At 65.7% G+C, this 230,686-nt stretch carries 192 protein-coding genes, 3 riboswitches and 1 other annotated feature (2 of these 196 running past the window's edge); of the genes, 92 read left to right on the top strand and 100 right to left on the bottom strand.

The window, feature by feature from the left end; translation table 11 throughout:
- The 3 genes in view from ASE82_RS02940 to ASE82_RS02950 are tightly spaced (at most 56 nt apart) and all read right to left on the bottom strand, a layout consistent with a single transcriptional unit that may run on beyond the window.
- A protein-coding gene (locus ASE82_RS02940) for a TadE/TadG family type IV pilus assembly protein (protein WP_056058633.1) crosses the window boundary here: on the bottom strand, positions 1-312 show its 5' portion. 285 nt of this gene lie to the left of the window's left edge; only the first 312 of its 597 coding nucleotides appear in the window; the start codon lies at positions 310-312; its stop codon lies off the left edge, out of view.
- A gap of 53 nt (positions 313-365) precedes the next feature.
- Positions 366-905: a TadE/TadG family type IV pilus assembly protein gene (locus tag ASE82_RS02945; protein WP_156348730.1), complete on the bottom strand. Its 540-nt coding sequence runs from the start codon at positions 903-905 to the stop codon at positions 366-368.
- 56 nt (positions 906-961) lie between these two features.
- Positions 962-2,665, bottom strand: a complete 1,704-nt coding sequence (locus ASE82_RS02950) for a TadE/TadG family type IV pilus assembly protein (protein WP_082441045.1) — start codon at positions 2,663-2,665, stop codon at positions 962-964.
- Positions 2,666-2,819: 154 nt separating this feature from the next.
- Between ASE82_RS02950 and ASE82_RS02955 the strand changes: the two genes are divergently transcribed.
- Positions 2,820-3,473, top strand: coding sequence for a squalene/phytoene synthase family protein (locus ASE82_RS02955; protein WP_268795393.1), 654 nt, complete (start codon positions 2,820-2,822; stop codon positions 3,471-3,473).
- A gap of 50 nt (positions 3,474-3,523) precedes the next feature.
- Positions 3,524-4,009, top strand: coding sequence for an EF-hand domain-containing protein (locus tag ASE82_RS02960; RefSeq protein WP_235524472.1), 486 nt, complete (start codon positions 3,524-3,526; stop codon positions 4,007-4,009).
- Here the strand turns inward: ASE82_RS02960 and trmFO are convergent.
- Entirely contained in the window at positions 3,945-5,312 is a 1,368-nt protein-coding gene (gene trmFO, locus ASE82_RS02965; protein WP_056058644.1) for a methylenetetrahydrofolate--tRNA-(uracil(54)-C(5))-methyltransferase (FADH(2)-oxidizing) TrmFO, read from the bottom strand. The two genes, ASE82_RS02960 and trmFO, sit on opposite strands and share 65 nt — an antisense overlap.
- Before the next feature lie 58 nt (positions 5,313-5,370).
- Here trmFO and ASE82_RS02970 point away from each other — a divergent pair, with 58 nt between their 5' ends.
- The gene (locus ASE82_RS02970; RefSeq protein ID WP_056058646.1) at positions 5,371-5,814 is read left to right on the top strand and encodes a DUF488 domain-containing protein; all 444 of its coding nucleotides are present in this window, start codon (positions 5,371-5,373) and stop codon (positions 5,812-5,814) included.
- A gap of 174 nt (positions 5,815-5,988) precedes the next feature.
- Positions 5,989-6,044, top strand: a sequence feature (sul1 is cis-regulatory element that is thought to sense ions involved in sulfur or methionine metabolism; They are found in Alphaproteobacteria).
- 71 nt (positions 6,045-6,115) lie between these two features.
- Positions 6,116-7,588 (top strand): SulP family inorganic anion transporter, encoded by a 1,473-nt coding sequence (locus tag ASE82_RS02975; protein ID WP_056058650.1) that lies wholly within the window; start codon positions 6,116-6,118, stop codon positions 7,586-7,588.
- A gap of 72 nt (positions 7,589-7,660) precedes the next feature.
- On the opposite strand, the gene ASE82_RS02980 is transcribed toward ASE82_RS02975, so the two are convergent.
- The 9 genes from ASE82_RS02980 to ASE82_RS03020 form a co-directional block, all read right to left on the bottom strand.
- On the bottom strand, positions 7,661-8,005 hold the full coding sequence (locus ASE82_RS02980) for a hypothetical protein (RefSeq protein ID WP_056058653.1): 345 nt from the start codon (positions 8,003-8,005) through the stop codon (positions 7,661-7,663).
- A gap of 11 nt (positions 8,006-8,016) precedes the next feature.
- Complete coding sequence (locus ASE82_RS02985) at positions 8,017-9,480, bottom strand: L,D-transpeptidase family protein (protein ID WP_056059580.1); 1,464 nt, start codon at positions 9,478-9,480, stop codon at positions 8,017-8,019.
- Between the two features lie 128 nt (positions 9,481-9,608).
- Positions 9,609-10,424, bottom strand: coding sequence for a TrmH family RNA methyltransferase (locus tag ASE82_RS02990; RefSeq protein WP_056058656.1), 816 nt, complete (start codon positions 10,422-10,424; stop codon positions 9,609-9,611).
- Positions 10,425-10,550: 126 nt separating this feature from the next.
- On the bottom strand, positions 10,551-10,826 hold the full coding sequence (locus ASE82_RS02995) for an HPr family phosphocarrier protein (protein ID WP_056058659.1): 276 nt from the start codon (positions 10,824-10,826) through the stop codon (positions 10,551-10,553).
- Positions 10,823-11,230, bottom strand: coding sequence for a PTS sugar transporter subunit IIA (locus ASE82_RS03000; protein WP_056058662.1), 408 nt, complete (start codon positions 11,228-11,230; stop codon positions 10,823-10,825). Before ASE82_RS03000 ends, ASE82_RS02995 begins: the two co-directional genes overlap by 4 nt.
- A gap of 15 nt (positions 11,231-11,245) precedes the next feature.
- A complete protein-coding gene (gene rapZ, locus ASE82_RS03005; protein ID WP_056058664.1) occupies positions 11,246-12,160 on the bottom strand; it encodes an RNase adapter RapZ in 915 nt (304 codons plus the stop codon).
- A complete protein-coding gene (locus ASE82_RS03010) occupies positions 12,157-12,588 on the bottom strand; it encodes an HPr kinase/phosphorylase (protein ID WP_056058667.1) in 432 nt (143 codons plus the stop codon). The genes rapZ and ASE82_RS03010 overlap by 4 nt, the downstream gene beginning before the upstream one ends.
- Before the next feature lie 9 nt (positions 12,589-12,597).
- Complete coding sequence (locus ASE82_RS03015) at positions 12,598-14,181, bottom strand: sensor histidine kinase (RefSeq protein ID WP_056058670.1); 1,584 nt, start codon at positions 14,179-14,181, stop codon at positions 12,598-12,600.
- Positions 14,150-14,857, bottom strand: coding sequence for a response regulator transcription factor (locus ASE82_RS03020; protein ID WP_056058673.1), 708 nt, complete (start codon positions 14,855-14,857; stop codon positions 14,150-14,152). The genes ASE82_RS03015 and ASE82_RS03020 overlap by 32 nt, the downstream gene beginning before the upstream one ends.
- Before the next feature lie 179 nt (positions 14,858-15,036).
- On the opposite strand from ASE82_RS03020, the gene ASE82_RS03025 reads away from it, so the two are divergent.
- Positions 15,037-16,647, top strand: a complete 1,611-nt coding sequence (locus ASE82_RS03025) for a phosphoenolpyruvate carboxykinase (RefSeq protein WP_056058676.1) — start codon at positions 15,037-15,039, stop codon at positions 16,645-16,647.
- Between the two features lie 129 nt (positions 16,648-16,776).
- On the opposite strand, the gene ASE82_RS03030 is transcribed toward ASE82_RS03025, so the two are convergent.
- Both ASE82_RS03030 and ASE82_RS03035 read right to left on the bottom strand, forming a co-directional pair.
- A complete protein-coding gene (locus ASE82_RS03030; protein WP_056058679.1) occupies positions 16,777-17,226 on the bottom strand; it encodes an NfeD family protein in 450 nt (149 codons plus the stop codon).
- Complete coding sequence (locus tag ASE82_RS03035) at positions 17,226-18,197, bottom strand: SPFH domain-containing protein (protein ID WP_056058682.1); 972 nt, start codon at positions 18,195-18,197, stop codon at positions 17,226-17,228. The genes ASE82_RS03030 and ASE82_RS03035 overlap by 1 nt, the downstream gene beginning before the upstream one ends.
- A gap of 133 nt (positions 18,198-18,330) precedes the next feature.
- Here ASE82_RS03035 and guaB point away from each other — a divergent pair, with 133 nt between their 5' ends.
- The 3 genes from guaB (at position 18,331) to ASE82_RS03050 (ending at position 22,020) form a co-directional block, all read left to right on the top strand.
- Positions 18,331-19,788, top strand: a complete 1,458-nt coding sequence (gene guaB / locus ASE82_RS03040) for an IMP dehydrogenase (protein WP_056058685.1) — start codon at positions 18,331-18,333, stop codon at positions 19,786-19,788.
- Between the two features lie 487 nt (positions 19,789-20,275).
- Positions 20,276-21,463, top strand: coding sequence for an RsmB/NOP family class I SAM-dependent RNA methyltransferase (locus tag ASE82_RS03045; protein WP_056058688.1), 1,188 nt, complete (start codon positions 20,276-20,278; stop codon positions 21,461-21,463).
- Between the two features lie 56 nt (positions 21,464-21,519).
- Positions 21,520-22,020, top strand: coding sequence for a tetratricopeptide repeat protein (locus ASE82_RS03050; protein ID WP_175518035.1), 501 nt, complete (start codon positions 21,520-21,522; stop codon positions 22,018-22,020).
- Positions 22,021-22,139: 119 nt separating this feature from the next.
- On the opposite strand, the gene rsmA is transcribed toward ASE82_RS03050, so the two are convergent.
- From rsmA to ASE82_RS03070, 4 genes are all read right to left on the bottom strand, one after another.
- Positions 22,140-22,955 (bottom strand): 16S rRNA (adenine(1518)-N(6)/adenine(1519)-N(6))-dimethyltransferase RsmA, encoded by an 816-nt coding sequence (gene rsmA / locus ASE82_RS03055; protein WP_056059582.1) that lies wholly within the window; start codon positions 22,953-22,955, stop codon positions 22,140-22,142.
- Between the two features lie 11 nt (positions 22,956-22,966).
- On the bottom strand, positions 22,967-24,004 hold the full coding sequence (gene pdxA / locus ASE82_RS03060; RefSeq protein ID WP_082441047.1) for a 4-hydroxythreonine-4-phosphate dehydrogenase PdxA: 1,038 nt from the start codon (positions 24,002-24,004) through the stop codon (positions 22,967-22,969).
- Positions 23,982-25,472, bottom strand: coding sequence for a peptidylprolyl isomerase (locus ASE82_RS03065; RefSeq protein ID WP_435368523.1), 1,491 nt, complete (start codon positions 25,470-25,472; stop codon positions 23,982-23,984). Before ASE82_RS03065 ends, pdxA begins: the two co-directional genes overlap by 23 nt.
- A 79-nt stretch (positions 25,473-25,551) precedes the next feature.
- Positions 25,552-27,864 (bottom strand): LPS-assembly protein LptD, encoded by a 2,313-nt coding sequence (locus tag ASE82_RS03070; protein WP_156348731.1) that lies wholly within the window; start codon positions 27,862-27,864, stop codon positions 25,552-25,554.
- Between the two features lie 135 nt (positions 27,865-27,999).
- Here ASE82_RS03070 and ASE82_RS03075 point away from each other — a divergent pair, with 135 nt between their 5' ends.
- From ASE82_RS03075 to ASE82_RS03090, 4 genes are all read left to right on the top strand, one after another.
- Complete coding sequence (locus ASE82_RS03075) at positions 28,000-29,475, top strand: leucyl aminopeptidase (RefSeq protein ID WP_056058694.1); 1,476 nt, start codon at positions 28,000-28,002, stop codon at positions 29,473-29,475.
- A 116-nt stretch (positions 29,476-29,591) separates the two neighbouring features.
- Positions 29,592-30,038 (top strand): DNA polymerase III subunit chi, encoded by a 447-nt coding sequence (locus ASE82_RS03080; RefSeq protein WP_056058696.1) that lies wholly within the window; start codon positions 29,592-29,594, stop codon positions 30,036-30,038.
- A gap of 72 nt (positions 30,039-30,110) precedes the next feature.
- Positions 30,111-30,533, top strand: coding sequence for a nucleoside-diphosphate kinase (gene ndk / locus ASE82_RS03085; protein WP_056058698.1), 423 nt, complete (start codon positions 30,111-30,113; stop codon positions 30,531-30,533).
- Positions 30,533-31,051, top strand: a complete 519-nt coding sequence (locus ASE82_RS03090; RefSeq protein WP_056058701.1) for a GNAT family N-acetyltransferase — start codon at positions 30,533-30,535, stop codon at positions 31,049-31,051. The genes ndk and ASE82_RS03090 overlap by 1 nt, the downstream gene beginning before the upstream one ends.
- 163 nt (positions 31,052-31,214) lie before the next feature.
- Here the strand turns inward: ASE82_RS03090 and ASE82_RS03095 are convergent, their stop codons facing one another.
- Genes ASE82_RS03095 through purM form a run of 4 tightly spaced genes read right to left on the bottom strand, consistent with a single transcriptional unit; the run spans position 31,215 to position 33,859 of the window.
- Positions 31,215-31,820 carry a hypothetical protein gene (locus ASE82_RS03095; protein WP_056058704.1) on the bottom strand — a complete coding sequence of 202 codons (606 nt, stop codon included), beginning with the start codon at positions 31,818-31,820 and terminating at the stop codon, positions 31,215-31,217.
- A complete protein-coding gene (locus ASE82_RS03100) occupies positions 31,817-32,182 on the bottom strand; it encodes an MmcQ/YjbR family DNA-binding protein (RefSeq protein WP_056058707.1) in 366 nt (121 codons plus the stop codon). Before ASE82_RS03100 ends, ASE82_RS03095 begins: the two co-directional genes overlap by 4 nt.
- Positions 32,179-32,751 carry a phosphoribosylglycinamide formyltransferase gene (gene purN, locus ASE82_RS03105; protein WP_056058710.1) on the bottom strand — a complete coding sequence of 191 codons (573 nt, stop codon included), beginning with the start codon at positions 32,749-32,751 and terminating at the stop codon, positions 32,179-32,181. The genes ASE82_RS03100 and purN overlap by 4 nt, the downstream gene beginning before the upstream one ends.
- A complete protein-coding gene (purM, locus tag ASE82_RS03110; protein WP_056058713.1) occupies positions 32,744-33,859 on the bottom strand; it encodes a phosphoribosylformylglycinamidine cyclo-ligase in 1,116 nt (371 codons plus the stop codon). Before purM ends, purN begins: the two co-directional genes overlap by 8 nt.
- Between purM and ASE82_RS03115 the strand changes: the two genes are divergently transcribed.
- Genes ASE82_RS03115 through ASE82_RS03130 form a run of 4 tightly spaced genes read left to right on the top strand, consistent with a single transcriptional unit; the run spans position 33,858 to position 39,514 of the window.
- Entirely contained in the window at positions 33,858-35,168 is a 1,311-nt protein-coding gene (locus ASE82_RS03115) for a heavy-metal-associated domain-containing protein (RefSeq protein WP_435368522.1), read from the top strand. The two genes, purM and ASE82_RS03115, sit on opposite strands and share 2 nt — an antisense overlap.
- A gap of 11 nt (positions 35,169-35,179) precedes the next feature.
- Positions 35,180-35,824 carry an HdaA/DnaA family protein gene (locus ASE82_RS03120; protein ID WP_056050416.1) on the top strand — a complete coding sequence of 215 codons (645 nt, stop codon included), beginning with the start codon at positions 35,180-35,182 and terminating at the stop codon, positions 35,822-35,824.
- Between the two features lie 16 nt (positions 35,825-35,840).
- Positions 35,841-38,006 carry an RNA degradosome polyphosphate kinase gene (locus ASE82_RS03125; RefSeq protein ID WP_056058715.1) on the top strand — a complete coding sequence of 722 codons (2,166 nt, stop codon included), beginning with the start codon at positions 35,841-35,843 and terminating at the stop codon, positions 38,004-38,006.
- A complete protein-coding gene (locus ASE82_RS03130; RefSeq protein WP_056058719.1) occupies positions 38,003-39,514 on the top strand; it encodes a Ppx/GppA family phosphatase in 1,512 nt (503 codons plus the stop codon). Before ASE82_RS03125 ends, ASE82_RS03130 begins: the two co-directional genes overlap by 4 nt.
- Positions 39,515-39,545: 31 nt before the next feature.
- Here the strand turns inward: ASE82_RS03130 and ASE82_RS03135 are convergent, their stop codons facing one another.
- Together ASE82_RS03135 and rnd are read right to left on the bottom strand one after the other, a co-directional pair.
- Positions 39,546-39,842, bottom strand: a complete 297-nt coding sequence (locus ASE82_RS03135; RefSeq protein WP_056058722.1) for an I78 family peptidase inhibitor — start codon at positions 39,840-39,842, stop codon at positions 39,546-39,548.
- Positions 39,839-41,014 carry a ribonuclease D gene (gene rnd / locus ASE82_RS03140; protein WP_056058725.1) on the bottom strand — a complete coding sequence of 392 codons (1,176 nt, stop codon included), beginning with the start codon at positions 41,012-41,014 and terminating at the stop codon, positions 39,839-39,841. Before rnd ends, ASE82_RS03135 begins: the two co-directional genes overlap by 4 nt.
- A 91-nt stretch (positions 41,015-41,105) precedes the next feature.
- On the opposite strand from rnd, the gene aspS reads away from it, so the two are divergent.
- From aspS to ASE82_RS03155, 3 genes are all read left to right on the top strand, one after another.
- On the top strand, positions 41,106-42,929 hold the full coding sequence (gene aspS / locus ASE82_RS03145) for an aspartate--tRNA ligase (protein WP_200910638.1): 1,824 nt from the start codon (positions 41,106-41,108) through the stop codon (positions 42,927-42,929).
- Between the two features lie 216 nt (positions 42,930-43,145).
- Entirely contained in the window at positions 43,146-44,546 is a 1,401-nt protein-coding gene (locus ASE82_RS03150) for an APC family permease (protein WP_235524474.1), read from the top strand.
- On the top strand, positions 44,543-45,319 hold the full coding sequence (locus tag ASE82_RS03155; RefSeq protein WP_056058728.1) for a polyphosphate kinase 2 family protein: 777 nt from the start codon (positions 44,543-44,545) through the stop codon (positions 45,317-45,319). Before ASE82_RS03150 ends, ASE82_RS03155 begins: the two co-directional genes overlap by 4 nt.
- 4 nt (positions 45,320-45,323) lie before the next feature.
- Here the strand turns inward: ASE82_RS03155 and ASE82_RS03160 are convergent, their stop codons facing one another.
- A complete protein-coding gene (locus ASE82_RS03160; RefSeq protein ID WP_056058731.1) occupies positions 45,324-45,965 on the bottom strand; it encodes a carbonic anhydrase in 642 nt (213 codons plus the stop codon).
- Positions 45,966-46,139: 174 nt separating this feature from the next.
- Here ASE82_RS03160 and lipA point away from each other — a divergent pair, with 174 nt between their 5' ends.
- Both lipA and ASE82_RS03170 read left to right on the top strand, forming a co-directional pair.
- Positions 46,140-47,066, top strand: a complete 927-nt coding sequence (gene lipA / locus ASE82_RS03165; RefSeq protein WP_056058734.1) for a lipoyl synthase — start codon at positions 46,140-46,142, stop codon at positions 47,064-47,066.
- On the top strand, positions 47,066-47,539 hold the full coding sequence (locus ASE82_RS03170; RefSeq protein WP_056058737.1) for a type II toxin-antitoxin system RatA family toxin: 474 nt from the start codon (positions 47,066-47,068) through the stop codon (positions 47,537-47,539). Before lipA ends, ASE82_RS03170 begins: the two co-directional genes overlap by 1 nt.
- Here the strand turns inward: ASE82_RS03170 and ASE82_RS03175 are convergent.
- The 3 genes from ASE82_RS03175 to ASE82_RS03185 are packed head-to-tail and all read right to left on the bottom strand — an operon-like array spanning position 47,485 to position 49,669.
- A complete protein-coding gene (locus ASE82_RS03175) occupies positions 47,485-48,000 on the bottom strand; it encodes a CinA family protein (RefSeq protein ID WP_056048893.1) in 516 nt (171 codons plus the stop codon). The genes ASE82_RS03170 and ASE82_RS03175 overlap by 55 nt on opposite strands.
- Positions 48,000-48,524: a hypothetical protein gene (locus ASE82_RS03180; protein WP_056058740.1), complete on the bottom strand. Its 525-nt coding sequence runs from the start codon at positions 48,522-48,524 to the stop codon at positions 48,000-48,002. The genes ASE82_RS03175 and ASE82_RS03180 overlap by 1 nt, the downstream gene beginning before the upstream one ends.
- Complete coding sequence (locus tag ASE82_RS03185; protein WP_056058743.1) at positions 48,521-49,669, bottom strand: bifunctional 2-C-methyl-D-erythritol 4-phosphate cytidylyltransferase/2-C-methyl-D-erythritol 2,4-cyclodiphosphate synthase; 1,149 nt, start codon at positions 49,667-49,669, stop codon at positions 48,521-48,523. Before ASE82_RS03185 ends, ASE82_RS03180 begins: the two co-directional genes overlap by 4 nt.
- 91 nt (positions 49,670-49,760) lie before the next feature.
- On the opposite strand from ASE82_RS03185, the gene dusB reads away from it, so the two are divergent.
- From dusB to hflX, 7 genes are all read left to right on the top strand, one after another.
- The gene (gene dusB, locus ASE82_RS03190) at positions 49,761-50,759 is read left to right on the top strand and encodes a tRNA dihydrouridine synthase DusB (RefSeq protein ID WP_056058746.1); all 999 of its coding nucleotides are present in this window, start codon (positions 49,761-49,763) and stop codon (positions 50,757-50,759) included.
- Positions 50,746-51,810, top strand: a complete 1,065-nt coding sequence (locus ASE82_RS03195) for a two-component system sensor histidine kinase NtrB (protein ID WP_056058749.1) — start codon at positions 50,746-50,748, stop codon at positions 51,808-51,810. Before dusB ends, ASE82_RS03195 begins: the two co-directional genes overlap by 14 nt.
- Positions 51,807-53,264 (top strand): nitrogen regulation protein NR(I), encoded by a 1,458-nt coding sequence (gene ntrC / locus ASE82_RS03200; protein WP_056058752.1) that lies wholly within the window; start codon positions 51,807-51,809, stop codon positions 53,262-53,264. Before ASE82_RS03195 ends, ntrC begins: the two co-directional genes overlap by 4 nt.
- Positions 53,265-53,316: 52 nt before the next feature.
- Positions 53,317-55,554 (top strand): sensor histidine kinase, encoded by a 2,238-nt coding sequence (locus ASE82_RS03205; protein WP_156348732.1) that lies wholly within the window; start codon positions 53,317-53,319, stop codon positions 55,552-55,554.
- A 4-nt stretch (positions 55,555-55,558) separates the two neighbouring features.
- Positions 55,559-56,935, top strand: a complete 1,377-nt coding sequence (gene ntrX, locus ASE82_RS03210; RefSeq protein WP_056058755.1) for a nitrogen assimilation response regulator NtrX — start codon at positions 55,559-55,561, stop codon at positions 56,933-56,935.
- Between the two features lie 101 nt (positions 56,936-57,036).
- On the top strand, positions 57,037-57,579 hold the full coding sequence (gene hfq / locus ASE82_RS03215) for an RNA chaperone Hfq (RefSeq protein ID WP_082441049.1): 543 nt from the start codon (positions 57,037-57,039) through the stop codon (positions 57,577-57,579).
- Entirely contained in the window at positions 57,576-58,868 is a 1,293-nt protein-coding gene (hflX, locus tag ASE82_RS03220; RefSeq protein ID WP_056058761.1) for a GTPase HflX, read from the top strand. The genes hfq and hflX overlap by 4 nt, the downstream gene beginning before the upstream one ends.
- On the opposite strand, the gene mazG is transcribed toward hflX, so the two are convergent.
- The 4 genes from mazG to ASE82_RS03240 form a co-directional block, all read right to left on the bottom strand.
- Entirely contained in the window at positions 58,849-59,583 is a 735-nt protein-coding gene (gene mazG / locus ASE82_RS03225; RefSeq protein ID WP_056058764.1) for a nucleoside triphosphate pyrophosphohydrolase, read from the bottom strand. The genes hflX and mazG overlap by 20 nt on opposite strands.
- Before the next feature lie 83 nt (positions 59,584-59,666).
- On the bottom strand, positions 59,667-60,185 hold the full coding sequence (locus ASE82_RS03230) for a GNAT family N-acetyltransferase (protein ID WP_056058766.1): 519 nt from the start codon (positions 60,183-60,185) through the stop codon (positions 59,667-59,669).
- The gene (locus ASE82_RS03235) at positions 60,182-60,781 is read right to left on the bottom strand and encodes a 4'-phosphopantetheinyl transferase family protein (RefSeq protein WP_056058770.1); all 600 of its coding nucleotides are present in this window, start codon (positions 60,779-60,781) and stop codon (positions 60,182-60,184) included. The genes ASE82_RS03230 and ASE82_RS03235 overlap by 4 nt, the downstream gene beginning before the upstream one ends.
- Positions 60,778-64,803, bottom strand: coding sequence for a Pls/PosA family non-ribosomal peptide synthetase (locus tag ASE82_RS03240; RefSeq protein WP_056058773.1), 4,026 nt, complete (start codon positions 64,801-64,803; stop codon positions 60,778-60,780). The genes ASE82_RS03235 and ASE82_RS03240 overlap by 4 nt, the downstream gene beginning before the upstream one ends.
- Positions 64,804-64,970: 167 nt before the next feature.
- Here ASE82_RS03240 and ASE82_RS03245 point away from each other — a divergent pair, with 167 nt between their 5' ends.
- Positions 64,971-67,643 (top strand): M1 family metallopeptidase, encoded by a 2,673-nt coding sequence (locus ASE82_RS03245; RefSeq protein WP_056058776.1) that lies wholly within the window; start codon positions 64,971-64,973, stop codon positions 67,641-67,643.
- Between the two features lie 269 nt (positions 67,644-67,912).
- On the opposite strand, the gene ASE82_RS03250 is transcribed toward ASE82_RS03245, so the two are convergent.
- From ASE82_RS03250 to ASE82_RS03285, 8 genes are all read right to left on the bottom strand, one after another.
- A complete protein-coding gene (locus ASE82_RS03250; protein ID WP_056058778.1) occupies positions 67,913-68,506 on the bottom strand; it encodes a retropepsin-like aspartic protease family protein in 594 nt (197 codons plus the stop codon).
- Positions 68,503-69,267, bottom strand: coding sequence for an MBL fold metallo-hydrolase (locus ASE82_RS03255; protein WP_056058782.1), 765 nt, complete (start codon positions 69,265-69,267; stop codon positions 68,503-68,505). The genes ASE82_RS03250 and ASE82_RS03255 overlap by 4 nt, the downstream gene beginning before the upstream one ends.
- Complete coding sequence (locus tag ASE82_RS03260; protein WP_056058784.1) at positions 69,264-70,040, bottom strand: TatD family hydrolase; 777 nt, start codon at positions 70,038-70,040, stop codon at positions 69,264-69,266. Before ASE82_RS03260 ends, ASE82_RS03255 begins: the two co-directional genes overlap by 4 nt.
- Positions 70,040-71,587 (bottom strand): methionine--tRNA ligase, encoded by a 1,548-nt coding sequence (gene metG / locus ASE82_RS03265; protein WP_056058787.1) that lies wholly within the window; start codon positions 71,585-71,587, stop codon positions 70,040-70,042. The genes ASE82_RS03260 and metG overlap by 1 nt, the downstream gene beginning before the upstream one ends.
- 79 nt (positions 71,588-71,666) lie before the next feature.
- Positions 71,667-72,644 (bottom strand): AAA family ATPase, encoded by a 978-nt coding sequence (locus ASE82_RS03270; protein ID WP_056058788.1) that lies wholly within the window; start codon positions 72,642-72,644, stop codon positions 71,667-71,669.
- A 28-nt stretch (positions 72,645-72,672) separates the two neighbouring features.
- Positions 72,673-73,836, bottom strand: coding sequence for a D-alanyl-D-alanine carboxypeptidase family protein (locus tag ASE82_RS03275; RefSeq protein WP_056058791.1), 1,164 nt, complete (start codon positions 73,834-73,836; stop codon positions 72,673-72,675).
- 26 nt (positions 73,837-73,862) lie between these two features.
- Positions 73,863-74,594 (bottom strand): septal ring lytic transglycosylase RlpA family protein, encoded by a 732-nt coding sequence (locus ASE82_RS03280; protein ID WP_056058794.1) that lies wholly within the window; start codon positions 74,592-74,594, stop codon positions 73,863-73,865.
- Positions 74,578-75,624: a lytic murein transglycosylase gene (locus tag ASE82_RS03285; RefSeq protein WP_056058796.1), complete on the bottom strand. Its 1,047-nt coding sequence runs from the start codon at positions 75,622-75,624 to the stop codon at positions 74,578-74,580. Before ASE82_RS03285 ends, ASE82_RS03280 begins: the two co-directional genes overlap by 17 nt.
- A gap of 218 nt (positions 75,625-75,842) precedes the next feature.
- Here ASE82_RS03285 and ASE82_RS03290 point away from each other — a divergent pair, with 218 nt between their 5' ends.
- A complete protein-coding gene (locus ASE82_RS03290; RefSeq protein WP_056058797.1) occupies positions 75,843-77,171 on the top strand; it encodes an N-succinylarginine dihydrolase in 1,329 nt (442 codons plus the stop codon).
- Between the two features lie 53 nt (positions 77,172-77,224).
- Here the strand turns inward: ASE82_RS03290 and ASE82_RS03295 are convergent, their stop codons facing one another.
- The 7 genes from ASE82_RS03295 to ASE82_RS03325 all read right to left on the bottom strand — a co-directional run bounded on the left by ASE82_RS03295 (position 77,225) and on the right by ASE82_RS03325 (position 87,435).
- A complete protein-coding gene (locus tag ASE82_RS03295) occupies positions 77,225-80,269 on the bottom strand; it encodes a TonB-dependent receptor (protein ID WP_056059597.1) in 3,045 nt (1,014 codons plus the stop codon).
- Between the two features lie 243 nt (positions 80,270-80,512).
- On the bottom strand, positions 80,513-82,072 hold the full coding sequence (locus tag ASE82_RS03300) for a carboxylesterase/lipase family protein (RefSeq protein ID WP_056058800.1): 1,560 nt from the start codon (positions 82,070-82,072) through the stop codon (positions 80,513-80,515).
- Positions 82,059-83,066: a sugar kinase gene (locus tag ASE82_RS03305; protein WP_056058803.1), complete on the bottom strand. Its 1,008-nt coding sequence runs from the start codon at positions 83,064-83,066 to the stop codon at positions 82,059-82,061. The genes ASE82_RS03300 and ASE82_RS03305 overlap by 14 nt, the downstream gene beginning before the upstream one ends.
- A 145-nt stretch (positions 83,067-83,211) precedes the next feature.
- Positions 83,212-83,967: a 2-dehydro-3-deoxy-D-gluconate 5-dehydrogenase KduD gene (kduD, locus tag ASE82_RS03310; RefSeq protein WP_056058806.1), complete on the bottom strand. Its 756-nt coding sequence runs from the start codon at positions 83,965-83,967 to the stop codon at positions 83,212-83,214.
- Positions 83,968-84,011: 44 nt separating this feature from the next.
- Complete coding sequence (kduI, locus tag ASE82_RS03315; RefSeq protein WP_056058807.1) at positions 84,012-84,854, bottom strand: 5-dehydro-4-deoxy-D-glucuronate isomerase; 843 nt, start codon at positions 84,852-84,854, stop codon at positions 84,012-84,014.
- A 12-nt stretch (positions 84,855-84,866) separates the two neighbouring features.
- A complete protein-coding gene (gene uxaC, locus ASE82_RS03320; protein WP_056059599.1) occupies positions 84,867-86,309 on the bottom strand; it encodes a glucuronate isomerase in 1,443 nt (480 codons plus the stop codon).
- 88 nt (positions 86,310-86,397) lie between these two features.
- Positions 86,398-87,435 carry a LacI family DNA-binding transcriptional regulator gene (locus tag ASE82_RS03325; RefSeq protein WP_056058810.1) on the bottom strand — a complete coding sequence of 346 codons (1,038 nt, stop codon included), beginning with the start codon at positions 87,433-87,435 and terminating at the stop codon, positions 86,398-86,400.
- A gap of 155 nt (positions 87,436-87,590) precedes the next feature.
- On the opposite strand from ASE82_RS03325, the gene ASE82_RS03330 reads away from it, so the two are divergent.
- The 6 genes from ASE82_RS03330 (at position 87,591) to ASE82_RS03355 (ending at position 98,520) form a co-directional block, all read left to right on the top strand.
- The gene (locus ASE82_RS03330) at positions 87,591-88,385 is read left to right on the top strand and encodes a 2-keto-4-pentenoate hydratase (protein ID WP_056059601.1); all 795 of its coding nucleotides are present in this window, start codon (positions 87,591-87,593) and stop codon (positions 88,383-88,385) included.
- 24 nt (positions 88,386-88,409) lie between these two features.
- Complete coding sequence (locus ASE82_RS03335) at positions 88,410-89,729, top strand: MFS transporter (protein ID WP_056058813.1); 1,320 nt, start codon at positions 88,410-88,412, stop codon at positions 89,727-89,729.
- A gap of 100 nt (positions 89,730-89,829) precedes the next feature.
- On the top strand, positions 89,830-93,627 hold the full coding sequence (locus ASE82_RS03340) for a LamG domain-containing protein (RefSeq protein ID WP_235524489.1): 3,798 nt from the start codon (positions 89,830-89,832) through the stop codon (positions 93,625-93,627).
- Between the two features lie 187 nt (positions 93,628-93,814).
- Positions 93,815-95,203, top strand: a complete 1,389-nt coding sequence (locus tag ASE82_RS03345; RefSeq protein WP_162236672.1) for a DUF885 family protein — start codon at positions 93,815-93,817, stop codon at positions 95,201-95,203.
- Positions 95,200-96,792 (top strand): family 43 glycosylhydrolase, encoded by a 1,593-nt coding sequence (locus ASE82_RS03350; protein WP_056058821.1) that lies wholly within the window; start codon positions 95,200-95,202, stop codon positions 96,790-96,792. The genes ASE82_RS03345 and ASE82_RS03350 overlap by 4 nt, the downstream gene beginning before the upstream one ends.
- Before the next feature lie 75 nt (positions 96,793-96,867).
- Complete coding sequence (locus ASE82_RS03355) at positions 96,868-98,520, top strand: Na+/H+ antiporter (protein WP_200910639.1); 1,653 nt, start codon at positions 96,868-96,870, stop codon at positions 98,518-98,520.
- Between the two features lie 318 nt (positions 98,521-98,838).
- On the opposite strand, the gene ASE82_RS03360 is transcribed toward ASE82_RS03355, so the two are convergent.
- On the bottom strand, positions 98,839-99,180 hold the full coding sequence (locus tag ASE82_RS03360) for a hypothetical protein (protein WP_056058824.1): 342 nt from the start codon (positions 99,178-99,180) through the stop codon (positions 98,839-98,841).
- Positions 99,181-99,326: 146 nt separating this feature from the next.
- Between ASE82_RS03360 and ASE82_RS03365 the strand changes: the two genes are divergently transcribed.
- Entirely contained in the window at positions 99,327-101,468 is a 2,142-nt protein-coding gene (locus tag ASE82_RS03365) for a TonB-dependent siderophore receptor (RefSeq protein ID WP_056058826.1), read from the top strand.
- 108 nt (positions 101,469-101,576) lie between these two features.
- On the top strand, positions 101,577-102,215 hold the full coding sequence (locus ASE82_RS03370) for a glutathione S-transferase (protein ID WP_335337795.1): 639 nt from the start codon (positions 101,577-101,579) through the stop codon (positions 102,213-102,215).
- Between the two features lie 33 nt (positions 102,216-102,248).
- On the opposite strand, the gene ASE82_RS03375 is transcribed toward ASE82_RS03370, so the two are convergent.
- A complete protein-coding gene (locus tag ASE82_RS03375; protein WP_056059608.1) occupies positions 102,249-104,657 on the bottom strand; it encodes a TonB-dependent receptor in 2,409 nt (802 codons plus the stop codon).
- Positions 104,658-104,807: 150 nt separating this feature from the next.
- Positions 104,808-106,943: a M3 family metallopeptidase gene (locus ASE82_RS03380; RefSeq protein WP_056058828.1), complete on the bottom strand. Its 2,136-nt coding sequence runs from the start codon at positions 106,941-106,943 to the stop codon at positions 104,808-104,810.
- 144 nt (positions 106,944-107,087) lie between these two features.
- Here ASE82_RS03380 and ASE82_RS03385 point away from each other — a divergent pair, with 144 nt between their 5' ends.
- On the top strand, positions 107,088-107,357 hold the full coding sequence (locus tag ASE82_RS03385) for a DUF1488 family protein (RefSeq protein ID WP_056058830.1): 270 nt from the start codon (positions 107,088-107,090) through the stop codon (positions 107,355-107,357).
- A gap of 272 nt (positions 107,358-107,629) precedes the next feature.
- Here the strand turns inward: ASE82_RS03385 and cobF are convergent, their stop codons facing one another.
- Genes cobF through ASE82_RS03415 form a run of 6 tightly spaced genes read right to left on the bottom strand, consistent with a single transcriptional unit; the run spans position 107,630 to position 112,772 of the window.
- The gene (cobF, locus tag ASE82_RS03390; protein ID WP_056058832.1) at positions 107,630-108,406 is read right to left on the bottom strand and encodes a precorrin-6A synthase (deacetylating); all 777 of its coding nucleotides are present in this window, start codon (positions 108,404-108,406) and stop codon (positions 107,630-107,632) included.
- The gene (gene cobA, locus ASE82_RS03395) at positions 108,403-109,131 is read right to left on the bottom strand and encodes a uroporphyrinogen-III C-methyltransferase (RefSeq protein WP_056058834.1); all 729 of its coding nucleotides are present in this window, start codon (positions 109,129-109,131) and stop codon (positions 108,403-108,405) included. The genes cobF and cobA overlap by 4 nt, the downstream gene beginning before the upstream one ends.
- A complete protein-coding gene (locus tag ASE82_RS03400) occupies positions 109,128-110,420 on the bottom strand; it encodes a cobyrinate a,c-diamide synthase (RefSeq protein ID WP_056059610.1) in 1,293 nt (430 codons plus the stop codon). Before ASE82_RS03400 ends, cobA begins: the two co-directional genes overlap by 4 nt.
- A gap of 11 nt (positions 110,421-110,431) precedes the next feature.
- Positions 110,432-111,217: a precorrin-4 C(11)-methyltransferase gene (cobM, locus tag ASE82_RS03405; protein WP_056058836.1), complete on the bottom strand. Its 786-nt coding sequence runs from the start codon at positions 111,215-111,217 to the stop codon at positions 110,432-110,434.
- Positions 111,214-111,591 carry a cobalamin biosynthesis protein gene (locus ASE82_RS03410; protein ID WP_082441055.1) on the bottom strand — a complete coding sequence of 126 codons (378 nt, stop codon included), beginning with the start codon at positions 111,589-111,591 and terminating at the stop codon, positions 111,214-111,216. Before ASE82_RS03410 ends, cobM begins: the two co-directional genes overlap by 4 nt.
- Complete coding sequence (locus ASE82_RS03415) at positions 111,573-112,772, bottom strand: bifunctional cobalt-precorrin-7 (C(5))-methyltransferase/cobalt-precorrin-6B (C(15))-methyltransferase (RefSeq protein ID WP_056058842.1); 1,200 nt, start codon at positions 112,770-112,772, stop codon at positions 111,573-111,575. Before ASE82_RS03415 ends, ASE82_RS03410 begins: the two co-directional genes overlap by 19 nt.
- Between ASE82_RS03415 and ASE82_RS03420 the strand changes: the two genes are divergently transcribed.
- Positions 112,771-113,520, top strand: coding sequence for a cobalt-precorrin-6A reductase (locus tag ASE82_RS03420; protein ID WP_056058843.1), 750 nt, complete (start codon positions 112,771-112,773; stop codon positions 113,518-113,520). The two genes, ASE82_RS03415 and ASE82_RS03420, sit on opposite strands and share 2 nt — an antisense overlap.
- Here ASE82_RS03420 and cobJ read toward each other — a convergent pair.
- The 11 genes from cobJ to ASE82_RS03470 all read right to left on the bottom strand — a co-directional run bounded on the left by cobJ (position 113,496) and on the right by ASE82_RS03470 (position 128,670).
- Positions 113,496-114,245: a precorrin-3B C(17)-methyltransferase gene (gene cobJ / locus ASE82_RS03425; RefSeq protein ID WP_056058845.1), complete on the bottom strand. Its 750-nt coding sequence runs from the start codon at positions 114,243-114,245 to the stop codon at positions 113,496-113,498. The two genes, ASE82_RS03420 and cobJ, sit on opposite strands and share 25 nt — an antisense overlap.
- Positions 114,242-114,979, bottom strand: coding sequence for a precorrin-2 C(20)-methyltransferase (gene cobI / locus ASE82_RS03430; RefSeq protein ID WP_056058848.1), 738 nt, complete (start codon positions 114,977-114,979; stop codon positions 114,242-114,244). Before cobI ends, cobJ begins: the two co-directional genes overlap by 4 nt.
- Positions 114,976-115,605, bottom strand: a complete 630-nt coding sequence (locus ASE82_RS03435; protein WP_056058849.1) for a precorrin-8X methylmutase — start codon at positions 115,603-115,605, stop codon at positions 114,976-114,978. The genes cobI and ASE82_RS03435 overlap by 4 nt, the downstream gene beginning before the upstream one ends.
- The gene (locus tag ASE82_RS03440; protein WP_056058851.1) at positions 115,606-116,751 is read right to left on the bottom strand and encodes a cobalamin biosynthesis protein CobG; all 1,146 of its coding nucleotides are present in this window, start codon (positions 116,749-116,751) and stop codon (positions 115,606-115,608) included.
- A complete protein-coding gene (gene cobN, locus ASE82_RS03445; protein ID WP_056058854.1) occupies positions 116,748-119,993 on the bottom strand; it encodes a cobaltochelatase subunit CobN in 3,246 nt (1,081 codons plus the stop codon). The genes ASE82_RS03440 and cobN overlap by 4 nt, the downstream gene beginning before the upstream one ends.
- An 8-nt stretch (positions 119,994-120,001) precedes the next feature.
- The gene (gene cobW / locus ASE82_RS03450) at positions 120,002-121,039 is read right to left on the bottom strand and encodes a cobalamin biosynthesis protein CobW (protein ID WP_056058857.1); all 1,038 of its coding nucleotides are present in this window, start codon (positions 121,037-121,039) and stop codon (positions 120,002-120,004) included.
- 100 nt (positions 121,040-121,139) lie between these two features.
- A riboswitch (cobalamin riboswitch) is annotated at positions 121,140-121,350 on the bottom strand.
- 216 nt (positions 121,351-121,566) lie between these two features.
- The gene (locus ASE82_RS03455; protein WP_056058860.1) at positions 121,567-122,616 is read right to left on the bottom strand and encodes a HoxN/HupN/NixA family nickel/cobalt transporter; all 1,050 of its coding nucleotides are present in this window, start codon (positions 122,614-122,616) and stop codon (positions 121,567-121,569) included.
- A gap of 182 nt (positions 122,617-122,798) precedes the next feature.
- A riboswitch (cobalamin riboswitch) is annotated at positions 122,799-123,015 on the bottom strand.
- Between the two features lie 61 nt (positions 123,016-123,076).
- The gene (locus ASE82_RS03460) at positions 123,077-125,044 is read right to left on the bottom strand and encodes a S9 family peptidase (protein ID WP_268795399.1); all 1,968 of its coding nucleotides are present in this window, start codon (positions 125,042-125,044) and stop codon (positions 123,077-123,079) included.
- 6 nt (positions 125,045-125,050) lie between these two features.
- The gene (locus tag ASE82_RS20230; protein WP_268795395.1) at positions 125,051-125,185 is read right to left on the bottom strand and encodes a hypothetical protein; all 135 of its coding nucleotides are present in this window, start codon (positions 125,183-125,185) and stop codon (positions 125,051-125,053) included.
- Positions 125,182-127,257, bottom strand: coding sequence for an alpha/beta hydrolase family protein (locus ASE82_RS03465; RefSeq protein WP_056058862.1), 2,076 nt, complete (start codon positions 127,255-127,257; stop codon positions 125,182-125,184). Before ASE82_RS03465 ends, ASE82_RS20230 begins: the two co-directional genes overlap by 4 nt.
- Positions 127,258-127,299: 42 nt before the next feature.
- Positions 127,300-128,670 carry a cytochrome P450 gene (locus tag ASE82_RS03470; RefSeq protein WP_056058865.1) on the bottom strand — a complete coding sequence of 457 codons (1,371 nt, stop codon included), beginning with the start codon at positions 128,668-128,670 and terminating at the stop codon, positions 127,300-127,302.
- 104 nt (positions 128,671-128,774) lie between these two features.
- On the opposite strand from ASE82_RS03470, the gene ASE82_RS03475 reads away from it, so the two are divergent.
- The gene (locus tag ASE82_RS03475) at positions 128,775-129,554 is read left to right on the top strand and encodes an SDR family NAD(P)-dependent oxidoreductase (RefSeq protein ID WP_056058868.1); all 780 of its coding nucleotides are present in this window, start codon (positions 128,775-128,777) and stop codon (positions 129,552-129,554) included.
- Positions 129,555-129,769: 215 nt separating this feature from the next.
- On the opposite strand, the gene ASE82_RS03480 is transcribed toward ASE82_RS03475, so the two are convergent.
- Positions 129,770-131,389 carry a choline dehydrogenase gene (locus tag ASE82_RS03480; RefSeq protein ID WP_056058871.1) on the bottom strand — a complete coding sequence of 540 codons (1,620 nt, stop codon included), beginning with the start codon at positions 131,387-131,389 and terminating at the stop codon, positions 129,770-129,772.
- Positions 131,390-131,446: 57 nt separating this feature from the next.
- Entirely contained in the window at positions 131,447-131,941 is a 495-nt protein-coding gene (locus ASE82_RS19665; RefSeq protein WP_162236674.1) for a TetR/AcrR family transcriptional regulator, read from the bottom strand.
- A gap of 174 nt (positions 131,942-132,115) precedes the next feature.
- On the opposite strand from ASE82_RS19665, the gene ASE82_RS03490 reads away from it, so the two are divergent.
- The 7 genes from ASE82_RS03490 (at position 132,116) to ASE82_RS03520 (ending at position 142,213) form a co-directional block, all read left to right on the top strand.
- Complete coding sequence (locus ASE82_RS03490) at positions 132,116-133,369, top strand: acetyl-CoA C-acetyltransferase (RefSeq protein WP_056058877.1); 1,254 nt, start codon at positions 132,116-132,118, stop codon at positions 133,367-133,369.
- Positions 133,369-134,907 carry an acyl-CoA synthetase gene (locus ASE82_RS03495; protein ID WP_056059612.1) on the top strand — a complete coding sequence of 513 codons (1,539 nt, stop codon included), beginning with the start codon at positions 133,369-133,371 and terminating at the stop codon, positions 134,905-134,907. The genes ASE82_RS03490 and ASE82_RS03495 overlap by 1 nt, the downstream gene beginning before the upstream one ends.
- Complete coding sequence (locus ASE82_RS03500) at positions 134,904-136,001, top strand: acyl-CoA dehydrogenase family protein (RefSeq protein WP_056058880.1); 1,098 nt, start codon at positions 134,904-134,906, stop codon at positions 135,999-136,001. Before ASE82_RS03495 ends, ASE82_RS03500 begins: the two co-directional genes overlap by 4 nt.
- Positions 136,002-136,013: 12 nt before the next feature.
- A complete protein-coding gene (locus ASE82_RS03505) occupies positions 136,014-137,219 on the top strand; it encodes an acyl-CoA dehydrogenase family protein (RefSeq protein ID WP_056058883.1) in 1,206 nt (401 codons plus the stop codon).
- The gene (locus tag ASE82_RS03510) at positions 137,216-138,184 is read left to right on the top strand and encodes an NADPH:quinone oxidoreductase family protein (RefSeq protein WP_056058885.1); all 969 of its coding nucleotides are present in this window, start codon (positions 137,216-137,218) and stop codon (positions 138,182-138,184) included. The genes ASE82_RS03505 and ASE82_RS03510 overlap by 4 nt, the downstream gene beginning before the upstream one ends.
- A gap of 19 nt (positions 138,185-138,203) precedes the next feature.
- Complete coding sequence (locus ASE82_RS03515) at positions 138,204-139,613, top strand: coniferyl aldehyde dehydrogenase (RefSeq protein ID WP_443025068.1); 1,410 nt, start codon at positions 138,204-138,206, stop codon at positions 139,611-139,613.
- A 203-nt stretch (positions 139,614-139,816) separates the two neighbouring features.
- Complete coding sequence (locus ASE82_RS03520) at positions 139,817-142,213, top strand: TonB-dependent receptor domain-containing protein (protein ID WP_056058891.1); 2,397 nt, start codon at positions 139,817-139,819, stop codon at positions 142,211-142,213.
- A 45-nt stretch (positions 142,214-142,258) separates the two neighbouring features.
- Here ASE82_RS03520 and ASE82_RS03525 read toward each other — a convergent pair whose 3' ends face one another.
- Complete coding sequence (locus ASE82_RS03525; protein ID WP_056058894.1) at positions 142,259-144,238, bottom strand: PAS domain-containing hybrid sensor histidine kinase/response regulator; 1,980 nt, start codon at positions 144,236-144,238, stop codon at positions 142,259-142,261.
- A 1-nt stretch (position 144,239) separates the two neighbouring features.
- Positions 144,240-145,751 (bottom strand): ATPase domain-containing protein, encoded by a 1,512-nt coding sequence (locus tag ASE82_RS03530; protein WP_056058899.1) that lies wholly within the window; start codon positions 145,749-145,751, stop codon positions 144,240-144,242.
- Positions 145,752-145,862: 111 nt separating this feature from the next.
- Between ASE82_RS03530 and ASE82_RS03535 the strand changes: the two genes are divergently transcribed.
- From ASE82_RS03535 to ASE82_RS03545, 3 genes are all read left to right on the top strand, one after another.
- Complete coding sequence (locus tag ASE82_RS03535; protein ID WP_056058902.1) at positions 145,863-146,366, top strand: DNA-deoxyinosine glycosylase; 504 nt, start codon at positions 145,863-145,865, stop codon at positions 146,364-146,366.
- A gap of 22 nt (positions 146,367-146,388) precedes the next feature.
- On the top strand, positions 146,389-146,889 hold the full coding sequence (locus ASE82_RS03540; protein WP_056058905.1) for a DUF1993 domain-containing protein: 501 nt from the start codon (positions 146,389-146,391) through the stop codon (positions 146,887-146,889).
- An 86-nt stretch (positions 146,890-146,975) separates the two neighbouring features.
- Entirely contained in the window at positions 146,976-147,560 is a 585-nt protein-coding gene (locus ASE82_RS03545; RefSeq protein ID WP_056058908.1) for a DedA family protein, read from the top strand.
- 377 nt (positions 147,561-147,937) lie between these two features.
- Here ASE82_RS03545 and ASE82_RS03550 read toward each other — a convergent pair whose 3' ends face one another.
- The 7 genes from ASE82_RS03550 to ASE82_RS03580 all read right to left on the bottom strand — a co-directional run bounded on the left by ASE82_RS03550 (position 147,938) and on the right by ASE82_RS03580 (position 156,080).
- The gene (locus ASE82_RS03550; protein ID WP_056058912.1) at positions 147,938-148,156 is read right to left on the bottom strand and encodes a hypothetical protein; all 219 of its coding nucleotides are present in this window, start codon (positions 148,154-148,156) and stop codon (positions 147,938-147,940) included.
- A 122-nt stretch (positions 148,157-148,278) separates the two neighbouring features.
- Positions 148,279-150,768 carry a TonB-dependent receptor plug domain-containing protein gene (locus tag ASE82_RS03555; RefSeq protein ID WP_056058915.1) on the bottom strand — a complete coding sequence of 830 codons (2,490 nt, stop codon included), beginning with the start codon at positions 150,766-150,768 and terminating at the stop codon, positions 148,279-148,281.
- Between the two features lie 65 nt (positions 150,769-150,833).
- Positions 150,834-151,604: a gamma-glutamyl-gamma-aminobutyrate hydrolase family protein gene (locus ASE82_RS03560; protein WP_200910640.1), complete on the bottom strand. Its 771-nt coding sequence runs from the start codon at positions 151,602-151,604 to the stop codon at positions 150,834-150,836.
- Positions 151,601-152,563, bottom strand: a complete 963-nt coding sequence (gene epsC / locus ASE82_RS03565) for a serine O-acetyltransferase EpsC (protein ID WP_056058918.1) — start codon at positions 152,561-152,563, stop codon at positions 151,601-151,603. Before epsC ends, ASE82_RS03560 begins: the two co-directional genes overlap by 4 nt.
- A gap of 1 nt (position 152,564) precedes the next feature.
- Entirely contained in the window at positions 152,565-153,362 is a 798-nt protein-coding gene (locus tag ASE82_RS03570; protein ID WP_156348734.1) for a phosphate/phosphite/phosphonate ABC transporter substrate-binding protein, read from the bottom strand.
- A complete protein-coding gene (locus ASE82_RS03575; protein ID WP_056058920.1) occupies positions 153,359-154,252 on the bottom strand; it encodes a fatty acid desaturase in 894 nt (297 codons plus the stop codon). Before ASE82_RS03575 ends, ASE82_RS03570 begins: the two co-directional genes overlap by 4 nt.
- Before the next feature lie 148 nt (positions 154,253-154,400).
- The gene (locus ASE82_RS03580) at positions 154,401-156,080 is read right to left on the bottom strand and encodes an alkaline phosphatase D family protein (protein WP_056058924.1); all 1,680 of its coding nucleotides are present in this window, start codon (positions 156,078-156,080) and stop codon (positions 154,401-154,403) included.
- A gap of 170 nt (positions 156,081-156,250) precedes the next feature.
- On the opposite strand from ASE82_RS03580, the gene ASE82_RS03585 reads away from it, so the two are divergent.
- Positions 156,251-158,650 (top strand): TonB-dependent receptor, encoded by a 2,400-nt coding sequence (locus ASE82_RS03585; RefSeq protein ID WP_056058926.1) that lies wholly within the window; start codon positions 156,251-156,253, stop codon positions 158,648-158,650.
- 49 nt (positions 158,651-158,699) lie between these two features.
- Complete coding sequence (locus tag ASE82_RS03590; RefSeq protein WP_056058929.1) at positions 158,700-161,174, top strand: PhoX family protein; 2,475 nt, start codon at positions 158,700-158,702, stop codon at positions 161,172-161,174.
- Between the two features lie 324 nt (positions 161,175-161,498).
- Here ASE82_RS03590 and ASE82_RS03595 read toward each other — a convergent pair whose 3' ends face one another.
- Positions 161,499-161,891: a MerR family transcriptional regulator gene (locus tag ASE82_RS03595; RefSeq protein ID WP_056058932.1), complete on the bottom strand. Its 393-nt coding sequence runs from the start codon at positions 161,889-161,891 to the stop codon at positions 161,499-161,501.
- Complete coding sequence (locus tag ASE82_RS03600; protein WP_056059617.1) at positions 161,888-163,573, bottom strand: long-chain-fatty-acid--CoA ligase; 1,686 nt, start codon at positions 163,571-163,573, stop codon at positions 161,888-161,890. Before ASE82_RS03600 ends, ASE82_RS03595 begins: the two co-directional genes overlap by 4 nt.
- A gap of 131 nt (positions 163,574-163,704) precedes the next feature.
- Here ASE82_RS03600 and ASE82_RS03605 point away from each other — a divergent pair, with 131 nt between their 5' ends.
- From ASE82_RS03605 to ASE82_RS03620, 4 genes are all read left to right on the top strand, one after another.
- A complete protein-coding gene (locus tag ASE82_RS03605) occupies positions 163,705-164,841 on the top strand; it encodes a thiolase family protein (RefSeq protein WP_056058934.1) in 1,137 nt (378 codons plus the stop codon).
- Positions 164,841-167,168 carry a 3-hydroxyacyl-CoA dehydrogenase/enoyl-CoA hydratase family protein gene (locus ASE82_RS03610; protein ID WP_056059619.1) on the top strand — a complete coding sequence of 776 codons (2,328 nt, stop codon included), beginning with the start codon at positions 164,841-164,843 and terminating at the stop codon, positions 167,166-167,168. The genes ASE82_RS03605 and ASE82_RS03610 overlap by 1 nt, the downstream gene beginning before the upstream one ends.
- Before the next feature lie 270 nt (positions 167,169-167,438).
- On the top strand, positions 167,439-167,849 hold the full coding sequence (locus ASE82_RS03615) for a DUF2147 domain-containing protein (protein WP_056058937.1): 411 nt from the start codon (positions 167,439-167,441) through the stop codon (positions 167,847-167,849).
- Between the two features lie 50 nt (positions 167,850-167,899).
- On the top strand, positions 167,900-169,234 hold the full coding sequence (locus ASE82_RS03620; protein WP_056058941.1) for an OmpP1/FadL family transporter: 1,335 nt from the start codon (positions 167,900-167,902) through the stop codon (positions 169,232-169,234).
- Between the two features lie 42 nt (positions 169,235-169,276).
- On the opposite strand, the gene ASE82_RS03625 is transcribed toward ASE82_RS03620, so the two are convergent.
- Both ASE82_RS03625 and ASE82_RS03630 read right to left on the bottom strand, forming a co-directional pair.
- Positions 169,277-169,804, bottom strand: coding sequence for a gamma carbonic anhydrase family protein (locus tag ASE82_RS03625; RefSeq protein ID WP_056058942.1), 528 nt, complete (start codon positions 169,802-169,804; stop codon positions 169,277-169,279).
- Positions 169,804-171,912: a malate synthase G gene (locus tag ASE82_RS03630; RefSeq protein WP_200910642.1), complete on the bottom strand. Its 2,109-nt coding sequence runs from the start codon at positions 171,910-171,912 to the stop codon at positions 169,804-169,806. Before ASE82_RS03630 ends, ASE82_RS03625 begins: the two co-directional genes overlap by 1 nt.
- A 93-nt stretch (positions 171,913-172,005) precedes the next feature.
- Here ASE82_RS03630 and ASE82_RS03635 point away from each other — a divergent pair, with 93 nt between their 5' ends.
- Positions 172,006-172,881 carry a LysR family transcriptional regulator gene (locus ASE82_RS03635; RefSeq protein ID WP_056058945.1) on the top strand — a complete coding sequence of 292 codons (876 nt, stop codon included), beginning with the start codon at positions 172,006-172,008 and terminating at the stop codon, positions 172,879-172,881.
- Here ASE82_RS03635 and ASE82_RS03640 read toward each other — a convergent pair.
- Positions 172,836-173,336 (bottom strand): MarR family winged helix-turn-helix transcriptional regulator, encoded by a 501-nt coding sequence (locus tag ASE82_RS03640; RefSeq protein ID WP_200910643.1) that lies wholly within the window; start codon positions 173,334-173,336, stop codon positions 172,836-172,838. The genes ASE82_RS03635 and ASE82_RS03640 overlap by 46 nt on opposite strands.
- 79 nt (positions 173,337-173,415) lie before the next feature.
- Here ASE82_RS03640 and hppD point away from each other — a divergent pair, with 79 nt between their 5' ends.
- From hppD to trhO, 5 genes are all read left to right on the top strand, one after another.
- Entirely contained in the window at positions 173,416-174,486 is a 1,071-nt protein-coding gene (gene hppD, locus ASE82_RS03645; protein ID WP_056058948.1) for a 4-hydroxyphenylpyruvate dioxygenase, read from the top strand.
- A 200-nt stretch (positions 174,487-174,686) separates the two neighbouring features.
- Positions 174,687-176,021: a homogentisate 1,2-dioxygenase gene (hmgA, locus tag ASE82_RS03650; RefSeq protein WP_056058951.1), complete on the top strand. Its 1,335-nt coding sequence runs from the start codon at positions 174,687-174,689 to the stop codon at positions 176,019-176,021.
- On the top strand, positions 176,018-176,662 hold the full coding sequence (gene maiA, locus ASE82_RS03655) for a maleylacetoacetate isomerase (RefSeq protein WP_056058954.1): 645 nt from the start codon (positions 176,018-176,020) through the stop codon (positions 176,660-176,662). The genes hmgA and maiA overlap by 4 nt, the downstream gene beginning before the upstream one ends.
- Entirely contained in the window at positions 176,659-177,024 is a 366-nt protein-coding gene (locus ASE82_RS03660) for a Rieske (2Fe-2S) protein (protein ID WP_056058957.1), read from the top strand. The genes maiA and ASE82_RS03660 overlap by 4 nt, the downstream gene beginning before the upstream one ends.
- A gap of 54 nt (positions 177,025-177,078) precedes the next feature.
- Positions 177,079-178,035 carry an oxygen-dependent tRNA uridine(34) hydroxylase TrhO gene (gene trhO, locus ASE82_RS03665; RefSeq protein ID WP_056058959.1) on the top strand — a complete coding sequence of 319 codons (957 nt, stop codon included), beginning with the start codon at positions 177,079-177,081 and terminating at the stop codon, positions 178,033-178,035.
- A 140-nt stretch (positions 178,036-178,175) separates the two neighbouring features.
- On the opposite strand, the gene ASE82_RS03670 is transcribed toward trhO, so the two are convergent.
- Genes ASE82_RS03670 through ASE82_RS03685 form a run of 4 tightly spaced genes read right to left on the bottom strand, consistent with a single transcriptional unit; the run spans position 178,176 to position 181,064 of the window.
- A complete protein-coding gene (locus tag ASE82_RS03670; protein ID WP_056058963.1) occupies positions 178,176-178,694 on the bottom strand; it encodes an ankyrin repeat domain-containing protein in 519 nt (172 codons plus the stop codon).
- Positions 178,687-179,856, bottom strand: coding sequence for a glutathionylspermidine synthase family protein (locus ASE82_RS03675; RefSeq protein WP_056058966.1), 1,170 nt, complete (start codon positions 179,854-179,856; stop codon positions 178,687-178,689). Before ASE82_RS03675 ends, ASE82_RS03670 begins: the two co-directional genes overlap by 8 nt.
- Positions 179,856-180,605, bottom strand: a complete 750-nt coding sequence (locus ASE82_RS03680; RefSeq protein WP_056058968.1) for a PspA/IM30 family protein — start codon at positions 180,603-180,605, stop codon at positions 179,856-179,858. Before ASE82_RS03680 ends, ASE82_RS03675 begins: the two co-directional genes overlap by 1 nt.
- A 24-nt stretch (positions 180,606-180,629) precedes the next feature.
- Entirely contained in the window at positions 180,630-181,064 is a 435-nt protein-coding gene (locus tag ASE82_RS03685; protein WP_056058971.1) for a YjfI family protein, read from the bottom strand.
- Between the two features lie 128 nt (positions 181,065-181,192).
- On the opposite strand from ASE82_RS03685, the gene ASE82_RS03690 reads away from it, so the two are divergent.
- Genes ASE82_RS03690 through ASE82_RS03700 form a run of 3 tightly spaced genes read left to right on the top strand, consistent with a single transcriptional unit; the run spans position 181,193 to position 182,861 of the window.
- On the top strand, positions 181,193-181,834 hold the full coding sequence (locus tag ASE82_RS03690; RefSeq protein WP_056058974.1) for a DUF2491 family protein: 642 nt from the start codon (positions 181,193-181,195) through the stop codon (positions 181,832-181,834).
- 32 nt (positions 181,835-181,866) lie between these two features.
- Positions 181,867-182,280 carry a DUF350 domain-containing protein gene (locus ASE82_RS03695; protein ID WP_056058976.1) on the top strand — a complete coding sequence of 138 codons (414 nt, stop codon included), beginning with the start codon at positions 181,867-181,869 and terminating at the stop codon, positions 182,278-182,280.
- Between the two features lie 11 nt (positions 182,281-182,291).
- The gene (locus tag ASE82_RS03700; protein WP_056058979.1) at positions 182,292-182,861 is read left to right on the top strand and encodes a DUF1190 domain-containing protein; all 570 of its coding nucleotides are present in this window, start codon (positions 182,292-182,294) and stop codon (positions 182,859-182,861) included.
- 27 nt (positions 182,862-182,888) lie between these two features.
- Here ASE82_RS03700 and ASE82_RS03705 read toward each other — a convergent pair whose 3' ends face one another.
- On the bottom strand, positions 182,889-183,515 hold the full coding sequence (locus ASE82_RS03705; RefSeq protein WP_056058983.1) for a glutathione S-transferase family protein: 627 nt from the start codon (positions 183,513-183,515) through the stop codon (positions 182,889-182,891).
- Between the two features lie 102 nt (positions 183,516-183,617).
- Here ASE82_RS03705 and ASE82_RS03710 point away from each other — a divergent pair, with 102 nt between their 5' ends.
- Complete coding sequence (locus ASE82_RS03710) at positions 183,618-185,033, top strand: dihydrolipoyl dehydrogenase (protein WP_056058986.1); 1,416 nt, start codon at positions 183,618-183,620, stop codon at positions 185,031-185,033.
- 141 nt (positions 185,034-185,174) lie between these two features.
- On the opposite strand, the gene ASE82_RS03715 is transcribed toward ASE82_RS03710, so the two are convergent.
- A complete protein-coding gene (locus ASE82_RS03715; RefSeq protein ID WP_056058989.1) occupies positions 185,175-185,375 on the bottom strand; it encodes a hypothetical protein in 201 nt (66 codons plus the stop codon).
- A 110-nt stretch (positions 185,376-185,485) separates the two neighbouring features.
- Here ASE82_RS03715 and paoA point away from each other — a divergent pair, with 110 nt between their 5' ends.
- The 4 genes from paoA (at position 185,486) to ASE82_RS03735 (ending at position 190,329) form a co-directional block, all read left to right on the top strand.
- Positions 185,486-186,133 (top strand): aldehyde dehydrogenase iron-sulfur subunit PaoA, encoded by a 648-nt coding sequence (gene paoA / locus ASE82_RS03720; protein ID WP_056058992.1) that lies wholly within the window; start codon positions 185,486-185,488, stop codon positions 186,131-186,133.
- The gene (locus tag ASE82_RS03725) at positions 186,130-187,080 is read left to right on the top strand and encodes an FAD binding domain-containing protein (RefSeq protein ID WP_056058995.1); all 951 of its coding nucleotides are present in this window, start codon (positions 186,130-186,132) and stop codon (positions 187,078-187,080) included. The genes paoA and ASE82_RS03725 overlap by 4 nt, the downstream gene beginning before the upstream one ends.
- 5 nt (positions 187,081-187,085) lie before the next feature.
- Positions 187,086-189,278 carry an aldehyde oxidoreductase molybdenum-binding subunit PaoC gene (gene paoC / locus ASE82_RS03730; protein WP_056058998.1) on the top strand — a complete coding sequence of 731 codons (2,193 nt, stop codon included), beginning with the start codon at positions 187,086-187,088 and terminating at the stop codon, positions 189,276-189,278.
- A gap of 91 nt (positions 189,279-189,369) precedes the next feature.
- Positions 189,370-190,329 carry an NAD(P)H-dependent flavin oxidoreductase gene (locus tag ASE82_RS03735; RefSeq protein WP_056059001.1) on the top strand — a complete coding sequence of 320 codons (960 nt, stop codon included), beginning with the start codon at positions 189,370-189,372 and terminating at the stop codon, positions 190,327-190,329.
- Positions 190,330-190,359: 30 nt separating this feature from the next.
- Here ASE82_RS03735 and poxB read toward each other — a convergent pair whose 3' ends face one another.
- Positions 190,360-192,108 (bottom strand): ubiquinone-dependent pyruvate dehydrogenase, encoded by a 1,749-nt coding sequence (poxB, locus tag ASE82_RS03740; protein WP_056059004.1) that lies wholly within the window; start codon positions 192,106-192,108, stop codon positions 190,360-190,362.
- A gap of 266 nt (positions 192,109-192,374) precedes the next feature.
- Between poxB and ASE82_RS03745 the strand changes: the two genes are divergently transcribed.
- The 12 genes from ASE82_RS03745 to ASE82_RS03800 all read left to right on the top strand — a co-directional run bounded on the left by ASE82_RS03745 (position 192,375) and on the right by ASE82_RS03800 (position 212,615).
- On the top strand, positions 192,375-193,724 hold the full coding sequence (locus ASE82_RS03745) for a glycoside hydrolase 5 family protein (RefSeq protein ID WP_200910644.1): 1,350 nt from the start codon (positions 192,375-192,377) through the stop codon (positions 193,722-193,724).
- Between the two features lie 35 nt (positions 193,725-193,759).
- On the top strand, positions 193,760-194,890 hold the full coding sequence (locus ASE82_RS03750) for an SGNH/GDSL hydrolase family protein (protein ID WP_082441078.1): 1,131 nt from the start codon (positions 193,760-193,762) through the stop codon (positions 194,888-194,890).
- 50 nt (positions 194,891-194,940) lie between these two features.
- Positions 194,941-197,469, top strand: coding sequence for a glycoside hydrolase family 3 protein (locus tag ASE82_RS03755; protein WP_056059007.1), 2,529 nt, complete (start codon positions 194,941-194,943; stop codon positions 197,467-197,469).
- The gene (locus tag ASE82_RS03760; protein ID WP_056059010.1) at positions 197,457-199,283 is read left to right on the top strand and encodes a glycoside hydrolase family 9 protein; all 1,827 of its coding nucleotides are present in this window, start codon (positions 197,457-197,459) and stop codon (positions 199,281-199,283) included. The genes ASE82_RS03755 and ASE82_RS03760 overlap by 13 nt, the downstream gene beginning before the upstream one ends.
- Positions 199,284-199,375: 92 nt before the next feature.
- A riboswitch (cobalamin riboswitch) is annotated at positions 199,376-199,606 on the top strand.
- A gap of 232 nt (positions 199,607-199,838) precedes the next feature.
- On the top strand, positions 199,839-202,019 hold the full coding sequence (locus tag ASE82_RS03765) for a TonB-dependent receptor (protein WP_056059013.1): 2,181 nt from the start codon (positions 199,839-199,841) through the stop codon (positions 202,017-202,019).
- Between the two features lie 34 nt (positions 202,020-202,053).
- The gene (locus tag ASE82_RS03770) at positions 202,054-203,448 is read left to right on the top strand and encodes a PepSY domain-containing protein (RefSeq protein WP_235524493.1); all 1,395 of its coding nucleotides are present in this window, start codon (positions 202,054-202,056) and stop codon (positions 203,446-203,448) included.
- A 64-nt stretch (positions 203,449-203,512) separates the two neighbouring features.
- Positions 203,513-203,938 carry a DUF2946 family protein gene (locus tag ASE82_RS03775; protein ID WP_200910645.1) on the top strand — a complete coding sequence of 142 codons (426 nt, stop codon included), beginning with the start codon at positions 203,513-203,515 and terminating at the stop codon, positions 203,936-203,938.
- Between the two features lie 148 nt (positions 203,939-204,086).
- Positions 204,087-206,312, top strand: a complete 2,226-nt coding sequence (locus ASE82_RS03780) for a TonB-dependent receptor (protein ID WP_082441081.1) — start codon at positions 204,087-204,089, stop codon at positions 206,310-206,312.
- Positions 206,313-206,326: 14 nt separating this feature from the next.
- Entirely contained in the window at positions 206,327-207,709 is a 1,383-nt protein-coding gene (locus ASE82_RS03785) for a PepSY-associated TM helix domain-containing protein (protein ID WP_056059019.1), read from the top strand.
- 514 nt (positions 207,710-208,223) lie between these two features.
- Entirely contained in the window at positions 208,224-209,216 is a 993-nt protein-coding gene (locus ASE82_RS03790) for a ShlB/FhaC/HecB family hemolysin secretion/activation protein (protein ID WP_235524495.1), read from the top strand.
- A 56-nt stretch (positions 209,217-209,272) separates the two neighbouring features.
- Entirely contained in the window at positions 209,273-211,891 is a 2,619-nt protein-coding gene (locus ASE82_RS03795) for a two-partner secretion domain-containing protein (protein ID WP_056059023.1), read from the top strand.
- A 1-nt stretch (position 211,892) separates the two neighbouring features.
- Positions 211,893-212,615 carry a L,D-transpeptidase gene (locus tag ASE82_RS03800; protein WP_156348735.1) on the top strand — a complete coding sequence of 241 codons (723 nt, stop codon included), beginning with the start codon at positions 211,893-211,895 and terminating at the stop codon, positions 212,613-212,615.
- A 192-nt stretch (positions 212,616-212,807) separates the two neighbouring features.
- Here the strand turns inward: ASE82_RS03800 and ASE82_RS03805 are convergent, their stop codons facing one another.
- Positions 212,808-213,476, bottom strand: a complete 669-nt coding sequence (locus ASE82_RS03805) for a 2OG-Fe(II) oxygenase (protein WP_056059026.1) — start codon at positions 213,474-213,476, stop codon at positions 212,808-212,810.
- Between the two features lie 273 nt (positions 213,477-213,749).
- On the opposite strand from ASE82_RS03805, the gene ASE82_RS20235 reads away from it, so the two are divergent.
- The 3 genes from ASE82_RS20235 to ASE82_RS03815 all read left to right on the top strand — a co-directional run bounded on the left by ASE82_RS20235 (position 213,750) and on the right by ASE82_RS03815 (position 216,772).
- Positions 213,750-213,881 (top strand): hypothetical protein, encoded by a 132-nt coding sequence (locus ASE82_RS20235; RefSeq protein ID WP_268795396.1) that lies wholly within the window; start codon positions 213,750-213,752, stop codon positions 213,879-213,881.
- A gap of 95 nt (positions 213,882-213,976) precedes the next feature.
- On the top strand, positions 213,977-214,420 hold the full coding sequence (locus tag ASE82_RS03810) for a hypothetical protein (RefSeq protein ID WP_056059030.1): 444 nt from the start codon (positions 213,977-213,979) through the stop codon (positions 214,418-214,420).
- A gap of 183 nt (positions 214,421-214,603) precedes the next feature.
- Complete coding sequence (locus ASE82_RS03815) at positions 214,604-216,772, top strand: histidine kinase dimerization/phosphoacceptor domain -containing protein (RefSeq protein ID WP_056059033.1); 2,169 nt, start codon at positions 214,604-214,606, stop codon at positions 216,770-216,772.
- Between the two features lie 4 nt (positions 216,773-216,776).
- Here the strand turns inward: ASE82_RS03815 and ASE82_RS03820 are convergent, their stop codons facing one another.
- Together ASE82_RS03820 and ASE82_RS03825 are read right to left on the bottom strand one after the other, a co-directional pair.
- Positions 216,777-217,694 (bottom strand): hypothetical protein, encoded by a 918-nt coding sequence (locus ASE82_RS03820; protein ID WP_056059035.1) that lies wholly within the window; start codon positions 217,692-217,694, stop codon positions 216,777-216,779.
- A 90-nt stretch (positions 217,695-217,784) separates the two neighbouring features.
- Positions 217,785-218,990 carry an MFS transporter gene (locus ASE82_RS03825; RefSeq protein WP_056059038.1) on the bottom strand — a complete coding sequence of 402 codons (1,206 nt, stop codon included), beginning with the start codon at positions 218,988-218,990 and terminating at the stop codon, positions 217,785-217,787.
- A gap of 100 nt (positions 218,991-219,090) precedes the next feature.
- On the opposite strand from ASE82_RS03825, the gene ASE82_RS03830 reads away from it, so the two are divergent.
- From ASE82_RS03830 to ASE82_RS03840, 3 genes are all read left to right on the top strand, one after another.
- Complete coding sequence (locus ASE82_RS03830) at positions 219,091-219,999, top strand: LysR family transcriptional regulator (protein WP_056059041.1); 909 nt, start codon at positions 219,091-219,093, stop codon at positions 219,997-219,999.
- A gap of 69 nt (positions 220,000-220,068) precedes the next feature.
- Entirely contained in the window at positions 220,069-220,842 is a 774-nt protein-coding gene (locus ASE82_RS03835; RefSeq protein WP_056059045.1) for an SDR family NAD(P)-dependent oxidoreductase, read from the top strand.
- Positions 220,842-221,738: a glycosidase gene (locus ASE82_RS03840; RefSeq protein WP_056059047.1), complete on the top strand. Its 897-nt coding sequence runs from the start codon at positions 220,842-220,844 to the stop codon at positions 221,736-221,738. The genes ASE82_RS03835 and ASE82_RS03840 overlap by 1 nt, the downstream gene beginning before the upstream one ends.
- Before the next feature lie 46 nt (positions 221,739-221,784).
- On the opposite strand, the gene ASE82_RS03845 is transcribed toward ASE82_RS03840, so the two are convergent.
- A complete protein-coding gene (locus ASE82_RS03845; RefSeq protein WP_056059050.1) occupies positions 221,785-222,006 on the bottom strand; it encodes a hypothetical protein in 222 nt (73 codons plus the stop codon).
- A gap of 232 nt (positions 222,007-222,238) precedes the next feature.
- On the opposite strand from ASE82_RS03845, the gene ASE82_RS03850 reads away from it, so the two are divergent.
- Entirely contained in the window at positions 222,239-222,736 is a 498-nt protein-coding gene (locus ASE82_RS03850; RefSeq protein ID WP_235524497.1) for a DUF2141 domain-containing protein, read from the top strand.
- Positions 222,737-222,740: 4 nt separating this feature from the next.
- Here the strand turns inward: ASE82_RS03850 and ASE82_RS03855 are convergent, their stop codons facing one another.
- Genes ASE82_RS03855 through ASE82_RS03870 form a run of 4 tightly spaced genes read right to left on the bottom strand, consistent with a single transcriptional unit; the run spans position 222,741 to position 228,024 of the window.
- Positions 222,741-225,161: a TonB-dependent receptor domain-containing protein gene (locus tag ASE82_RS03855; protein ID WP_056059053.1), complete on the bottom strand. Its 2,421-nt coding sequence runs from the start codon at positions 225,159-225,161 to the stop codon at positions 222,741-222,743.
- Positions 225,121-226,116: a FecR family protein gene (locus ASE82_RS03860; RefSeq protein WP_056059055.1), complete on the bottom strand. Its 996-nt coding sequence runs from the start codon at positions 226,114-226,116 to the stop codon at positions 225,121-225,123. Before ASE82_RS03860 ends, ASE82_RS03855 begins: the two co-directional genes overlap by 41 nt.
- Positions 226,106-226,663, bottom strand: coding sequence for an RNA polymerase sigma factor (locus ASE82_RS03865; protein WP_235524505.1), 558 nt, complete (start codon positions 226,661-226,663; stop codon positions 226,106-226,108). Before ASE82_RS03865 ends, ASE82_RS03860 begins: the two co-directional genes overlap by 11 nt.
- Positions 226,660-228,024, bottom strand: a complete 1,365-nt coding sequence (locus tag ASE82_RS03870; RefSeq protein ID WP_235524506.1) for a lipopolysaccharide biosynthesis protein — start codon at positions 228,022-228,024, stop codon at positions 226,660-226,662. Before ASE82_RS03870 ends, ASE82_RS03865 begins: the two co-directional genes overlap by 4 nt.
- Positions 228,025-228,135: 111 nt before the next feature.
- On the opposite strand from ASE82_RS03870, the gene ASE82_RS03875 reads away from it, so the two are divergent.
- Both ASE82_RS03875 and ASE82_RS03880 read left to right on the top strand, forming a co-directional pair.
- Entirely contained in the window at positions 228,136-229,371 is a 1,236-nt protein-coding gene (locus tag ASE82_RS03875; protein ID WP_056059059.1) for a hypothetical protein, read from the top strand.
- A gap of 64 nt (positions 229,372-229,435) precedes the next feature.
- Positions 229,436-230,356 carry a glucosamine inositolphosphorylceramide transferase family protein gene (locus tag ASE82_RS03880; RefSeq protein WP_056059061.1) on the top strand — a complete coding sequence of 307 codons (921 nt, stop codon included), beginning with the start codon at positions 229,436-229,438 and terminating at the stop codon, positions 230,354-230,356.
- On the opposite strand, the gene ASE82_RS03885 is transcribed toward ASE82_RS03880, so the two are convergent.
- Positions 230,328-230,686, bottom strand: the final stretch of a protein-coding gene (locus tag ASE82_RS03885; RefSeq protein ID WP_056059063.1) for a glycosyltransferase. Its footprint extends 709 nt past the window's final position; the window shows 359 of its 1,068 coding nt (coding positions 710-1,068); the start codon falls outside the window, past its right edge; its stop codon occupies positions 230,328-230,330. The genes ASE82_RS03880 and ASE82_RS03885 overlap by 29 nt on opposite strands.

Consider the following 230,686-nt stretch of genomic DNA (forward strand, 5'->3'; position numbering starts at 1 on the left):
CAACGCCCCTGTACAACGCTGCCAGCGAATATATTGACCAGCTTTAGTACCGGCCTGTCCATTCGGTTCGACGCTGGAAACAACGACGCGCCCATTGGCATTGAAAGCCAGTCCCGTACCGATGAACTTTGCGCTCAAAAGGGCCTCGTTGACGTCCGATTCGTCGATCGAATCGCGTACACGTGCCACGTTGTCCGAAATCGCGGTCGAGATCTGGTTCACGCGCATCACTGCAACGGCCATATGCGTAACCTCGGCACCCGCAAGACCGAGCGTGATCAGCACCGGCGCGGAGATCGCGAACTCGATCATTGCCAGCCCGCGAACATCGGTCCGAAGCCGACGGACAATGGTGAAGCAACGTCTCATGGTGCCTTCGTACATATGGTCGTAGGCTCGGCGCGCGAGGTGAAGGGTTGGTTACGAATCACTGTGGAGGCGGACACGGTGCGTGTCGGACCCCAGGACAGCAGTGCCCCAACCGGAGTCAGGTTCGGGTAAACGACGTTGACCGTGTAGTAGACGATATCGTCCGCGCTGCCGACGCCGGTATCACCCGGGTTTGAATCATAGGCGCCATTGTTATTGGCATCCTCGAAACAATCGCCCAAATTATAGGTGCCCTTGGGATCGGTGTCCGACGTGATCTTCTCGGGTTTGCCGACATTCGAAAAATTATAATAGCGACGTGTCGCAACCGTGACGTATTTTGCAGGGACGATCGATTCAACCTCGGATTTGATCGTGGTTACGACATCCGTCGCGGTTCGGTTGCCTACCGTAACCTGCCGCGAGGCTTTCGACAGCGCTCCTTGTACCACGGCAGTCACATAGCCCTGATAACCAACTTCAAGGATCGACAGCAGTAGACCGACCAACACCGGCACGATCATCGCGAACTCCACGATCGTCGCACCTCGCGTGTCGTGATGGAGCGTCAACGAGGACGCTTTGAATGATATCACTGACTGATCCTCAAGGAACCGATCTTGCTGCCGATCTCCTGGAACTTGGCGATCAGGGCGGGCGCCGTACTGATGCCGGATGCCATCGATGGTTGCGATGCGCAGTTCTGCATGTCGGCAGTCAACGTGGTCGAGAACGCAATAACGTAGAGCTGGACGTCCTGGCTCTTTGCCGCGTTGCACGCCATCCGGAACCGTTGCAGATGACGCGCGAGTTGCGCGTTCGCCCCGGACGCGGTTCCGAGTACACGCTTATCACGCTCCTCTGCACCGTACGTCGTATAGACGTTTAAATAGGGTTGCAGATCACCGTCGGTCATGAAGATCATATACTTGCGGATGCTGAACCCGCGCAGCTTCTTGGGATTGTCGGGATCATTCTGGTTGTTGGTTTCGGGCGTTGCCGAAGCAAAAATCCCGTTGGGCGAAATGAAGCGCGCGCCCCACATCACGCCGATATCATGGTACGTCCCCCCCAAGGGCTTCAAGCCGTTGACGTAATTCATAAAGGTCGACTTGTCGTTATAGTATTCTTTCAAACGGCTAGCTGCGCTCGCGCAGTATTTGGGGTCGGTATATTCGTCACGGGTGTCAGGATTGAATTCAGCCTCAGGCCACCAAGGGACCCAGCGACTCGCATCGTTCGTCGGTAACATGTTGACGTCGAGGTCCCAGGCCGACGACGGAGCGGTCGTCGACGATCCCCCGTCGATCGTCGTATTGTCCGTTTGACGTTCTTCGATACATCCCGCCCATTGCGATCTGCTCCAACTGGGCGATCCCCCTGGGGTCAGCACGGATGCCCCGGTCTTGAAGCTGGACGTGTCAAGCGTGACCTGTCGGTAGGTCCAGTAGTTCGTACATTCGCCATTGTTAGTCCAGTACCCGTAGCCCTTCCACGTACCTTCGTAGTTGTTGCACGTGCTCAGCGTGCTTGTTGCGGGACCTGGGGTCCGCGTGCGGCTTTGATATGGGGCGCTGTCTCGGATGTAGCTCGGGTTCTCGGCATAGACGAGGTTCCCGACGTTCACGGTGGCATTGTATGGTACGAAACCATAACGGAGCCGGAGGTTGTTGGTGTGAAGCTGATCCTGTGCGGACTTCAGCGTATCGTATAGCGACTCCGACGCGTCGCGGAGCGCCTGCATCTTAGAGCCGGGTTGTTCGACCTCGTTGCAGGCATCGTTCGGCCTGCTTGGAGGACAGTTCATCGATCCCGACATATCAAGGACGAGCATGATATCGGTGCCGACGAAATCCTGTGTTGCCGAGCAGGTTGTGGACAGGTTCATCGTCGAGAAACCGAATAGTTTCATGATCGTTGTTGGTATAGTCGTCGTTGCTGTGATCTTTACCGTGCCGACCGATGGCACCGTGACGATGGGCGTGAACGTCGCCGTGCCGAACGACGACTGGGGAAAGTTGAAATTGAAATACGTCTTCGCTTCGGTTTCCACCGCCGACGTTAAGGTCGGACCCGAAAGCAACCGCCGTGCAGCCAGCGACCCGGCGTCACAGGCCTGCTGCAAGCGGTCGCGCGCGACATAGGCACGGGCCATATCGAGCCCCGACCCGACCATCGCGATCAACGGCATCATCGCAAACGCAACGATCATGAGAGTGTTGCCGCATACGTCACGGCGCAGCCGGCCTAGCACGGTCGTTGATCTCTTAGGTCGTAGGCTTGGCTTGCCGTGCATCTGTATCCTGACGGAGATCGGTATCGATCGATGCCGGGAATGCGTTGGGATCAGGTAAGTCCACTTCAAGAAACATGGTTCTCGACACGTTAATCATTGTTGCCAATATGATCCTCGCGTGCGGTTTCGATGCGATCAGGATAACGCCACGATGATGAGCCACGACAATCCGGAACGCGCCCTCGCACTAAGTTACGCGCCGCAGTCCATACGCGCTGCAGTGACGGCATTGTTCACGCTAGACGATACGCTTGCTGCAATCCTTCGATCGACGCGGGAGCCATTGATCGGCCAGATGCGGCTGACTTGGTGGTACGAGGCGCTGGGACGCCTCGACACTGCGCTGGCGCCTGCCGAACCTGTCCTGGCAGCACTTCAGAACGAGGTTCTGCCGTTCGGTATATCCGGCGCGATGCTGGGCAAGTTGACCGATGGTTGGGAAGCGCTCCTCGAGCCCGATCTCGATGCGGACGCGATTGAGCGTTTCGCGCGCGATCGTGGGCGGCGTCTGTTCGATCTTGCGGCGACGATCGTGTCGGTGACCGACGACCGGATCGGCCTCGCGGGAGAGGGGTGGGCGCTGGCCGATCTCGCGCAGAAACTGACGGAAACCGCCGGCCGTGAGTTGGCCCGTGTTCGGGCGAGCAAGGCGCTCGATCAAGCTTTGCAGGGACGATGGCCTTCATCGACGCGCGCCCTGGGGGCGCTTGCCGTGTCAGCCCGGTTCGACATGACGTCGGCAGCCGCTGCACCGGGCAGTCCGAGGCGTGTGGCGCGGTTGGCGTGGCACAGATTGACCGGATACTGACCAATCGAATGGGGATCGTTGGCGGCTAGGCCTAGCGTGCGGGCTGGGCAATGGGGGCGGCGGCGATGTGGCGGTATCTGGCGGGTGGGGCGGCGGTGATCGCGTTGATTGCTGCGGGGTTCATGTTTTTTAGCGGGAAGGCGCGGCCGGGTCCGCTGCTACCGCCTCAGCCGATGGCACAGGTGAGTGGCGGTACGGTCGCATCGGATCCGCTACCCGATGCCGCGCCCGAGGCGACCGACAAGACCCGCGAGCAGAAGCGGTTCGATCGCTACGACAAGGACCGCGACGCGAAGATCACGCGCGAAGAATATCTGGTCCAGCGGCGCAAGGCTTACGGGCGGCTGGACGTCGATGGCGATGGCAAGCTGTCGTTCGACGAATGGGCGGTGAAGGCGACAACCAAGTTCGCCGACGCCGACCGTGACAAATCCGGCGCGATGACCGCCCCGGAATTTGCCACGACGGCGGTCAAGCGGAAGGGGCCAGCTCGGGTGAATTGTCCGCCGGTTCAGCCTGTTGCCGAGGAGAGTTGAGCCACTCTGCGAGCGCCGCACGGCCACGATCGGTATACATCCGCTTGCGATCCGCCTTCTTGGTGCGGCCCGTGATCGGCGGGAACAGCCCGAAGTTCACGTTCATCGGCTGATATGTCTCGACCTCTGCGCCACCGGTGATGTGCCCGAGCAGCGCGCCGAGCGCGGTCGCATACGGCGGCGGCGTCAGCGTCTTGCCGGTGAGTTCAGCCGCGGCGAACAGCCCTGCGAGCATGCCGATCCCGCAGCTCTCGATATATCCTTCGCACCCGGTGATCTGGCCTGCGAAACGAATGCTCGGGCGCGACTTCAACCGCAGCGTCTCGTCGAGCAGTTCGGGCGAGCGGATGAAGGTGTTGCGGTGCAGACCGCCCAACCGCGCGAACTCGGCATTCTCCAGACCTGGGATCGTGCGGAACAGGCGGACTTGGTCGGCGTGCTTCATCTTGGTCTGGAAGCCGACGATGTTCCACAGCGTGCCCTGCGCATTGTCCTGGCGGAGCTGAACGACGGCGTGCGGCCAGCGCCCGGTCTTCGGGTTGTCGAGCCCGACCGGCTTCATCGGGCCGTAGCGCAGCGTGTCGACGCCTCGCTCGGCCATCACCTCGATCGGCATACAGCCGTCGAAATAGGGCGTGTCCTTCTCCCATTCCTTGAACGGGGTCTTCTCGCCATCGATCAGGCCTTGGTGGAAGGCGAGATACTGGTCCTTGTCCATCGGGCAATTAATGTAGTCCTTGCCCTCGCCCTTGTCCCAGCGTGACGCGAACCAAGCCGTGTCCATGTCGATCGAATCGCGGTGGACGATCGGTGCCAGCGCGTCGAAGAACGCGAGCGCCTCGCGGCCAGTCTCGGCGCCGATCCCCGCGGCGAGCGAGGCGGCGGTCAGCGGACCGGTGGCGATGATCGTCGGGCCGTCGGGTAGTGCGTCGATGCGTTCGCGAACGAGCTCAATGTTCGGGTGCTGGTCGATAGCCTCCGTCACGCTGGCCGAGAAATTATCGCGGTCGACGGCGAGCGCGGAGCCGGCGGGGACGCGGTGGATGTCAGCCTGGCGCATGATCAGCGATCCGAGCGTACGCAGCTCCTGATGGAGCAGCCCGACCGCGTTGGCTTCGGCATCATCCGACCGGAAGCTGTTCGAGCAGACGAGTTCGGCGAGGCCGTCGGTCTGGTGCGCGGGCGTCTCTTCGCCGCTGCCGCGCATTTCGGACAGGCGCACCTTGAGGCCGGCTTCAGCAAGTTGCCAGGCGGCTTCGGAACCGGCGAGCCCGCCGCCGATGACGTGAATATCGTGGGTCATTCGGCTCAGATAGCGTCGGACGCTTGCCGTGTCAGGTCCGCAATACCACTTCGCCTGCATGACAGACCCGACGAAGATCTTCACGATCGGCTATGAGGCCACGACGATGGCCGATTTCCTCGCGGCATTGAAGGCGGCGGGGGTGGAGCGGGTGATCGACGTCCGCGCGCTTCCGTTGTCGCGGCGGCCTGGGTTTTCGAAGTCTTCGCTTGCGGCGTCGCTGCGTGAGGTCGAGATCGATTACGTGCATCTGAAGGCCTTGGGCACGCCGAAACGCGGGCGCGATGCCGCCAAGAAGGGCGACGTCGCGACGCTCACCGCGGTGTATGACGAACAGCTCGAGCTTCCCGAGGCGCAGGCGGCGGCGGCGATCATGCTCGGGCTGGCGGCGGAGAAGCCGAGCGCGCTGCTGTGTTATGAGCGCGACCCGTGCCATTGCCACCGTACCTTGCTGCTGCAGGCGGTAGGCGAGGGGGCCGAAGTGGTGGATCTGTTCACCTAAGGAAAGGTCGAACTCGCTTCAAACGCTCCGTCATCCTGACGAAAGTCAGGATGTAGAGTAATTGCGGACTGGCGTACATGGCTCTGGATCCTGACTTTCGTCAGGATGACGGGCGGGGGTTCTGGGCCGAACGTTGCTTTCAGCCTCACGCGCAGCTAACGAGCGGCCATTCGCCCTGGACCCGGTGCAATTCCGGGTGGCTATTCCGGCCGCCGATCCGCCGGACAACGCAACGACGCCTCTGAAGTGAACCGCCTGCCAAGACAGCGCCGCGGTTCGTGCGTCCTATGCGGATACATCCATGACATCCTTATCTTTTTCTCGTTACCGCGCCGAGTGGTTCAGCGGCCCGGCCTCCGCACGCCGCGACATCCTCGCCGGCATGGTCGGCACCTTCGCGCTTATCCCCGAGGTCATCGCCTTCTCGTTCGTCGCCGGAATCGATCCCGAAGTCGGCCTGTTCGCCTCGTTCGTGATCGGCATCGTCATCGCTTTTGCCGGAGGGCGGCCCGCGATGATTTCGGGCGCGGCTGGCTCCGTCGCGCTGGTCGCCGCCGCACTCGTCCACGCGCACGGCCTCCAATACCTGCTCGTCGCGACGATGCTCGCCGGGCTGCTCCAGATCGCGTTCGGGCTCGCCAAGCTCGACGTGCTGATGCGGTTCGTGTCGAAGTCGGTCCGCACCGGATTTGTCAACGCACTCGCGATCTTGATCTTCTCCGCGCAGGTGCCGCAGATGGTTGGCGTCAGTTGGCAGGCCTATGCGATGATCGCCGGTGGTCTCGCGATCATCTACCTCATGCCGCGCGTCTCGAACGCCATCCCGTCGCCGCTGATCTGCATCGTCGTGCTGACCGCGATTGCGATGTGGGTGCCGATGCCCCTCAAGACGGTCGGCGATCTTGGGCGGTTGCCGTCGACCTTGCCGTTGTTCGGCCTGCCGGACGTGCCCTTCACCTGGGATACGTTGCGCATCGTCGCCCCCTACGCGCTGGCGATGGCCGCGGTCGGGTTGCTAGAATCGATGATGACCGCCAGCGTGGTCGACGAACTGACCGAGACGACCAGTTCGAAGGCGCGCGAGTGCACCGGGCTCGGGCTCGCGAACATTGCTGCGGGTGTGTTCGGCGGGATCGCCGGGTGCGGGATGATCGGGCAGACCGTCGGTAACGTCCGCTATGGCGGGTGCGGGCGACTGTCGACGCTGGTCGCCGGCGTGTTCCTGCTCGTCGTGATGGTGCCGCTGAGGCCGTGGGTCGCGCAGGTGCCGGTCGCGGCGCTGGTCGCGATCATGATCATGGTGTCGATCAGCACCTTCTCCTGGGGCTCGATCCGCGACGTGGTGCGTCATCCGAAGGTATCGAGCGTGGTGATGGTCGCGACCGTCGTCGTCACCGTCGCGACGCACGACCTGTCGCTCGGCGTCGGTGTCGGCGTGCTGCTCAGCGGCGTGTTCTTCGCATGGAAGGTCACGCGCCTGATGGACGTCACGGTCGAGCATGACGCGGCAAGCGACACGCGGATCTACCGTGTCGGCGGTCAGGTGTTCTTCGCCAGCGCGGACATCTTCGCGGACCGCTTCGATCTTCGCGAGACCGCGCGGGCAGTGCGGATCGACCTGACGAGCGCGCATCTATGGGATGTCACCGCTGTAGCGGCGCTGGAGGACGTGGTGGCCAAGCTGCGGCGTCACGGCACGACCGTCGAAGTCGTCGGGCTGAACACAGCGAGCGAGACGCTGGTCGATCGCCACGCGCCCCTGCTGCTCGAATAACGTCTGGCAGATACAAAACTGGCAGCGCTACTGAAGTAGCGCTGCCAAGTCTTTGTTGTAGAACGGTTTTGTCTACTGCTGGGGAACGGTGTCGTTCTCGACCGGCGCTTCGTCGCGCGTGACGCGCGCGGTCATGCCCGTCGCATCGGCATCGTCGCGCATCTGCTCGTCGGGCGCGACTGGCGGTTCGCGTTCCGGCTCGACCGCGTTCACCGTAGGGGGAGTCTCGACCGGTGCAGTCTCCACCGGTGCCGGAGCGGGCGTCGGCGCCGCTTCGGACTCGGTGACGCCGGTATCCTCGACCATGTTGGTATCGGTCGGCGGCTGATCGGGCTCCGAACGCGAGCAGCCGGCCATGGCCATTGCAGCAAGCAGGCCGCCGGCAATGGCGGTACGCGTGCGGTTGGAAATCGTCATGTCTGGTCCTCTCAACGAGCGGCGATCGTCTGGCGAGCGGTGCGCGCCTCGATCTTGGAAGCGAGGGTGCCGTCCCAGTTATAGGGATCGGCGCGGAAATTCATCTGGCCGTTGCCGCTGGCAAATGCGGTCCAGTAGAGCAGATACACCGACACCGGCTTGGTCAGGCGAGCACGGACGGTGTCGCCCTTGGCGACTGCGGCGTCGACCATCTCAGGCGTCCAGGACGGATCTCCCTTGAGCAGCAGGTCGGCAAGTTCGGCAGGCTTTTCAAGGCGAACGCAGCCATGGCTCGCAAGCCGGCTGAAGCTCGCGAACTTCGCACGGCTTGGCGTATCGTGAAGATAGACCGAATAGTCGTTGGCGAAATCGAACTTGAACCGCCCCAGCGCGCTCTGGTCGCCGGCCTGCTGCTGAAGCCGCGTGCCGTCGATCACCTTGATGCCGTTGCGCTTGAAATAGCCGGGGTTGGCCCGCTCCTTCGGCCACAGCTCCTTGGTCGCGATTGAGGTTGGCACGTTCCAGGGCGGGTTGATCACGATGCTGTGGATCGTCGAGGAGAGCATCGGCGTCTCGTCGCCCGGTCGCCCCGTCACCGCGCGCATCGACTGCACGGGCGTATCGCCGTCGAACACGGTCAGCACGGCCGCGGCGATGTTCACCTGGATACGATCGCGCGGCAGGTCCTGCGGCAGCCAGCGCCAGCGCTCCATGTTCGCCATGATCTGACGCACGCGATCACCGGCGGAGACATTGAGCGCGGCGAGGGTCTGCGTCGAGACGATCCCGCTCGGGTTGAGGCCATAGCGACGCTGGGCACGGCGTACCGCTTCCACCAGTGGCGCGTCGAACCGGTCGCCGCTGGTCGCGACGTCCTTGTCCTCGGCCGCGAGCCGCTTACGCAGCGCGATCACGCGAGGACCCGTCGCGCCGATCGTGAAATCGGGACCGGAGGCCAGCGGTGCCCAGCCGCCCGCAGACGCGATCGAACGATAGTTCTGGAGGCCCTTCCGCAGGCCGTCATACCCTGCATAAGGCGGTGGCAATGACGCGAACCATGCTGCGATCCGGTCGAGCCGCACGGCATCGGCAAAGGCCGGCGTCGGGTCATAGGCCGGCGGACGCAGGCCCCAATCCTTCTGGAAGTCGGCTTCGTTCAGCCGCCCGGCATGCACCGCGCGCGCATGATCGAGTGCCGCGCGGACGAGTTCGCCCTTGCTCGGCGCAGTGGTCGATGCGGTCGCGGCCGACTTCAGGCCCTGCGCGACGATGTCGCCGTTGAGCAGCCTGTCGAGCAGCGCGGCCTGCGCGTCGCTCAGCGGCGGCACGGTGATTACCGGCGGCGCGAGCGTCGGCGTAGGCATTGCCGCGGGCGTGGTCGGGACGACCGGCGGCGGCGTAACCTGCGCGAACGACGCGGTCGCCATCAACAGCGGGGCTGCCGCGAGCACCGACCGGATCACGCCAGTCTTCATTCGTCCATCATCGAAACCGCGAGCCATAATCGTCCTGTCTTGTATCTGGTCGATGCTTTCGCACGACGTAGCTCTCCCTTAGCTGAACCGGACTCGCTAAGCATCGCCAATCGGGCAAAATTAACGGTTCAGGCCAGAGGGGTGGCTTTTTCCTGCCGGGCAAGCACTTCATAGGCCATCACCGCGGTCGCGACGGCGGCATTGAGGCTGTCCGCCTTGCCGAGCATCGGGATCTTGACGAGCACGTCGCACGCCTCGGCCATCTCGGTCGGCATGCCCTGCGCTTCGTTGCCCGTGAGCAGGAAGGTCGGGCCGGTATAGGTCGCCGCCCGGTAGTCGGTGTCGGTATCTAGGCTGAGGCCGACGAGTTGGCCGGGGCCGGTGCGCAGCCAAGCCTGGAACGGCTCCCACTCGGTCTTGACGACGGGGATGGTGAACAACGCGCCCATGCTCGCGCGGACCGCCTCGACCGAGAAGGGGTCGACCGACTCGCCGATCAGGATCAGCCCGCCCGCGCCGACCGCATCGCCGGTGCGCAGGATCGTGCCGAGATTGCCCGGATCGCGCAGCCGCTCCGCGACCAGCCAGATGCCCGACGAGTTGCGATCGAGGTCTTCGAGCGTCGCATCGAACTCGTCGAACACGCCGACGACCGCTTGCGGGTTATCCTTGCCGGACAGCTTCGAGAGGATATCCGGCGTGGTCTGGATCGAATCACCACCGGCATCCTCGACGTCCATCGATAGCGCGTGGACGAGCGGGTGGTTCGCGCTGGCCGCAGCGTAGAACAAAGTGCGCGGCAGGCGTCCCGTCTCGCGCGCTTCCGTGAGGATGCGCAGGCCCTCGGCGAGGAACTGCTTGGCCGCACGCCGATGCCGCTTGTCGCGCAAGTCGCGGACGTACTTGATCAGCGGGTTCGAAAAGGCGGTTATCTCGCGGGGCATTCTTGTCCTCCCCTCCCGTATGCGGGAGGGGCCGGGGGTGGGCTCCCGGCCTCAGCAAATGATTCGATTATGGTGAGCGCGCGCCCACCCCCAACCCCTCCCGCCTGCGGGAGGGGAGCAACGACGTCAATCCTCGCCGAACTTCGCTTCGACCAGTTCGGCGAGCGCCGCCACAGTATGCTCTGCCCCATCGCCGCTCGCGCTGATCGTGATCGCGTCGCCCATCGCTGCGCCGAGCATCATCAGTCCCATGATCGAGGTGCCGGTGACGTGATCCGACCCGTCCTTGGTCACGCTGACCTCGACCGGATGCGACGACGCAAGAGTCACGAACTTCGCACTCGCGCGTGCGTGGAGCCCGCGGCGGTTGGTGATCTGGACGGTGCGGGAGACCGCGCTCACGCCGCAGCCTCGCCGAGAACCTCGGAGGCTACCGAAATGTATTTGCGCCCGGCCTCACGCGCCGCAGCAACCGCCGCAACGACGGTCATCGATTTGCGCGCCGAGCCAAGCCGGATCAGCATCGGCAGGTTCATCCCCGCGATCACCTCGATCCGGCCGCGTTCCATCAAGGAGATGGCGAGATTGGACGGCGTGCCGCCGAACAGGTCGGTGAGCACGATCACGCCACGCCCGACATCGACCGCCTGGATCGCAGCGGCGATATCCGCGCGGCGCTCCTCCATGTCGTCGTCGGGACCGATCGCGATCGGCGCGACGCGTTCCTGCGGACCGACGACGTGGATCATCGCGCGAACGAATTCCTCGGCCAGTCGACCGTGCGTTACCAGAACAAGGCCGATCATGTCAGCGTTTCATACTCATAAGACGACCGGTGATCCTTCGAGCGCATCTTGTGGAGCGGCCCCCAGGTCGCGGTGTGCGATACTGGGCGAAAATCCCGCGTCGCGCAACCGTCGCGCCACCCGGTCGGCGACGTGGACCGACCGGTGTCTCCCTCCGGTACACCCGAACGCAACGGTGACATACGACTTGCCTTCCGCCCGGTAGCGCGGGAGCAGCAGCATCAGCAGCTCCTCGATCCGACTCACCGCGGCTTCGTAGGCGGGGTCGTCCATGATGTAGGCGGACACGTCGGCGTCGAGTCCTGTGCCGGGACGCAGCTGCGGGTCCCAGTGCGGATTGCGGAGGAAGCGCATGTCGAACACGAGGTCGGCGTTACGGGGCAGGCCGCGGGCGAAACCGAACGAGCGGATCGACAGCGTCGGCGCGCCGAGTTCCCCGCCCGCAAAGCTCGCGCGGATCTGTTGCGCGAGTTCGTTGGCGGCCATGTCGGTCGTATCGATCAGGCGGTTCGCCCAGTCGCGAAGTGGCGCGAGCAGCTCGCGTTCACGGCTGATCCCGTCATTCGCGGGACGGTCTAGCGCGAGCGGGTGGCGACGGCGGGTCTCGGAATAGCGGCGTTCGAGTTCGGCGCCCGAGCAGTCGAGGAACAGCATTCCGGTCTCGAGCCCATGACGGTCCCGGAGATCACGGATGCGGCCGACGATCCGTTCGGGGTCGAAGTCGCGCGTGCGGGCGCCGATGCCGATCGCGAGCGGCTGCGAGTCGTTGGTCGATCCTTCGGGGAGCGGTGCGTCGAGCAGGCGGTCGAGCAGCAACAGCGGGAGGTTGTCGACCACTTCCCAGCCGAGATCCTCCAGCGTCTTGAGGACGGTGGATTTGCCCGCTCCCGACATGCCGGTGACGAGAAGGATGTCCTTAGGACGCGTCATTCTATGGGCTCCGGATTGCGCAATGCGAGTTCGACCTTGATCGGTGCGGAGACTTCGAAGGGATCGATCGCGACCTCGCGGACGTCGACTCCGGCGATTTTCCGCGCGTGGCGTTCGGGCATCCGTTCGATCGCGCCACCGAGGCGGACGAGCAGGGCGACCGGTACGTCCTCTACATAGGGCATGGCAAGGATGCCGATCCCGCGGACTTCGATCCGTCCGGCAATCGTCGTCGGTGCACGCGCGAGCAAGGTTGCGCCGGCGCGCACCACGAGCGTCTGGTCGTCACTGACGAGAATCGCGCCACGATCGATCAGGCGCAACGCGAGGTCGGACTTGCCCGATCCCGACGCGCCTTCGATCATCACGGCCACGCCGTCGATGGCGACCGTGGTGGCGTGGAGCCTATCGGAGGAGGGGACGACCACGCGGCGTCCTTACTCCGGCAATTCGGCGAGGGGTAGCTTTACGACGAAGCGCGCGCCATCGAGCCGGTCCTCGCGCGATTCGACGAAGATCGCCCCTTGGTGGCCGTCGACGATCGTGCGGGCGATCGCGAGGCCTAGCCCGGAATGCTGGCCGAACGTCTCGCTATCGGGGCGGACCGAGTGGAAGCGCTTGAAGACGTCCTCGCGCGCCTCCTCGGGTACGCCGGGACCCTCGTCCTCGACCCGGATGACGAGGTCCTCGCCCTCGCGGATGGCGGAGATCGCGATCAGGCCGGCGTCGGGAGAGAAGGACAGCGCGTTGTCGATCAGGTTCTCGAACACGCGTTCGAGCCGCGCGCCTTCGCCGAGTATGACCGTTCGATCGTCGGGGTTGCGATCAAATCGGAGCCGGATGCCGCGCTCGACCCCGCGGGCTTCACGTTGTGTGACCAGCCCGTCGATCATCGCGGCGATATCGACCGGTTCGAACTTGGCGCGGCTGAGTTGCGCGTCGAGTCGCGAGGCTTCAGAGATGTCGGAGAGCAACCGGTCGAGCCGCTGGACGTCGTCGCGGACGATCGCAAGCAACTGCGCCTGGAGCGCGGGGTCCTTCACGCGCGACAATCCCTCCACCGCGGACCGGAGCGAGGCGAGGGGGTTCTTCATCTCGTGCGTGACGTCCGCGGCGAACGCCTCCGTCGCATCGATCCGCGCCCTGAGCGCTAGGCTCATATCGGAGAGCGCGCGCGCGAGCATGCCCAGTTCGTCGCGGCGGGAGGGGAGACGCGGCACGACGACTTCGCGCGCTCGGCCGAGGCGGACACGAACCGCCGCACGGGCAAGGCGGCGCAAGGGACGGACGATCGTGCGGGCCAAGAACAGTGACAGCAGGATCGAGACGATCGACACGCCGAGCAGCACCATGCTGAGCCGGAACCGCTCGATTCGCACCGTCTTGGTGATGTCGCGCGCGTTGACCGTCGTCATCACGACCCCGCCAGCGCGGAGCGGCGCGGCGGCGGTCAGCACGGGCGTGCGGTCGGGCGCGCGCCAGACCGTCGTGGAGACGGCGCTGCGTCCGCGGACTGCGCTCACGTCGGGCCATTGCTGCGTACCGCTGCGCTCGCGGTAGAGCGGCGGGCGGGGCGCCATTACGATCACGTCGATCGACGCGTCGAGAAAGCGGGCGATCGTCTGGTCCCAGTCTTCCTTGTCCGGATCCATCAGCACGAAGTTGCGCAGGCCCAGCACGCGGCTGTCGGCGATCGTCCGCCCTCCCGCATCGAACAACCGGATTCGCGAGCCAGTATCGCGCGCAAGCCGCAGTACCAGCGGATCGCGCAACGCCGGATCGACCGCGGCAATCGCCTCGCCGATCAGCCGTGCTTCGCGCGCCGTCTGCGCAACCCGGTTGTCGACCACCCGGCTGCGATACGAATCGAGATAGAAGAACCCGCCCGCAAGCAGCAGCAGAGCGAAGATGTTGACGGCCAGGATACGCCGCGTGAGCGAAATCTGTCCCGACCACCGCAGCGTGAGATCGCGGCCGTCGACGCCCAGCTCATTCCTCAGAAAATCGATACCCGGCACCATATAATGTCTCGATAGCGTCGAAGGCTGGGTCGACCTGCCTGAATTTGCGGCGAAGGCGCTTGATGTGGCTGTCTATGGTCCGGTCGTCGACATAGATATCGTCCTGATACGCCGCATCCATCAACTGGTTACGCGTCTTGACGATGCCGGGCCGCTGCGCGAGCGTCTCCAGGATCATGAACTCGGTGACGGTCAGCGTCACCGGTTCGCCACCCCAGAGTGTGCGATGCCGCGCGGGATCCATGCTGAGCCGCCCGCGATCGAGCGGCCCCGCGGCTTCCGCCTCGGTTTCCGTGCCCGGCGACTGCGTCAGCTCGGTCCGCCGCAGGATCGCGCGGATGCGGGCGATCAACAGCCGCTGCGAGAACGGCTTGGCGATATAGTCGTCCGCGCCCATCGCGAGGCCGAGCGCCTCGTCGAGCTCGTCGTCCTTGCTGGTGAGGAAAATCACCGGGATCTGGCTCTTCTCGCGCAGCCGACGCAGCAGTTCGAGCCCGTCCATCCGCGGCATCTTGATGTCGAATACCGCGAGGTCCGGAGGGTTGTCGGTCAGCGCCTTCAACGCGGTCTCGCCGTCCGAATAGACACGCGTGACGAAGCCCTCGGTCTGCAGCGCGATCGACACGGAGGTCAGGATGTTGCGGTCGTCATCGACCAGCGCGATCGTTGCCGTCATCTGGGGAGCTTTGCCTCGGTCGTTGGCGTGTCGGCGTAGGGCAAACCGCCGCGGCACTCAACTAGAGCCGTATCGGAGCGGCGTCGCAGCTCGGTGGATTTGACCGGTGGAAAGCTGCCCCGTACAGCCGGGCGCAACGACATACATACGTATGCGATAAAACTTAGGAGAGAGAGCCCGTGTCGAGCGAGCGTATTCCGGCCGTTGGCCTATCCGCGCAGGGAATCGAAACCCGCGCTACCCTGCATTGGAACCTGGTCACAGCCCAACTGGTCGAGGCGGCGCTGGAACGCGGCGAGGGGACGCTTTCCGCGGACGGCCCGCTGGTCGTCGAGACCGGCGCGCATACCGGGCGCTCGGCGCAGGACAAGTTCATCGTCCGTGATGCCGAGACCGACGCGACCGTGTGGTGGGGCAAGAGCAACAAGGCGATGGAGCCCGCGCATTTCGCCGCGCTGAAGGAGGATTTCTTCGCCGCACTGGCCGCCAAGGACGAGCTGTTCGTGCAGGACCTGTACGGCGGATCGCAGGCGGATCACCGCGTCAACGTCCGCGTCGTCACCGAACTGGCGTGGCATAACCTCTTCATCCGGACGATGCTGGTCCGTCCCGAACAGGCGGCGCTGAAGGACTTCGTCGCGGACTACACGATCATCGACCTGCCAAGCTTCCGCGCCGATCCCGCGCGCCACGGCTGCCGCAGCGAGACGGTGATCGCGGTGAACTTCACCGATAAGCTGATCCTGATCGGTGGCACGAAATATGCCGGCGAGATGAAGAAGTCGGTGTTCGGCCTGCTCAACTATCTGCTGCCGCCGACCGGCGTGATGCCGATGCATTGCTCGGCGAACATGGGCGCGAACGGCGATACTGCGGTGTTCTTCGGCCTGTCGGGCACCGGCAAGACTACCCTCTCAGCCGATGCCAGCCGGACGCTGATCGGCGACGACGAGCATGGCTGGTCCGACACCGCCGTCTTCAACTTCGAAGGCGGGTGCTACGCCAAGATGATCCGCCTGTCCGCGGACGCAGAGCCGGAGATCTTCGCGACCACCAAGCGCTTCGGCACGGTGCTGGAGAACGTCGTGATGGATCCGGCGACGCGGCTGCTCGACCTCGACGACCATACGCTCGCCGAGAACAGCCGCGGCGCGTATCCGATCGACTTCATCCCGAATGCGTCCGCCGAGAACATGGGTCCGGTGCCGCGCAACATCGTCATGCTCACCGCGGACGCATACGGTGTGCTGCCGCCGATCGCGAAGCTGACGCCCGACCAGGCGATGTACCATTTCCTCTCGGGCTACACCGCGCGTGTCGCTGGCACCGAGATCGGCGTGACCGAGCCTGACGCCACCTTCTCGACCTGCTTCGGCGCACCGTTCATGCCGCGGCATCCGTCGGTCTATGGCAATCTGCTCAAGGAGCGGATCGCGAAGGGCGGCGTCGATTGCTGGCTGGTCAACACCGGCTGGACCGGCGGCAAATACGGCGTCGGCAACCGCATGCCGATCAAGGCGACGCGGGCGCTGCTGAACGCGGCGCTCGACGGGAGCCTGAACGATGCCGAATTCCGGACGGACCCCAACTTCGGATTCCAGGTGCCGGTGAGCGTCCCCGGCGTCGACAGCGCGATCCTCGACCCGCGCACAACCTGGGCGGACAAGGACGCATACGACGCGACCGCAGCCAAGCTGGTCGACCTGTTCGTGGAAAACTTCGCGCAGTTCGCCGAGCATGTCGACGAGGGCGTTCGACAGGCTGCGCCGAAGGTGAAAGAGGCGGCGTAGGCAAAGGGGACTTTCCGCTTGGGCTGGATAAGGCTTTACGCCAGCCCCATAGCGTCCGTCATCCTGGGCTCGACCCAGGATCCAGAGTTGCAGCGGACGGTGTTCCGTTACTCTGGATCCTGACTTTCGTCAGGATGACGGGGCCAGGGGCGCTACCAAGACTTCACCGTCGACGACGTTGGTGATGGTCACGCGTGTCCCGACCGCCGCATCCTCCCCACGCGCCGGCCAACTTCCGTCGCCCACCAGCACTCTCCCACGGCCGCCAACCAACGCCGCCTCCACCACCACAACCTGACCCACCAGCCGCGCAGACCGATCGTTCAACATCGGATCCCCACCCTCGACCGGATAATCCCGGTACCAGCGCTTCCCGATCAGTACGGTAACCGCGCTCCAGACCGCAAACGCTGCCAGTTGCGCCGCCACCGGCAAGTCCGGCAACACGAACACCGCCACTCCCGTCACCGCCGCAGCGATTGCGAGGAACACCAGGAACACCCCCGGCACCACCAGCTCAGCGATCCCCAGCACCAGCGCCGCGATCAGCCAAGCGCCAGCCGCCCCGATCGCGCCCATCAGCTTTTCGGCAGCTCGAACGGACCCTTCCGCGGTTCAGGCTTGGCCGGCGGCGACGCAGTCGCATCGCGCAGCGCGTCCTTCGCCAGCTCGCCAATCCCCCCAAGCGTGCCCATCAACTGCGTAGCCTCGACCGGGAAGAGGATCGTCTTCGCATTCGGCGAGGTCGCGAACTTCCCGATCGCTTCAACATATTTCTGCGCAATGAAGTAGTTGATCGCCTGCGCGCCACCTTCCTCGATCGCCTGAGACACAGCCCGCGTCGCCGAAGCCTCCGCCACCGCCGCCCGCTCGCGAGCCTCGGCATCGCGGAACGCCGACTCCTTGCGCCCCTCGGACTCGAGGATTCGCGCCTGCTTCTGCCCCTCGGCGCGCAAAATCTCCGAAGCCCGCGAACCTTCCGCATCCAGAATGTTGGCCCGCTTCTCGCGCTCGGCCTTCATCTGCCGCCCCATCGCGTTGACGATGTCGGCCGGCGGGCGAATGTCCTTGATTTCGACGCGCGTGATCTTCACGCCCCACGGCGTCGTCGCATGATCGACCACGTTGAGCAGCCGCGCATTGATTTCGTCGCGTTTCGACAGCGTCTCGTCGAGGTCCATTGACCCCATCACCGTGCGCAGATTGGTCGTCGTGAGCTGCAACAGCGCCTGGTACAGGTCCGACACTTCGTACGCCGCCTTCGCTGAGTCGAGCACCTGGAAGAACACGACCCCGTCGGTCGAGATCATCGCATTGTCCTTGGTGATGATCTCCTGGCCGGGGATGTCGATCACCTGCTCCATCATGTTCACTTTCCGCCCCACGCGGTAGAAAAACGCAGGATAGAAATTGAAGCCCGGCCGCGCGACCGTCGTGAAGCGGCCGAAATGCTCGATCGTGTATTGATAGCCCTGATGGACGATCTTGATGCTGGTGAAGAGGTACAGCAGCACCAACGCCAGCAGGAGCGCGGCAACGATCAGGCCCATCGAACAATCCCCCATCCGTGTATCGCACCGCTATAGCACGTGGGCGCCCCCTGGAGCCAGACATGAGGCCTAGCCGTACGCCGCGCCTTTGGTTACATGGCGCGCCACCTCACACCCAGGAACGGCAGCTCTCATGGATATCCGCCTCGGCCTCACATTCGACGATGTCCTCCTGTATCCGGGGGAATCGGACGTGCTGCCAAGTCAGGCCGATACCCGGACTCAGCTGACGCGCGGCATCGCGCTCAACATCCCGATCCTCTCGTCCGCGATGGACACCGTTACCGAAGCCGACATGGCCATTGTAATGGCACAGCTTGGCGGCATCGGCGTACTCCACCGCAACCTAACGGTCGAGGAGCAGGTCATCGCGGTCCGCCAGGTCAAGCGGTTCGAGTCGGGCATGGTGGTCAACCCGATCACGATCAAGCCGACTGCTACCCTCGGCGAGGCGCAGGCCCTCATGTCGGGCCACCGCATCAGCGGCATCCCGGTCGTCGAGGCGGACGGGAAGCTCGTTGGTATCCTAACCAACCGCGACGTGCGGTTCGCGGGCGATCCGAAACAGCCCGTCAGCGAGCTGATGACGCACGAGAATCTCGCGACGGTCTCGACCGAAGTCGGCAAGGAAGAGGCGCGTCGCCTGCTCCACGCCCGCCGCATCGAGAAGCTGCTGGTGGTCGACGCGCAGTATCGTTGCGTCGGGCTGATCACCGTCAAGGACATCGAGAAGGCGGTGATGTTCCCCGACGCGACCAAGGACGAGGCGGGCCGCCTGCGCGTGGCGGCGGCGACGACGGTCGGCGACAAGGGCTTCGACCGGACCGAGCAGCTGGTCGATGCCGGCTGCGACCTGATCGTGATCGACACCGCGCACGGCCATAACCGCGACGTCGGCCGGGCGGTCGAGCGCGTTAAGAAGCTGTCGAACTCGGTCCAGGTCGTCGCCGGCAACGTCGCCACCGCCGAGGCGACGCGCGCACTGATCGGCGCAGGCGCGGACGGGATCAAGGTCGGCATCGGCCCGGGCTCCATCTGCACCACCCGCGTCGTCGCTGGCGTCGGCGTGCCACAGCTGACCGCGGTGATGGATTGCGCGGAGGCTGGCCACAAGGCTGGCGTGCCCGTAATCGCTGACGGCGGTATCCGCACCTCGGGCGACATGGCCAAGGCCCTCGCGGCGGGTGCATCGACCGTCATGATCGGTTCGCTGCTCGCGGGTACCGACGAGGCACCTGGCGAGACGTTCCTGTACCAGGGCCGCGCGTACAAGTCGTACCGCGGCATGGGCTCGGTCGGCGCGATGGGCCGCGGGTCGGCGGACCGCTATTTCCAGGGCGACATCAAGGATCAATTGAAGCTCGTGCCCGAGGGCATCGAGGGTCAGGTCGCGTACAAGGGCCCGGCGAGGGATGTCGTTCACCAGCTGGTCGGCGGCATCAAGGCGGCGATGGGCTATACCGGCTCGGCGACGATCCCGGATCTCCAAGCGCGGGCGGAGTTCGTGCAGATCACCGGTGCCGGGCTGATGGAGAGCCATGTCCACGACGTGACGATCACGCGGGAAGCGCCGAACTACCCGACGCGCTAAGGGCGGGAACTTCCCCCATCCCTGAAAGGGAGGGGCCGGGGGTGGGTCGGCTTCCTCAAGCTCGTCTGCCAGTGGCTAAAACGAGCCAACCCACCCCCAACCCCTCCCTTTCAGGGAGGGGAGATCGTCGTTCCCGTCGCTACGTGGCGCCATAATCGCCGTCGTGGCCAGAGCCCGCGACTATTCGCGGGGATCTCCGCTATCCGCGCTCGCTCCTCTTATCCAACGCTCTCATTTTTCGTCATCCCGGCGAACGCCGGGACCCATGGTTGCGGTTTGGGTGGTGGTTGCACGCTATCGCCGGGTACGCCGTGTCCATGGGTCCCGGCGTCCGCCGGGATGACGGAGGGAGAGGGTGCTAACCACCCGACCCGCCCCAATCTCCGAAATTATTCCCCTTCCGCGAGCGGAAGGGGCTAGGGGAGGGGATGATGACGAACACCCCGTACCAAACTCTCTTGCTCCTTTCGCAAGCTGGAGCCCAGAAGTGACTCCCCCAGCACGCACCCAGGCCGCGATCGAACTCCTCGACCAGATCATCGCCGCCGCCCGCGAGTCCGGCGCCGCCGCCGACACGCTGATCGCCCGCTACTTCGCCACCCGCCGCTACGCCGGCTCGAAGGACCGCCGCGCGGTCCGCGAACTCGTCTACGCCGCGATCCGCAAGGCCGGAGACCGCCCCGAGAACGGCCGCACCGCGATGCTGCTCGTCGCCGACGCCGATCCGGAAGTCGCTGCGACCTTCGACGGCTCCACTCACGCGCCCGCCCCGATCGCCAAGGACGAACCCCGCGCCCGTGCCGGCGTCGCGCCACAGTGGCTGAGCAAGGCCCTCCGCGCTTCAGGCCTCGACGGCGCCGCCCTTACAGATTTAGCTGGCCGCGCCACGCTCGATCTGCGCGTCAACACGCTGATCTCCGACCGCGCGACCGTCCTCGCAGCACTTCCCGAAGCGGAAGCCACCCCCCACGCCCCAGACGGTATCCGCCTCCCCACAGGCACCAACGTCGAAGCGCTCCCGCTCTTCAACGAAGGCGCGCTCGAGGTGCAGGACGAAGGCAGCCAGCTCGTCGGCCTAGCGATGCAGGCGAAGCCCGGCGAACGCATCGTCGATCTCTGCGCGGGCGCCGGCGGCAAGACGCTCGCGCTCGCGGCGACGATGAAGAACGAAGGCGTGATCCTCGCCTGCGACACCGACCGCAACCGCCTCGCACGCCTCGCCCCCCGCGCGACGCGCGCCGGCGCGACGATCGTCGAGAGCCGCCTGCTCAACCCGACGCGCGAGATCGAGGCGCTCAGCGAATGGGCGGGCCGCGCAGACGGCGTGCTCGTCGACGCCCCATGCTCGGGCACCGGCACATGGCGGCGCAACCCGGAGGCGCGCTGGCGGCTCACCCCCGACCGCGTCTCGCGTCTGCAATCGACGCAGCAGCAGGTGCTCTCCGTCGCAGCCACGCTGGTCAAGCCCGGCGGCGCGCTCGTCTACATCGTCTGCTCGCTGCTCGACCCCGAAGGAACGGACCAAGTCACCTGGTTCCTGAACGCGCATCCCGGCTGGACGACCGAGCCCCTGACGCTCCCCGCCGGCGCGAAGCACGGCCACGGCGTCCGCCTCGAACCCGGCCGCGACGGTACCGACGGCTTTTTTGTCGCGCGCCTCCGGGCTGCGTGCTAGCCAGCCGACCTATGGCTAAACTCATGGCCAAACCTGTATCCCCCCTGGAGACGATGATGCGTTTTTCGTCCGTTGCCCTTGCCGCCGCGCTGACCGTCGTATGCGTGTCGACGTCGCTTAGCGGGCAACGCCCCGACGCCCAGATCGACGCCCGCTCGATGCAGTTGCTGGCGCAAGGGCGTTCGTTGATGACGGCCGGCAACCTCGACGGCGCGACGGATGTGCTCGAAACGTCTGTGGCGGTCGATCCGCGCAACCGTGCGGCGTTCCTGCTGCTGGCACGCGTCGCAGAAACGCGTGACCTGCCAGGCAAGGCGATCCGCCTGTACCGCGAGGCCCTGCTGCTGGAGCCGAACGACGTCGCCGCATTGAAGGGGCAGGGCGAGGCATTGGTCGCCAAGGGCGCCGTGGTCCGCGCGAAGGACAATCTCGTGAAGATCCGTACGCTTTGTAAGGGTGTCTGCCCGGAAGCGACACAACTCGCGGCGGTGATCGCGAAAGGTCCGCCGATCGCGACGGCGCAGGTCGAGAAAACGCCGGTCGCCGCCAAAGACTAACAGGCCCCCCTCCCTGAAAGGGAGGGGTTGGGGGTGGGTAGCCCCGCTCGTGTCACTGCCGTCACCTCATACGGAAGCCGACCCACCCCCGGCCCCTCCCTTTCAGGGAGGGGAGAAGATCAGTGGGTCTCTCGAGCCAACGCAGTGAAGTCGGCAACCGAAAGCGTCTCCGCCCGCCGCGTGGCCTCAACCCCGATCCGCTCCAGCGCATCGAGCGCCCCCGGCACACCCTTGAGACTCTGCCGCAACATCTTCCGCCGCTGCCCGAACGCCGCGCCCGTCAGTCGCTCCAGAACCGCAAAGTTCACCCCCTCCGGCGCTTCGACCGGCGTGAGATGCACCACCGCAGACATAACCTTCGGCGGCGGCGTGAACGCCGACCGGTGCACCGGCATCGCGATCCGAGCAGTCGAGCGCCACTGCGCCAGCACTGCGAGCCGCCCATAATGATCGTCATTGGTCTTCGCGACGATCCGCTCGGCGACTTCCTTCTGGAACATCAGCGTGCACGACTGCCACCACGGCAGCCACGACGTCGACAGCCACCCCACCAGCAGCGCCGTGCCGATATTATACGGCAGGTTCGACACGATGTGCGGCTTGCCCTCGAACAGCGCAGGCGCATCGACCTCCATCGCGTCGCCCTCGATGACCCGCAGCCGCCCCGGATACGCCTCGCCAAGCTCTGCCAAGGCCGGAATACACCGCCGATCGCGCTCGATTGCCGTAACCCGAGCCCCCGCCGCGAGCAGCGCCCGCGTCAGGCCACCCGGGCCAGGCCCCACTTCGAGCACCTCGGCATCCTGAAGGTCACCCGGCACCGCCGCGATCCGCTTGAGCAACTGCCCATCGAACAGAAAGTTCTGCCCAAGCGCCTTGCTCGCATTCAGCCCATAGCGCGCGATCACCTCGCGCAGCGGGGGAAGCTCCGTCACTGCAGCCTCGCTCACGACTGGGCAGCGGTCTGCGCGCGCCGGTCCGTCGCTTCACCGGCCATCGCGATCGCCGCGATCATCGCACCGGGCTCGGCCAGATTCTTGCCCGCGATCGCGAACGCCGTGCCATGATCGGGCGAGGTCCGCACGATCGGCAGGCCCAGCGTCATGTTCACGCCCTCGTCGAAATGGATCGTCTTCAACGGCACCAGCGCCTGATCGTGATAGCAACACATCACGACATCGTAGGTCGCCCGCGCCCGCGGATGGAACATCGTGTCCGCGGCAAACGGCCCGGTCGCATCGATGCCTTCTTCGCGCAGTATCGCGATCGCCGGCGCGATGATCTCGATTTCCTCGCGGCCAAGCGCACCCTGCTCACCGGCATGCGGATTGAAACCGGCAAAGGCGAGCCGCGGGTTCTCGATCCCGAAGTTCCGCAGCAGACCGCGGGCAGTCGCGCGAGCCTTGGCGACGATCAGGTCGACCGTGAGCAAAGCCGAAACGTCCTTCAACGGCACGTGAGTCGTGATCGGCACCACCTTCAGCGACGGTCCCGCGAGCATCATCACAGCATTATCGCCCGCAACCCCGTAGCGCTCGGCTACGAACTCGGTCTGCCCCGGATGCGTGAAGCCGATCGCGTACAGCTGCGACTTCGATACGGGCCCGGTCACCAGCGCGCGCGCCGCGCCGGTACGAACGAGACCGACCGCCAGCTCAAGCGAATGCAGTGCACAGCGCGCGCCGTCCGCATCGGGCTCACCCGGTACGATTGCGCCCGCATCTCCCACGGTCAGCACCGGCAATGCTTCGCCAAACACCGCTGCCGCCGCGCTTAGATCCGCAATCCGTGCGATCGGGCCGGCCCAGACCCGCTCGATTGCCCGCGCATCGCCGACCGCGACGAACGGCGGCAAGGCGTGCGTCTCGCGCGCATCCCAAGCCTTGGCGATGATCTCGGGCCCGATCCCGGCAGGATCGCCCATCGATACCGCCAGCGGCGAGATGCGGCTCACGATCCAATCACCGATATTCGACCACGGCATCGCGCCGCAGATCGCGCAGCTTCTGCTGGGCGCGCAGATTGACGCGCTGCTGCTCGAGCTGACCCTGGATCTGCTCCGAGTTCGGCACCGAACCGCCCGCCGCCTCGTCGCGACCGCACAGCACCAGCGCGCGAACGCCCTGTTCCGCCGACCCGAACGGCGGACTCGACTCGCCGACCTGGAGCTTCAGCATCACTTCCTGGAGCTGCGGCGGCAGGTCGCGGATCCGGACGGTGTCGTTGTCGACCACGTCCGCACCGATCCCGGCAGCAACCTTCTCGACGGTACCACAGCCACGCAATTCCTGCGTGGCCTTGGCAAACGCCTGCGCACGCGCGGAGGCCTGTGCCTGGTTGGTGTTCGGCGGGAAACGCAACGTCAGCTGCTTCAGGCTGAGCTTCGCATCACGCGGATCGGCCGTCAGCACCTGCCGTTTGTCGGTCAGGTACAGGATCGAATAGCCGCCGGAGACCTCGATAGGTCCAGCCACCTGGCCGACCTGCATCGTCGTAGCCGCCTCAGCCAACTGCCCCGGCAAAGTCGCCGCTCGGATCCAGCCAAGATCGCCACCGACCGCGCGCGTCGACGCCTCGGAGAACTGCCGCGCGTAATATTCGAACGGCTGCGCGCCCTTCTGGATCTCCTGCAGGATCTGCTTGGCGTTCGCATAGACCTGCTGGCTGTTCGCCGGGGTCGCCGCGAGATAGATTTCCTTGAGGTTGAACTCGTCGGTGCCCTTGGCCGCCTGGAGACGATCGATGATCGACTTCACCTCTTCGTCGCCGACGTTGACGAACGGCTCGACGCGGCGACGCAGATAACGCTGCCAGGCGAGCTCACCCTCGATCTGGCGCTTCAGCGACCGCTCGGACGATCCCGATTCGCGCAGATAGGCGCGCATCGCGACCGGCGTACGATTGAAGCGCTTCGATACGCCGTCATAGCTCTGCGTCAGCTCGGCAGGGGTAATCGTGATGTCGGCGGTCTTCGCTTCCTGGATCTGGAGCGTCTCGTCGATCAACTGGCGCAGGACCTGCAGCTTCAGCCGCTCGCGATCTTCGGGCGACAGCTTCGCCTCGTTCGCCATTGCCACTAGGGCGACGCGCTGGTCGACGTCGGTGCCGGTGATGACCGTGTCGTTGACGATCGCGGTCGGCTTGCGGACGTTGGGGTCGACCTTGCCGAAGATCTGTAGATTGGTCGGGATATCGAGACCGGTATTGTCCGGCACGCTCTGGTCCTGGACGGTCTGCCCCGGAGCCGAGGGCGCTGGCTGGGCCTGGGCCGGCTGGGCCTGAACCGGCTGGGTCGGCGCAGGTCGCGCGCCGCGCTTGCCCTGCGCGGCCTTGGGAGGCACCGCCTGGGCGATCGCGCCCGCCGCCAGCGCAGCCAGGACCACAGAACCGATCACACGGCCGCCACGCGCCGCCAGTCGAACATCATGCTTCAAGTGTCGGTATCCCATCATCGCACGCCGTAATCCGCACCGTCATTGCCATGGCGGCGCATATCCGGCGACGTTTGCCTCAAAGTAGCTGAACGCGGGCTTAGCGGCCGAGGTTGGTGAAGGCCAGCGTCAACAGGAAGCTGTTGCCCTTACGCGCGTCGCCGGTGTCGTTGTACGTCCGCCGCCACGTTCCGCCGAGACGCAGGCAGTCGTCCTCATACTGCACGCCCAGCCGGTGGCGGATCGGCGTGAAGCCATCGCTGCGGGACAGAGGATCTTCCGATGCGTTGGTCAGATCGACCACGCCCGAACCGAACGCCGACCAGAACCGCGCGAACTGCACTCGGCCTGCAACGCGGACTTCCTCGCGATCGCGCAGATCCTCGATCGAGGCATCGATGTTGCGGTTGAGCTTGAGATACCCGACCAGCACATAGGTCGCGCGCGAGCCGATCGTGGCGTCGAGCTCGTTGCGGCGGATCGCGAAGCCATCCTTGTCGAGCCGGTAGCGATGGACGATCGAGACGAAATCGCGGAACCGGAGTTCGCTGCGCCCGACGATGTCGGAGAATCGATCGCTGAGCCCGGTACCGTCGGGCAGGATCGTCGGCCGCTTGTCGACACGATAGCTCTGGCCGACGTTGGTGGTGAACGCGATTCCCGGTAAATCGAGCGCCCATTCGCCACCATAGGTGACACGCGACGAATCCTCGAACCGATCATAGCCGGCGAACCGGTTAAGCGAGAACAGGTTGGTGTCGTCCAGGTCGACGGCGCGCGAATCCTCGTTCGGCAACGAAAGATTGGCGACCTTCGGTGCCGCGACGAACTGCACCTGCGGCGTAAAACGCTGCGTACCGCCCAGGAACGTGCCGATGAACGGCCACTTCACGTCGACCGCAGCCGCACCGATGGCGCGCTGGCGGAAGCCGCCGAACCCGCGATAGGTCGGATTGATCGTCGCATCGATCTCGTTGCTATTGTACAGGTCGCCCCGCGCGAACGCGGTGAAGGTGACCTCCTGACCCCAGTTCGTGAAGCGGCGCAAATCCCATTGCAGGCTCGCGAACGCGCGCTGCGTGTCCTGGCCATCGGTGCGGGTCAGCGCGACCGTGTTCAGCTGGAGCTGGAACCGGCCACCGACGAGGCCATCGTCGAACCGCTTGCGATAATCGATCTCGGGCAGCGCGATCGGCTGTTGCCCCTGGCTGTCCGCCACGCGCAGGGTCTGTGCGTACCAGCCGCTCAGCGAGAAATAGCTGCTGTCGTCGATCCGCTCCAGGCTCGCGGTGGTGCGCAACCGGTCGTCGCGCGAAATGTCGTAGCGGCGCAGGAACGTGCGGTCGGTCGTCAGGCGCAGCGACCCGCTCGTGGTCCAGTTCGGCGTCAGCTGATAGCGCGCCATCCCGTCGATATAGCCGCGGAACGCCATGCTGGTGTCGGTCGGGGTGGCGGTCGTCAGGTCGTCACTGCGCCGGCTTTCGGTCGCGTAGGCGCGTACCTTGAACGCGCCCTTCGAGTTGAGTGCGGAATAATCGACCTGCGCCATCGGCAGCACGCTGCTGTAGATGTGCGGCGTGATGACCAGCCCCTGGTTCGGTGCGAGCTTCCAGTAATAGGGGACGCTGACTTCGACGCCGTTGACGCGGCTATACCCGCCATTCGGCGAAAGCAGGCCACTGTCGCTGCCGCCACCGACCGGGTTCGAGAATTCGGGAAGCGGCAGGCTGGGCAGGCCAAACAGGTGCAGCCGGGCACCCTTGTAGAAGATGCGCTTCCGCTCGGGGCGATAGGTGACGCGGACCGCGGTGATCTTCCACGTCGGCTCCTTGGGACAACCGGCGGTGTTGGTGACGCTGCACGGCGTGTAGGCGGCGGTCTTCAAATTGACCGTGCCGTCGGCGTCGCGCGTGCCCTGCTTCGCCGCAAGCCGTCCGCCCTGTTCGAGCACGACGAGCATGTTGTCGACCACGCCGTCCTTCAGCGAATCGGTCAGGTTGATCTCGTCGCCATACGCGATGTCGCCTTCGGGATTGGTGACGGCGATGTTGCCGGTCGCGACGACCTTCCCGGTCTTGCGGTTCCACACGACCTTGTCGGCGCGCAACCGGCTGCCCTGGCGGAACATACGGACTTCACCCGTCGCGGTGACGATATCGGTGTTGGTGTTGTATTCCAGCGCGGTCGAGCTGAACTGTACCTGGTCGTCGGCCGGCGTCGTGGTCGACGCATTGGCGACGGGCGGGTCCTGCACCGGGGGCGCGACCGGGCGGTTCTGGAAGTCCTGGGCCTGGGCAGGCGCAGCCGCGATCCCGGTCGCCAACGCGAGCGAAAGGGCGCAACCCGTCAAAAGGTCGATACGCAACACGATCCGAACCAACCCCTTTGGCACTCGGCAGCCGTTTGCCGCCATATCGCTCGCCTATCGCATCACCGGCGCTTCCCTGCAATCGCCGTGAGATGACACGCCGCCACCTTGCTTTGCCGTACCCGCGGCATCAACTTATGGGGTACGCACATCCGTTCAAAAGCTTCCCGAGGTTTCTTCATGCAGATCGTCTTCGCCCCGACCGTTCCGGCCAACGCCCCGATCCTCGCCGTCCCCGTCGCGAAGGACGGCTTGGCGCAGATCAAGTGGAGCGCGATCGGCGGCGATGGCGAGGCAGTGGCGACCAGCGCAGCGACTGCGGCACGCTTTGCGGGTGAAGCAGGGGCGGTCGTTGAGCTGTTCGTGCCGGTCGACGGCGCGGTTCGGCAGGTCCTGCTCGTCGGAGTCGGCGCCGGCGAGATCGCTGATTGGGAAAAGGCCGGCGGTGCGATCACCGCGCGCCTGCTGACCTCGGGCGCGACGTCGGTCATCGCCGACCTGTCGGCCGGCGCCACGCCGACGCCTAAGGCCGCCGCGCACTTCGCCGCTGCCGCCGCTCAGCGCGCATGGCGCTACGACACGTACCGCACCAAGCTCGCCGAGAAGTCTAAGCCGACGCTGACCGAGATCACCATCGCCGGCGCGCCCGAAGGCACCGACGCTGCTTGGGCCGAGCAGGCGGCCGTCACCAGTGGTCTCGACCTGACCCGCTGGCTGGTCACCTCGCCGCCGAACGTCGTCTACCCTGAGAGCTTCGTCGAGAAGGTGACGAAGGACGTCGAGGGTCTCGGGCTCGAGATCACCGTGCTCGACGAGGCACAAATGACCGAGCTCGGCATGGGCTCGCTGCTCGGCGTCAGCCAGGGTTCGCGCCGTGAAGCCCGCATCCTCGCGCTCAAGTGGAGCGGGGCAGGGGCCGACGCGCCGACGCTCGCGTTCGTCGGCAAGGGCGTGACGTTCGATTCGGGCGGCATCTCGATCAAGCCTGGCGCGGGCATGGAAGACATGAAGTGGGATATGGGCGGGGCAGGCGCCGTCGCCGGCGCGATGAAGGCGCTGGCGAGCCGCAAGGCGAAGGCGAACGTCGTCGGCGTTATGGGCCTGGTCGAGAACATGCCCGACGGCGCTGCGCTGCGTCCGAGCGACGTCATCACCTCGATGTCGGGCCAGACGATCGAAGTGCTCAACACCGACGCCGAGGGTCGTCTCGTGCTGTGCGATTGCGTCACCTGGGTACAGCAGGCGCACAAGCCGACCACGATCGTCGATCTCGCCACGCTCACGGGTGCGATGATCGTCGCGCTCGGCACCGAGAATGGCGGCATCTTCGCGAACGACGACGCACTCGCCGACCAGCTGATCGCGGCGGGCAAGACCACCGGCGACACGCTCTGGCGCTTTCCGCTGTCGCCCGCGTACGACAAGCTGATCGACTCGCCGATCGCCGACATGAAGAATGTCGGCCCCCGCGGCGCCGGCTCGATCACCGCCGCACAGTTCATCAAGCGCTTCGTCGACGAAGGCGTGAAGTGGGCGCATCTCGACATCGCCGGGATGGTCTGGTCGGACAAGCCGGGGACGAACCACGACAAGGGCGCAACCGGCTACGGCGTCCGCCTGCTCGACCAGTTCGTAGCGGACAACTTCGAGGTCTGAGGCCATGAATTCCCCTCCCGCTTGCGGGAGGGGTTAGGGGAGGGGCTAACCGCGAGCGGTATCGAGCGAGGCAAAGCCCTCCCCCGGCCCCTCCCGCAAGCGGAAGGGGAGTAAGTATGCAGGTCGATTTCTACCACCTAACCAGCCCCCTCGACCGCGTCCTCCCACGCATCGCCGAGCGCGTCGTCCAAACCGGCGGCCGCCTACTGATCGTCGCCGAACCCGAAGAACAGCGTGTCGCGCTCGACCGTCTCCTCTGGTCCTACGCTCCCGAGAGCTTCCTCCCCCACGCCCAGGCCGGCAGCAACGATGATGCCGCACAACCCATTCTAATCGCTCAGGATATTCAGGAAACCGCCCCCGCCAATACCGCCCGCAACGTCGCGGTGGTAGACGGACGTTGGCGTGACCTTATCCTAACCTTTGACCGTGCCTTCCACATCTTCGACGACGAAGCCATCCGCGAATCCCGCCTAGCCTGGAAGGCGCTCGCCGACCGCGACGGCATCGAACGCCGCTACTGGAAGCAGAACGACTCCGGCCGCTGGGAACAGGCCGCATAGGTTGCTTTAGCCGCGTCCCCCGCCTAAGCGCCGCGCATCCGATTACCGTCAACACAGGAGCCCGTGACCATCATGGCCGCGAACCGTACCTTTTCGATCATCAAGCCCGACGCAACCCGCCGCAACCTGACCGGTGCGGTCACCAAGATGCTCGAGGAAGCCGGCCTGCGCGTCGTCGCCTCGAAGCGCATCCAGATGACCCGCGAGCAGGCCGAAGGCTTCTACGCGGTCCACAAGGAGCGTCCGTTCTTCGGCGAGCTCGTCTCGTTCATGATCTCCGGCCCTGTCGTCGTCCAGGTATTGGAAGGCGAGAACGCGATGCAGCGCAACCGCGACATCATGGGCGCCACCAACCCCGCCAACGCTGACGCCGGCACGATCCGCAAGGAACTCGCCGAGTCGATCGAAGCCAACTCGGTCCACGGTTCGGATTCGGACGAGAACGCCGAGATTGAGATCGCCTACTTCTTCAAGCCCGAAGAAATCGTCGGCTGATGACTTGGCGGATGCGACGGGCCGGGCCGGGCGATGCGCCCGCGCTATCGCTCGTCGCATCCGCCACGTTCCTCGATACGTATGCGACCGTGCTGTCAGGCGCCGACATCGTCGCCCACTGCACGATAAAGAACAGCATCGCCGCGTTCGAGACCTGGCTGGGCGATCCCGCGACGATCGTGACGCTGGCCGAGTACGAGCCCGGCAACGCGCCGATCGGCTACACGGTGTTGACCGCGCCGGACTTCCCGATCGAGCCCGGCCCCGCGGACATCGAACTCCGCCGCATCTATCTTATGAAGCAGGCTCAGGGCTCTGGGCTGGGTGCTGCGCTATTGGCCCGCGCACTCGAAGACGCCGTAGCGGCGAGCCGAACCCGCGTCCTGCTAGGCGTATGGGACCAGAACACCCGCGCCCGAGCCTTCTATGAACGGCAAGGATTTGAGGTGATCGGCGCCCGCCAGTTCATGGTCGGCACCACCCTCCACGACGACCCGGTCTACGCGCGAGCGGTGTAAATTCCCCCGGCGAAGGCGCCGTACCTCATAGCAGCGCTACCACCCCGGCGAAGGCCGGGGCCCAATTGGAAAGGTCGCAGTAACAGAACGCTGCCCTCCATTAGCAACGTTCCCCAATTGGACCCCGGCCTCCGCCGGGGTGGTGCCGTTTAGAGGTAGGCAATCACGCCGCCGGCTTCTCTTTCGCCCAGATCGCATCAAGCTTCGCCTGATCGCCACCACGCTGCCGAACCCGCAAGCCCTCAAGCTTCAGCGCGCGACCGCGCAGCATCCGCCCCTTGGTCTTCCAGATCACATTGTAGATCCCGCTAGCGGTCCGCGTCGTATCCCCGTCGAAATACTGCACGCTGACCAGCACCGGCAGCCGCCCCGCACGATCGTCCGACCCACCATCGGTAAGCTTCAGCAACGGCCCCGAGAACCACGACGCATCGATGACCGGTTCCGCCGGAGGCCGCCGCGCCGCGACGCCCAGAGACCGCGGAAACGTGATCGTCACGTCCTGAAGGTCATGCCGCGCATCCTTCAGCAACAGCGTGTTGCCGCCATCCTGCACGATCGCCGACAGATCGATCTTCGTCCGCTCCCGCGCCGCACTCGACTGAGCCGCGATCTTGTCGGCCTCGTTCGCACGGTGATCCGACCAGTTGGTCCACAGCGTCAGCGCCGCGATCAGCACGCCCGCAACGGCCACGACCTCGGCCAGCGTCACCCAACGCCGCCGCGTCGCCGCAGCCTCGCGCCGTTCGGTCGGAGTCTCAGTGCTCATCGCCCACCAGCCTCCAGCAGCCGGGCAGGGGCCGCCAGTTCCCAACTCCGCGCGATCCTGTCTTCGACCAGCGCCCAGTCCGGATCACCGGCAACGTTCATCCCGACCCAACCAGTCGCGCCAAGATACGCCGGCCGCGAATACACGGCCGGGTTCGCCTCGACGAGCGTCGTCTGTTCATCGGTGCCGCTGGTCTTCACGCACACCATGGTCAATCCATCGCCGTGATGATCCGCCCGGAACTGCGCGAACTGCCTGTCGGCCACGAAGAAGGTCGGCTGACCGTGTGACACCTTCTCCTCAGTCTCCGGCAGCGCCAAAGCCGCCGCGCGAACGCGGTCGAGAGAGGGCAGATCAGTCATCGCGTCACGAACTCCGCCAAGATCTTAGGGTACAACGCATGTTCCGCCACCAGCACGCGATCGGCAAGCGCATCCGCATCGTCGCCGGGAAGGATCGGCACCTCGGCCTGCCCCAGCACCACGCCGCCATCGAGCTCCTCGGTCACGACATGCACCGAGCACCCACCGACAGCATCGCCCGCCGCGATCGCCCGCGCATGCGTATCGAGGCCCTTGTACTTGGGCAGCAGCGACGGATGGATATTGACGATCCGGTCTCGCCACGCCGCCACGAACCCATCCGACAGCAACCGCATATACCCGGCGAGCGCGACGACCTCGACGCCGGCCTCGCGCAACGCCGCATCGATCGCCGCCTCGTAGGCCGGCTTCCCCAGACCCTTCGGCGAGAGCGCGAACGTTGCCACGCCCTCAGCGCGGGCCCATTCGAGCCCGGCCGCCTCCGGCTTGTCGGACGCTACCAATGCGATCTCGTACGGGCACGCCGCCGCGCGTGACGCGCCGACCAGCGCCATCATGTTCGATCCGCGCCCGGAGATCAGCACGCCGACGCGCGTCTTCTCAGCCATGCGTCGCGGTCCAGTCCTCGCGCGCGCTCCAGGTGCCCGCCGATCCGCGCACCGTGCAGCCATGCGACCCGGCCTCGATCCGCCCGATCGTGAATACGGTCTCGTGCGCTGCTTCGAGCGCCGCGGTCACCGCGTCGGCCTCGTCGGCACTCACGATCACGACCATGCCGATCCCGCAGTTGAACGTCCGCGCCATCTCCTCCGGCTCGATCGCGCCCTGCGCCTGCAGGAACGCCATCAACCGCGACTGCTCCCACGCATCCGCATCGACCACCGCATGGACGCCGTCGGGCAGCACGCGCGGAATATTCTCGAGCAGGCCTCCGCCGGTGATGTGCGCCAGTCCCTTGATCTTCTGCTCGCGCAGCAACGGCAGCAGGCTCGCGACGTAGATGCGAGTCGGCGCCATCAGGTGATCGATCAGCAACTTGTCCTGGTCGAACAGCGCGGGCCGATCGAGCTTCCACCCGCGATCCGTCGCCAGCCTGCGAACCAGCGAGAACCCGTTCGAATGCACGCCCGACGACGCCAGCCCGAGCATCACGTCGCCCGCGGCGATCTCGCGCCCGGTCAGCACGTTGGTCCGCTCGACCGCGCCGACGCAGAAGCCCGCCAGATCGTAATCGCCATCGGCATACATGCCCGGCATCTCGGCGGTCTCGCCCCCGATCAGCGCGCAGCCGGCGGTCTTGCACCCTTCCGCAATCGACGCCACGACGCGCTCGGCGACCGCTGCATCAAGCTTCCCGCTCGCATAATAATCGAGGAAGAACAGCGGCTCGGCGCCCTGAACGATCAGGTCGTTGACGCACATCGCGACGAGATCGACGCCGACCCCCTCATGCCGATCCCACTCGATCGCCAGCTTCAGCTTGGTGCCGACGCCATCGTTCGCCGCGACCAGCAGAGGATCGACGAACCCCGCTGCCTTCAGGTCGAACATCCCGCCGAAGCCGCCGAGATCGGCGTCCGCCCCCGGCCGCCGCGTCGAGCGCGCGAGTGGGGCGATCGCACGCACCAGCGCGTTGCCCGCGGCGATCGAAACGCCCGCCTGAGCGTAGGTGTAAGGGCCCGAAGCGGGAGCGGCGGAGTCTGGCGTATCGGTCATGATCGGTGCTGCTAGCCACATCGCGCTTGGATTTCCACGTCTGCTTCGCCAAAAGGCCCGCGTGACGCGTATCCGTACCCTTCCCACCGCGCTTGCTGGTGCCGCGCTATTGTTGAGCGGCGGAGCCGTGCTCGCGCAGATTGAGGGCGGCAGCCGAGGCGCGGCTCCGGTCGACAGCGGCAGCGCCTACGAGGTGAGCGGCGTCACGGTCGACGTAGCCGGCAAGACCGCCGACGCTGCGCGCTACGGCGGCTGGCGGCTCGCGCAACGCAAGGCCTGGGTGCAATTGTCGAACCGACTGGGCGGCGGTGGTGGCCTCGTCTCCGACGGAACCCTCGATTCGCTGGTCTCGGGTATCGTCGTCGAGAACGAGCAGATCGGCCCGCAGCGTTACATCGCCAAGCTCGGCGTGCTGTTCGATCGCGGCCGGGCCGGATCGATCCTCGGCATCTCGACCTATGCCGATCGCTCGCAGCCGATGCTCGTCATCCCTGTCCAATATTCGGGCGGAGTCGGCCAGGCGTTCGAGCAGAGCACCCAGTGGCAGCAGGCTTGGGCGCGCTATCGCACCGGCAACAGCAGCATCGACTATGTCCGCCCGTCAGGCTCCGGCCCCGATGCGCTCCTGCTCAACGTTGGCCAGACGCAGCGCCCGGGCCGCGGTTGGTGGCGGACGATCCTCGACCAATATGGCGCGAGCGACGTGCTCACCCCCGTCGTGAAGCTCTATCGGCAATGGCCCGGCGGCCCGGTGATCGGCGTGTTCGAAGCGCGCCACGGCCCCGACAACGACCTGATCGGCAGCTTCACGCTACGAGTCGGCACGCCCGATGGCATCGCGCAATTGCTCGACACCGGCGTGAAGCGGATCGACGACCTGTACCAGCAGGCACGCCGCAATGGCTCGCTCCGAGTCGACTACAGCCTCTCGCCACCGCCGCCGCCCGAAGCCGCGGTGATCGACGACCTGCCCATCGACGAGACCGCCGACGCCAATACCGCCGTCCTTACGGGTGGCGCTGGTATCTCGATCATCGTCCAGTTCGATACGCCGGCCGCAGCAAACGTGTCCTCGACCGAAGCCGCACTCCGCGCGATCCCCGGCGTCCGCTCGGCGGCCACCACCAGTCTCGCGCTCGGCGGTGTCTCGCTGATGCGCGTCGCCTATGACGGCGACCCGGCCGCACTGAAAACCGCGCTCGAAGCTCGCGGCTATCAGGTATTCGGCTCCGGCCAGACGATCCGCATCCGCCGGGTCGCCCAACTTCTTCCGCCGGACTTGCCCGCGGACAATGCGACGACAGGGTGAGCGCGACCAAGATGACTCAAATTGCGCTGCCACTCGGGTGGCCGGCGGACCCTCGCGACGACGCCTTCCTGGTTACCCCCTCCAATTCGCGCGCCGTCCACACGCTGGAGCACACCGCGACTTGGCCCGTCATGACCGCCATTCTCACCGGCCCCCGCAAATCGGGCCGCAGCCTGCTCGCGCGGATCTTCGCGGCGAAGAGTGGCGGCACGATCATCGACGATGCCGAGCGCGTGCCCGAGGCGCAGCTGTTCCACGCCTGGAACCGCGCGCAGGAGGAGCACAGGCCGCTGCTGATCGTCGCCGACGCCGCACCGCCCGAATGGAAGGTGAAGCTCCCCGACCTCCGCTCGCGTCTCGCCGCCAGCCCGATCGCGGCGATCGGCGCGCCCGACGACGAGCTCATGCGGCTGTTGCTGGCGCACCTGTTCGAGCGCCGCAGCCTCGATGCGCGGCCCGATCTGATCGACTGGCTCGCGACCAGAATCGAGCGCAGTCATATTACCGTAACGCGAACCGTCGATGCGCTGGATCAGGAGGCGATGGAACGTCGCAAGCGCTTGTCCATTCCTCTTGCACGAACCACACTCACCGAGGCCGGGCTGATCCTCCGGCCGCAACTCGCTCTCGACCTTCCGCTCTTTACGCCACCATAAGCACCCAAGAGGCCCGATGAACCGTCCAGCGCATATCGTCCGCCAATCGGAAGACGACGACGATCCCATCGGTGCAGAGCCGAACGACCGGTATTTCAACCGCGAGCTCTCCTGGCTCGCGTTCAACCGGCGTGTGCTGGAGGAGGCGTGCAACCCCGCGCACCCGCTGCTCGAGCGGTTACGCTTCCTGTCGATCTCGGGGTCGAACCTCGACGAATTCTTTATGGTCCGCGTCGCCGGCCTGAAGGGGCAGCAGACGCAGGACGTCGATCGACGCTCAGCCGACGGGCTCACCGCGGGCCAGCAGCTAACCGCGATCGTCCGCGAGGCCGACGAATTGATGGCGAGCCAGCAGGCGGTATGGGGTGACCTGCGCGTGCTGCTCGACGAGGCCGGACTGTTCGTCCTCCGGCGCGAGGCTGTCGAGGGCGAGGCCGACGAATGGCTCGAAACGCATTTCCGCGATCAGATTTTCCCGATCCTGACCCCGCAGGCGCTCGACCCCGCACATCCGTTCCCGTTCATCCCCAACCGCGGCCTCTCGGTGATCTTCGACCTCGTCCGCCGTTCGGATAACGAGCCGGTCCGCGAACTGGTCATGCTACCGCATACGATGACGCGCTTCGTCCGCTTGCCTGGCGAGCCTGCGCGCTACATCTCGATCGAATCGATCCTGAAGCGGTTCGCGCCGGTCCTCTTCCCCGGCTACGAAGTCCTCGCCGCGGCCAGCTTCCGCGTCCTCCGCGACAGCGACATGGAGATCGAGGAGGAGGCCGAGGACCTCGTCCGCTACTTCGCCAACGCGATCAAACGCCGCCGCCGCGGCCGCGTGATCCGCCTGGAACTCGAAACCGGCATTCCCGACGTGCTCGCTGCGGTTCTCAAGGACGAACTCGGCGGTGCGGACGCGATCATCACCGAGAGCGGCAACCTGCTCGGCATCGTCGACCTCGACGGCCTTGTCGACGAAGATCGCCCCGATCTGAAGTTCCCGCCCTTCACGCCGCGTTTCCCCGAGCGAATCCGCGAATTCGGCGGCGACTGCTTCGCGGCGATCAAGGCCAAGGACATCGTCGTCCACCACCCGTACGAGACGTTCGAGGTTGTGCTCGCCTTCCTCAAGCAGGCGGCGAACGACCCCGATGTCGTCGCGATCAAGCAGACGCTCTACCGCGCCGGCAAGCAGCCCGCGGTCATCAATGCACTCATCACTGCGGCCGAAGCGGGCAAGTCCGTCACCGCGGTCGTCGAGCTGAAGGCGCGGTTCGACGAAGAGCAGAACATGGTCTGGGCCTCCGCGCTGGAACGCGCGGGCGTGCAGGTCGTCTACGGCTTCATCGACTGGAAGACGCACGCTAAGGTCTCGCTGGTCGTCCGCCGCGAAGGTCAGGCGTTCCGCACCTACTGCCATTTCGGGACGGGCAATTATCACCCGGTCACCGCCAAGATCTACACCGACCTCAGCTTCTTCACCGCCGACGCCGCGGTCGGACGCGATGCAGCGCAGATGTTCAACTACATCACCGGCTATGTCGAACCGACCGACATGGCGCGCGTCAGCCTGTCGCCGCGTGACCTGCGGCAGAACCTGATGAACCTGATCGACGTCGAGATCGCCAACGCGCGCGCCGGCAAGCCCGCCGGCGTCTGGGCGAAGATGAACTCGCTGGTCGACCCTGCGGTGATCGAGAAGCTGTACGAGGCGAGCGGGGCAGGGGTCGAGATCGACCTCATCATCCGCGGCATCTGTTGCCTGCGTCCCGGCGTGCCTGGCCTGTCCGAGACGATCCGCGTAAAATCCGTGATCGGCCGGTTCCTCGAACACAGCCGTATCTGGGCGTTCGGCAATGGCAAGGCGCTCCCCAACGACGGTGCGAAGCTGTTCATCTCGTCTGCCGACTGGATGCCGCGCAACTTCGACCGCCGCGTCGAATACATGCTGCCGATCCTCAACCCGACCGTCCACGACCAGATCCTCGATCAGGTGATGGTCGCGAACCTGATCGACAACGAGCAGAGTTGGGAGCTAGGCCCCGACGGCGAATATAGCCGCGTCGATCCCGGCGACCGCCCGTTCAACCTGCATCGGTATTTCATGACGAATCCTTCGCTCTCCGGCCGCGGCGCTTCGCTCGCGACCAGCAATGCCGTACCGACCCTGTCGCTCCGCCGAAAACGATGAGCGTCACGAATATCCTGTTCGGCAATTCCCCGCCCAGGGCCGAGACCGACGATCATCCGCGCACCGGGATCATCGACATCGGCTCGAACTCGATCCGTCTGGTGGTCTACCAGGGGCCCCCGCGGCTCCCCGCGATCCGGTTCAATGAGAAGGTGTTGGCGGGGCTCGGGCGAGGGCTTGCTGCTACAGGCGCGATCGAGAAGTCGGCGCTGAAGACGGCACGCGTCGCGCTGGCACGGTTCGCGGCGGTGGCGAAAGAAATGGAATGCTCGACGCTTCGCACGGTCGCGACCGCAGCGGTACGCGATGCGAAGAACGGCGGCGAACTCATTGCCGCGGCTGAACAACTCGGTCTAACCGTCGAAACGCTGTCGGGCGAGCAGGAAGCCAGCGCGGCCGGCTACGGTGTCCTATCCGCGATTCCCGAAGCGGATGGCATCGTCGGCGATCTCGGTGGTGGCAGTCTCGAACTCGTCCGCGTCCGCCGTGGCAAGATCGAGGACCGCGTCTCGTTCCCGCTCGGCGTCCTCCGCATCGGCCCCATCCGCGCCAAGCGCGGCAAGGTGCTCGCCCGCTATGTGGCGCGTCTGGTGCGCGAGGCGGGCTGGACGGCGAAGGGGCAGGGGCTTCCGCTCTATCTGGTCGGCGGATCATGGCGCGCGCTGGCGCGGCTCGACATGGAACTGTCGGACTATCCGCTGCCGATCATCCACCAATATTTGATGACCGCGGCGACGATCACCCGCCTAAGTCGGACGATCCCCCAACTTTCCAAGCCGCGCCTGAAGGCGATCCCGGGGCTGTCGTCGGGCCGCACGGCAACGCTCGCGGACGCCGCGGCGTTGCTCGGCGTACTGATGCGGCAGCTCGGCAGCCGGACGACGATCGTGTCCGCCTATGGCCTGCGCGAAGGCCTTCTCTACGAAGGCCTGAAGCCCGCAGACCGAACTCTCGATCCGCTGATCGTTGCCGCCCGCGAAGAGGGTCGCCTGCTCGGCCGCTTTCCCGAGCACGGCGATCTCCTGGAATGCTGGATCGCGCCGCTGTTCACTACCGAGCCGCCCGCAATGGCCCGCATCCGCCACACGGCATGCCTGCTCGCCGACGTAGGCTGGCGCGCCAACCCCGAGTTCCGCGCCGAACGTGGCGTCGAGGTCGCGTTGCACGGCAACTGGGTCGCGATCGACGCGCCGGCTCGCGGGATGCTGGCGCAAGCTCTTTACACGAGCCTTGGTGGCGATCTCTCCGCCGGTGAAACAGTTGGTCGCCTCGCGTCTCCGGCAGCGGTGAAAAGCGCGACTGCTTGGGGCCTCGCTATGCGACTAGGCCAGCGAATGAGTGGTGGCTTAGCAGGACCTTTGAAGCGATCAGGGCTCGCAGATGACGGGGTATCACTTACGCTGACGCTGCGCCCCGATGATCGTGGGCTCTACGGCGAGGCGGTGGAACGTCGCCATAACGCGCTTGCCGCCGCCCTGGGACGCAAACCCGTACTGGCTCTTTCCTAAATTCTCCCCTTTTAGGGGAGGGTCAAAGGGTTCAAGCGCAGGTGAAGCGTTCGATCCGGCCCTTGGCGTCTACATAGACATTCAGACGATCAGCACGGAAATCCATCGTCACGGACGTGTTCGGCGCGATCCAACGGAGCGTGCGCGCGCCCGACCGCGTCTGCATGACGTCAGCCCGAGCATCGCTAGCCCGCTTGCCGACCAGATCGCCGAGCGAGTCGGCATTGCAGGCGGCTGCGACTGGCGAAGCGGCAGGCGTCTCGCCACGCATCTCGACTGGCGTACACGCCGCCGAAGCCAGCAAGGCTGCGACCAGAACGATCCTCATGCGGCATCCTCCGTACGCGTCATCTTGAGCTTCCCGCCGATGACCGCGAACGCCAGCCGCCCCTCGACCAGATCGAGCGCATCGCGGCCGAACTGATCGAACCGCCAGCCTTCGAGCATCGGCAGCCCGGTCCGCACGCCCGCAGCCAGCGCCTCCAGTTCGTCGGTGCGTGCGAGCAATTTCGACGCGACATCAATGTCTCGCGAGCGGATCTTCAGCAGTAGCTTGAGGAGGTCCGCCACCAGCGAACCCTCCCTGCCAAGTCCGGGCTTGCGATCGTCACGTGGCGGCAGTTCATCGTCGCCGAGCGGTTGCGCGCCCTCGATCGCCGCCATCAAGCGGCCACCGATGTCGTTGCCGGCCCAAGTCGCCGACAATCCACGCACGCGTGCCAAGTCCGCCTGCTTCTTCGGCGGATGCCCCGCCATGTCGCCGAGCGTCTCGTCCTTGACGATCCGCCCGCGCGGCAGATCCTTCGCCTGCGCCTCCAGCTCACGCCACCGCGCCAGCGCCTTCAACCGCCCCAGCACGTCAGGCTTGCGCCCGGAAATCCGCACGCGCTTCCACGCCAGATCGGGATCGTTCGCATAATTCGCCGTATCCCCGAGCCGCTCCATCTCCTGATCGAGCCACACCCCGCGCCCGGTCTTGCGCAACCGCTCCAACATCTTCGGGAATATCTTCGACAGATGGGTGACGTCGCCGATCGCGTATTCGATCTGCCGCGCGTCGAGCGGCCGGCGCGCCCAATCGGTGAACCGCGCGCCCTTGTCGACCGCGATCCCGAGCCAGCTGTCGACCAGGTTCGAATAGCCGATCTGCTCGCCCTGGCCGAGCGCCATCGCCGCGACCTGCGTGTCGAACAGCGGGAAAGGCGTCTTGCCCGTCAGATTATAGACGATCTCGATGTCCTGCCCGCCGGCATGAACAACCTTCAGCACGTCGTGATTCTCGACCAGCAGGTCGAGTAGTGGCTTCAGGTCGATGCCCGGCGCCATCGGGTCGATCGCCGCGGCTTCCTTGTCGTCGGCGATCTGGATCAGGCAAAGCTCCGGGTAATAGGTGCTCTCGCGCATGAATTCGGTGTCGACGCACACATAGTCGGCGTCGGCCATGCGCGCGCACAGATTGGCGAGCGTGGCGCTGTCGGAGATAAGCGGGTGGATATGCATCGCCCGTCCATAGCGAGCCTCGTCCGGGTTGACAAAGCCCGGAAGGGAAGGGAAGCGCGGACCACCTGTTTATCGTCCGAGAAGACCCATCATGCACGCCTATCGCACCCACAACTGCGCCGCCCTCCGCCCCGAACAGGTCGGCGAAGAGGTCCGCGTCTCCGGCTGGGTCCACAAGAAGCGCGATCACGGCGACCTCGTCTTCATCGATCTGCGCGATCACTACGGCATCACCCAGATCGTCACCGACGTCAGCGGCCCGGTCTTCAAGGTCATCGAGGGTCTGAAGAGCGAGAGCGTGGTGACGATCACCGGCAAGGTCACCGCACGGGCGCCGGAAGCCGTGAACCCGAACCTGCCGACCGGCGGGATCGAGATCCGCGCGACCGCGGCGACCGTGCAGTCGATGGCCGGCGAGCTGCCGATGCCGGTCGCAGGCGAGGCCGAGTATCCCGAGGATATCCGCCTGCGCTATCGCTATCTCGACCTGCGTCGCGAGCGGCTCCACGCCAACATCATGCTCCGCAGCCAGGTGATCACCTCGCTGCGCAACCGCATGAACTCGCAGGGGTTCACCGAATTCCAGACGCCGATCCTGACCGCATCGTCGCCCGAGGGTGCGCGCGATTATCTCGTGCCGAGCCGCGTCCATCCGGGCAAGTTCTACGCGCTCCCGCAGGCGCCGCAGATGTTCAAGCAGCTGCTGATGGTCGCGGGGTTCGACCGCTATTTCCAGATCGCGCCCTGCTTCCGCGACGAAGACGCGCGCGCCGATCGCTCGCCCGGCGAATTCTACCAGCTCGACTTCGAGATGAGCTTCGTCACGCAGGACGACGTGTTCAACGCGATCGAGCCTGTGTTGCACGGCGTGTTCGAGGAGTTCGCCGACTGGCAGGGAAAGGGGCGCCAGGTTTCCGCGCTTCCGTTCAAGCGCATCCCCTACCGCGAATCGATGCTGAAATATGGCAGCGACAAGCCCGACCTGCGCAACCCGATCCTGATCCACGACGTCGGCCATCACTTCGTCGATTCGGGCTTCGGCCTGTTCGCCGGGATCGTCGCCGGCGGTGACGTGGTCCGCGCGATCCCCGCGCCGAACACCGCCGACAAGAGCCGCAAGTTCTTCACCGACATGAACGACTGGGCGCGCGCCGAGGGGCATGCCGGGCTCGGCTACATCACGCAGAAGAACGGCGAACTCGGCGGCCCGATCGCCAAGAATCACGGCGAGGAAGCGACCCGGAAGCTGATCGCCGAGATGGGCCTCGGCCCGAACGACGGCATCTTCTTCGCGGCTGGGAAGGAGCTGCCCGCCTCGAAGCTTGCGGGCGCCGCCCGGGCGCGGATCGGTGCCGACCTCGGCCTGATCGACGAGAACCGGTTCGAGTTCTGCTGGATCGTCGACTTCCCGATGTTCGAATATGACGAGGACGCGAAGAAGGTCGATTTCAGCCACAACCCGTTCTCAATGCCGCAGGGCGAAATGGACGCGCTGGAAAACAAGGACCCGCTCGATATCCTGGCGTACCAGTACGATATCGTCTGCAACGGCGTCGAGCTGTCGTCGGGCGCGATCCGGAACCATCGTCCGGAAATCATGTACAAGGCCTTCGAGATCGCCGGCTATACGCAGGCCGACGTCGACACGAACTTCGCGGGCATGATCAACGCGTTCAAGGTCGGCGCACCGCCGCATGGTGGCTCGGCACCGGGGATCGACCGGATGGTCATGCTGCTCGCGGGCGAGCCGAACATCCGCGAGGTCGTGCTGTTCCCGATGAACCAGAAGGCCGAGGACCTGATGATGGGCGCGCCGAGCCCGGTCAGCGCCAAGCAGCTGAAGGAACTCAACATTCGGTTGACGGTGGATGGCCCGAAGGATCCCGCCAAGGTGGTCGCGCCCAACGCTGGATAACTTCTTCCTGTCCCTCGCCCCTACGGGGAGAGGGAAGGAGGAGCCGCTTGGCGACGGGAGGGTGAGGGGAGGTTGGTGCAAACCAACGTCCCCTCACCCTCCCACCCGCAAGCGCGGGCGGGCCCCTCCCTCTCCCCGAAGGGGCGAGGGAAATACGTCCCACGCTTCCTCAACCCCCTCAACCATGCAAATACCTCTGCACGATAAGGGGTTGGCATGCGCGACGATCAGATAACACCGGCGCCAAGCCTCGTCCGCAGCCTCGGCGTCATGGGCGTCCTGTTCCTTACCCTCTCCGTCGCGACTCCCGCATCGTCGGTGTTCGTCATCGTCCCTGGCATGCTCCAGGTCGCCGGCACCGGTGCGGTGTGGGCAACGCTGCTCGCCGGACTCGTCTGTGTCGCCACCGCGTTCGTCTACGCCGAACTCTCCTCCGCATGGCCGGTCGCAGGTGGCGAGTATGTCGCGGTCGCGCATACGCTCGGACCGATGGCGGGGTTCGTCATGCTCGGCGTCAACGTCTTCAACAACCTGCTCTTCCCCCCGGTCGCAGGCCTGGGCGTCAGCGCGGTGCTCGGCACGCTGGTCCCCGGCCTGCCGCAGATCCCCATCGCTATCGCCGTGGTCGCAGGATCGACGCTGGTCGCGATCCTCCAGATTCGCGTCAACGCCTGGCTCACCGGCCTCTTCCTGCTGGTCGAGATGCTGGCGATCGGCGCGGTCGTCTGGCTCGGGTTCGCTGACACCGTCCGCCCGATCGGCGACCTCCTGATCCACCCGGTCATGCCGCAAGGAGCCAATCTCGTCCCCGCGTCCGCAGCATCGATCGGTGTCGCCACCTCGATCGCGATCTTCGCGCTCAACGGCTACGGCGCCACGGTTTACTTCGGCGAGGAGATGCTCGACGCCCCCCGGCTGATCGCGCGCGCGATCATGGCGTCGCTCGCGCTGACGCTGCTGTTCGAGGGCATCCCGATCGTCGCGGTCCTGGTCGGCGCACCCGATCTCCACGCCACGCTCACCGCCGACGACCCGTTCGGCCTGCTCGTCGCCCTGCGCAGCGGCACCACGATGGCAAACTGGATCTCGATCGGCGTCGTCGTCGCGATCGTCAACGCGGTGATCGCCTGCATCCTCGCCTGCGCGCGCTTCTTCTACGGCACCGCGCGCGACGGAAGCTGGGGCCGTCCGCTCGACCGGTGGATGACACAGGTTCACCCGAAATTCGGCTCGCCCTGGGTGGGCACGCTGCTGGTGGGCGGGTTCGGGATCGTCGCGTGCTTCCTGCCGCTCCAGTTGCTGCTGGTGCTCAGCGGCACCGGCCTCGTCGCGATCTACGCGGGCATCTGCGTCGCGGCGATGGTCGGCAGGCGTACCGGCAAGACCGCCCATGCACCCTACCAGATGCCGTTATACCCGCTTGCTCCGGTCGTGACACTGCTCGCGCTCGGCCATGTCTGCTGGACGAGCTGGCTTGATCTGGAAGAGGGGCGCCCCGGTTTGATCATGACGGCTGCGCAGATCTTGCTGTCGATCGCCTATTATTGGTTCGTCCTGCGCCGACGGGGCGCCTGGAACGTTCAGATCCCGACCCTTGCGACGGAGCGCGATGCATGACGATACACCTGGCCGACTACGAAGACGGCGACGACTACGACGGCAAGTACAAGCACGACCTCGCCGCGCTGCAAAAGCGCCTCGAGCATATCCAGGTCGCGCACATCGTCGGCGGTACGCGCGCGATCGTGATGTTCGAAGGCTGGGACGCAGCGGGCAAGGGCGGCATCATTCAGCGCCTGTCGGCCGAATGGGACCCGCGCAACTACAAGGTCTGGCCGATCTCGGCGCCGACCGCGGACGAGAAGGCGCATCATTTCCTCTGGCGCTTCTGGAACCGTCTGCCCGCGAACGGCAACATCGCGGTGTTCGATCGCAGCTGGTACGGCCGTGTCCTAGTCGAGCGCGTCGAGGGGTTCGCCAGCGAGACCGAATGGCGGCACGGCTACGACGAGATCAACGCGTTCGAGGCGCAGCAGGTCGAGAGCGGCACGACGCTGATCAAGCTGTTCATCCACACCACGCAGAAGGAGCAGGACCGGCGGTTGAAGGCGCGGCTCGACGATCCGTGGAAGCATTGGAAGACCGGGCTCGACGATTTCCACAACCGATCGCGCCGCGAAGAGTATCTGGAGGCGATGGCCGAGATGTTCGCGCGCACCGACACCGCGACCGCGCCGTGGACGGTGATCGACGGCAACGACAAGAAGGCGGCCCGGATCGCAGCGCTGACGCTGATCGCGGACCGCCTCGAAGCCGGCGTGTCGATGATCCCGCCACCGCTCGACCCGAAGGTCAAGAAGGTGGCGGAGAAGGCGCTGGGCCTTCGCTGACGCGTCAGGCTTTCGCGGACTTGGCCTCTGCTGCCTCGGCCTGGATGAACTCGTCATCCTCGTTGAGCAGCAGCATCTGGCCCTTGTCGATGCCGAAATAGGCACCGCGCAGCGCCAGCGTACCGGCGGCCTCGGCCCTTCTGACGAACGGGAAGGTGCGCAGATTGGCGATCGAGGTGCGCACCGACTCGAGCTCCATCTCGCGACCCGCCTCTTCGCTGTCGCCGTATTTCGCAACGACCTTCTCGCGCGCGCCGTCGAGCAGGCTGACCCAGTCGGACACGAACCCACCTGCGCCATGGTCTGCGTCGGCAAAGGCCTGGGTCAGCGCGGCCTTGCAGCCGCCGCACTTCTCATGGCCCATCACGACGATCTCTTCGACCTTCAGCTGCGTGACGGCGAACTCGATCGCCGCCGACACGCCGTGATGGCCGCCACCGGTCTCGTAGGGCGGCACTAGGTTGGCGACGTTGCGGACGACGAACACTTCGCCCGGCAGCGTGTCGAAAATCTGCGCGGGTTCGACGCGGCTGTCCGAACAGGCGATGATCATCACTTTCGGGCTCTGGCCATCCTGCAATTCCTTCCAGCGCTCGCGCTGCTCCTCCCAGGGACCGTCCTTGAAGCGGTAATAGCCTTCGATCATTTCCGGAAAGTGAGTTGGCACGGTTAGCCTTCCATATCAGTTTGCGATGCAACATGACAAACTTGTCATGTTTAAACTGGTTCCATGATTTTATCCGGTTCTTCCGGCTGTTCCAACCCGCAGATGGCATGCGCCGCCATTGTCTCAACCGCAGGGCGGGGCTATCTGGCGTGCATGAACGACATGACCCCGATGGCTGCGCCGGTCCGTGCGCGCAAGCCCGACTGGATCCGCGTCAAGGCGCCGACCTCCGCTGGCTTCGCGAAAACGCGGGAACTGATGCGCTCGAAAAGCCTCACCACCGTCTGCGAAGAGGCGGCATGCCCCAACATCGGCGAATGCTGGTCGAAGAAGCACGCGACGGTCATGATCCTCGGCGACACCTGCACGCGGGCGTGCGCGTTCTGCAACGTGAAGACGGGCATGCCGCGCGCGGTCGATCGGATGGAGCCGCAGAACGTCGCCGACGCAGCCGCGCAGATGGGGCTCAACCACATCGTCATCACCTCGGTCGATCGCGACGATCTCCCCGATGGCGGCGCGTCCCAGTTCGTGAAGGTGATCCAGGCGATCCGCGCGTCGAACCCGACCACAACGATCGAGATCCTGACTCCCGACTTCCGCAACAAGGCGCAGGCCGCGATCGAGTCGATCGTCGAGGCACGCCCCGACGTCTACAACCACAATCTCGAAACGGTGCCGCGGCTCTATCCGACCATCCGCCCAGGCGCGCGCTACTATGCGTCGCTGCGGCTGCTGGAGAGCGTGAAGAAGCATGATCCATCGATCTTCACCAAGTCGGGCGTGATGCTCGGCCTCGGCGAGGAGCGTCTGGAGATCCATCAGGTGATGGACGACATGCGCTGCGCCGACATCGATTTCCTGACGATGGGCCAGTATCTCCAGCCGACTCCGCGTCACGCCAAGGTCGCCGAGTTCGTGCCGCCCAAGGCGTTTGACGCCTATGCCTCGATCGCCCGCGCCAAGGGCTTCCTGCTGGTCGCGTCGTCGCCGCTGACCCGGTCGAGCTATCACGCGGGCGACGATTTCGAAAAATTGCGCGCGAACCGCGACGCAAAGCTGGGCGTCGTGCGCATCTGATGCCGAAGCATTCGGAAACGCGCCATTTGCCCTACACCCCTGAGCAGATGTTCGACCTGGTCGCCGATGTCGGCCGCTACGCCGAGTTCCTGCCCTGGGTCAGTGCGATGCGCGTGCGCTCGAACAGCGAGACCGAGACGCTCGCCGACATGATCGTCGGCTTCAAGGGCCTGCGCGAGACGTTCACGTCGCGGGTGGAGAAGGTGCGCCCGAGCGAACTCACCGTCGATTACGTCGATGGTCCGCTCAAGTATCTGCGCAACGAATGGCATTTTCGGCCCGAGCCGCAGGGCTGCGCCGTCGACTTCACGGTCGATTTCGCGTTCAAGAACCGGATGTTCGAGATGATCGCCGGGCAGGTGTTCGGCGCTGCACTGCGGAAGATGATCGGTGCGTTCGAGACCCGCGCCGCCGAGCTTTATGGCGCCGAAGCGTCCGGCAATAAGAGTTCGAGCGCGCACAACGCGGCCTGAAGCCGGATGCCGCCACGACCGAGATCGCCGAAATCCTTGCGATCGGCGTGAACGTCGGACGGGTCACGACCCTTTTCGGCGCGACCAAACACCACAGTGCCGACGGGCTTCTTGAGCGATCCGCCCCCGGGCCCTGCAACGCCAGTGATGGCCACCGCGATGTCGGCGCCCGACTGCTTGAGCGCAGCTTGCGCCATGCTCCACGCAACCGCGATCGACACTGCGCCGAACGTCTCGAGGACGTCCGAACTGATCTTGAGCACGCCGAGCTTGGCGGCGTTCGAATAGGTGACGAAGCCGACCTCGAACACGTCGGAGGACCCGGGAATCTCGGTCAGCGCCGCCGCGACGAGCCCGCCGGTGCAACTCTCGGCGACCGCGACCCTGCGGCCGATCGCGCGGTTCTGCTCCACGACTTTACGCGCGGCGTCGACCAGTTCGGCGGGAAGGATCGTGTCCATCAGCGAGTCTCCACCGGGCAGAGCAGCATCGCCACCGCGGCAATATCACCGCTGCGCGACTTCTGGGATTTGAGGTACCGCAACGTCTCGACGACGATGCCCGCGGTGTTGCGCGGTGGCAAGGGCTGGAGCAGCGTCACCATCCGATCGATCGTCCCGCAATCGCGCGTTGCGATCCGTCCGACGATCTGCGGTACCAGCAACGTCGTCAACAGCGGCCGCGCAAATTCAGAATCAAGCATCGCGTCGACCGCGGGATCGCTGAGCTTGACGATCGCCGCGCGGGCGGCTGGCCAAGCGCGGTCCGACTCAACCTGATACCGGTCGATCAGCGCACTCGACTGCCGCCGGATGAGGCTAGCAGCGGGAAGCTGCGCCGCGCAGACGCGACCGGTTTCGCGGAGAATGTCGGGCATCGCGACGAGCGTGAGCGATTCGGCCTCGGGCCCGGTGATGCAGCGCGGTTGCGCCACTGCCGGACTGGCGAGGAGGGCGATCCCCGCAAGCGCTGCCGCGATCTTCAAAGCGGCGATCCGGGCAGCCGAATGGTCGCGACCGCCTGAGCAGCGATACCCTCGCCGCGGCCGGTGAAGCCGAGGCGCTCGGTCGTGGTCGCCTTGACACTGACCCGGTCGAGCGTCAGCCCGAGCAGGTCGGCGATCCGCGCGGTCATCGCCGCGCGGTGCGGGCCGATCTTCGGCGCCTCGCACATGATCGTCAGGTCGACGAAATCGATCCGGCCGCGCTTGTCGGCGATCAGCTTGGCGGCATGCTGGAGGAACTGCGCGGAGTCGGCACCCTTCCACTGCGGGTCGCTCGGCGGGAAATGCGTGCCGATATCGCCCGCCGCGATCGTGCCGAGCAGCGCGTCGGTCAGCGCGTGAAGCGCGACGTCGGCGTCGCTATGCCCCGACAGCCCCTTGTCGTGCGGGATCAGGACGCCGCCGAGCCAGAGCTCCTCGCCGGTTTCGAGGCGGTGGACGTCGAAGCCCATCGCGGTGCGGGTTTCGTAGGCGATACGCGCTTCGGCGGCTGCGAAATCTTCTGGGTGAGTGACTTTCTCGAGCATCGCCGAGCCCTGCACCAACGCGACGCCGACGCCAAGCCGTCGCACCATCTGCGCGTCGTCGGTGGCTTCTTCGTCCGCGGGCCAGACGGCATGCGCGGCGCGCAGGGCCTCCACCGCAAATGCCTGGGGAGTCTGCACCCGGTTGAGGTCCGCGCGCGGCACGATGCCGCCGAGCAGGACGCTGCCGCGGGCGAGCGTATCGATCACCGGCAGCACCGGAATGGCCGCGTCCCGGGTCTTCAAGGCGGCGACAAGCGAATCGATGACCGCGTGTGACAGGAAGGGGCGGGCAGCATCGTGGATCAATACGTGCGTCGCGTCGCCGACCGCCGCGAGGCCAATGCTAACCGACTCGCGGCGCGTAGCACCGCCAACCAGGGTTGGCGCGTCCCCCAATGCGGCGGTCGCCAAACCCTGCTGGCCCTCGGCGACGACGACGAGCGTTTCGGCGATAGCCGGATGCGTCGCGAACGCCTCATGGGAGTGGGCGATCATCGGCCTGCCGGCGATCAGTGCGAACTGCTTGGGGACCGATCCGCCCGCGCGCACGCCGGTCCCGGCAGCGACGATGATCGCAACGATACGCTTTGCGTGTGTCATCCTCGCGACCTAGCGCTTCGCTCCGGCCCTCGCCAGCCTTGCCTGAAACGGCAGGTTGAGGTAGGGGGATGCCTCTTTTTCAGGCACATCCATGCGTAACCTTGCTCCTATCCAGATCGGTCCCGTCCGGATCGAAAGCCCCGTCGTGCTCGCGCCGATGACCGGCGTCACCGACATGCCGTTCCGCACGCTTGTGCGACGCTATGGCTCGGGCCTCAACGTCACCGAGATGGTCGCCAGCCAGGCGGCGATCCGCGAGACGCGCCAGTCGTTGCAGAAGGCGGCATGGGACCGGCTCGAGGAGCCGGTATCGATGCAGCTTATCGGCTGCACGCCGTACGAAATGGGCGAGGCCGCCAAGCTCAGCCAGGATCGCGGCGCGGCGATCATCGACATCAACATGGGCTGTCCGGTGCGGAAAGTCGTCAACGGCGACGCGGGCTCGGCGCTGATGCGCGACACCAAGCTCGCCAGCGCGATCATCGAGGCGACGGTCAAGGCGGTCGACGTCCCCGTGACGCTTAAGATGCGCATGGGCTGGTGCCACGACAGCCTGAATGCGCCCGACCTCGCGCGCATCGCCGAAGACCTCGGCATCAAACTGATCACCGTCCACGGCCGCACGCGCAACCAGATGTACAAGGGCAATGCCGATTGGGGCTTTGTCCGCAAGGTCAAGGACGCGGTCACAGTGCCGGTGATCGTCAACGGCGACATCTGCACTATCGAGGACGCCGAGGCGGCGATGGACCAATCCGGCGCCGATGGCCTGATGATCGGTCGCGGTTCCTACGGCCGCCCCTGGGTTCTCGGTCAGGTGATGGAGTGGTTCGCCACCGGCCGTCGCATCGAGGATCCGTCGATCACCGAACAATATGACGCGATCGCAGGCCATTACGAGGCGATGCTCGAGCATTACGGGATCGAGACCGGCGTCAACATGGCCCGGAAACATATCGGTTGGTACACCAAGGGCCTCCCCGGATCAGCCGAGTTCCGTAACAAGGTGAACCAAGTCCCCGATCCCAAGCAGGTCAAGGCGATGCTGGCCGAGTTCTACGCTCCCTGGCGCGAACTTGCGGCAGCCTGATACGCCATCGCGCAATCGGCCGGGGTTCGCAGAACTCTTCGCCGCACTGCCGGTGGCTGTGGTGGTCGTCGATCCCGACCACCGGGTCGCACATGCCAACGCGCTCGCCGAGCAACTGCTGAACCTCTCGGAACGGTTGATGATGGGACAACCGCTCGATGCGATCATCCCGCCGCCAGACGATCCGCGAAATCGGGACGGACACGCTCTCGCCGTCTACGACACCGAAATCTCGACCGCTCGCGGTGTCAAGATCCGCGCAGATTTCGCCGAGACGCAGATCGCCGACTACCCGGGCTGGCGCGCGATAACCTTGCACGCATCCGCCACCTCGCGGCGGCTCGGACACTCCGCGGATCGCGCCGCTGGAGCGAGGGCTGCGGTCGGTGCCGCGGCGATGCTCGCGCACGAAATCAAGAATCCGCTGTCCGGTATCCGCGGCGCCGCGCAACTGCTTGGTGCGGGCGAACTTACCACGTTGATCGTGACCGAAGTCGATCGCATCGCCGCGCTGATCGACCGCATGCAGGACTTCAGCGACACGCGGCCTCTGCCGCTCGCCAGCGAGAACATCTATCCGCTGCTCGGTCACGCCCGCCGACTTGCACTCGCCGGTTTCGCGCGCGGCATAACAATTGAGGAACGCTTCGATCCGTCGCTCCCGCCCGCGCAGATCAACCGCGATGCGCTGCTGCAGATCGTCATAAACCTGCTGAAGAATGCCCGCGAAGCCGTTCGCAACGAACGCGAACCGCGGATCGTGATGACGACCGCTTATCGGCACGGCATCACGGTAAGTTCGGCACCCGGCAAGCCGCGCCTGCCGTTGCCGATCGAGATTTGTATCTTTGACAACGGCCCCGGCGCCCCCGCCGACATCGCCGATCACCTGTTCGACCCGTTCGTATCGGGCCGACGCGAAGGGCAGGGGCTTGGCCTCGCGCTGGTCGACAAGCTAACCAGGGACATGGGCGGCATCGTCCAATACGGCCGCGAAGGAAACCCCGAGATGACCGTCCTTCGCCTCTTGCTGCCGAGAGCCGCGTCATGAGTACGGTCCTGGTCGTCGATGACGACGCCGCGATTCGTACCGTCGTCGCGCAGGCTCTCCGTCGCGCCGGGCATGACGTCACCGTCGCCGACAGCCTCGCGCAACTCGAACGCGCGCTTGCGGTGTTGCTGCCCGACGTTCTCATCACCGACGTCATCCTCCCCGACGGCGACGGCATCGACCATGTCCGCAGCGTTTCTGCGCGGTTTCCGCTGCTCCCGATCATCGTCCTCTCTGCGCAGAACACGCTGACCACGGCGGTCCGCGCGGCCGAGGTTGGGGCGTACGAATATCTGCCCAAGCCGTTCGACCTCGACGTGCTGAGCCGCGCGGTTGCCGGAGCGCTGGCGCGGGGCGGGATGGTGTCTGAGGATGCGCTCCACGAGGCGGACCGCGCGCTGCCCCTGATCGGTCGCTCGGCGGCGATGCAGGACGTCTACCGGATCATCGCCCGCGTCGTATCGAACGATCTGACCGTGCTGATCTCCGGCGAATCGGGCACCGGCAAGGAACTCGTCGCGCGCGCGATCCATGATCTCGGGCCGCGTAGCGCGGCACCGTTCGTCGCGATCAACATGGCCGCGATTCCGCGTGAACTGATCGAGGCCGAACTGTTCGGACATGAACGCGGCGCGTTCACTGGCGCAGCGACGCGCAACGCCGGCCGGTTCGAACAGGCGTCGGGCGGCACGCTGTTCCTCGACGAGATCGGCGACATGCCGATGGAAGCGCAGACCCGCCTTCTCCGCGTGCTCCAGTCGGGCGAGTTCACCAGCGTCGGTGGCGTACGGACGATCCGCGTCGACGTTCGCATCGTCGCCGCAACCAACCGCGATCTGGCGTCGCAGGTCGCGACGGGGCAGTTCCGCGAAGACCTGTTCTACCGGCTCAATGTTGTCCCGATCACGTTGCCGCCCCTTCGCGAACGACGTCAGGACATCGCGTTGCTCGCGCGGCATTTCCTGGATCACGCCGCTGCACAGGGCCTTCCACGGCGTCAGCTTGCCAGTGACGCGCTGGTCGCGCTCGGCGGGCATGACTGGCCGGGCAACGTTCGCGAACTCGAAAATCTTATGCGGCGGCTGGCGGTCTTGTCTCGCGACGAAATCATCGACGCGGACGCGATCCGTACCATGATCGGCCGCCACGCCTCGCTCACCGACCCGGTCGACCTCGATATCGGACAAGCCGTCCGCGCGATGATCGAGCGCATCGCTCATGACGATCCAGCCGCACTCGACGACGGCACGCTCTACGACCGCGTGATCGGCGAAGTCGAACGGCCGTTGATCGAGGCGATGCTGGCGCGTCATGGTCAGAATCAGCTTCGGGCCGCGCGCGCGATGGGGATCAACCGCAATACCCTGCGTAAACGCCTCGATACGCTCGGCATCGATATCGGCGGTACGATCGGCAGCGACGCGCTCCGCGTAGACGAACCGGAACGGCGGTAATTCTGTCATTATGTGGTTTCACGGCAACGGTTGACGTTGTATCGGGGCAACGATGATCGCTTCCGCGACGCTACCGATGGACGATGACGGGCCTGCACACCGGTTTGCCGTGACGCCTGCCGTAGAGGCGGTCGTGCTCGGCGTGGCGATCGCGATCGCCGTCACGAGCTACTTTATCATCACCGGCAGCGACGCACCGCAGCGCCTGATCCCACCACCCCTGGTAGCACTCCTGCTTGTCGCGAACCTCGTGCCCGGCATCGCTCTCCTCATGTTGCTTGGGCGACGTGTGGCCATGCGCCGTGCAGCGCGTTCGCCGGTCGGCGGTGGCGGTCGCCTCCACGTTCGCCTCGTCGCTTTGTTCTCGATCGTCGCCGCCGTGCCGATGCTGCTGGTGACGATCTTCGCATCGCTGCTGTTCCAATATGGCGTTCAGTTCTGGTATTCCGATCAGGCGCGCGGGATGCTCGAGAATGCGACCGGGCTTGCCCAGTCGTCCTACGCACGCCAGCTCAACCGCTGGCAGGAAGCCACCGTGACGATGGCAAGCGACATGTCTGCCTATCTCCGAGAGCGCTCGCTGCAGAGCCCGGATTTTTCCGGCTGGTTCCTCCAGCAGGTCTATTTTCGCAGCCTCTCGGAAGCCGCGCTGTTCAAGCTGTCCCCGCAGCAGGGAATCCAGACGCTGGCGATCGTCAACCCGTACGAGATCGACTTTACGCGCCGTGTCACACCCTCGGCGATTGCCGAGCTGCGGTCAGGCAAAAGCGCGGTCGTGGCGGTGACGGGCGATCGTATCCAGACGATCACGATGCTGCCCGGATCTGACGAGTTGTTCCTTTATGCGGGCCGCGTCGAGGACACGAAATCACTCTCCGAACAGACCACGCGTGCGAACGACGTGCTGAAGAGTTATCGATCGCTCCTGGCCAGGGCGCGCAGTCTCCAGTTGCAGTTCAATGCAGCACTGTTGTTGATCTCGTTGCTGATCGTAGGGATTGCAGTGTGGATCGCGCTGGCGGTTGCGGATCGTCTCGTCCGGCCGGTTGGCGAGCTCGTCGACGCCGCACGTCGGGTGGCAGCTGGCGACCTGACCGCGCGTGTCCCCGATCCGCGCAGCCGCGATGAGGTCGGCACACTCGCCAACGCGTTCAACCAGATGACCGGGCAGCTGGAGGCGCAGAACACCGAGCTCGTCACCGCCAACGGCCAGCTCGAAAGCCGTCGCGCACTGATCGAGGCGGTGATGGCGGGGGTTTCCGCAGGCGTCGTCGCAACCGGACGCGAGCGGACGATCACAATTGCGAACGATTCGGCGACGACGTTGCTAGGCACCGATACTGGCGGGCTGGTCGGACGGCGCCTGGTCGATGTCGCGCCCGAGCTCGACGCGATGCTAGATGGCGGCGACCGCGAGGCGATCGTCGAAGTCGGGCAGGGGAGCGAGGTTCGTACGCTTGCCGTGCGGATCGCCCGGCCGGCTACCGGCCCGATCCTGACGTTCGACGACATCACGCAGCAGCTGCTCGATCAACGCCGCGCGGCATGGTCGGACGTCGCTCGCCGGATCGCGCATGAGATCAAGAACCCTTTGACGCCGATCCAACTCGCGGCCGAGCGCCTCCAGCGTCGCTATGGTGGCAAGATCGAGGCGCAGGACGGTACGTTCTCGCGATTGACCGACACGATCATCCGCCAGGTTGGCGATCTTCGTCGCATGGTCGATGAATTTTCCTCGTTCGCGCGGATGCCGAAGCCGGTGTTCCGCGAGGAATCGCTGGTAGATGCCGCGCGCCAGGCGCTGTTCTTGCACGAGGTCGCGCATCCCGCGATCAGCTTTCAACTGGTGCAGGACGATCCGGGTCTCACGCTGGTTTGCGACCGTCGCCAGATCGGTCAGGCGCTCACGAACATCGTCAAGAACGCGGTGGAAGCCATTGAAACTCGCGGTGAACCCGGCGGATCGGTCACGATGACATTGACGAGCGATGCCAACACGGTCGGCATCGCAGTGGCAGACACCGGCATTGGGCTACCCGCGGAGCGGGACCGGATCGTCGAACCTTATGTAACGACCCGTGCCCGTGGCACAGGCCTCGGCCTTGCCATCGTCAAGAAGATCATCGAGGAGCATTGCGGCACGATCGGCTTTTCCGATCGGCCGGGGGGCGGTACACTCGTCACCATGACCTTCGACGCCAAGGCGCTGGCCGCGCTCGACCAAGGGGCATCCGCATCCGAGTTGGCTGGGGAGGGCCGACTCGACACGATGACCCGCAACCGGACATGATTTAATGGCGCTCGATATTCTCGTCGTGGACGACGAACGTGACATTCGCGAACTCGTAGCCGGCGTCCTGGAGGACGAAGGCTATGAGACGCGCGATGCTGGCGACAGCGATTCTGCCTTGGAAGCGATCGCGGCGCGGCGTCCGTCGCTGGTGCTGCTCGATGTGTGGCTGCAGGGCTCGCGTCTCGATGGGCTGGAGCTGCTCGACGAGATCAAGCGGCGCGATCCGTCGATCCCGGTGCTGGTGATTTCGGGGCACGGCAATTTGGATACCGCCGTCGCCGCAATCCGCCGCGGGGCGTCCGACTTTATCGAAAAGCCGTTCGAGGCCGAGCGGCTCCTGCTGATGGTAGCCCGCGCGACCGAGACCGAACGGCTCCGTCGCGAGGTCGCGACGCTGCGCGCCACGGTCGGCCGCGAAACCGACCTGACCGGCAGTTCGGGCTCGATCAACGGCGTTCGCGCGACTCTGAAGCGGGTAGCCGCAACCGGCAGCCGCGTCCTCATCATGGGCGCGGCGGGGGTCGGCAAGGAAGTCGCAGCGCGCCTGCTGCACGGCTGGAGCCTGAGGACCGACGCGCCGTTCATCATCGTTAGCGCCGCGCGGATGACGCCCGAGCGAATGGATGAGGAACTGTTCGGTGTCGAGGAAGCGGGCGATCTCGTCCGTCCCGGTCTGTTCGAACAGGCGCATGGCGGCACGTTGTTCCTCGACGAGATCGCTGACATGCCGATCGCGACGCAGGCCCGTATCCTGCGCGCCCTGACTGACCAGAGCTTTACGCGGGTAGGTGGTACGCGCGTCGTCAAGGTCGACGTTCGTGTCGTCTCCGCGACGGCTCGCGACCTCGTCTTCGAAATCGCCGAAGGACGGTTCCGCGAAGATCTGTATTACCGGCTCAACGTCGTACCGGTGATGATCCCGCCGCTGTCCGATCGTCGCGAGGACATCCCCGCGCTGGTTCAGCATTTCATTGCGCACTACGCATCCGAGCGCCGCGTGCCGACGCCGGAAATCGCGCCGGACGCGATGGTTGCGTTGCAATCCTACGACTGGCCGGGAAATGTCCGGCAGTTGCGCAATGTCGTCGAGCGCACGATCATTCTGGCGCCGGGAGACCGGATCGGGCGGATCGATCTCGACCTGTTGCCGGCCGAGGTCTTGGGCGATCAAGGCGATATCGGATCGGCCGGATCGACCGCGATCATGGGCTCGCCTTTGCGGGAAGCGCGCGAGACGTTCGAGCGCGAATATCTTCGGGTGCAGATCCGACGTTTCTCGGGAAATATCTCGCGGACGGCCAGCTTCATCGGCATGGAGCGTTCGGCGCTTCATCGAAAATTGAAGCTGCTGGGCATCACCGAAACCCGCGAGGAATAGACGCCGTAATTTCGCCGCCCTCTGGATATAGCAGGGCGGCGATCATAGATCAGTACCGCGCCCGGTAACCGGGTGCATCTCCGACGCCGGGAAACGGCGCCTTGCGGGCAAAGTCCCGCCAAAAACAAAGGGTTATCCCATTGGCCGATAAACCAGGCTCGCTTCAGGATCTGTTCCTGAACGCACTCCGGCGCTCCAAGACGCCGGTCACCATGTTCCTCGTCAAGGGCGTAAAGCTCCAGGGCATTGTCACATGGTTCGATAATTTTTCCGTCCTGCTGCGCCGCGATGGCCAGTCGCAACTGATCTACAAGCATGCGATCTCGACGATCATGCCTGCTGGACCCATGGACGTGTCGGCCATCGTCGACGCGGTGGGAGAAAACCAGAAGAAGCATCCGCTGTTGCAGGATATCTTCCTCAACGCGGTGCGCAAATCCGAAGACAGCGTGACGATGTTCCTCATCAACGGGGTCATGCTGCAGGGCCAGATCGCAGGCTTCGACCTGTTTTGCATGCTGCTCCAGCGCGAAGGCATGGCACAACTCGTCTACAAGCACGCTGTCTCGACGATCCAGCCGGCCCGCCCGCTGAACCTTGCCGAAGAGCCCACTGACACGGATGAAACGGACGATGACGATTGAGTAGTGGTTTCGAACGCGATCGGGACGAGTTCACCCGTGGAACACGAGCGATCGTCGTTCTCCCCGACCAGGGCGACGCCGCGCGCGACGTAGATGCCCGGTTGGGGGAAACCGCTGGGTTGGCCGCTGCGATCGGTGTCGAGGTGGTCGAACGGATCGCTTACCGTGTCCGCCAGCCAAAGCCCGCAATGCTGATCGGAAGCGGGCAGGTGGAATTGTTGGCCACTCAGGTTCGGATGGAAGAGGCGGGACTGGTCGTGTTTGACGCGAGCCTGACTCCGATCCAGCAGCGCAACCTGGAAAAAGCGCTCGAGGTGAAGGTCATCGATCGCACCGGACTGATCCTCGAGATCTTCGGCGAACGCGCCGCGACCGCCGAGGGGCGCTTGCAGGTCGAACTCGCGCATCTCGATTACCAGGCTGGCCGGCTCGTGCGGAGCTGGACCCATCTCGAACGTCAGCGTGGCGGTTTCGGCTTCCTTGGCGGTCCGGGCGAGACCCAGATCGAAGCGGATCGTCGTTTGATCCGTGACCGTATGGCGCGATTGAAGCGTGAGCTCGAGCAGGTCAGCCGGACGCGCGGGCTGCACCGCGAACGGCGCCAGCGTGCGCCGTGGCCGGTAATTGCGCTGGTCGGCTATACCAATGCAGGTAAGTCGACGCTGTTCAATCGCGTGACCGGTGCCGACGTGATGGCCGAAGATCTGTTGTTCGCAACGCTAGACCCGACGCTACGTCAGATTCAGCTACCCGGACTCGACAAGGCGATCCTGTCGGACACCGTCGGTTTCGTTTCGGACCTTCCGACTCAATTGGTCGCGGCGTTCAAAGCGACTCTGGAAGAGGTCGTGTCCGCCGATCTGCTGGTCCATGTCCGTGATATCGCCCACCCGGATTCGGAGGCGCAGCGTGCCGATGTCGAGACTGTGCTGGCCGAGATCGGCGTCGACGACAATACGCCGCGGTTCGAGGTTTGGAACAAGCTCGACTTGCTTGACCCCGACGCGCACGACGAGATTGCCGGCGAAGCGGCGCGGCGCGACGACGTTGTGGCGATATCGGCGCTAAGCGGGGAAGGGGTGTCGCATCTGATCGAGCAGATCGCGGCAAAGCTGACGGGGGCGCATCGGCGCTACCAGATCACGCTCGATGCCAGCGATGGCGCCGGCGCTGCTTGGCTGCATGCGCATGGCGAAGTGTTCGGGAGCGTCGATGACGAGCTCGAGACGACGTATGACGTGCGACTTTCCGATGCGGATTACGACCGGTTCATCCGCCGCGACGTTTGACCACCTGCCATAGTTCCTCTTTCTGATCGAGGGTCATGCCGGCGAACGCATCGCCGCCAAGATCCTCGATCGCCCGGAACCGCGCCTCGAACTTCAGATTGCCGGCGCGTAACGCGCTTTCCGCGTCTACTCCGAGATGTCGCGCCCAGTTGGTCACTGCGAACAGCAGGTCGCCGACTTCTTCCGCGAGCTTCTCGGAAGGAGCTTCGCGAACCTCCTCGATTTCCTCGTGGACTTTCGCCAGCGGCCCGCTCGCATCCGGCCAGTCGAAGCCCACCCGCCCTGCGCGTTTCTGCAACTTGTCGGCCCGAGACAGTGCCGGAAGGCCAAGTGCGACCCCCGCCAACGCGCTGCTGTCCGATTTGGCCGAACGCTCCTGCGCCTTGATTGCTTCCCATCCGGGCGACTGTTCCACGTCCCCGAATATATGCGGATGACGCCGTTCCATCTTGTCGGCAATCGAGGTCACGACGTCGGCCAGCGTGAAGGCGCCGGCTTCCTCGGCAATGCGGCTATGGAAGACGACCTGAAGTAGCAGGTCGCCCAGTTCGTCCTTTAAGTCCCCGGGATCGTTCCGTTCGATCGCGTCGGCGACCTCATAGGCTTCCTCGATCGTGTAGGGTGCGATCGTCGACCAGGTCTGCACACGGTCCCAGTCGCAACCTTCGACGGGATCGCGCAACCGGGCCATGATGGCGACGAGACGTTCGATCATAGAGAAGCCTTATAGAACGGGATTTTTCGATCCGGAACGTACGCCGAAACATCGAGGGCGTGGTAGAGGAAGACTGGACCGTATCAGGCCGTACATCGCGCAAAAGCAGCGTCGCGTCTGCCCGTTAGGTCGTCGAGCGACGCCCCCGCGAGGTCGAAGTGGAGTTCGTGCATGTCCATGCCCGAGCGGTAGCCGCCGGGCCAGACGCTGGTCAGCTCGAAGCCGCAATGCTGGAAGAACGGCGAGACCCGCGGCGAGGTGTCGACGGTGACATAGCGCGTGGTCGGCTCAGCGCTGGTGGCGACGTGGAGCAGGCGTTCGAACAGCAGCAGCTTGCCGAGGCCGGCGCCGTGATAGGCGCGCGCGGCCATGCCCCAGAAGAGCAGCGCCTTGTTGTAATGCTCCCAGATCTCGTAGCCGCCGAACGCGCCGGGGACGCCGTCGACGTCGACCACGAATGCCGGGCCGTCGGGCTCGTCGAGCGTCTCTTCCAGCCATTCGCGGTCGCCTGCACCGAAATACTCGGGGAGGTTCGAGTCGAAGATCGCGAGGACAGCGGCGCGGTCCTTGTCTTCGTAGCGGCGGGTCAGGATTCTGGTCATGGCTGGCTCCACTGCGCGACGGTTTCGATCGCGTCGGTGGTCGAACGGCTCCAGCAGCGCGAAGTGCCTTCGAACGCTGCGGTTGCGTGGGTTGGATCGGTGACGACGGTTTCGATCGATTCAGGGCGGATGCGGCGGGGTTCGCCTATGAGCTTCGCGTGCGCTTCCTTTATCGTCCAGCGTCGGAGCCAGGCTTGGGGCCGGGCGAGGGCGGGCAGGTGACGGAGCGCGTCGGCTTCGGTCTTGGTGAGCATGTCCCAGAGGGGCGGGTGGTCGTCGATGACTTCGCGGTCGACCGCGATCGGTGCGCGCGAAACGCCGATCAGGGCGTGTGCGCCACGGCTGGAGAGGCTGAGATACCAGCCTTCAGGAGCGGCAACGATCGGCGCGCCCGCTGGGCTGCGTGTGACGTGGACTTCGACGGACTCGCTGACCAGTTTTCGGATCAGCGCCGAGGCGAGACAGTGCCGGATCGCGCGTGCATCGCCGGGCAGGCCGGCAGCGTACGGTCCGGTCTCGGCAACACTCCACGCGATTGGCGACCGCCCGTCCCAGACGAGCGCGTCAAGCGGACCGTCGTGCCAGATCGGCGTCACGTCGCGACGGCGATCCGCGCCGGGCTCCCGTCCCAGCTTGTGCCGTCGGGCAAGGTCTCGCCCTTCATTACCACCGACAGGTCGCCGAGCTGCGCATCTGCACCGATCTCCGCGTCGTACAGCACGATCGCGAGCGAGCCGATCGTCGCGCGGTCGCCGACGCGGATCGCGCCGACCTTCATCACGCGGTCCTCGAACAGATGCGTCTGCAGGCCCGCGAAGTCGTTGAGCGCGACGTCGTCGCCGATGTCGACGAGGTCGTGCTCGGTCAGGTCGGTGGTGTCGATGTAGCAGCGCTTGCCGATCCGCGCGCCCATTAGCCGCAGGTACAGCCCGATCCACGGGGTGCCGCGGAGTGGTTCGAGCAAATTGGCGACCGCCAGGTTCTCGTAGGTCGCGGTGACGAGTTCGGTGCGCCAGACGAAAATGCTCCAGAGCGGCGCGGTCGTGACCTTGTAGCGACCGACGACCAGCCATTTCAGCGCGAGGACGAAAATCCCGCAGGCGAGGCAGAAGCCGACGTACAGGAAGGGGAAGGTCGCCGCGACGACCAGCGCGCCATTGTCGAGATCGTCGAGGTCGCCGACCACCGACAGAAGCAGGCTGAAGAACACGAGGAACGCGGTCAGCGACAAGGTGGTGCGAACCGCCTCGATCGACAGCCGCGTGGCGATCAGCGCGCGCGACGGATTGAACCGCGCGCCCTCGTCGAACATCGTGTTGACCTGCCGTACCGGCAGCTTGATCGCGGGCGAGCCGAACCAGGTGCTGCCCGCCTCGGTGGCGAGTGCGGGATCGCTCGGCGGCTTCGAGAGGACGCCGACGAGCACCTCGTCGCCGATCTGCGTCCCGCTCGGTAGCAGCGCGGAGTTGCCGATAAAGCTGCGGCGGCCGATCTTGGTATGCGCGAGTTCGATGGTGCCGTGGCCGATCCGCGCCGCGCCGAAGATCACCGAATCGGCGATGAAGCTCTCCTCGCCGATCTCGACCAGATCCGGCACGATCGCGCTGGCGGTCGAGATTTCCGCGCGACGGCCGACTTTCACGCCCAGCGCGCGGTACCACGGCACCACGTACAGCGTCGCGAAGATCGGGTGGAGCAGGCGCAGCGCGAGGTCGTTGATCTGCTGGACGAACCAGTAGCGGACATAGAACCCGCTGTTCAGCGCATAGACCGCGGGTGCGACGCGGCCGAGGATCAGGCGCTTGGCCGCCACCGTCAGCACGCACATCATCACGACATAGGTGACCGCGAGCAGCGGCGCGACCGCGACATAGGCATAGCCGCTGGTCGCCCAGTCGAGCTCGATCAGCGCGATCAGGCCGGGTGCGATCGGCAGGATCGCGACTAGCGGCAGGATCAGCGCGCACAGGAACAGGCCGATCGCCGGGCCGGCGTTGCGCGGGGCGGGGGTGGCCGGGCGGCGGGGCGCATCGCCGTCATGCGCAGCGGGCGAACCGGCCCAGCGCTGGCCGGCGGGGATCGTCGTATCGGCGGGCAGCGCGGACAGGTCGTCGAGCATCGCGTCGTCGCCGAGCGCGGCGTTGCGGCCGACTACCGCCATCGACCCGACGAACGCGCCCTTGCCGAGCTTTACCGTGCCGAGGCGGAGCAATCCGCGCTCGACCGAGCTGGTCGACAGCACCGACTGGTCGCTGATGATCGAATCGTCGTCGGCGTGGAGCAGGTCGGCGGTATCGATGATCCCGGTGCCGATATGGACGCGCTTGCCGATCGTCGCGCCCATCATCCGGTAATAACCGCGGATCATCGGCGTGCCTGCGAGATACGGCGTCGCGGTGACGCCGATGATCCGGCGGACCAACCACCAGCGGAAATAATAGCTGCCCCAGAGCGGGTAGTCGCCCGCCTTGAAGCGCCCAACGATCAGCCATTTGAGCGCGATCGACAGGAACATCGACGCGATCGGCACGACCGTGAAGAACAGCCCGCTGAGGATCAGCGCGTCGACCCGTGGCATGTCGCCCGCGAGATGCGTGTAGGCCAGATAGGGCGAGAACCATTGGAGGCCCGCCAGCGTGTAGATCGGCAGCAGCGCGAGCGTCTGCGCGGCGACGCACAGCCGGCGCTTCCACGGCGCGATATGGTGGAAGCTGGTCTCGTCGAGGATCGCGACGGGCGTTGCACCACCGATCCGCAGCGCCAGCGCGCGAATGGTGGGCGCGGCGTAGACGTCCTCGAGCGACAGCCCTTCGAGGCCGCGGACCTTTCGCGCCGCCGAAACCAACCGAGCGGCCTTCAGCGAATGGCCGCCGAGATCCTCGAACAGGTCGTCGAGCACCGATACCGGCTGCGGCGCGAACGCCTCGGCCCAGACACGTTGCAGGCTTTCCTCCATCGGCGTGGCGGGCGCGACCATCTCGCGGTCCGATGTCACGGTGATCTCGGGCTTGACCAGCGCCTTGCGGTCGACTTTCCCCGAAGCGGGGAGCGTCGGCATTTGCGACAGCAACTGGTAGCCCGCGGGGCGCATGTAATTGGGGAGCCGCTCGGCGACGCGGGCCTTGAGGCCGACCATGTCGATCTCCTCCGCCGGACGCGCGATCAGGAACGCGGCGAGGAATTCGGAGCCATCGTCGTCGGTGAAGAGCTGGACGACGGTCTGCGCGACGCCCGGCCATTCGCCGATCACCGCCTCGATCTCGGCGAGTTCGACGCGGAAGCCGCGGATCTTCACCTGCGTATCGATCCTGCCTACGAAATCGATGTCGCCCGCCGCGTCGAGCTTCACCAGGTCGCCCGACCGGTAGATGCGTTCGGGAGCACCGGAAGGCCCATTGAACGGCGTCATGATGAACTTCTCGGCGGTCAGATCGGGGCGGTTGACGTAGCCGACGCCGACGCCCGGCCCGCCGATGACGAGTTCGCCTTCCTGGCCGTCCGGGACCGGCTGCATATGCTCGTCGACCACCCAGGCGGTGTAGCCGGGGAGGGGCTTGCCGATCGTGATGCGCTGCCCAGGGAGGACCTCGGTCCAGGTCGCGGTGACCGACGTCTCGGTCGGGCCGTAGGTGTTGAGCAGGCGGAGACCCGGCCGCGCGAGGCGGCGTGGCAGGTCGGCCGGGCACGCTTCGCCGCCCATGTTGAGCAGGCGCAGCGTCGGCACCGGATGCTCGACCAGCGCGATCAGCGAGGGGACGACGTGCCAGATCGTCGTGTTCGCCTCGGCCAGCGCGATCGCCACGTCGGGCCCGCTGGTCGCCAGCGCCTCGGTCGCGACGAGCACTACCGCACCGACGAAGAACGCGCTCCACATCGTCTCGACCGACATGTCGAACGCGAGGCTGAACCCGCCGAACACGACATCGGCCGGGGTCAGGTCGAGGATCGCGCTTTCCGAGCGGACTAGGTGGCACGCGTTGCCGTGCGAGATCATCACGCCCTTGGGCCGGCCGGTCGTGCCCGATGTGTAGATGATGTAGGCGAGGTCCTGCGGATCGCTTTGCGTGACGTCGCGGCCGATCGGTTCGGACGGCTCCGCCGCGAGATCGCCCAACGCCGCATCGAGCGCGAGCGTTTTCCCCTTGAGGTTGCCAACGCGGCTCGCGACGGTGATCGTCAGCGCGGCTTCGCTGTCCTCGACGATGAAGTCGATGCGGTCCTGCGGATAGCCCCAGTCGACCGGCACATAGGCGGCACCTGCGCGCAGCACGCCGAGGATCGCCATATACTGGTCGAGCCCGCGCGGCAGGCACAGCACGACGCGGTCGCCGCGGCCGATCCCCATCGCGCGCAGGCGGTGCGCGAGCGCTAAGCTGCGCGTGGCGAGGTCGGTATAGGTCCAGGCGGTCTTTCGGTCGAATTCCTCGTCCGCACCGATCAGCCGCAGCGCGGTCGCGTCGGGGTGCATCGCGCGCGTGGCGTCGAAGATCTCGTGCAGCAGTTCGTCACGGGCGTAAGGCTCTGCGGCACGCAACGCAGGGGCGGAGGCGATCGACGGGTAAGCCGTCCTTGCTAAAATGGCGGTATCGGAAGGGCTTACCGGCGTGTCTTGCTGCATACTCAAGCCTTAGACGATGTCGAACGCCATTTGCTACTCGTCATCGACGTACAGGAAAACCTTCGAAATTTTCCGCCCGGCGCGGATCGAGGGCATGGTCAGACAAGGCTTGCGGCACTGCCCGTGCTGACTTACACCCCTACTACACCTTCGTCGGGAATCTTCACATGCGCGCCTCATGCCTCATCGGTTTCACCGCTCTCCTGCTGTCGTCGACCGCGCATGCAAGTCCGAAGGCGATGACGGAAGCGCCCGCCAAGGTGGCGATCGTCCCCGATGCGAACGCACCGAAGGGGCGTCTGTCCGATGCGGCGATACCCAAGGCGTATCGTCTCGACTTCACGATTTTGTCCGAGGCTGACCGGTTTTCGGGACATGACGAGATCGACGTCACGCTGAAGGCTGCGACAAAATCCCTGTATATTCACGGTCGCGACCTGAAAATTGGCAAGGCGGTCGCGATGATAGGTGGCAAGGCGACCCCGGCGATCTTCACGCAGGTCGATCAGAGTGGCACAGCGCGGCTGGACTTCGCGAATGTGCTGCCTGCCGGCGCGGCGACGCTGGCGTTCGACTATACGGGCAGTTTCGGAGACAGCGCCTCCGGCCTGTTCCACGTCAAGGTCGGCGATGCCTGGTACAGCTGGACGCAGTTCGAAAGCATCGATGCACGCGCTGCGTTTCCCGGGTTCGACGAGCCTGGCTTCAAGACGCCGTTCACCGTGTCGGTCACGACCCATCCAGGTCTGGTCGTGATCGGCAACGCGCCGAAGGTGTCCGTCACGAAGGTCGCCGGGGGCATGGAGAAGCACCAGCTCGCGGTTACAAAGCCACTGCCGACCTATCTCGTCGCCTTCGATACGGGGCCTTTCGTGCACCAGACCGGTACGATCCCTGCGACCCCCGAACGGCCAACGCCGATGCCGTATGGCGCCGTCGCGACGCACGCGCAGAAGGACAAGATGGGCTATGTGATGGCGGAGACGCCACGCATCGTGTCCCTGCTCGAGCAATATTTCGGCGAGCCGTTCCCATTCCCCAAGCTCGACCAGATCGGCACGCCGATCATGCCGGGCGCGATGGAAAACGCGGGCGCGGACACCTATGGCGACGGCATCATCTTCCTCTCTCCCGGCGCTACGACGTCCGACAAGCAGGCGTTCGGGATGATCGTCGCGCACGAGCTCTCGCACCAATGGTTCGGCGACCTCGTCACGCCGGCATGGTGGGACGACATCTGGTTGAACGAAAGCTTCGCCAACTGGATGGGCTATCGCATCGGCAACGCCTGGCGGCCCGAGCTTAACATCGGCGTCGGCGCGCTGGATGAGGGCTTCGGCACGATGAACACCGATGCGCTGGAGGTCGGACGCCCGATCCACCAGCCGATCACCGACAACGGCCAGATCGACTCCGCGTTCGACGGCATCACCTACGGCAAGGGCGGGCAGGTGGTCGCGATGATCGCGGACTATCTCGGGGACGAGAAGTTCAAGGCGGGCGTCCGCCTTCACCTCAAGCGTCACGCATATGGCAATGCGACCTCCGAGCAGTTCTTCCAGTCGATCTCGGATGCGGCGAAGGATCCGCGCGTGCTGTCCGCGCTGAAGTCGTTCGTCGACCAGCAGGGCGTTCCGGTCATCGACGTCCGGCGGCAGGGTAACGGCATCGTCGCATCCCAGTCGCGCTATGCCTTCCTGGGATCGACTCCGCCTCCGTTGAGCTGGACGATCCCGTTCTGCGTTCGCGTCGGCGCGGCGAAGCAATGCGCGCTGCTCGACAAGACCACGACGTCGATCGCTGCTCCCGCCTCGGGCCTAATAATGCCGAACGTCGGTGGTGCGGGCTATTACCGTTTCGACATGGCGCCGGCGGACTGGCAGGCGTTGATCGCGGCTTCGGGCACGTTGTCCCCGGGCGAGGCGCTCGCCACCACCGACAGTCTGTGGGCTGCGTTCCGCGCTGGTAAGGCGCCAGCCGCATGGCTGTTCGCGGAAGCGCGTGCGGTCGCGGCAAATCCGGACTCGACCGCCAGCATCGACGGCGGCCGGCGAATTGCCGGTTTGCGCTCGCGGGGGCTGATCTCGGCCGCTTCGTTACCTGCCTACCGCGTACTGTTGGCCTCGATCTATACACCGCGCCTGACTGCGCTTGGTTTCAACCCAGCCGCGGGCGCCTATGCAAAGGATGATCCAGGCCGGCAGAACCTACGCCACGAACTGGTCAACCTCGTCGCGGACGATGCGCGCGATCCGGCTGTCCGCAACACGCTGAAGGTGGCGGGAAAAAAATACCTGGCGGGCGACACCGCGGCGCTTGATTCCGGCTTTCTCGGAGCTGCATTGACCGTGGTAGCAGAGGAGGGCGGTCTGCCTGCTACTAAGATGCTGGTCGACAAGGCGTTATCGAGCGAGGACCCGGGCTTCCGCCAGGCTGCTCTCGGTGCCGCTGCGTCCAGTGGGCGGTCCGACGCCGCCAATTATCTCCTGTCGCTCGAAGATAAACGGATGCGGAGCTATGACAGGATCGGGCTGATCTTCGGTGTCGCCGGCAATGCGGAAACGCGCGATCTCGGCATCGACTGGATCCTGACGAACTACGACAAGCTTCTCGCCGGTGGCAACGGCATCTTCATTACCAGCCGCCTGCCGCAGGCGCTCGCCGTCCAGTGCGGTGCCGATCAGGCGGACCGGATCGATGCCAAGGTCGGCGCCTCGATCCGCAAGGCTAACGTCGGATTGCTCAACTACGAGCGTACGCTGGAGAGCATTCGCCATTGCGGTGTATTGCGGCAGGCGAAGTCCACGGAGATCGCAGCGGCCCTTGCCAACGCGAGGTAGCGCGCAAAGATGGGGACTGAGGCAGCGCGGCGTGGCTCTGCCTCAGCCTTTTCATATGCCGGACGATGCCTTCGATACGGTATCGTGCCGGATCGATGGCATCGTCATTGCAGCGTTCACCGTTGAACCGCGTACGCTGAGCCAGGGATGAGTGACCAGTAGGGCGTCTTCATCAAACGTAAGCTGTTCGGGCTACCGAGACGCCGAGGAACACCTCGGAATCAACCAATACGCCTTACACAATACTCAGATCGATAATACACATTATGTTAAATATGGGGTGGTGGTGGCGAGAGGATCAGCGTCTTTCCAACGACCCGCCACGAACCCAGCCGCGACAGGAAGTTCATGCCGAGGATGTCCGTCTCTTCGAAGGCCGGCGACGTCACGATTCCCAGGTCGGTCATGACGATATTTCCGACGGCTACGCGTTTCGCAGTCGCCGACCGTGCGGTGACCTGGCCGTTGGCGGTTGACAGAATTACGGGAAACGGACTTTCGGTCAGGTCGAGGCCCGCCGCCTTGGCGGTCTGCATCGACAGTGCCGTCGTCGTGGCGCCGCTATCGATCAGCATGCGTCGACCGACTCCGTTGATCTCCACGTTCGCCCAGAAATGACCGTCGTCTGCCATGCGTATGCGCGTTTCCGTTCCGCTAACCTGTTGATCGTCGAACATCGCAATGACGCCGGACAGTCGATCTCGTTGGCTCGCAATCAGGAGACCGACGGCGAAGATGCCTATCCATGCCAGCGCCATCTTGAGCATCGGCCTGACAGCGCTTCGCCGCGCAACCAGCGCCGACAGCGGCAGGATCAGCATCACGGCGTACAGCGCGAACTGGGCTGCACGGTCTGCGGTCATGCGTCGAGCACGAGCCCGTCATAACCAGGCTCGACACCCTTCGGAAGTTCGGCGACCAAGCTCGCATAATCCATGCTGTGGTCCATGTGGATGAGCGCGGTTCGCCCCGGCCGCAGTCGGTCGACCCATCCAAGGACGGCTGGTAACTCCATATGAGTTGGATGCGGTCGTCGTCGCAACGCATCGACGACCCAGACGTCGAGCCCCTCGTAAAGCTTGGTCATATCGTCGGTCATGATATTGAAATCGGTGGCATATCCGATCGAAGTGCCACCCGCGTCGAACCGCAATCCAGCCGCGTGGATGTTACCGTGAGGTTGATCGGTAACACGAACTTCGATCCCGCCTATCGTCAGCCGATTGGGTAGCGTTTCTGCCGCGATCGTCGGCGGGTAGCCGGCTCGGCCATGGAATGCATAGGTGAAACGTGCGTCCAGCGCTGCGAGCGTGTGGGGTCGCGCATAGCCACGTACCGGCGTTCCCGCAGCGTGGTAGAGTTGGCGCAGATCGTCGATACCGTGGCAGTGATCCGCGTGATCGTGCGTCCAGATAACGGCGTCGACCCGGTCGACGTCGGCCGCAAGAAGTTGCTCGCGCATGTCCGGGCTCGTGTCGATCAGGATGCGCGTACCATCATGCTCGATCATCGCGGACGCGCGCGTGCGACGGTTGCGTGGTTCGGCAGGGTCGCAGTCGCCCCAGTCGTTGCCGATCCGCGGGACGCCGGACGACGTGCCCGATCCGAGGATCGTAATCCTCATGCGCGCGTCTTGCCGAACAGCGTGTGGAAGTTCTCGGCCGTACGACGCGATAATTCCTCGACATCCTCACCGCGCAAGTCGGCCAGGAATTTCGCCGTGTCGGCGACGAAGCCGGGCTCTCCGGTCTTGCCACGATGCGGTACAGGCGCGAGAAACGGTGCGTCGGTCTCGATCAGAAGTCGCTCGATAGGCAAGCGCGCGGCCGTCTCTTGCAGATCACGTGCGTTCTTGAAGGTGACGATCCCCGATATCGAGATATAAAGGCCCATGTCCAATGCCTTGTCGGCGAAAGCTCCGCTCGCGGTAAAACAGTGGATGACGCCGGGATAGGCCCCCTTCCCCATTTCCTCGGCCATGATTGCCGCGGTATCGTCCTCGGCATCGCGGGTATGGACGACGATCGGCAACCCGGTCTCGCGCGATGCCGTTATGTGTGCGCGAAAGCTCGCTTGCTGGCGGGCGCGATCCGACGTGTCGCGGAAATAGTCCAGGCCACTTTCACCCAATCCTACCACGCGAGGATGACGTGCCCGCTCGATCAACTTGGCAGCATCGACATCGGGATAGGTGTCGGCCTCGTTCGGATGGATGCCGATGGTTGCCCAGACGTCGGGCTCGCGCTCGGCGGTCGCGACGATATCATCCCACTCGCTCTCACGGGTCGAGATGTTGAGCATCGCCGTCACGCCCCGCGCTCGCGCCCGGGCAAGTACGGCTTGCTGATCCTCGACGAGCCCCTTGTAGTTGAGGTGGCAATGGCTGTCGGCGAGCATCAGGCCTCCGCGGGCAGTTCGAGACGGGGGAAGACGGGGGATGGTGGCGTAATTCGGAAGTCGGACGCAGCCACCCGGTCGTACCAGCGATCATCGTCGATCGCGGCATGATCGCGCTCGACCGCGCCGATTTGATCGAGCACTTTACCGGCGGAGTCCGGCACGACCGGCAGGATCGCGATCGCCAGCATGCGGATCGCGCGCACCAGCGTGCGCAAGACGGCGTGCATCCGGTCGGGATCGGTCTTGCGCAGTGCCCAGGGCGCCTGCGCGTCGATATACTGGTTGCAGGCGAACACGCCACGCATCCAGGCCTCGATACCCTGCGACAAGGCCAGATCGGTAAAGCCTGCCTTGAAGCCGGCACACGCGACGATGACCTCCTCGATCAACATGCCGTCCGCCTCCTGGCCCGTACCCACAGAGGGAAACACGCCTTCCAAGTTCTTGGCGATGAACGACAAAGTCCGCTGCGCCAGATTGCCGAAGCTGTTCGCCAGTTCGGCGTTCACACGGGTCACGATCGCCTCGGGAGAATAGCTCCCGTCCTGACCGAAGCTAACCTCCCGCAAGAAGAAATACCGCAGGGCGTCGACGCCGAACGCGTTCGCCAACGCCATCGGATCGACGACGTTGCCGACTGACTTGGACATTTTTTCGCCGCGTGTGAGCAGGAAGCCGTGACCAAACACGCTTTTCGGCAGCGGAATGTTCGCGGACAACAGGAACGCGGGCCAGTACACCGCGTGGAACCGGACGATATCCTTGCCGATCAGATGGATATCGGCGGGCCAGAACTTCGCCTTGTCGCCCGTCATGTCGGGATAGCCGATACCGGTCAGGTAGTTCGTCAGCGCGTCGACCCACACATACATGACGTGCCCGGGGCTGTCGGGTACCGGCACGCCCCAGTCGAAGCTGGTACGCGACACCGACAGATCCTTCAGACCACCCTCGACGAAGCGCATCACCTCGTTGCGGCGGCTTTCGGGGCGGATAAAGTCCGGGTTGGCGGCGTAGAGATCGAGCAGGGGCTGCTGGTATTTCGACAGACGAAAGAACCACGTTTCCTCGGCGGTCCATTCGACCGGCGTACCTTGCGGCGAACGGCGATCGTCGCCCTCCCCGGTCAGTTCCGATTCATCGTAGAACGCCTCGTCGCGAACCGAATACCAGCCCTCGTAGCGATCGAGATACAGATCGCCCGAGTCCGCCATAGCCTGCCAGATCGCACGGCTGGCGGCGTAGTGATCCGTGTCCACGGTACGAATGAAACGGTCATAGGAGATGCCAAGACGATCGGCCATCACGCTGAAATGCGACGACATCTCGTCTGCGAACGCGCGTACCGGAATGCCCCGGTCGCGCGCGGCCTGCGCCATCTTCAGACCATGCTCGTCGGTACCGGTCTGGAACAGCACGTCGCGTCCCGCTTGACGCTGGAACCGGGCGATCGCGTCGGCGGCGATCATCTCATAGGCATGGCCGATATGCGGACGGCCATTGGGATAGTGGATCGCGGTGGTGATATAAAAGGGGTCAGCCATGCCGCGCTCCTAGAGCATCGGTCCGATCAGGTGAAGCCCGCGCTATAGCCCGGCCGGTATGCTTGGACGATTCCGCTGCTTACTGGCGCAGTGACGCGACGATCCCGGCCATTTCGAAGACGGTCGCCTGCGCATCCAGCGAAAGTCCAACCGCCGCGCCAGCAAGATCGCGCGCAGCCGCATGGGCATCGAGCGCGGTACGCAAAGCGGGTCCGGATCGCGTGCGCGCCTGGTCCGCAACAAAGGCTTGCGCGCGGTCCAGGAACGCCTCGTATCGCGGTTGCGACGTCTTGCTCCCCAGCGCTTTTGCCAATTTCAGTCGCCGGCCATTATCACGGTCACCGTCGCGCGCGATCTCGGCAAGCGCGCTGTCGATGCCGGCGATGTCCAGGCCGGCATAGCGTAGCGCCCTGCCCGGTGCCCCGTCGCTGGCACGGACAAGCGCGGCGACCTCTTCGTCATCCGCTTCGGGGCGGAGTGCGCGGATCGCCTTCGTCACCTCGTCTTGACCCAGTGCTTCGAACCGCAGCAATCGGCACCGTGAGCGGATCGTCGGCAACAATCGCCCGGGGGCGTGGCTGACGAGCAGGAAGATCGTTCCGGCGGGCGGTTCCTCGAGGTTCTTGAGCAACGCATTGGCACCGCCGCGTTCGAGATCGTCGATCGCATCGATCACTACCACGCGGCGTGCACTCATTGACGGCGTCGTCGCGAACAGCGGCTGGAGCGTGCGGACCTGTGCGATGGTGATGCTTCGCGCCAGGTCCTGATCGGGTTTCTCCGGATCCTTTGGAAGACGCGCGAGCAAACGGTAGTCCGGGTGGGACCCCGCCTCGATCAACGACCGCGTGCGGTCGCCCTGCGGCACGTCGAACCCGGCTGGAGCGGCATCGGGATTGGCGCCGTCAGCCAGCATCCGCATCGCCGCCAGCCGCGCGAAACTCGCCTTGCCGACGCCTTGCGGTCCGGTCAGCAGCCAGGCGTGATGCAGCGCGCCGCCACGCATCGCCGCAAGAAAAGCGGACTGCGCGGCGGCGTTGCCGAATATCTCAGTCATGCCTGTCGCGCGTCCGGGACATGCATCGTCATCCGAAGAACCCGGTCAGGCCTGCCCAGGCACGACCGAAGAAGCCGGCTACGGCGACATCCTTGTCTGCGACGAGCGGCATGCGCTGCTGCAGGCCGTCCGACGTCGTTACGACGAGATCCGCAATGTGCTGGCCAGCCTTGATCGGCGCCTTGATCGGGCCCTCGTACACGACCTTGGCGGTAAGGTTCGGCGAGGTACCGGCGGGCAGCGTCACGGTCAGCGCCTTTGGCGCGACGAGACCGACCGACGAGGCATCGCCGAGCTGGACCGCTGCGGTCTCGACCTTCTTGCCCTTGGCGACGATCGGCTTCGACTGCCATGCGCGAAAGCCCCACTCCATGAACCGCACTGATTCTTCTGCGCGCTGCCCCGCGCTTGTCAGGCCGGCGACGACCATGACCAGGCGACGCCCGTTTTGCACGGCCGAGCCGGTGAAGCCGTAGCCTGCCTCCTCGGTATGCCCGGTCTTCAAGCCATCGGCACCGGCGACACGACCAAGGATCGGATCGCGGTTTGCCTGGGTGATGGCGCTGCCGCCCATCGTCTTGCCCCAGGTGAAGTCGCGCTTCGAGTAGAACTGCTTGTAGAGGTCTGGATAATTGTTGATCGTCGCGGCGGCGAGTTCGGCAAGGTCATGTGCAGTGACGTAGGTGACGCCATTGTCGGGCCAACCGTTCGCGGTACCGAAATGGCTGTCCTTGAGGCCGAGTTCGGCTGCCTTGCGGTTCATCCGTTCTGTGAAGGCCTGCTCCGAACCGGAAATCCCTTCGGCAAGCACGATGCACGCGTCGTTACCCGATAGCGTGACAATACCGTAAAGCAGGTTGGCGACGCTGACGTTCTCACCGGACGACAGGAACATCGTCGAACCCGCAGTCGGGCCATGCCATTTCGCCCAGGTCTCGGGGCGCACGGTCATCATCTGGTCGAGCTTCAACTCGCCCTTCTTGACCATGTCGAACGCGACATAGACCGTCATCATCTTGGCGAGCGACGCCGGTGGCATGCGGCGGTCGGCATCACGCGAGAACAACACCGCGCCGGAGGACAGGTCTTCCATGTACGCGATCGGTGCGGCGGTCTGGAACTGCGGCGCAGCGGCGATGGACGGATGCGCCAGCGCGAGGGCGGCAAGCGGTGCGACGATCAGCTTCTTCATGGGGTATTCCGTGAGCAAAAGGGAACTCAGTCCGTGGGCAGGACCTGGGCATCGCCATAGCCGCGCTCGGCGACTGCGTCACGCGCGCGTTGCAGGCTGATGGCATCTTTGAACGGGCCAATGCGGACGCGGTACAGGCCACCGCCTTCGACCACGTCCGCATCGAGGCGCTTGGCCAATGCGGTCGCGCGCGCTTCGTTCGAGAAGGTCGCGACCTGCAACAGATACCGACGGCCGGGTACCGGCGTCACCGGTGCACGAGACGGCAGGGTGTCGGTGCTCATCGCGCGAGTATAGGCGGCGGGTTGCAGAGCGACCGCCTTACCCGCCCGCAGCAGTGAAGCGTCCCGCACGGACGGCACAATCGCACGGATACGGACGGTTGCGACCTGATGGCGGTCGGTGCCGAGCATGTGCGCCGCGGCACGGGACAGGTCGATCATCCGGTCACGACGACCGGGGCCGCGGTCGTTGATGCGGACCAAGATCGACCGGCCGGTCTCGATCGAGGTGACTTCGACGAAAGACCCGAGCGGCAGCGTGCGATGCGCCGCGGTCATCGCATCCGGATCGAACGCCTCGCCCGATGCCGTGCGGTTGCCCGACAATTCGTCTCCGTACCAGCTTGCGGTACCGGTATCCTGATAGCTGCCGTACAGCCCGCCGCCAGCCGACAGTATCGCGCCACCGCTTTCGCGCGCGTGACCACAGGCGGCGAGCGCGAACGCCAGGCTTAAGGCCCTAGCGCTCGACCGCATCGGCCAGCAACCCGACCGACAGCGCATAGAAATTCGAACAATTGTAATCGAGGATCACGCGGTAGTTGCTGGTCAGCAGATAGGCCGTCGCGCCGGGGCCATCCGGTTCAAGCAATGTCGCCATCACCGAACCGTCCAGCGATCGACCGTTTTGCGCGCTGACGCCCAACGCGCGCCACTCGGCGATCGTCCGCCAGCCGCTATGCCGTTCGAACACGCGCGGGCAGCGCGGCGAGACGAGGCGGTTGCGGACCTGCGATCGGTCGAACCCGGCGGGCACGTTGACCGCAACCCCCCAGGGCTGACCAGCCCGCCAGCCGGCGTCAACGAAATAGTTGCCGATCGACGCGAGCGTATCGGCAGGGCTGTTCCAAATGTCCGCGCGGCCATCGCCATCCCCGTCTCGTGCGATCCGCAGGTAGATGGACGGCAGGAACTGCGGGTTGCCCATGGCCCCTGCCCAGCTTCCCTTCAATTGCGACCGCGTCACGCCGCGGTCGAGCATCTTCAACCCAGCGATGAACTCGCCCGCGAACAGTGACCTCCGTCGGCCTTCATAGGCAAGGCTCGCGAGCGATCGCAGGAGATCGAAGTCGCCGGTATAGCTGCCGTAGTTCGTCTCATGGCCCCAGATCGCGACCATGACTGATTCCGGAACGCCGGTCTGCTGCTCGATCCGCTGGAGCCGATAGCGTTGCGCCTGATAGGTTTGGCGACCGCGAGCGATCCGTGCCGCGTCGACATGCTGCGTCCGATACGGCGCGAAGGCGGGTATCGCGCTGGAGTTCGTTGCGCCCGGCTGTGCCCGGTCGAGTTCGATCACGCGGGGGTTGAGCGTCATCGTCGGAAAGACCGCATCCGCCGTACGCCCGCTGACACCATCGGCCAGCGCCTGCTGACGCAGTTCGCGCATATACGACTGAAACCCTGCGTCGTCCTGCGCGACCGCCGGTCCGCCAACGGACAGCATTGCGATCGCACCGAAAGCGCCGTTGCGCAGCCAAGTCGCTGCTCGTGTTACCCCACCCATGTCGGAGGATGTGCCACAGACACCAGCGGATCGGAACCTCGCATCGTCGCACGGTTGCCACGCACAGGCGCTTGATAGCACCGAGCGGAAGCGTGTCGCGCGAACCCGGCCCAACGATCTAGACCGTTGCCGCCGACTACAGACTCTCCTTCATCGGGCACGGCACCTTTTACCCTGTCGGCAATTCCGGCTATCGGCCTGCCATTCGAGGGGCGGCGGTGGCAAACACCGAGACCGACGGAACGAGGAGTGATGCCGTGATCGAGGTCAATTTCGATGGAATCGTCGGTCCGACCCACAATTACGCGGGGCTCTCGATCGGCAACCGTGCGTCGTCCGCCAATGCCGGTGCTGTGTCCGCCCCGCGTCTTGCCGCACTTCAGGGCATGGGCAAGATGCGTCGCCTGATGGCCATGGGCCTGAAGCAAGGCGTCTTCCTGCCGCACGTCAGGCCGCAAGTCGATTGGCTGAGGACGTTAGGCTTCGCGGGTTCCGATGCGGAAGTCCTGGCGTCCGCATGGGCTGCCGACAGAGCGCTGGTCGCCAATGCCATGTCGGCATCGTCGATGTGGACAGCGAATGCGGGCACGGTGTCCCCTGCAACGGACACACGTGACGGCCTTTGCCATATCTCGGTCGCGAACCTGTCGACGATGCCGCACCGCGCGATCGAGGCCGTGCAGACCGAACGACAACTCCGCCTCGCGTTTTCAGACGCGCGGCATTTTCAGGTGCATTCCCCCCTGCCCGCCGCATTCGGGGATGAAGGCGCAGCCAACTTCATGCGGCTGGTCTCGCCCGCCGGCGGCGCGGCGGTAGAGATGTTCGTCTATGGCGAGGATCAGGCTGGTGGCTTCCCCTCGCGTCAGCACCGCAGTGCGAGCGAGGCGGTAGCACGCCGCCACGGCCTCGATCCCCGCCATACGCTGATGGTTCGGCAAAGCGAGGCGGCGATCGCGGCGGGTGCTTTCCATAATGACGTTGTCGCAGTGGCCAACGGTCACGTCCTGTTCGCGCATGAGCAGGCGTTCGCCGACCCTCGCGCACTGTACGATGCGGTGGCGGCGCTCGTCCCCGACGCGGTGATCGTCGAGGTTCCGGCAGATCGCGTGAGCCTCGATACGGCAATCCGGACGTATCTGTTCAATTCCCAGCTGGTCACGATGCCGGATGGAGGAATGACCCTCGTCCTGCCGGCCGAAGCACGCGAGCATGTCGATGTCTGGACCTGGCTGTCGGAATTGATCGCAACCGGGGGGCCGATCACCCGACTGGAGATCGTCGACGTCCGCGAATCTATGCGCAACGGCGGCGGTCCCGCGTGTCTCCGGCTTCGCGTTCAGGTCGATGCGGAAGCGTTTGCGGCGATCGATCGCCGCTTCCTGCTTGATGGTGCTGCCTGCGACCGGATCGAAGCGGTCATTGCGCGCGAATGGCCCGAAGCGATTGCGCCTGATGACCTGGGCAATCCCTGTCTTTGGGAGCAGTGTCTGCGTGCCCGCTCGGCCTTGACCGCAGCGCTCGATTTTAGCCCTGACGAGATCTGATCGGTGGCGCACTCTCGCCAGGAGTGCGCCACCGGATCGCTTGCGGATTCAGACTACATCTTGAAGCGCGCGCCCATCAGGAACGTGCGGCCAAAGTGGTTGTTTTCGTAGTTCCGGTTCGCGTCGAGATCGGTGTAGCGGCTGCGATAATTGTCGGTGAGGTTCGTTCCCTCCAGCGAGACCTCGACCGCTGGCGTCAACTTGTAACGAAGCGAGGCGTCGACGTTCAGGGTCGAATTATACCCCTCGAACAGGTTGCCCGTCGCCGAACTGCCGTCGATGTACGGGCTGCGATAGCTGACGGACCCGCGCGCGCTGAACTTCTTGTCCTCGTAATAGAGCGTGCCGTTATACGCGCGCTTCGACAGGCCGTAGAGCGTTGCCGTGCGCGTCGTGTTCGGCAACGCACCGAGCACGCCACCGGGCGTCACGACGGCGCCTGTCACCGGGTTGAAGGTTGGCCGGGTCACGGCGGTGGCAGGCCCCCCTTGCGAATAGCCTGCGCTCGAATCGACAAAGGTTGCATTCGCCAGGAACCCGAAGTTCTTGAGGAACCCGGGGAGGAAGCGGAAGCTCGATTGGAGCGAAATCTCCATCCCCTTCAGCGAGGCGCCTTCGCCGTTGACGGGTGCGTTGATCTGCCAGAGCTGTCCCTCCGGTGCTCCCGCCGCGGGTGAGCTGGCGGGGATCACCGACAGCGGTAGACCCGTCGAGGCGAACGACCCGCTCCGGGTCTGTGTCACGGTAAAGCTCTCGATGTTCTTCTTAAACACTGCGACGGAGAAGATCGATTGCGGCGCGAAATACCATTCGGCTGCCAGATCGAACGCGGTCGCGCGGAACGGCTTCAGCAACGGGTTGCCGAACGTCACGCGGTAGTTGAACCCGTCGACCGAACCACCCGGCGTGAGGCTGCCGAGGCCAGGGCGCGTCAGCACCTTGGCGATCGCGCCGCGCAGGATGACCTTCTCGGTCGGGAATAGCGCGACGTTCATGGCGGGCAGCCAGTCGTCGTAGCTCCGCCCAACCGTGGCCGGCGTGTTGACGGTGACGCCGCCGACGGCCGCGGACGAGATGCCGGTCGATTTCTGCGCGGTATGGGCATAGCGCATGCCGGCGTTCGCGGCGTAGTTCAGGCCGAACATGTCGCCCTTGATGTCGAACTCGGCATAGCCCCCGGTCACCTCTTCGACGACGCTGCGGGTATCGCCTACCAGCACGGTCGGCGTGCGGTTGTAGAGCTTGGTATAGGCAGCCGCCGCATCGATGTTCGGCACCAGGAAGCTCGTGGTCGTCCCCGCGGGCTGCCCAGCCTTGCCGAGATTGAAGATCTCGCCAAGGCTTCCGGCGGGGAAGCCATAGACCGCGGTGGGACCGAACAGCGTGTTGGGCGAGCAGGTAAGCGTGCCGAGCACGACGTCCTTCCCGCCCGCATTCGGGCAGACCACGGCATCGCGTGAGAAGCCCGCGGTATCGAACGAGAAGCGGCGATACATGCCGCCAGCCTTGATCTGGAACCCTTCGGCGACATCCCATTCGGTGCGCAGCTGCGCGGTACGAAACTTGTTGATCGTTTCGGACGGCCGATCGCGAATTTCCGCCAGTTGGAAGTTCGCCGGATCGGTGACGCTGGTACCGAAAGTAAGCTTCGGCCGCTTCATGTCGGTATAGTCGTAGCTATACCCCTGCGCATCGCGATCATCGAACACGAAGGTCGTCTCGACCGGGATCGTGGCATCCGACTTGGAGAAGCCGCCCAGCAGCGTGAAGCGGAGCTTGTCCGTCACGTCCTGATCCCAGCTTCCGCCAAGCTGATAGAATTCAGTCTGCGATTTACGCAGATAATGCTCGGTGCGGACCCACGCGTCGTTCAGCGTCGCCTTGACGAGATTGTTGTTGGCATCGATCGTATAGTTGTTGATGTCGATCGAGCGCTCGTTGGAGCGCAGCAGCACTTCACCCCATTTCTCTTCGCGGGTTTCCTTGAACCGCGAATACAGGCCGTCGATCGAGACCTTCGTCGATTCGGTCGGCGCCCACTGGATACTGCCGGTGATACCGAGCCGCTCCCTGTCGTGACGGACCGAGCCGTAGCGCGGGATGCGTGGGTGGAAGGCGAGCGCTGCCGTGTCACAAATCGCCGAATTGGTATAGGTGCCCCCGCGGTTCGGTGCGGTGAAGCACGGCGTTCCCCCTACCGAGTCGAACACGCCTTGCGCCCAGCGAACGCTGTTGTTGCCGAGTTCCAAATTGTTCGTTTTGGTATAAGCCCCCGACAGCGCCATGCCGAACGTGCCGTCGGCCGATTTCCACGACAGCAGGCCCGCCAGACGCGGTCCGAAATTCTTGCTGAGGTCGTTATAGCTCGCTTGCGCCGAGCCGACGAGCGTGAAGCCGGTCTTGCCACCCAGCGGATTGCCGGTGTTGAGGTCGACCACCGCGCCGAGCGAACCTTCGTCCAGCGACGCCTCGGCGGTCTTGTGGACGACGATCGAATTGAACAGCTCGGAGGCGAAGACGTTAAAATCGAACGCACGATCGCGGTTCGAGCTCGCGCCGTCGGTCGACGTAGCGACCGTCTCCAGGCCGTTGACCCGGACGCGCGTAAACTGCGCACCAAGCCCGCGTACGGTGATCGCGCGGCCCTCGCCTGCGTCGCGCTGGATCGAGATACCGGGAATACGCTGCAACGACTCAGCCAGGTTCTGGTCGGGAAACTTGGCGATGTCCTCGGCAACGATCGCATCGACCGACGACACCGACTGACGCTTGACGTTGAGCGCCGCGTCGAGCGAGCGCCGGAAGCCGGTAACGATGATCTCGGCGGTCGGACTGTCGGCGGATACCGTCTCGGGTACGGTTTCGGGCGAGTTTTGCGATGCGGTCGTCGCGGCGGGATCCGCCGGTTGCCCCTCAGGGACGACTGCGGTCTGTGCCGGTGACGGATCGACCTGAGCTGGTGTCCCTGGGCTCACGCTATTCGGTATCTGCGCGGCTTGCGCAACTGCGGTTGCCGGCATCGCCAGTGCCAGCACGAGGCTGCCGGCGGAAATCCCGCCAAGCCAGTTCAGTCGCCGATCCGTTGCTGCTGTTTGCATGCCCATTGCTCCACTCCCCGTCGGGTCAACATCGATGACACCGGTTGCGACGTCGGCTGCTTGCCGCGTCGCAACCGCCCTGATGATCTTGGGGAACAAGACCCGTTACTTTCGAACGGGTGCATCTCATCCTCTCCTGAACAGCCAGTTGTTGCTGGTCCGCTCCCGGTTCCTGTCTATGCTTAGGTAACCGGTGTCAGGACAATGTCGCACGATCGTTTACGTGTCAACATGCGCCTGAGATCAACTGCCTGGTTGGATGTACGGAACGCGCGCGAACAGCTCGCGCTGCCAGCGACGCGGATCGGCCTCGAGACGTGAATTCGCATCGAAGATCATCGTCGCGCGCGTGGTCAGGTCATAGCGCGGCCAAAGCGGAACGCCTGCGTGGTGCGGATCGCCGGTACGCGCGAACGCGACGAAACTGTCCTGCATCGCTTTGGATACGGAATGGGCATCCGCGCCGATACCAGTCTGGGATCCTGCAGCATCCAGAGTGCCGAACACCAACGGGATATCCATCGTGTGGAAGGCACCGCGACGCGGATCCGTGCGCGACGCGAAGTCGACCTGGTACACCCAGGCGGGTGAATCGCTCGTTGCACGTGCTTCGGCCTCGATCACCTGCCCGCGCCAGCTTCTTCCTGCGGTGGTGGCGTCGTAGAACACATCGAGCGGCGACCACGCTGGGTATCGCGCGCGGTATGCAGCGACGACCCATTCGGGCAGTATGTCGATCTTGAGTTCCGGCGCCATGCGGGCCGCCAGATTGGCCCAGTCGAGACCACTCACCTTAGCAGAATCCGGACCTATAAACCCGCGCGTCTCGTCATGCGTGTTGCCCAGGATCATTGGGATACCGTTGCCCAACGGGTTGGCATCGGGCCAGAACGGATGTCGCGTCAGCCAGGTCATGTCGAGCACCGGCCCGAAATACACGCCGCCTTCCATCACCGGATCGGTCGTGTCGAGCGCCTCGACAAGCTTTGTCGCAGATAGCGTCAACAACAGCGACAGATTGGTTTCCGTCACGCCGAGCTTCGCGAGATACGCTCGCGTCCGCGCTGTCGCGTTCAGCGGGCCGGATACCGTCACCTGCTGGCCGCTCATCGTTGCAGCCCGGTGAAACAGCCCGGCTGCGGCCGGCATCCCCATCATCGTCGCGATCTTCGCACCGCCGCCCGATTGTCCGAATACCATGACCCGTGACGGATCGCCGCCGAACGCCGCGATATTGTCACGCACCCATTTGAGCGCGAGGATTAAGTCGAGCTGTCCCGCATTGCCGCTGTCCGGAAACCTTGGATCGAGCCGCGTGAGGTAGAGATAGCCGAACGCGTTGAGCCGGTGGTTGATCGTCACCACGACGCAGTCGCCGCGTGCCGCCAGCGCCTGCCCATCGTTCAACGGATCGGTGACGCTGCCGTTCGAATAGGCGCCCCCGTGGATATAGACCATGACCGGCTTGTTGGCGCGGGCGTCGGCCTCGGCGGTCCAGACGTTGAGGAACAGGCAGTCCTCCGACTGCGGGCCATAAGGTCCCGATTGCGGGGATACCGGTCCGAACTCCTGCGCGGGCCGGTGTTGTCCCGGCATCGGCACTGGTAGCGGCGCCTGGAACCGCTCGGCACGACCGTAGCGTATTCCCCTGAATGCGCTGACCTGCCCTTCCGACGTGCCCACGAAATTTCCTGATGGCGTTCGAACCTTGGGGGCCGTACTCGCCCTCGCGCGGCTCGCGAGGATCAGTGCGGCCCCGGCGCCTATCGTCGCCCTGCGCGTCCAGCCATCAGCGCCGGACATCGAGGCCGCCGGCCAGATATGCGTCGATATCCGCCTGGCGGAACAGGCTCGCGTCCCCGGGCAACGAGTGTTTCAGCGCAGCGAGCGCCAAGCCGATGCGCGCCGTTTCGGCGATGTCCTTGCCGGATCGCAATCCGTGTAGGACGCCCGCTGCGAACGCGTCGCCGCCACCGATTCGATCGACAATACCGGCTAGCACGACCTCGTCGGTCTGGGCGTAGGCGTCGCGCGTGTCGATCCGCGCGGAAAGGCGGTGGAGATCGACATGTTCGACATGGCGCGCGGTCGACGCGATCGTCTGCAAGCGGGGAAACGCGGCGAACGCGGCCTCCGTCGCTTCGCGTCGGCGATCCTCGGCCTCGCCGGCGAAGTCGCGATCGAGCAGCAGGGCGATATCGCGGTGATTGCCGAACATCAGGTCGGCATGCTCGACGAGTTGCGTCAGGATCGCGCGCGGGTTCGAGTCCCATCGTTCCCAAAGCTTCCCGCGCCAATTGCCGTCGAAAGAGACCACAATCCCGCGTTCCGTCGCGGCACGAACCGCGGCCAGCGCCGCTTTAGCCGGGACCGGGCCGAGCGCCGGGGTGATACCGGACAGATGCAGCCGATCGACGCCGCCGAGCAGCGAAGTCCAGTCCCAGGTTTCAGCAGGTGCCTCCGCGAACGACGACCAGGCCCGGTCGTAAATGACTTCGGTAGCGCGAAGACCTGCACCGGACGTCACGAAATACAGCCCCATCCGGTCGCCGCCCAGTGTGATCGTCGACGTGTCGACACCGTGTCCACGCAACGTCGTGATCGCCGTGCGGCCGAGATCATTGTCGGGGACCATCGTCGCCATCCCGACGTCGTGGCCGAGCCGTGCAAGCTGCGTCACGACGTTCGCCTCGGCGCCTGCGACCCAGACGTCGAGTTTCGGCGTCTGCAACAGCAACTCGCGACCTGGCGGGGAAAGCCGCAACATGATCTCGCCGAACGCCAGGAATTTAGTCATATCACCCCTTCATCGAATCCTCCCAGCGGGGGGAGGAGGGCCACTGCTTGGTCGTGGTGGAGCGGGCGTGCCACGACGGATACGCTAACGGAAGCCCCTTCCCATCGGCTTGAGACAGGTCCTCACCCCCGTGTCGGGACGAACGTCACCGTGCGAGCCAACCGCCATCGACGGCAAGGATGTGGCCTTGGACGTAGTTGGCTGCCGCCGACGACAGGAACACCGCCGCCCCGCCGAGATCGCTCGCATCGCCCCAGGCGCCTGCCGGGATGCGGTCGAGGATCGAGCGGTTGCGGGTCTCGTCCGCCTGTAGCGCGGCGGTGTTGTTCGTCGCGATGTATCCCGGTGCGATCGCGTTGACGTTGATGCCCTTGGCCGCCCACTCGTTCGCGAGCAGCTTCGTAAGGCCACCGATCCCCGACTTGGACGCGGTGTAGCTCGGCACCCGGATACCGCCCTGGAACGTCAGCATCGAAGCGATGTTGACGATCTTGCCCGAGCCTTGCGCGATCATGTGGCGGCCGGCCGCTTGGCACAAGAAGAACACCGACTTGAGATTGGTGTCGATCACCGCGTCCCAGTCCGCTTCGGTGAAGTCGACCGCATCGGCGCGGCGGATGATGCCGGCATTGTTGATCAGGATGTCGAGACCGCCGAGCTTGGCCACCGTCTTGTCGACGACGCGCTGCACCGGTTCGATCGTAGACAAGTCCGCCGAGACGATCTCGGCTTTGCGCCCAAGCGCGCGGATCTGCGCGACGGTATCTTCGGCAGGCGTGCGACCGACACAGGCGACGTCCGCGCCGGCGGTAGCGAGCGCGACGGCGATGGCCTGGCCGATGCCGGTGTTCGCGCCGGTGACAATGGCGACCTTGCCGGCGAGGTCGAAGGGATTTGTCATGCTCTTCTCCTCCCCTCCCGCWWGCGGGAGGGGGAGAAAGTTATTCAAGCCAGCTGGCAGATATCCAGGACGTTCATGTCGGTATAATCCTGGTTCTCGCCAGCCATCGCCCAGATGAACGCATAAGCCTTGGTGCCCGAACCCATGTGGATCGACCAGGGCGGGCTGATCACCGCTTCCTCGTTCGCCATGACGATGTGGCGGGTCGCTTCGCCCTCGCCCATGTAGTGGAACACGCGGTCCTTCTCGAGATCGTCGAGTTCGAAGTAGAAATAGATCTCGCTGCGACGCTCATGGATATGCGGCGGCATCGTGTTCCACACCGAGCCGGGCTTCAGGACGGTGAGGCCCATGACGAGCTGTGCGCTGGCGCAGATACCGGGGATGACCATCTGGTAGATCGTCCGCTCGTTCGACTCCTCTAGCGACCCGCGCTCCAATGTCGTCGCATCGCCGACCGAGATAACCCGCGTCGTGAACGCCTTGTGCGCCGGGCACGACGCCAGATAGAAGCGCGCGCCGTCGCCCGAGAACTGCACGTCCTTCGCGCCCATCGTCACGTACAGGCAATCCTTGTTGCCGAGCGTGAACGTCTCGCCGTCGACCGTGACGGTGCCGCTGACCTTGCCGACGTTGACGACCGCGAGTTCGCGGCGTTCCAGGAATGGGTGGCCTGCCGCCGACGCCGGCTCGGCCTGATCGGGCAGCTTCACACTACCGCTCGCGACGGCGACGCCGCCGATCACGAAGCGTTCGGCATGCGTGTAGTTGAGCACGCACTCGCCGTCGCGGAACAGATCCTGGATCAGGTACCGGTCGCGCAGTTCGTCGTTGGAGACGCACTCCATCATGTCGGGGTGCGTGGCGTAATAGGTGCGGTCGTACATAATAAGCTCCGGTCAGGCCGCCTGCGCAGCGAAATGGGGTTCGTCGATACGGTAAGCACGGCGGACAAGGCCGCTCGTCAACTCGTGGGCAAGGTCAGCCGCTTCCCAGTCGGCAAGCCGATGTTCCGCCACCAGCCGCGCCAGGAACCCGCAGTCGATCCGCCGTGCGACGTCGTGCCGCGCCGGGATCGAAAGGAACGCCCGCGTGTCGTCGTTGAAGCCGACGGTGTTGTAGAAACCCGCGGTTTCGGTCGTCATCTCGCGGAACCGCCGCATCCCCTCGGGACTGTCGTGAAACCACCAGCTCGGCCCCAGCTTGAGGCAAGGATAGTGCCCCGCCAGCGGCGCGAGTTCGCGCGCATACGAACTCTCGTCGAGCGTGAAGAGAATGATCGACAAGCGCGTGCTGGTGCCGAACCGGTCGAGCAGCGGCTTGAGCGCGTGCACGTAATCGGTCCGCGTCGGGATATCGGCACCCTTGTCACGGCCATGGCTCGCGAACAGCCCGGCATTGTGGTTGCGCGACGAGCCGGGATGGATCTGCATCACCATGCCGTCCTCGACAGACATCGCTGCCATCTCGGTAAGCATCTGCGCGCGGAAGAGTTCGGCGTCCGCCGGTGTCCAGTCCCCGCGCGTCACCTTGGCGAACAGCGCCTCAGCCTCGACGCTGGAAAGATTGGCGGTCGCCGCGGTCGGATGCCCATGGTCGGTCGCGGTCGCCCCCGACGCGTGGAAGTCGGCGCGGCGCTTGCGATGCGCGGCGAGATAGCCCTTCCAGTCATACACATCCTCGCCGGTCAGCTCCGCAAAGTGCTCTATCGCCGGCGTGAATGCCTCATGCTCGACGTCGATCACCCCGTCCGGACGATAGGTCGTGACGACGCGCCCGTTCCAGCCCGACTGGCGAATCCGGCGATGCGCGGCGAGGTCGTCATGCGCGCCCTCGGTGGTCGCGAGAAACTCGATCCCGAACCGGTCGAACAATGCGCGAGGCCGAAACGCTTCGGACGCCAGCTTCTCGCCGATGAGGTCGAAATACCGGTCCGCAGTCGACGCTTCGAGCGCCACGTCGATCCCGAACACCTCGGCGAACACATGATCGAGCCACAGCCGCGACGGCGTGCCGCGGAACAGCGTATAATGGTCGGCAAACAGCTTCCACGCGGCACGCGGATCGGTCGCAGGCGTGCCGCTCAGTCGCGGGATCGCCAACGCATCGAGATCGACGCCCTGGCTGTAGAGCATTCGGTAGAGATAATGGTCTGGCGCAAGCAGCAGCGAGGTCGCGTCGGTCCAGTTGGCGTTGTCCCCGAACCAAGTTGGATCGGTATGCCCGTGCGGGCTGACGATCGGCAATGCCGCCACCTCGGCATACAACGCCCGCGCGATTGCGCGCGTCGTCGGTTCCGCCGGGAAAAGGCGGTCCGGATGCAGTTCCAGAGCCCTTGCCATCGTCCATCCTCCTTGCCGCTTAGCGCGATCCTCGGCCGATTTGGTAACCGGTGTCAGGATCATGCGCAACCGCCATTCGACTATCGTCTCAAGCCTCGACGTCAGCGGGTGGCGAAACTGATGCTCGCCGGATCAGCGTCGAGAGGAACAGCGAGGGTTCCTCGACCAGATCGCTGCCATCGTCGGCTCCGGCGATCAACTTCAGAGCAGCGGAGCGTGCCATCGACGCGATCGGCCACCGCACCGTCGTCAGCGGCGGCCAGACATGCGCGGCGATCGGCGTGTCGTCAAAGCCGATGATCGACAGGTCGCGCGGGATTTCCAGGCCACGTTGCCGCACCGCATGGATGATCCCCGCCGCCATTTCATCGTTCGACGAGAAGATCGCGGTGGGTCGCGGCATGACGTCGAGCAACCGCTCCGCCGCCACCAGTCCCGACTCGAACGTGTAGTTACCGTCCGCGATCATGCTGCGAGGCAAGGCGATCCCGGCCGCAGCTAGCGCGTCCTCGAACCCCAATCGTCGCTCACGGGCCGACCGGAATCCGTGCGGCCCGGCGACTAGGCCTATCCGCCGATGCCCTTGCTCGATCAGATACTCGGTCGCTGTTCGCACCGCCTCACGGTCGTTCGACGCGACCATGTGGTCGGTATCGTCGATCACCGCAGAGCCCATTCGGACGTACCGACAGCCGATCGAGTCGCAGAGCTTTGCGACGGAGTCATTCTCGCTGACCGGTGGCATCAACAGCACCCCGAACAGGCGCTGCCGCTCGAGAAAGTGGCGAAGATCGTCGAGCATCGTCGCCGACCCGCGATCGAGCGGGCGGACGACCATCTCGAATTCGGTCCCGTGCAACGCCTCCAGCATGCCCTGCTGCACGTTGAGCACGGTCTGCGCATTAGGGTTGTCGTGAACCAGGCCGATCAGGAAGTTCCGCCGCAGCGCCAGCGCCCGCGCCTGCGGATTGGGAATATAGCCGAGCTCGGCGATGACATCCTCGACCCGCTTGCGCGTATCGTCGTTGAGGAGCGGCGAGCGGTTGATGACGCGGCTCACGGTTTTCTTGGACACGGCCGCGATCCGCGCCACGTCGTTGATCGTTGGCTGACCGGTTTTCTGCATTGCGGGGGCATAGCTCGGTGATCGCGAGCCGACTAGTCACGCCCCACATTGAACGTCGATGATACAAGGACCCGCCAATGCGCTTGTCAATGACACCGGTTTCCCATACGCTCCGAGAAACGCAGATCACTGCGAATACATAGGAGGGGTTCTTGGTGGTACAGCCGGACACGACCGAGAATATCAGCCGCATCGCCCGGACGTTCGTCGAGGCACGCCGCGTCGGGACTTCCCTTGCGGAATTCCCGGGAAATGTTCCGACGACACTTGCCGAGGGGTACGCGGTACAGGACGAGGCGTTGCGCCTTGTCGAAGGTTTCATCGCCGGATGGAAAGTCGGCCGGATCAATCCGCCGCTCGACGGCGTCGACCGTCTGACCGGGCCGATCTTCGCGGACGAAGTCGCGTCGGCTGGGGTGGAACCGGTCGCGATGCCGGTGTTTGCGCAAGGTTTTGCTGCCGCCGAGGCCGAATTCCTGTTGCGGATCGGTACGGCCCCCGATCCCGCAAAGCTGCGCTATACGGTGGACGAGGCACGCGCGATGATCGACGCGGTGCATGTCGGTATCGAGATTGCCAGTTCGCCCTTCCCGGGCATCAACGCACTTGGTCCAACTGTCACGGTGTCCGATTTCGGCAACAATAATGGGCTAGTCGTGGGCGCGGATGCGGAAGGATGGCGCGAGGGTGACATCAATGACTGGCCCGTCGAACTGTGGATCAACGATGCCTTGATCGGGGCCGCGACGAGTGCAACGATGCTCGACGGCCCGTTCGGTGCGGTGCGCTATCTGCTCGAGCATATGGCCGCGCGCGGCATCGCGTTGTCGCCGGGACAATGGGTCTCGACCGGCGCGGTCACCGGCGTCCATCCGGTCGCGATCGGCGACCGGGTCGAGGCGCGTTTTGACGGACGGTTCGCCGTCCACTGCACCATCAAGGCCCGCTAGAGGCTGTCTTTAGGAGAGAAGCCAATGGCGAGCATGAACATGCCGGAGGTGGGCGCGCCCAACGCGAACGGCGCGATCGGTGACGCAGGGGTAGGCGGCAAGATCGGCCGCTATCGCTGGCTGATCTGCAGCCTGTTGTTCGCCGCGACCGCGATCAACTATGTCGACCGGCAGATGATCGGCGTGCTGAAACCGACCATCTCCGCCGAGCTCGGCTGGAACGAGACGACCTATGCCGACGTCATCTTCTGGTTCCAGGCCGCCTATGCGATTGGGTATCTGAGCTTCGGCAGGATCGTCGACGTGCTCGGCGCGCGGATAGGCTATTCGGTCGCGTTCGTGATCTGGACGCTCGGGCATACGCTGTGCGGCTTCGCGGGCAACGCGTTCCAGTTCTCGGCGGCCCGCGTGGTGCTAGGCCTTGGCGAAGCGGGCAACTTCCCCGCGGGCATCAAGGCGGTCTCGGAGTGGTTTCCGGCCAAGGAGCGTGCGTTCGCGACCGGCGTGTTCAACGCCGGCGCGAACATCGGCGCCGTCATTACGCCGCTCATCGTCCCGATCATCACGATCGCGTTCGGCTGGCGGATGGCGTTCATCATCACCGGCGCGATCAGCCTGATCTGGCTGGTGGCGTGGATCACGATCTATCGTCGTCCGCGCGAAGTGGCGAAGCTGTCGCCCGCCGAACTCGCGCATATCGAGAGCGATCCAGCCGATCCGGCGAAGAAGATCGGCTGGCTAAAGCTGCTCGGCTACCGCGAGACCTGGGCGTACGCGCTGGGCAAGTTCCTGATCGATCCGATCTGGTGGCTGTTCCTGTTCTGGACGCCCGATTTCCTCGCCAAGACCTATCATCTCGATCTCAAGAGCTTCGGCCCGCCGCTGGTCGCGATCTACCTTCTCTCCGATGTTGGCAGCGTTGCGGGCGGCTGGTCGTCCTCGAAGCTGATGAAACGCGGCCATTCCGCCAATTTCGCGCGGAAGATCACGATGCTGGCCTGCGCGTTCCTGGTGATGCCGATCTTCTTCGCGCAATATGTCGACAATCTCTGGCTTGCAGTCGGCATCGTGGGGTTGGCGACGGCGGCGCACCAGGCGTTTTCGGCGAATCTCTACACGATCCCGTCGGATATGTTCCCGCGTGGCGCGGTCGGGTCGGTGGTCGGGATCGGCGGCACGGTCGGCGCGATCGGTGGCATGATGATGGCCAAGTTCACCGGCTACGTCCTGCAGACTACCGGGAGCTACACGCTGATCTTCGCGGTCGCCGGCAGCACGTACCTGATCGCGATCACCGTCGTGCACCTGCTCTCGCCGAGGCTGGCGAGAGTGGACGCGGGCTAACACTGCCGTCTCTTGTTCTCCCGCGAAGGCGGGAGAACAAGCTTCGGACGACGAACATTGGCGAAATCGCTCAATGCCGATTGGCCCCAGGGAGAGAGCAGTGAAGCGTTTCACCACGGCGTCCGTCCTAGCATTAGCCGTTGCGAGCATCGCTCCGGCACAAGCACAGGATGCGACCGGGCTGCTGTTCCGTGCCTCCGCCGACAAGAGCCTGACCGCCGACTACGCCGCCGGCGATCCCGTCCCCAATTTCCGCAGCGGCGTCGACATCACCCCCGATGGCGCGATCGGCGGCGCCGCGCGCTGGGCCGACGACGGCTATGTCGCCTGGAAAGCCCCCGGCAACATTCGCGCCGACCGCGGCACGCTCGCCTTCTTCTGGCGCGCTCGCACCCCCGTCGGCGAAGCCCCGTTCGTGATCTTCCGCACCGGGTTCGCGGACCATTCGAGCTGGGACATGGCGTTCCTGCGGATCGACTGGAATGGCCACGGCTTCGACGCTTTCGTCACCGACGCCAACCTCTCGCGCATCCGCGTGTCCTGGACGATCCCGCAAGCTCGCGCCGCCGACGCCTGGTCACACATCGCCTTCGCTTGGGACGAAACCATCGGCGTGCAGCTCTACGTAGAAGGCAAGCTGGTCGCGCGGAAGGACCAGAAAGCCGACCTCGACAGCGGCCTCGACCAGTTCGGCCTGGCCGGCCGGGTCATGTCCCCGCACCAAGTCCAGAGCCGCTACAATTTCATGCGCGGCTCCGACCTCGACGAGATCCGCGTCTACGACCGCATGCTCCCTGCCACCGACGTCGCAGCGCTCGCCGACAAGCGCGAGCCGTCCCCCGCCCCTACACCCGACCCCACTGCAAAGCGCACCGCGTGGCTCCACCGCTACGGCTGGGACAAGACCGCGCCACCGGTGCTCGACGCCCCCGTCACCCGCGTCCGAAAAGTCGAGTTCGCCGACGCGAAAGACCTCAAGCAATGGATGTGGAAAGGCGTCGACGGGATTGCGGAGACGACCTGGCCCGGCGTCTACAACCGCTCCCGCCTGCCCGGCCGCGACGATTATTTCGAGCTGCCCGACTGGAACACCTATGTCGAAGGCGGCAAGCGCTACGATCTGACGATTCCCGCCGGCGAACGCGTCAACCGCGTTGAGATCCGCGGCGCGGCCTATGGTCGCCTGGACTGGAGCGACGGAACCAAGCCCGCCCTGATCGCCACCCGCGCCCAAGGCACAGTCCGCAGCGTAAACCAGTTCGCCCCCCGCACCGGCGGCACGCTCAGCTTCACCAACACGATGCAGGAGCAGCCGATCCAGGAGCTCTGGGCCTACGACATCGGCGCAGGCGCAGAACCCGCCGGCAGCTTCAAGCTCTCCTACACCGTAGACGCGACCGCCTCCCCCAACCTCGCAGCCCTCGCCCCCCTCAACGCCTACATCGCCGGCCGCTTCGCCCCGGACGAACGCAGCACCGTCGTCGCGATGCCCTCCGCCGGCCTCAAAGCCGCAGTCGGCGCGGGCACTGGCGGCGCATCCGGCGCCCCCGTCCGCCGCACGGACGCAGCTCCGATCGTCCACATCCTGATCCCGGCCAGCTTCGGCGATGCGCTCCCAGACCGCCCGCTCGCCCGCGCGTTCGACTACGGCTGGCAGAACCTCAACGACGGCCTCGACGGCATCGCGATCGACATTCCCGCGCTGAAGGCCAAGCCCAACGCCGCCGGCCTGATCGCGCTCAACATCCGCGTGAAGGACCCGATCTGGCCCGGCCGCGACATGATCGACCTCTCCGTCTCGGTCCGCCCGAACGAAGCGCGCACGCTCTGGCTGGACCTGCGCGACCGCATCCTGCCCAACGACAGCCTCTATCTGACGATCGCCAGCGCCGCCCCCGACTTCGACGCGACCGCGCTGAACGGCGCCAAAATCCGCCTCGTCTTCAAACCCCGCACCGCAGCCCTGAACGAGCACATCGCCGACCGCATGGCGCAGGTGAAGGACAATTGGGGCTTCCTCGTCGAGGAACACACCGCCTCGAAGCGTGCCGGCCTCTACCAGCGCCTGTTCGCCGACATCTCCGACCTGCTCCGGATCGACCCCGACAACGCGCGCGCCCGCGCCTATTGGGCCGACATCAACTACCGCCCCGAAAACCTGCCCGCCTTCGTCCAGCCGGTCGCCCCCGCAGGCGTCCCCCTCTGGGCCTTCCGCCAACTCGAAGACCTGAAGCGCGTCCGCCAGTTCGTCACCTGGTGGATCGACGAGCGCCAGGTCCCCTATGGCGATTTCGGCGGCGGCATTTCCGACGACACCGACCTGACCCAGCAATGGCCCGGCCTTGCGCTGATGGGGGTCGAGCCCGACAAGATCAACGCCTCGCTCCGCGCGCTGTCCGACGCGGTCTACAAGAACGGCATGATCGTGAACGGCCTCGGCTACATCACCGCCGACGAACTCCACGCGTACGAGGAGGGGCTGAACAGCAACGCCGAGCGCCTCTACCTCAACTGGGGCGAACCCAAGGCGGTCGAGCGCCTGATGGACAATACGCGCGCCCTGCAGACCGTCATTCTCAAGAACCCCGCCGGCCACATGCACTTCGCCAGCAACTGGTATGGCGGGCGGAAAATGTACCGCGAAGGCGCATGGGAATGGCAGAAACCCTATGCCTTCACCGTCATGCACGGCCCGATGCTGGTCGGTCTCTATAACGCCAACCCCGCGGCGCGAGACTTAGTCACCGGCGTGATCGACGGCTGGATGGCGCATGGCAAACAGGCCCCGGACGGCAGCTGGAGTTATCCCAACGAGATCAACTGGCGCACCGATGCCGAGCGCGTCGGCGACGGCGGCGGCATCACCACCTCGCTCCAGGCAACTTGGGCGGCATGGCGCTACACCGGCGACGCGAAATACCTCCGCCCGATCGAAGCCCGCCTCGCCAAGGCCGGCCCCGGCGCGCTGGCCGAGTTCAACGAGAACGCCTTCGACGCGCTTCCCGGTGGCGCCGCAGCGCGCACCAAGCTCGCGGCGAGCAAGTCCGAAGACCCGTTCGCCCGCTACACCGCCTGGGCCGCGACCGGCGACACCGCGTCCCTGGAAGCGCTCCACGCCGAAGCGATCGCCGACAAGTCGCAGCACATGGACATGTACACCGAGGGCCATTGGTGGAGCGACCGCGTCGACCAGCCGAGCGAAATCCTGCAACGCGAGCGCCTCGGCGGCATCGCGCTGCGCCGCAACCAGAGCTGGCCCGGCAACACGGTGAGCTGGCGCTTCGCTGAGCCGGGCGCGGCCGAACGCGTCGCGATCCTGCTGCCGGGCGCGACACCGACCAAGTTCCGCGTGATAGCCTACAACACCACCGACCACCCCCAGCGTGCGACGATGTCGACCTGGACCGTCGCCGCAGGCCGCTGGTCGATGCAGGCATCGAGCAGCACCGACGGCGGCAAGACGCTCGCACCGGTCGGGGGTGCACAGACCATGACACTCGAACGCAGCGCTAGCACCGAGGTCACGTTCGCACCCGGCACGACAGTGTTCGACTTCGCGTTGATCGAAGCCGGCGCACCGGTCGACGAGCGCGCCGATCTCGGCATCGGCACGGACGACGTGGCCGTGAAGGGTTGGAGCGTAACGGTCACCGTCCACAGCCTCGGCGCGAAGGACGCGAAAGGCGGCCGTGCGGAACTGGTCGACGCGACGGGGAAGATCGTCGCCACTGCGAGCATCCCCCCGCTACCCGCCCCGCTCGATCTGCAACCCAAAACCGTAACCGTGAAGCTGGCCATCCCCGCTCGCATCGACCCGGCAACGCTGACCGTCCACGTCGCGCACACCGGAGACGAGCCCGAGATCACTCAAGGCAACAACCGCGTCCCGCTCCGATGATGAACCCGCGCACTCCAGTAATTCTTACACCCCCTCCCCAGTCCGTTCGTGCTGAGCGAAGTCGAAGCACCTTTTCTTCGGGCACACCCTTCGACTTCGCTCAGGGCGAACGGAGGTATGAGGAATGACTCCGGACCGCAGAAGCGTACTCGTTGGACTGGGAGCATCAGCCTTCCTTGCTACGAACGTGCGTGCCCAACCCACCCCGTCCCTGCGCCAAGCCCTCGACGCCGCCGCCGCGACCCACCCAGACGAAGCGCTTCGCGTGCTAGCCTCCTTCGACGCGAGCATCCTACAACCCGGTGACCGCCTCGACCTGACGACCGCCCGAGCGGGACTTGCGATCGACGCAGCCCTCGCGCGGTCCGCCTTTGGCCGCACCGGACGCAGCCCCTACCGCGTCACATCGACGACCGGCGCCTGGAAGGCGGCACGTCAGGATGAAGCGAAGATCGACGCGGACACCGCCTCGATCCTCGCCGACGCCGAATCGGGCATCATCCTGCCCCGCCTGTCTCTAGACCGCACGGTCGATGCGCTTCGATCCGCCTCCACGAGTTCCGCGATCAACCGACAGATCGCCGCGCTCGAAAGCTTCCGCGATGTCGCCCCCTCCCTCCCCGGCGTCGGCCGGTTCCGGGGCGGCGCGGACTGGTACGCGCTGCAACTCCAACGCTCGCTCGGCACCATGACTCCGGCCTATGCCGAACGCCGACTCTTCGTCGAACTGAACCGCCTTCACGCCCGCGCAACATGCCTGTTCGACCAGATCGGCGCGCCGAAGGGCACCGTCGCGACACGCTACGCCGAACTCTGGCGCGACGAGCGGTTTCTCTACCCAGACACCGACGCTGGCCGGACCGAAGCCATTACTTACATGAACCATATGCTCATAAAAGCGCGTGCCCATATCCCGAAGGCGTTCGGCGAGCTTCCTCCCTGGTGCCTCAACGCCAGTGCCCGCGCCCTTTCGCCGCAGGAGATCGCTGTCGGCCGAAGTGGATACCGCGAAGTCCCGACGCCAGCCCACCCCGGCGCCTATGTAGTCGACCTCAAGGACATCCGCCGTCGCCCCCGCTGGACGCTCCCCAGCGTCGTCGCGCACGAACTCTTCCCGGGCCACATGATCCAGCTCGGGCTGGAAGGCGCGAACCCGCTTCACCCCCTCCGCATCGAATACGCGTCGGCCTTCGTCGAAGGATGGGGCATTTACGCCGAGCAACTCGCCGAACAAGCGGGCGCCTACACCGACCCCCACGACGCGCTAGGCCACATCCACTGGCTCCTGTTCCGGGTCGCCCGCGCGCTCGTCGATCTCGGTATCCACCTCCACGGCTGGTCGATCGAACAGGCCCGCGAGCGCCTGATCGAATGGCAAGGCGAACCCGCCTATTTCGCGCCGTTCGACATCGAGCTGGCTCGCATCCCGCTCGATCCAGCCACGCGTGTCGCCGAGGCGATGGCTTGGCTCACGATCGCCGATACCGATCGAGGCAAATCCCCGGTCGCGTATCACACCGCGCTGCTCGCCCACGGTCGCCTGCGCGTCGATGACATCCGAAAGATCCGATCATGACCTTCACCCGACGCGACGCCTTCACCACGCTCGGCGCAGCCGGCGCGTTGCTCGTCCCCGGACAGGCGCCCGCCAGAACTACAGCCAAGACGCCCGCGCCCGACTGGCGCCGCGGTCTGGATAACCAGCGTATCGCCGATCTAGGCGACGGTCGCTTCCTGAACCCGGTGATGGCCGGCGACCGACCCGACCCCACAATCCTGAGGGACGGGTCGGACTATTACATGACCTTCTCCAGTTTCGATTCCTATCCGGGGCTCGTCATCTGGCACTCGCGCGATCTGGTGAATTGGCAACCGATCGGCCCGGCGCTCACGCGCAACATCGGATCGGTCTGGGCGGTCAGCCTCGAGAAGCACGACGGCCGCTATTTCCTCTACATCCCCGTGAAAGCCGAGCCGAATTCGATCTGGGTGATCCACGCCGATCGCATAGAAGGCCCGTGGAGCGATCCGGTAGACCTCGGGCTCCACAAGCACATCGACCCGTGCCACATCGTCGGCGAGGATGGCAGTCGCTGGCTCTTCCTCTCGGGCGGCGACCGCATCCGCCTCGCCGCCGACGGCCTCTCGACAGTCGGCGCGGTCGAGCACGTCTATGATCCGTGGCGCTATCCCGAGGACTGGATCGTCGAGGGGTTCTCGCCGGAGGGGCCCAAGATCGTCCGCCACGGCGGCTGGTTCTACCTCATCACCGCGGTGGGCGGCACCGCCGGACCGCCGACCGGCCATATGGTGATCGCAGCGCGCTCCCGCTCGATTCATGGGCCGTGGCAGGATTGCCCAGCCAACCCGATCGTCCACACCACCGACACGGCCGAACGCTGGTGGTCGCGGGGCCACGCCTCGCTCGTCGAAGGCCCGGCAGGCGACTGGTGGGCACTCTATCACGGGTTCGAGAACGGCTATTGGACGCTCGGCCGCCAGACGCTGCTCGATCCCGTGGAGTGGACCGCCGACGGCTGGTTCCGGATGACGGGCGGGGACCTGTCGAAGCCGCTTGCGAAACCGAAAGGTGGAACCGCGGTCCCGCACGGGCAAATGCTCTCGGACAATTTCGAAACACTCGCGCTCGGGACGAAATGGAGCTTCTTCCGCCCTGGCCCCGACGAGGCGAAACGCACGTCTGTCTCCGGCAAAACCCTGACGCTGACTGCGAGCGGTACTGCGCCGGTGGATTCCTCCCCGCTCCTGCTGATCGCAGGTGACACGCGCTACCAATTCGAATGCGACGTAGAGATCGATCCCGGCGCCACCGCCGGATTGATCCTGTTCTACGACGACAAGCTCTATTGCGGGCTCGGCTTCGACGGCGACCGGTTCGTCACCCACCAATATGGCGCCGAACGTGGCCGTCCCACGAACCCGCATGGCCGTTCGATGCGGATCCGCGTGACCAACGATCGGCATATCGTCACGTACGACACCAGCGGCGACGGCGGCCGGACCTGGCACCGGTTCGATCGCGGGATGGAGGTGTCGGGCTACCACCATAATGTTCGCGGCGGTTTCCTGATGCTGCGACCGGGACTGTACGCAGCGGGAAAAGGTGCAGCGCGCTTCCGAAATTTCCGGTTCTCTGCTATCTGATACTGGATACTCGCCGATCCTCTCGATCGCGCGCCTGCGTGCCTGCCGCGCGTCCAAATCCTCGGGGAGTCCGGTTTGCAGATTGTGACCTTGTGCCTGTTCCTGTTGCTCGCCGTTGTGGTGAGCGGCATCGTCTCGCGCATGCTGCCCTCGGCGCTACCCCGGCCGCTGGTGCAGATCGCGCTTGGCGCCTTGATCGGCATGGTCGCGCACGTCCGGGTCGAACTGGATCCCGAACTCTTCTTCCTGTTGCTCGTGCCGCCGCTCCTGTTCCTCGATGGCTGGCGCATTCCGAAGGACGAACTGTTTCGCGATCGCGGAGCGGTGTTGGGGCTCGCACTGGGGCTCGTCTTCCTCACCGTTCTCGGCATGGGCTTGTTCGTGCACTGGCTGATCCCGGCGATGCCGCTGGGCGTAGCGTTCGCACTCGCAGCGGTAGTGTCGCCGACCGATCCTATCGCCGTCTCCGCGGTGGCCCAGAACGCGCCGATCCCGAAGCGGATGATGCATATCCTCGAAGGCGAGGCGTTGCTGAACGACGCGTCTGGCCTGGTCTGCGTCCGCTTTGCGATCGCCGCCGTACCGACCGGCACCTTCTCGTTCGCTGATGCCGCCGCGACCTTCGCGTGGATGGCGATCGCGGGCGTCGCGATCGGCGTCGGCGTCGCGCTCGGCATCGTCGCGACCAAGAGTGCGTTCGCACGACGGTTTGGCGACGAAGCCGGATCGAATATCCTCGTCAGCCTGCTGATCCCGTTCGCCGCCTATCTACTGGCAGAACATATCCACGCGTCTGGCGTCCTCGCCGCCGCCGCCGCGGGTATCGCGATGACCTTTACCGACGCGACCACCGCGGTCGCCGCCGGAACGCGCATCCGCAGGCGCGCCGTGTGGGACATGCTGCAGTTCACCCTGAACGGCGTGATCTTCGTGTTGCTCGGCGAGCAACTGCCCGAAGTGTTCGTTCGCGCCCGAGACACCGTTACGTCGACCGGGCATGTCAGCCCGTGGTGGTTGGCCGTCTATGTCATTGCCGTCGTCGCCGGGTTGGCGATCCTTCGCTACGGCTGGGTCTGGGTTTCACTCCAGTTCACGCTTCTCCGAGCACGGCGTCGCAACGATACGGCCGCCGGCGAAAGCCCGCCACGGCGGATCATTGCGGCGATGTCGTGCGCGGGCGCGCGTGGTGCCATCACCTTGGCAGGCGCGCTCACGCTCCCGTTGAGCCTCGCCGACGGTACGCCCTTCCCGGCGCGCGATCTCGTTATCTTCCTTGCGTCGGGCGTCATCCTGTCGTCGCTGGTCATTGCCGCCGTCGCGCTGCCGTTGCTGCTGCGGGGCCTCAGCCTGCCGCCCGAAACAGGCATTGGCGCCGCACGCGATCAGGCGCGGCTGGTCGCTGCCAACGCCGCGATCGCCGAACTCGACCGTGTTCAACACCGGATGGCCGAGGGGCGCGACGATCCCGATCGCTTCACCGATGTCGCGGCGCGATTGATGGACCAGTACCGCGAACGCATCGACAGCCTGTCGTCGCGGCCGGAGGACCGCGCACGACAGGGCGACGTCAAGATCGAACGGGACATGCGGCTTGCGGCGGTACGTGCGGAGCGCAACGCGATCTTCGACCTTGCACGACGCCGGGAGATTGGCGTCGAACTGGCGGAGCAACTCGGGCGCGAACTCGACCTGATCGATGCACGGTTGTCGCGGCAGGGCTTGGCTTAACGGAAGCGAAATAGCGCCCCGTCCGTCCGTGTGACTGAAACCGACGGGGCGCTGAAGGTACGCGTTACTTGGGCGATGCCTCTGCCCCGCGCTATGCCGTTCGAAGGTGAATTAGAAATGAACGAGGTGCCCCGCCCGTCCGTGCGACACTCTCGTATCCGGGCAGGGCACCGAGGACGCAGCGCCCTTCGGCAGCGCGTCACTATCACTCAAGCTAGCAGGCGGCGGCGAAGTTAGAAGCGCAGTCCATCACGGGAAAGCCTCGCTTTGCCCCATCTTTGTTCCCGTATGCGGCTCACTGAACCACGCGAGACGGACTCAGGTTTCGGGCCTGCCGGGCAACTTAACTTGGCGCAATGCCGCAATCATTTTCCGCGCGCCGGGCGGAGCAACGCGCAGGAACAGATCGAACAGATCGTCGTCGTCGAACGCGTCGACATCCATACCGATCGGAAGTGCGATCGCTTGGCGGCTACGGGCACCCGGCTGTGCTTCCAGGACGATCGTCCGCCACGCCATGCCAACGGGGGGCTGGCCATCGACGTCGCTGAACTCGCCTACCACCATATTGCGGATCCGCAGTCGGCGGTCTGGTTGCTTGAGAAACCAGGATGCGTCCCCCGCCGTCGCAATCTCCACCGCCAGTATCTTGCCGCTCATCTCAGTCGTCCATCCGCTTACGCTGTTCGGAGCTAGGTGTTGCCATATTGCCGCAGAGGCAAGCGCTATATGGCTTGGTGATGGTGCGGCTATTGATAATAGTTATCAAAAACATTAGCGGGGCGCGATAACGTAAAGGGAATCATATGACACGTCGTCTTGGCATCGCCATCCTGCTGGGCTCCGCGGCTTTCGCCGCCGCGCCGGGCTATGCGCAGACTTTGCACGAAGACGCCTCGGACGTGATCGTCGTTACCGGACAGCATCCGCGAGACCAAGCATCCTCCGGGACGAAGACGGATACGCCGCTCGCCGAGACGCCCCAGTCGATCACCGTCATCACCGCCGACGACATCGCCAGCCGCAGTTTGCAGAACTTAAACCAGGCGCTCCGGTTCGTTGCGGGCGTGACCCCGGAAACGCGCGGGTCGAGCGGCGAGGTCTATGATCAGTTCAAGCTGCGTGGCTTCGATGCCCCGGTCTATCTCGACGGCCTGAAGCAGTTCGGCAGCCCGTCCGGCTACGCGGTGCCGCAGGTGGACGTCTCCCGGCTCGACCGGATCGAGGTCATCAAGGGCCCCGCATCGGTATTGTACGGTCAGTCGAGCCCGGGCGGCCTGGTTGCGGAATCCAGCAAGCTCCCGCTCGACCAGGCGCTCTACGGCGCGATCAGCGGTACCTATGGCAATTATGACCTCTACCGCGTCGATGCCGATATCGGTGGCCGAGCCGGCGAAGGCGTCCTGTGGCGGATCAACGGCAGCGCGAACGGTGCCGACACGCAGCAGAAGTTCGGCAAGCGCGAGCGCCAGACAATCTCGGGTGCAGTAACGGCGGGTGCGGGCAGCTCGACCAGCTTCACGCTGCTCGGCGCCTATTCGCATGATCCATACAACGGCGATTACGGGGTGTTCCCCGCCAGCGGCACGTTGCTCGCCAACCCCAACGGCAAGTTGCCAACCAGCTTCGACGGCGGCGAGGCCGGCAACCGCTTCAGCCGTGAGCAGGCTGCGCTTACCTACATCTTCCGTCACGATTTCGGTGGTGGCTGGGCATTCCGCTCGTCGGGTCGCTATCAGTATGTGAAGTCGGCGCTCGGGCTCATCTATACCGCAGGCGGCCTCGACACGACCGACCCGACGCAGCAGACCTTCAGCCGCGCATCCTACGCGACCCGCGAGCAGCTCAACAACTGGACGTTCGACAACCAGCTCTCCGGCACCGTCCAGACCGGCCCGATCAAGCACACGCTCCTGTTCGGTGTGGATCGGCAGGTTGCGCACTCGCGCGAGCTTGTAGCGTTCGGCGTCGCGCCTCCCCTTAACGGTTTTGCCCCGGTCTATGGTACGGTGAAGGTTCCGACGACGCCGGAGCAGATCGGCGGCCAGTTTTCGATCAACGTACAGCAGCGTCAGCAGGGCATCTACGCACAGGACCAGATGGCGCTCGGCGACCTTCGCGTGGTCCTGAGCGGGCGGCAGGATTGGGCGCGCGCGCAACAGGACGGGCGTATTAAACACGACAAGAAATTCACGTACCGTGCGGCCGCCCTCTATACGCTGCCGTTCGGTCTGGCGCCGTACGTCAGCTATTCGACGTCGTTCGAACAGCAAGCGAATCCGATCACGCAGAGCAACGGCCAGCCCGGGCTGGCCGACCCATCGCTCGGCAAGCAGATCGAGGCCGGTGCGAAGTTCAGCATTCCGGGAACACAGATCCTGTTGTCCGGAGCATGGTTCCGTATCGACCAGACCAATGTCCTGACATCGACGCCCAATTTCAGCGTTTCGCGGCAGACCGGCGGCGTTCGTTCGCAGGGTGTCGAGTTCGAGGGGAGTGCTCCCCTGCCCTACGGCTTTAACGCGCGCGTCGCGTTCAGCCGGCAGCGCGTCAAGGTTACCAGCGATGCCGATGCTCCGGCGCGTGTGGGTCGTGGGCTGGAAACCGTTGGACGTGGCGGGACGTCAGCCTATCTCGACTGGGCGCCACGTAGCGGCGGCCTCGAAGGTTTGACAATTGGGGGCGCGGTGCGTCATGTCGACGAGGTCTATGCAGGCGTCACGCCTATGGAGACCGCGGGTCGCAACAGCCCGTCCTACACGGTCTATGATGCGCTGATCCGCTACGATTTGGAGAAGTTCGCCCCATCGCTGCGGGGCCTCAGCCTCGCCGTCAACGGAGCCAATATCTTCGACAAGAAGTATCTGACGTCGTGCTTCGCCAATTATAACTGGTGCTGGTACGGCAACCGCCGGACCGTGCAGGCGACGATCGGCTACCGTTTCTGAGTTGACGGCCTTGCCGCGATCGATGCCGTTCCGCGGTATCGATCGCGGTAGCGCCGACTGTTCTCGGGATCAGGCGACCTGGACGCTCGCTCGCATTATGCAGGTCCGATGATGCCGATCCTCTACAGCTTCCGACGGTGCCCCTACGCGATGCGCGCGCGTCTCGCGCTCGCGGCGAACGATCATCAGGTCGAACTGCGTGAGATCGTCTTGCGGGACAAGCCGGCGGCAATGCTCGACGCGTCGCCCAAGGGAACCGTGCCGGTGCTGGTGCTGCCGGACGGGACGGTGATCGACCAGAGCCTCGACATCATGCGCTGGGCCTGCGCGCGTACGCCCGACGCCGAGTGGCCAACCGATAACGACGCTGGATTGATCGCGACGAACGACGGCGCCTTCAAACACCATCTCGACCGCTACAAATATGCCGATCGCTACGACGTCGATCCGATCGAGCACCGCGATGCGGCTACCGTGCTGCTCCGCGATCTAGGCGAGAGGCTGCGTGCTAGCGGCAGTCTCGGCACCAGCCCGCAGTCGATGACCGATCTCGCGATCATGCCTTTCGTCCGCCAGTTCGCGCAGACCGATCGACCCTATTTCGACGGACTGCCGTTCGAGCGACTGCATGCGTGGCTGGCGATGCACCTCGCGTCGGCGTTGTTCGCGCGGGTCATGATACGCCCGGCGCCTTGGCAACCGAGCGATCCTCCGATGATATTCCCGACAACGACGGACGCACAGTAGGAGGCCCCGGCAAGACCGAGGCCCCTGCCCGCGTCAGAAGCCGACGCTGATCGTCCCGAACACCTGGCGGGGTGCGACCGGGAACTGGTTGAACGTCCCGCTCGCTGCGCCGATGCTGAGTGTCGAGGCGGCGCGCTTGTTCGTGATGTTGGTGACGTTCAGGCTGACCGTCGCCGTCTTGGCGACCTGCCCTTCGGACAGCGGTACGTGCGCGGCGATGCGGCCCGACAGCGTGAAGTAAGCCGGCACCGACAGATCATTGGTGTAGGTCGCGAACCGCTTGCCGATATAGTCGCCGACGAGTTGCGCGTCGAAGATGTCGTAATTGGCCGAGGCGGTGAACTTGTTCAGCCAGTCTGGGCTGCCCGGCACCTTCTTGCCAGCCGTGGCGACGGTGCTGGTGCCGCTGATGTAGTTCTCCTCGTAGCGCGAGTTGTTGTACGATAGCGCATCGTAGAACGAGAAGTGCGAGCCGAACCGGAACGTGCCGGCGATGTCGAACCCGTCGGTCTTCACCGCACCGACATTCTGCAGGATCGCGGCGCCGCTGACGACCGCGGTCACTACCGGGTTCGGGCTGATGCCGAGCAGGCGGTTGCTGAAGTCGACGTGATAGACGCTGATCTGGCCATCGAAGCTGGTGAGCGGGCCGAGGTTCAGCGCATGATGCGAACGCAGCCCCGCCTCATAGGTCCAGCTCGTCTCTGGCTCGACGTCCTGCTTGAACAGATCGAACGCCGCCTGGCTACCAAGCGCGAACGGCGACAATCCGGCGGCGGCACTCGTCTGGAACTGGCGGATGTTCTTCTGGACGTTGACGAACACCTGCTCGTTGTCGGTCGCATCCCACAGCGCACCAAGCTGTGGCAGGAAGTATTTGTGCGTGTCGATCTTGCCGACCGGCAGCGCGACCGAGCCGGTGAACGAGCCGGGGATCGGTTGCGTCGGGACGCGCTGCGACGCGTTCTGGAACGTGCTCTTGACGCCGCCCTGGATGGTCAGCGTGGGCAATATCTTCCAGCTGTCCTGGATATGCGCCTGGTATTCGTCGACGCGGACTTCGCTGTGATATTGCGTGATCAGCGGTGTCAGTTCCTCGCGCGGACGCTGGTACGGTGTGCTCGGATCGTTGACCGGGAACGGATACCAGCGGCGATACGCGGACGAACTCTGATGCTCGTACCAGGCACCGAACTCGACATGATGCGCGCCGAGATCGAGCGCGACGGTGGAGACGAGGCCACCGCGGTCGATCCGGTATTCTGTCGTGCGCGTCGCGAGGCCCGAGCCGCCGAACACCTGGGTGAGGTTCTGGCCGGGATAATAGAACGAGAACAGTTTGGGCAGGCCGGCGACGTCGATCGGACCGCCGATGACCCCGACGCCGTCGTTGTGATGATAATAAGCCTGGTTTGAGAAGGTCACCTTGTCGCTGACGTTCCAGTCGTATTTCACGTATCCCAGATAATCGGTACGCGCCGCGACGCCGTAATAATTGCGGTAGTTCGACCCGTCCGCCTTGTACGCGCCGGAGTTGAGATAGGTCAGCATTGCGTTGAAATTGGGATAGACAAACGGGCGGACATACGGCGCGGTGCCTTGCGTCGCCGTGGTGACGACGGTCGCATCCTCGTTCGGTTCGGTCTTGTCCGAAAAGGCGCCATAGAGCGTCAGCTTGCCGTTGCTGTCGTCATGAACGAACTTCGCATTGGCCTGATAGCCGCCCTGGATACCGTTGAAATCCCAGGCCTTCGCCTTCTGCCGCGAGCCCGAGATGTAAAACGCGTTGCCGTTGCCCAGGTCGCCGCTGTCGATCCGCGCGAACAGTCGCGACGTCGAGTGGCTGCCGAGCGTCTGGTCGACTTGGACACCCATGTCCTTGCGCGGATCGCTAGAGAAGGTATCGATCGTACCGCCGAGGTTGCTGGTCGAGGCAGTGCCGAGATCGCCCGCGCCGCTGGCCAGCGTCACGCGCGATACGTTCTCCGAGATGATCGCACGTTGCGGCGACAAGCCGTTGTAATTGCCGTAATTCTGGTCGCCCAGCGGCAGTCCGTCGAGCGTGTAGCCGAGCTGCTGCGCGTTGAAGCCGTGGACGAACAGCGAGATGTTCTGCTCGTTGTTGCCCCACGGATCGGCAGTCAGGAAGGTAACGCCCGGCAGCGTCTGCAACGCCTTCAACGGGCTTACGCCGGGAAGGATCTTCTGCATGTCCACGCCGCTGACCTGCGTCACCGACCGCGTGGTGGCGCCGGTAACGACGATCGTATCATCCTGCCCGGCGGGCGTCGTTGCTGGATCGGCAGGATCAGTCACCGTAGCGGGCGAGCCTGGCTCCGCGTCCTTGGCAACCAGCGACTGCGCCGTTGCGGTGACTGGCACGCCGACCACGACAAAACCGATAGCGCCGCACAACAGCCGCGCGGCCGTACGAGTAAACATCGTCATTCTTGAAAACCCCTAGCGAGATCGATCGATCGTCACTCCTGGGGCTGCGCCTATTGGCACGACGAGACAGTCGGATGACTGCTGCGCTACAGATTTAATATGGTGGGGTGCAGCGGTCAGAAAGGCCGCCGCACCGCCGTTGTCTTACTTCGCGGCCGCCGTCAGGCCGCGGTCTTCCAGCATCGGGCCGATATCCGGGTCTTTGCCGTAGAACGCCTTGAACATCGGACCGTAATCCTCGGTATGCCCCTTCGACAGGATCATGTCGCGGAAGCGCTGGCCGTTCGCGCGCGTCAGCCCACCATGGGCCATGAACCACGCATAGGCGTCGTTATCGAGCATCTGCGTCCACAGATACGCATAGTATCCCGCCGCATAGCCACCCGCCCAGATGTGCGCGAAATAGCTGGTGCGATAGCGCGGCGGCACGTCCTTCGTGTCCAGTCCCATTGAGTTAAGCGCCTTGGTCTCGAACGCGTCGACATCCTGCGGCCCGGCCGACGCCGGCAGCGAATGCCAGTCCTGGTCGAGCGTCGCCGCCGCCACCAGCTCACCCAGTTCATACCCCTGGTTGAACTTCGCCGCGTTCTTGATTTTCGTGACGAGCGCCTGTGGCATCACCGCACCGGTGCGGTAATCCTTGGCGTAGTTCGCGAAAACCTTCGGATCGAGCGCCCAATGCTCGTTGAACTGCGACGGGAACTCGACCCAGTCGCGTGCGGTGTTGGTGCCCGAGACCAAAGGATAGGTCTGGTTCGCGAACAGCCCGTGCAGCGCATGCCCAAATTCGTGGAACATCGTCGTCACGTCGTCGAACGTGATCAGCGCAGGCTGGCCCGGCGCGGGCTTGGTGAAGTTGCCGACGTTATAGACCACCGGCTTGGTGCCGAGCAGCTTCGACTGGCCGACGAAGTTCGACATCCACGCGCCGCCGGCCTTGTTGTCGCGCTTCCAGTAATCGAAATACATCAGGCCGAGTTCGGAGCCGTCCTTGTCGTAGACGGTGAAGACGCGGATGTCCGGCTGGTAGGTCGGGATGTCGCGGCGTTCCTTGAAGGTGACGCCGTAGAGCTGGTTCGCGGCGAAGAACACGCCATCGGTCAGCACGCGGCTGATCTCGAAATACGGTTTCAGCTCGTTCTGGTCGAGGTCGTACTTGGCTTTCCGCACCTTGTCCGAATAGAAATCCCAGTCGGACGGCGCGAGCGGGAACGAGGCGCGGGTCGCGTTGATCGTCTTCTGCAACTCGGCCGCTTCGCGACGCTGTTCCGCGGCGGTCGCGGGAACGAGCTGGGTCATGAAGCCCTTCGCTGCGGCCGGGGTCTTCGCCATCTGGTCGTACAGCGAATAAGCGGCGTAGTTCGGATAGCCGAGCAACTGCGCCTTCTGCGCGCGCAACTGCGCGATCTTCTGGATCAGCGCGCGCGTGTCGTTGGCATCGCCCCGCTGCGACCGGTTCCAGCTCTTCTCGAACAGAGCCGCGCGGGTTGCGCGATCGGAGAGCGAGGCGAGCGCGGGCTGCTGCGTCGTGTTCTGGAGCGACAGGACGTATTTGCCGGGCATGCCCCGCTCCTTCGCGCCCTCGGCAGCGGCGGCGATCTCGGCATCGCTGAGACCCGCGAGCTTGGCCTTGTCGTCGACCACCAGCGCGCCCGCCTTGGTGCCGGCGAGCAGCTTCTGCTGGAAATCGGTCGTCGCGGTCGAGATCTGCGTGTTGAGCAACCGCAGCTTGGCCTTGTCGGCATCGTTCAACTGCGCGCCGGCGTGGAGGAAGTCGCTGTGATAGATCTCGAGGACCTGCTTCTGCTCGGGGTCGAGACCTAGCGAGTCCTTCTTTGCGTAGAGCGCCTGGACGCGCGCGAAGAGCTTCGGATCGAGATAGATCGCATCGCTATGCTGCGCGAGCTTGGGCGCCTCGGCGGACCGTACCGCGTCGAGCGCATCGTTGGTGTTCGCCTGCGACACGCCGAAAAACGCCTGGCTCGCGCGGTCGAGCGTGCGGCCCGAGCGCTCCATCGCCTCGATCGTGTTGGCGAAGGTGGGGGCCGCGGGGTTGTTCGCGATCGCCTTCATCTCGGCGATTTGTTCCGCCATGCCCTGCTCGAGCGCGGGCTGGTAATCGGTGTCCTTGATCTGGTCGAAGCGCGGAGCCTGGAACGGCAGCGTGCTGGGGACGGTCAGCGGATTGACGCGCGACGATTTGGCGGGCGTTTGCGCAGAGGCGGCGCTGGCGATGCAGCAGAGGATGGCGGCGGAACGAAGCAGGCTGGAACGCGACATTGACGACTCACAATGGCAGGAGTGATGCCCCTATCCTTGCCCTGCCTAAGCCCTTGTTACAATCGGTTAGCAAACGACCCGGTTGAGCGCTTGCACTGCCGCCCGCTCGCAGGCAGTAGGCGGTCAAACCCCAGGAGTTCCGACATGGCAAATACCCTCGAAATCGATCAGGCGAGCGTCGTCGACAACGACATCCAGAAGCAGATAGAATTTTCCGGCGAGTTCGACGGCGACGAATATGAGTTCGCGGTCAAGTACGCGGTTCTGAAGGAGCTGAGCGGCGACGAACCCGAGGACGACGGCATCGAGCTGTTCAATCGCTTCAACGACGACATCGTCGACGCCTGCCTCGCGGCCATCGAGCGCAAGCCGAATGCATCGACGATCATCGTCGACGAAGACGACCTCGAATAATCAGCATTTACGGGGCGATCGGCGCCGTCTCGGACGCGCCGATCGTTTCTTCCAAACGCGCTCAGTCTCCGGTCACGAACCGGCGGATACGGGTCGAGTAGCGACTCCCCACGAGCAGGGTCACCCCAAACAGCATCGATGCTCCCCATATCGCCGCACAAACGATTATGACGATCTTGAGCATGGTCGGACTCCGACGTTGTTTCGATCGGGGGCGATTACGGTCGGCAATACAAATACTTGCTGAACGTGCCAGCCATCCAAGGTTCAGGTTAGCCTGAGTTATCCGATCGGCGGGACGTATCGCGGCGCAAAAGATAGATATCCATGATCCAACCATGCTGCTCGCGAAGATCGGCACGAGTCTGGACGATCCGTTTCGCGACGACGGTCAAGGGGCCGGCGATCAGCATTTGATCCTTCATCCCCAGATACGCACCCCACCAGATCGAAACACCCGCCGCGTCGAGCGTCTGGAACGCGCAATCGCCATCGAGCATCACGGCGATCGTACCGATATCGGCCGGCCACCCCCATGCCCTCAGCCTTCGACCCGTCGTCACGAGAACCGGCGCGCCGACCGTGTTCAGCGGTATGGCGTGCGCTGCCGTCAGCGCCTGGAGGCTGGTGATGCCGGGCTCGACGGTTACGGTCATCGCCATACCGTCCGTTCGCAGCCGATCGGCGATGCGCAACGTGCTGTCGTACAGCGACGGGTCTCCCCATACGAGTAACGCGAGACGGCCGCCGTTCGGCAAGTGTTGCGCGATCTGAATGCTCCAGACGACGGCAATGGCGTCATGCCATTGGTCGACCGCGCGTAGATAGGGCGCGGTCGTGTCGCGCTCGGGCAGGTCGAATTCGACGACACGCGTAGCTCCGGTCAGCACCTCTGCACAGATCCCGCGGCGGAGATCGATCAGGTCGGACTTCGCATCGCCCTTCCGGGGCAGCAGGATCAGGTCGGCGGCGTTCATCGCGACGATCGCGGCGCGCGTGAGGTGATCGGGGTTGCCGGTTCCGATACCGATGAGGTGAAGGTCGATCATGTTTCGGTCTCAGGATCCATCAGCGGACCGTAGAGGATCAGCGCGGGCTTGCTGGAGAAGCCTGCCTGCAATTGCGCAGCAAGGTCGGCAATGGTCGACCGGATCAGCGACTGGTCGGGATGTCCGATATTTTCGGCGATCAGCGCGGGCGTGTTCGGGGAAAGGCCGTGCTCGATTAGCAATGCCGCGAGCGCCGGGAATGTTCGCTTTGGCATGAACACCACGGTCGTCGCCCCGGGATCGGCGAGCGCGGCCATGTTCCGCTGTTCGGGCAGGTCGCCGGTGACGTCGTGGCCGGTAACGAACTGCACGCGGCGCGCGTTGAGCCGGCGTGTGAGCGGGATCTGCGCGGCGGCGGCGGCAGCGCTGGCGGCGCTGATGCCGGGGATGATTTCGAATGGAATGCCCGCTGCCCGGAGCGCGACGATCTCCTCCTCAAGGCGGCCGAACATGCCCGCATCGCCCGATTTTAGGCGGACGACGCGGATGCCGGTTTGCGCGTACTCGACCAGGAGTTGCGAGACGTGCGCCTGACTAGGTGATGGGCGACCGGCGCGTTTACCGACAGCGACGAGGTCGGCGCCTGGGCGAGCATGGTCGAGAACGGTCGAGGACAGGTCGTCGAACAGCACCGCGTCGGCGGCCTGCAATCGCGCAACCGCCTTCAAGGTGAGAAGTTCGGGGTCCCCGGGACCGGAACCGACGAAGGAGACGAAACCGGTCATGGGGTGGCAGCGATCATGTGGAAGAAACTGCCCGAGACGTGGCCGCGATACGAGCCGGTTTCGGAGACGGCGGTGCCCTCGGCATCGGTGACGTTCGCGAGCGGAGCGTCAGGCTGGTCGAGGATCGTGGAATAGTGGAATTCATGGCCGGTCAGCGCGGCGCCCGCTTCGACGCCGCCCATCGGTGCGAGAAAGGTCGCGCGCCGATAGCCAAGGTGCATTTTCCGCTGAGCGTAGCTGGTGACGATGCCGAGCAGGCCTGCCATCTTGTGTCGAACACCGTCCACATCGATCAGCGCCTCGCCCAGCGCCATGTAGCCGCCGCACTCGCCGTGGACCGGGCGGGTCTTGGCGAACTCCGTCAGGCCTGCCTGGAACCGATGGGCTTCAGCGAGCTTGCCGGCGTGGAGTTCGGGATAGCCGCCGGGAAGCCATACGAGATCGGCATCCACAGCGGGAGGTTCGTCGGCGAGCGGGGAGAAGGGCAGGATTTCCGCGCCCGCACGCCGCCAGCCTTCGAGGACATGCGCGTAGGTGAACGAGAAGGCGGCGTCCTGCGCCAAGGCGATACGCTGGGCCGGGGGGCGTATCCAGCCGACCGCGCTTGCAGGCTTGGTGCTGGCGGTAGCGGCGTCGTGAAGCGCGGGGATGTCGACATGCGCGCGGAGGAAGTCCGCATATTCGGCGATCCGCGCATCAAGGTCGGGATGTTCGACCGCCTGCACCAACCCAAGATGGCGTTCGGGGAGCTTCAGGTCGCCGCGCCGTGGGAGTGCGCCGAACACGCGGATGCCGACCGCGTCCATGCCGCTGCGCGCGAGGCGTTCGTGGCGGGGGCTGGCGACGCGATTAAGGATCACGCCGGCGATCCGGACGCTGGGGTCGTAGCGGCTGAAGCCGAGGGCGGTGGCTGCGGCAGACTGCGCCTGCCCTGAGACGTCGATCACCAGCACGACCGGCCAGCCCATCCGGCGAGCGATGTCGGCGCTGGCACCGTTGCCGGTAGCGCCCGGTTTCGCGACCCCATCGAACAGGCCCATCGAGCCCTCCGCAAGCGCAAAGTCTGCATCGTCGGCTTTACCAGCAAGGGTGTCGAGCATCGTCGCAGACATCGACCAGCTGTCGAGGTTAAACGATGCGCGACCGCTGGCAGCGCGATGGAAAGCCGGGTCGATATAGTCGGGGCCACTCTTGAACGGCTGCACCGCAACGCCGTCGTCACGGAGTGCGCGGAGGAGGCCGAGCATGACGGTGGTCTTGCCGGTGCCCGATGCGGGTGCGGCGACCATCAGGCCGGGCGTCACGCCTCCCCTCCAGCGAACTTCGAGTCCGCCGATTGTGGCCGGAAGCGGCGGTCGTATCCCTGTGCGTAGAGGCTGCTCTCAGCAAAATCGTGTGCCGCGAGGGCCTGGCTGACGAGGATCAGGGCTGTGCGATCGGGTTTGCCCGCCACGGCGTCGGCGATCGTCGCCAGCGTGGCGCGTGCGATCTGCTGGTCGGGCCAACTCGCGCGCCAGACGATCGCGACGGGGCATTCCGAGCCGTAGGACGGCGTTAGGTCCGCGATCACCTGTGCGAGGTTGTGGACCGAAAGATGGATCGCGAGCGTCGCGCCGGTCGCGGCGAACGCGGTCAAGGTTTCGGCAGGCGGCATCGTGCTGGCGCGGCCAGGCGTGCGGGTCAGCACTACCGACTGCGCGAGTTCGGGCAGCGTCAGTTCGACCTCCAGCGCAGCGGCGGCGGCGGCGAAGGCTGGTACGCCGGGCGTGATCGTGAACGTGATGTTGAGCGCGCGGAGGCGGCGGAGTTGCTCGCCCATCGCCGACCAGATCGACAGGTCGCCGGAGTGGAGCCGGGCGACGTCCTGGCCTGCGTCGTGCGCGGTCTGGATCTCGGCGATGATCTCGTCGAGCGACAAGGGCGCGGTGTTGACGATGCGCGCGCCCGGCGGACAATGATCGAGCATCGCCGCAGGAATCAGCGAGCCCGCATAGAGACATACGGGCGATCCGGCGATCCGGTCGCGGCCGCGGAGCGTAAGCAGGTCGGGCGCGCCTGGGCCTGCGCCGATGAAGTGGACGGTCATGCGGATCCTTCTGCGATGGCGCACGTCGCCATGCGGTCGTGGGAAATGTGGCGCGGTGTCAGCAACCGCGCGCCGGGTCCTGCCGCAGCGAGTGCGCAAGCTTCGGCGACGCTGCCAGTCTGGCGTATCTTCAGGCTAAAAGCCGACTTCGTGGCCGTTTGTGCAACGCGTAGCGCATCTGGGTCGATAGCGATCAGGAGCAGATCCATCGCCTCGGCGAGCCGTTCGACCAGCGGAGCCTTGTCGCGAGGAGTGGCAAGCCGCGTGACTTGCACCTGGCCGTGCTGCGCGCTGGCAAGCGCATCTTGCAGCGATGCCAGCGTGGCCTCCGCGCGGAACCCGAAGCCAGCGACGATCACAGCGTGACGCTCCATTGGACGACCGGATAGCTCGCGCGCCAGCCGCGTCGTGTGCCGAGCGGGGTGGCTTCCGACAGCTCGACGCGCAGCAGGGTGCCGCCCTTCAGTCCGTGCCAGCGCGACAACAACGCCTCGGATTCGAGCGTCACGGCGTTGGCGACCAGACGTGCGTCCCCTGGCAGCCTCGCCCATAATGTTTCGAGCAAGGCTTCGGAGAGCCCACCGCCGACGAAGACCGCATTGGGTGCGGCGTGACCTTCGAGAGCCTCCGGTGCACGGCCCCGGATCACACGAAGTCGGTCGACGCCCAGGGCTGCAGCGTTGCTCTCGGCTCGGCCGGCGCGGATGGGGTCGGCTTCGAATGCGGTGGCATGCGTTGACGGATGAGCCAGCAACCACTCGATGCCGATCGAGCCGGAGCCCGCGCCGATGTCCCACAGCGTCTCGCCGGGCTTTGGGGCGAGCGCGGACAATGTCAGCGCGCGAACCGGGCGCTTGGTAAGCTGGCCGTCATGATCGAACCATGTGTCCGGCAGGCCGGATGTGCGAGGCACAACCATGCCCTGTCCCGCGAAGACGATCCCGACCGCGACGGGATGCACGATGTCGTCATCATCGAGATCGGCTGCTGCAATGTCGCGAACACGCTCGCGGGGGCCGCCGAGCGCTTCGAGGATGTGCAGGCGCGATTGCCCGAAGCCGAGGTCGGAGAGATACCGTGCCAATCCGGCAACCGCTGCGCCGTCGCGGACCAGCACGATCGCGCGTCGACCCGGTACGATATGCGGACGGAGGCGGGCGAAAGGTGCGGCGTGGAGACCCAGGCAACTGGTCTCCTCGATAGGCCAGCCGAAGCGGGACGCGGCGAGACCAAATGTCGAGGGCGCGGGGTGCGCTACCCATTCGCCGGGATCGAGGTGGCGCGTGATCGAGGTACCCGCGCCGAACCAGAACGGATCGCCGGACACGAGCATCGCGACGCGCTTGCCACGGCGCGCAAGCAGGTGCGGAATCCCGTCGCCGAACGGGACTGGCCAGGGTTCGACCGCGCACTTAAGGTCCGGGAGCAACGCGAGGTGGCGGGTGGCGCCAGTCACGAGTTCGGCTTGCGCCAATGCGGCCTTCGCCGACGCGGACAGGCCATCCACGCCGTCTTCGCCGATACCGATGATCGTCAGCCAGGGAGTGTCAGCCATGTCGAACATCCTGGTGCTGGGCGGCACGACCGAGGCTAGCGCGCTTGCCGCGGCGCTGGCTGCGCGGGGCAACGATGCGGTGCTGAGCTATGCCGGACGCGTCGCCGAACCGAAAACGCAACCGATCCCGGTGCGCATCGGCGGGTTTGGCGGCGTCGAGGGGCTTGTCCGCTATCTGAGCGAACATCGCGTGACGCATCTGGTCGACGCGACGCACCCGTTCGCGGCCCGGATGAGCGCGAACGCGGTCATCGCCGCGGAGCGCGCCGGTGTCGCGCATATTGCACTGACGCGGCCTGCTTGGTTGCCGGTCGCTGGCGATCGGTGGACGCGCGTGGCCGATATCGACGCTGGGGTTGCGGCGCTGGACGGGCCACCGCGGCGCGTGATGCTGGCGCTGGGGCGGATGCATGTCGATGCGTTCGCGGAGCAGACACAGCACGACTATCTGCTGCGGTTCGTCGATGTGCCGGACCAGCCGCCGGGGTTGCCGCGTCATCATCTCGTCGTCGACCGTGGGCCGTTCGATGTCGAGGGCGATCGGCGGTTGATGGAGGCGCATGGCATCGAAGTCGTGGTTTGCAAGAACGCTGGTGGCACGGGGGCGTCGGCCAAACTGCATGCTGCCCGCGCGCTTGGGCTGCCGGTGATCATGATCGATCGGCCTGCCCTGCCCGCTCGACGCGAGGTGCACGCGGTGGCGGATGTGATGCGCTGGCTCGATCATGGCGCCGACCGGGGGGTGTAGAGGATCGGTCCCGCCGGGCGATCGATAACGCGCGTAAGGCTGGAGCCGATGATGATCATCGTCCGCATGTCCGCCATGTCCGCACGGGCTTCGGTCAGGGGTACGATGCGGAGCGTTTCCTCGGGCGTGGAGACCGCGCGGGCGAACAGGACGGGGCGGTCGTCGGCGCAGGTTTCGCGGAGGATTTCGAAGATGCGGATAAGGCCGTCGGGGCGCGCCTTCGATCGCGGATTGTAGAAGGCGATCGCGAAGTCGGCTTCGGCGGCGAGGCGCACGCGGCGTTCGATCACGCCCCACGGCTTCAGATTGTCCGACAGGTTGATCGCGCAGAAGTCATGGCCGAGGGGGGCGCCCGCCCGCGCGCTCGCGGCGAGCATCGCGGTAATGCCGGGGAGGACACGGATATCGATGTCGCGCCATTCTGGCGGACCGGCTTCGAGGGCTTCGAACACTGCTGCCGCCATTGCGAACACGCCGGGGTCACCCGACGAGACGACCACGACGCGGTGGCTTTGGGCCGCGAGTTGGAGCGCGTGCGTGGCGCGGTCGAGTTCGACGCGGTTGTCGGTCGGATGGAGCGTCAGGCCTTCGCGGGGGGCGACGCGCGCGACATAGGGAATGTAGCCGATGACGTCGGTCGCTTCGGCGAGCGCCGTGGTGACTTCGGGCGTCACGAGCGCTTCGTCGCCGGGGCCGAGGCCGGCGATGGCGAGCCAGCCGGTCATGGCCGCCGCCCCTGCCCGTGGATCAGCAGGATCGAGAAATACGGCGTGATCGCCTCCGCATCGCACAGCCGCGTCACGCGCTGGTCGGCCATCGCTGCGTATTCGACCAGCCATGCTTCGGCCTCGCGCCCCGCAGCGGCGACGGCGCGGCGGAGCTTGGCGAGGTGGCGGCCGATCTTCATTACCACCAGCGCGTCGGTGTCGCGGATGCGGCGGACGAGGTCGTCTTCGGGGAGCGTACCCATCAGGACGGTCAGGACGTCGTCGCCCCAGGTGATCGGCGCGCCGCTGGCCGTCCATGCGCCGGACATGCCCGTGATGCCGGGAACGACCTTCACCGGCGCGATCGTCTGGAGGCGCGTGTAGAGATGCATGAACGAACCGTAGAAGAACGGGTCGCCTTCACAGAGTACGACAACGTCCTCGCCTGCGTTTGCAAGCGTTGCGAGACGGTCGATGCAGGTGGCGTAGAAGGCGGACAGGCAGTCGTTGTAGCGCGGGTCCGAGACCGGGATCTCGGTGGTGACGGGGTATTCCATCGGGAATTCGATCACGTCGTCGCGGAGCATGCCGTCGACGATCTTTCGCGCCTGGCCGGGACGTCCGGCCTTGCGGAAATAGGCGATGTGGCGCGCGCCGCGGACGAGGCGGTCCGAACGAACGCTCATCAGGTCCTGCGCGCCGGGGCCCAAGCCGACGCCGTGGATCGTGCCCCCAGTTCGTACGGGTGTCATTCGGTGCCGCTCGCTAACGCGTTGATCGCGGCGACGGTGATCGCGCTGCCACCCATCCGACCCTCGACGACGACGCAAGGCACGGGCTGGTCGGCCCACAGCGCCGCCTTGGATTCGACCGCGCCGACGAAGCCGACCGGGCAGCCGATGATCGCCGCGGGACGCGGGCAATCGGGGTCTTCGAGCATGTTGAGCAGGTGGAACAACGCGGTCGGCGCGTTGCCGATCGCGACGACGGCGCCGGCGAGATGCGGGCGCCAGAGTTCGAGTGCGGCGGCGGATCGGGTGTTACCCATCGTCCGCGCGAGCTCGGGCGTTTCGGGGGCGTGGAGCGTGCAGACGATGCGGTTGTCGGCGGGCAGGCGTGCCCGCGTGATGCCTTCGGTCACCATGCGGGCGTCGCAGAGGATCGGGGCGCCGGCTTGAAGCGCACGACGCGCCTCGATGGCGAACGTCGGCGTGAAGCGGATGTGCTGGGCCAGGCCGACGAGCCCGGCGGCGTGGATCATGCGGACCGCTACTGGCTCTTCCTCGGGCGAGAACCGGGCGAGGTCCGCCTCGGCGCGGATCATCGCGAAGGACTGGCGGTAGATCGCCGCGCCGTCGGTTTCATAGGCGTACGGCATTCAGGCGGCTCCGAACTGGGCGAGGATCTGCGCGACGTCGAGGCCTGCGCGGGAGGGTGGCGCGCCGGCACGCGCGTTGAACGCGAGGTCGTAGCGGCCTTCGCGGCCGGTGAGCGTGACGTCGGCGGGGGCGGCGCGGGCGCACCCCTTGGCACAGCCGGAGACGTGGAGGCGTCCGGCGATGTGCGGCGTTAGGCGTAGGGCGAGCGCTCGCGTCTCGACGGTGCCTTGCGGACAGGCGGGCGCGCCGACGCAGGCGTCGACATGAAGCGTTGGCGAGGCGGGGTCGGTGATGAAATCGACCGGGTCGGGTTCAATAAGAAGCGCCGCGTCGGCTTCGCAGATCGCGATATGCCAAGGGGTAATGCGGATCGCTTTAATTGCTCGCTCGGTGTCGACGTAGCGTGCCAGCGCGCTCGCTGCGATCCGACCGAAGGGCAGTCCTAGCGCGAGTCCGAGGGAATGCTGTCCGACGCGAAGTACTGGCGCGCTTGCGGCGGGAGGCGTTGCCGCGGCTGCCCAGTCCGGGAGAGGCGCGCTGTGGCGTACCATGCGGCCGCTGGCGGTGCCGCCGCTGTCGACGAACCAGTCCGCGAGTGCGATCAAGCGGTCGACTTCGGTCCCGGGCGATACTGGCGTGCCAAGGGTCCGGCCGTCGGCGCGCATGATAAGCGTTCCAGACTCAGCGCGCTCGATGCGGAAGTCGGCGGGGGCGTCTTGCAACACCGGCGTTTCACCCGCGTCGATCGCGAAGCCGACCTTGCCGGGGAGTTCGGGCAAGTCCGCCAGACGTGCGCCCAAAAGCTCGGCGATGCGGTGGGTGTCGTCGCCTGTCTGCCATTCCAGCGCGACGAGGATGTTCGCGCGCGCCTCCCGGATCGGATCGGGATCGATGAGGCCGAGATCGAGCAGCGTGTTGATCAATGGACGCCAGCTCTCCTCGCGGACGCCGCGGATCTGGAGGTTCGCGCGGCTGGTGCAGTCGATCAGGCCGTTGCCGTGCGCCGCCGCCGCGTCGCACAGGCCGAGTGTTTGCTCGCGCGTCACGCGACCGAGCGGTGGGCGGACGCGGACCAGCAGACCGTCGCCGGCCATCATCGGGCGCCATGCATCAGGGCACCAGCCTTTGACGACAAATGCGCTCATGCCGGCAGGTCCAGGCTCGCGAGGATCGAGTTGCGGCGGGTCGGCCAGAGGTCGGCTGCGTGGAGCGCGGCAAAACGCGCCTGCATCGCCGCGAGTGCGTCGGGATTGGCTGCGGCGAGGAAGGCGTGGACGTGGTCGCGGCCCAGCGTAGCGTCGTAATAGAGGTCGATCAGTTCGGGGCGGACTGCGCTGGCGAGATGCGCGAAGGCGCCGAGGTGATCGAGCGTCGCGGCGATCTCCGCGCCACCGCGGAAGCCGTGGCGCATCATGCCGTCGACCCAGGCCGGATGTGCCGCGCGAGCGTGGACGACGCGGGCGATCTCCTCGTTGAGCGGGCGGGCCTTGGCGTGGTTCGGATCGCGTGCGTCGAGATGGTAGACCGTGGCGCTGCCCCCTGCGACCGATTGCGCGGCGGCGAAACCGGCTTCGTGCGCGGCGTAGTCCGCGGCGAGGAGGAGGTCGGTTTCGGGCAGGTCCTGGACGTGGACGAAGGCATCGGCGGCGGCGACCCGGTCGCGGATGCCGACGGGGTCGAACGCGTCCTGGCCACCTTCCCCATCGGCGTCGAGCGCATGGCTGGAGGCCGACAGCCACGCTTGGCCGGCAGTCAGGCGCGCTTCCGACGTGTAGGTCTCGGCGGCGGCGCCCATGCTGAGGCCGTAGCGGCCGGGCTCGGGACCGTAGACGCGCGCGGTGGCTGGCTTGCCGACGAACGGGTTCCAGTCCGAGGGTTCGTCGCGCGCGCCTAGGGCTCGAACAGTCTGGCCGAACATCGTGCAGAGCGTCGGGAAGGCGTCGCGGAACAGGCCGGATACGCGCAGGGTGACGTCGATGCGGGGGCGGTCGAAGTTGGCGAGCGGGAGGATCTCGACGCCTGTCACGCGGTCGGATTGCATGTCCCACACCGGTTCCGCGCCGAGCAGGTGGAGCGCCATCGCGAACTCCTCGCCCGCGGTGCGCATCGTGGCGGAGGCCCATAGGTCGACGACGAGGTTGCGCGGGTAGTCGCCGTGATCCTGTCGGTGGCGGCGGACGAGTTCGTCGGCGAGCTTGATGCCTTGAGTATGGGCGGCGCGCGACGGGACGGCGCGGGGATCGGTCGTGTAGAGGTTGCGGCCGGTCGGGAGGACGTCGGCGCGGCCTCGCCACGGGGAGCCGGAGGGGCCGGACGCGACGCGTTTGCCTTGGAGCGCCGACAGGAGACCGGCGCGTTCGCCGGCGCCGTGTTCGCCGCGGCCGTAGATGTGGAGGCCGTCGCCATATTGGCTCTCCTTCACGTCGCAGACGAACGTGTCGATGCGGGTGATCGCGTCGGCTTGGGACTGCGCGTCGTCGAGGCCCAGCGTGGCGGCGAGGCCGGTGGCGGTGGCTTCGTCGCGGATGTCGCGTTGCAGGCGGTCGCGGCGCGCGGGGTCGAGGCCGTCGGCGTTGGAGAATTCGTCGAGCAATGCTTCGAGGCGGCCTAGGCCTGCGCCGGTGCGCGTGCGCTCCAGCGGCGGCGGGACGTGGCCGAGCGTGACCGCGCCGATGCGGCGTTTGGCTTGGGCCGCTTCGCCGGGGTCGTTGACGATGAACGGGTAGATGACGGGCATCGCGCCGGTGAGCGCTTCGGGCCAGCAGGCGTCGGACAGCGCTACCGACTTGCCGGGGAGCCATTCGAGCGTGCCGTGCGCGCCGACATGGACCAGCGCATCGGTGCCGCGCGTGCGGAGCCAGAGGTAGAAGGCGACATAGGCGTGGCAGGGGCAGCGCGAGAGGTCGTGATATTCCTCCGCGCGTTGTTTAATGCGGCCGCGTTCGGGTTGGAGCGCTACGAGTGCCCCGCCCTGGTCGATCGCGGTGAACGTGAAGTCTTCCGTTGGTTCGCCCCAGGTTTCCTGGAGATCGCTGCGGAGCGCTTCGGGAAGATGCGCGAGGGCTTTGCGGTACTCGGCGAGCGGCCAGTGGATGCGGGAGGTAGCGAGTTCAGTTGCGTCAGGGGTGATCGCGTAGCCCGCTTCGGTGAGGTCGGCGAGGATCGCTAGCGTGGAGGCTAGCGCGTCGAGGCCGACGGCGTGCGCCATCTGGTATGCCTTACCGGGATAGGTCGAGAGGATGATCGCGAGGCGGTGGTCGGCGACGGGCTTGCTGGCAAGCCTGGTCCAGGCTTCGATCCGCGCGGCGATGGCGGTGATGCGGGCTGGGTCGGCGCGGTGTTCGCGGCGGGTGTATTCCAGGTCGCCGTCTCGCGCGGCGGCTTCCTTGAAGCTGGCGACGCCGGCGAAGAGGCGGCCGTCCACTTCGGGGAGGACGACGTGCATGGCGAGGTCGGCGGGCGACAGGCCGCGGGTGGCGCCGGCCCAGGCTGCGCGGTCGGAGGTGGCTAGCGCGATCTGGAAGACCGGAACGTTGGCACCGTCGAGCGGCGTAATCTCGGTGGCGCCTCGTGCGGAGAAGGCGGTGGCGTTGACGATCGCGGCGGGTTTCAGGGCTTCGACCCAGCGGCTCAGCCAGCCGGCTGCGTCGGGGACTTTCAGCGAGGGTGCGAAGAGGCCGATGACGTCGAACCCTCTCGCGGTCAGCTCGGCGTGAAGCGCTTCGATCGGATGGAGGTCCGCGGCGGTCAGGTACGAGCGGTAGAAGACGATCAGGATGCGAGGGCGTGTCGCGTTCAGGTGGAAGGCGGCTGGGCACGTCACGCCGTCATGCGGCTGCCAGCCGCCGACTTCGGCGATCGCGCGGACGCCGGTGACCGGGCCGGCGTAGATGCCTGCCGCGAGCGCGAACTGCGCCAGTGCCGCTTGCGCCGCGACGGCGCCGCCGGTGTCGCAGAGATGGGCCAGGCGGCGTAGCGTCGAGAGCGGGATCGTCGAGGCTGCGTCGAGGCGCGTGTCGATGCGACCGTCTGCGGCGAGAACCGCTAGCGCGATGCCCTTCTCGCGCGCGAGGTTTTCGACCTGTTGCAGGCCATAACTCCAGTAGGAGCGCCCGCCGATCAGCCGGATCAGGATGCCTTTCGCGCCCGCCAGCGTCTGTTCGAAGTAGGTGTCGACAGAGAGCGGGTGCTGGAGCGCGGTCAGGTTGGCGAGGCGCAACGACGGCAACCGGCCTCCGGTGGCATCCGCACGTTTCCAACCCGCGGCGAACGCGCCGAGGTCACCGTCGGAGAAGGAGAGAACGACGAGATCCGCGGGGGATTGGGCGAGGTCCTGTGGGACCGCGCTTTCCTCCAGCCCGTGGGTCTCGCGGAACACGACGTGCATCGTGCGCCTCAGCCGTCCAGCGCGGCCTTGATGCGGGCCTCGTCGATCCGGTCGTGCTCGGCGATGACCACCAGTTGCGTGCGGCGTGGCTCGTCAGCGCGCCACGGACGGTCGTACTGCGTACGGACGCGCGCGCCGACAGCCTGGACGAGCAGGCGCATCGGCTTGCCGGTGACGGCGGCATAGCCCTTCACGCGGAGGATGTCGGCGCTGCGGGCGAGCGCCTCGATCTTTGCGGTCAGGTCCGCCGGGTCGGCGATCTCGCCAAGCTCGACGACGACGCTGTCGAAATCGTCATGCTCGTGATCGTCCTCGCCGTCGTGATGCGACGGGCGGCTGGCGATGTCGTCCTCGGCGGCGGCGTTCAGGCCGAGGATCACGCGGGGATCGATGATGCCGTCGGTCAGGTCGATCACCGGGAGCGGCCGTGCGGACTCCGCGGCGATGACGGCGCGTGCCTTGGCGACGCCTTCGGGGCCGGCAAGATCGACCTTGGTCAGCAGCACCAGATCGGCGCAGGCAAGCTGATCCTCGAATACTTCAGATAGCGGCGTCTCGTGATCGACGCTGGGGTCGGCGGCGCGCTGGGCGTCGAGCGCGGCCACGTCTGGGGCGAAGCGACCTGCGGCGACGGCTTCCGCATCGGCGAGCGCGATGACGCCGTCGACGGTGATGCGCGAGCGGATTGCGGGCCAGTCAAACGCCTTCAGCAGCGGCTTGGGCAGCGCGAGCCCGGAGGTTTCGATCAGGATGTGATCGGGACGCGGATCGAGAGCGAGCAGTGTCTCGACGGTCGGGATGAAGTCGTCCGCCACCGTGCAGCAGATGCAGCCGTTCGCCAGCTCCACGACGTTCTCGGCCGGACAATCGGGGATCGCGCAGCCTTTCAGGATATCGCCGTCGATGCCGAGCGTGCCGAATTCGTTGACCACGACCGCGAGGCGGCGGCCGTTCGCGTTGCGGATCAGGTGGCTGATGAGCGTGGTCTTGCCGGCGCCCAGAAAGCCGGTGACGATGGTAACGGGGACCTTTGAAAGATCGGGCATTGGTATTCTCCTGCGAGCACACGCACGCACGACCATAGGGCCGCACGCGTTCGTCGCTCAGACGGAGTACCGTGCCGCGACCATCCCCTGGATCGTAGCAAGAGCGACCGTTGCGCTGGCAGGTCTCCTGGCTCGCGGGTCGAGGCTCGACGTACGCCTTCCCAGGTTTCCCCAGTGGCTGCCCTTCTCTTGAAGGGCGTGTGCGTCTCGCTCACCGCTTACAGTTGCAGGGACAGCCGCGGCATTGGGAGAGACTCCCGCACCGCATTCCCATTCAAGCCCCGAAAGGCACCGGCGCGATCTGTGAGGTTCGGTGAAACCGAGCCTCGGGGGTGGGTTAGAGTAATTCCGAGAGCGTGCCAATTCGCATATCGCTAGTTTCGAATCCTCCCCCGCCAGGGGGAGGTGGCACCGCGGGTGACGGAGGGGGCGGACACGGAACAAACGTGATCGCCGTCCTCCCCCTCCGTCTGGCAAGTGCCAGCCACCTCCCCCTGGCGGGGGGGGATCGAAATTGGCCGCGCCAGCTACCCGTGCACGACTTCGATCTCGTCGAAGCGTTTCCAGCGGTAGATCGCGAAGCTCAGGATCCAGCACGCTACGAACAGGCCGATGATCGCGAAGCCGAGGCCGTTGAAGTTTGCACCGAGCGCCTGCGCCATGTCCCAGATACCGCCGGTCAGGCCGAGCTTGTCACCCAGCAGCGCCAGCGTCTCGATCCCGCCGATCGCGATCGCGACGATCGCGGAGATCAAGGTAATCGTGATGTTGTAGTAGAGCTTGCGGATCGGCTTCACGAACGCCCATTCGTAAGCGCCGAGCATGACGACGCCGTCCGCGGTGTCGACCAGCGCCATGCCGGTCGCGAACAGCACCGGGAGGACAAGGACGACGCCGATCGAGAGGCCGTCGGCGGCCTGGCTTGCTGAGAGGCCGAGGATCGCGACCTCCGTCGCCGTGTCGAAACCGAGGCCGAACAGGAAACCGAGTGGTGCCATGTGCCAGCTCCGCGTGACCAGCCGGAACATCGGGTGGAACAGACGTGCGAGCAGGCCGCGGTTGCCTAGCAGCAAATCGAGGTCCTCCTCGACATAAGTGCCGCCGCCCCGGACATGGCCGAAGGTGCGCCAGACCGAGCGCAGGATGATCAAATTCATCGCGGCGATCGTAAACAGGAACACGGCGGAGATGACGGTCGCGACCACCCCACCGACTTGCTTGAATGCCTCGAATTGCGACAACGCATTGGCGGTCAGGGCGATCGCGACGGCCGCGATGAGCACGATGCCGGAATGCCCGATCGCGAACCAGAAGCCGACCGCGATCGGGCGCTGGCCGTCCTGCATGAGTTTCCGCGTCACGTTGTCGATCGCGGCGATGTGGTCTGCGTCGACCGCGTGGCGGAGGCCGAGGCCCCAGGCGAGCAGCGCGGTGCCCAGCATCAGCGGTTGCGCGTGGAACAGCGAGAACGCCCAGCACCACGCGGCGATGTTGGCCGCGATCAGGCCTGCGAACATCCAGCCGATGCGCTTTCGGGTCGAACCGCGTGTCGGTCGTTTCATCGTCAAAGTCGTCATGCACAAACCCCGCAGCGTCCGACGAGGACCGGGGCCTGCCGCGAACGGCCCGGCCATGCGACGACCGGACGCCATGAGCGACCGACGCACGACGCCGATGCGGCCCCTGCCGCACTGTCGTCGCTCAGCCAGTGTCACGCAGGCGGCGTTCACCGTGCCTCGGCCACCCCCTGGACCGGGACAAGAGCGACCAGACGCCGGCAGGTCTCCTGGCTCGCGGGTCAAAGCTTCTCGCCACGCCTTCCCAGGTCGTCGACCCAGTGGCTGCCCTCGCGAAAAGGGCTCGTGCGTCTCGCTCACCGCTTACAGTTGCAGGGACAGCCGCGGCATGGGACGGCGAACCGTCCGCACCGCATTCCCAATCAAGCCCTTCCGGGCACCGACGCGATCACGGGAAACGGCTGCAAGCCGCGTCCCGCGTGTTCGGTACCCTGCTTTGGGTCGCGTGCCAACGGTCGCGCTATTTCGCCAAGCCGAGCTGTTGCAGCATGAACGCCTGCCATTCCGAATTCTGGCGATAGCGTTCGAACCGGCCGGACTTGCCGCCATGCCCGGCCTCCATGTTGACGCGGAACAGCAGCGGGTTCTTGTCGGTCTTCAATTCGCGAAGTTTCGCTACCCATTTGGTCGGCTCGTAATATTGGACCTGGCTGTCCCATAGCCCGGTGCCGACATACAGCGCGGGATAGGCCTTCGCCTTGACGTTGTCGTAGGGCGAATAGCTCAGCATATAGTCGTACGACGCCTTCTGCGCGGGGTTGCCCCATTCGTCGTACTCGAACGTCGTCAGCGGGATCGACGCGTCGAGCATCGTCGTCACCACGTCGACGAACGGCACCTGCGCGATGATCAGCTTGTAGTCGGCGGGCGCCATGTTCGCGACGCCGCCCATCAGCAGCCCGCCCGCGCTGCCGCCCATCGCCGCGACGCGGTCCTTCGCGGCGTATTTCTGCGCGACGAGATAGCGGGAGACGTCGATGAAGTCGGTGAAGCTGTTCTTCTTGTTGAGCAGATGCCCGTCGTCATACCAGCCGCGCCCCATCTCCTGCCCGCCGCGGATATGCGCGATCGCGTAGATCACGCCGCGATCGAGCAGGCCGATGCGGCCGGGATCGACTGCCGGGTCACTGGAGATTCCGTAGCTGCCATAGGCGTATTGGAAGAGCGGCGCGGTGCCGTCGCGCTTGGTGCCCTTGGCATAGACCAGCGACACGGGGATCCGCGTGCCGTCACGCGCGGGCGCCCAGACGCGTTCGGTGACGTATTTCGCGGGGTCGTAGCCCGGCACCGGGGCGACCTTGAGAATGCGGCGTTCGCCGGTCTTCGCGTTGACCTCGTAGGTCGTGGTCGGCGTGACGAGCGAGCCGTAGGTGTAGCGAACCCACGGCGTCGCGGTCTCCTCGTTGACGTCGAGCGACATGCGATAGGCAGGTTCGTCCGCCGTCACCGGCGTCGACTTGCCTGCATCGTTCAGCACGCGGATCATCCGGTTGCCGCCCTCGCGCTGGTCGATCGCGACGAACCCGTCGAACGGTTTGAAGCCTTCGATGAAGACGGTGTCGCTGGCGGGGGTCAGGTCGCGCCACGCCGCCGTGCCCTTGGCCAGATCGGCGTCGGCGACGGTGACGAGCTTGTAGTTTTTTGCGGCCTTGTTGGTGCGGATGATCCAGCGGTTGCCGATATGATCTGCACTGTAGCGAAACTCCCGCGCACGCAGTGCGACGATCGTGAAGCTGGTCGGGGCGGCAGCCGGTGCGCAGCGTTGCTCGTCGCTGACCGTGCTGCTTACGCCGATGCAGACGAACTTGTCGTCGGCTGTGCGCGAGACGCCCATCGAATAGGTGTCGTCCTTCTCCTCGTATAGCAGCCGATCGCTGGTGACGGGCGTGCCGAGGACATGCGCCTTCACGCGGTAGCCACGCAGCGTGACCGGGTCCTTCTCGACATAGAGGAGGGTCTTGTTGTCGTCTGCCCAGACGACGTTCGGCTCTATGTTCGAGACGGTGTCGGCGATCGTCGCACGGGTCGCGAGGTCCTTGACCTTGAGGACATATTGGCGGCGCCCGACGGTATCTTCGGCCCAGGCAACGCGGCGGTTATCGGGGCTCACTGCCCAGTCACTCAGCGCGAAGAAGCTGTGGCCCTTCGCCATCGCCGGCTCGTCGAACAGCGTTTCGGCGGGCGCGGTGCGGCTGCCCTTGCGGCGTTCGAGGATCGGATAGTCCGCGCCGGTCTGGAACCGCGAGCCGTAATAATAGCCGTTCTTCGCATACGGGACCGAGCTGTCGTCCTGCTTGATGTGCGAGACGGTCTCTTCGTAGAGCTTGGCCTGGAGCGGTTTCAGCGACGCGAGTTGCGCATCGGCATAGGCGTTCTCGGCGGCGAGATAGGCGAGCATCTCCGGGTTCTTCCGCGTGTCGTCGCGCAGCCAGTATTAATCGTCCTCGCGCGCGCCGTTCGGCGAGGTCACCTGGAACGACTTCTTCGCGACGCGCGGCGGCTGGACCTGCGCAACCGCCGCGGTCGAGACCAGCGCTACGCCGGCCAGCATCATGTACCGTATCGTCATTGTGCGGCTCCCTGTGTCGGCGTCGTTGCGCCTGCCGGCTTCCGGTATCGATCGAACCAGGCGATGATCGCCGACGCCTTGGCTGCTGATTGCGACGGGCGAGCGGCGAGGCCGCCGTGGCTCGCGCCCGGCACCTTCACCAGCGCGGTCGGTACGCCACGGATCTGCAGCGCCGCGTAATATTGCTCGGACTCGCTGACCGGCGTCCGGTAATCGTCACCCCCGACCACCACCAGGGTCGGCGTCTTGACGTTGCCGACCAAGCTCAGCGGCGAGCGGTTCCAATAGCTCATCGGATCCTCCCACGGCAGCTTGGTGAACCAGTAGCGCGAGGTGAACAGCGTGTTGTCCATCGTCAGCGCCTCGCTGATCCAGTTGATCACCGGCTTCTGCGTCGCGGCGGCCTTGAACCGGTCGGTCTTGCCGACGATCCACGCGGTCAACAGCCCGCCGCCCGAGCCGCCGGTCACGAACAGATTGTCCGGATCGGCGGTACCGTCCTTGATCGCCGCGTCGACCGAGGCGATCAGGTCGTCGTAATCGGCAGCCGGGTAGGTCTTGTCGATGAGGTTCGCGAACTCGGCGCCGTAGGAGGTCGAGCCCCTCGGGTTGGTCCAGAGGACTGCGTACCCGGCGGCGGCGTAGAGCTGCATGTCCGTCGCGAAGCCGGGGCCGTACGCGGCGTTCGGGCCGCCGTGGATTTCGAGGATCAGCGGTACGCGCTGGCCTGCGGCACGGCCCGGCGGGGTCGCGAGCCAGGCGTCGATCGGGCGACCATCGGGCGCGGTCACCGCGATCTTCCGGACCTGCGCGAGCGCCTTCGATCCGGTCAGCACTGCGTTGAGCGTCGTCAGGCGGCGGGGTTTACCGCCCGCCAGCACCCAGACGTCGGCAGGCGTGCTCGCATCGCCGCCGGTATAGGCGATCGTGCCGCCCTTCGAGACCGAGAACTCGCCGCCGGTATAGGGCCGGTCGAGCCCGCCCCCCGCGACGTTGTCGATCAGCGGCGTGACGCGACCATCGACCCCGACGCGCGCGACGCGGCGTTGGCCGTGGTCGTCATAGCTCGCATACAGGCTGCGGCCGTCAGCGGACCACACCGCGTCCTCGATCGCGCGGTCGAGCGTCGCGGTGAGCGAGTGCGGCGAGGCGGCGTCACGGTCGCCGACATAGAGCTGCGTGTTCTCGTAGCTGCGGCGCTTGTCGTCGAAACCGAGCCACGCGATCTTCGCGCCATCCGGCGACACGCGGGGCTGCGCGTCGGGGCCATCGCGGGTCGTCAGCGTCCGGATCGTGCCGCGGTTCGTATCGACCGCGATCACGTCGGAATTCATCACCTGGCGGTCGGCGGCGGGACCACGGATCGCGGCGAAGACGATGCTGCGGCCGTCTGGCGTCCAAGACAGCGGGCCGCCGTCGTCGAACTTGCCGTATGTCAGTTGCCGCGCGGCACCGCCGTCGGCGCCGACCACGAAGAGGTGATCGTAGCCCGGCTTTACATAGCCCGGCCCGTCGTTGCGATAGTTGACCCGGTCGATGATCGTCAGCGGCTCGGCCCATTTGGCACCCTCGGGCTTGGGCGGCTGCGTACCGAGCTTGGTCCCCTCGCCTGCTACCGTGGCGATATAGGCGAGCTTGGTCCCGTCCGGCGACCAAGCGAGCGCCTGCGGGTCGCCGGGGAAACTTGTGATCCGCGCGCTTTGGGCGCCGCCGATCCATCGGACGAACAACTGCGATCCCTCACCGTCGCGCGCGGCGTAGGCAATACGCGCCCCGTCGGGTGACCAGCGCGGGCTGCTGCCGTCCGTGGCGAATGGCGTCTGGCGACCGCTCGCGACGTCGATCAGCCACAGCGAGGACTTCATCGTGTCGGTCATCACGTCGCCGGTGCGGCGGACATAGGCGATCGTCTTGCCGTCCGGGCTAATCTGCGGGGCGGCCGCGATCGTCAGGCCGAACAAGTCGCTCCCGGTGAAGCTCCGCGTCGGGCCGTCGGGCACGGGGGCGGCCGGTTGTTGCTGGGCATAGGCCGGCGTCGCCGCGAGCAGGAGGAGGGCAAGGGTCAAGCGCAACGAACGGCTCCTTCGAATGAACCGCGCGAAGATGACACACTATTACGGGGTGGCAAGCGGTACGAACGTCACCGGCAAACCATCCTTCGGGCGCGGGATCGGGAAGACCTGCCACGCATCGCCGCTGCCCGCCGGCGCCTCGATCCGGTAGCGCGTGAGCAGATGCGCGATCAGCAGTCGCATCTGCATCGTCGCGAAGTGCAGCCCGATGCACATATGCGCGCCGCCGCCAAACGGCACCCACGCAAAACGGTGCCGCCCTTTTGACGCCTCGGGCGTGAACCGCATCGGGTCGAACTTGTCCGGATCGGGCCAGTGCTCGGCCATCCGGTGGGTATAGGTGATGCCCGTGCCGACGCTCGTCCCGGCGGGAATGTCATATTCACCGAAGCTGAAATCCTTCAGCGCGCGCCGTGGTATCGACGGGACCGGCGGCATCATCCGCAGCGACTCCTTGAACGCGTATTCGGTGAGGATGAGGCGATCGAGTTGCTCGGTCAGCGGCACCGACGGATCGAGCGCGGCGACCTCTTCGCGCAGCCGCTCCTGCCACTCCGGGTTGCGCGCGAGCAGCATCACGAGGCTGGTCGCGGACGAGGTGATGGTGTCGTGCGCGGCCATCATCAGGAAGTTCATGTGGTCGGCGATCGCCAGCGCGGTCAGCGGCGCGCCGTCGTCATCGGTCGCGCGGCAGAACTGCGAGAAGAAATCCTGGCCGTCGCCGCTCCGCCGCGCCGGAATTTCGCGCTCGAAGAAGTCGACCAGATAGGCGCGGGCACGCACGCCCTTGCGCATCTGTGTGCCGGGCCAGGGCTTGCGGATCGGCGAGACGCTCGCCTGCACCTCGTCGACGAACGCTTGGTTGATCCGGTCCGCCTCCGCGCCGAGTGGCACGCCGAGGAAGCTCGTCGCGGCGAGATCGAGCGTGAGCTTTTTCACCACATCGTAGAAGCGCAAGGTCTGCCCCGCCCAGCCGCCGATCGCGGACTCGATCCCAGCATCGAGTTCGGTCGCGTAATGCCGCATCGGTTCAGGCTTGAACGCAACCGACAACGCCTTCCGGTCGGCGCGGTGCTTGTCGAAATCCATCAGCATCAGGCCGCGCGGGAACAGCATGTTGAGGAGCGGTCCCCAGCCCTGTTCGGATGAGAAGATCTTGTCGCGGTCGAACAGGACCAGTTCGTTCGCATCGGGACCAAGCAGGTTGACGCCGGTCCCGCCGAGCGCGCGATTGCGATAGATCGGGCCGTAGCGCGCCGCCATGCTCTCCGAAAACGCGATCGGATCGGCCAGCAATTTGAAGGTGTTGCCAACGAACGGCAGGCCGTTGCTCCCCGGAATATGATCGAGCGCGCCCTTGGGCTGGCGCGGAAGCCAGTGCGGGCTGGCGTTCTGCAACATGGCGTGGCTCATCGTCGGATCCTCAGCGACATGCCGGCTTGGCAAGCCTCGAATACCGGCATAACTATTGTTCTGCAACCGGGGCGCGGACCTCGGGGCTTTGACAGGAGAGATGCATGGACTTCGCAAACACTGCTGCCGTCGTGACCGGCGGCGCGTCGGGCCTTGGTGCCGCCACGGCGCGCGCGCTGGCCGCCAAGGGGGTGAAAGTGGCGATTTTCGACCTCCAGGCGGACAAGGGCGAAGCGCTTGCCGGGGAGATCGGCGGGGTGTTCTGCAAGGTCGATGTTACGTCCGACGACAGCGTCGATGCGGGGTTCGACGCGGCGCGCGCGGCGCATGGCCAGGAGCGGATCCTGGTCAATTGTGCGGGCACGGGGAACGCGGCGAAGACTGCGGGGCGATCGAAGCAGGACGGCTCGATCAAGCATTTCCCGCTCGATGCGTTCGACCGGATCATCCAGATCAACCTCGTCGGTACGTTCCGCTGCCTAGCCAAGTCGGCGGCGGGGATGTTGACGTTGGAGCCGGGCGAGGACGGCGAGCGTGGCGCTATCGTCAACACGGCTAGCGCGGCGGCGGAGGATGGCCAGATGGGCCAAGCTGCGTATTCCGCGTCGAAGGCGGGTGTGGTCGGCATGACCCTGCCGATCGCACGCGACCTCATGAGCGAGGGGATCCGGGTGAACACGATCCTGCCGGGGATCTTCGACACGCCGTTGCTGGCCGCCACGCCGCAGCAGGTTCGCGATGCGCTGGCGGCTTCTGTGCCGTTTCCCAAGCGGCTCGGGCGGCCGGAGGAGTTTGCGGCGCTGGCGCTGACGATGATCGAGTGCGGGTATTTCAATGGGGAGGACGTGCGGCTGGACGGCGCGATCCGGATGGCGCCGCGGTAAGATAGACCGCCCCCCTTCCACGCCAAAGGCGGCAAAGGGTCAAGACGTTCCGTCCAGGTGAACGCGACCTGCTGATCCTCCCCCGCCAGGGGGAGGTGGCTGGCGCTTGCCAGACGGAGGGGGAGGAAAGCGAAACGCCGGCTCCGTGTCCTCCCCCTCCGTCACCTGCGGTGCCACCTCCCCCTGGCGGGGGAGGATGCAAATACCGATCGCCCTCAGGCCGCCCGCGCCAGTTGCCGCCCCTTGATCATGTCCGCCGCCTTTTCCGCGATCATGATCGTCGGCGCGTTGGTGTTGGACCCGATCAGCGTCGGCATGACCGAGGCGTCCACCACCCGGAGCCCCTGCAACCCCCGCACTGCCAAGGTCGCATCGACCACCGCCAGCTTATCGTCCGCAGTGCCCATCTTGCACGTCCCGACGGGGTGGTAGATCGTCTCCGCCGTTCGCCGCACCCAGGCGTCGATCTCGTCGTCCGTGCGGACATCCTCGCCCGGCGACAACTCCCCAGCGCGGTACGGATCGAGCGCCGCTTGGCGTGCCACGTCGCGCCCGATTCTGACGCACGCGCGCATCACCCGCCGATCTTCTGCGGTCGCCAGATAGTTCGCGACGATCGTCGGATCAGCAAACGGATCGGCCGAGCGCAGCCCGATCCGTCCCCGGCTTTCGGGGCGCAACTGGCAGAGATGCAGCGTGAAGCCGTCCTCGGTCGCCTTGACCTTGCCGTGATCCTGCATGATCGCGAGCACTGCGTGGAGCTGCACGTCGGGCCGCGACAGACCCTCGCGCGACGACACGAACGCGCCTGCCTCAAGGAACTGCTGCCGCCCCGCCCCCTTGCCGCGCAACAGGTAATTGAGCCCGACGCCGATCATCCCGACGCCTTTGGTCATCGCGTACCCGGTTCGCAGTCCGCGCGATTTCCAGTTCATCACGACGTCGAGATGGTCCTGCAAATTCTCCCCGACGCCGGGCAGCGCGTGCACCACGCCGACCCCCGCCGCAGTTAGCCGATCCGGATCGCCGATCCCCGACAGCTGGAGGATATGCGGCGACTGTACCGCCCCCGCACACAGCAAAACTTCGCGCGTCGCCGTCACGCTTTCAGCCCGCGCCCCCTTGTCGAGCACGTAGTCGACGCCGGTCGCACGCCCCTTGTCGATCCGGATCCGCGTCGTCCGCGCGCCCGTCACGCAGGTCAGGTTGCGTCGCGACAGCACCGGCCGCAGATACGCCGCCGCGGTGCTCCAGCGCTTCCCGTCCGCCACGGTCAGGTCGTAGCGCCCGAAGCCCTCCTGGCTCGCGCCGTTGAAATCCTCGGTCACCGGATAGCCCGCCTGCCGTCCCGCCTCGACGAGCGCGTCGTAGAACGGGCTGTCGGACTCGCCGCCCGAGATCGTCAGCGGGCCCGCGCCGCCATGCAGGTTGCACTCGCCGCGATGATGCCCCTCGAGCCGCTTGAAATACGGCAGCACGTCGTCGAACGACCAACCGGGCAGGCCCATCTGCCGCCATTCGTCGTAATCCTGCGGATGGCCCCGCGTGTAGATCATGCCGTTGATCGACGAACTACCGCCCAGCCCCTTGCCGCGTGGCCACCACAGGCGACGGTTATCGAGATGTGGCTCGGGCTCGGTCGAAAAGCCCCAGTTGCTCGCATTCTTGCTCTTGATGAGTTCGCCGACTCCTGCGGGCATCCGCACCAGCACGCCGTCGTTGCGCCCGCCCGCCTCGAGCAGCAGCACCGTGACGTCGGGGTCCTCGGTCAGTCGCGCGGCGAGCACACAGCCGGCCGAGCCCGCGCCGATAATCACGTAGTCATACGTCTGCATGCCCGCATCCTCTTGTTCGCGCTCCGCTTTTTTACGGAGTCGCGTCAGTCCACTACGCTAGCGCTCGCACAGCAGTGTCAGCAATCCCTCGCGAACGACGCTGCGCTCAATCCCTTCGGCGGCATGGACCTGGCTGAGGCCGATCGCCAACAGCGCATAGCTACGAATCCCCGCCTCTGCAGGCGCGAACCCATGCGCCACGAGTTGCTCGACGAGGAACGCCATCACCGTGTCGTCATGCTCGCGGATCGCCGCCGCCACCCGCGCGTCGCTTTTCGCCCAGGCCCGCATCGCCAAGGCCAACTGCGCCATGTCGTGGTCGCGAACATGATCCGCGAATGCGCGAATCCGCTCGACCGGTGGAAGCTCCGACGCGGACAGCGTGACGATCAACGGATCGATATGCGCTTCGACGAAATACCCGGCAAGCGCCGCGTGATACCCATCGAAGTCCTTGAAATGATGATAGAAGCTTCCCGTCGACGCACCAAGCGCCTGCGCCAGGCCGCGAAGCTTCAGCGCGCGAAGCCCGCCATTCTTCAGCAACTGCAAGCCGATTTCCAACCAATCGCGCGGCGCCAGATCTGCGCGTGGTGCCGCCCCGTCTTCCAACAATACCCTGCTTGACAAGCCATTCCCCATAACGAATGTTACGTCGTACCGAAGCCGGACGCAATCCGGCATCAGGCACCACGACCGAACCGGCGGGTGCAACAGGAGAGCGATGTGGCCGAGGCACTGATCATCGACGCCGTCCGTACCCCGCGCGGTATCGGCAAGACCGGCAAGGGCGCGCTCGCGCACATGCACCCCCAACATCTTGCCGCGACCGTCCTGAAGGCGATTGCCGAGCGAAACAAGCTGGATACCGCCGATGTCGACGACATCATCTGGTCGACCTCGACTCAGCGCGGCGAACAGAGCGGCGATCTCGGGCGGATGGCGGCGCTCGATGCGGGCTATGACGTCAAGGCGAGCGGGACGACGCTCGACCGGTTCTGCGGCGGCGGGATTACCGCCGTGAACTTCGCCGCGGCGCAGATCATGAGCGGGATGGAAGACCTCGTCATCGCCGGCGGCACCGAGATGATGTCGCTGACCACGACGATGATGCAGGACGACATGGCGGCGGGCAAGCGGCCGCTCGGCATCGGCTCGGGAAACGCACGGCTCGACGCGGCGCATCCGCAATCGAACCAGGGCATCTGCGCCGACGCGATCGCCAGCATCGAGGGGATCGACCGCGAAACGCTCGAAGCGCTCGGGCTTGAGAGCCAGCGTCGCGCGGCGGTTGCGATCGCCGAAGGGCGGTTCGATCGCAGCCTCGTCCCCGTCACCGACGATACCGGTGCGCTGGTGCTCGACAAGGACGAATACCCGCGGCCCGACACGACCGCCGAGGGCCTTGCCGCGCTACGCCCTTCGTTCGCCGGGATCGCCGACGTGCCGCTCGACGACAAGGGCACGACGTACCGCAAGCAGATCAACCGCCGCTATCCAGATATAGATATCGCGCACGTCCATCACGCCGGCAATTCGTCGGGCGTCGTCGACGGCGCCGCCGCCGTGCTGCTCGCGAGCGCCGACTATGCCGCCAAGCACGGGCTGAAACCCCGCGCGCGGATCGTCGCGATGGCGAACATGGGCGACGACCCGACGCTGATGCTCAACGCGCCCGTCCCTGCGGCGCGGAAGGTGCTCGCGAAGGCCGGGCTCACCGTCGACGACATCGACCTGTGGGAGATCAACGAGGCGTTCGCGGTGGTCGCGGAGAAGTTCATCCGCGACCTGAAGCTCGACCGCGACAAGGTGAACGTCAACGGCGGGTCGATCGCGCTCGGCCATCCGATCGGCGCGACCGGGGCGATCCTGATTGGCACGATATTGGACGAGCTCGAACGCCGTGACCTGAAGCGAGGGCTCGTGACGATGTGCGCGGGCGGCGGGATGGCGCCGGCGATCATCATCGAGCGCGTCTGATGCACCCCGTCGCGCATGCGCTGACGACGCCCGACACGCCCGCCTACATCATGGCGGCAACGGGCGAGACGGTGACGTATCGCGACCTCGACGAACGCGCGAATCGAGGTGCGCATCTGCTCCGCTCGCTCGGCTTGAAGCGCGGCGACGGCATCGCGGTGCTGATGGATAATTCGGCGCGCTATCTCGAGATAGTCTGGGCGGCCGAGCGGACCGGCGTCTATTGTACCTGCCTCTCCTCGAAACTCACGGCGGGCGAGGCAGAGTACATCATCCGCGATGGCGACTGCCGCGCGCTGATCGCTAGCAAGGGATGTGCAGGGGTGGCAGCGGCCGTGGTTCCGATGCTCGACGACGTGCGGCGCTATGTTGTCGACGGCCCAATCGACGGATACGCGTCCTACGAAGCGGCGCGCGACGCAATGCCCGCCACGCCGATCGCCGACCCTTCACCGGGCGGCATCCTGCTCTATTCGTCGGGCACCACCGGCAAGCCCAAGGGCGTCAAGCACGCGCTGTCGGACGAGCCGTTCGGCACCAACGTCTCGCCGCTCGTGATGCTCGGCAAGGGGCTGTACGGCTTCACCCCCGAGATGATCTATCTCTCGCCCGCGCCGCTCTATCACGCTGCACCCTTGCGCTGGTCGATGGCGGTGCACCAGGTCGGCGGCACCGTCGTCGTTATGGAGCATTTCGATCCCGAAACCGCGCTGGCCGCGATCGAGCGGTTCCACGTCACGCACGCGCAATGGGTGCCGACGCACTTCATCCGCCTGCTGAAGCTCCCGGCCGAGGTCCGCGCGCGCTACGACGTGTCGTCGTTGAAGGCAGTCTGGCACGCCGCGGCCCCCTGCCCGCTGCCGGTCAAGCAGGCGATGATCGACTGGTGGGGCCCTATCATCGGCGAATATTACGCCGGCACCGAGGGCAACGGGTTCTGCGCGATCTCCAGCGCGGAGTGGCTGACGCACCAAGGCTCGGTCGGCCGCAACCTGACCGCGCAGACGATGATCTGCGACGAGGAGGGCAACGCGCTGCCGCCGCGCGCAGAAGGCGACGTCTATTTCGCGGGCGGTGGGGCGTTCGAATATCACAACGACCCCGCCAAGACTGCCGAGGCCGCCAACGCGCATGGCTGGACGACGCTCGGCGATGTCGGCTGGCTCGACGAGGAGGGCTATCTCTACCTCACCGACCGCAAGAGCTTCATGATCATCTCGGGCGGCGTGAACATCTATCCCGCCGAAATCGAGAACCTCCTCGTCACGCACCCGAAGGTTGCCGACGTCGCGGTGATCGGCGCGCCGGACGACGAGATGGGCGAGCAGGTGGTGGCGATAGTCTGCCCCGCCGACCCATCCGAGGACCGCACGCAACTTGCCGCCGAACTGAGCGCCTTCGCGCGTGCGAACCTCAGCCATGTGAAAGCGCCGCGTCGGATCGACTTCCGCGAGACCTTGCCGCGGCACGAGACGGGCAAGCTCTACAAGCGTCTGCTCCGCGACGAATATTGGGCGAAGCCTAAGGAGTCCGCATGAACTTCGATTATTCCGACGACCAGAAATTCCTCAAGGACGAAGCGCACAAGTTCCTGGCCGCACACTGCGGCAGCGACCGCGTTCGCGCGGTGCTCGACGATCCCGCCAAAGCGTATGATGCGGACCTGTGGAAAGCGGTCGGCGCACAAGGCTGGCTCGGCGCGGCGATCCCCGAGGAGTTCGGCGGACTGGGGCTTGGCCATATCGAACTCTGCGCGATCGCCGAGGAACTCGGCCGCGCTTGCGCGCCAATCCCGTTCGCCTCGACCGTCTATTTCGTCGCCGAAGCGCTGATGCTGTACGGCAGTGATGCTCAAAAGGTCCGATGGCTGCCGAGGATCGCAGCGGGCGACCTCATAGGCGCGTTCGCTACCTCGGAAGGCGCCGGCCCCGTTACCGCGCGCTCGATCCGCACCTCAGTCTCCGCCGGCAATCTCACCGGCGAGAAGATCCCCGTCACCGACGGCGACGTCGCCGACCTGATCATCGTACTAGCGCGCGACGGCCTCTACCTCGCCGAGAAGGGCGCGAGCATCACCGCGGAAGTCCTGGAAACCCTCGACCCGACCCGGAGCGCGGCCCGCCTCACCTTCGCCGACGCGCCTTGCGAGAAACTTGGCACCGACGACGGTATCGCCGCGATGCAGGCGGTGTTCGACCGCGCCGCCGTGCTCCTCGCGTTCGAGCAACTCGGGGGCGCGGATCGCTGTCTTGAGATGGCGAAGGGCTACGCGCTCGATCGCTATGCGTTCGGCCGGCAAATCGGCGGCTACCAGGCGATCAAGCACAAGCTCGCCGACATGTATGTGAAGAACGAACTCGCGCGCTCGAACGCCTATTACGGCGCGTGGGCGCTGAACGCGGGCGCCGCCGAACTGCCACTCGCCGCCGCCACCGCGCGTGTTGCCGCTTCCGACGCCTATTGGTTCGCGTCGAAGGAGAACATCCAGACGCATGGCGGAATGGGCTTCACATGGGAGTCCGACTGCCACCTCTATTACCGCCGCTCGCGCCAGCTCGCGCTCGTCGCCGGCAGCCCCGCGGCATGGCGCGAACGCCTCGTCGGCCAACTCGAAATGCGCAACGCCGCCTGATCGGAGCAGCACATGGACTTCAAGGACAGCGACGCCGAAGCCACCTATCGCGCCGCCGCGCGCGACTGGCTCGACGCGAACATCGCCGAGCACGACGCGGGCCATTACCCGGACGACATGGCCAAGGCGAAGGCGTGGCAGGCGCGGAAAGCGGCCGCCGGCTACGCGTGCATAACCTGGCCGCAGGCATGGGGTGGCGGCGGCGGGACCCCGATCGAAAGCGTCATCTTCGGGCAGGAAGAGGCGCGCCACACCGTCGACGGTAGCTATTTCACGATCGGGCTCGGCATGTGCGTGCCGACCGTGATGGCCTATGCTGACGACGCCACCAAGCACCGCTTCGTCGGACCCGCGGTCCGCGGCGACGAGATATGGTCGCAGCTCTTCTCCGAACCCGCCGGCGGCTCCGATGTCGCGGCAATCCGTACGCGCGCAGTCCGCGACGGCGACGACTGGGTGATCAACGGCCAGAAGGTCTGGACCTCGGGCGCGCATTACAGCGACTATGGCATCGTCCTCGTCCGCACCAATCCCGACGTGCCGAAGCACCAGGGCCTGACGATGTTCTGGCTCGACCTGAAGGCACCGGGGATCGAAATCCGCCCGATCCACCAGATGTCCGGTGGGTCGAGCTTCAACGAAGTCTGGTTCGAGGACGTCCGGATCTCCGACGCGCAACGGCTCGGCCCCGCGGACGGCGGGTGGAAGGTCGCGCTGTTCACGCTGATGAACGAGCGTCTCGCGATCGGTACGAGCGGCGGCGTCGGCCCCGAGGACATCCTCGCCTTCGCCGCCCAGGCCAACGGCGCGGATGGCCCGCTGCTGAAGGACGCCGCGTTCCGCCAGACGCTTGCCGACTGGTGGGTGCAATCCGAAGGCCTGCGCAACACCCGGATGCGCACGATCACCGCGCTATCGAAAGGCCAGGTGCCCGGGCCCGAAAGCTCGATCGGCAAGATCGTCGCCGCCAACCAGTTGCAGGCGATCGGCAACACCGCGGTCGAGGCGGGCGATCAATACGGCATCATATCCGACCCCGCGCTGACCCCGCTGAAAGGCGCGTTCCACGCCGCGACGATGTGGGCGCCGGGTCTGCGCATCGCCGGCGGCACCGACGAGATCCTGAAGAACATCATCGCCGAACGCGTGCTCGGCCTCCCCGGCGAAATCCGCGTCGACAAGGACCAGGCGTTCCGGGACCTTCCGGTCGGCGCGTGAGAGCGGTACGCGTCTCGGCGCTGTCGGCGGACCTGTCGGGAGTAGCGCTCGACGACATTGCGGAGCCGATGCGGGCGCCGGGCCAGTTGCTCGTGCGCATGCGTGCGACTTCGCTCAACTATCCGGACTTGCTGATGACGCGCGGCGAGTATCAGCTGAAGCCGCCGCTCCCGTTCGTGCCGGGAATGGAAGTCGCGGGCGACGTGATCGAGGCCGATGCAGCTAGCGGTTTCGCTCCCGGTGACCGGGTGGTGTGCGGCACGCGGCTCGCCGCGTTCGCCGAGATCGTCGCGTGCGATGCCAGCGCCGCCCGCCTTATTCCCCCGCGCCTCGACTATGCGACGGCAGCCTCGATCGGCGTCGTCTACCTAACCGCCTATGTGGCGCTCGTCCGCCTGGGCGCACTTGCGACCGACGACTGGGTTTTGGTTCACGGTGCTACCGGCGGGGTCGGACTTGCCGCGGTCGATCTCGCGCAAGCCCTGGGTGCGCGCGTAATCGCCACGTCGCGCTCGCTGGAAAAGTTGCGGGTCGTCCCCGACACCTACACGGCCGTCGCCACCTTGCCCGCGCCCGGCTTTCGCGACGCGGTGCGCGACCTGACCGGCGGGGGCGCGGACATCGTTGTTGATCCCGTGGGCGGCGACGTGTTCGACGAGTCGACCCGCTGCATCGCATTCGGCGGACGCCTGATGGTCGTCGGGTTCGTCTCGGGCCGGATCGCGACGCTGCCGACCAACATCGCGTTGATCAAAGGCTTTTCCGTCATCGGCGTCCGCGCCGGCGAATATGCCCGCCGCTACCCGCGGCTCGGCACCGAGAACCTCGATGCGATATGGGCGATGGCGGGCGAAGGTCGCCTCCGCCCCCGCGTCCATGCCATACATGCCCTGGCCGAATGGCGGGACGCGTTTGCCGCCATGGCTGCCGCAACGCATGTCGGCAAGATCGTGCTCGTGCCCTGAAGGACCGCCAATGACCGATATGCAGACCATTCTCGCCGGCCAGCGTGATGCGTTCATGGCCGAGCTTCCCGTCACCAAGGCGGTGCGCCTCGACCGGCTCAAGCGCGCGGCGGCGATGGTTCGGGACAATGCTGCGGCGTTCTGCGACGCGGTGTCGGAGGATTTCGGGCATCGAAGCCGCGAGCAGACGATGATCACCGATATCGGCGCCTTGCTCGCGCCGATCGCGCATGCCGCGAAGCATCTCGATCGCTGGATGCGGCGGGAGCGGCGCGCGGTTCAATTTCCACTGGGGCTACTCGGCGCGAGGGCGTGGGTCGAATACCAGCCCAAGGGCGTCGTCGGCATCATCGCGCCGTGGAATTTCCCAGTGAACCTCCTGATGGCGCCGCTCGCAGGCGTGCTCGCCGCGGGCAACCGCGCGATGGCAAAGACCAGTGAGTATACGCCCGCGACTGCCGCGCTGTTCGACGACCTCGTGCCGAAGTATTTCGCGCAGGACGAATTCGCCGTCATCTCGGGCGGTGCGGATGTCGGGAAGACGTTCGCCGCGCTGCCGTTCGACCATCTGATCTTCACCGGCGCGACTGCGATCGGTCGCCACATCCTTCACGCCGCCGCCGATAACCTGACGCCCGTCACGCTCGAACTCGGCGGCAAGTCGCCCGTCATTCTCGGCGCATCGGCGGATATCGCGCGGGCGACCGAACGCGTGACGCTCGGCAAGATGATGAACGCGGGGCAGATTTGCCTCGCACCCGATTACCTGCTCGTGCCCTCCGCAAACGAGGCGCAGGTCGTCGACGGCATCAAGGCGGCGGCGAGCGCGATGTATCCGACGCTGCTCGCCAATACCGACTATACGTCGGTCGTGAATGATCGCCACCACCAGCGCCTCACCGAGTGGATCGCCGACGCCCGCGTGAAGGGCGCGACCGTCGAGGTCGTGAACCCCGCCAACGAGGATTTCGGCGCCGCCAATTCGCGGAAGATGCCGCTGCACATCGTCCGCGACGCGAGCGACGACATGATCGTTATGCAGGAGGAAATCTTCGGCCCGGTCCTGCCGATCCGCCGCTACGACGGGATCGACGACGCGATTGCGCAGGTGAACCGCCGCGACCGTCCGCTCGCGCTCTATTATTTCGGCACCGACGACGGCGAGCGCCGCCGCGTCATGGACCGGACGATCTCTGGCGGCGTGACGCTCGACGACGTGATCTTCCACGTCTCGATGGAGGACCTGCCCTTCGGCGGCAGCGGACCGTCGGGGATGGGTGCGTATCATGGCATCGACGGCTTCCGGACGTTCAGCCATGCGCGGGCTGTCTACAAGCAATCGAAGCTCGATGTGGCCAAGCTTGCTGGGCTCAAGCCGCCTTATGGTGCGGCGGCGGCGAAGACGATCGCGCGGATGATGCGGGGGTGATGGCCTTCGTTACTGGCACACCTGCCCTCACCCTTCCCACGGCAAAGTAGCCGCGGGCCCCTTCTCTCTCCCGTTGGGCGAGGCATTCGGGTCACTACCGTAACAATATCGCCGACCGTCTTGAATTCGTCTTCGATCTGTCGCCGACGCGTCACGTCGATCGGCAAAGGGCCGCTGAGCGCCGTCGCGCTTCAGGGGACATCATGCAGACCATATCGTCGCTTTTCGCCGGTGTCGCACTCGCGGCGCTCGCCACGCCTGCCGCGTTTGCCCAGGCCGCACCGGAAACCCCGGTAGTTGCGCCGGCAGAAGTCCAAGCCGATCCGGCACCTGAGACGTCGTCCGACATCGTCGTGCTCGGCTTCGGCCAGAGCCGCCAGGTGCAGAGCGTCAGCGCAGTCGACCTCGCGCGCCTTACTCCCGGGTCGAGCCCGTTGAAGGCGATCGAGAAGCTTCCCGGCGTCAACTTCCAAGCGTCCGACCCGTTCGGCGCGTATGAATGGGCGGTCCGGATTTCGCTGCGCGGGTTCAACCAGAACCAGCTCGGCTTCACGCTTGACGGCGTACCGCTTGGCGACATGAGCTACGGCAACGTCAACGGCCTGCACATCAGCCGCGCGATCATCTCCGAGAACGTCGCGCGCACCGAAGTCGCGCAGGGCGCCGGCGCGCTCGGCACCGCATCGACCAGCAATCTCGGCGGCACGATCCAGTTCTTCAGCGACAAACCGCGCGACACCGCCAACGTCACCGGCGGCGGGACCTATGGTTCGGACAACACGTACCGCGGCTATGCGCGTATCGACAGCGGCGATCTCGGCGGCGGGCTGAAGGGCTATCTGAGCTATGGCTACCTCACCACTGACAAGTGGAAGGGCGACGGCGTCCAGCGCCAGCATCAGGCGAACGGCAAGATCGTCAAGGATCTCGGTGCGTTCGGCAGCCTGTCCGCGTTCGTGAACTTCTCCGATCGTCGCGAGCAGGATTACCAGGATCTGAGCTACGACATCATTCGTCGTCGCGGCCTGCGTAACGACAACATCGCCGACAACTACCCGCTCGCGCTACAGATCGCGAAGACCTACCAGAACCAGGGTGCGCTTGCGACGTATACGAAGGCGAACAACGGTTCGTCGGTCGGCTTCGTCGCGCCGTGGACTGGCGTCGGCACAACCTTCCCGACCGGGTTCGGCACAGTCGACGATGCCTATTTCGATGCAGGCGGCGTCCGGCGCGATTACCTCGGCGGCGTCACGCTCGACGCTAACCTGACGCCCGAGCTGACTATGACCACGACCGGTTACTATCACGACAACAAGGGTCAGGGGTCGTGGATCACTCCCTATTCCCCTACCCTGGCCGGCGCGCTGAACCAGGACGGCAGCGCGATTACCGCGCCCAGCCCGCTCGGCTTCCGGACGACCGAATACAGCATCAAGCGCGGCGGTGCGCTCAGCAACATCGCCTATGAGACCGGCGCGAACACCTTCGAGGTGGGCGGCTGGCTCGAGACCAACACCTTCACGCAGGCGCGGCGCTTCTACGGCATGACCGACAGCGCGGAGCCCAACCGCGACGTGCTGAAGTTCCAGAAGAATTCCTACGCGACGCAGTGGGACGGCAAATACGGCACCGATACGATGCAGTATCATGTCGAGGACACGCTGAAGCTCATCAACGACCGCCTGATCGTCAACGCCGGGTGGAAGGGCGCCTATGTCGTCAACAGCGCGACGATGCTGCCCGATACGAGCTCGCCGCTCTCGGTCGGCCGTATCTCGGCCAGGGACTGGTTCCAGCCGCAGGCCGGCATCCTGTTCAAGCTGACCCCGGCGGCGGAAGTCTTTGCGGACTATACCGAGAACATGCGCGCGTTCGTGTCGTCGGCGACCACCGGGCCGTTCGCGGCGACGCAGGCGGGGTTCAACGCGGTTCGCGGGCGCCTCAAGCCCGAGCGTTCGAAGACCGCGGAGGGCGGCGTGCGTCTCCACAGCGGACCGTTCCAGGCCTCGGCAGTGGGCTATTATGTCGACTTCTCGAACCGCCTGCTCGCCTTTGCCAACGGCGTCGGCATCCTTGGCAACGCCCCGACGCTCAACAACGCCGGCAGCGTGCGCACGTACGGCGCGGAAGTCTCCGCCAATTACCGCGTGTTCCGCCCGCTCTCGCTGTTCGCCAGCTATTCCTACACCAACGCGGAATATCAGGACACGGTCACCGACGCGTCCGGTTCGGTCCAGGTCCGCAAGGGCGACACCGTCGTTGATACGCCCAAGCACATGGTCAAGGGCGAGATCGTGCTCGAACAATCGGGCTTCACCGGCCGGGTCGGCGCGGATTACATGAGCAAGCGCTACTTCACCTACCTCAACGACCAGTCGGTGCCGAGCCGCGTGCTGGTCGACGCGAGCATCGGCTACCGCTTCGAGGGCGATGGCGCGCTGCACGGCGTCGCGATCGAAGGCAACGTCACCAACCTGACCAACAAGAAGTATATTTCGACGATCGGGTCGAACGGCTTTACGGCCAGCGGCGACAACCAAACGTTGCTGGCCGGCGCACCGCGGCAGTTCTTCGTGTCGTTGAAGAAGGGCTTCTAAAGTCCGAAAGGATATCGGACCGGGCGAGGTTCGCCCGGTCCGATCTTACTCGACCGCGCGCAGCTTCGGGCGGCCCGGTGGCGACTGGCGGAGCAGTTCGTCGACCCGCGCGGCGAGATCGGTCTGGCGGAACGGCTTCGACAAACGGGTGACGCCCTCGGGCACGTCCTCGCCCGCCGCGGCATAGCCGGTCACCAGCAAAGCCGGGATGCGGTTGCCTGACGACCAGAGTTCGGTGATGAGTTGTCCTCCGGTCATGCCCGGCATGAGATAATCACTGACGAGTATGTCCGCATCGACGCCGGATCGGATTGCCGACAACGCCTGGCTGGCGGAGGGAACCTCGACCACGACATAGCCGATGTCGCGCAGCATGTCGGCGGTCGCCGCGCGCACCAGATCCTCGTCGTCGACAAGCAACACCTTCGCCGCACGCCGCGCGATGACCGGCTCGGCGGTGTTCTCGACCGCCTCGGTCGCCGCTTCCTCGGTTGCCGGCAGCCACAGCTCGACGGTGGTGCCGGACCCGGGTTCGCTCGTCAGGCGGAGCGTGCCGCCCGATTGCGCGGCTAGGCCGTGGACCATCGACAGTCCCAGCCCGGTCCCCTTGCCGACACCCTTGGTAGAGAAGAACGGTTCGGTCGCGCGGGCGAGCGTGGCGCGGTCCATGCCGACGCCGGTATCGATCGCAGCGATCCGGACGTAGCGATCCGGGGCAAGACCGACCATGTTGCGATCGTCGACGACGACCTCACTGACGGTCAGCGTCAGTTTGCCACCGCCGGGCATGGCGTCGCGCGCGTTGATCGCCAGATTGAGCAATGCGAGTTCGAGCTGGTTGGGATCGACGCGCGCCGATGACAAATGCCGCGGAATCTCAAGCGTCACTGCGATCGACGGCCCGAGCGAGCGCCGCATCAGGTCGACCAACCCGTCGATAAGCGCGCCGATATCGACGGCCCGCGGTTGCAAGGCCTGCCGCCGCGCGAACGCCAGCAACCGCTGCGTCAACGTTGCGGCCCGCTCCGCCGCCTGCAACGCGCCGCCGATCATCCGCTGCGTACGCTCGTCATCCTTGTGCCGCCGCCGCAGCAGGTCGAGGCTGCCGACGATCGGCGTCAGGAGATTGTTGAAGTCATGCGCGACACCACCGGTCAGCTGGCCGATGGCATCCATCTTCTGCGCCTGCGCGAGTTGCGCGTCGGCTTCCTTTCGATCGGTGACGTCGGAGACCACGCCGGTCATCCGCGCCGCCTTGCCCGCATCGTCATACTGGACGCGCCCCTTGGCGACCAGCCATCGCGAAGCGCCGTCGGCCGCATCGATGCGGTACTCGACGTCGATAACGCCGGTTCGGGTCGCCTCGGTCATCGCGCGCGTGACGATACCGCGTTGCTTCACGTCGATATGGCTCAGGAAGGTTTCCATGGTCCAGTCGGGCCGGCCGTCCGGATAGCCATAGATCGCGTCGTGCCGCAGCGTCCGGCGAGACTCACCCGTCGTCAGGTCGATGTCCCAGCTGCCCATACCCGCAGCCTCGAGCGCGATCTCCAGGCTCTCACGCGCGGTGCGCAACTCGCTGGTCCGGTCGAGCACGGCGCGTTCGAGCGTCACTGCGACGTCGCGCAACTCATATTGCCGCCGCCGCGCCGTCAGCGCCGACCGGATCGCACCCAGCATCGCCTCGGCATGCAGCGGGCGCTCCAGCAGCAGGACATTGCCGAGATCGGTAAGCCGCTGCGTCGCGCGCGCCGTACGCGGCGTCCGCGTTCCGTTGGCCAGCACGACGAACTGGATATCTGCCCAATTGGGTTGCGCGGCGACCCATTCCGCCAGCGGAGCGACTTCCTCGGTCGCGAGTGCTTCCTCCGTCAGCATCACCGCGCCCGCGCCCTTGGCGAGTTCGGCGATCAGGTCCATCTGGTCGCGACACACGTAGGCGACGATGTCATTCCGCCCGAGCAGGTCCGACGCGATTGCCGCATCGCGCCCGCGGGGCGCCAGGATCAGGACGCGATCGTCCATGTCAGACGCGCGAGTCCTGCATCCCCATCCGACTGGCCATCAACGTCTTTCCTTCGCCCGAGAATGTCGGAACACCCGTCAGCACGCCCTGGAATTCGCGAAGGGGCTCGCCGACCAGCAATCCGTTGCTACCGATCTGAAACTCCCGGATCGTGCGTTCGTGCCGTGCGGTGCGCGTCTTGATAACCGAAATCGCCTGCCGCACCTCGCCATGTGCCTCGAAATAGCGGAGCTGGACGATCGTATCGGACAGATAGCTGAGGTCGACATCAGAGCGAACGTCGCCGGTGATCCCGTGCAGGCCAAGGATAAGCAGGCTGACGATCCCCTTCTGGCCGAGATACGTCAGCATCTCGTGCATCTGCAGGATCAGGAACTGTTCGTTCGGCATTGCCTGAAGATAGGCATTGAGGCTGTCGATCACGACGATCTTCGCCTTGTGCTGCTCGACCGCGGCCCGCACCGCACCTGAGAACTCGCCCGGCGACATTTCGGCGGGATCGATCGCCCGCAACTCAAGCTGCCCGTTCTCGACGAACGGCATCAGGTCCATGCCGAGCGACGCGCTGCGCTTGAGCAACGTCGGCAACCGCTCATCGAACAGGAAATACGCCGCGCGCTCGCCCCGCTCCAGCGCTGCGATCACCGACTGGACCGACGCGGTCGTCTTGCCGACGCCGGCAGGCCCCGTCAGCAACGTCGCGGTGCCAGGAATCAGGCCACCACCCAGCAACGTGTCAAGTTCGGTCGAGCCGGTCGAAACGGCCTCGTCCGAATATTTCATGACGTGCTCGGACGCGACGAGGCGCGGGTAGACGCACAGCCCACCGCGCTCGATCTCGAAGTCGTGATAGCCGCCGCGATACCGAACGCCGCGCATCTTGACGACGTGCAGGCGTCGACGTTGCGCGCCAAACCCTGACAAGGTCTGTTCGAGCGAAATCACGCCGTGCGCGATGCTGTGCAACTGGAGATCGCTGCCCGAGCCGCTCTTGTCGTCGAGGAACAGCACGGTGCAGGCGCGCGTCGAGAAGAAGTGCTTGAGCGCGAGGATCTGGCGGCGATAGCGGATCGGGCTCTGCGCGAGCAGGCGCAGTTCGGACAGGCTGTCGATCACCACGCGCTTGGGGCGAAGCTCGTCGACCTTTGCCATCACGTCGCGGATCGTCTCGCCGAGTTCGACCTCGCTTGGATGCAGCAACGTCTGTTCGTGGTCTTCGCCAAGGCCGTCGGCCGGCACCATCTCGAACAGCGTCAGCGGGTCCAGCGACCAGCCATGCGTCTGCGCCACCGCGCGAAGCTCGACTTCGGTCTCGGCCAGCGTGATATACAGACCTGCCTCGCCCACCGATGCGCCGGCGAGCAGGAAGCCGAGCCCGAGCGTCGTCTTGCCCGTGCCGGGCGTACCCTCGACAAGGTACATCCGGTCCGGTGTCAGCCCCCCATTGAGAATGTCGTCGAGCCCATCGATACCGGTCCGTGCGAGCGCCGGTAGTTGTCCGTTCAGTGCCAAGTGGCAGTCCTTCCTGTGATCGTACCGCGCGTGGTGCGACCATATGTGCCGACCCTAGGTTATAACCGGCGTATCGCATAGTCTTGCGGTCGTGACAGTCCGGGGATCTTAATGTCGCTCAAGCACTCGTTTCCGCCGATTTTCGATTCTGAAGCGCGGGTTCTGGTTCTGGGCAGCCTGCCGGGCGACCGGTCGCTTGCCGCGCAGCGCTATTATGCGCATCCGCAGAACCAGTTCTGGCAGCTGATGTCGCGGGTCGTCGGCTGCGATCTCGTTACGCTCGACTATGAGGATCGGCTGGCGGCGTTGCGGGCGAGCGGCGTGGCGCTGTGGGACGTGATCGGGTCGGCGCGGCGAATTGGAAGCAGCGACGCGGCGATCCTCGACGCCGAAGGCAACGACATCGTCGCGCTCATCGGCCAACTACCGAAGCTTCGCGCGCTCGCCTTCAACGGCGGTACCGCGCTCAAGCAGGGCCTGAAGCTGCTCGGACCGAACTTTGCTGGACCGACTATCGTCGCGCTTCCCTCCAGCAGCCCGCTGCATACGATTGGCGTCGCGGCAAAGCAGCCTGCCTGGAACCAGCTCGCCGCGTTCCTGCTCGACCGGACGTGATTGCGCGCCTACGCCTGTGTCCATGACCCAGCTCTATGACCTCACCGTCCCCGCGTTTCGCCGCGGTTTCGCCAGTCTTTCGGCGATCCTGAAATCGGGCGAAGCCTATGCACAGGAGCACGGCATTGCCGAGGCGGACATGCTCGGCACGCGCCTGATCGACGACATGGCGCCACTCACCGCGCAGGTCCAGCGGGCGAGCGATACGGCCAAGGGCGCGATGGTCCGGCTCGGCGGCGTTCCGACGATCGCAATGGCCGACGACGAGACGAGTTTCACAGCGCTTCAACGGCGGATTGCTGCAACGGTTGCGTTCATGGATGGCGTGCCGCGCGAGGCGATCGACGGCAAGGAGAATGCTCTCGTCACGGTCGTCACGCCCAGCCGGACGTTCGACTTTACGGGACAGAGCTATGTGCTCGGGTTCGTGCTGCCCAATTTCTATTTCCACATCACGACCGCCTACGCGCTGTTGCGGATGCGCGGCGTGCCGATCGGCAAGATGGACTATCTCGGCCGGTAGCAGCCCGCATCGACGTCGATAACCGCCTGTAGCGAGGCGGATAAATGATACTGGCGGAGAACTCCGCGCTGCGGCAAGGGCGAGCGATGTCGATCGAAACGCTCATCGCCCAATACGGCCTCGCCGCGATATTCTTGGGCGCGGGGCTCGAAGGCGAAACCGCGGTCGTGACCGGCGGCGTGCTGGCGCACCAGCATTTGCTACCGCTCTGGGGCAGCGCCGCTGCGGCCGTCGCGGGATCGTTCGCCGCGGACCAGCTCTTCTTCCTTGCCGGGCGACGCTACCGCGACACCGCCCGCGTCCGCAAGATCGCCGCCAAGCCGGCCTTCGCCAAGGCACTCGACACGCTGGAACGCCATCCGACCGTCTTCATCCTCGGCTTCCGCTTTCTCTACGGCCTGCGCACCATCAGCCCCATAGCTATCGGCACGTCGCACGTCCCGGCGCGCACGTTCATGATGCTCAATGCGATCTCCGCGGCTGTCTGGGGCGTGATGTTCACCGGCATCGGCTATCTGTTCGGCGACACGCTGCTCGACGCGGTCCACAGCATCATGCCGAGGCACAAGCTGGCCGGCGTTGCGATCCTCGCCGTCGTCGTTGCGGTGGTGATGACCGCGATCCGCTATTGGCGCGGACGTCGATCCAACGCGGTACCGAAGACTAGCTGACTAATAGCGAATACTCGAGAATACGGCCCCTGGCAGATGCCGGCAGGCCGCGAACTCTTCCAGAGCTCGCGCTCAAAAATGGTGGCCCAGCAGAAGGGCTCCACTGGACCACTAGGTTCCGTCTAGGGAGCTTCACTTCGCCTTGACGTTGCCCCGTTGTAATACCCACTTATCAAATAGTAATAGAGTTATTCACCACCCTCGGTGAGTAGAGTATAAATTGCGCCGAAATGCATCGACTCTAAAACGTACTTCGATAGCTCAAAAATACAAAAGACGACGACTTCCCCAGAACGGAAAGTACGTCGCCTTTCTAGTCTTCGAACAGATGGTTCGATTACCGAACCAAACTATCTGTTACAATTTCAAGTTATTGATCAGAGCGCGTTGCCGCTCGAATTCGAATCGACCGAGTTCTCGAGGTCCGTCGAGTTGCTCGTCTCGATACCATCGACAGCGGAAAGATTCGCATCGGACTCTTCGACGACCGTGTTCGACTGAATGTCGGTAACGTTCTCGGTCGCTGCGGGCTTCGTGCAAGCGGCAAGGCCAAGCGCCAGGACTGCAATCATTGGCACGATCGTGATCTTCTTCATCGAATGGTCTCCGTGATGACTAGTGCAGAATTACGACCGCAGTGCGCGAAATCGATCCTGGAACCGAAAGCTACCCAGCGATGCGGTCGAACGCAATACCCTATCGTATGACTATGATTTAATCACCAGCTCAGGCCGGCGCGTGCGTAGACGTAGCGGCCGTTGAACCCGAACGGCGAGTAATAGGGATAGCCGATCACCCCGGTCGGGTTGTTCGCGATGCTCGTCGCGTCCGGATAGACGTCGAACAGGTTGCTGACGCCGAGCCCGATCTGCGCGCCCTTCTTCGCCTGGTAGCGGAGTTCGAGATCGGTGATCAGGTGCTTGCCGCTATGCACGTCGCCGGCCGCCGTCGTGCCGGGTTGAGTCACGTCGCCATAATAGGTGACGCGGGCCAGTGCGCCGAGTTGGTCGAGCGACCAATCGATCGACCCGGTCACCTTCTCGCCCGGCGTACCGTTCTCGAGCGACTCGATGCGGTTGCGAGCGAACAGCGTCGGTGCGGGGTTAAGCGTCGAGGTCGATGTCGGCACGCGGGTGACGTTCACGTCGTTGACGTTGCCGGCGATCGTCAGGTCGAACGTCCCGGCAGCATCGGTCAACAGCCGGTAATGCGCGACCGCGTCGATGCCCTTTGTGGTCGAGGCGATGCCGTTGACGAAGAACCGCGCTGCCGTTGCCCCTGATCCTGCGAGCAAGTTGAGGATCTGCGCATTGACCGCGGCGGATTGGGTCGACGACGTGGTGATGTTCTCCGAAAGACCGATCTGATTGCGGATGCGGATGTGGTACGCATCGACGGTCAGGTCGAACCCGCCGAAGCGAATGACGGTACCGACCGAAAAATTGGTCGACTTCTCAGGCTCGAGCGGAAGGCCTCCGAGCCTAGCCGCAATGGGGCTTACCGAAGGGTAGGTTCCGGTCTGAACTGGGTTTCCGTTTTGAATGACGGTTGCGACCGAGGTGAAATACTGCTGCTGGAGCGCCGGCGCGCGGAAGCCGGTCGATGCCGTTCCACGGAGCGCAAACCAGCGTGCGAAGTCATAGCGCGCGGAGACCTTACCGGTGCCGGTCGAGCCGAAATCAGAATAATCCTCACCGCGTCCGGCGAGCCCAAGCAGCAACTTGTCCGTCACCTGCGCTTCGACATCGAGATAGACGCTGCCATTGCGACGGCTCCGCTCGATCGCGTTGTCCGGGGAGAATCCACCAAAGCCCTGCGCGCCTGGGGGTGCGGTCGGCAGTGCGCCGGTCACCGTCCGATCGGTGGGATAGCCATAGGATGCGAGTTCGCCGGACTGGATCTTGAACCCCTCGCGGCGCCCTTCGAGCCCGAACGCGACGTTGACGCCCTGCAACACGTCGAACTTGCGATCGACATCAAGCCCGACGATGTACTGGTCGTAGATCAGCGCGCCGTCGGAGAAGTCGCGCGGCGTGGTGCGGCCGTAGGCATAGTTCGCGGAGTCCAGCGTCCGGAACCCGATCTTGTTGCGGCCATAGCTCGCGTTCAGGTCGACGTTCCAGTCGGCGACCACGCCCTTGATGCCGATGGCCGAGTTGATGTCGCGCGACTTGGTATTGATCAGCGGCAGGAACCCATCGGACAGCCCTGCCAGCTCCAGTCGCGCGACTGCTACCGGGTCCGACTGCAACGGCAATCGCGGGAAGGCCGCGCTGCGCGTGTCGCGGTCCTGATAGCCGAGCCAGCCGTACAGCTTCCACGTGCCGGTCAGCGTCGTGCCGGCGTTGGCGAAGATGCTGTATTGCTCGACCTTGGGATCGCCGAAGAGGCCGGTCACACGACCCGGCGTCCCGGGGATTTTGACCAGCGCGCGCGTGTCGAAGTCGGCGCGGTTGGTCGCCTGGCGATCCAGATACTCACCCGAGACGGTTAGAAAGCCGTCCTCGCCAAAGCCGATGCCCTGCCAGCCGGACACGGTCAGCGCATGCTCGCCGTTCGTGCTGCGGCTGCCGCGCGCGGTGTCGATATCGGTGTTGTAGAAGCCGTAATTGACGGTCATGCCACCGCCCGACCGGGCCTCGCGCAGTCGCAGGTTGACGACGCCGGCGATCGCATCAGAGCCATATTGTGCGGACGCGCCGTCACGCAGCACCTCGATGCGATCGAGCGCAACCGTCGGGATCGTGTTCAGGTCGACTGCAGCCGAGCCGCGCCCCACCGACCCGCCGACGTTGAGCAGCGCCGCGGTATGGCCGCGCACGCCGTTGACCAGCACCAGCGTCTGGTCGGGCGACAGGCCGCGCAACGTCGCCGGGCGGATCGCGTCGGTGCCGTCGACCGCCGACGGACGCGGGAAATCGATCGAGGGGGCGATCGCCGACAGCGCCGCGCCCAGTTCGGTCGTCCCCTGGCGCTGGATCGCGGCCGAACTCAGCACGTCGACCGGCGACGCGCTGTCGAGCCGCGACCGACCAACCGCGCGGGTGCCCGTGACGATGATATCGTCTCCCGTGTCGGGCGCCGCAGCGGGGTCTGCGGCAGGCGCCGTCGCCGTTTGCGCGGGCACTTCCTGCGCATGGGCTACCTGCGCGCTGGCAAAGGCAAGGGTCGAGGCGGCGAGCGTCAACGCGGTACGATAAGCAGTCATGATAGTGTCCCTGTTAGTGGATCGCTCTGCGACGATCTCCGTGCGAACCGAACGAGCGGTCGCAGTCATCGGTCCCGATAGGTCCCAAGCGACTGGCCGATAAGTGAAAAGAATGCGCGGCTGGATGCGCTGGCTGCAACGTCCCATTCGGGATGCCATTGTACCGCCAGCACGTCGCCGCCGCACGGACGCGCCGAGAACGCCTCGACCAGCCCGTCCGAAACCGCATGCGCTTCGACGCTGAGCCCCTCCCCCAGCCGATCGATACCCTGCCGGTGAACCGACGTGACCGAGATGCTGGGCTCGGCGATCGCAGCTGCGAGCATCCCGCCCGATCGCAGTCTCACGTCGTGGACATGGTCGAACAACGTCTCGTAGGCGGTCACATCGTCGGTCGATCGGTGATGGCCATCGTCCAGTGCGTCGGTCAGCGTACCGCCGAACAGCACGTTCAGCTCCTGCAACCCGCGGCAGATACCGAACACCGGCCGCCCCGCCTCGATCATTCGCCCGGCGAGTTCGAGCGCCACCGCATCACGGTCCAGATCGAGCGCATCGTCGGCCGCGTCGGACTTGCCGTAGCGGGCACCCGCGACGTTCGACCGCGATCCGGTCAGCAACAGGCCGTCGAGCCGCGATGCCAACGCCCGCGTGTCCATCGCATCCGCCACGGCCGGCACCAGCAGGACGGTGGCGCCGGCATAGCGCACCAGCGGCTCGACGAAGCGGGTGGCCACCGCCTGGATCGGACGGTCAACGACCTCGTTGCAGCAGAGCACGCCAATCACCGGCTTGGGCGGCCCATCCTCCCGACGACAGCAGGCAAAGCGCATCATGCGGCGCGTCCTCGCAGCGTCTCGTGCAGCTGGTCCGCGGCATCGCCCGCCAGGATTACGGCGGTCGGCTGCGCGACGACGCTACCCGCGGGCACGTCCTCCAGCAGCCAGACATTGCCGCCGATCGTCGCGCCGCGCCCGATCGTCACGCGGCCGAGGATCGTAGCGCCGGCATAGATCACCACGTCGTCCTCGACGATCGGATGCCGCGCCAGTCGTTCGCGCGCCGACACGTCGGTGACCCCGAGCGGACTGCGCGCGCCGAGCGTGACGTGCTGGTAGATCTGTACCCGGTCGCCGATGATCGCGGTCTCGCCGATCACGACGCCGGTGCCGTGATCGATGAAGAAGCTGCGGCCGATCGTCGCGCCCGGGTGGATGTCGATACCGGTGCGGTTGTTGGCAAGTTCGGAGATGATCCGTGCGACGATCGGCGCGCCCAGGCCGTAGAGCGCGTGCGCGATCCGGTGATACAGGATCGCGACGATGCCGGGGTAGCAGATCAGGATCTCGTCCGCGCTGCGGGCCGCCGGATCGCCGAGGAATGCCGCGCGGACATCGTCGTCGACCAGTTCGCGGATCGGCCCCAGTTCCGCGCAGAACAGGCCGATGATCATGCTCGCGTGGCTGACGTCGAACGACAGCACCGCCTCTTCCTGCCAATAGGCGAATTCACGTTCGACCTGCCGTTGCAGCCGTTCCAGCGCCTGTCGCAGCCGCGTCTCGACGAACGCATCCTCACGCTCGACCGGACCTGCGAACATGCCGAGCCGCCCGGGAAACAGCGCCGCGACGAGATCGTCGAGCGCGCGACCGGTCTCGTCCAGCGACGGAAAACGCGCGACGCTATGTCGGCCGTCCTGCTCCTGCCGCCAGGCGCGACGCGCGCTGCGCAGTTCATCGATCGTCGCGGCGAGGTCGATCGGGTCGGATGCTGATGACACGGCGTTGTCCTTCATGTCAGCGGAGCGTGGGATAGCCGGCCCGGACGGCCTCGGCTTCCAGCGTCGATATCGTCGCCAGCGCGTCTGGCTCGGCGGGTATGATCCCGGCGAGGAACAGCGTCTCGCGTACCGCCGCCAGATCGGGATCGGCAGCGACATGATCGAGCGCAATCTGCAACGCCGTCACCGTCTCGGCGTCGGTCCCGGCCGCGGTCACAAAGGGCAGGCTCGGCGATGCAGGGCTGGGCGCGACGATCTTCAGGCCCGCCACCAACGTCGGCTCGAACCGCGCGATCGCCGCATAGGTCACGCGGTCGATCGCCGCGAGATCCGCCTTGCCCGTTCCGACCGCGACGATGCTGGCTCGATGCGCGCCGGTTTCGACCACCTCGGCAAAGAACGGCCCCTGCCCCGCAAACGGCGCTACCGTCGCGCGGAACAGGTTCATGCCGGTGTTCGACTGGCGGTCGTTGATGGCCGCGCGGCTACTGCGAAACGCCGCGACCGAACCGCGGGGATCGTCCGCTCTCGCCACGATCAAGCTGCCACTTTCTTCGCCAACGTAGATCGGGAACGCGATCACTTGCAGATCCAGCGTCGGATCGGCGATCAACGGATAGCCACAGGCCTGACCGAACAGCAGCGCCGGATCGCGCCAGATCGCATGGACGTCGCGCGTTCGATCGAGCCGATCGGGCACCTCCGCGACACCGCGTTCGCGCAGGACAGCGGCGATCGCCGACCACAGCCGATCGTTCGCATCATGCTGCGCCGGGTGATCGTACATCCCGAGCGAGGCGATCCGGCCCGTCAAGACACGGGCTCGCGGTGGAGGGGATGGACCATGTCGTCATGCGCGCTGAAGGCGAACCGCCGGACGATCTCGCCATATCCCCGATAGATCGGTGCCCCCGCGTCGGCGAACCGGGCTCGGTTATGGCGGTGGTACGCCGGCAGGTCGTACCAGGCGAGCGACGGCCGCTCGTGATGTGCGGCGTGCAGATTGTTGTTGAGATACAGCAGCCCGAGCAGCCCGCCATGCTCAACGCTGGCGGCGCGACCGGGGCTTGCGAGATCGGCGCGGTGCTCTGCGTAGGAGCGAACCATGGTCAGCGACATGCCCGGATAGACGAAGCAGAGCACGTAACGGCCGACGCCGAGACCGACATGATCGAGCCACCAGAGCACCAGCACGACCGCGACGAGGTGTGGCGCCCAGTCGCGCACCACGCGCGCCGGTTCGCGCACCAGTCGGCGGGACTCTTGCAGGAAGAAGCGGCCGACCGAGATCGCAGGTCCGAAGACCATTTGACCGAGAAGCGTCGATTGAAGCCGGCCGAGGACTGCGGCGAAACCACGCGCCTGCACGCGGTAGCGGGACTCGGGGTCATGTCGCGGGTCGGTGATGACCTCCGCGCGGTGATGCGCGACATGGCTGCGGCGATAGAGGCGATAGGGCAGCCACAACGACAGCGGTGCAAACCCGATCGCGTCGTTGATCCACCGGATCCGCGTGGGATGTCCGTGAATGACCTCGTGCTGCAGCGACCCCTGCCAGGCGAGCAGCCACCCGCCGATCAGCACCAGCAACGGCGTCGGAATGACCGCATGCCATGCCGTAGCGACCATCCATCCGCCGTACACGACACCTGCCAGAAGGACGGTCGGCCATCCTACCGTCGAACTCGAAGCCTCTCGCTGCATTCCCATCTCCGTCAGAGGAGACGAATATCCCCCTAGCGGATGGGAATTGACAGTCGATTGAACTTTGCGGTGGAAAAACTTTGATTGTCAGGCGCTAGCCCGAGCGATCGGCGACCGGTTTCCGATCCTATTCGAACGGAGGATCGTTTTAGGCAATCTCTTCCAGCGGCAGGTCGGGCCGAGCAGCCTGTGCACGAAACCGCTTAACGGTCGCTTGGGTGAACGGCTTGGCAAACACCGTCGACACGGTCACGAAATCGGCGGTCGCCTGCTCGGGCGTGAGCGTCAGCAGCGTGAAGCCCTTGCCGTCCTGATCGCAGAACCGGACCTCACCCTTGTTCGCGTCTGCGATCAACGCACCGATCCCCGGCAACAACGAACCGTAGGACGGACTGGTGATCGCGGTGCAGCCGAATTCGACCGCGACCAGCTTGCCCGCGTCGTCGTGCAGATCGTTCGCCCAGGCGGCATGACTGTCGCCCGACAGCACGATCGGCCGCGACTTCGCACTCCGGAACGCCGCGTACAGACGCTCGCGGGCGGGCGGATAGCCGTCCCAACTGTCGAGGCCGAACGGCATGCCGGCACGGTACGAAGCGATGCCTGCCGCCAGTCGCTCGCGCCACATCGCCGGAAGCTTCGCCATCGTCTCGCCGAATTTCACCGGTCCGAGTTGCCGCTCCATGTCGGGCCCCGCGACCTTCGCCATCACGATCTGGTTGCCCAGCACCTGCCACGGTTTCCCCGCCGACACGGACATCGCCATCGTCTTCTCGACCCAGGCAAGCTGCGCCGGCCCGAGCAGTTCGCGGTCGGGCCGCGCGCGTTCCGCCAGCATCGGCGCGTATTCTGCGGGTGTGATCGCCTCGCCCTTCGACACGACCTGATGACTGCGCGCCAGCAGCCGCGTCTCGACCATCACCAGCGTCGCGAGATCGCCGAAATCGAAGCTGCGGTTGATCGCCGCCCAAGGCTGGCCGGGCTTGGGATCGCGGATCGGCATCCATTCGAAATACGCCTGCATCGCGGCGGCCTTGCGCGCGTCCCAGTCGCCCTCCGTCTTGGGATCGTGGTTTTCGGCACCGTGCATCCAGTCGTCATTGGCGACCTCGTGATCGTCCCACACGCAGATGAACGCGGCGCGTGCGTGCGCGGCCTGCATGTCGACGTCGCGCTTCACCTGCGCGTGGCGCATCCGGTAGTCGGCGAGGCTGACGATCTCGTGCCGCGGTTCGACCAGCCGGCCGATCTTCTTGGCGATATCCGCGCCGTACCCGTCGACGCCGTATTCGTAGATATAGTCGCCGAGGTGAAGCACGGCGTCGAGCCGGTCGAGCTTGGCGATCGCGTCATACGCGTTGAACAGCCCGCCTGCGTAGAGCTGGCACGAGACGACGGCCATCACGACATCGGCGACCTTGCCCTTCGGCAGCGTCCGGAGCCGGCCGACCGGCGATCGCGTGCCGTCCGCGGCGTCGAACCAGTAGCGATATTCGCGACCCGGCTGGAGCCCGGTCGCCTCGACCTTGGCGGTGAAGTCACGCGCTGCGCGGGCCTTGACGCTGCCCGAGCGGATCGGCTTGCCGCCGTCGGTCTCCGCGACGTGCCAGGTCAGCGCGATGTCGCCGGCCAGCGTCGCATCGACCGGTGTCGCCCGTGTCCAGAGAATGGCGCCGTCGACCGAAGGATCACCACTCGCCACCCCGTGATCGAAGCGCGCTTTCGCCGTGCCTGCTGCCTGTGCTGCTACGGCGGGGAGCGCGAGCGTCGCACCTGAGCCCGCAAGTTTCAGGGCATTCTTAAGCGCATCGCGGCGGTTGATCGTCATCGTCTCAGGCTTTCATAACGGGTGTTGCCCGCCTGCTAGCCACGATCGAAGACACCCCGGCGGCAACGATGTGACAGCGCCGTTACGGAATAGTCATTTTGCTTTCATGAAGACGCCATCGAAACGTCACCTCGTCCCCGTAGTGCGACGGCAACGACACGGGGGACTTAATGACACGTATCTTCACGCGGCTCGCAGTTGCGACGCTCGCCACGACCTGCTCGACCATGGCGCTCGCACAAGCCGGCACGCCAGCCACTGCCCAAGCCGAAACCGAGGCCGCAACGTCGGACGACGAGATCGTCGTCACCGCGCAGAAGCGCGAACAGCGGATCGAAGACGTCCCCATTACCGTCACCGCGCTGACCGGCGCTCGCATGGCGTCGATCGGCGTCAACTCGCTGAGCGAAGTCGCCGCCTATATTCCCGGCCTCCAGATCCAGGAGCAGAGCGCCAACAACCCGGGCTTCGTGATCCGCGGCATCACGTCGGACAACGGCTCGTCGCAGCAGGGGGCGCGCGTCACGCTCTATTACAACGGCATCGACATCAGCCGTTCGCGCGGCGCGTATCAGGACCTGTTCGACCTCTCGCGGATCGAAGTCGTGAAGGGCCCGCAGGCGACCCTGTTCGGCACCGCGGCTGCGGTCGGCGCGATCAGCCTCGTCTCGGCCAAGCCGGAGCCCGGCGTATCGGGCGCGATCAACGGCACGTACGGTAATTTCGACCGCACCCAGGTGTCTGGCTTCCTGAATGCCGGCAACGATGTGCTCGCCGGCCGCATCGCCTTCGCCTACAAATATCGCAAGGGGTATGTCCGCAACATCGCTGGCGACGCGAACGTGCCGAACCAGAACCAGGGCGGCGTCGACCAGGACGATCTGAACGGCCAGGACCAGCGCGGCATCCGCGGTTCGCTCCGCTATCGCCCGAGCGACAGCATCACCGCCGACCTCGTCCTGACCTATGACGGTCAGCGCAACCCCGGCACCGCGTTCAAAAGCCGCGCGCATGCCCCGACCGGCGGCCAGACCGGCGACTATGGCTACGCGGAACTTTCGGGCTCGCCGTACAGCGCGACCGCACTCGGCGCGCGCAAGCTCGGTCTCGACCGCAATGTCTATGACGCGAACCTGACGATCACCGCGGAGTTGTCGCCGGGGATCACCTTCACCACCGTCAACGGCTACCGCAAGTTCGACGCGCTCGAAGTGTTCGACGCCGATGGTGGCCCCGCTGCGTATCTCGAGTTCGCCGAAGACGCGAAGGGCGACCAGTGGAGCCATGAGAGCCGCTTCGCCTTCGAAGGGCCCAAATACCGCGCCTCGGTCGGCTGGAACGCATTCTTCGAGAACGGCTTCCAGCGCGTCCCGTTCGCGACCGAAGAGGGTACGTATCTCGCCTGCTCGGTCACGCCCGCCTACGCCCCGATCCGCGCGGCACTGAACGGCGCGGGAATCCCGACCGGGACCGGATGCGTCGCACCGAACGGTACGGTTCCCGCGACGCGCGCAACCGCAGCACTTACGGGTGGTCGTGCAACGGCAATACCTTACGCTGCGGAGTTCACGAACTACGGCAACAACGACACCTACTCGGTGTTCGCCGACGCGACGTACATTCCAATACCTGCGCTCGAACTGACCGCGGGCGCGCGCATCCTGATCGAGGATCGCCAGTCGGGCTATTCGTCGGTCCAGCCGAACTCAGTGATCCTGGCAGCGCTCGGTATCCAGTCGAGCCTGCTCGGCACGGCCAACACCAACGGCAACAAGTTCGTCGCGGAGAAGAGCTTCACCGCGATCCTGCCGCGCTTCAACGCGCTGCTGAAGCTCAACGACGCGGTCAATCTCTATGCGACGATCAGCAAGGGGCGCCGTTCGCCGGTGGTCCAACTCGCCGCGCAGCGCACCGCGTTCGGCGTCGGCCCCAACCTGCAGGTCGTCCCGCAGGAGAACGTCTGGAACTACGAAGGCGGCATCAAGGGGCGCGTCGGTCCGTTCAGCGGCGCGGCATCGGTCTTCTACCAGACCTATGACGGCTTCCAGGTGTCGGTGACGAACAACGGCGTGACGACGACACAGAGCGCCGGATCGGCCAAGAACCTCGGCGTCGAGCTCGAAGGCAATCTCAAGCTCGCATCGTATCTCTCGGTATTCGGAACGTTTGCGTACATCGACGGCGGCATCGGCGACGAAGCGGCGAACGGCGTATTCGCCGGCAACCGCTTCCGCCTTCAGCCAGACACGACCGCGTCGGGCGGCGTGATCCTCCGCCTGCCGGTCGGCGGGGCGACAATCTACGCCACGCCGAGCGTCACCTACCGCACCAAGGCGTTTTTCGAGCTGCCGAACAACCCGGCGATCAGCACGCCGGGCTACACGCTGGTCAACGCCCGCGCCGGGATCGAGTTCGCACAGGGTCGCTACAGCGTCGGCGGCTTCGTCCGGAACGCGACCAACAAGCGCTACCTGATCGACGCGGGCAACACTGGCGGCGGCTTCGGCATCCCGACCTACATCTCCGGCGAGCCGCGCTTCTACGGCGTCGAACTGGGCGCGAAATTCTGATTTCCACGCATCGTTACACACCACGCAACCATCCCCGGGGGGACCAAGCATGACGTTCGAGACCATCTATACCGACGGCGATATCGATACCAACCCGACCGCCAATCCGCATATTAACGACCTGATCGAGTCGCGCTATTCGCGTCGCCAGACCTTGATGGGCGGCATGTCCGCGACCGCCGCGGCGGTGTTCGGCGGCATGTTGCTGACCGGCTGCGACGACGACAATGACGGCAACGGCTCGAGCCCCGTCACGGTGACGGCGACGGCCGGCGGCAGCTCGACCGCGGGCCGCGTCGCGACGCTCACCGGCGCAGCGATCGGCCAGGTCGACAGCGTGACCTGGACGCAGACTGCCGGCCCCGCCGTCACGCTCGCCGGTGCCTCGACCGCCACCGCGACCTTCGTCGTGCCGGGTGCTGCTGCCGGGACCGTCCTCAGCTTCCAGTTTACGGCGGTATCGGCGAGCGGTTCGGTCAGCGCGACGACCAGCGTGACCGTCGGCGCGGCTTCGCTGGGCTTCACGGCCGTTGCGAAGAGCCTCGCGGATGTCGTTGCAGTACCTTCGGGTTACGCGGTGACGGTCTTGTACCGGCTCGGTGATCCGATCGGCAGCGGCGTTGGCGCGTATGCCAATGACGGCACCGACGCGACCTTCTCGAAGCGCGCGGGCGATCATCATGATGGCATGAGCTATTTCGGCATGTCGGCCACCGGAACCCCCGACGCGAACGGCAACACGCGCGGCCTGCTCGTACTCAACCACGAGAACATCACGCAAGCCTATCTGCATCCGAACGGCCCGACCACGACCGCAGGCGCCCGTCCCGAAGCCGAAGCGCTGAAGGAGATGGAGTGCCACGGCGTATCAGTGATCGAGGTCAACCGCGCGGCCGCCTGGAGCTACACGACCGCGTCGTCCTTCAACCGTCGCATCACGCCGCTGACGCCGATGAGCTTCTCGGGCCCCGTGCGCGGTGCCGACAGCCTCAAGACGCGCTACTCGCCGGATGCCACCACGGGCCGCGGCACGATCAACAACTGTGCAAATGGTACAATGCCTTGGCACACGTACCTGACGAACGAAGAGAACTGGGTCGGGTATTTCAAGCGCGAAGTCGGCGACGCGGCGCGGCGCGCGGCAACTGGCCCGGTGGGCGTCAAGGCGAACACCTCGCTGACGCGCTACGGCAAGGGCGAGAGCAACACCGGCGGCAACTATGGGTGGTCGACGGTCACGCCAGCGGACGCGACCAGCACGCTCTACTCGCGCTGGAACATCACCGCACAGGCCAGCGCGCCTGCCGATGGCACGGGCGATTTCCGTAACGAGATCTTCCAGTACGGCTGGGTGGTCGAGATCGACCCGTTCGACGCGGCCTCGACGCCGCGCAAGCGGACCGCGCTCGGTCGCATGAACCACGAAGGCTGCCAGATCGGCCGGACGATCGCGGGCGTGAAGCCGGCCTTCTACATGGGCGACGACGCGCAGAACGAGTATATCTACAAGTTCGTGTCGGCGACACCGTGGTCGGCAGCGGATGCAACGGCCGCGAACCGCCTCGCGATCGGTGACAAGTATCTCGACGCAGGAACACTTTACGTCGCGAAGCTGGCGGCGGATGGCAGCGGTCAGTGGCTCCCGCTGGTGTTCGGCCAAGGGCCCCTCACCTCCGCCAACGCAGCCTACCCGTTCTCGAGCCAGGTCGATGTGCTGATCAACACGCGACTGGCAGCGGATGCGCTGGGTGCGACCCGCATGGACCGTCCGGAGTGGACCGCAGTCAATCCGGCGACCGGCGAGATGTATTGCACGCTCACCAACAACTCGTCGCGCACGGTGGCTACCGCGGACGGCCCTAACCCGCGCGCCTATGTCGACCCCAAGACCACGGGCGGCCAGACTACAGGTAATGCCAACGGCCACATCATCCGCCTGCGCGAGATCGGTGACACATCCGAGGCAACGACGTTCGCTTGGGACATCTATGCGTTCGGTGCCGGCTCCGATCTGGATGCGACCAACATCAACCTGTCGGGTCTCGATGCGACCAACGACTTCTCGTCGCCGGACGGCCTGTGGTTCGGTCTGCCGAGCAATGCGTCGGGGACGATCGCACCGGTGATGTGGATCGAGACGGATGACGGCGCATACACCGACGTCACCAACTGCATGCTGCTGGCATCGGTGCCGGGGATCGTCGACGATGGCGGTACGCGGACGGTGACCAACACGGTCGGTGCGGCAACCGGCTCGGTGGCGACGCGGGTCGGCAAGGCACCTGGGGCGGCGCTTCGCCGCTTCCTGGTCGGGCCGAAGGAGTGCGAGATCACCGGTATCCATACGACGCCGGACGGCCGGTCGCTGTTCGTCAACATCCAGCATCCGGGTGAGAATGGCGGGCCGACGAACATCACCAGTAGCTGGCCGGCTAACCAGGCTGGCGCGGTGACGGCTCCTTCGCGGCCGCGGTCCGCGACGATCGTGATCACGAAGACCGACGGGGGTGTCGTGGGGCTTTAAGCTCGAGAACCCTTGCGATCCTCCCCCGCAAGGGGGAGGTGGCACCGAAGGTGGCGGAGGGGGCGGACACGGAGCATCAGTTTTCGTTTCCGCCCCCTCCGTCTGGCAAGTGCCAGCCACCTCCCCCTGGCGGGGGAGGATTTTAGTGCCCCTCGATCACACCGACAAACCCCACCCCGGCGGAGGCCGGGGTCCAGTTGGGGGACGTTGCTGATTGGCGCTGCGCTTCGTTATTGCCACCTCTCCAACTGGGCCCCGGCCTTCGCCGGGGTGGGGCAGTTTCAAAGGGTGGTGCAATTTCAGGGGTGCCGCGTCCCGCAGGCCTTAAACCGTTCCCGGCGGGATCCGCGCGAGAGCCTCCTGCTCGATCTTCTCCAACTCATCCCGCGTCTGGACGATCGCCTCTCGCTGCGCATCCAGCAGGTCGATACGCTGGCGACACCGCTCCGCCAGCGCCCGCATCTGCTCCACATGCTGCGGATCGGCGTCGTAGAGGTCGAGGAACTCCTCGATATCGCGCAGCGTGAAGCCGAGACGTTTACCGCGCAGGATCAGCTGCATCCGAGCCACTTCGCGCCGCGTGTAGACGCGCGTCGTGCCGATCCGGCAGGGCTCGATCAGCCCCTTGTCCTCGTAGAACCGCAGTGTCCGCGCGCTCACGCCGAGCATGCGCGAGACTTCCTGTATGCCGGTAAGATCGTCCTGTCGGTCGTTCACGCGTCCACTCCCCTCGCCTCCGACGCCGCCGCCTTTGCGGTCTCTTCAGCGACAAGTTCCTTTTTGGATAGCTTGCCGATCAGCGTCTTGGGGAGACTGTCGCGGATTTCTACCTCGCGGGGAAGCTCGATCTTGCTGATCTTGTCGCGGAGAAAATCGCGTAGTTCGAGCGGGGTAGCGGCCGCACCTTCGGCCAGCACGACGAACGCTTTCGGCGCTTGGCCGCGGTACTTGTCGGGCACGCCGATCACCACCGCTTCGAGAACCGCGGGGTGTTCGTACAACGCCTCCTCGATCATGCGCGGGTAGACGTTGTAGCCGCCGGCGAGGATCAGGTCCTTGATCCGGTCGACGATAAACAGATAGCCGTCGGCGTCGAGATGGCCGACGTCGCCGGTGCGCAGCGCGCCGTCCGCGAACAGGTCTGCGGTGGCAGCGGGCTTGTGCCAATAGCCTTGCGTGATCTGGGGTCCGCGCGCGCAGATCTCGCCATTCTCGCCGATTGGCAACAGGCGCGTCGGGTCTTCGCGATCGCGGATCTCGATCGTCGTGCCGGGGAACGGCAGCCCCGCGGAGCCTGGCTTGTTGAGGCCATCGATCGGGTTGCACGTGATGATCGGCGAGGCTTCAGACAGGCCATACCCCTCGCAGAGCTTGGCGCCGGTCGTTGCCTCGAACGCGATCCGCACTTCCGCCGGCAGCGGTGCGCCGCCGGAAATGCACGCATGGATCGAAGACAGGTCGATCTTCTGCGTCTCGGCGGCGGTGGTGATCGCGGCGTAGATCGTCGGCACCGCGGGGAAATAGCTCGGCTTGGTCCGGTCGATCGTCTTGAGCAGTTGCTGCAATTCGAAGCGCGGCAGCAGGATCATCTCCGCGCCGGTGCGGATCGAATAGGTCAGCACGGTGGTCAGCGCGAAGACGTGGAACAGCGGCAACGCACCGAGCACGCGGTCCTGATGCGGCTGCTCGCCACCGACGAACACCACCATCGCGTCAGCGTTCGCGACGAGGTTGGCGTGGCTGAGCATCGCTGCCTTGGGCTCGCCGGCGGTGCCGCCGGTATATTGCAGTACCGCGACCTCGTCAGGGGAGACCGAAACCGGGGACGGCGCACCCTTCGCCTTGAGCAGCGCGTCGAACGTGGAATGGCGCGCATCGTTAGGGGCATGACCGATCTCGGCGCGCTTGAAGATGCGGTAGGCGATCGACTTCACCGTCGGCAGCGCGCCGGCGATCGGACAGGTGATGACATGCTTCACGCCCATCTGCCCCGCGACCTTGAGCACGCGTGCGTGGATCTCGGCGATGTCGCAGGTGGCGATGATCGTTGCGCCCGAATCCTCTAACAGGTGCGCGAGCTCGCGCTCGACGTAGAGCGGGTTGACGTTGACGACGACGCCGCCCGCCTTGAGGATCGCGAAGAACAGAATCGGATAATAGGGCGTGTTCGGCAGGCATAGCGCGACGCGCGTGCCCTTCACGACACCCATGTCCTGGAGCCCCCGCGCTGCACGGTCGACCGACTCGCCGAGCTCAGCATAGGTCAGCGTCCGGCCCATGAAGTCGAGCACGTTGCGCGACCCGAACCGCTGCACCGACAGGTCGAGCATGTCGCCCAGCAGCCGCGGCTCGCCCAGCAACGGAACGCCGATCGCCTTGCCCTCGGAAGTGTCCTGCATCTCGCTCTCCATTGCTCAGTGTGCGTAAGCCATATTGTCGGCCGCTTCACCTTGACGTAAAGGTGAGGTATCGCACCTTAAGGGTAACCCGCAAGCGTTAACCGGGTCGACCGCAATATGAGAGGATCATCGTGACCAACGTCGTCATCGCCGGGTACGCCCGTTCGCCGTTCCACCTCGCCGGCAAGGGCGAGCTCGCCCGTGTCCGTCCGGACGATCTCGCCGCGCAGACGATTCGCGGGTTGCTCGACAAGACCGGCGTCGATCCCGCCGAGATCGAGGACATCATCCTCGGCTGCGCGTTCCCCGAGGGCGAGCAGGGCCTCAACGTCGCCAAGCTGATCGCACAGATCGCCGACCTGCCGATCTCGGTCGGCGGCATGACCGTGAACCGGTTCTGCGGCTCGTCGATGAGCGCGATCCACGTCGCCTATGGCCAAATCGCGGTTGGCGCGGGCGAGGCGTTCATCTGCGCGGGCCTCGAATCGATGAGCCGGGTGCCGATGGGCGGCTACAACCCCCTCCCCAACCCCGCGCTCGCGAAGAAGAGCGCCGGCGCGTACATGGGTATGGGCGAAACTGCCGAAAACGTCGCGCGGCAGTACCAGATCACGCGCGCCGAGCAGGACGCATTCGCGGTCAAGAGCCAGGACAAGGCCGCCGCGGCTCGCGCCGATGGCCGCTTGTCCGACGAAATCGTGACGATCCAGACCAAGGCGGGCCCGGTCAGCCAGGACGGCACGATCCGCGCCGGCACGACCACCGAAGCGCTCGCCGGCCTGAAGCCTGCGTTCAGCGCGGATGGCTCGGTGACCGCAGGCACCTCGTCGCCGCTGACTGATGGTGCGTCCGCGGTGCTTATCACCTCGGAGGAGTTCGCGAAGAAGCACGGGCTGACGATCCTCGCGCGGATCAAGTCGATCGGCGTGTCGGGTTGCGCGCCCGAGACGATGGGCCTCGGCCCGATCGGTGCGTCGAAGAAGGCGCTGGAGCGTGCCGGGATCACCGTCGCGGACCTCGACGTGGTCGAGATCAACGAGGCGTTCGCGAGCCAGGCGATCGCCTGCATCCGCGATCTCGGGCTGAAGGACGAGACGATCAACCTCGACGGCGGCGCGATCGCGATCGGCCATCCGCTCGGCGCGACCGGCGCGCGGATCGTCGGCAAGGCGGCCGCGCTGCTGTCGCGCGAGGGCGGCCGCTATGCGCTGGCTACCCAGTGCATCGGCGGCGGTCAGGGCATCGCTACGGTGCTGGAGCGCGCATGATGGTCGACGCTGTGAAAAAGGTCTGCGTCATCGGCGCGGGCGTGATGGGCGCGGGTATTGCGGCGCAGGTCGCCAATGCCGGCATCCCGGTGCTGCTGCTCGACATCGTGCCGCGCGACCTGCCCCAGGGTGACGACCGCGATGCGGTGGCCAAGGGCGCGGTCGCCAAGATGCTCAAGACCGACCCCGCCCCCTTCATGTCGAAGCGCGCGGCCAAGCTGGTCGAGACGGGCAATATCGACGATCATCTCGACCGCGTTGCGGAGTGCGACTGGATCGTCGAGGCGATCGTCGAGCGACTCGACATCAAGCAGGCGCTCTACGCCAAGCTCGAGGCGCTCAAGCGTCCCGGCACCGCGGTGTCGTCGAACACCTCGACGATCCCGCTCGGCAACCTCGTCGAGGGGCGCTCGGACCAATTCAAGGCCGACTTCCTGATCACGCACTTCTTCAACCCGCCGCGCTACATGCGGCTGGTCGAGATCGTCCGCGGCGTGGCAACCGACGTCGCGGTCGCCGAGAAGGTCGAGGATTTCGTCGATCGCTTCATGGGCAAGCGGATCGTCCGCGCGAAGGACACGCCGGGCTTCATCGCGAACCGCATCGGCACCTATTGGCTGGCGATCGCGATCAACGCGGCGATGGACCAAGGGCTGACCGTCGAGGAAGCCGACCAGATCGGTGGCCGTCCGATGGGCGTGCCGAAGACCGGGATCTTCGGGCTGGTCGACCTCGTCGGCGTCGATCTCATGCCGCTGCTGTCGAAGAGCCTCTCCTCCACGCTTCCGGCTGGCGATCCGTATTTCGATACGGTCCGCCCGCTGCCGCTGGTCGACAAGATGATCGCGGAAGGGTTCACCGGCCGCAAGGGCAAGGGCGGCTTCTACCGTTTCGACAAGGCGACACGCACCAAGCTGTCGCTCGACCTCGCGACGGGCGAGTACCGTGCGGAAGCGAAGCCCGCGGACCTGCCCGGCAAGACCGGCAAGGACCTCGCGGCGCTGATCGCGGAGCCGGGCAAGATCGGCACCTATGCGTGGACGATCCTCGGCAACACGTTGTCCTACGCCGCGATGCTCGTCGGCGAGGCGGCGGACGATGTCGTTGGGATCGATGATGCGATGAAGCTCGGTTACAACTGGAAATACGGGCCGTTCGAGCTGATCGACCGGATGGGGCCCGGTGCGCTCGCCGCGCGCCTTGCCAAGGAAGGTCGCGACGTTCCTGCTATCCTGACGACCGCGGGTGATCGTCCGTTCTACCGCGTCGAGAACGGCCAGCGTCAGTATCTCACGGCTGGCGGCGAGTATGCCGACGTGCCGCGCGCGGACGGCGTCGAACTGCTGGAGGACATCAAGCTCCGCTCGCAGCCGATCCTCACGAACCTGTCCGCCTCGCTCTGGGATGTCGGTGACGGCATCGCGGCGCTCGAATTCCACACCAAGATGAACGCGCTCGACGATCAGGTCGTGGCGCTCATCAACGAGGCGATCCCGGTCGTCCGCGAGCGGTTCAAGGCGCTGGTGGTATATAACGAGGCGTCGAACTTCTCGGCGGGCGCCAACCTCGGCGCGGCGATGTTCGCGGTCGGGGCGGGCCTTTGGGACATGGTCGAGGCCAGCGTCTCGGGTGGTCAGCAGGCATACAAGGCGCTCAAATACGCGCCCTTTCCGGTCGTCAGCGCGCCCGCCGGCCTCGCGTTGGGTGGCGGGTGCGAGATACTGCTCCACTCCGACGCGGTGCAGGCGCATGCCGAGACCTATGCAGGCCTCGTCGAGTGCGGCGTCGGGCTCGTCCCCGGCTGGGGCGGCAATGGCGAGATGCTCGACCGCTGGACCAAGTCGCGTACGCTACCGAACGGGCCGATGCCGGTGCTGACGAAGGTGTTCCAGGCGGTCTCCACCGCTCAGGTCGCCAAGTCGGCGGCGGAGGCGAAGGAGATGATGATCCTGCGCAAGGCCGACGGCATCACGATGAACCGCGACCGATTGCTCGCGGATGCGAAGGCCAAGGCGCTGTCGCTGGTCGACGGCTATGTCGCGCCGGAGAAGCCGACCTTCCGCCTGGCGGGCGCGAGCGGCCGGACGGGCCTGAACATGGCGGTCGCGGACTTCCACAAGAAGGGCATGGCGACCGACTACGATCTCGTCGTCGCAGATCGTCTCGCCGAGGTGCTCACCGGCGGCGAGGCCGACCTTGTCGACACCGTGACCGAGGACCAGTTGCTCGACCTTGAGCGCGCGGCGTTCATGGCGAGCGTGAAGGATCCGCGGACGCAGGCGCGAGTCGTGCACATGCTGCAGACTGGCAAACCACTCCGCAACTAAGACTGTTCCCCCGTGAAAGCGGGGGCCCAGGGTCAAGCAGCGTTGCGTTCGTGATCCTGGGCCCCCGCCTGCGCGGGGGCACACCATGCGCATGAACACTTTTTCACCCCCTGGAATCAGTAAGAAGACTTGACTTGTCTTCGTACAATTCTAGTCGGGACCGATAACTGCCGTATACGGCAACAAGGTCGCGATAACGTCGCCGGCTTTACGAGATTTTAGCGACCGTACGCATACGGCGCGCCAAACGACACTAGGAGAGGATAGAAGATGTCCCTGTTGATCGCCACCGCCCTGCTCGCCGGCGCGTCTGCCACGCCCGAGACCGTCATCGGCCGCTGGAAGACCGAGACGCACAACGCCATCGTCGAGATCGCCCGGTGCGGCCCGTCGATCTGCGGCAAGATCCTCACCTCCGACGCGCTGCGCGCCAATCCTTCGATGAAGGACGCGAACAATTCCAACACCGCGCTCCGCAATCGCCCGATCCAGGGCCTGCAGATGCTCAGCGGCTTCAAGTCGGACTCAGACGGTGTCTGGAGCAGTGGCCAAGTCTACAATGCCGAGGACGGCAAGACGTATAGCGGCAAGATCACGCCGCTTGGCGCGAACCAGTTGAAGCTGCGCGGCTGCGTCTTCTTCCCGCTCTGCAAGACCCAGACCTGGACGCGCGTGCGCTGAGGCGCGGCTTCCACCTCCCTATTATCAGTATAGCTTTCAGGACCTTACCCATGATGCTTCGCACCAGAGCTCCGCTTCTCGCGGTATCCGCGCTCGTGTCCGCCTTCGGCTTCGCCAGCACAGCCTACGCCGACGCCTTCTATCTCCAGGCGCAGTCCGCGCGTGGCGCCGGTCGCGCATTCTCGGGCGAAGGTGCCGACACCGGTCCTGACTCGCTGTGGTGGAACCCGGCCGCGATCGCCGGTATCCGCGACGGCAGCGCGACACTGAGTGCAAGCGCGATCCTGCCCAAGGGCGACGTGGTCGACACCGGCACGCTCATCGGCCGCCCGACCTTCTCGCCCACGACCGGCCGGCCAACCGGGTTCAATTACGCGCCGGTCGGCGGCAACGGTACGTCGAGCGATCCGATCAACAAGGGCGTCGTTCCGTCGGGCGCGATCGCATACCCGCTGACCGACCGGATCGCGATCGGCGTCGCGGTGACGTCGCCCTTCAGCTTCACCACCAATTACGAAGCGAACAGCTGGGCACGCTACAGCGCGGACAAGACGCGGCTGCGGACGATCGACATCCAGCCGTCGATCGGCGTTGCAGTGACCGACTGGCTCCGGGTCGGTGGTGCGCTGAACGTCGAATATACCGACGCGACGCTGAACAACGCCCTCCCCAACCTGTCGGCGGCGCTGCCCGACGGCTTCCAAGAGCTGAAGGGTGACGGTTGGGACTTCGGCTGGACCGCCGGCGTTCAGCTTCACAACAACTTCGCCACCGTCGGTGTCAGCTACAAGTCGAGCATCCGCCACAATCTGAAGGGCAGCCTGAACATCACCGGGCTGGTCGGCCCGCTGGCAAGCTCGAACGTCTCGATCGATGGCGCCAAGGCGAGCTTCAACACGCCGGGCCAGGTGATCGTCGCCGGTCGCATCCGCGCCACAAACGCGCTGACGCTCAACGCGCAGGTCGTCGCGTACAACTGGAGCAAGTTCGACACGATCGATCTCGGCGCCCCGCTGAACACCGCGATCCCCGAAAACTACCAGGACAGCTGGAGCCTCGCAGGCGGCTTCGATTACGCCGTCACCCCCAAGGCGACGATCCGCGCGGGTGTCCAGCGCACCAAGACACCGACGCAGGACGGCCTGCGCGATGCCCGCGTACCCGACGCCGACCGCTGGACCTATGCGGCAGGTGGGTCGTACCAGCTGACCTCGCGCATCGCGCTCGACGCCGCAGCGCAGTATGTCGATTTCGAGAACACCACGATCGACCGCAGGACGGCTGCCTATGTCGGCACCGCCGCACAGACGAACATCCTGACCTCGGGCGCACTGCGCGATGCGTCGGCCGTCGTGCTGTCGCTCGGTGGCCGGCTGAGCTTCTAAGGGTTCTGCTGTCACGATCCTCCCCCTCGCGGGGGAGGATTTTTATACCTCGACCAATCTCAAACCGTCGGCGTAGACGCCCTGCTTGGCCGCGTACGACGCGGCGGACATCTTCAGTCCCGCAATAGTTTCCGGGGAGAGTTCGCGCACCGCCTTGGCCGGCGCGCCGACGATCAGGCTCCCGGCCGGAAACACCTTCCCTTCGGTCACCAGCGCGTTGGCGCCGATCAGGCAATCGTCGCCGATCACCGCGTTGTTGAGGATCGTCGCGCCCATCCCGACCAGCACATTGTCGCCGATCGTGCAGCCGTGGAGGATCGCGTGATGGCCGATCGTGCAGCCTTTGCCGATGCTAAGCGGCGCGTCCGGATCGGAGTGCAGCATTGCGCCCTCCTGGATGTTGGTCCGCGCACCGACGAGTATCGGCGTATTGTCCGCACGGATCACGGCCCCGAACCAGACGCTAGCCCCCTCCCCCAGCCGTGCGTCGCCGATCACGTCGGCGGAAGGCGCGATCCAGACGTCGTCGGCCAGCGTCGGTCGTTTACCCTCGATCTCGTAGAGCGGCATCAGGCAGCGTCCCTTTCTTTCACCCGCGCGCGGAACGCGTGGAGCAGCGGCTCGGTATAACCGCTCGGCTGCGTCAGGCCATCGAACACGAGTGCGCGGGCGGCCTGGAACGCTAGGCTCTCGTCCTCCTGCCCCGCCATCGGCCGATACAACGGATCGCCCGCATTCTGCGCATCGACCTTCGCCGCCATCCGCCGCAGCGCCGCATCCGCCTCGTCGGGGGTGGCGATACCGTGGAGCAGCCAGTTCGCCATGTGCTGCGAACTGATCCGCAGCGTCGCGCGGTCCTCCATCAGGCCAATGTCGTGGATGTCGGGCACCTTCGAACAGCCGACCCCCTGGTCGACCCAGCGCACGACATAGCCGAGGATACCCTGCGCGTTGTTCTCCAGTTCCTCACGAACTTCGTCGGGCTGCCAGTTATGTCCGGTCGCGACGGGGATCGTCAGCAGCGCGTCGAGCGAGGCGATCGGCTCGGCCTTGCGCTCCGCCTGCCGCGCGAACACATCGACGCGGTGGTAGTGCGTCGCGTGCAGCGTCGCGGCGGTGGGCGACGGCACCCAGGCGGTGTTCGCGCCGGTCATCGGATGCGCGATCTTCTGCTCGAGCATGTCGGCCATCCGGTCCGGCGCGGCCCACATGCCCTTGCCGATCTGCGCCTTGCCGCTGAGCCCGCAGGCGAGCCCGATCTGGACGTTGCGATCCTCATACGCCTTGATCCACGACGAGGCCTTCATGTCGCCCTTGCGGATCATCGGCCCCGCCCGCATCGAGGTGTGCATCTCGTCGCCGGTGCGATCGAGGAAGCCGGTGTTGATGAACACCACGCGGTCCTTCACCGCGGCGATACACGCGGCGAGGTTTGCCGAGGTGCGGCGTTCCTCGTCCATCACGCCGACCTTGATCGTGTGGCGCGCGAGGCCGAGTAGATCCTCGATCGCGTCGAACAGCCGGTTGGTGAAGGCGGCCTCGCCGGGGCCGTGCATCTTTGGCTTGACGATATAGATCGAGCCCGCGCGGCTGTTGCGGATCGGGCCGGTGGTCTTCAGGTCGTGTAAGCCGATTAGCGACGTGACGATACCGTCGAGGATACCCTCCGGCGCTTGCTTCCCGTCGGCGAGAAGGATTCCAGGCGTGGTCATCAGGTGACCGACGTTACGCACGAACATCAGGCTGCGGCCGGGGAGCGTGAACGCGCTGCCGTCTTGCGCGGTGTACTGCCGGTCCGGTTCGAGCGCGCGCGTGACCGTGCGGCCGCCCTTGGCGAAGCTGGCGGTCAGGTCGCCCTTCATCAGCCCCAGCCAGTTGGCGTAGGCGGCGACCTTGTCTTCGGCATCGACCGCCGCGATCGAATCCTCCAGATCGGCGATCGTGCTGAGCGCGGATTCGAGCACGACGTCGGCGAGGTTCGCAGGGTCGTCGCGACCGATCGGATGCTCAGAGTCGATCACGAGTTCGATGTGCAGGCCGTTGTGATGCAACAGGATATTATCACCTGCATGCCCGACGAGCTGGCTCGGCTCGGCGAGCTCAGGTGTGCCACCCGCCCAGTCGGTCCACGATCCGTTCGCCAACGGCACCGCATCGTCGAGGAACGCCTTCGCCCACGCGATCACCTGCGCACCTCGGGCGGCATCATATCCCTTGCCCGACGCCGCGTCGGGGATCGCATCGGTGCCGTAGAGCGCATCGTACAGACTTCCCCAACGCGCGTTCGCGGCGTTCAGCAGGAAGCGGGCGTTGAGGATCGGCACCACCAATTGCGCGCCGGCGAGCGAGGCAACCTCCGCATCGACGTTGGTCGGGGCAACCGCGAACGGCGCAGGCTCGTCGACCAGATAGCCGATCTCGCGCAGGAACGCCTGATAGTCCGGCTGGTTGATCCGCTTGCCGGCCCGGGCTTCGTGCCAGGCATCGATCTTGGACTGGAGGTCATCGCGGACCGCAAGCAGCGTCGCGTTCTCCGGCGCGAACTTGGCGTAGATGTCCGAGACGCCCTGCCAGAACGCGGCCGCGTGTAGGCCCGTGCCTGGCAGCGCCTGCGTATCCATGAAGTCCACCAGCGATGCGGCGATCTTCAGACCTGCCTTTTCGATCATCTCGGCCATGCTGCTCTCCTATGCTCCGGTAGCACGATAGACGCCCGCCACCTTCGCCACTAGACATCATAAACCGAAAGCTGTTGATCGCCTGGAGAACGAATGGATCCCGACATCGTCCTTTTCGCCGAAGTCGTGCGCACCGCCAGCCTGAGTGCGGCGGGGCGTTCGATGGGTATCTCGCCGGCGATGGTCTCGAAGCGGATCGCGCGGCTTGAGGCGCGGCTGGGCGTGCGGTTGCTCAACAGGACGACGCGCCGCCTCGACCTCACCGCACGCGGTGCCGCCTATCATCGCGACATGGTGGAGATTCTCGCCGCGATCCGCGACGCCGAGGCGCGCGTGTCGGACCGCACGGATACGCCGGGCGGACCATTGCGGGTCAGCGCCCCCACGTCGTTCGGTCGCCTCCACATCGCGCCGCACCTCAAGCCGTTTCTCGACGCGTATCCGGCGATCGAACTCAACCTCGATCTGTCGGACGGCTTCTCGGATGTGATCGGCGACCGGCTCGACCTCGCGATCCGGATCACCCCAGCCGTGCCGCCAAGCCTGACCGGCCATCGCCTCGCCGACAGCCGTCGCGTCCTCTGCGCTGCGCCGAGTTACAGTGCCTCGCGCGATGCGGCCGACCTTACCGAACACCGCCTGCTCGCAGCGAAGGACCAGATGCCGTGGCGCTTGGCCGGACCCGATGGCGACGTCACGATCGATCGCCCGAGCTACGTCGCGACCAATTCCAGTGAGGTGGTGCGCGAACTCACGCTGGCCGGCGTCGGCATCGCGCTGCGCTCGCTATGGGATGTCAGCGCGGACTTGGCGGGCGGTCGCCTCGTGCGTGTCCTCCCGGAACTGGCTGGGTCGGCTGACGTCGGAATTTATGCGGTGCATGCACGGGGTCCCGTATCGGCGGGCACCACCGCACTACTCGATTACCTGCGTGGTCTCTGGTCGCCAAAGCCGCCGTGGGAGTCCTGAACGAGGTCGATCGTCACCGCATCGATCCGCCGCAGCATCGCGACGAACTGCTCGACTTCCGCCCCCGAGAAGCCCGCGAAGATGCGCTGCTCCAGATCGAGCGCCTTCGGTGCGACCGACGCATAGAGCGTGTGGCCGTCGTCGGTCAGCCTCAGCAGGTGCGAGCGACGATCCTCCGGGTTCGCATGCCGCTGCATCAGCCCACGTTCGACCAGGGCGATCGCCGCCCGGCTGACGGTGACCTTGTCCATGCGGGTCTGCTGGCCGACCTGCTGCTGCGTGATACCGTCCGCCTCGGCGACCACCGCCACCAGTCGCCACTCCGGGATCGTCAGCCCGAACAGCGCCTCATACGTGTCCGCCACCGCCTCGCTCACGAGGTTCGAAGTGATCGAGAGGCGATACGGGATGAAATCGTCCAGGACGAGTGCGCGGGTGGCATCGGAGTTGGGCATATCAAAATCGTAACGATTGACACCAGTTGTTCAACCCGCCAGATTGGTAACAACGGATACCAACTGTCAGGATGTGATCATGGACCATATGGACGTAAACCCGATGGGTCTCGACGGGTTCGAGTTCGCCGAGTTCACCTCGCCCGATCCCGATCGGATGGCCGCGCAGTTCGAGCAGTTCGGCTTCGTCGCCGCCTCGACCCACCCGACCAAGGCCGTCACCCGCTACAAGCAGGGCCGCATCAACCTGCTCCTTAACCGTGAGGACGGTGGTCATGCGGCGGCGTTCCGCGCGGATCACGGCCCGTCGGCGAGCGGCATGGCGTTCCGCGTCCATGATGCCAAGGAAGCGTTCGACGCGGCGCTCGCACGCGGCGCGAAGGCGGCCGATGCCAGCACGGGCGCGCTCGGCGAGGGCGGCTATGTGCTCGAGGGGATCGGCGGTTCGCTGCTGTATCTTGTCGACAAGCACGGCGTTGCCGGCAGCCTGTACGGCGACTGGAATGCGGTTCCGGGCGCGGCCGAAGCGGAGGCCGAGAACAATGTCGGGCTCGACCTGCTCGACCACCTTACGCACAACGTGAAGCGTGGCCAGATGCGGACCTGGGCCGAGTTCTACGGCCAGATCTTCGGCTTCGAGGAGCAGAAGTATTTCGACATCAAGGGCAAGGCGACCGGCCTGTTCAGCCAGGCGATGATCGCCCCCGACCGCGCGATCCGCATCCCGCTCAACGAGAGCCAGGACGACAAGAGCCAGATCGAGGAATTCATCAAGGATTACAACGGCGAAGGTATCCAGCATCTCGCGCTGACCACCGACGATATCTTCGAGACGGTCGAGAAGCTGCGCGCGCGCGGCGTCAAGCTGCAGGACACGATCGAGACCTATTACGAGCTGGTCGACAAGCGCGTGCCGAACCACGGCCATGACCTCGAACGCCTGCGCCGCAACCGCATCCTGATCGACGGCAATGTCGGCGAGGAGGGGCTGTTGCTCCAGATCTTCACCGAGAACATGTTCGGGCCGATCTTCTTCGAGATCATCCAGCGCAAGGGGAATGAAGGCTTCGGCAACGGCAATTTCCAGGCGTTGTACGAGAGCATCGAGCTCGATCAGATCCGCCGCGGGGTGATCACGGTCGACGCGTAAGTTCTAAGCCCCCTCCCTCGGGGAGAGGGAAAGGCGCCCCAGCGCCGAGGGTGAGGGCGCGCGCGACGCCAGCACGTGCCCTCACCCTTCCGCCGCGCAAGTGCGCGTCTCCCTCCCTCTCCCCCGAGGGAGAGGGGCAGAAAGAGTTTGAACGGCCGGCGGTTCGGGCGTTGATCGGAACAGGTGACGGAGAGGAAGCCATGACAATCCACCAGCCGACCAATGCCGCAGGCGAGACCGCCGGCCAGATCGAAGACACGGCGTATCAGCCCGGCTTCGGCAACCACGTATCGACCGAGGCGATCCCCGGCGCGCTGCCGATCGGCCGCAATTCGCCGCAGCGCCCCGCGTTTGGGCTCTATACCGAGCAGCTGTCCGGTACCGCATTTACTGCGCCGCGCCACGAGAACCGCCGCAGTTGGCTCTACCGGATGCGCCCGACTGCCGAGCATCCTCCGTTCGAGCGCTACAAGCGTGCAGAACGGTTTGCGCCCGGCACCACCGACGCGCCGCTCGCGCCTAATCGCCTGCGCTGGGACCCGATCACCGCCCCCGCTCCGAATACCGACCTGATCGACGGCATGACGACGATGCTCGCCAACCGCGATCCCGCCGATCTCGAAGGCGTCGCGCTCCACGTCTACGCGGCCAACACCGACATGGCTGACCGCGTGTTCATGGATGCGGACGGCGAACTGCTGTTCGTGCCGCAGGCCGGACGGCTCCGGTTACTGACCGAACTCGGCCGGATCGACATCGCGCCCGGTCAGATCGCGCTGATCCCCCGCGGCGTCCGCTTCCGCGCCGAACTCCCCGATGGCGAGGCACGCGGCTATGTCGCGGAGAACCACGGCGCGTTGTTCCGGCTGCCTGATCTCGGCCCGATCGGTGCAAACGGCCTCGCCAACCCGCGCGATTTCGAGACGCCGGTCGCGTGGTTCGAGGACCGCGACGAACCGGTCGAGGTCGTTCAGAAGTTCATGGGGTCGCTGTGGACGACTACGCTCGATCACTCGCCGCTCGACGTCGTCGCGTGGCACGGCAACCTCGCGCCGTGGCGCTACGACCTGTCGCGGTTCAACACGATCAACACGGTCAGCTTCGACCATCCCGATCCGTCGATCTTCACGCTGCTGACTTCGCCGAGCGACGTGCCCGGCCGCGCGAACGCCGATTTCGTGATCTTCCCGCCACGCTGGATGGTCGCCGAGGGCACGTTCCGCCCGCCCTGGTTCCACCGCAACGTCATGTCGGAGGCGATGGGGCTGATCACCGGCGCATACGATGCGAAATCCGAAGGGTTCGCGCCAGGTGGGATTTCGCTGCACAACCTTATGTCCGGCCACGGGCCGGATTTGGCGAGCTGGCAGGGTGCGAGCGCGGCCGACCTGAAGCCGCACAAGATAGACGGGACGATGGCGTTCATGCTGGAGAGCTGCTGGCCGTACAAGCCGACCGCCTATGCACTCGAGCATTCGCAGCTCGATTACGACGCGGTCTGGTCGGATTTCCCCAAGGCGATCCTGCCGAAGTGAACCTTACTCTGCACGGCTACTGGCGCTCGACCGCCGCCTACCGCGTCCGCATCGCGCTGGGCGTGAAGGGCGTCGCTTACGAACAGGTCACGCACGACCTTCGCAAAAATGCGCAACGCGAGGCCGGCTACCGCGCGCTCAACCCGCAGGGGCTCGTGCCGGCACTGGAGGCAGATAATGCGGTCCTGACGCAGAGCCCGGCGATCCTCGAATGGATCGACGAGACCTATCCAGATCCGCCGCTCCTTCCCGTCGACGCGAACGACCGGGCGATCGTCCGCGCGATGGCCGCGACGATCGCGTGCGATATCCATCCGGTGAACAATCTCCGCATCCTGAACGCCTTGCGCGCCGAGTTCGGGGCGGACAAGGCGACGGTAAACCGCTGGATCGCGCGGTGGATCGGCGACGGTTTCGCCGCGCTCGAGACGCAGATCGCGCGCTATGGTGACGGCTTCGCATTCGGTGCGACACCGACGATCGCCGATTGTCACCTCGTCCCGCAGGTCTATTCGGCCGAGCGGTTTGCGGTCGATCTATCGCCTTACCCCCGCCTCAAGGCCGCAGCCGACAAAGCCCGCGTCCTATCCGCTTTTGCCGTTGCTCACCCCGACCGGCAGCCGGACGCGGATTGCGCATGAGCGACGGCGAACGGCTGATCGCTACCCCCGTCGGGATCAAGCTCGTGCCGCTCGACGCCATCGCAGACGGCAATGCGCGGAACTTCGTGCTCCAGATGCGGGCAGGCCGCTTCCACGGGTTCGTCGTGCGCAAGGACGACGCGGTGTTCGGCTATGTCGATCGCTGCCCGCACATGGGCCTGCCGCTCGCGCAGGTGCTCGACGATTATCTCACGCCGCGCGGTGACCTGATCGCGTGCAGCTGGCACTCCGCTCTGTTCGAGATCGACAGCGGCGCATGCGTCGGCGGACCATGCGGGGGAACGCGGCTGACGCCTTGGCCCGTCGCGGTTGTCGACGGGATGATCGTCACCGCAGGCTGACGCGGCGGGCGACTTGCGCTAAGGAGCGGCCCCTCACCCCAGCATGATAGACCGATGACTGAAACCCTCCCCATCCGCGTCGTGGCGCTGTACCGCTTCACGCCGTTCGCCGACATCGCCGCGATCCAGCCACCCCTCGCGCTCGCCTGCTGTTCAAACGGGGTGAAGGGGACGCTGCTGCTCGCCGCGGAGGGGATCAACGGGACGATCGCCGGGTCCGAAGAGGCCATCGATGCGGTGCTCGCGCATATCCGCGCGCTGCCGGGATGTGCCGACCTCGACGTCAAGGAATCGCGCGCGGAGACGATGCCGTTTCACCGGATGAAGGTTCGGCTGAAGCGCGAGATCGTGACGATGGGCGAGCCTGCGATCGATCCGCTGGAGGGCGTCGGCCATTATGTCGAGCCGGCGGACTGGAATGCGCTGATAGCCGAGCCGGGGACGATCGTGATCGATACGCGCAACGATTACGAGGTCGCGGTCGGGACGTTTGCCGGCGCAGTCGATCCGCAGACGCGGACGTTTCGCGACTTTCCGGCGTGGTTTCGCGAGCATCGTGACGAACTGGTCGGGGACGGCCCGCCGCCGAAGATCGCTATGTTCTGCACCGGGGGGATACGGTGCGAGAAGTCGACCGCGTTCCTAAAGGCCGAGGGGCTGGACGAAGTGTATCATCTCAAGGGCGGTATCCTGAAATATCTGGAGACCGTGCCCGCGGCGGAGAGCCTGTGGGAGGGGGAGTGTTTCGTGTTCGATCAGCGGGTTGCGGTTGGACATGGGCTCACGTTGGGAAGTCATGTGCTGTGCCATGCGTGCCGGATGCCGGTGAGTGTCGAGGACAGTGCATCGCCGCTTTATGTCGAGGGGGTGAGTTGCCCGGCGTGTCATGACGCGCGGGACGAGGTGCAACGGGCTGGGTATGCGGAGCGCGAGCGGCAGGTGCGGTTGGCTGAGGCTCGGGGCGAGGCGCATGTAGGGGCGGTGTTGGGCAAGCCCCAAGACGCGGATTGATCCGCACCGCCTTGACCGGTTTCACCACCCCGGCGAAGGCCGGGGTCCAATTGGGGAACGGCGCTAACGAAGCGCAGTTTGCCGTTACTACAAACTTTCCAATTGGACCCCGGCCTTCGCCGGGGTGGTGGCGTAGAGGGCTAACCGGTTGTTGCTAAACGTGTGGCCAACGCCGCGTTACCCTGCGAAACCGCTAGCGAATGCACGCTGTTCCCTGCCGCATCGACGATCGCCAGGTCCGCGCCGTGCTCCAGCAACAGGTCGATGATCGCCGTCCTGTTCACCAACGCCGCCATCATCAACGAAGTCTGTCCGACGCCATTGCGCCGGTTCACGTCGGCGCCCGCGTCGAGCAGGATCTGCGCAATCTCGGTATAGCCCTTGAAGCAGACGCCCATCAGCGCGGTACTGCCGCGCGCGTCCGCCGCGCCATCGACCTGCGCGCCTGCTGCGAGCAAAGCCGCGGTGGCTTCGGCTTGGCCGTTATAGCTGGCGATCACCAGCGGCGTGTAGCCCTTCGCGTCGGTCACCTCGATATCGACGCCCGCCTGCAACAACGCCGGGATCATCTCGGCCCGCCCCGTACGCGCGGCGTCGAACATCAGTTCGACCAGCCGTTCCATCGGCGGCAGCGGCGGCAAATCTCGCGCGTCAGTCATCATTCGCCTCGATGATATGCGGCACGAACCGCGCGAGATTGCGCGTTACGACCGTGTCATCCTCCCGAACGCCGATCCCCGCGGCTTCGTTGCCGACCATCCACGCGCCGATCACCGGATGGCGGCCGTCGAACACGGGTGGAGGCGCACAGGCCTGACGGATCGCGCCCTCCGCGCCGTACCCTTGGTCGAGCACCGCGTGGCCGTCTTCGCCGATCACCTCCACGTTCGCGCCTTCACGCGAGAACAGCGGTTTGCGCACATATTTCGGCCCAAGAATCTTCGCGGCGGGATCGTCGTCGAAGAACGCGGGGAGCAGGTTCGGATGCTCGGGATGCCGCTCCCACAACAGGGGCAGGATGCCCTTGTTCGACAGGATCGACTTCCACGCGGGCTCGATCCAGCGCACGTCGGCGCGCGACAGGTTGGGCGCGTACGGCTCGCGGAGCATGAACTCCCACGGATACAGCTTGAACGCCGCCTGCACCTCGAAGCCATCGGTATCGATGAAACGGCCGTCAGCGGCGAGGCCGATATCCTTCATCTCGACGAACTTAGGCTCGATCCCAACCTGCGACGCCAGATCCTCGAAGAACCGCACCGTCTGACGATCCTCGACCGCACTCGCGTCCGCCGCGAAATGGACGAAGCCGCCGCTCGGAAACAGCGCACGGAACCGCTCGCGCAGCTTGTCGAACAGGCTGTTGAACTGGTCCGTCCCTGCCGGCAGCTTGCCGCTTGCAAGCAGATCCTCAAGCCACATCCATTGGAACGTCGCACATTCGAACACAGAGGTCGGCGTGTCGGCATTATACTCGTAGAGCTTGGCCGGCCCGGTCCCGTCATAGGCAAAGTCGAACCGTCCGTAGAGCGATGGCTGGCGCGTCCGCCACGTCTCTGCGACGTAGTTCCACTGCTCGCGCGGGATCGCGAGGCGTTCCATCAACTGCTGGTCGCGGACCACCTCGTCGACCAGATCGAGGCACATCGCGTGCAGCTGTTCCGCGGCGGGTTCGAGGTCGTCCTCGATCTCCGCCAGCGTGAAGCTGTACGCCGCGCCCTCGTCCCAATACGGTTCGCCATCCGTGTCGTGATAGACGAACCCGATCGCGTCGGCCCGTTCGCGCCAGTCGCCGCGCGGGTCGACCGCGATCCGGCGCATCAGGAGTCCGACGTCTTGGAGTCGTCGCGCTGCTCGATCTGCAACGTCTGGCCGAGTTCCGGGGTCTTGGGGGCCGTCAGGCGCGCGAGCACGTCGTCCGCCGAAGACTGGCCGGGGCCGATGCCTGCCAGCCGCAGCTTCTCGTCGAGATCGGCGCCGGTGCGACGATCCTCGAGTTCACCCGCAGCCTTGATGCGCTCGCCGCGGATCGCCTGCCGCTCGCGAATACGTGCGAGGCTGTCCGCAGCCGAGCCGAGCTTGTTGCCTGCGCCCATGCTGCCCGACGCGACCGAGGCCTGCGCCTTCTGCACCGACTCGTTGACCTTGACGACCTCGACCTCGCGGCGGAGCTGTTCGATTTTCCGATCAGTCTGCGCGACGGCGGTGTGGATCTGTTCCTCGGCGGCGCGCATGTCCTCGACCTGGGGGGACTTCAGCGCGATGTCCTGCTCGAGGTCCGCGATCCGCTGCGCGACTTGGCGCGCGAGGTCCATGTTGCCCTTTTCGACCGCGATGCGTGCGGAGGCCTCGTACTTGGTTGCCTGAGCACGGAAGCTCTCGACCTCGGTTTCGAGGATGCGGCGACGTGCTACCAGCCCGGCGAGATCGTCGCGTGCCTTGCCTTGCGCCTTGTCAGCATCGCGAATTTCCTGGTCGAGGATACGCAGCGCGTTCGCGTCGACGACCGCCGCACCCGCTTCGTGCGCACCGGCGCGACCGAGGGTGAAAAGCTTGCTCCAGATGGCCATGCCAGTCTCTCCGTTTGTATCAGTTCAGGCGGCGGGAATCTGCGCGTGGCGCAGGTCGGTAGCCGCATCGATCGCATTCTCGGCAAGCGTGCGCAGTTCGATGATCACGGTATCGAGCGGGCTCGACGTCGCAAGTTCGCCGAACAGCTCGTAATAGTCGCGGCCATCGACGGTGCCGATCCCGAAGTTCGACAGCGGCACCAGCTTCTGCGACTTCAGCAGGAAGGTGTTGAACGCCAGCTGGTCCTCCTGCTCGTCGCACGGCCACAGCAAGGTCGAGCACGCGATCTGCGCCTCGCTGACGTTGACGAACAGTTCGAGGTCGCCGTGGTGGTGCATCGTCACCAGCAGCACCGGGTCCGCGCCTTCCAGGATCCGCGCGGAAAACTCGCCGGCTTTCGCAGGCTCGGACGTGTCGAGCGCGGCTTTCAGGCTGCGGACGGTCCAGATGTCGGTCAATGCAAGAACTCCCCTGCTTGTCGCTCGCGCAGACACATAGGCGCAGGCGGAGGGCACGCCAATGGCGCTTTGCGACGGCTCGCGCTTTGGCCTAAGAGGCATGCCAACCACAGAGACGCGAGGATTGCATGTTCGATCGCCTGTTCGGCCGCAAGCCAGCGCTTGACGGCAACGCCCTGCCCGTCGTCCGCAACGTCACGCTGGGGCGGACGGTGACGGTCGATCCGCTGGCGTGGCGCCGGTTCGGCTCGGAACTCCTGTTCCCGTTCGACCGCGATACGCTGGTGATTGTCGCGCAGGGTCTGATCGACCTCAACGAAGGCGGCTTCGTCCACCGGTTCTACACCGACGACGACATCATGTTCCAGGCGGTGTCGAACGATCGCGACGGGCAGGACGTGACGGACGTCACGTTGTTCGCACCGTGGGACAGCAGCTATCCGTCGTCCGCCGCCGAGCGCCCGGCGTGGAAAAGCCGGCTCAGGGCACGCACCTTCACCGCCGAAGGGCTGCCCGAATACAGCCGCGCATGGTTCGGCCCCGAAGCGAGCGAGCAAGAGCCGGTGACGTTCTGGGAGGAACTGCACGACGACCGCGACGGGATCGTCGACCGCCGGATCTTCCAGACCTGCATGCTGTTCAGCCGCGACCTGCCAGGCGACGACGGGCGCGAACTGCTGCTCGCGATCGACATGGAGACCGAAGCCGGCGACGTCTCGTTCGAGATCATGCTGGGCGTGGCACTGGAACTCGGCGAGTTCAGGGCCTAGCGTCGCGCGCAGACGGCTCCGGGGGAAATGCCATGATCGATCAATACAGCTTCGGCGCCAGCGCGCTCGCCTTCCTGATCGCGTTCGTCGCGGCGGGGGCGTTCACGATTCTGTTCAAGATCGTTTATCAGGTCGCGACGCCGTATCACGAGAAGTCGCTGATCCGCGAAGGTAACACCGCCGCGGCGATCACGCTGGGTGCAGCGCTGCTCGGCTATGTCCTGCCGCTCGCGTCGGCGCTGACGCATACCGTCAGCCTCATCGAGTTCGCGGTGTGGGCGTTGCTCGCGGGCGTGATCCAGATCGTCACGTTCCTGGTGGTCCAGCATTTCGTGATGCGCGACTTCAACGACCGGATCGTCCGCGGTGAAATCGCGGCGGCGACCTACATGGGCAGCATCTCGCTGTGCGTCGGCATCCTCAACGCCGCCTGCATGACGAACTGAGAGGCATAGCGATGAAGCGTTCCAGATCGATCGTCCTCACCAGCCTGATCGCAGGCTCGGGCATTTCGCTGACCGCGTGCGACGGCGATGTCGGCGGCAAGCCCGTCGAGGCGCAGAGCTATGCGTCGGTACAAGAGTGCCGCGCGGCGGGTGCGTTGTCGGCGGTACAGTGCGACACCGCGTTCGAGCAGGCGAAGGCCGATGCCGCGAAGACCGCACCGCGGTTTCAGGACCGGCAGACTTGCGAAGAGCAATACGGCGCCGCGCAGTGCGAGCCGCGCAACAACGGCAGCGACGGCAGCTTCTTCACGCCGCTGCTGACGGGCTTCCTCGTCGGGCAGGCACTCAACGGTGGCTTTGGCAACCGCGGCGCGCCGATGTACCGCGACCGCGACGGCAATTATTACGGTGGCGCCGGTGGGCGGATCAACCGGGACTATGTGACGGGCCGTACCCGCGTCGGCTCCGACGCCTTCACGCCGACCACCGCCAGAGCCCCTGCCCGCGTCCAGTCGCGCAGTTCGGTGATCTCGCGCGGTGGCTTCGGCGGTGGCTTTGGTGGTCGCAGCTTCGGGGGGTAACGCGGCCGCTACCCCCTTGCGTCGTGTTTAGCGGCGGGCCGGCATCAGCGGCCCGCCGATTTCGGTCGCCGCGATGAACGCCGGGCGGGCGCGCAGGCGATCCAGATACGCCGCGACGTCGGGGTGCTCCTTGAGCAATCCGGCGCTCTCGGCGATCGCGAGGATGTAGCACATCTGGATATCGGCCAGCATGAGTTGTTCGCCCATCAGATACGGGCCATCGCCGACGCCCGCGCCGATATAGTCGAGCGTCTTGGTCACTTCGGGGCCGGTGAACTTGCTGAGGGCGTCGGGCAGGCCGCCCATCCGCTTGCCGAGCGACGTCATCATGATCGGCAACGATGCCGAGCTTTCCACATATTGCAGCCATTCGTCGTGCACGGCCGCCGCATCGTTGTCGATCGGCGGCGAGAAGCGGCGGTCGCCGTAACGCTCGTCGATATACGACAGGATCGGCGCGCTTTCGGCGAGCGTCAGCGCATCGTCGACCAGCACCGGCGCCTTGCCGAGTGGATGAATCACCTTCAGTTCGGGCGGCGCGCGGAAATTCTCGTCACGCTCGTATTTGACGAGGTCGTATTCGATGCCGAGCTCTTCGAGCAGCCAGAGTACGCGGATCGAGCGCGAGTAGTTCAGGTGGTGGAGGGTTAACATAAACGTCCTTCGACTAGGAATGTGCTGCACCGCGGAACGGCTGGGCGGCATCGAAGGTTTCGTTGACCGCGGCCCCGGAATTCTCCGGCAACGGAGAGACTTATGAGCAAGCTGACCTGCGACGTGGCAATCATCGGTGCCGGAACCGCCGGCCTCGCCGCCGAGCGCAGCGCCCGACGCAACGGCGCAAAGACGCTGCTCATCGACGAAGGCTTTGGCGGCACGACCTGCGCGAGCGTGGGATGTATGCCCTCCAAGCTGTTGATTGCGGCCGGTAACGCGATGCACGCGGTCGAGCACGCGTCGGTTTTCGGTGTCGATGCGTCGGGCAAGGTCGATGGTGTCGCGGTGATGGCGCGGGTCCGTGAGGAGCGCGATGCGTTCGTCGCGGGTGTCGAAAAATCGATCGATAAGCTTCCCGAGGAGGTGAAGATCGAAGCGCGCGCAAAATTTGCGGGTGCGACGATCCTATCGTTGAGTGACGGCCGCGAGGTACACGCGAAGTCGGTGGTGATCGCCACCGGGTCGAGCCCCGCGATCCCCGAGATGTTCGACGCGGTGCGGGACCGCGTGCTGACCAACGAGAGCATCTTCGACCTGAAGGACCTTCCGAAATCACTCGGCGTAATAGGTGCGGGCGCGCTGGGGCTGGAATTGGCGCAGGCAATGGCGCGGCTTGGCGTCGACACGATGGTGTTCGACACGGGCGAGACGATCGGCGGACTGAAGGACCGCCACGTCGCCGAGGCGTATCACGCGATCCTGTCGCGCGAGATGCCGATCCTGCTCGGTGTCGAACTGACGGTCGAGCCTGACCGTGATGGCGTCAAGCTGGCTTGGAGTGGTTCTGCATCGGGCAAGCAGCGCTTCGACTATCTGCTTGTTGCGACCGGGCGTCCGCCACGTATCAAGGACATCGGCCTGGAGACGACCGGGCTCGCGCTCGATGAGCATGGCATGCCGGACTTTGACCTCGAGACGATGCAGTGCGGCACGGCACCGATCTTCATTGCGGGCGACGCCGACCATGACCGCGCGGTGCTGCACGAGGCATCGGCAGAGGGCATGATCGCGGGGCGGAACGCGGCGAGCTACCCCGAGGTGACGCCGGGCAAGCGTACCGTGCCGTTCGCGATCACCTTCACGCATCCCAACGTCGCGGTCATCGGCAAGATCGCCAAGGACGACGATGCCGACACTGTCATCGGTACCGCGTCGTATGACGATCAGGGCCGGGCGAAGGTCGAGGCATGCAATGCCGGGTTGGTCCGCTTCTACGCCGATCGCCGCGACGGTCGCCTGACCGGTGCGACTATGGCGGGGCCGGCCGTCGAGCATAGCGCGCATCTGATCGCGTGGGCGATCCAGAGCGGCTGGACCGCGACCGAGGTGCTCGACCTGCCGATTTACCATCCGACCTTCGAGGAAGGGATGAAGGGTGCGCTTCGTTCGATATGTAGCGAGGTGCATTCGCCGACCCCGCCGGATCGGGATGACGGGTTCACGCCGGGGACGTAATACTCGATCCTTCCCCGCAGGGGGAGGTGGCGCCGAAGGTGACGGAGGGGAGACACGGAGCAGAGGTTTTCCCTTACCTCCCCCTCCGTCTGGCAAGCGCCAGCCACCTCCCCCTGGCGGGGGAGGATCAGAAGGTGAGCGCTACTCTTCCAGATCCAGATACGCGACGACGTCGTTCTCCGTGGCCAGATACAGTCCCGCTTGCACATCCTCTTCCTGCTGCGCTGCGATCGCCAGCGCCTTCCCAAGCGGACCATAGAACAGTGTCGTTGCCGCCCCGCCCTCGCCGCTGTCGTCGAGGTGATACAGTCGCACCGACGCGCTGGAAGAAATTGTCCGCATTTCAACACCCTATCACAGATTTTTATGACGTAAAATTCACGGAACCAATTGTGAAGCAGCGCAACTTTGCCCGCTCTCGCCCGTTACGCTAGCAGATACAGGGATTTGATATGCATCAGGATGAAGGTTTTCCGGTGTCGCGCCGTGGCGTGATCGCCGGCGGTGTCGCGTCGGCTACGTTGGTCGCAGCTCCCGCTGCTGCTCAGGCTCAAACTCAGGGCACTGCTCAGTCGGCCCCGCCGACCATGCCCGTGACGCTCAAGGTGAATGGTCGCACGACCAAGATCAACGTGGATACGCGCACCACGCTGCTGGACGCGTTGCGTGAGAATCTGAAGCTCACCGGCACCAAGAAGGGTTGCGACCATGGCCAGTGCGGCGCGTGCACGGTCATCGTCGAGGGTCGCCGCATCAACAGCTGCCTGACGCTTGCGGTCATGCATGAAGGCGAAGAGATCACGACGATCGAAGGCCTCGGCACGCCCGAGAAGCTGCACGCGATGCAGGCCGCGTTCGTCAAGCATGACGGCTACCAGTGCGGCTATTGCACGCCCGGGCAGATCTGTTCGGCGGTCGCGACGCTCGGCGAGATCAAGGCGGGCATCCCCAGCCACGTTACCGGCGACATCTCGGCCCAGCCAGCCGTCACCACTGACGAGTTGCGCGAGCGGATGAGCGGCAACATCTGTCGCTGCGGTGCCTATGCGAACATCATCGACGCAATCCATGACGTCGCCGGCACGGAGCGTACGGCATGAAGGCCTTCACCTACGAGCGCGCCACCTCGGCCAAGGAAGCGGCCAGCGCGGCAGTCCGCACGCCGGGCGCGAAATTTATCGCCGGCGGCACCAACCTGCTCGACCTGATGAAGCTGCAGATCGAGACGCCGCAGCATCTGATCGACGTCAACGGCCTCGGCCTCGACAAGATCACGCCAACGTCCGACGGTGGCCTCCGCGTTGGCGCGCTCGTCCGCAATACGGACCTCGCCGCCGATGCGCGCGTGCGGAAGGATTACGGTGTGCTCAGCCGCGCGCTGGTGTCCGGCGCGTCGGGCCAGTTGCGCAACAAGGCGACGACCGCGGGCAATCTCCTCCAGCGGACACGGTGCCCGTATTTCTACGACACGACCAAGCCCTGCAACAAGCGTCAGCCCGGCAGCGGTTGCGCGGCGATCGGCGGGTTCAACCGCAACCTTGCCGTGATGGGCACGAGCGACGCGTGCATCGCGACACACCCGAGCGACATGGCGGTTGCGATGCGCGTACTCGACGCGACGGTCGAGACGGTGAACGCCGCCGGCCAGACACGCGCGATCCCGATCGCGGACTTCCACCGTCTCCCCGGCGCCACGCCGAACATCGAGACCTCGCTCGCGCCTGGCGAGCTGATTACGGCCGTGACGTTGCCAAAGCCGATCGGCGGCACGCACATCTACCAGAAGGTGCGTGACCGTGCGTCCTACGCATTCGCGCTGATCTCGGTTGCTGCGGTGATCCAGCCCGGCGGACGCGGCCGTCTCGCCTTCGGTGGTCTTGCCCACAAGCCGTGGCGCGTCGAAGCGGCCGAGGCGCAGATGCCCAACGGTGCAAAGGCGACTGCGTCGGCCGTCCTCGCCGGCGCCCGCACCACATCACAGAACGCGTTCAAGCTGCCGTTGGTCGAACGCACCATCGGCGCCGTGTTCGAAGAAGCGAAGGCCTGATCGCCATGAAGTTCGATACCCCCGCCACGGCGAATCCGACCGACCGGATGAAGGTGCTCGGCAAGCCGCTCGATCGCGTCGACGGCAAGCTGAAGACCACCGGCACCGCGCACTACGCCTATGAGCGGAACGATGCTGCGCCGAACGCCGCCTATGGCTATATTGTCGGCTCGGCGATCGCCAAGGGCCGGATCGAGAGCATCGACGATGCCGACGCGAAGGCCGCTCCCGGTGTGCTCGCGGTCGTCACCTACCAGAACGCCGGCAAGCTCGGCAAAGCCAAGAACCACACGGCGCGGATGCTCGCCGGCCCGGACGTCCAGCATTTCGACCAGGCCGTCGCGGTCGTCGTCGCCGAGACGTTCGAGCAGGCACGCGCGGGTGCCAAGCTGCTCCGCGTCAACTACGCGCGCACGGCCGGCCGGTTCGATCTCGCCGCATCGCAATCCTTGGCGACCAAGCCGAAGAGCGGCACGCCCGACACCGCCGTCGGCGACTTCGCCGGTGCGTTCGCCAAGGCGCCGGTCAAGCTCGACGAGCGCTATACCACGCCCGACCAGAGCCACATGATGATGGAGCCGCACTCCACGACCGCGGCATGGAAGGACGGCAAGCTCACGCTCTGGACGTCTAACCAGATGATCAACTGGGCGGTCGGCGACATGAGCGAGACGCTGCTCCTGCCAAAGGAAAGCATCCACGTGATGTCGCCCTATGTTGGCGGCGGGTTCGGCTCGAAGCTGTGGGTCCGCAGCGATGCGGTGATGGCCGCGCTCGGCTCGCGCGCGATCGGCGGTCGTCCGGTGAAGCTCGCGCTCGCGCGCCCGCAGGTGATGAACAACACGACGCATCGCCCGGCGACGATCCAGCGCCTGCGTATCGGCGCGCAGAAGGACGGCAAGATCACCGCGATCGCGCATGAGAGCTGGTCGGGCGATCTGCCCGGCGGCGGACCCGAGACGGCGCCGAATGCGACCCGCCTGCTCTACGCCGGTGCGAACCGCATGACCGCGACGCGTCTCGCCGTGCTCGATCTCCCCGAGGGCAACGCGATGCGTGCGCCGGGCGAGGCGGTCGGCCTGCTCGCGCTCGAAGCGGCGATGGACGAGCTGGCCGAGAAGCTGAAGATGGATCCGGTCCAGCTTCGGATCATCAACGATACGCAGGTCGATCCGGAAAAGCCGTCGCGCCAGTTCTCGCAGCGTGACCTCGTCGGCTGTCTGAAGACCGGCGCCGAACGCTTCGGCTGGAACAAGCGCAACCCCGTCCCGGGCCAGGTCCGCGACGGCCGCTGGCTGGTCGGCATGGGGATGGCGTCGGCGTTCCGCGACAACGTCACGATGAAGTCGGGCGCGCGCGTCGGGATCGACAAGAAGGGCGTCGTCACCGTCGCCACCGACATGACCGACATCGGCACCGGCAGCTACACGATCATCGCGCAGACCGCCGCCGAGATGATGGGCGTGCCGATGGACAAGGTCATCGTCCTGCTCGGCGACAGCAGCTTCCCGGCGTCGTCGGGTTCGGGCGGCCAATGGGGCGGCAACAGCTCGACCGCGGGCGTCTATGCGGCGTGCATGGCGCTGCGCGAGCGGGTCGCGCAGAAACTCGGGTTCAACTCGACTGACGTCGTGTTCGAGGACGGCAAGGTAAAGTCGGGCAACCGCAGCGTCTCGCTGTCGGAAGCCGCAGGCGACGCTGGCATCTCGGCGGAGGACTCGATCGAGTTCGGCGACCTCACCAAGACGTACGCGCAGGCAACGTTCGGCGCGCATTTCGTCGAGGTCGGCGTCGACTCGGCGACCGGCGAGATCCGCGTCCGGCGCATGAGCGGTGCATTCGCCGCGGGCCGCATCCTCAACCCGAAATCGGCGCGCAGCCAGGTGATCGGTGCGATGACGATGGGCGTCGGTGCCGCGCTGATGGAAGACGCGATCGTCGACACGCGGTTCGGCTATTTCGTCAACCACGACCTCGCCGAATATCACGTGCCCGCACATGCCGACATTCCGATGCAGGACGTGTTCTTCATGGACGAGCTCGACGAGAAATCCTCGCCGATGAAGGCCAAGGGCATCGGCGAACTCGGCCTTTGCGGCGTCGGCGCGGCGATCGCCAATGCGGTCTACAACGCCTGCGGCGTTCGCATCCGCGAATACCCGCTGACGCTCGACAAGGTGATCGGCAAGACGGCCTGATACCCTGCCCTCCACCCGGCCGCCTCAGCAGCCTGGGTGGAGGGCAAAACCGGCTCTGGCGCGCGCGAATAGGTTGCGCTAGAAAACTGGCATGACCGTACCCGCCATTCTAAAAAACCTGCGCCTGCCCGTCATCGGCTCGCCGCTGTTCATCATTTCCGGCCCAGACTTGGTGATCGCGCAGTGCAAGGCGGGCATCGTTGGCTCGTTCCCAGCGCTCAATGCCCGGCCTCAGGCTATGCTCGACGAGTGGCTGCACCGGATCACCGAGGAACTCAGCGCGCATAACCGCGCGAACCCGGATCGACCCGCAGCCCCGTTCGCGGTCAACCAGATCGTCCACAAGTCGAACGATCGCCTGGAAAGCGATCTCGCGACATGTGCGAAGTGGCAGGTGCCGATCGTCATCACGTCGCTCGGCGCACGCGAGGACCTCAACACCGCGGTGCATGGCTGGGGCGGCATCACGCTCCATGACGTAATCGACGACCGGTTTGCGCGGAAAGCGATCGAGAAGGGCGCCGACGGACTGATTGCAGTCGCAGCCGGCGCCGGCGGTCATGCGGGTCGGCTGTCACCGTTCGCGATCATCCAGGAGATCCGCCAGTGGTTCGACGGCCCGCTGGCGCTGTCGGGCTCGATCGCGACCGGCGACGCCGTCCTCGCCGCCCAGGCGATGGGCGCGGACTTCGGTTATATCGGCTCGCCGTTCATCGCGACGACCGAGGCGAATGCGGATCAGGCGTACAAGGACGGCATCGTCGCCGGGAAGGCGTCCGACATCATTTATTCCAACCTCTTCACCGGCGTACACGGGAATTACCTGCGCGCGTCGATTCAGGCTGCGGGGATGGACCCCGACAACCTCCCCGAAGGTGATCTCAAGACGATGGACTTCGGCGGCGGCAATGGGTCGAAGCCCAAGGCATGGAAGGACATCTGGGGCTCAGGCCAGGGTATCGGCGCGGTCACCGAGGTCGAGAGCGTCGCCGATCGCGTCGATCGTCTCGAACGCGAATACCGCGCAGCGCGGGCCCGTCTTTCGCTCTGACGGACCCGGCACCGACCGATTTCGGCGCGCTCAGAACAGACGTTTGAGCAAGCCGACATTGGTCTTGCCCAGCTCGACCACCTCGTCGCCGCGCCCGCTGATGATCGCCTTCGCCATGTAGAGCGTGAAGCCCTTCATCTGCTCCAGCGTGATCTTGGGCGGCATCGACAATTCGGTGCGCGCGGTGACGGCGTCGAGCAACGCCGGCCCCGGGTGTGCGAGCACCTCGCGGATGCCGGCCTCGACGTCACCCGGATCGGTAACGCGCACGCCGTGGATCCCGATCGCCCGCGCCATCGCCGCAAAGTCGGGGTTGTCGAGCGCGACGCCGGTCTCGACCAGGCCCGCAGCCTTCATCTCCATCTCGACGAACCCGAGCGTGCCGTTGTTGAAGACGATGATCTTCACCGGCAGACCGAGTTGGCGCACGGTCAGCAATTCGCCCATCAGCATCGCCAGGCCACCATCGCCCGACAGCGTCACGACCTGTCGCTCCGGGTACGCCGACTGCACGCCGATCGCCTGCGGCAACGCATTTGCCATCGATCCGTGGTTGAACGATCCGATCAACCGCCGCCGCCCGTTCATCTTCAGGTAGCGCGCAGCCCACACGGTCGGCGTGCCGACGTCGCAGGCGAAGACCGCATCGTCCGCCGCCCGCTCGCTGAGGACGCGGGCGACATGCTGCGGGTGGATCACACCGCTGCCGGGTTTCCCGTCGGCAAGATCGTCCAGCCCCTTGCGGGACTCGGCGTAATTCTCGATCGCGGACTTGAGGAAGCTGCCATCGCGCCCGGTCTTCACTCGCGGAACCAGGGCCGCAAGAGTAGCACCGACATCGCCGACCAGCCCGATATCGATCGCCGTCCGCCGACCGAGGTTCTCCGGGATCAGGTCGATCTGCGCGACCTTCGCCTTCTCCGGATAGAATTGCCGATACGGGAAATCCGTGCCGAGCATCAGCAGCACATCGCACGCCATCATCGCGTCGTAGCCGCTCGCAAAGCCGATCAGCCCGGTCATGCCGACGTCATAGGGGTTGTCGTATTCGACGAACTCCTTGCCCCCCAGCGCGTGGACGATCGGCGCCTGCAAGATCCCCGCGAGCGTGACGAGCGCGGCATGCGCGGTGCGGCACCCCCGCCCCGCCAGGATCGTCACCTTCTGCGCACCGTTCAACAGCGCGGCGAGTTCGGCGATATCCGCTTCAGCCGGTATCGTCACCGAAGGCGGCGGTAGGAGTGCGCCTTTGGACCGTGCCAGCGTACCCGTCGTCGACCGCAGCGCTACATCGCCCGGCATCGCGACGACCGAAACACCGCGATGCCCGACCGCCGCCCGGATCGCCGTCTCCAGCGTCCGCGGCATCTGGTCGGCATCGGAGATCGTCTCGCAATAGACGCTGCATTCGCGAAACAGCGCTTCCGGGCGCGTCTCCTGGAAATAGTTCGAGCCCACCTCCCCGCTCGGCACCTGTGCCGCGATCGCCAACACCGGCACGCGCGTCCGGTTGCAGTCGTAGAGCCCGTTGATCAGGTGCATGTTACCGGGACCGCAGGATCCGGCGCACACCGCGAGCTTGCCGGTAAGTTGCGCCTCCGCACCCGCCGCAAACGCAGCGGCCTCCTCGTTGCGAACGTGGATCCACTCGATATTGCCCTGCCGACGCAGACTGTCGGTCAGGCCGTTGAGGCTGTCGCCGACGACACCGTAGATCCGCTCGACACCTGCCAGGTACAGCGTCTCGGCAAACAGGTCGGCGATGATGGTCTTGGACATGTGCAACTCCGGCAGTGATGGCGACCCAACTCGGCTAGCGAGACGGCAGAGGACAAACGCGTTCTGGTACGATTGGGATGCACGGAATGCAGGTGCACCGTCTCGGAAGCCAGCGTCCGACGCGTTCCGTTTGAAGTATAATAAATCATGGTAGCGCGCCGCGCCATGCAAACCTAAAGACAATGGCTCTGGCGCTAGACAACCCGACCGGTGATCAATCGTCCGGCGGGGACGCTCGACGCGGTGGCGGTAAAAGAGGGGATGACGTGGACGACGCGATGATCGGTCGACGTGCGGCGTTGCTGGGGGGCGTTGCCCTGGCCGCTGGCTGCACGAACAACGGCCGGCTGGCTGGATTGCCCGCAGCACCGGCGTTCGTCACGGTCGACGGAACCCATTTCCGGCGCGGCGGCAAGCCCTACCGCTATGCTGGGGCCAACATCTGGTACGGCGCATGGCTCGGCGCGGAGACCGTGTACGGCAACCGCGCGCGTCTCGGCCGCGAACTCGATCGCTTGAAGGCGCTCGGCGTGCGCAACCTGCGCATCCTCGGCTCGGCCGAACTGTCGCCGCTGAAGAACTCGATCACGCCCGGCTTCCGCGACAGGACCGCGACCTATAACGAAGACCTGTTCAAGGGCCTCGACTGGATGCTCGCCGAGATGGCGAAGCGCGACATGACCGGCGTGATCTACCTGACCAACTTCTGGGAATGGTCGGGCGGGATGATGACGTATTTGTCGTGGGTCAATGGCGGCAAGTTCATCAACATGAACGACCCCGCACATCCGTGGCCCGCGTTCGCCGATTGGAACGCCGCGTTCTACGCCAACGGCCAGGCGCAGGCGATGTACCGCGACTATATCCGCGCGGTCGTTTCGCGGACGAACACCGTGACGGGCGTCGCCTACGCCGCGGACCCGACGATCATGGCGTGGCAGTTGGCGAACGAGCCGCGTCCGGCCGGCGGACCTGCGGTCGCCATACCCAACCTGCCCGCTTTCTACCGCTGGATCGACGAGACCGCGCGGTACATCAAGACGCTCGATCCCAACCACCTCGTCTCGACCGGTTCGGAAGGGCTAAAGGGTTCGATCGAGCGCGAGGACGTCGTACTCGCCGCGCATCGCTCGCCGTCGATCGATTACCTCACGACGCATATCTGGCCCAACAACTGGACCTGGATGGACGCAGGTGATCTCGCCGGCACCTATGATGCGGGCGCGGCCAAGGTCGCCGGATATATCGACGCGCATATCCGGCTCGCTACGACGCTCGGCAAGCCGCTGGTGATCGAGGAGTTCGGCTATCCGCGCGACGGGAAGACCGCCTACGATCCGACCATCACGACGGTCTATAAGGATCGCTTCTATCGTCAGATCTATGCGGCGATCGAAGCCAATGCCAAGTCCGGCGGACCACTCGCGGGCTCGAACTTCTGGGCGTGGAACGGCGAGGCGCGTACACCGCATGCCCACCACCGCTTCCAGCGCGGCGACCTCGCCTATATGGGCGACCCGCCGCACGAGCCGCAGGGTTGGTACGGCGTGTTCGACAGCGACGCCTCGACGCAAGATGTGATCCGGGCGCATGCCGCGGCAATGGCGGCGTTGTGATGCCGGCCTTGTCGGATCGAACTGGAGCACACGGTATGCGTACGGTTCTGGGCCTGCTGGGTGCAGCGCTGCTGTCGACGTCGGCGGTCGCGACGCCGATTACCGTCACTGCGGTATCGAGCAAGTCCGGTGCCGCGCTTCCGATGCATATCGGCGGCCGGGTCGAGCGGACGTCGGACGGCTATCGGCGCCAATGGCCGGGCACCTATTTCGAGGCGAATTTTCGGGGCTCAGGCATCCTGCTGAAGATCGGCGAAGGGGATGTCATCCTGCGTATCACGGTGGACGCATCCTCCCCGACGACGCTGTTCAAGCCCAAGCCAGGCCTCTACCGCATCGCCGGCCTCGCCGACGCACGTCACGCAATTCGCGTCGACGTCGCCAGCGAGAGCCAGGCCGCACCAACCGTCTTCGGCGGATTTTACGCGGCGTCCGGGACGCGCGCGTTGCCCATCCCCGCCCGTGCTCGCCAGATCGAGTTCATCGGTGACTCCCATACCGTCGGCTATGGCAACGTCTCGACCAAGCGCGACTGCACCGAAGCGGAGGTGTGGGCGACCACCGACACCTCGCAAGCCATGCCGGCGCTGGCGGCGAGGCGATACGGCGCAGACTATCAGGTCAATGCTATCTCGGGTCGTGGGATCGTCCGTAATTACAATGGTATGGCGGCCGACACGCTTCCCGTTGCCTATCCCTTCACGCTGTTCGACAAGGCGACGCGCTACGTCGAGCCGGCGTGGCACCCGCGCCTGTTCGTGATCGCGCTCGGCACCAACGACTTCACCACGCCGCTCCATCCCGGTGAGCCGTGGAAGACGCGCGAGGCGCTCCATGCCGATTACGAGCAGCGTTATGTCGACTTCGTCAAACGCCTCCGGGCCCGCGATCCGGACGCGCATGTCGTCCTGTGGGCGACCGACATGGCCGGGGGCGAGATCGCGGCGGAGGTCGCCATGGTCGCCGCGCGTTTGAAGGCGGAAGGGCAGCGCAATATCGCGTTCGTGCCCGTCACCGGACTTGCGTTCACGGGATGCCATTCGCATCCGTCGACCGCCGACGATGCGCGGATCACGACCGCCTTGTCGGGTTATATCGACGCGCATCCCGAGATGTGGGCGTACCGATGGCCAAATGATTTGCACCGCGCTGCCCTCACCCGGTAGCGAGGATACGAGAACAGGGTCGCGTCAGCGCACCGTCCGGGGAGAATGAGATGTCGGCCAGTTTTTCCAGCCTCACGATCGCGCTTCTGCTGCAATCGGCGGCGACGCCCGTAGTGGCACCGACCGCGCCGCTTTCACCCGTCGCGCATCCCGAGATCTGGCCGACCGCGAACGCGCGCCCATCGCGCGATCCGAAAGTCGAGGCGCGGATCGACGCGATCATGAAGCGCATGTCCGTGGAGGACAAGATCGGCCAGCTGATCCAGGTCGACATCGCCAGTATCGAGCCCTCCGACCTGCGCACCTACAAGCTCGGCTCGATCCTGAACGGCGGCAATGCCGGCCCGCACGGCAACGACCTCGCGCCGCCGGTCGAGTGGCTGAAACTTGCCGACGACTTCTACGACGCGTCGATGGCGCGCAGCGACGGCCGTCCCGCGATCCCGGTGATCTGGGGCACCGATGCGGTCCACGGCAACAACAACATCCCCGGCGCGACGCTCTTCCCGCACAACATCGGGCTCGGTGCGGCGCGTGATCGCGACCTGATGCGTGAGATCGGCCACGTCACCGCGATCGAGACCGCCGCCGCCGGGATCGACTGGACCTTCGCCCCCACGCTCGCCGTCGTCCGCGACGATCGCTGGGGGCGGACATACGAGAGCTATTCGGAGGAGCCACAGGTCCAGGCCGATTACGCCGGCGCGGTGATCGAAGGTGTCCAGGGCAAGGTCGGTACCAAGGAATTCCTCGCCCCCGACCGCGTGATTGCGACGACGAAGCACTTCCTCGGCGATGGCGGCACTGGCGGGCGCGACCAAGGTGATGCGCGTATCCCCGAGACGACGCTGCGCGACATCCATCTCGGCGGCTATCCCGCTGCGATCGAGGCGGGCACGCAATCGGTTATGGCCAGCTTCTCGAGCTGGAACGGCGCCAAGATGCACGGCAACAAGAGCCTGCTGACCGGCGTGCTGAAGGATCGCCTCCACTTCGACGGCTTCGTGGTCGGCGACTGGAACGGCCACGGCCAGGTCGACGGCTGCTCGAACGAGAGTTGCGCCGCCGCGATCAACGCCGGGCTCGATATGTTCATGTATTCGGGCAGCGGGTGGAAGACGCTCTACGCCAACACGCTGAAGCAGGCGCAATCGGGCGAGATCCCCGCCGCACGGCTCGACGACGCGGTCCGCCGCATCCTCCGTGTGAAAATCCGTGCCGGCACGTTCGATCGCGGTCGTCCGTCGTCGCGGGCGCTCGCTGGCAAGATGAACCTGATCGGTGCCGCCGACCACCGGGCGATCGCCCGCCGCGCAGCACGGGAATCGATGGTGCTGCTCAAGAACGAAGGCGGTTTGCTGCCGCTGAAACCTTCCGCCAACATCCTCGTCGCGGGCGGCGGCGCGGACAACATTCCGCAGCAGGCCGGCGGCTGGTCGCTGACGTGGCAGGGCGGCGGCACCACCAACGCGAACTTCCCCAACGCACAGACGATCTGGTCGGGGATCAGCACCGCGGTCAAGGATGCCGGCGGCACCGCGACGCTGTCCGCGGACGGTAGCTTCGCCAAGAAGCCCGATGCGGCGATCGTCGTGTTCGGCGAACAGCCCTATGCCGAGTTCAAGGGTGATCGCCCGAACCTCGAATACAGCCCCGAGGACAAGTCCGACCTCGATCTCCTGCGCAAGCTGAAGGCGGCGGGCGTCCCCGTCGTCGCGGTGTTCCTGTCGGGCCGCCCGCTCTGGGTGAATGCCGAGCTCAACGCCGCCGATGCGTTCGTCGCGGCGTTCCTGCCGGGCAGCGAGGGCGGCGGCGTCGCCGACGTGTTGTTCCGTAAGAAGGACGGCAGCGTCGCCAACGACTTCCGCGGCAAATTGAGTTTCTCCTGGCCGAAGCGTCCCGACCAGTATGTCCTTAATCGCTCCGACCCCGGCTACGATCCGCTGTTCGCGTTCGGCTACGGGCTCAGCTACGCCAAGCCGGGCAGCGTACCGAAGCTCGACGAAACCCGCCCCGCCGGCATGGCCGCGTCGTCGAACGGCACGATCTTCGGCAAGGGCCGCGTCCCCGAGGGCTGGTCGCTCGCGCTGGTCGAGCAGGGCCAGTCGAAGGTCCGCCTGCTCGGCGTCAACGCGACGACCGCAACCAAGCGCCTTACCGCCTCCGCAGTCGACCGCCGCCGCCAGGAAGACGCGCGCGCGTTCGTCTGGACCGGTGGCCCCGCCGAAACGCGGGTCGAGGCATCGGGTCCGCTGGACCTGACGCGCGAGAGCAACGGCGAGCTCAGCCTGGTCGTCGACGTCCGCGTCGATCGCGCAGGCAGCGCACCGATTGGTCTCGGCATGGTCAGCAACGACGGTAACGCGGTCACCGTCCCGATCACCAGGACGCTTGCCTCGGGCAAGTCGGGCAACTGGCAGCAGGTGATCGTCCCGCTGCAATGCTTCGCCAAGCGCGGTATCGACATGGCGCACGTCACCGCACCGTTCGTGATCGCCACCGACGGCAAGCTCGGCCTGTCGATCTCCGACGTGAAGATCGACTCCGCTCCGGTACCGATGACCAAATGCGGCGATTGAGTCCCTCCCTGCTCGGTGCGGCGGCCGTCCTGCTGACGACCGCCGCTACGCAACCCTCGCCCGCGCCGATCCGGATCGACCAGGCAGGGTTCGAGACGCGCGGTCCCAAGATCGCCGTCCTGCCATCGACGCAGGCCCAGCCACTCGCGTGGACGCTCACCGATGCGAGCGGCAAGACGGTCGCGTCGGAACAGACGATACCGCTAGGCGCCGACGCAGCCTCGGGCGAAAGCGTCCACCGGATCGACTTCGGCAGCTTCAGGACGCCCGGCACCGGCTATCGCCTGCACGTCGGCGCGACCGCCAGCCACCCCTTCGCGATCGCCGACCGCCCGTTCGCGCCCGTCGCTACCGCGGCGATGGCGTTCTTCTACCAGCAACGCAGCGGCGTGCCGATCCTGCCCGCGTTCGTCGAGCGCAAGGACCTCGCCCGCCCCGCCGGTCACGCCCCCGACATCGCCACCTGCTTTGCCGGTCGCGACCAGAAGGGCGTCAAATGGCCCGGTTGCGACTATAAGCTCGACGCTACCGGCGGCTGGTACGACGCGGGCGACCACGGCAAGTACGTCGTCAACGGTGGCGTCTCGACCTGGACCTTGCTCGATCTTCACGAGCGCCTTGCGGCCTTCGGTGATGCCAACGCCTTCGCCGACGGCCGCCTCGCGCTGCCCGAACGCACCAACGGCAAGGATGATTTGCTCGACGAGGCGCGCGTCGAAGTCGCCTTCCTTCTCGCGATGCAGATTCCCAATGGCACCAAGCTCGCCATTGCCCCGGACGCCGGCGCCGCAGGCAAGGCCATCACCCGGTTCGAGACGATCGACGCAAGCGGGCTGGTCCACACCAAGATCGCCGACGAGAATTGGACGGGCATCCCGACCGCGCCGGCCGACGATCACCAGACGCGGTTCCTGTATCCGCCCTCAACCACGGCAACGCTCAACATGGTAGGGGTCGCGGCGCAGTGCGCGCGGATCTGGCGCACGATCGACCCCGCCTTCGCCACCAAATGCCTCACCGCGGCCCGGCGCGGCTGGGCTGCGGCACTTCGTCACCCGAACCTGCTCACCAGTTCGGACTTCACCGGCAGCGGCGGATACGGCGACCCGGACGTCCGCGACGAGTTCACCTTCGCTGCCGCGCAACTCTATGCGACGACGAACGAACCGGCTTTCCTCGATCGCGTGCGCAAGGACGGGATCTTCACCGATCCCGGCACGGATATCGGCTGGGGATCGCTCAGGCTGGCAGGCGCGCTGACGCTGGCGACGGCCCCCAGCGACCTTCCGGCCGATGATCGCGCCTCGCTCCGTAGTCGGATCACCGCGCTCGCAGACGGCTTCGTCGCCGAGGGCAAGCGCAGCGGCTACGGCATACCCTTTGGCGGCACCAACTACCCCTGGGGCTCGAGCAGTTCGATCCTCAACCGCGCGATCGTGCTCGGCGTCGCGTGGCAGATCGACCGCAAGCCCGCGTACCGCGATGCGGTCGTGGCGAGCCTCGACTATATCCTCGGCCGCAATCCGCTCGACCGGTCCTACGTCACCGGCATCGGCACGCGCCCGATGCAGCACCCGCACCACCGCTTCTGGGCCGCCGCGGCGGACAAGCGCTATCCCGCGCCCCCTGCCGGCGTGCTCTCCGGCGGCCCAAACTCCGCAGCGGCGAACGAACCCGGTCCGATGAAGGGTTGCGCACCGCAAACCTGCTGGATCGACGATTACCGCGCGTTCACCGTCAATGAAGTCGCCATAAACTGGAACGCGCCGCTCGTCTGGACCGCCGCCTTCCTCGACGCGACGCGGGGGCGTTAGGTCGACCAAACGCCAAGATCGTTACGCGATCGTCGATTGCCCGCGTCCTTACGTCACGCTACACCTTGCCCGTCGGCCCGTTCTCGGATGGGTCGGCATGATCGCACCGGTGCTCCGCGAGGAGCTTAATAGGGAACGCGGTGAGGGTGGCTTCGACTACCTGATGCCGAGGCTGTCCCTGCAACTGTAAGCGGCGAGCGTGATGCACGTGCGTGGTCGGGCAAAGTCCCCGGCCGCCAGCCACTGGACCGATCGGTCTGGGAAGGTTGTGCATCGGGCGTTGACCCGTGAGCCAGGAGACCTGCCGGCGTGTGGTCGCTCTTGCCTGGTCCAGGGGATGGCCGAGGCACGGTACTCCGTCTGAGCGACGATGTGTGCGGTGGGGACCGCATGGGCAAGCGTGCCGGTCGCGATGGCGTCCGTCGGGTACGACTGCTCCCGTTCGCTTGGACGTGCTCGGGCAATCCGCTCGCGGCGCGCTCACCGGCGCACGTTCGAGCCTCGTGCTCGGTGACAGGCCCCTGCCGGTTCGTCCGACGCCTCGGGGGCTTTTATATGTCGTTTCCATCACCGTACGCCGCGTTTGCCGCGTCCTTGCTCGTCACCGTTCTACCATCTCTGGCCAGCGCGCAGACCGGGGAGGATCGTTCGGCGGGTAGCACCGACGATATCCTCGTCACCGGCCGGCGTCAGGTCGACCTTACGGTTCCGAACTCGACCGGCAGCCGCCTGAACCTGTCGCCGCTCGAAACGCCGGCAACGCTGTCGACGATCGACGGCAATACGATCCGGGCGCGCGGCGACGTGTCCGTGAACGAGGCAACCAGCCGCGCGCCCGGCATCACCAGCGTCGCCAATCTCGGCAATGGTGGCACCGCGCTCGCCGCGCGCGGGTTCAGCGGTCAGGGTTCGGTGCTGCAACTGATCGATGGTATTCGCTTCTTTCCTGCGGCCGGCACGATCACCTTTCCGAGCGATCCGTGGATGGTCGAGCGGATCGACGTGCTCAGCGGTCCGGCTTCCGTCCTGTACGGTCAAGGTGCGCTAGGCGGCGCGGTCAACGTCCTAATGCGCAAGCCGAATACACGGCATACCGATGTGGACGGCGAGATCGGCTATGGATCGCAGGACAGTTTCCACGTAGCGGCCGGTGCCGGTGGACCGCTCGACGAGCATCTCTCCTACCGTGTCGATGGCAGCTACAGGCGGTCCGACGGGTATGTCGATCGCGGGCAGTCGCGCAGTTACGCGCTGTCGGGGACGTTTCGCTGGGCACCGACCGATCGGCTCGTCGTCACGGTACGCGACGATTATGGCAACCAGAACCCGATGCGCTATTTCGGCACGCCGCTGATCGACGGACGGCTCGACCACGACAATCGCGACCGCAACTACAACACGCGCGACGGCCATGTCCGCTACCGCGACAACCGAACCAGCCTTCAGGTCGATTGGCAGCCGAGTGAGACGATCACCATCAGCAATCAAGCGTACCGGCTCACCTCCAAGCGCGCGTGGCTCAACCTCGAAAGCTATTGCTGGGTGGCGGCGGACGGCTTCTGCCCCAATGGCGCGAATGACGTGCGCGCGACGCCCGGGGGCATCTATCGCACCGACATGACCGGGATCGTCCACGATCAGACGCAATGGGGCGACCAGGGTAGCGTGACGCTCAAGACGCGGATCGCGGACGGCGTGACCAACGACGTCGTCGCGGGCTTCGACGCGAACCTCGTCAAGCTCACCTATTCGCACAATTTCGGCGCCGACCCGCAAGTCTCGGTGGTAGATCCGTTCGTGTTCGATCCTGGCGTGATCGTCGACACGCAGGGGATCGCGCCGCGGTATCGCACGCGGACGAACGAATATGCGATCTTCGCGGAGGACCGATTGAAGCTCGGCGAGCATGTCTCGATCGTCGGCGGCATTCGCTACGAGCGCGATCGGATACGGCGCTGGACGATCGACTCGACTGTCGCCGTCCCGACCGAAAGCTTCGCGCTCGACAAGCGGCTAGGGAACACGACATGGCGGGTCGGGACGGTCTATCAGCCAGTCCCGACGGTCTCGTTCTACGCGCAATATGCCACGGGCGTCGATCCGCTGGGGACGCTGACGACCTATACCACCGGGCAGGTCCAGTTCAGCAACGCGAAGGGCGACCAGGTCGAGGCGGGCGCCAAGGCCGTGTTCCTGGGTGGCCGCGGCACCGCGACGATCGCCGCCTATCGCATCGTCAAGAAAGGACTGTTGTCGCAACTAACCCCGACGAGCCCGATCGAGCAGGTCGGGCAGCGATCCGCGAAGGGTATCGAGGCCGCGGTGTCGCTGGATTTGCCGGCAGGGTTCGGGATCGATGCCAACGGCAGTGTATTGGCGGCGCAGTTCGACGACTTCGTCTCGGGCGAAAGGAGTTTTGCCGGCAACACGCCACCCGACGTCCCCGAGACGACGGCGAACCTGTGGCTTAGCTGGACCGCGACACCGGCGGTCCAGGCGCGTGCCGGACTTCGCTATGTCGGGCGAAGGTTCTCCGACAACGCCAATGTTTTCCGCATTCCGGGTTATGCGACGGTCGACGCGACGCTGTCCTACGCGGTGACGCCGCGGGTCGCGATCGACGTGCATGTCTATAATCTGTTCGACAAGGATTATGCGATCAACAGCTACGGCGCGCAGCAATGGGTGCTGGGTCGGCCCCGCTCATTGGACGTGTCGCTTCGTGCCGGTTTCTAACGCCGGCAGGCTTGCGCGCCGGTGGCTGTACCTCGTGCACCGATGGGTCGGCATCGCCAGTTGCCTGTTCTTCGCGATGTGGTTCGGGTCGGGCCTGGTGATGCTGTACGTCCCCTATCCTTCGCTCTCGCCGACCGAAGCGCTGGCGAGAGCCGAGGCGATCGACTGGTCCGCCGTGACCGTGCCGCCGCCGCTCGATCGGGGGCGGTTGCCGCAAGACCTGCTGCTCGAGATGCGCGACGGAGTGCCGGTCTGGCGGAGCGAGGGCTGGGACGACGAGCGGCATACCGTTCCCGCAAGCAAGGGCCGGCATCTGGCTCCGGTGGACGCGGCTTATGCCGTCCGCGTCGCAAGCCGTTTCGGGCGAGCACGCGTCCTGAATGTCGAGCGGATCATGCGGGACCAGTGGACGGTGTCGGGTGGTTTCGACCGGCATCGCCCGCTGTGGAAAGCGACATTGGAGGACGAGGGCGGCACCAACCTCTACGTGTCGTCTTCCACCGGCGGAATCGTCCAGTCGACCGACCGGACCGAGCGGTTCTGGAACTGGCTGGGGTCGGTGCCGCACTGGCTGTATCCGACCGTCCTGCGCCAGGACAACGCCGCCTGGCGACAGGTCGTCATGTGGGTTTCGGGGCCGTGTATCGCCGCGGCACTCGCCGGCATCTGGATCGGTATCCTCCGCGCGCGCATCGGCACGCGCCGGTTCAAGGGTGGTCGGATGACACCGTATCGCGGGTGGATGCTCTGGCATCATCTCGCAGGGCTGGTCGGCGGCGGTTTCCTGATCGCGTGGATCTTCAGCGGATGGTTGTCGGTCAATCCCTGGCATTTGTTCCGAAGTGCGGAACCGGATGCGCGCGCGGTGCGGGCCTATGCTGCTGCTGGCGTGATGCCGGCCGTCCCCCTCGACCGGTTGCGCCATGTCGGCGCGGGAGCCGTCCGTGCGAGGATTACCGACTTTGCGGCGACACCCCTCGTGGTGCTCGAGTATCCGGATGGTCGACGTCAGATCCTCGACGCCGCGACGCTCGTGCCGTCTCAACCAAAGCCAAATGCGATCGTTGCCGCCGCGCGGGTGCTTGTTGCCGGCACGCCGCCGGTGGCGATCGACCGGCTGACCGAGCCCGACGCCTATTGGTACGATTCCGGTGGTCTCCCTCGCCTACCGGTGCTCCGATTGCGCTTCGACGATCCTGCCGCGACGTGGCTGTACATTGACTCCGCGACCGGCGACGTGCTGGCCAGGCTCGATCGGCGCAGGCGGGCATACCGCTGGGTGTTCGACCTACTGCACAAATGGGATCTGAACATACTGACGCGGCATCGGCCGGCGTGGGACCTGCTGATCTGGCTTTTCTCGCTGGTTGGCATGGTGACGTCCGTCAGCGGCATCTGGCTCGGCTGGAAGCGTTTGCGACGCGGCTGATCTGGGCTGTGACGGGACGTTTCGTCCACGTGACAGCGCCACCGCGAGCGCGTAGTCGTGCGCCGTGGCAGCACTCCGTCGCCTTCTCCTGGACCATCGCCAACTGGCGGCGTGGGTGCTTGCGTGCGCGCTGGCGATGAAGATCCTGATGCCCGCCGGGTTCATGCCGGTCGTCTCCGGGGGACGCGTGACGATCGAGATCTGCGGCGGCATCGCGCCCGCGCAGACGGTAATGGCACCGATGATGGCGATGACGATGCCGGGCATGGCGCATCATTCGGGCAAGTCCGATCATCAGGAGCGGGAGATGCCCTGCGCCTTTTCCGGCCTGACCGCGCCGTCGCTGGCAGCGGTCGATCCGGTGCTGCTGGCGATCGCCATCGCGTTCATCGTCGGCCTCGTCCGCCACGTGAGAACCGCGGTACCGATCGCCGCGCAACCCTATCTTCGGCCACCCTTGCGAGGCCCCCCGCCCTTCCCCGCTGCGTGATCCGTCGGTCTCCGGACCGGGCGCGATCACGATGCTTCGGCTGGACCGCCACCTCAGCGGAACGGCCCGTACGCACGCGGCTTGCCCGCGGGAGATTAGGGCATCCGATCCGCACCTCGATGTGCGGACGGGTCCAGCAGGGATTCACATGTTCAAAACCATAGCTTTCGCGTCGGCATCGATCGTCGCGTTCTCGGGGACCGCGCACGCGTCTGACAAGGAGGACGCGATCGACAAGAAGGCCGAGATCGTCGTCACCGGCCAGCGCGACCAGCTAAAGCTTGATCGCAAGTCGGATACCGGCAGCCGCCTTGGCCTGTCGGTGCGCGAGACACCCGCGACCGTTGAGACGCTGACGCAGGCGGACATGCAGGTGCAAGGCTTGCGCACCGCACGCGAGGCCTTCAACAGCGTCGTCGGCGCGATCGCGGGCAACGTCCCCGGCAACCCCGCGGTCGTGACGTTGCGCGGCTTTTCGGGAGGCGCCGTTTCGATCCTTCAGGACGGCGTCCGTATCTCCACCTCGACCGTGGTCCAGCGCGATACCAATGTGTGGCATTTCGATCGGATCGAAGTGATCAAGGGGCCAGCCTCGGTGCTCTACGGCGAAGGCGCGCTGGCCGGAGTCATCAACAAGGTCACGCGCAAGCCGACGTTCGACGGGGACCATCTCGACGGCTTGCTGAGCGTCGGCAGCTTCGAAACGGTGAACGCCGCCAGCGGCGTGAACCTGAAACTGTCGGACACCGTCGCGGTCCGCGCGGACGCGAGCTACATGCATTCCGACAGCCTGTACGACGTCGACGACAATGCGACGCGCTCGGTCGGACTGACGGGCAGCATCCTGTTCAGGCCATCGGCCGATTTGAGCCTGCTCTTTGCCGTCGACCATTACGAAGACCGGTACGACAGCAGCTATCAAGGGCTGCCGTTCGTCTCCGCCGCCGTCGCGCGCGATCCGAGCGACGCATTACGTAGCCAGAACGGCATGGTGCTCGACAAGGCGCTGCGCCGTCGCAACTATAATCCGTACGGCGCCTATTCCGGGGCACGCGACACGACGCTGCGGTCGCGGATCGATTATGCGATCGGCGGCGGCTGGTCGGTTGCGAACGACTTCACCTGGTATCACGCCAAGCGCGACTTCGTGCTGAGTGGCGATCAGAACTTTACCGCCCCCACCGCCGCCTTCTCCAATGGCAGCTTCGCGCGGTCGGTCCAGCGGATCTACCACGACCACAAATTCTGGAACGAGCGGCTCGTGATCGCCAACGACAGCGTGATCGCAGGACTGCGCAACCGGTTCAGTCTGGGCGGCGAATATAACGACACGAATTTCGTCAATCCGCGCCAGCAAAGCCCGGTCGGTGGCAATGCGGCCGTGCGGATCGCGAACGTCGATCCGTTCGCGCCGATCGTCGGCGTATTCCCGGCCAGCGATGCCGCCTATTCAACGACCAACGTCGTCTATGACTCGAAGCTCAAGACGGCGTCGGTGTTCGCCGAGGATGCGCTGAACCTGACTCCGGGCTGGCTGCTGGTCGGCGGCGCGCGGTACGATCACATCGACCTGACCCGCGTCATCACCAACCTCAACGCGAACGGCGCTGTGACGCGGGGCACCCCGACCTATGATCCGTTCTCGTGGCGGATCGGCACGACCTACGACCTTACGCCCGGTATCACCGTGTACTGCCAGTACACGACCGCAGTCACGCCGGTATCGTCGATCCTGCTCCAGTCGATCGTCAACACGACCTACAAACTGACCACGGGCCGTTCGTACGAAGTCGGTTTCAAGGCCTCCGCGTTCGCCAAGCGGCTGACGATGACCGGCGCCGCATACCGGATCGAGCAGACCAACATCCTCACGCGCGATCCGAACAATCCGCAGCAAGCCATTCAAGGCGGCGAGCAATCGTCGCAGGGCGTCGAGCTCAACATCGGCGCGGCGGTGACCGATGCGCTTTCGCTATCGGCGGGCGCTGCCTACACCGATGCGCAGTACGACCAGTTGAGCGAGCTGATCGCCGGCATTCGCATCGACCGCGCCGGCAACCGACCGATCAACACGCCCTCGACCACCGTCAGTGGTTCGGCGCTCTACACGATCAAAGCTATCCCGGTGACGCTTGGCGGGTTCGTCCGCCACGTGTCCGGCTTCTATACCGACACCGCCAACAGCTATTTCGTCCGTGGCCATACGACCATCGATGCGTCGATCAGCTATCAAGTCGCACCGCAAGCCTCGGTGTCGGTCCGCGGTCGCAACCTGACGGACGCGTTCTACGGCGAGTATTCGGGATACCCGACGACCAACGTCTATATCGGTGCGCCACGCAGCGTCGAAATCGCGCTTTCCACGCATTTCTGAGCAGGGGTTTCCAGATGGCATTCACCGGTTCGGTCGATCCGAAAGCATACCGCGCACTGTGGCGCTGGCATTTCTATGCCGGCCTCATCGTCGCGCCCTTCCTGCTGATCCTGGCGGTCACGGGCTCGATCTATCTGTTCAACGACGAGATCGACGATGCGCTGTATCCGGCGCAGCGCTTCGTCGCGGTCCATGCAACGCAGATGCCGCCGTCGCGGATGATCGATGCCGCGCTAAAGGCGCATCCGGGAGCAGCGACCCGGATCGACCTGCCGGGTGCGCCCAATCGCTCGGCGGTCGTCTTCGTCACCCCCGATCACGGCGAGCCGCTCCGCGTGGCCGTCGATCCGGGGACGGGGCGCGTGCTCGGCTCGACGATCTATACCCGCACGCTGGTAGGGTTCGCTGACGAGATGCACGGATCGCTGACGCTCGGCACGGTCGGCGATCGGATCGTCGAGCTTGCCGCCTGCTGGGCGCTCGTCCTGATCGTCACCGGACTGTATCTGTTGTGGCCGCGCGGGCGTGGTGGGCTCGGCGGTATCCTCTATCCCAGGCTCGGCGCGAGGGGACGCCTGTTCTGGCGCGACCTGCACGCGGTGATCGGCGTCTGGTCCGTCGCGTTCATCGCGTTCCTGTTGCTGACCGGCCTCCCCTGGGCGGGGATCCAGGGCGACCTGCTCAACCGCGGCACCGCGGCGCTCGGCATCGGCTATCCGGCATCGAACCGCACGCATAATGCGCCAGCGAGCGTGCCGATGAAGACCGCACTCGGTGAAGCACCGTGGACGATGGAACTCGCACCGATGCCGACATCGACGGCATCCTCCGAGCATGCCGGTCATGCCGGCCACGAGATGACCATGGCGGTCCGCGACGATGCGGCGGTGGCCGGGATCGACCGGATCGCAACCTCAGTGACGCGCGATTACCACGTCGCGGGTGCGTATCGCCTGTTCCTGCCGAGCGGACCGACGGGCGTCTATACGGCCTACACCTATCCCGATCAGCCGCAGGGGCAGCGTACGCTGTACTTCAATCGCTGGACCGGCGGGCTGATCCGCGAGGTCGGCTACCCTGAGTATGGCTGGGCGGCGAAGGCGATCGAGCTAGGCGTCCAGCTGCACATGGGGAATTACTTCGGGCTGGCGAACCAGCTCGTGATGTTGGCGACCTGCCTCGCGATCGTGCTGCTCGTGATCAGCGGTGTCGTGATGTGGTGGAAACGCCGCCCGACGGGCCGCCTTGCCGCGCCAGCGCGCGTCTCCCCGGCTAGGATCAAGGGCGCGGTCGCCATCCTGATTCTCGCCGGGATACTATTCCCGATCCTGGGAATGTCGGTGATCGTGATCTTCCTGCTCGACCGGCTGGTATTGCTCGCGGCGGTGAGGCGATAGCGGAACGATCGAGGATAGCTGAGGCACGCTATTGCGCTACGGCCGCGAAACAGTCGGTGGCGGGCGTACCGTGCCCCCGCGTGCGAGGTATGCTGATCACGCACCGTAGCTGTGGCGGCATAACCACTTCCAGCAACAGCATACCGCTGCCTACCGTCCCGACTGACAGTATCCCCCTGCTCTTTACGTCAACGTCATCTACACGCTCACGTAACGGGCCCCAGTCACGCCCACGACTGCTACTCCACTGCAATAGTTGTAAATTAATGATCAATTAAGCATACATTTATCTTGTAATTGATCTTAGTAACATACATAGATCAAGTATGGTGGAATAGGCCAAGCGTTGCGAACGTCGCGACGGACCGTTTCAGCCCCATGATGCCTGTTTGCATACAGACTCTTGAGACCCGATCATAATCGGGCTCCAGTGTCTTCGAAGGCTTCGTCCTTGCTTCGGACGCTCTCCCCACATTCATTGAACATGGCTCCCGCTGCTGCGGATGGGAGACCCGTGCCTTCCATCCGCGGTGACTTTCGAGGTGTTCATGTACAAGTCGACCCTTTGGGCGGCCGCGCTTGCGGCTGTGAGCCCGGCTGCCTTGCTGATTTCGACGCAATCTCCGGGCTCGCCTACGGTCGCGCATCGTACCAGGCACCGATCGGCCAGGTCACGCTGGGCGTCGCGTTCGCGCATCTCGAATACTCGCTGGGCAAGGAATTCGACAGCCTCGACGGCAGCGGCAACGCCGATGTCGCCAGCGTCTATGCCAGCTATCCGCTGATCCGGTCGCGCGACAACAATCTGTACGTGACGCTCGGCGGCGACGTGAAGTGGTTCGAGGACAAGATCGGCATCGTCGATGTCACCACTTTCCGCCGCGCGCAGGTCGTCACCGCAGGACTGAGCGGCGACGAGCACGACACGCTTCTAGGTGGCGGCTGGAGCGCATATTCGCTGAGCTATTCGGTCGGCAATCTCGACATTCGCGGCGCCTATGAGCGTTCGGTCGACGCGCTGACCGCACGCACCGACGGCAGCTACGGGAAGGTCCAGTTCAGCTTCGCGCGGTTGCAGACGATCGCCGGCCCGCTCTCGCTGTTCGCCTCCGCCCGCGGGCAGATCGCGTTCAGCAACCTCGACATCTCCGAGAAGATGGAGCTGGGCGGCGCCTATGCCGTCCGCGCCTATCCCGAGGGCGAGGCATACGGCGACCAGGGTTACGTCGCCACCGCCGAGGCGCGACTGGCCTTGCCGCAGGTCGTTCCGGGTGCGCTTCAGCTGTTCGGGTTCGTCGACGTCGGCGAGGTCGATTACGTCAAGCACCCGTATTTTGACGGATCGAACCATGCGAAGCGCAGCGCATACGGCGCCGGCCTGAGCTGGGCGGGGCCGTACGGTATCGCCGCCAAGGCGACCTATGCGCGAAAGCTCGGCGACGAGGACGCGACGTCGGCCCCCGACAAGTCGGGCCGCGCCTGGTTCCAGCTCTCGAAGACCTTCTGAGCGCACCAGCCCCCCCCAAATTCAGCGGCCATCCGCCGCCACCGAGGATACCGCACATGACCCCCATCCCTTCGTCGATCAGAAACACCAGTCGTCCCGCCCCCACCGTCACGCGCACGCGGCGCGGCGGGCTGTTCGGCACGACCGGCCTCGCACGGTTCGCCTGGCTGATCGGGTTCAGCCTCGCCGGCACGGTGGTGGCACGCCCGGTCGAGGCGCAGACGCTGCCGACGGGCGGCGAAGTCGTCGCGGGCCAGGCGAGCATCGCCACTGGTACCAAGTCGCTCACCGTGACGCAGACCAGCGACCGCGCGGCGATCAACTGGCAGTCCTTCTCGATCGGCAAGGGCAAGAGCGTCGTCTTCGAGCAGCCGACCAGCAGCTCGGTCGCACTGAACCGCGTGCTTGGTTCGGACCCGTCGGTGATCCTCGGCAACCTGTCGGCGAACGGGAAGGTGTTCCTGGTCAACGCGAACGGCATCCTGTTCGGCCAGACCGCCAACGTCAACGTCGGCGGCCTCGTGGCCTCGACGCTAAACATCTCCGACGCCGATTTCCTCGCAGGCAAGAACAGTTTCGCAGGGACAAGCGGTGCGAGCGTTCAGAACGACGGCACGATCACCGCGAAGAACGGGTATGTCGCGCTGCTTGGCGCGAACGTCGGTAACGGCGGCACGATCAAGGCGAACTTCGGTACGGTCGTGTTGGCGGGCGGCGAGGCGATCACGCTCGACGTGGCGGGCGACGGGCTGCTCAACGTCGCGGTCGACAAGGGCGCGGTCGGCGCGCTGGTCCGCAACGGCGGACTGATCCGTGCCGACGGCGGCAAGGTCTTGATGACCGCGCAAGGAGCCGGCGACCTGCTCCACACCGCGGTCAACAACACCGGCATCGTCGAGGCGCGCACGTTGCAGAACCGCGGCGGCACGATCATGCTGCTCGGCGACATGAAGACCGGCACGGTCAGCCTCGCCGGTACGCTGGACGCCAGCGCACCGGTCGGCGGCAATGGCGGGTTCATCGAGACGTCGGCGGCCACCGTCAACGTTGCCGATAGCGCCAAGGTCTCGACCTTCGCACGGTCCGGCCTGACCGGCATGTGGTTGATCGATCCGCAGGATTACGTGATCGGCGCAGGCGGCAACATCTCGGGCTCGACGCTGTCGGCGCAGCTCGTGACGACCAGCATCACGATCAGCACGATCCCCGCGGCCGGCGACACGACGACCGGCAACGGCGACATCTTCGTCAACGACGCGGTCGCCTGGACCGCGTCGGGCGTGCCGACGACGCTGACGATGAACGCGTTTCGCGACGTCAACATCAACGCACCGATCACCGCGACCAACGGCAATATCGTCGCGTGCTGCGGCCGCGACGTGAACGTCAACGCGGACCTGACCACGACCAACGGCAGCATCCTGCTCAATGCCGGGCGCAACGTGCAGGTATTTCACGCGATCACGACGACCGACGGCAACATCGCCTTGTGCGCAGGCCATGACGTGATGATCGATGCCGCCGTCACGCTGACCCGCGGCACCACGATCCCGGCGCAGAGCCTCGGCCTGCCGGTCGGGCTGACGCTGATCGCAGGCGCGGACGGCACCGGCCCAGGCGTCAACGGCGGCACGATCGTGTTCTCCGCGCTGTCGCCACCGACCACCGTCACCGCGGCGCCGGTGTCGATCAATTACAACCCGGTTTCGTACACCACGCCGACCGACTTCTCGACCGAGTTCGTCTTGACCGAAGGCGCAGCGATCACCCAGCGGATGCTGCTGTTCCCGACCGCGCAGAAGGTCGCCGACGGCACCAATGCGGCGGTCTTGAGCGGGTTCAACACCAACGGGACTTCGGGGTTGCCGACCGGAGTTTCGCTGGTCGCCGGCCCAGATGCGACCGCGACGTTCGACAGCACCGGCGAAGGCACGGGCATCGGGGTGAGCTTCAGCGGGTACACGCTGACCGGCGCAAACGCGGATCGGTACGCGTTGGCGAGCTCGTGCTGCGTCGCCGGGTTCCGGACTACCGGGACGATTACGGCTGCCGCCCCGGCACCTGCGCCCGCTCCGGCACCAGCGCCCGCTCCAGCACCGGCGCCCGCTCCAGCACCGGCGCCCGCTCCAGCACCGGCGCCCGCTCCAGCACCGGCGCCCGCTCCGGCACCAGCGCCCGCTCCAGCACCAGCGCCCGCTCCGGCACCAGCGCCTGCCCCGGCACCAGCGCCTGCTCCGGCTCCGGCTCCGGCTCCAGCGCCCGCCCCAGCTCCAGCTCCTGCGCCTGCCCCGGCACCAGCGCCCGCCCCTGCACCAGCGCCTGCTCCGGCACCGGCACCAACGCCGACGCCGACGCCAACCCCGACGCCTCCGCCAGTACTCGCGCCGCCCCCAACCGCGACACCGCCCGTTACCCCGGTTCCGAACCTACCGAATGCTACGCGGCCGTTTCTGGAGGTTCCGCCGGTGACGGTGCGTATCCCGACGCCGCCGACGATCGAGGTCGTCGAGGGTGGCGTGACGTATCCGACGCCAGAACGGCCCGGCACCGTGATCGTAGAAACGCCCGAAACGCCGCAGGTCGTGCAACCGGTCGTCGAGCGCCCGTTCGTGCAGCCTACGCCGCCCAACACGCCAGCCGTGCCCAATTATCCGCGGAAGCAGGCGCGTCATTGAGATGACCGGGACTGCGCGGCGTGGCGTCTCGGCCCCCGCTCGCTGGTTCGCGCGCTGGCAGGCACTGCTGGGCTGGGGAATCGTTGCGAGCGGCGGCGCCGTACCGGGCATCGCGGCGTCCCCCGCGCCGGCTGCCATTGTCGCGACCGCGGCGCTGGACGATGCCGGCCGGTTTGGCGGCGTGGCGACGTCCGACGACGTGCGCGACATGGTGAACTGGGTGTCGACGTCGCACGACAATCACGCGCTGCCGTTCGTCGTGATCGACAAGGTGAACGCGGTCGTGCTCGCGTTCGATGGCAGCGGCAATTTACGCGGGCGGGCCCCGGCCTTGCTCGGGATGGCGCGCGGAGACACCAGCGTGCTGGGTATCGGCCAGCGTAAGCTCGCGACCATTACGCCCGCCGAGCGCACCACGCCGGCAGGTCGCTTCCAGGCCTCGCTCGGGCGCGATTTCGAACAGGATATTCTGTGGATCGACTATGATGCCGCGCTGTCGCTGCACCGCGTGATCAAGGGGCGCCGCGTCGACGATCGCGCCGGACGGCTCGCATCGGCGACACCGAGCGACAACCGGATCTCATATGGCTGCGTGAATGTGCCGCCGGGATTTTACGACGATGTGGTGAAGCCGTTGTTCACCGGGACGGTCGGGATCGTCTATATCCTGCCTGAGACCAAGCCGCTGCGGAGCGTGTTCGCGGTGCCTGGCGAGACGAAGTAGCGGACTTCTCGATCCTCCCCCGCCAGGGGGAGGTGGCTGGTGCTTGCCAGACGGAGGGGGAGGACACGGAACGGGCCTGATCATGCCCTCCCCCTCCGTCGCCTTCGGCGCCACCTCCCCCTCGCGGAGAGGATCAAACGTTACGTCACTGGCACCAAGGCCGTTCGCGGTACCATTTCGTCAGGACGTACTTCACGCCCTGCTCGACCGGCATGCCCTGGTGAAGCGACCCAAGTTCGGCGCGCCATACTCGTCCATGTTGTTCCAGATCACGAGGTTGCCGGCTTTCGGCGCGATCATCACCCCCGCGGTCGGGTAGTTCGTGCGCCCTCCAGCCTCGGGCTCGTTGAGGAAGGTCATCGCCGACCAGGTCCGCTGGCCGCCCATCGTTACCTGGTCGAGCCAATAAGGCTGTTGGGTATCGAAGAAGTCGTGATGCGGCTTGAACTCCTGCCCGACCGCATAACGCTGCCCCTGCAACGCTTCGCCGTAGCGCGGCTCGAGCCCCGTCAGCAGGTCGAGCTTGGTCTCGACCGCAGTCACGGGCGCCGGGCCCGGATAGAGGTAGCACGTCTCGCTGGTGCGGTGCGGAGACACCGGGGCATCGCCGACGACCGGCGACGGCACGCGATTGGCCTCGATCAGCGCGATCACCGCGGCGCATTCGTCGAGCGTGAGAAAATCGCGGACGATATGAAGCTCCATGCCGTTCGCCGGCATCCGGACCGCGCCGGGATAGCACAGGATCCGATCGCGCACCTGCTCGGCAGAGTTCGCCCTGCCAAGCGCTTCGCTTTGACCATCGCGACGATCGGTCGATCGCGCGTACGAATTGGCGCCCAGGCTTTCAATATTAGTCATAAAGTCCGCAATACTCACAAGAATCACGATATGGATTATGATCTGGATCTATAAAGCAGGTTAAGTTTCGTACAACGTGCATCCTTATCAGATAACCGACGTTTATCCTGCACGACCAACATAGGTTAGGCCGGTTGCGCGACTACATCGCGAACCGCAGCCCTCATGGATGCGCATAAGTCGCACCTACCGAAGAGTTCGGGAACATCCCCCGCTCCGCTGCCGGCGTGAGCCTTGGGTGACGCGATTGAACGACATCGGCGGAGACTATTCATGAACCCGAGATTTCTCGTGGGCGCTGGACTTTGGTCCGGCGGGCACACCACCCTGGCGGTCGCGACCGAAGCGCAGAACCAGCGCATCCCCCAGCGGATCAAGGACCGGCAGACCGAACGCTTTCGGTAGGCGCTCGCGGGTCGCGCGCTGAACGCCACCCCGACCCACCGACGTCCCCCATTCTGCTCTTGCTCGTCCTCGCGCCTCGCGGGGCCAGGATAGTCATGTTCAAAAATTTTCTCGCCGGCGCCGCCGCGGCGTTGCTCGCAGTCATCCCGCAACCCTCGGCCGCGCAGACGGTGGTATTGCCGGGCGCGCTCCTCCTCGCCGGCTACCGCGCGACCTGCGGACCGGTCGATACGATGATCCAGCCGATCAACGACATCGCCGCCGCGTACAAGGGTCGCATCATCCTCCACCCGCGCGTCCTCGACTTGCCGCGCGCACAGCAACTCTTCTGGTACACGCACGAATGCGCGCACCAGATCTTCGGGCCGGGCGAAGCCGCCGCCGATTGCTGGGCGGTACAACAGGGCAAGATCCAGGGCTGGCTCACCGGAGACGAACTGGCGAAGCTCGCCGTAACGATGCGCTACTATCCAGGTGACGCCACGCATACCGACGGTGCAGCGCGGATCGTGGCGATGGACGCTTGCTTCGCACGATAGTCTAGCGATCTCAATGTATCTTAGAAAACCAAGACAGTAACGATAGTTCGGTATCTGTAACGCAATAACTACTTCTGGCTGATCCAGGTCGTTGACAAGATCGCACCGACGGCTTCTGTATCGTTAGCGTAACGATACGGCCCATTACGGTGTCGGATCGCCTCCGTCTGGATTGCACCCGCCATGCCTGGTTCTCTACCCGAGGCGATAGACGGCGGTGCACGATCGCACGGCCCGGACGTTTCCGCCTGCGACCGCGAACCTATCCACCGTCCTGGATCGATCCAGCCGCACGGCCTCGTCCTCGTTGCCGACGCCTGCACCTTCAAGATCATGGCGGCCGCGGGCGACATCGAAAAATTGCTGGCACCGCATTGGCTTGGCGCGAACCTCGACGAGTTGCTCGGCCAACCTGTCTCGGCGCAACTCGCGGCCAAGCCCAACGCCAGCACGGTCGTGCTCGCGCGGATCGTCGGCACCGAAACGCCGTTCGACGCGATCGCGCACCGCGTATCGAACACCATCGTCGTCGAACTCGAGCCCGCCCCCCTAGCGATGCCGTCCCCGATCGACGTTCTGGTGGAGATGGAGGAAGCCGCGGCGACGTTCGAACAGGCGTTCGGCTTACGCGAACTGTGCGAACGCGCCGCCAGGACGTTTCGCCAATTGACCGGGTTCGACCGGGTGATGCTGTACCGCTTTCTCGACGATGACGCCGGGGTCGTCCTGGCCGAGGACCGCGATCCCGCGCTCGGCAGTTTCCTGAACCAGCATTTCCCGGCGTCCGACATCCCGAAACAGGCGCGCGCGCTGTACGTGCGGAACCGTGTCCGCATCATTCCCGACATCGCCTATGAACCCGCATTGCTCCGTCCAGCCGGTGCGACGCCGCTCGACATGAGCGACCTCGCGCTGCGCAGCGTATCGCCGATCCACCTGCAATATCTCGCCAACATGGGCGTCGCGGCGTCGGCGTCGGTGTCGATCGTCCGCGACGGCGCGCTGTGGGGCCTTGTCGCCTGCCACCATCCGACGCCGAAGTTCTTGCCACTGCATGTCCGGATGTCCTGCCGTGCGCTCGCCGGGAGCCTTGCCCGCCAGATTCGCGCGAAGGAGGATGCCGAACTCTACCGCGAGCGCATCCGGCTCCGCACCTCCGAGGACGCGGTCGTGCTTCGGCTCGGCAGCGATATCTCGCTCGCCGGCTTCTTCGCGACCGCGGGCGACGACATGTGCCGGATGCTGGGCGCCGACAGTTTCGCGGCGGTTCGCGGGACCGAATTGTTTGTCGCCGGTCGCTCGCCGCGGCACGACGACATTCGCGCGGTCGCCGCTCATGTGATCGATCGCGGCCGGGCGGTGCCCTTCTCGACGGATCGGCTATCGGAACAGCTGCCCGCAGCCACCGGTTTCCAGGATCTCGCCAGCGGCGTTCTCGCGGTGACGATGTCGACCGACGAGCCGACGATCCTGATCTGGTTTCGCGCCGAACAGATCGAGGTGATGAACTGGGCCGGCAACCCGCACAAGGATTTAGGCGTCGATCCTCACATCCCGTTGACACCGCGCGCGTCGTTCGAAAGCTGGAGCGAGGCGGTTCGTGGTCGATCGGTACCGTGGACCCTGTTCGAGATCGAGGCCGCCGGGCGGTTGAAGCGGACGATGTTCGATGCCCGCCAGAACCGTCGCCTGTTCGAGGTGAACCGCGAACTCACCGCGACGATCGCCGACAATGAGAGCCTGTTGCTGCAGAAGGACTATCTCATCAAGGAGGTCCATCACCGCGTCCAGAACAGCCTGCAGCTTGTCTCCGCGTTCCTCGGCCTTCAGGCGCGGGCGGTCGGCGACGACGTGCTGACCGCGCATCTGGCGGAGGCGCAGCGTCGGCTCTCGGCGGTCGCGATGGTCCACCGCCGACTGCATTCCGACGAGCACGTCCAGGCGGTCGATCTCGCGCGGTACATCGGCGACCTGTGTACCGAGATCAAATCGACGATGGACAAGTCATGGGGCGGCCAGATCGAGCTCGAACTCGCGCCGATCCTGATCTCCACCGATCGTGCGGTCAGCGTCGGGCTGATCCTGACCGAACTGGTGATCAACGCCAATAAATACGCTTATGCAGGCGCGTCGGGACCGATCACGATCGCGCTAGAACAGCATCGCAACCGCTTCCGGTTGATCGTCGCCGATCGCGGTCGTGGGAAGGCGAGTTCCGGGACCGGGTTCGGGTCGCGGATGCTCACGTCGATGGTCGCGCGGCTGTCCGGCACGATCGACGAGACCGACAACGATCCCGGCCTCCGCGTCACCATCGGCGCGCCGATCAACGACGACCTCCCGCACGCCTGATCCGCTACTCGGTCGAGCCCGTATGCATTAGGTGACGCACGTCGTCCGCTACCTGGTTGTTGGCGCCGAGCCGCTCGATCAACTGCGCCTGACGGCTGCCCCGCAAGCCGGCAGTCGTCAGCTGCTTGTCGCGGACATAGGTGTAGACCCCGCTGACCGCGTACGCCTGGACATGCGCGATGTTCGCCTTCTGCGCAGCTTGAGTACCGACGAACGTGTCGGACTCGAAGAAAGCGCGGCGGGTGAGCGGAGTCTCAAAGGCCAGTTCGATCACCGCGATCAGCGCACGCTCGGTCGGCACGAGATGATCGACGTTGGGTGCGGGCGGCGCGGGCTCGGCGTTGTCGTAGCGGTCCGGCAGGTGCAGCCGCAGTTGCAGCACCGCAGGGTCAGCGGCGAGCGTCCGGGCAAACTCGGTCATAAACCCACCGAACGCGTCCGCATCGTCGGTTGCCGCGCCGAAATGGACGTGGATACGGTCGAAGCCGTCGTCGCCATTGGGGATCGGATCCGCGATCCGGTCGACCAGCGTGCGCGATCCGCTTGGCAGCGCATAGGCGACGGTGGCGGCGAACATGTTCTGTTCGTCGGCAAACAGGATGTGGCTCGCGGCATTGAACACGTCCTGGTCCGCCTTCGATGCGAAGCCGATCTCGACCCCGCCATCGAGTTCGTAGTCCGCGAACGGCGCGATCCCGTCGATCGCCGGCCAGAGATGCGCGTCCTGCTCGCGGTCCAGATGGTTCTGGACGTACCAGCCGAGCCCTGGGATGCGCGAACAGAGCGGGCCGTGGACGTCGCGCCAATAGGTCGCGAATACCTCGTGCGGCACGCGGGGACGACGCAATACCGTCGTGTAGCTGTTGATGACGATGCTGGCATCGCGCTGTGCATAGTCGGTCGTGGTCGAGGCTTTGGGCATGACTGGGTTCCTGATGACGGAAGGGTCGAACGCGCGAAGATAGAATGCAGGGCCCGGCGGGTGCGTAAGTTCCAGCACGAAACCCGATAGTTACGCGATGCTCCGGGTCTTCAGCCGGTTGACTACCGGCGTGACGAGCACCGCAAGGATGGCGATCGCGGCGGCGACATAGCCGACCGCGCCGAGCCCGAGATGCTGGATCACCGAGCCGCCGATGATGGCGCCGAGACCGATGCCGGCATTGGCCATCGACACGTTGAGCGTGCCGGCCAGCGCCTGCGCGTGGCTCGCCGACTGCATCACGCGAACCTGGCAGATCGGGTAGAGCGCGGTGTTGGCGATGCCCCAGACGGCGAGCGCCACTGCGAGCCAGGCATGCGAACCCGCGACCAACGTCGTCGCCGCCATTCCGACCGCCAGCACCAGCGACGTGATCGCCGTCACCAGCAACGGCCCGCGACCGACGAGCTGTCCCCCCAGCCAGTTGCCTGCGAGACCGACGATGCCGAAGCCCATCAGCCACCAGCCCACCTGCCCCGCCGGAATGTGCGCGATCTGCTCCAGCGTGTCGGCGAGATAGGTATAGGCGGTGAACATCGCGGTGAAGACGATCACCGACAGCACGACGTTGCCGAGGAAATACGGGTCTTTCAGGATGCGCGCCTGTTCGGCCAGCTTGACGCGCGCGGGGCGGGCCAGCGTCGGCATCACGACGAGCAACAGCACCGCCATCAGCAGCGACAGTCCCGACAATCCCCAGAACGTCCCGCGCCAGCCGAACGCGGTCGATGCGAGCGTCCCGAGCGGAATGCCGAGCACCATCGCGCCGGAAATCCCGAGATAGACGTTGGCGACCGCCTTGCCCGCCTTCTCAGGCCCCGCGAGTTCGCCCGCGGTCTCGCTCGCCGTGCCCCAGAACACCGGCAGCGCCAGCGCCGGCAGGAACCGCGCCAGGCCTAGAACCCAGATGTCCGGCGCGGCCGCGGCGAGCGCGTTGGCGGCGGCGAAGATCACGAGGATCACGACGAACAACCGCTTGCGCTCGAAATGCGACAACATCGCAGTCAGGAACGGGCCGGCGAGCATCACGGTGAACGCGAACAGCGTCACGAGTTGCCCGGCGACCGTGATCGAGATGCCAAGGTCGCGCGACAGGCTCGGGAGCAGGCCGACGATGATGAACTCGGTCGTGACGATCACGAACGCGGAGATCGCCAGTAGCAGCACGGCAAGGCCATGCCCCGCGGATTTTGCACCGGGCGGCGCGGCAGCAATGGGACGAACGGGGGACGACATTGGCAAACTCCTATAGCTGCCGTCTCTACGCGCGACGAAAAGCGACGTCCTGCGGCATGTTTTCGCGTATGGCAGGACAATAATTCCAGAATGGACTCGCATGATCCCCTCCGAACGCCTCAAGGGCATCGAAGCCTTCGTCAGTACCGCCGACGCCGGCAGCTTCACCGCGGCCGGCTTGCGGCTGAACCTGACCAACTCCGCGGTCAGCAAGAGCGTCGCCAGACTTGAGGCGCGGCTGGGTAGCCGGCTGTTCGAACGAACCACCCGTCGCCTGACGCTGACCGACGTCGGCGCCGCCTTCTACGAGACCTGCGTCCGCGTGCTCGAGGATCTCGCCGATGCCGAAGCGGTGCTTGCGGCGCACCGGTCGGAGATCGTCGGGCGGCTGAAGGTCGACGTGCCGATCGCGTTCGGGCGGATGCAGGCGATGCCGCTGTTGCTCGCCTTCGCCGAACGCCATCCGAATTTACGCCCGAGCATCACCTTCACCGATCGGAAGATCGACATCGTCGAGGAGGGCATCGACGTCGCCATCCGGATCGGCGCGTCGGAGCCCTGGGCGGACAATCTCGGGCACCGCTATCTCGGCAGCGAGCGCGTCATAATCTGTGCCGCCCCCGCCTATCTCGCGCGGCGTGGGACACCGGCATCGGCGGACGATCTCGCACGGTTCGACTGCATCCTGTACGGGCGCAGCGACGGCAGCACGATCAAGTGGCGTTTTGCCGACGGCGCTGGCGGCATCGATGAGTGCGCGATGGATGGCCGCATCGTCCTTGGCAGCGCGGAGGCTCAGGTCGGAGCGGTCAAGGCCGGGTTCGGTATCGCGCAACTCGCGACCTGGTTGATCGAGGACGAACTCGCGCGCGGCGACCTGGTCGAGGTCCTTCCCGAACTGGCGACGGCGGGGCTGCCCCTGCATCTGATCTGGCCCCGGCGCCGGCAACTGAGCCCGAAGGTTGATGCGCTGCTCGATGCGCTGACCAGCGGACTTCGGATTGCATGACGAAGAGGTGAAAAGCGCGTCATCCCGCCATTTCCTGCAACTCGGCGTGGCATTGCCTGTTGGTGAAGGATGACCATCTTCAACGATCAAATCGCTATCGTCACCGGCGGCGAATCCGGCATCGGTGCCGCCTGCGCCAAGGCGCTCGGCGAGGCCGGCGCGCGTGTCGTCATCACCTATTTCAAGGACGCAGCGGCGGCGCAGGCGGTATGTGCGGCGATCGGCGGCACCGACCGTGCCATCGCCGTCCAGGCCGATGTCGGCGACGAAACCGCGATCGAACATTTGTTCGCGCAGGCGGAAGCGACGTTCGGCACGGTCACGCTGCTCGTCAACTCCGCGGGCCTCAACATGAGCGGCGTGATGCTGGTGGACATGGAACTGGCGCAGTTCGACCGGGTCATCCGCTCCGACCTCTACGGCCCGTTCCTGACGTGTCGCCGCATGGTCCGTGCTCTGGAAGCCAAGAATGCCAAGGGCCGCATCGTCAACATCTCGTCGATCCACGAACGCGCGCCGCGACCCGGCGGCGTCGACTATGACTCCGCAAAGGGCGGCCTGTCGCAACTGACGGCGACGCTGGCGCTGGAACTTGCGCCGAAGGGCATCGCGGTAAACGGTGTCGCGCCGGGCATGATCCTGACGCCGATGAACCAGTCCGCGCTCGATCATCCGCAGGAGCTCGCCGCCAAGGAGGCCGCGATCCCGTGGAAGCGCGCCGGACGGCCCGACGAGGTAGCGTCGCTGGTGACGTTCCTGCTCTCGCCGGCCGCGGACTATATCACTGGCACGACGGTGACGATCGATGGCGCGCTGTCGCTGACCGTGGCGCAGGGCGCGTGATGGTCACCTACGCGGTCGAGCAGCTCGACACCGTCGCGATCTCGACCAATTCGGTGATCGACGGCATGGACCTGATGAGCCCGTTCGTCTGGAAGGAGGGCGACCTCTACCGGATCATGGTCCGCGGCGTTCCCCATCCGCTCGGGGCGCACGACCCGACCGGGATCATTGCCCGCGGCGAAAGTCGCGACGGCCTGTCGTTCACGATGGACCCCGGCCTCGCGATCACCCCCGGCCCCGGCGCGGAGGACATGGGTGGTTGCGAGGACCCGACCGTCCTGGTGACGCACGATCACCAATATCTGATCTACTACACCGGCGTCGATGCGGACCGCTCGCAGGGCTGCATGATCCTCGCCGCCGGCCGCGACCTGACGGCGCTGGTCAAGGAGGATCTGGTCCTCAAGGCGCCGCCGGGCGAGGGCAACATCAAGGAGGCCACGCTGGTGCAGACCAGCGCGGGCGAGTGGCGGCTGTTCTACGAATACGCCGCGGATGGCGCGTCGCGGATCGGCATGGCGGGCGGACCCACTGCAAAAGGTCCGTGGACCGTGCGGCCCGATCCGTTCGGGATCCGTGAGGACAGTTGGGACAATTGGCATCTGTCGACCGGGCCGATCTGGCAAGCCGAGGGTGCCGATCCAGTGATGTTCTACAACGGCGCGACGCATGACGCGCGGTGGCGGATCGGCTGGATCAGCTTCAGTCCCGATCTCTCGCGGGTCACGGGGCGCGGGTTGGAACCGCTGCTCGTGCCGCCGCCTGCGCTGAGCCGCGAGGCCACCGATATCGCGTTTGCCGCGTCTACCGTCGCGGAAGGCGACCAGATCGCGCTGTATTATTCGCTCGAGGACCGCATGCTGCGGCGGGCGTTGATCGGGCGCTATAGTCGCTGACTCGGAGAATGGTCGCGGGCGGCGTACCGTCCGCGACCCTTGATCATCAGCCGTGCGCGCGAGCAGCGGCTTTCTGCGCGCGTGCCTGTTTGGCGTAGTGGTGATGCGCGGCGACGCATCCGATGGCGGCCCCGGCAACAGCATGGCCCTTACCGACGAAATGCCCACCGACGCCGCCAGCAGCAGCGCCGCGGATGCAGCCCTTCGCCAACACGGGCGACGCCGTCATCGCGAGGAGCGGAAGAGCGAGCAGGGTAATGAAGCGCATGGCGGTATCCTTGAAAGCACTGCAGGAAGACCTGAAATACCGTTCAAGCCGCCACCGTGTTCCGTGAGAAATTCGTCATGTTCTGCATGTGCGAAGGTCTCGTCAACGATACGAACTGTCCGCCATAAGATATTGAAGTTGCGGTAGTCCTGTAACGAGCGGCACATTTACCGATCCGGGTACGACGCGCCGGCGTTGCATCCCGATCCGAAAGAACCGAAAGCTACGAACCATGATTGCCCTGTATCTCGCGGCGTTGTCGATGACGCCCAATGCCGCCTTCAAACCGATCGGTCCCGACGCGGCGAAATGCACAGCGGGTAGCACCCACTCGGCGATGCTGGTCGTCGTCGAGGGGTTCAAAGCGCGCACCGGAACCGTTCGTGTCCGCACGTTCGGGGGATCGCCGTCGACCTATTTCGACAAGAAAAAGACGCTGTTGCGCACCGAAGTTCCGACGCCGCGCGAAGGCCGGGTCGCGATCTGCATGCCGGTCGATCGGCCGGGCGTCTATGCGGTCGACGTGCGCCACGACATCAACGCCAACGACAAGACTGACCGCAGCGACGGCGGCGGGGCGTCGGGTAATCCGCATGTCACGCTGTTCGACATGCTGTTCTCGCGCAAACCCGATCCGAAGATCGTCCAGGTGCGTGTCGGATCGGGCACGACGGTCGTGCCGGTCACCCTCACCTACCTGCAAGGCGGATCGCTGCAGCCGATCCGATGATCGATCACCAGCCGATCGCGCCGCCCAGCCGGAACGTGCGTGGCCGCAGTGGCGTGTATTCGTTACGCGCCGCCAGCGCGAACGGGTTGCCGCCGGCAAAGCGGTCTCCCTTCACGTCGAACAGGTTCTCGACGGTGGCGGTCAGTCGGATGGTATTCCGCGTCCACGTTCCGCCAAGGTGCGTGCTGCCATATTCCCCCTGTGACACATCGAGCGGGGCCTGCGTCCCGACGGTCGACCGGCCGACGTAGCGCCATCCCGCGTCGACGCTGACGTGCGTATCGACGCTGAGCGACCATTCATAGCCGACGCTTCCCGAGACCGCGAAGGGCGGCGTGTTGGGCAGCCGTGCGCCGACCTGCCGACGGAATGCCGGATCGGGATCGGCGACGTGGGTCTCGTTGAGGAACATCGCCATGTCGATCTTCAAGCCGGACAGCGGCACCCAGTTGGCGCTCGCCTCAAGCCCATAAATATGGCTGTTGCCGAGATTGGTGGTGAACGGAAAGCCGGATTTGTCGACCAGATCCGCCTGGATATGCCGCCAGTCGGTCAGCGAAGCACCGATCGATGCGGAAAGCCCGCGCGGTCCATGCCGCTCCTTGCGCAGGCCGATCTCTCCGACGTGAATGGTATCGCGAACCAGATCGGTAACGCGGCCGACGCCCGGCGCCACTGTGATCCCCCCGGTCCGGAAACCCGATTGGTAGCGGGCATACGCCGCCAGCGTCGGGGTCAGCAGCCAGGATACGCCGAGCGTCGGATCGAGTCGGGTCGAACTGAGTCCGCGGATGTATGTCGTCGTCTTGAGCTTGGCGATCGGGTCGCCGTCGGTACGCTGATGCGTCAGTCGTGCCCCCGCGGTGATCGTCAACGCCGGGTTGATCGCGATCCCTGCCTCGCCGAACACCGCCGCATCGAGCGTCCGGTTGGTGACACCGACGATGTCGCGCAGCTTGTCCGGCGCGCCATATCGGCGTGCATACGCATCGCGCGCGTGGATGAGCGCGACGCCTACCAGCCAACCGGCGCCGTTAGGCTTTGCGCGCGACAGGCGTGTCTCGTGCGAGAACAGACGGCTGCGTTCGTCGGTGTCGTAGGCGATCGGCGCGTCCGGGCGGATCGGCCGCGTGGCGTCGAACCGGCTCTCCGCATCGCGGTGGACGAACCCGGTCGCCGAGACGAGGTGCAGCCCGTCCTCCCAACGCCTGTCGACCACGACACGCCCGAGGAAATATTGCTGGCTGAACGGCTGCGCCAGCAGGGACGCGCGCGAGAGCGATCCCATTCCGCGCTCGGCATATTGCAGGTCGGGGGCGGTCAAATTCTGGATCACGACACCCGCGTCGATCGTCCACCCGCTTGCCCGAACGACACGGACGTCGAGGCGTACGCCCGTGGTCGCCACGCGGTTGACGTTGTGCAGGCCGCGGCGGATATCGTCGATATAGCCACCTTCGACGACTCGGTAGCCGACCGCGCGTACGCCAGCGACGCCAGCCTTGATCGGTATGTTGACCATCCCGGCGATATCGCCGCCCGGATCGCCCGACTTGGTCGCGCTGACGCCGCCCGACACATTGGCCGACACCCCCGACAGATCGACCGCGTGCGGCACCAGCCTGACGATCCCCCCGATCGCGCCTGCGCCGTACAGCGTGCCCTGCGGCCCCTCGAGGACCTCGACCTGGTCGACGTCGTACAGGTTGAGGCCGGGTTCGGGACCGTTATAGGCGACCGGCACCTCGCCAAAGTAGACGTTGGCGGTCGATTGCGTCGGGCCAGTGAAGCTGCTGTCCGCGACCCCGCGGATGAACAGCTTGTTGCGACCGGCACCCAGCGCCGTGCTCTGCAGGATCGGCGTCGCGGCGATCGCCTCATCCATGCCGTTCGCGGCATCGTTGCGGATGTTCACGGTGCTTGCCGGTCGCAGGATCGTGAGCGCGCCGGGAAAGCGCAGTCGGGACGTCGCGCGCTTGGTCGCGGTGACGATGATTTCGGGCGACACTTCGACCGGCGGCGGCGTCAGGGGGTGTCTCGGTTTCGGTTGGGGTTCGCGAGCGACTGGCTGCCGGACGACAGCGCGACGAACGATCCTAAAGCTGCCTCCGCCAAGTCGTTGCGCGGTGTACGGGGTGCCGGCGAGCATCTGGTCGAGGGCTGTGGCCGCGGTTAGTCGGCCCCTCGCCCCCCTCGTCGTGACCCGCGACAATCCAGGCTCCGCGCTGCCGATATCGACGCCCGCCTGCTGCGCAAGCACCGCGATCGCGCGATCGAGCGGCCCCGGCGCAACGGCAATCGCCCGCCGCTCCGCTGCGCGAGCGGGCGTAGACAGCGACGGTGCAAGAAGGGTGGCGGCGAGGAGCGATACGGCCAGGTTGAATTTACGGACCGGCATGGCCTCCGACCAGACGCCAGCGGCCATTAACATGCTCCGCCCGAGCGCCGATCAGCGCTGCGGCGCGCGGGATCAGGCTGTCGGCTCCGCCCGTCACGCCGATCGATCCGGTGAACCGCGTTTCCGCCAGTCCGGGATCGACGCGCACGACCGTACCGGTGCTGCGTTCCAATGCTGCGGCGACGAGGCGAACCGGCGTTTGCTGGAAAACCAGCCGGCCTTTACGCCAGCTGCCGACGTCGTCGATCGCGATACCCGACATCCGCGGCGCGCCGCCATCGACATGCGACAACGCCGCACCGGCGGTCAGCATGATGCGTTCCTGTTCGGGCTGGAACATCACCGCACCCTCGGCAACCTGCACGCCGAGATGCGCGCCGACGCGGGCGACGTTGAAGACGGTGCCGACGTCCTGCAACCGCATCGTCCCCGACTGGACGACGAAGGGATGCGCGGCGTCGTGCGTGACCCGGAAGATCGCTTCGCCGCGTTCCAGCGTGACCAGCCGCGCACTGCTGTCGTCGACCGCGAGCCTGGTGCCGCCGTTCAGGTCGATACCGCTGCCGTCAGCGAGCGTCACGCTGCGGCGAACCCCGGCGGGTGTCTCTATGATCCGCGCCGCCGTCTTTGACGGGTTTTCGAGCGGTAGCATAACGCCAACGATCCCCGCCGCCGCCAGTCCGCTGACGGCTCCCATCACCCAGCGCCGCCGCGGTGTCGGTCGGTCGTCGTTGGCGGCAACTGGCGGTAGTGCTTGCGACCAATCCGGCGGGCTCAGCGCGTCGGTCAGTTCCGCGTCCGCGACCGCCAGCGCGTCATAGGCGCGCGCGTTTTGCGGGTCAGCCTCAATCCAGTCGGCGAATGCCGTCCATGCGCCACCATCGGCCGTCGGCAAGCGGAGGTGCCACGCGACCGCCTCGGCTGCGGCGTGTTCGCCGTAACCCGGGCCGTAATCGCCGTCCTTGCCCCACTCATCGACCATCGCGTTGGTCCTCCTCATGAGCGAGACGTCCTGCCTGCGGGATATCCGCACCGGAATTGCTCCGTTGCAAGTGAATTCGCAGATACGCGCGGTGCAGCAGCTTCTCGACGCCACTGACGGTGATCCCCATCTGCTCGGCGATCGCCTTCTGCGGCAGGTCCTCGAACCGGTAGAGGCGGAACGCGGTAGCCACGCGATCGGGCAGACCGGTGAGCGTCGCCTCGACCCGCCCGAGCCGTTCGCGGGCGATCAACGCGCGCTCGGCATCGGGATGCTCGTCGGCGGTCGCCTGCGTTTCCAGCCAGTCGGTGTCGCGATCCGCCCGCCGCACCGCGCGACGGCGGCGATCGACGGCGATGTTGTTCGCCATCCGGCAGATATAGCCGAGCGGTTCGGCGATCGGGCCGCCGGTCACCGTCTCCAGCTTCAGCCAAAGATCCTGCAACGCATCCTCCGCCTCCTCGACGCTGCCCAACCGCGCGACGAGCAACCGCAGCAGCATCGCACGCTCGGCGAGGAATACGGCGCGGAGCCCGCCCAGGGTCACGCCGGGTCGGCCTTGGCATCGCGGCGGAACAGCACCGCCAGCGCGACGATCGCGACGCCGTTCTGGAGCAGAGCATGCCACCCTGCCCCGTCGGTCCCGAACGCCCACAGCATCGCGGGTAACAGAGGGTAGAGTGCAAGGCTGGTGACCAGGCCGATGGTCATCGATCGGCCCGGCAGCCCGAGCGCTGTCAGTCCCGAGGCCAGTGGCGCGCTCGCGAGCCCCGCCGCTCGTGCTCCGGCAATGAGGATCAAGAGGACCGTGCCACCTTGGAAGCTTGCGCCACCCAGTGTGACGAGCAACCGGTCGCCTGCGAAAGCGAGGACCAACACGATCGGCAGCGCCACCGCGAGAGCGAGCCCAGCGCTCCGCCAGACCGTGTGCCGCAACGCCTTGAGATCGCCGCGCGCCACTTGCGCCGCGAGCACGGCGTAGCTGGCCTGGCTCAGCAGCACCGTCGGCTGGGCGAGCAACGACGTCGCGCGCTGCGTCAATGCGAGCAGCCCTGCCGCCGCCGGCCCGAGTAGCCAGCCGACGGTCAGCGGCGCGAGGTTCGGTGCGAGCTCGCGGACAGTGATGTCGAAATTGGTGATGAGGATGAAGCGCTTGAGCCCCTCGGTATCGCGCGCCGTGCCGCGCCACGGTCCGCGCAGCCGCTCGCCCGCGGCGAGTTTGCGCCACGCCACCCAGCCAAAGCCCCACATCGCCAGCCCCTCGGCGACGGCCGCGATCAGCCAGACCGTGATGAAGCCGATCAGCCCTCCGCCCGCGAACCAGACTCCTAGCGCGCCGACAAGGCGGATCAGCGGCGACACCGCCTGGTGGACGCCGATAAGGTCGAACCGGTCGGCGATCTGCAACAGTCCCTGCGGCGTCGCGCGGACCGTCGCGATCACCGCGAGCGAATAGGGAATGGCGATCCGGATCGTGTCGGGCGACCAGCCGAGCCGCGGTCCGATCAATGGCACCAGCAGCGCCGCCATGACCACCGCGAGGGCGCCGCAGCCAAGTTCGATCACCGCCATGAACCGGACGATCCGCGCGAACCCGGCCCGATCCCCCGCCTCCAGCGCAAGCCCGCCATACCGCACCACGCCGTGAAAACCGGAGAACGCCAGGACGCTGCCGATCAGCACGGCATAGGCGTTGACCAGCACCAGAACGCCGTAATCGGCCGCGCCCAGCCGGTGCGTCACGAGCACGAGGTAGACGAGGCTCATGACGCCCGCCGCCGCCTTCCCGCCAAGCAGGTGGCCGAGGTTCGCCAGCACCAGCCATAGTCCCGACCGATCGCCTCGTCCCGGTCTAGCTTTGGCGGAGTGCGCCTGCCGGGACGTCAGACGGTGGAGAAGCGAACGCATCGCGAGCGCTTAGACGCCCAGGGTTGCGCCGACGAACGGAAAGTTCCCCGCGATCGCGCAGATGACAAAATATTTAGTGAGGATGACCGGTGCCGGGAACGTCTACCGGCCATGAAGATCGGTTTTCTGTTCAATCACGACCAGGTTCATCAGGTCGCGCACGCCCTTCCGACCGCCCTGGCGATGGTCGAGGGTTATCCCGATGCGGAGGTCGTCGTCGTGACCACTAACGCACGGCTGACCGACGAAGTGCGACGGTTGTGCGCGCGGCTCGGCGTTACCGTGCCCTTGGTCGAACTGGGCCTGCGTCGTGCATCGACGCGTGCGCTATCCAGCGCGCTCGAATGGGCGCTGCCGGTGACCAAGATCGGTATCTACCGCGACAATCTCGATTTCTTCCGGTCGCTCGATGCGCTGGTGGTCGCCGAGAAGACCTCGCTACTGCTTAAGACCCGCTACGGCCTGGACGATCTCAAGATCATCCACACCCGCCACGGTGCGGGCGATCGCGCGATCGGCTTCAACAAGCACAGCGCGACGTTCGATCACGTCCTCGTCTCCGGTAGCAAGATCCGCCAGCGCCTGCACCGCGAGGCCGGCGTGCCGTTCAACCGGATGAGCCTGATCGGCTATCCCAAGTTCGACCTGATGCCCGAGCCAGCGCCACGCCTGCCGTTCCAGGCGAACGGCAAGGCCACGGTGCTCTACAACCCGCATCCGTCGCCGCATCTGTCGTCCTGGTATGCGCAGGGCCGCGCGGTGCTCGAGCATTTCCTGCACGACGACCGCTACAATCTGATCTTCGCGCCGCACGTTATGCTGTTCCACCGCAAATTCGTGCTGACGATCGACAAGTTCCGGATCGACCGCGCCGGCGTGATCGAGCAGCGCTTTCTCGATGCGCCGAACATCCATGTCGATCTAGGATCGGCCGCATCGACCGACATGACCTATACCGCGGCGGCGGACATCTATCTCGGCGACGTCAGCAGCCAGGTGTACGAGTTCCTCCACACGCCGCGCCCGTGCCTGTTCTTAGATGCGCACGCAACGCCGTGGGACGGCGATGCGAACTATGCGCACTGGCAGGCAGGAGAAGTTGTCACCGGCACCGCGGACCTCGGCGCCGCGCTCGACCGGGCGGTGGCGCAGCATGATCGCTATCGTCCCGTTCAGCGCGCGCTGTTCCAGCGGAGCTTCGAACTGACTGCGGAACGCTCTGCGGTGCGTGCGGCGCGCGCGGTGATGAGCGTGCTCGGTGATACCGTCCCGGCCGTGCTGCCCGAGCGCGAACTGGAAACTGTAACCGGACTGCAGAGCGGACTGCAGGGGTTGCGCGTAGCCTGATCCGACGCGAGAAGGCCCGCGCGGCGCCCCTGTCGGACGCGGCGTTTGGGATCGATCGACCACCGTGGCTCTTCGCAAGGATATCTGGCGCCCCGCGATCGTGATGGCGACCGCCGAGGCGATCGTCGCGCGCGGCTCGATCGAAGGCTTCCCGATGATGTGGCTGCCGCCGATGGGCAGCTTCCAGTTTCTCGCCGACCCGTTCGGGCTGTGGCGCGACGGGCGACTGTACGTGTTCGTCGAGACCTATGATTACCGCGTCCGGATCGGCGCGATCGAGGTGCTGGTTTATGATGCGGACTTCCGCCTGGTCGATCGGCAGCCGGTGCTGAATGAGCCCTGGCATTTGTCCTACCCTCTCGTGTTCGAGGCGGAGGGCGAGACGTGGATGCTGCCCGAGGCGCATCGTTCGAACCGGCTGACGCTGTATCGCGCGGTCGATTTCCCGACCCGGTGGGAGCCGGCGCATGTGATCGAACTCGATCACGTCGCGGTCGATGCGACGCCGGTGTTCCATGACGGGAGGTGGTGGCTGTTCTACACCTCCGCCGACCGCGAGCCCGACAAGATGAGTGCGCTGCACGTCGCTTATGCGGACCGGCTGGCGGGACCGTGGACGCCGCACCCGGCAAACCCGGTACGGGTCGATGTCGCAAGCGCGCGACCCGGCGGGATGCCGCTCGTGATCAATGGCCGGGTCGTGCTGCCCGTGCAGGATTGCAGCCAAACCTATGGTGGCGGGATCCGTCCGCTGACGATGACGGTTTTGACGACGGAGCGGTTCGTGGCGGCAGCGGGCGACGCGATGGCGCCGCCGGTCTCTTGCGCGCCGTTCGTCGAGGGGTTTCACACGCTGTCCGCGGCGGGGCCGGTGACGCTGGTCGACATGAAGCGCACCGAATTGTCGCTGCATGGTCTCTCGATCGAAGCGGTCCGAGAGGTCAAGAAACTGGGCCTTAAAAGGCGCGCATCCGTTCGAGGATAGCAAGGCCGGTTGCCGCGAACCGCTCCGGCCCGAACGTCGCGAGAACGCGCGCGCGACCCGCCTGCCCCATCGTCGCCAGTTGTGTCGGCTCGGCCAACGCTCGCGACAACGCAGCGGCGAGTGCAACCGGATCAGCCGGTGGGACGGTGAAGCCGGTCTCGCCTTCGACGATGCTGCCGGGCAGTTCGCCGACCGCCGAGGCGATCACAGGCAGCCCCGCCTGCATCGCCTCGTGCGCCGCTACACAAAGGCCTTCCGAGCGCGATGGCTGCACGTAGAGATGGCAGCTCGCCAGGAATGCCGCAGGGTCAGCCGCATAGCCCGCGAACC

The sequence above is a fragment of the Sphingomonas sp. Leaf230 genome (genome assembly GCF_001421745.1).
GTDB lineage: Bacteria > Pseudomonadota > Alphaproteobacteria > Sphingomonadales > Sphingomonadaceae > Sphingomonas.

Excerpts from the sequence above, each read along its gene's own strand:
- ASE82_RS02950 (WP_082441045.1), bottom strand. The coding sequence starts at position 2,665 with ATGCACGGCAAGCCAAGCCTACGACCTAAGAGATCAACGACCGTGCTA.
- ASE82_RS02955 (WP_268795393.1), top strand. The coding sequence starts at position 2,820 with ATGAGCCACGACAATCCGGAACGCGCCCTCGCACTAAGTTACGCGCCG.
- ASE82_RS02960 (WP_235524472.1), top strand. The coding sequence starts at position 3,524 with ATGGGGGCGGCGGCGATGTGGCGGTATCTGGCGGGTGGGGCGGCGGTG.
- trmFO (WP_056058644.1), bottom strand. The coding sequence starts at position 5,312 with ATGACCCACGATATTCACGTCATCGGCGGCGGGCTCGCCGGTTCCGAA.
- ASE82_RS02970 (WP_056058646.1), top strand. The coding sequence starts at position 5,371 with ATGACAGACCCGACGAAGATCTTCACGATCGGCTATGAGGCCACGACG.
- ASE82_RS02975 (WP_056058650.1), top strand. The coding sequence starts at position 6,116 with ATGACATCCTTATCTTTTTCTCGTTACCGCGCCGAGTGGTTCAGCGGC.
- ASE82_RS02980 (WP_056058653.1), bottom strand. The coding sequence starts at position 8,005 with ATGACGATTTCCAACCGCACGCGTACCGCCATTGCCGGCGGCCTGCTT.
- ASE82_RS02985 (WP_056059580.1), bottom strand. The coding sequence starts at position 9,480 with ATGAAGACTGGCGTGATCCGGTCGGTGCTCGCGGCAGCCCCGCTGTTG.
- ASE82_RS02990 (WP_056058656.1), bottom strand. The coding sequence starts at position 10,424 with ATGCCCCGCGAGATAACCGCCTTTTCGAACCCGCTGATCAAGTACGTC.
- ASE82_RS03000 (WP_056058662.1), bottom strand. The coding sequence starts at position 11,230 with ATGATCGGCCTTGTTCTGGTAACGCACGGTCGACTGGCCGAGGAATTC.
- rapZ (WP_056058664.1), bottom strand. The coding sequence starts at position 12,160 with ATGACGCGTCCTAAGGACATCCTTCTCGTCACCGGCATGTCGGGAGCG.
- ASE82_RS03015 (WP_056058670.1), bottom strand. The coding sequence starts at position 14,181 with ATGGTGCCGGGTATCGATTTTCTGAGGAATGAGCTGGGCGTCGACGGC.
- ASE82_RS03020 (WP_056058673.1), bottom strand. The coding sequence starts at position 14,857 with ATGACGGCAACGATCGCGCTGGTCGATGACGACCGCAACATCCTGACC.
- ASE82_RS03030 (WP_056058679.1), bottom strand. The coding sequence starts at position 17,226 with ATGGGCGCGATCGGGGCGGCTGGCGCTTGGCTGATCGCGGCGCTGGTG.
- ASE82_RS03035 (WP_056058682.1), bottom strand. The coding sequence starts at position 18,197 with ATGGGCCTGATCGTTGCCGCGCTCCTGCTGGCGTTGGTGCTGCTGTAC.
- guaB (WP_056058685.1), top strand. The coding sequence starts at position 18,331 with ATGGATATCCGCCTCGGCCTCACATTCGACGATGTCCTCCTGTATCCG.
- ASE82_RS03050 (WP_175518035.1), top strand. The coding sequence starts at position 21,520 with ATGCGTTTTTCGTCCGTTGCCCTTGCCGCCGCGCTGACCGTCGTATGC.
- pdxA (WP_082441047.1), bottom strand. The coding sequence starts at position 24,004 with ATGCCGTGGTCGAATATCGGTGATTGGATCGTGAGCCGCATCTCGCCG.
- ASE82_RS03065 (WP_435368523.1), bottom strand. The coding sequence starts at position 25,472 with ATGATGGGATACCGACACTTGAAGCATGATGTTCGACTGGCGGCGCGT.
- ASE82_RS03070 (WP_156348731.1), bottom strand. The coding sequence starts at position 27,864 with ATGGCGGCAAACGGCTGCCGAGTGCCAAAGGGGTTGGTTCGGATCGTG.
- ASE82_RS03075 (WP_056058694.1), top strand. The coding sequence starts at position 28,000 with ATGCAGATCGTCTTCGCCCCGACCGTTCCGGCCAACGCCCCGATCCTC.
- ASE82_RS03080 (WP_056058696.1), top strand. The coding sequence starts at position 29,592 with ATGCAGGTCGATTTCTACCACCTAACCAGCCCCCTCGACCGCGTCCTC.
- ndk (WP_056058698.1), top strand. The coding sequence starts at position 30,111 with ATGGCCGCGAACCGTACCTTTTCGATCATCAAGCCCGACGCAACCCGC.
- ASE82_RS03090 (WP_056058701.1), top strand. The coding sequence starts at position 30,533 with ATGACTTGGCGGATGCGACGGGCCGGGCCGGGCGATGCGCCCGCGCTA.
- ASE82_RS03095 (WP_056058704.1), bottom strand. The coding sequence starts at position 31,820 with ATGAGCACTGAGACTCCGACCGAACGGCGCGAGGCTGCGGCGACGCGG.
- ASE82_RS03100 (WP_056058707.1), bottom strand. The coding sequence starts at position 32,182 with ATGACTGATCTGCCCTCTCTCGACCGCGTTCGCGCGGCGGCTTTGGCG.
- purN (WP_056058710.1), bottom strand. The coding sequence starts at position 32,751 with ATGGCTGAGAAGACGCGCGTCGGCGTGCTGATCTCCGGGCGCGGATCG.
- ASE82_RS03115 (WP_435368522.1), top strand. The coding sequence starts at position 33,858 with ATGATCGGTGCTGCTAGCCACATCGCGCTTGGATTTCCACGTCTGCTT.
- purM (WP_056058713.1), bottom strand. The coding sequence starts at position 33,859 with ATGACCGATACGCCAGACTCCGCCGCTCCCGCTTCGGGCCCTTACACC.
- ASE82_RS03120 (WP_056050416.1), top strand. The coding sequence starts at position 35,180 with ATGACTCAAATTGCGCTGCCACTCGGGTGGCCGGCGGACCCTCGCGAC.
- ASE82_RS03125 (WP_056058715.1), top strand. The coding sequence starts at position 35,841 with ATGAACCGTCCAGCGCATATCGTCCGCCAATCGGAAGACGACGACGAT.
- ASE82_RS03130 (WP_056058719.1), top strand. The coding sequence starts at position 38,003 with ATGAGCGTCACGAATATCCTGTTCGGCAATTCCCCGCCCAGGGCCGAG.
- ASE82_RS03135 (WP_056058722.1), bottom strand. The coding sequence starts at position 39,842 with ATGAGGATCGTTCTGGTCGCAGCCTTGCTGGCTTCGGCGGCGTGTACG.
- rnd (WP_056058725.1), bottom strand. The coding sequence starts at position 41,014 with ATGCATATCCACCCGCTTATCTCCGACAGCGCCACGCTCGCCAATCTG.
- aspS (WP_200910638.1), top strand. The coding sequence starts at position 41,106 with ATGCACGCCTATCGCACCCACAACTGCGCCGCCCTCCGCCCCGAACAG.
- ASE82_RS03150 (WP_235524474.1), top strand. The coding sequence starts at position 43,146 with ATGCGCGACGATCAGATAACACCGGCGCCAAGCCTCGTCCGCAGCCTC.
- ASE82_RS03155 (WP_056058728.1), top strand. The coding sequence starts at position 44,543 with ATGACGATACACCTGGCCGACTACGAAGACGGCGACGACTACGACGGC.
- ASE82_RS03160 (WP_056058731.1), bottom strand. The coding sequence starts at position 45,965 with ATGATCGAAGGCTATTACCGCTTCAAGGACGGTCCCTGGGAGGAGCAG.
- lipA (WP_056058734.1), top strand. The coding sequence starts at position 46,140 with ATGAACGACATGACCCCGATGGCTGCGCCGGTCCGTGCGCGCAAGCCC.
- ASE82_RS03170 (WP_056058737.1), top strand. The coding sequence starts at position 47,066 with ATGCCGAAGCATTCGGAAACGCGCCATTTGCCCTACACCCCTGAGCAG.
- ASE82_RS03175 (WP_056048893.1), bottom strand. The coding sequence starts at position 48,000 with ATGGACACGATCCTTCCCGCCGAACTGGTCGACGCCGCGCGTAAAGTC.
- ASE82_RS03185 (WP_056058743.1), bottom strand. The coding sequence starts at position 49,669 with ATGACACACGCAAAGCGTATCGTTGCGATCATCGTCGCTGCCGGGACC.
- dusB (WP_056058746.1), top strand. The coding sequence starts at position 49,761 with ATGCGTAACCTTGCTCCTATCCAGATCGGTCCCGTCCGGATCGAAAGC.
- ntrC (WP_056058752.1), top strand. The coding sequence starts at position 51,807 with ATGAGTACGGTCCTGGTCGTCGATGACGACGCCGCGATTCGTACCGTC.
- ASE82_RS03205 (WP_156348732.1), top strand. The coding sequence starts at position 53,317 with ATGATCGCTTCCGCGACGCTACCGATGGACGATGACGGGCCTGCACAC.
- ntrX (WP_056058755.1), top strand. The coding sequence starts at position 55,559 with ATGGCGCTCGATATTCTCGTCGTGGACGACGAACGTGACATTCGCGAA.
- mazG (WP_056058764.1), bottom strand. The coding sequence starts at position 59,583 with ATGATCGAACGTCTCGTCGCCATCATGGCCCGGTTGCGCGATCCCGTC.
- ASE82_RS03230 (WP_056058766.1), bottom strand. The coding sequence starts at position 60,185 with ATGACCAGAATCCTGACCCGCCGCTACGAAGACAAGGACCGCGCCGCT.
- ASE82_RS03240 (WP_056058773.1), bottom strand. The coding sequence starts at position 64,803 with ATGCAGCAAGACACGCCGGTAAGCCCTTCCGATACCGCCATTTTAGCA.
- ASE82_RS03245 (WP_056058776.1), top strand. The coding sequence starts at position 64,971 with ATGCGCGCCTCATGCCTCATCGGTTTCACCGCTCTCCTGCTGTCGTCG.
- ASE82_RS03250 (WP_056058778.1), bottom strand. The coding sequence starts at position 68,506 with ATGACCGCAGACCGTGCAGCCCAGTTCGCGCTGTACGCCGTGATGCTG.
- ASE82_RS03255 (WP_056058782.1), bottom strand. The coding sequence starts at position 69,267 with ATGAGGATTACGATCCTCGGATCGGGCACGTCGTCCGGCGTCCCGCGG.
- ASE82_RS03260 (WP_056058784.1), bottom strand. The coding sequence starts at position 70,040 with ATGCTCGCCGACAGCCATTGCCACCTCAACTACAAGGGGCTCGTCGAG.
- metG (WP_056058787.1), bottom strand. The coding sequence starts at position 71,587 with ATGGCTGACCCCTTTTATATCACCACCGCGATCCACTATCCCAATGGC.
- ASE82_RS03270 (WP_056058788.1), bottom strand. The coding sequence starts at position 72,644 with ATGACTGAGATATTCGGCAACGCCGCCGCGCAGTCCGCTTTTCTTGCG.
- ASE82_RS03275 (WP_056058791.1), bottom strand. The coding sequence starts at position 73,836 with ATGAAGAAGCTGATCGTCGCACCGCTTGCCGCCCTCGCGCTGGCGCAT.
- ASE82_RS03280 (WP_056058794.1), bottom strand. The coding sequence starts at position 74,594 with ATGCGGTCGAGCGCTAGGGCCTTAAGCCTGGCGTTCGCGCTCGCCGCC.
- ASE82_RS03285 (WP_056058796.1), bottom strand. The coding sequence starts at position 75,624 with ATGGGTGGGGTAACACGAGCAGCGACTTGGCTGCGCAACGGCGCTTTC.
- ASE82_RS03295 (WP_056059597.1), bottom strand. The coding sequence starts at position 80,269 with ATGCAAACAGCAGCAACGGATCGGCGACTGAACTGGCTTGGCGGGATT.
- ASE82_RS03300 (WP_056058800.1), bottom strand. The coding sequence starts at position 82,072 with ATGTCCGGCGCTGATGGCTGGACGCGCAGGGCGACGATAGGCGCCGGG.
- ASE82_RS03305 (WP_056058803.1), bottom strand. The coding sequence starts at position 83,066 with ATGACTAAATTCCTGGCGTTCGGCGAGATCATGTTGCGGCTTTCCCCG.
- kduD (WP_056058806.1), bottom strand. The coding sequence starts at position 83,967 with ATGACAAATCCCTTCGACCTCGCCGGCAAGGTCGCCATTGTCACCGGC.
- kduI (WP_056058807.1), bottom strand. The coding sequence starts at position 84,854 with ATGTACGACCGCACCTATTACGCCACGCACCCCGACATGATGGAGTGC.
- uxaC (WP_056059599.1), bottom strand. The coding sequence starts at position 86,309 with ATGGCAAGGGCTCTGGAACTGCATCCGGACCGCCTTTTCCCGGCGGAA.
- ASE82_RS03325 (WP_056058810.1), bottom strand. The coding sequence starts at position 87,435 with ATGCAGAAAACCGGTCAGCCAACGATCAACGACGTGGCGCGGATCGCG.
- ASE82_RS03335 (WP_056058813.1), top strand. The coding sequence starts at position 88,410 with ATGGCGAGCATGAACATGCCGGAGGTGGGCGCGCCCAACGCGAACGGC.
- ASE82_RS03350 (WP_056058821.1), top strand. The coding sequence starts at position 95,200 with ATGACCTTCACCCGACGCGACGCCTTCACCACGCTCGGCGCAGCCGGC.
- ASE82_RS03360 (WP_056058824.1), bottom strand. The coding sequence starts at position 99,180 with ATGAGCGGCAAGATACTGGCGGTGGAGATTGCGACGGCGGGGGACGCA.
- ASE82_RS03365 (WP_056058826.1), top strand. The coding sequence starts at position 99,327 with ATGACACGTCGTCTTGGCATCGCCATCCTGCTGGGCTCCGCGGCTTTC.
- ASE82_RS03370 (WP_335337795.1), top strand. The coding sequence starts at position 101,577 with ATGATGCCGATCCTCTACAGCTTCCGACGGTGCCCCTACGCGATGCGC.
- ASE82_RS03375 (WP_056059608.1), bottom strand. The coding sequence starts at position 104,657 with ATGTTTACTCGTACGGCCGCGCGGCTGTTGTGCGGCGCTATCGGTTTT.
- ASE82_RS03380 (WP_056058828.1), bottom strand. The coding sequence starts at position 106,943 with ATGTCGCGTTCCAGCCTGCTTCGTTCCGCCGCCATCCTCTGCTGCATC.
- ASE82_RS03385 (WP_056058830.1), top strand. The coding sequence starts at position 107,088 with ATGGCAAATACCCTCGAAATCGATCAGGCGAGCGTCGTCGACAACGAC.
- cobF (WP_056058832.1), bottom strand. The coding sequence starts at position 108,406 with ATGATCGACCTTCACCTCATCGGTATCGGAACCGGCAACCCCGATCAC.
- cobA (WP_056058834.1), bottom strand. The coding sequence starts at position 109,131 with ATGACCGGTTTCGTCTCCTTCGTCGGTTCCGGTCCCGGGGACCCCGAA.
- ASE82_RS03400 (WP_056059610.1), bottom strand. The coding sequence starts at position 110,420 with ATGGTCGCCGCACCCGCATCGGGCACCGGCAAGACCACCGTCATGCTC.
- cobM (WP_056058836.1), bottom strand. The coding sequence starts at position 111,217 with ATGACCGTCCACTTCATCGGCGCAGGCCCAGGCGCGCCCGACCTGCTT.
- ASE82_RS03410 (WP_082441055.1), bottom strand. The coding sequence starts at position 111,591 with ATGGAGCGTCACGCTGTGATCGTCGCTGGCTTCGGGTTCCGCGCGGAG.
- ASE82_RS03420 (WP_056058843.1), top strand. The coding sequence starts at position 112,771 with ATGTCGAACATCCTGGTGCTGGGCGGCACGACCGAGGCTAGCGCGCTT.
- ASE82_RS03415 (WP_056058842.1), bottom strand. The coding sequence starts at position 112,772 with ATGGCTGACACTCCCTGGCTGACGATCATCGGTATCGGCGAAGACGGC.
- cobJ (WP_056058845.1), bottom strand. The coding sequence starts at position 114,245 with ATGACCGGCTGGCTCGCCATCGCCGGCCTCGGCCCCGGCGACGAAGCG.
- cobI (WP_056058848.1), bottom strand. The coding sequence starts at position 114,979 with ATGACACCCGTACGAACTGGGGGCACGATCCACGGCGTCGGCTTGGGC.
- ASE82_RS03435 (WP_056058849.1), bottom strand. The coding sequence starts at position 115,605 with ATGCCGTACGCCTATGAAACCGACGGCGCGGCGATCTACCGCCAGTCC.
- ASE82_RS03440 (WP_056058851.1), bottom strand. The coding sequence starts at position 116,751 with ATGAGCGCATTTGTCGTCAAAGGCTGGTGCCCTGATGCATGGCGCCCG.
- cobN (WP_056058854.1), bottom strand. The coding sequence starts at position 119,993 with ATGCACGTCGTGTTCCGCGAGACCCACGGGCTGGAGGAAAGCGCGGTC.
- cobW (WP_056058857.1), bottom strand. The coding sequence starts at position 121,039 with ATGCCCGATCTTTCAAAGGTCCCCGTTACCATCGTCACCGGCTTTCTG.
- ASE82_RS03455 (WP_056058860.1), bottom strand. The coding sequence starts at position 122,616 with ATGACGACTTTGACGATGAAACGACCGACACGCGGTTCGACCCGAAAG.
- ASE82_RS20230 (WP_268795395.1), bottom strand. The coding sequence starts at position 125,185 with ATGACGATACGGTACATGATGCTGGCCGGCGTAGCGCTGGTCTCGACC.
- ASE82_RS03470 (WP_056058865.1), bottom strand. The coding sequence starts at position 128,670 with ATGAGCCACGCCATGTTGCAGAACGCCAGCCCGCACTGGCTTCCGCGC.
- ASE82_RS03475 (WP_056058868.1), top strand. The coding sequence starts at position 128,775 with ATGGACTTCGCAAACACTGCTGCCGTCGTGACCGGCGGCGCGTCGGGC.
- ASE82_RS03480 (WP_056058871.1), bottom strand. The coding sequence starts at position 131,389 with ATGCAGACGTATGACTACGTGATTATCGGCGCGGGCTCGGCCGGCTGT.
- ASE82_RS03495 (WP_056059612.1), top strand. The coding sequence starts at position 133,369 with ATGCACCCCGTCGCGCATGCGCTGACGACGCCCGACACGCCCGCCTAC.
- ASE82_RS03500 (WP_056058880.1), top strand. The coding sequence starts at position 134,904 with ATGAACTTCGATTATTCCGACGACCAGAAATTCCTCAAGGACGAAGCG.
- ASE82_RS03505 (WP_056058883.1), top strand. The coding sequence starts at position 136,014 with ATGGACTTCAAGGACAGCGACGCCGAAGCCACCTATCGCGCCGCCGCG.
- ASE82_RS03515 (WP_443025068.1), top strand. The coding sequence starts at position 138,204 with ATGCAGACCATTCTCGCCGGCCAGCGTGATGCGTTCATGGCCGAGCTT.
- ASE82_RS03520 (WP_056058891.1), top strand. The coding sequence starts at position 139,817 with ATGCAGACCATATCGTCGCTTTTCGCCGGTGTCGCACTCGCGGCGCTC.
- ASE82_RS03525 (WP_056058894.1), bottom strand. The coding sequence starts at position 144,238 with ATGGACGATCGCGTCCTGATCCTGGCGCCCCGCGGGCGCGATGCGGCA.
- ASE82_RS03535 (WP_056058902.1), top strand. The coding sequence starts at position 145,863 with ATGTCGCTCAAGCACTCGTTTCCGCCGATTTTCGATTCTGAAGCGCGG.
- ASE82_RS03540 (WP_056058905.1), top strand. The coding sequence starts at position 146,389 with ATGACCCAGCTCTATGACCTCACCGTCCCCGCGTTTCGCCGCGGTTTC.
- ASE82_RS03545 (WP_056058908.1), top strand. The coding sequence starts at position 146,976 with ATGTCGATCGAAACGCTCATCGCCCAATACGGCCTCGCCGCGATATTC.
- ASE82_RS03550 (WP_056058912.1), bottom strand. The coding sequence starts at position 148,156 with ATGAAGAAGATCACGATCGTGCCAATGATTGCAGTCCTGGCGCTTGGC.
- ASE82_RS03555 (WP_056058915.1), bottom strand. The coding sequence starts at position 150,768 with ATGACTGCTTATCGTACCGCGTTGACGCTCGCCGCCTCGACCCTTGCC.
- ASE82_RS03560 (WP_200910640.1), bottom strand. The coding sequence starts at position 151,604 with ATGATGCGCTTTGCCTGCTGTCGTCGGGAGGATGGGCCGCCCAAGCCG.
- epsC (WP_056058918.1), bottom strand. The coding sequence starts at position 152,563 with ATGAAGGACAACGCCGTGTCATCAGCATCCGACCCGATCGACCTCGCC.
- ASE82_RS03575 (WP_056058920.1), bottom strand. The coding sequence starts at position 154,252 with ATGCAGCGAGAGGCTTCGAGTTCGACGGTAGGATGGCCGACCGTCCTT.
- ASE82_RS03580 (WP_056058924.1), bottom strand. The coding sequence starts at position 156,080 with ATGACGATCAACCGCCGCGATGCGCTTAAGAATGCCCTGAAACTTGCG.
- ASE82_RS03585 (WP_056058926.1), top strand. The coding sequence starts at position 156,251 with ATGACACGTATCTTCACGCGGCTCGCAGTTGCGACGCTCGCCACGACC.
- ASE82_RS03590 (WP_056058929.1), top strand. The coding sequence starts at position 158,700 with ATGACGTTCGAGACCATCTATACCGACGGCGATATCGATACCAACCCG.
- ASE82_RS03600 (WP_056059617.1), bottom strand. The coding sequence starts at position 163,573 with ATGCAGGACACTTCCGAGGGCAAGGCGATCGGCGTTCCGTTGCTGGGC.
- ASE82_RS03610 (WP_056059619.1), top strand. The coding sequence starts at position 164,841 with ATGGTCGACGCTGTGAAAAAGGTCTGCGTCATCGGCGCGGGCGTGATG.
- ASE82_RS03615 (WP_056058937.1), top strand. The coding sequence starts at position 167,439 with ATGTCCCTGTTGATCGCCACCGCCCTGCTCGCCGGCGCGTCTGCCACG.
- ASE82_RS03620 (WP_056058941.1), top strand. The coding sequence starts at position 167,900 with ATGATGCTTCGCACCAGAGCTCCGCTTCTCGCGGTATCCGCGCTCGTG.
- ASE82_RS03625 (WP_056058942.1), bottom strand. The coding sequence starts at position 169,804 with ATGCCGCTCTACGAGATCGAGGGTAAACGACCGACGCTGGCCGACGAC.
- ASE82_RS03630 (WP_200910642.1), bottom strand. The coding sequence starts at position 171,912 with ATGGCCGAGATGATCGAAAAGGCAGGTCTGAAGATCGCCGCATCGCTG.
- ASE82_RS03635 (WP_056058945.1), top strand. The coding sequence starts at position 172,006 with ATGGATCCCGACATCGTCCTTTTCGCCGAAGTCGTGCGCACCGCCAGC.
- ASE82_RS03640 (WP_200910643.1), bottom strand. The coding sequence starts at position 173,336 with ATGCCCAACTCCGATGCCACCCGCGCACTCGTCCTGGACGATTTCATC.
- hppD (WP_056058948.1), top strand. The coding sequence starts at position 173,416 with ATGGACCATATGGACGTAAACCCGATGGGTCTCGACGGGTTCGAGTTC.
- hmgA (WP_056058951.1), top strand. The coding sequence starts at position 174,687 with ATGACAATCCACCAGCCGACCAATGCCGCAGGCGAGACCGCCGGCCAG.
- ASE82_RS03660 (WP_056058957.1), top strand. The coding sequence starts at position 176,659 with ATGAGCGACGGCGAACGGCTGATCGCTACCCCCGTCGGGATCAAGCTC.
- trhO (WP_056058959.1), top strand. The coding sequence starts at position 177,079 with ATGACTGAAACCCTCCCCATCCGCGTCGTGGCGCTGTACCGCTTCACG.
- ASE82_RS03670 (WP_056058963.1), bottom strand. The coding sequence starts at position 178,694 with ATGACTGACGCGCGAGATTTGCCGCCGCTGCCGCCGATGGAACGGCTG.
- ASE82_RS03675 (WP_056058966.1), bottom strand. The coding sequence starts at position 179,856 with ATGCGCCGGATCGCGGTCGACCCGCGCGGCGACTGGCGCGAACGGGCC.
- ASE82_RS03680 (WP_056058968.1), bottom strand. The coding sequence starts at position 180,605 with ATGGCCATCTGGAGCAAGCTTTTCACCCTCGGTCGCGCCGGTGCGCAC.
- ASE82_RS03690 (WP_056058974.1), top strand. The coding sequence starts at position 181,193 with ATGTTCGATCGCCTGTTCGGCCGCAAGCCAGCGCTTGACGGCAACGCC.
- ASE82_RS03695 (WP_056058976.1), top strand. The coding sequence starts at position 181,867 with ATGATCGATCAATACAGCTTCGGCGCCAGCGCGCTCGCCTTCCTGATC.
- ASE82_RS03700 (WP_056058979.1), top strand. The coding sequence starts at position 182,292 with ATGAAGCGTTCCAGATCGATCGTCCTCACCAGCCTGATCGCAGGCTCG.
- ASE82_RS03705 (WP_056058983.1), bottom strand. The coding sequence starts at position 183,515 with ATGTTAACCCTCCACCACCTGAACTACTCGCGCTCGATCCGCGTACTC.
- ASE82_RS03710 (WP_056058986.1), top strand. The coding sequence starts at position 183,618 with ATGAGCAAGCTGACCTGCGACGTGGCAATCATCGGTGCCGGAACCGCC.
- ASE82_RS03715 (WP_056058989.1), bottom strand. The coding sequence starts at position 185,375 with ATGCGGACAATTTCTTCCAGCGCGTCGGTGCGACTGTATCACCTCGAC.
- paoA (WP_056058992.1), top strand. The coding sequence starts at position 185,486 with ATGCATCAGGATGAAGGTTTTCCGGTGTCGCGCCGTGGCGTGATCGCC.
- ASE82_RS03725 (WP_056058995.1), top strand. The coding sequence starts at position 186,130 with ATGAAGGCCTTCACCTACGAGCGCGCCACCTCGGCCAAGGAAGCGGCC.
- paoC (WP_056058998.1), top strand. The coding sequence starts at position 187,086 with ATGAAGTTCGATACCCCCGCCACGGCGAATCCGACCGACCGGATGAAG.
- ASE82_RS03735 (WP_056059001.1), top strand. The coding sequence starts at position 189,370 with ATGACCGTACCCGCCATTCTAAAAAACCTGCGCCTGCCCGTCATCGGC.
- poxB (WP_056059004.1), bottom strand. The coding sequence starts at position 192,108 with ATGTCCAAGACCATCATCGCCGACCTGTTTGCCGAGACGCTGTACCTG.
- ASE82_RS03750 (WP_082441078.1), top strand. The coding sequence starts at position 193,760 with ATGCGTACGGTTCTGGGCCTGCTGGGTGCAGCGCTGCTGTCGACGTCG.
- ASE82_RS03755 (WP_056059007.1), top strand. The coding sequence starts at position 194,941 with ATGTCGGCCAGTTTTTCCAGCCTCACGATCGCGCTTCTGCTGCAATCG.
- ASE82_RS03760 (WP_056059010.1), top strand. The coding sequence starts at position 197,457 with ATGCGGCGATTGAGTCCCTCCCTGCTCGGTGCGGCGGCCGTCCTGCTG.
- ASE82_RS03765 (WP_056059013.1), top strand. The coding sequence starts at position 199,839 with ATGTCGTTTCCATCACCGTACGCCGCGTTTGCCGCGTCCTTGCTCGTC.
- ASE82_RS03780 (WP_082441081.1), top strand. The coding sequence starts at position 204,087 with ATGTTCAAAACCATAGCTTTCGCGTCGGCATCGATCGTCGCGTTCTCG.
- ASE82_RS03785 (WP_056059019.1), top strand. The coding sequence starts at position 206,327 with ATGGCATTCACCGGTTCGGTCGATCCGAAAGCATACCGCGCACTGTGG.
- ASE82_RS03795 (WP_056059023.1), top strand. The coding sequence starts at position 209,273 with ATGACCCCCATCCCTTCGTCGATCAGAAACACCAGTCGTCCCGCCCCC.
- ASE82_RS03800 (WP_156348735.1), top strand. The coding sequence starts at position 211,893 with ATGACCGGGACTGCGCGGCGTGGCGTCTCGGCCCCCGCTCGCTGGTTC.
- ASE82_RS03805 (WP_056059026.1), bottom strand. The coding sequence starts at position 213,476 with ATGACTAATATTGAAAGCCTGGGCGCCAATTCGTACGCGCGATCGACC.
- ASE82_RS20235 (WP_268795396.1), top strand. The coding sequence starts at position 213,750 with ATGAACCCGAGATTTCTCGTGGGCGCTGGACTTTGGTCCGGCGGGCAC.
- ASE82_RS03810 (WP_056059030.1), top strand. The coding sequence starts at position 213,977 with ATGTTCAAAAATTTTCTCGCCGGCGCCGCCGCGGCGTTGCTCGCAGTC.
- ASE82_RS03815 (WP_056059033.1), top strand. The coding sequence starts at position 214,604 with ATGCCTGGTTCTCTACCCGAGGCGATAGACGGCGGTGCACGATCGCAC.
- ASE82_RS03820 (WP_056059035.1), bottom strand. The coding sequence starts at position 217,694 with ATGCCCAAAGCCTCGACCACGACCGACTATGCACAGCGCGATGCCAGC.
- ASE82_RS03825 (WP_056059038.1), bottom strand. The coding sequence starts at position 218,990 with ATGTCGTCCCCCGTTCGTCCCATTGCTGCCGCGCCGCCCGGTGCAAAA.
- ASE82_RS03830 (WP_056059041.1), top strand. The coding sequence starts at position 219,091 with ATGATCCCCTCCGAACGCCTCAAGGGCATCGAAGCCTTCGTCAGTACC.
- ASE82_RS03835 (WP_056059045.1), top strand. The coding sequence starts at position 220,069 with ATGACCATCTTCAACGATCAAATCGCTATCGTCACCGGCGGCGAATCC.
- ASE82_RS03840 (WP_056059047.1), top strand. The coding sequence starts at position 220,842 with ATGGTCACCTACGCGGTCGAGCAGCTCGACACCGTCGCGATCTCGACC.
- ASE82_RS03845 (WP_056059050.1), bottom strand. The coding sequence starts at position 222,006 with ATGCGCTTCATTACCCTGCTCGCTCTTCCGCTCCTCGCGATGACGGCG.
- ASE82_RS03850 (WP_235524497.1), top strand. The coding sequence starts at position 222,239 with ATGATTGCCCTGTATCTCGCGGCGTTGTCGATGACGCCCAATGCCGCC.
- ASE82_RS03855 (WP_056059053.1), bottom strand. The coding sequence starts at position 225,161 with ATGGCCGCTGGCGTCTGGTCGGAGGCCATGCCGGTCCGTAAATTCAAC.
- ASE82_RS03860 (WP_056059055.1), bottom strand. The coding sequence starts at position 226,116 with ATGGTCGATGAGTGGGGCAAGGACGGCGATTACGGCCCGGGTTACGGC.
- ASE82_RS03870 (WP_235524506.1), bottom strand. The coding sequence starts at position 228,024 with ATGCGTTCGCTTCTCCACCGTCTGACGTCCCGGCAGGCGCACTCCGCC.
- ASE82_RS03875 (WP_056059059.1), top strand. The coding sequence starts at position 228,136 with ATGAAGATCGGTTTTCTGTTCAATCACGACCAGGTTCATCAGGTCGCG.